We start from the raw sequence: 230686 nt of genomic DNA, 5'->3' as shown, positions 1-230686 counted from the left end.
TAAAAGCGGCGCTTATAGCCCTTGACCTCAACGCCGGGAAAACGGTACTGGTTCACCGCAAAGCGCGCCACCTGAACTTCCGTGAGGTTAGTTTTTACCGGGATTGAGGTGAAGCGGTGCGAGCGTGAGCGCTCTTTTTTGAAGTTGGCGATATCGTCGTCGTTCAGATCGACCACATCGCGCAGGGCATCCAGCGTTTGCTGCACATCATCGACTTTCTCCGGCATCATCTCGACCTGATAGATGGTGCGGTTCAGCGCCAGCGGCGTGCCGTTGCGATCGTAGATAATGCCGCGGCTTGGCGCGATAGGCACCAGCTTGATGCGGTTTTCGTTGGAGCGGGTCTGGTAGTCCGCAAAACGGACGATTTGCAGGTTATAAAGGTTGGCTACCAGCACGCCGGTAAGCAGCAAAATCCCCGTAAAAGCGACCAGCGCCCGGCGCACAAACAGCGCGGACTCAGCCGTATAGTCGCGAAAAGAATTCTGTAATTTCATCCGCTGCTTAATCTACCCAAGACTCGTCGTTACTCACGGTGATAAGGATGGTTGGTGGTAATACTCCATGCGCGATACAGGCTTTCGGCAACCAGCACGCGCACCAGCGGGTGAGGTAACGTTAGCGCAGAGAGTGACCAACTTTGTTCTGCCGCCGCTTTGCAGGCCGGGGATAACCCTTCCGGCCCGCCAATAAGCAAGCTGACATCGCGCCCGTCTTGCTTCCAGCGTTCCAGTTCGTTTGCCAGCTGCGGCGTATCCCAGGGTTTGCCCGGAATATCGAGGGTAACGATACGATTTTTGCCAGCCGCGGCCAGCATCAGTTCACCCTCTTTATCGAGAATGCGTTTGATATCTGCGTTCTTGCCGCGCTTTCCCGCCGGAATTTCGATTAACTCGAACGGCATATCTTTTGGAAAGCGGCGCAGGTATTCACTAAAACCTGTCTGTACCCAGTCCGGCATTTTCGTGCCGACGGCGACCAGTTGCAGTTTCACGCGTTAACCCCAGAGTTTTTCCAGCTCATACAGGCGACGGCTCTCTTCCTGCATGACGTGGACAATCACATCGCCTAAATCGACAACGACCCAGTCCGCGGCGCTTTCACCTTCGACACCCAACGGCATCATGCCGGCGGCGCGCGATTCCTGCACCACATGATCCGCAATAGAGATAACGTGACGCGTAGATGTACCGGTGCAGATAATCATGCAGTCGGTGATACTGGATTTACCCTGAACGTCAATGGCGACGATATCCTGACCTTTCAGGTCATCAATTTTGTCGATAACAAAATCCTGGAGTGCTTTACCCTGCAAGTGTTCCCCCTGGGGTGAGTAAAAAATGTACTGTTAATGAACGGCCTGACATTATACCTGAACTGCATCAATTGTCGGGGTATGAGAGACCCGGCAAGTTTAAAAGTTGGCTATCATCCCATCACGGGCGCGTGATTGCATTGCCATTTTTGTAAAACAATTTCTGCGCGCGGAGGATAACAGCCTGTGAGGGCGTGTCAATGACCGAATCAGCGGCGTGAATAGGATGCATGAAAAACAGGCTATGCATCGTCCGCGTGCCATGCTGCCCGGCTATTTAATACCCGCAGCGTGGCGAAATCATCATGGATATCAATAGCGCTCCAGCACCCTTGATCAACACGAAAATGCCACAGTGACGCAGCAGGCATGTTGAGCAAACGGGCGATTAACAAACTCAACACTCCCTGATGGCTGGCGATCAACACGTTCTTGTGCTGACTTTTTATATCGGCAACGAGCGCAATAACTTGCTCAATTCGTGCAGAAAATGCCTGAAATCCTTCACCATTGGTTGGAACGGCGTGCTGCCAGTCGGTACACCAGGCGGCATAGCTTTGCGGATCTTCTCGCGTTAAATCGCGATGATGGCGCATTTCCCAGTCGCCAAAAAACATCTCATTGAGTAATGGTGTGGTATGAACGGTCAGCGTGCGCGATTCCAGCACGCGCGCGGCCGTCTGCTGCGCGCGCTCCAGTTCGCTACACAGCACATAATCGAAGGGGACATGAGTGAGTAAATCGCGCAGAGTTTTCGCCTGCGCCAGCCCCTTGGGCGTCAGCGGCGTCGGTGAATGGCCGCTATAAAGCCCGGCGACATTCGCTTCGGTTTCTCCGTGGCGTATCAGCCAGAGTCGCATGATGGTCTCCCGTCTGGATTTGTGCGCAAAGTTTACCATCGCGCCCTCAATCACGGCCTCTTTTTCGTTTAAGATAACGGCTTTTAACCGGAGCGGAAGATGGCTTTGTTTCACAGTGCGCACGGTGGCAACACGCGTGAGGCGGCAGCACTGTTGGGGATATCAGCGGAGCAGTTGCTTGATTTCAGCGCCAACATTAACCCAGCTGGCATGCCGGCATCGCTTAAACATGCGTTGCAAAATAATCTGTCGCTCGCCGAGCGCTATCCGGATGTTGAGTATCAGCGTCTGCATCAGGTACTGGCGGCTCATCACCAGGTGCCTGCTTCATGGATACTTGCCGGAAATGGTGAAACGGAAGCGATCTTTGCGCTGGTCAACATGCTTAAGCCACGTCAAGCGATGCTGATAACGCCTGGGTTTGCCGAGTATCGCCGGGCGCTGGCGTTGGTGGACTGCGGGATTCGCGACTATCAATTACGTGAGACTGATGGCTGGCAGCTTACCGATGCGCTGCTGGGCGCGCTTAGTGCCGATCTCGACTGTTTATTTCTCTGTACACCGAATAACCCCACCGGTTTGTTGCCGGACGAGTCTCTGCTGCACGCGATTGCCGCACGTTGCGAAGCGCTGGGAATTACGCTTGTCCTCGACGAAGCCTTTATGGATTTTATTGCCGAACGCGAAGGTTTTATTCCTTATCTGGTAAACAATCCGCACGTTTGGGTGCTGCGTTCACTCACCAAGTTTTACGCCATTCCTGGCTTGCGATTAGGGTATGTGCTGGGCAGCAATGAACAGCAAGTCAGGTCTATGCGCGATGCGCAGATGCCGTGGTCCATCAATGCCTTTGCCGCGCTCGCCGGTGAGGTGATTTTGCAGGACAGTGACTATCAGCAGGCAAGCTGGAACTGGCTCAATCAAGAACGTCCGCGTTTGTTCGCCGCGCTGAGCGCGCTGCCGGGGTTAACGGTCTGGCCAGGTTGTGCAAACTATCTTTTTATGCGCTGTGACGTGCCGGAGATAGAGTTACAACAGGCATTGCTTTCCCGCCACATTCTGATTCGTAGCTGTGCCAATTACCCAGGGCTGGATGCGCGCTATTACCGTGTGGCGGTGCGAAGCGAAGGGGAGAATGATCGGCTTATCGCTGCCATGACGGCGGTGATCAGCGGTACAAACCCTGCTCGTTGATATATGCCATGACGGACTCAGGGAGCAGATCATCACACTTTTCGCCGTGCTCCAGCCGTTCACGGATAAGCGTCGCCGAAATGTTGAACCACGGGGTTTCGGCAAGGTAAATCCGTCCGGCAGGTAAAACATGCAGATCTTCAGGATTGGTGGTGAGATGGGCTTCCAGCCACTGCTGATGCGCGTCCTGCTCCATCGTCAGCGGATAACCCGGGCGGCGGCAGACAATCAGATGGCAGTTATCCAGAATGGTCTCGTAGTGGTGCCAGGTGGGGAAAGTCAGCAGTGAATCCTGACCGATGATAAACGCCAGTGGGCGCTGCGTACCTTGCTCTTCCCGCCACGCCTGCAAGGTTTGCGCCGTATATGAAGGGGTATCGCGGCGCAGTTCGCGCTCATCAAGGGTGAATAAGGGCTTGTCGGCAATGGCCAGCTCGACCATTTTTTTGCGTTGCTGGCTGCTGGCCTCCGGTTGTGCACGGTGCGGCGGCACGTTATTGGGCATGATGATCACCCTGGAAAGGCCAATCTGGTTCGCCAGCGCTTCCACAGGTTTCAGGTGCCCATAATGGACCGGATCAAATGTACCGCCAAACAGTGCCTGCAACTGATTCATATCAACCATCAATAAAAACGTCTGCCAGTGCCTTATGACAGAGTAGCAGAGAAAGCCCTTCAAGCTCGGCCCAGACCGACTGCCCAAAATCCTGCTTCACAATCAGCTCAATGCGGCTCAGCAAATGGACTGCCTGGCGTAACTGATCGAGGCTCAGGCGATTAAGCGCATCGCCCATGACACCCCGGCGGTTTTGCCACACCCGATGCTTGTCAAACAGCGCACGCAATGGCGTGTGTGCTGACTGGCGTTTCAATGTCACCAGCAACAGCAATTCCCGTTGCACAGTACGCAGCAGGATCACCGGCTCACACGCTTCCAGTCGCAACTGGGTGAGAATGTGCAACGCGCGTTTGCTTTTCCCGGCAAGTAGCGCATCAACCCAATGGAAAGGAGTGAAGTGCGCTGCGTCGTTTACCGCATGTTCCACGCGGGGCAGGGTGAGTTTGCCATCCGGCCACAGTAGCGCCAGGCGTTCCAGCGCTTGTGCCAGTGCCAGTAAGTTTCCTTCGTAGCAATAACAAAGTAACTGATTGGCGGCGTCGTCCAGTTCCAGCTTGTTTTGCTTTGCTCTGGCGGCAACCCAGCGCGGCAGGTTCGCCTGTTCCGGTGTCTGGCAGCTTACCTGCACGGCACGATTATTTAACTGCGTTATCCATGCCGCATTTTCCTGCGCTTTGGTGAGCTTGTTCCCGCGAACCGTCAAAATGAGGTCGTCATGCAGCAGGCTGACCAGCTTTGCCAGCTGTTCATTGATAGCAGCGTTTGGGCCATTTTCGGGCAGCTGTAACAGTAACGTCTGACGGCTGGCGAACAGACTCAATGCCTGGCAGATGGAGAAAATCGCATCCCAATCCGTGCTGGCATCCAGTGTGAAGGTATGGTGTTCGATGAAACCCTGTTCAGAGGCGACCTGACGCACAGCGTCCTGACTCTCTTGCAACAGCAGCGGATCATTACCGAGGAGTAAATACGCTGCGCGCAGCCCTTCATTAAGCTGCGCGCGGAGTTGTTCCGGATACAACCTGAGCATTAGCTACCCGGTTGCGTGGAAGAGGAGCCAGTCGTCGAGGTGGCGGCGTCCTGCGTGCTTTTCGCATCTGCCGTATGTACGCTAGGCAGCTTACGAATCAGTTGTTCGGCTGCTTTGTCGTACATCTCCTGAACGATCATCTCCTGCTCTGCGGCTTTCGCCAGTGCCGTCTGCGGGTTATCAAAGAAGGAACGATAAACTTTGGTATTGATCGGGTAAATATCATGACCCGGGATCAGTACGCTGGCGTTTACGGTCAGCACCATTTGATATTCCGCAGTTCGGCCATCCTGGAAAACAGAAGCCGTGTCACGGGAGAACGTTACGGCACCAAGACGCAAAGAAGGCACATCCTGACGTGTGGACGTTTTCTCCAACAGTTCGACGCCATTCAGGCGCAACTGGCTGCGGATCGCGCGGCTCAGCGGGCCATTCGGATCCCCGGAGTCAAAGAACATCGTTTTCATTTCGCTCGGCACCTGCGTGGTATTACGCAGATGCCAGCCACATCCGGCGGTGATGAGCACCGCCAGTGATACGAACAATGTAGCCAGATATCGCACGCTTCCTCCCGCGCTTAGCCAACGACCAGATTAAGCAGTTTACCCGGTACGTAAATCACTTTACGCACGGTCACGCCATCAAGATATTTTGCTACCAGATGTTCCTGGCCTGCACGTTCACGCACCTGTTCTTCTGTCGCGTCAACGGCAACAGTAATTTTACCACGCACTTTACCGTTGACCTGAACGACGACCAGCGTGGTGTTTTCCACCATCGCTTTCTCATCAGCCTCCGGCCACGGTGCATTGTCTATATCACCTTCGCCGCCCAGTTCCTTCCACAGCGTGAAGCTTGCGTGCGGGGTGAACGGGTTAAGCATACGTACCACCGCCAGCAGAGCTTCCTGCATTAAGGCGCGATCTTGTTCGCTCTCCTGCGGCGCTTTCGCCAGTTTGTTCATCAGCTCCATAATCGCCGCGATAGCGGTGTTAAAGGTCTGACGGCGACCGATATCATCGGAAACTTTGGCAATGGTTTTATGTACGTCGCGGCGCAGGGCTTGCTGATCTTCACTCAGCGCAGCCAGATCCAGCGCGGCAACAGCACCCTGAGCGGTGTGTTCGTAAACCAGTTTCCAGACACGTTTCAGGAAGCGGTTCGCCCCTTCCACACCGGATTCCTGCCATTCCAGTGTCATATCGGCTGGCGATGCAAACATCATAAACAGACGCACGGTGTCCGCGCCGTAACGCTCAACCATTTCCTGCGGGTCGATACCGTTATTTTTCGACTTGGACATTTTGCTCATGCCGGTATATACCAGCTCGTGGCCCGCCGGATCGGTCGCTTTGACAATGCGGCCTTTCTCGTCACGTTCAACAATGGCATCTTTCGGCGAAACCCAGTTACGCTCACCGTTTTCACCCACGTAATAGAAGGCGTCGGCCAGTACCATGCCCTGGCACAGCAGCTGTTTCGCAGGCTCATCGGAGTTAACCATACCCGCATCGCGCATCAGTTTGTGGAAGAAGCGGAAATAGAGCAGGTGCATGATGGCGTGTTCGATGCCGCCAATATAAATATCTACCGGTAGCCAGTAATTTGCCGCTTTCGGGTCGAGCATGCCTTCGTTGTGCTGCGGGCAAGTGTAACGCGCATAGTACCAGGACGACTCCATAAAGGTGTCAAAGGTATCGGTTTCGCGCAGTGCCGGTTGGCCGTTAACGGTGGTTTTCGCCCACTCAGGATCGGCTTTAATTGGGCTGGTAATGCCGTCCATGACCACATCTTCCGGCAGGATAACAGGCAGTTGATCTTCCGGCGTTGGAATAACGGTACCGTCTTCCAGCGTCACCATCGGGATTGGTGCGCCCCAGTAACGCTGACGGGACACGCCCCAGTCGCGCAAACGGAAATTCACTTTGCGCTCGCCCACGCCTTTGGCCGCCAGTTTGTCGGCAATGGCGTTAAACGCAGCGCTAAAATCGAGGCCGTCGAATTCGCCGGAGTTAAACAGCACACCTTTTTCGGTCATCGCGTGTTCGCTAAGATCCGGCGCATTGCCGTCTGCGTTGAGAATGACCGCCTTGATCGGCAGATTGTATTTAGTCGCAAATTCGTAGTCGCGCTGATCGTGACCCGGAACGGCCATCACCGCACCGGTGCCGTACTCCATCAGCACAAAGTTTGCCGCCCATACCGGAATCGCTTCCCCGGTCAGCGGGTGAATGGCTTTCAGGCCGGTATCAACGCCTTTTTTCTCCATCGTCGCCATATCGGCTTCCGCAACTTTGGTGTTACGGCATTCATCGATAAAGGACGCCAGCTCCGGTTTACTCGCGGCAGCCTGCTGCGCCAGCGGATGACCCGCCGCAACGGCCAGATAGGTTGCGCCGATAAATGTGTCCGGGCGGGTGGTGTAGACCGTCAGTTTCTGGTCGCTGTTCTGCACGTCGAAGGTGATCTCCACGCCTTCAGAACGGCCAATCCAGTTGCGCTGCATGGTTTTCACGGTATCCGGCCAGTGATCCAGATTATCCAGATCGTTCAGCAGTTCGTCGGCATAAGCAGTGATTTTAATAAACCACTGGGGGATCTCTTTACGCTCAACTTTGGTATCACAGCGCCAGCAGCAGCCGTCGATAACTTGTTCGTTTGCCAGCACGGTCTGGTCGTTCGGGCACCAGTTCACCGCAGAAGTTTTCTTATAGACGAGCCCTTTTTTGTACAGCTCGGTGAAGAACTTCTGTTCCCAACGGTAATATTCCGGGGTGCAGGTCGCCAGCTCGCGGCTCCAGTCATAGCCGAAACCCAGCATTTTGAGCTGGTTTTTCATGTACGCGATGTTGTCGTAAGTCCACGGTGCCGGTGCGGTGTTATTTTTTACCGCCGCGCCTTCAGCTGGCAGACCAAACGCATCCCAACCAATCGGCTGCAGCACGTTTTTACCCAGCATGCGCTGATAACGGGAGATCACATCGCCGATGGTGTAGTTACGGACGTGGCCCATGTGTAGTCGGCCAGAAGGATAGGGGAGCATCGACAAGCAATAGTATTTCTCTTTGCTCTCGTCTTCAGTGACTTCAAATGTGCGCTTCTCTTCCCAGTGGCGCTGTACTTTGGATTCTATCTCTTCCGGGCGGTATTGCTCTTGCATGGCAGCCAGTAGTCCTGTTTTTGCTACAGCTACAAATGTAGCGTTGTTACGTGATTTTTCGAAAGGCATAGCATAGCCCAAACGCCACTCTCAAAACAGCCTTTCCGCGAGGCGGGAATGAAATTGCCGCAGCCGTTGGCAGCGAATTTTTTGTCGACAGTGCGGGCGAGTCGGCACAGCGAGTAAGAAATAACGTCTACCATTAGAGAGAGTTACTGAACCGGGAGGCGAAACGATGAACAAGGTTGCTCATTTTTACCGTGAACTGGTGGCGGCGTTGACCGAGCGTTTACGCAATGGAGAGCGTGATATTGACGCCCTGGTTGAACAAGCGCGCCTGCGCGTGGCGCAAACCGGAGAGTTAACGCGCACGGAGGTTGACGAGCTGATGCGCGCCATTCGCCGCGATCTGGAGGAGTTCGCCCTCAGTTACAGCGAAAGCAAGGAGGAAGTTACCGACAGCGTATTTATGCGGGTGATTAAAGAGAGTATCTGGCAGGAGCTGGCGGATATCACCGATAAAACGCAGCTTGAGTGGCGTGAAGTGTTCCAGGATCTCAATCACCACGGTGTCTATCACAGCGGCGAAGTGGTAGGACTCGGGAATCTGGTCTGCGAGAAGTGCCACTTTCATCTGGCGGTCTATACGCCGGATGTGTTGCCGTTATGCCCGAAATGCGGACATGACCAATTCCAGCGCCGCCCGTTCGAACCGTAACCCCAAAAGCGCCTGCCCGAAGCGGGCAGGCGCAGGCTGTTAATGCAGGATTTTAGCGAGGAAGTCTTTCGCACGTTCGGATTTCGGATTATCGAAGAAGGCGTCTTTCTCTGAATCTTCGACAATTTTCCCCTCATCCATAAAGATCACCCGGTTCGCCACTTTGCGGGCAAAGCCCATTTCGTGGGTCACCACCATCATCGTCATGCCTTCGTTCGCCAGTTCAACCATGACATCCAGCACTTCGTTGATCATCTCGGGATCGAGTGCGGAAGTCGGCTCATCAAACAGCATCGCCACCGGATCCATACAGAGTGCACGGGCAATCGCCACGCGCTGCTGCTGGCCGCCGGAGAGCTGCGCCGGGAACTTATTCGCATGCGCTGACAAACCAACGCGCTCCAGCAGCTTGAGCCCTTTTTCCCTTGCAGCGGTTTTATCACGCTTCAGCACTTTTACCTGCGCCAGCGTCAGGTTTTCGATAATCGACAAGTGCGGGAACAATTCAAAGTGCTGAAACACCATCCCAACGTGAGAACGCAACTTCGCCAGATCGGTTTTCTTGTCATTCACTTTGGTGCCGTTGACGACAATCTCGCCTTTCTGCACCGGTTCCAGACCGTTGACGGTTTTTATCAGCGTGGATTTACCGGAGCCGGACGGCCCGCAAACCACCACCACTTCGCCTTTTTTCACTTCGGTGGAGCAATCGGTCAACACCTGAAAGTGACCATACCATTTAGAAACATTTTTCAGGGAAATCATTAGACGGTCCTTTTCTTCAGCCAGCTGACCAACAGCGAAGCACTAAGACTGATAACAAAATAAACTGCACCGGCAAACAGGATCATTTCGACCTGCGTACCATCACGCTCGCCAATAGTAGATGCGGTGCGGAAGAAATCCGCCAGACTCAGGACATAGACCAGCGAGGTGTCCTGGAACAGCACAATACCCTGAGTAAGCAGCAGCGGCACCATGGCGCGAAACGCCTGCGGCAGGATGATGAGTTTCATCGACTGCCAGTGCGTCATCCCCAGCGCCAGTGCGGCACTGGACTGCCCGCGGGAGATACTCTGGATGCCGGCGCGAATAATTTCTGAATAGTAGGCCGCTTCAAACATTGAGAAGGCCACCATCGCGGAAATCAGGCGGATATCGGTTTTCGGTGACAGGCCAAGCACGTTTTGCAGAAAGCCCGGCACAATCAGATAGAACCACAGCAGCACCATGACCAGGGGAATGGAGCGGAACACGTTCACGTAGCTCTTGGCGAACCAGCGCAGCGGGGCGAATGTCGACAGACGCATCACCGCCAGCAGCGTTCCCCAGATTATGCCGACCACAATAGCAATAGCGGTGATTTTCAGCGTCACCACCAGCCCGGCCCACAGATAGGGCAGGGAAGGGATCACAGAACTCCAGTCAAACTCATACATGATTATTTGCCCCCCATATTGCCCGGCAGGCGAATTTTGCGTTCAACCAGGTTCATCGCCAGCATGATGATGGCGTTAATCACTACATACGCGACGGTGATGGCAGTGAAGGATTCCCATGCGTGTGCCGAGTAATCCAGCAGTTTCCCCGCCTGCGCGGCCATATCGACCAGGCCGATAGTGGAGGCGATGGCTGAGTTTTTTACCAGGTTCATCATCTCCGAGGTCATTGGCGGCACAATCACGCGATAAGCGTTTGGCAGCAACACATAACGGTAGGTTTGCGGCAGCGTCAGCCCCATTGCCAGGCCGGCATTTTTTTGCCCGCGCGGTAGCGACTGAATCGCCGCGCGTACCTGCTCGCAAACGCGAGCGGCGGTAAACAGCCCAAGACAAATCATTGATGAGAGGAAGAACTGGATATTCGGATCCAGTTCTGATTTGAACCACATGCCGATATCTTCTGGCAGTAGTTCCGGTACCACCAGGTACCAGGTAAAAAACTGCACAATCAGCGGCACGTTGCGGAACAGTTCGACATAAAGGGTGCCAATGCCGGACAAGAAACGGTTAGGGACGGTGCGCAGGATGCCAAACAGGGAACCGACCAGGAAAGCGATAATCCAGGCCGTCACGGAAAGCGCGATAGTGACCTGAAAACCACTCCATAGCCAGCCAAGATAGGTGGTGTTGCCGAACGGGGCCTGTTGCAGGAAGATCCCCCAGTTCCAGTCTATGGACATAAATCTACTCCGGAAAAAAAAGGGTAGCAGCGCTACCCTCGAAGATTGTGTGAAGAGCGAGTTTTCGTGTTGAGTGGGGAACGACCACTCAGCATATAGTCTGTCCGTGCTACTTCGACAATCGAGAGGGCAGGTAAACCCGCCCCTAATGGTTTTAATTAGTTCAGAGCTTTGTCATTCGGTTCTTTGAACAGCGCTTTCATATCGTCAGAGAGATCGAAATTGAGGTTCATGTTTTTTGGCGGAATTGGGTTTTTAAACCATTTATCGAAGGATTTTTCCGCTGCACCGGATGTCTGCAACTGAGCGATGGTGTCATCCATCAGCTTTTTGAACTCAGGATCGTTTTTACGCAGCATACAGCCATAGGCTTCTTTTGATTGCGGCGTGCCAACGATGTCCCAGTTGTCCGGTTTTTTCGCTTTCGCACGTTCACCCGCCAGCAGCGCGTCATCCATCATAAAGGCCACCGCACGGCCGCTTTCCAGCGTACGGAACGAGTCGCCATGGTCTTTCGCGCTGATAATGCGCATATCCATTTTCTTCTCGTCGTTCAGCTTGTTCAGCAGGATTTCTGAGGTAGTGCCGGAAGTCACAACAACCGCTTTGCCTTTCAGGTCGGCGAAGTCTTTAATCGGGCCGCCTTTTTTTGTCAGCAGACGTGTGCCAACCACGAAAATGGTATCAGAGAACGCCGCTTGTTTCTGACGTTCAACGTTATTGGTGGTGGAACCACACTCAAAATCGAAGGTGCCGTTTTGCAGCAGCGGGATACGGTTTTGTGAAGTAATTGGAATCAGTTTTACCGCCAGATCCGGCTTATTCAGTTTTTTCTTCACCGCTTCAACGATAGCGTTGGAGTAGTCCTGGGAGTAACCCACGACTTTTTGTTCATTGTCGTAGTAGGAGAACGGTACGGAAGATTCGCGGTGACCGACGACGATAACGCCGTTTTTAGCAATTTTAGCCAGTGTAGCTTGTTGATCGGCCGGCGCTGCGTCGGCAGGTTTTGCATCTTCAGCATGCACCAGACCGGCGGACAGTCCCATCACCAGCATCGCGGCGGCCAGTTTACGTAATTGCATATCCAGACTCCTTTATCGTCAGCGCCAGAGACGCGTATTGATACCCATTGTGTGTATTGTGTTTTTGTTGTTCTGCGACAATATCGTGCAGTGTCGTGTGTGTTTGTTACATTCAGTCTGGCTTAATGTAAAGATTTTGCTGCGGTATTGTTTATTTTTGCGAGGCGCGCCGCACCGTTTAGAGGCAAAAATCTTCCATTGCACCAGATTGGTGCTGCTACTGTTTCCTGCTGGTGCGACATAAGTTGCACATAAGCGGATTACATAGCTGCCTGATAGATATAAGCAAACCGCATGCCAAAACGGCTTAATCGTAAATTTTGCGTAGCGAAGAGAGGATGCCCGGCAAGCAGACCGTCACCGGGCAGAACAACGAGGAGAGGGATTAACGGCGGCGCTGACGCAAGCCCATCACCAGGGCGCCAAAGCCGAGCAGCGCGGTGATAATCCACAGCGGCCAGTTGCCCGTGCGGGCATACGGCGTGAGGCCAGAGGTTGGGGTCACCTTCGCGGTTAATACTTCGCGAGTAAATTGCGGGATCATCGCCTGGATTTCACCCTGCGGGCCAATGACCGCGGTGATGCCATTATTGGTGCTCCGCAACAGCGGGCGCGCTAGTTCCAGCGCACGCATCCGCGCCATCTGGAAGTGCTGCCACGGGCCGATGGATTTGCCAAACCAGGCATCGTTCGAGATGGTCAGCAGGAAATCGGTATCCGGGCGGAAATTATCACGCACCTGCTCGCCAAGGATGATTTCGTAGCAGATTGCCGCCGTCAGCGTTAGCCCATGCGCCGCCAGCGGAGGCTGTACATAAGCGCCACGGCTGAAGGAGGACATCGGCAAATCGAAGAAGGGTGCCAGCGGACGCAGAATCGACTCCAGCGGTACAAACTCGCCAAACGGTACCAGATGGTTTTTATTGTAGCGATCGCTTGAGCTGTAGCTATAAGCGTTGTCTTTGCCCAGTGTAATGATGGTGTTGTAGGTATCGTAGCGGTTTTGCTTATTGAGACGTGCATCGACAATCCCGGTGATAAGCGTACTGTTGTTTGCCCGCAGCAGATTATCCATGGCGCTTAAAAAGCGTTGCTGGTTAATTTCCAGATCCGGAATGGCAGACTCCGGCCAGATAATCAGCTGCGATTTACCCATAACCTGCTCACTGGCTTCGCTGTAGATTTTCAGCGTATTGAGCAGCTGGTTTTCGTCCCACTTCATCGATTGTGGAATATTCCCCTGCACCATCGACACCTGAGTGGTGCGCTCCGGCAGCAGTTGATACCACTGGATATAACGCAGCGGGAAGGGTAGGGCGAACAGCACGACGGCGACAACCAGCGGGCGCAAGCGGCGCTGAACCAACGCCAGCACTACCAGACCGCTCACCACCATCAGTAAGAAATTGATTGCTTCAACGCCAAGCACCGGCGCGAGGCCTTTCAGCGGCCCATCTATCTGGCTGTAACCAAACTGGAGCCACGGGAAACCGGTTAGCACCCAGCCGCGCAGGAACTCGGTAATTTGCCAGATGACCGGCGCGGCAACGGCCAGGCGCAACCAGGTAGTATGCGGCCACAGACGCGACAAAATACCGGCGAACAGTCCGGTGTAGAGCGACAAATAGGCCGCCAGCAGTACCACAAGGAAAATATTGACCGGGCCTGGCATGCCGCCGAACTGGGCGATGCTGACATACACCCAGTGCACGCCACTGCCAAACAGACCAAGCCCCCAGAAATAGCCAATCCAGGCAGCCTGCAACGGGCGGCGATTCAGGGTTAAACCCTGCAGACCAATCAGAGAGATAAGTGCGGCGGGCCAGAAGTCATAAGGAGAAAAAGCCAGCGTTCCGCTGGCTCCGAATAACAACGCCAGCAGCAGGCGTATGCGCTGGCGCTCAAACAATGCGGCAAATACCATTTACATTACTCATCCAGTTTCGGTTGCGGAGAATCATCCGGCATTCTGACATGGACCTGAATAATACGTCGACTATCAGCCATAGCGACCTTGAATTGGTAACCATCAATGTCAATCGATTCGCCGCGCGCAGGCAAGTGACCAAACGCCTGCATCACCAGACCGCCAATGGTGTCTACTTCATCATCACTGAAGTGGGTGCCGAAGGTTTCATTGAAATCTTCAATCGGCGCCAGTGCGCGTACTGTCCATGTATGGCGGCTAAGTTGGCGGAAATCGATATCCTCTTCTTCGTCATATTCGTCTTCGATTTCGCCGACAATAAGCTCGAGAATATCTTCAATCGTTACCAGACCAGAAACGCCGCCGAACTCATCAATAACGATAGCCATATGGTAGCGCTGGGAACGGAACTCTTTCAGCATGCGATCAACACGCTTGCTTTCCGGCACCACTACCGCCTGGCGTAACACTTTTTCCATGCTGAACGCTTCGGCGTCGCTGCGCATAAAAGGCAGCAAATCCTTAGCCATCAGGATCCCTTCGATGTGATCTTTATCTTCGCTAATCACCGGGAAACGCGAGTGGGCAGACTCGATAATGACATCGAGGCATTCGTCCAGCGTCTGGTTGCGTTTCAGGGTAATCATTTGGGAGCGGGGGATCATGATGTCGCGAACGCGCTGGTCCGCAATATCCATTACCCCTTCCAGCATGTCGCGCGTATCGTTGTCGATAAGCTCGTTCTGCCCGGAGTCTCGGATCAGTTCCAGCAGTTCATCACGGTTTTTCGGTTCGCCGTGAAAGAGCTGGCTGAGTAAAAGGGAGAAGAATCCCTTTTTGTTGGTGGTGTTGTCGCTACTGTGTGAGTTATCGTCGCTCATGGCGTCGTGTGGGTTCTCGTGTTGGTTAATCTGTCGCGCGTCGCGCGTAAACTCAGCGCCGGACGGCATTTTTAGCGAGTGGAGCGCAGCAATCTGCGCGCCAACTTACTCTTTCTCGGAAATGTACGGATCCTCATAGCCCAGAGCAAGCATTATCTCTGTCTCGATCCCTTCCATCTCTTCGGCTTCATCATCCTCAATATGATCGTAACCGAGCAGGTGTAAACTACCGTGCACCACCATGTGCGCCCAGTGCGCGTCCAGCGGTTTGCCTTGCTCCTGGGCTTCCTCTTCGACAACCTGGCGGCAAATGATCAAATCGCCAAGCAGCGGCATCTCGATGCCCGGCGGCGCTTCAAACGGGAAAGAGAGCACGTTAGTTGGCTTATCTTTTCCGCGGTAGGTCAGGTTCAGTTCATGGCTTTCCGCATTGTCGACCACGCGAATGGTGACTTCCGCTTCTTCCTGAAACTGCGGGATAACGGCGTCAAGCCACTTCTGGAACTGCGCTTCTTCCGGCAGGCCGCTGTTATCTTCACACGCCAGCTGTAGATCAAGGATCACCTGACTCATTTCTGCTCCTGCTCCTGGGCTTCGCGTTTGCGCTCGGCGGCCAGTTCTGCTTTACGTTTCTGTTCGGCCTCTTCCCAGGCTTCATAGGCGATAACGATACGGGCAACCACCGGATGGCGCACCACATCTTCGCTGTGGAAGAAGTTAAAGCTGATTTCGTCGACGTTCGCCAGCACTTCGATGGCGTGACGCAAACCGGATTTGGTGTTGCGCGGCAGGTCAATCTGCGTGACATCGCCGGTAATCACCGCTTTGGAGTTAAAGCCAATACGTGTCAGGAACATCTTCATCTGTTCGATGGTGGTGTTCTGACTCTCATCAAGAATGATAAACGCGTCGTTTAGCGTACGGCCGCGCATATAGGCTAACGGCGCGACTTCAATGACGTTGCGTTCAATCAGCTTTTCGACGCGTTCAAAGCCAATCATCTCAAACAGCGCGTCATACAGCGGGCGCAGATAAGGATCGACTTTTTGGCTAAGATCGCCGGGCAGGAAGCCGAGTTTTTCACCTGCTTCTACCGCCGGGCGCGTCAGCAGAATGCGGCGTACTTCCTGGCGTTCCAGTGCATCCACTGCTGCGGCGACCGCGAGGTAAGTTTTACCGGTGCCCGCCGGACCCACGCCGAAGGTGATGTCGTGATCGAGAATATTGGCGACGTACTGCGCCTGGTTCGGCGTGCGCGGTTTAATCACACCACGCTTGGTCTTGATATGAATCGCTTTGCCGTACTCCGGCACACTCTCGGCGCTCTGCTCCAGCACGCGCGCTTCTTTGATAGCCAGATGGATCTGTTCCGGTTCGATATCCTGGATCTGGCCGCGCATCGGCGCGGTATCGACATACAGGGTGCGCAGAATATCGGCGGCGGCATTAACGCAAATTTCGCGTCCGGTGAGTTTGAAGTGATTATCGCGGCGGTTGATTTCGATGCCCAGTCGCCGCTCCAGTTGTTTGATGTTGTCGTCAAACGGGCCGCACAGACTTAGCAGACGTGCGTTGTCCGCTGGCTCAAGGGTAATTTCACGCGTATCTATATTCAAACTGTTCCTCTTTTCGATAAGTCGAGGGCTATGCCCATTAGGGAATTATTCACGGCATATAAAGAAGTCGCAAGCATTGCGCAAGATGTTGGGGTCGGCGAGGGGAAAAGCAAGGCCTGCCAGAAATGGCAGGCCGGTGGTATTACGGTTGGTACAGACCGACGCCGAGGTCGTTCTCTTTACGCGTACGGGCAATAACAGATTGTGGCGATTCCACCACGCGCAGACCCATTTCTTCTTCGGTACGCACCAGCACGCCGCGCAGGGAATTCGGGTAGACATCGACGATTTCCACATCGACAAATTTACCGATCATCTCTGGCTTGCCTTCGAAGTTCACCACGCGGTTATTTTCGGTGCGACCGGACAGCTCCATGATGTTCTTACGCGAAGTCCCTTCCACCAGGATGCGCTGCGTCGTGCCGAGCATACGGCGGCTCCAGGCCATCGCCTGCTGGTTAATACGCTCTTGCAGAATGTACAGGCGCTGTTTTTTCTCCTCTTCCGGCACATCATCTACCATATCGGCAGCGGGCGTGCCCGGGCGTGCGGAGAAGATAAAGCTGTAGCTCATGTCGAAGTTAACATCGGCAATCAGCTTCATGGTTTTTTCGAAGTCTTCAGTGGTTTCACCCGGGAAGCCGACGATAAAGTCGGAGCTAATCTGAATGTCCGGGCGTGCTTCGCGCAGCTTACGGATGATCGCTTTGTATTCCAGCGCGGTATGCGTGCGGCTCATCAGATTCAGTATGCGGTCGGAACCACTTTGCACCGGCAGATGCAGGAAACTCACCAGCTCCGGCGTGTCGCGATAGACGTCAATGATGTCATCGGTGAACTCAATAGGGTGACTGGTGGTGAAACGGATGCGATCGATACCATCAATTGCCGCCACCAGACGCAGCAGTTCGGCAAAGGTGCCGATACTGCCGTCAAAGTTCTCACCGCGCCAGGCGTTCACGTTCTGGCCGAGCAGGTTCACTTCACGCACGCCCTGCGCCGCCAGTTGCGCGATCTCAAACAGGATGTCGTCGGCAGGGCGGCTGACTTCTTCACCACGGGTATAAGGCACCACGCAGTAAGTACAGTATTTGTTACAGCCTTCCATGATCGACACAAACGCGGTCGGACCTTCGGCGCGCGGTTCCGGCAAACGGTCAAATTTTTCAATTTCCGGGAAGCTAATATCGACAACCGGGCTGCGGGTGCCGCGTACGGAGTTGATCATTTCCGGCAAGCGGTGCAGGGTTTGCGGCCCAAAAATAATGTCGACATAGTGCGCGCGCTGGCGAATATGATCGCCTTCCTGAGACGCCACGCAGCCGCCAACCCCGATAATCAGATCGGGGTTTTTCTCTTTCAGCAGCTTCCAGCGACCCAACTGATGGAAGACTTTTTCCTGAGCCTTTTCACGGATTGAGCAGGTATTAAGCAGCAGCACATCCGCTTCTTCCGCCACCTCGGTCAGTTGATAGCCGTGAGTGGCATCCAGCAGATCGGCCATCTTCGATGAATCGTATTCGTTCATCTGACAGCCCCAGGTTTTTATGTGGAGTTTTTTTGTCATCGACTTGCTCTTGCTTAAGTTCGTATACGCTGAGTATGACGGGTATCAGCCAGGATTGCAGGCCGCGTATTGTAATGCTTTGGTCGCGTGCTGACCAGTATGACGGTTGTCAGCCTCACGGGGTAAAAAATCCGGTAAACTTAACGGATTCTCGTTGAAGGACAAATAGCCATGACAAATCAATCCACTGAAGTTGCCATCGTCGGCGGCGGAATGGTCGGCGGAGCGCTGGCGCTGGGGCTGGCACAACATGGTTTTGCCGTGACCGTGATTGAAAAACAGGAACCCGCGGCGTTTGATGCAACGTTACCGCCGGACGTACGCATTTCGGCAATCAGTGCCGCATCGGTGGCGTTGCTGCGCGGGCTGGGCGTCTGGGAGAACATTCAGGCCATGCGCTGCCACCCTTATCGGCAACTGGAAACCTGGGAGTGGGAAAATGCGCATGTGGTGTTCGACGCTCGCGAGCTGAAGTTGCCGCTGCTCGGTTACATGGTGGAAAACACGGTGCTCCAGCGTGCTCTGTGGGAGGCGTTACAGGCGCACCCGCAGGTAACGCTACTTACGGCGAAAGAATTAACCGCGCTGCATGCGCACGATGCGCATCAGCAATTAACGTTTGCGGATGGTGACACGTTAACGGCGAAGCTGGTGGTAGGGGCCGATGGCGCGAATTCCTGGGTACGGCAAGCGGCGGGGATTGGCATTCACGCCTGGCAGTATCAGCAATCCTGCATGCTTATCACTGTTCAATGCGAACACGAAGCGGGTGACAGCACCTGGCAGCATTTTACGCCTGATGGCCCGCATGCCTTTTTACCGCTGTTTGATAACTGGGCATCGCTGGTGTGGTATGACAGCCCGGCGCGTATTCGTCAGTTGCAGACATTAACGATGGCGCAACTGGAGCAGGAGATTGCCCGACATTTCCCGGCGCGCTTAGGTGCCGTTAAACCGGTTGCTGCGGCCTCTTTTCCGCTGACTCGCCGCCATGCGCTGCAGTATATCAGGCCGGGGCTGGCGCTGGTGGGCGACGCAGCGCATACCATTCATCCGTTGGCGGGGCAGGGCGTAAATCTGGGGTATCGCGATGTGGATGCGCTGCTGGATGTATTGACCAGCGCGCGTACGCAGGCGGAAGACTGGGCCAGCCACGCGGTGTTGAAGCGTTATCAGACGCGACGTATGGCGGATAATTTTATTATGCAAAGCGGGATGGATCTGTTTTACGCCGGGTTCAGTAACTCCCTCGGCCCGGTGCGCCTGCTGCGCAATATTGGTCTGATGGCGGCGGAACGCGCTGGTGTGTTGAAACGGCAGGCGCTGAAATACGCATTAGGATTGTAAAAGGTCTGCGGGCGCTGCGCCCGCAGTACTCACATAATTGCCAATAACTTATCCAGTGCCGTGTGCGCGCCTTTTTTGTCGATAAAAAAAGCCTGATACCCCTCAATCCCCTCAACCTGTTGCAGTGCCCATTCGCCATTGTGCATTTTGCGCAGCAACCGCACTGTGCGGTAAAGCGGCACCAGCAGAATAATCAGCGCCACGAAGGCTGCCGCCCCATAGCTCGTGGAGAGCGGGTTTGCGCTGGCCTGTTGCGCCAGTAACGCGACAGACGCAACTTGCAGCACGAGCCTGGCGAGCAGTGTCCGCATACAGAATTGCTGAAGGCGCTGTGGCGTAGAGAAGCAGGGATTTTTCAGCGATGAGCGTGTTTCCTGCACCGGAATGCCCTGCACATACACCGTCCAGTGAGTTGTCTCCTTCAGCAGCATGGCCTGGCCGCTTTCGCTCAACGTATGCAGACGCATGGATATGACAACCGGGAAGATCAACCCCATACAGAGGCCATAAAAGATCGGCGCGGAGAGGCCCATAAAAGCAAGACCGAAACCGGTGACCACAAAAAGTAAATACAGCGGGGCATAAATTAGCAGGGCAGTGTTTTGATAGTTCATCATGCTGGCTCAGAGGAGAGTGGCGGGTAAATTACCATACGGTTTATGCAGTGATTAACTACCAACATCCGGGGATATGCAGAAAACAAAAAAGCCCGCCGAAGCGAGCTTTTTTGTTTTGTTGGCTGGGGTACGAGGATTCGAACCTCGGAATGGTGGAATCAGAATCCACTGCCTTACCGCTTGGCGATACCCCAAAAATGCGTTCACAAAAGCAAACGTCTTTGAGATGGCTGGGGTACGAGGATTCGAACCTCGGGATGGTGGAATCAGAATCCACTGCCTTACCGCTTGGCGATACCCCAACAAATCTTTTTCAGGTTTAACGTCTTAACATTAGACCTTAAATATGGTGGCTACGACGGGAATCGAACCTGTGACCCCAGCATTATGAGTGCTGTGCTCTAACCAGCTGAGCTACGTAGCCAAGTTTTACTACTTTCCCAGTCATCGACTGGCTGGGGTACCTGGATTCGAACCAGGGAATGCCGGTATCAAAAACCGGTGCCTTACCGCTTGGCGATACCCCAACGACTAGTGCGTTTCGCAGGAGTCGAAGAAGAGATGGCTGGGGTACCTGGATTCGAACCAGGGAATGCCGGTATCAAAAACCGGTGCCTTACCGCTTGGCGATACCCCATCCGTGCAACGCTTACCCGGGAATGGTGCGGGAGGCGAGACTTGAACTCGCACACCTTGCGGCGCCAGAACCTAAATCTGGTGCGTCTACCAATTTCGCCACTCCCGCAAAAAAGATGGTGGCTACGACGGGAATCGAACCTGTGACCCCAGCATTATGAGTGCTGTGCTCTAACCAGCTGAGCTACGTAGCCATCTTTTTTCGCGTTACCTTATCGGCGTTGCGGGGCGCATTATGCGTATTGGGCCTTACAGCGTCAATACCTTTTTCATCGAAAATTGCCGGAATGTGACTGTTTGGTTAGGTTGCGAACAGCATGACGCTTTATTGGGCGAAAATTGATTTTATTCATTAAATCAGCGCACAAAAAACAACAGGCCCCGCAGGGCCTGTAAGAATAGCCATTACTTATTAATAAGCTGACTGGTGAATACCAACCGCGCGACCTGACGGATCGTTCATGGTTTTGAAAGCTTCGTCCCATTCAAACGCTTTTGCGGAAGAACAGGCAACGGACGGGCCGCCGGGAACACATTCCGCCGCGCTTGCCAGCGGGAACAGCTCTTCAAAAATTTCGCGGTACAGATACGCTTCTTTCGATGCTGGCGTGTTGTACGGGAAACGGTAGCTGGCCGTTGCCAGTTGTTGATCCGTCACCTGCTGCGCCGCAACTTCTTTCAGCGTATCGATCCAGCTATAACCCACGCCGTCGGAAAACTGCTCTTTCTGGCGCCATGCCACGCTTGCCGGCAGGTAGGACTCAAAACATTCGCGCAGAATGTGTTTCTCCATTTTGCCGTTGCTGCCGCACATTTTGTCTTCCGGGTTGATACGCATCGCCACATCGAGGAATTTTTTATCCAGGAACGGTACACGCGCTTCCACGCCCCAGGCGGACATCGCTTTGTTTGCACGGGCGCAGTCAAACATATGCAGCGCCTGCAATTTACGCACGGTTTCTTCGTGCAGCTCTTTGGCATCCGGCGCTTTGTGGAAATAGAGATAACCGCCAAACACTTCATCGGAACCTTCGCCGGAGAGCACCATTTTGATGCCCATCGCTTTGATTTTACGCGACATCAAATACATCGGCGTCGAGGCGCGAATTGTCGTCACGTCATAGGTTTCGATGTGGTAAATCACATCGCGAATCGCATCCAGTCCTTCCTGCACGGTGAAATGAATTTCATGGTGCACGGTGCCAAGATGGTTGGCGACTTCCTGCGCCGCTTTCAGATCCGGCGCGCCTTTCAGACCCACAGCGAAGGAGTGCAGTTGCGGCCACCAGGCTTCTGATTTCTCCTGATCTTCAACGCGACGGGCTGCGAATTTTTTGGTGATCGCGGAAATGACCGAAGAATCCAGACCACCCGAAAGCAGCACGCCGTACGGCACATCGGACATCAGGTGGCTTTTCACCGCGTCTTCCAGCGCCTGGCGCAGTTCCGCTTTATCGGTCACGTTGTCTTTTACTGCATCGTAGTCAAACCAGTCGCGCTGATAATAAGAGCGGATTTCACCATCTTTGCTCCACAGGTAGCTGCCTGCCGGGAACTCTTTAATGGTGCGGCAAACCGGCACCAGCGCTTTCATTTCTGACGCCACGTATAAGTTGCCGTGTTCGTCGTGCCCCATATACAGCGGGATAATGCCGATATGGTCGCGGCCAATCAGGTAAGCATCTTTTTCACTGTCGTACAGGGCGAAAGCGAACATACCTTGCAAGTCGTCGAGGAACTCCGGCCCTTTTTCCTGATACAGCGCGAGGATCACTTCACAGTCAGAACCGGTCTGGAATGCGTAACGGTCGCCATATTCTGCGCGCAGCGCCTGGTGGTTATAAATTTCACCGTTCACTGCCAGCGCATGTGTTTTCTTCTCGTTGTAGAGCGGCTGTGCCCCGGCGTTAACGTCAACAATAGACAGACGTTCATGCGCCAGAATGGCTTTATCACTTGCATAAACACCGGACCAGTCCGGGCCGCGGTGGCGCATCAGTCGGGATAATTCCAGCGCTTTTTTACGTAATTCGACTGCGTCGGTTTTAATATCCAGTACGCCAAAAATTGAACACATAGACTTCTCCGTTAACCTTGAGTGCAAAGCTGTAATGTTGTGTGCTTGCAGTCAAAATGCCGCAAAAACGGGGCAGCGCGCAAGCCTTTTACCGCGCTGAAAGTAAAAAGTTCAATGATGATTATTGAATGCTGAAAAAAGAGTATGTATAAGACTCTGTTATTGATGAATCGGCAAAATAATGCGCTTTTTATTGAATGGTGTTCTTTTTGGCAGGGGCGAAAATAAAAAACCACGCCCGAAGACGTGGTGACGTTTAGATAACGTCGATTTCGGCGACCGAGGGGTAAATCCACGACGGGCGAAACGGCATGCTGTCGATATCATCGATGCGCGACACGCCAGAGAGTACCAGGATGGTTTCAAGCCCGGCCTGAAAGCCCGCCAGGATATCGGTGCGCAGGTTATCACCCACAATCACCGTCTGTTCGGAATGCGCCTGCATGGTATTCAGTGCTGCGCGAATGATCCACGGGCTGGGTTTGCCAACATAGAAAGGTTTACGCCCGGAAATCTTTTCGATGCCGGCGCACAGCGCGCCACAGGCCGGATAATACCCACGCCCGTGGGTGTCAGGGTTGGTGGCGATAAAGCGCGCGCCGTTCGCAACGAAGAACGCTGCTTTATGCATCATTTCCCAGTTATAGGAGCGGGTCTCGCCAACGATGACAAAATCCGGGTTGATATCGGTAATGGTAAAACCAGCTTTGTAAAGCTCGTGGATCAGGGCGCCTTCGCCCACCACATAGGCTTTTTTCCCTTCCTGGCGTTTAAGAAAATCAGCGGTCGCCATCGCCGAGGTATAAAAAACGCTGGCAGGCACATCAATCCCCGCGGAAACAAAGCGGTTCGCCAGATCCTGGCCGGTTTGCGAAGGGTAGTTGGTCAACAATACCAGCGGCATGCCCTTTTCAAGGATGCGGGTGATGAATTCCGCAGCACCCGGTACGGCAACGTTGTCGTGCATCAGCACGCCGTCAATATCGCAGATTACATTCTGAATGGTCATGGACTGTCCGGATAAAAAAATAAGTATTAACGATAGGCGCTGTCAGTTTTCCAGCAAACGTTGCAGCAGCAAACCGTTCAGCATAGCGCGTTTCACCAGCGCAAACGCGCCGATCGCCGAGCGGTGATCCAGCGCGGAAGGCACCACCGGCAAGTTTTTGCGAAACGCTTTTAACGCCTGGGTGTTAATGCACGCTTCAATGGCCGGGAGCAGCACTTTTTCTGCTTCAACAATTTCCCCGGCGATCACCACCTTCTGAGGGTTAAACAGGTTAATGGCAATGGCGATGGTTTTACCCAGATGGCGACCAACATATTCAACCACTTCACAGGCCAGCGCATCGCCTTTATTGGCGGCTTTACAGATGGTTTTGATTGAGCAATCTTCCAGCGTCAGGCGACTCTGGTAGCCCTGTTCTAACAGATGACGAACGCGGTGCTCTATCGCGGCATTGGCGGCGATAGTTTCCAGACAGCCAAAGTTGCCGCAGTGACAGCGTTCGCCCAGCGGCTCGACTTGCACGTGCCCAATTTCGCCGACGTTACCGTTACGGCCGATAAAAATGCGCCCGTTAGAGATAATCCCGGCGCCCGTCCCGCGGTGTACACGCACCAGAATGGAGTCTTCGCAATCCTGGCTTGCCCCAAAATAGTGCTCGGCCAGCGCCAGGCTGCGAATGTCGTGCCCGACAAAACAGGTCAATTTGAAACGTTCTTCCAGGGCTTCCACCAGCGCCCAGTTTTCAACCTGGATATGCGGCATATAGCGAATAACACCGCTTTCCGGGTCTACCAGGCCCGGCAGAATAACCGAAATCGCGATCAGTTCGCGGATCTTACGCTGGCTGGTTTCAATAAAGTGGCTGATGGTATTGAGCAGCGCGTGTTCCAGCGTTTCCTGGGTACGTTCGGGCAGCGGGTAATGCTCTTCCGCCAGCACTTTGCTGCTTAAATCGTACAAGGTCAGGGTGGTGTCGTAACGCCCGAGGCGCACGCCGATAGCCTGGAAACTGCGGGTTTCGGTAACAATGGAGATAGCGCGGCGGCCCCCGGTGGAGGCCTGCTGATCGACTTCTTTGATCAGCCCGCGTTCGATGAGCTGGCGCGTGATTTTTGTCACGCTGGCGGGAGCAAGCTGGCTTTGTTCGGCAATCTGAATGCGCGAAATGGGGCCGTGTTGGTCAATCAGGCGGTAAACCGCCGCGCTGTTAAGCTGCTTTACGAGGTCAACGTTACCGATTTGAGCTTGTCCGCCTGATGTCATACCGTCTCTTTATGCAGTGACGACCTCGTTGCCATTAACGATGGTCTTGATGATTTTATAATCGCGCGTGAACGCCGTCAGGTTCGCCACTTTTCCCGCAGCGAGACTTCCCAGCTTTTCGTCAACGCCAATGGCGCGAGCGGGGTAGAGAGTTGCCATACGCAGCGCTTCATCCAGCGCAATGCCGACATGCTCCACCAGATTTCGCACCCCTTCGATCATCGTCAGGGAGGAACCGCTCAGCGTTCCGTTTTCGTCCACGCACAGTCCATTACGGTAGTATATTGTTTTGCCAGCAAAAATGAACTGCTCAATATTCGCGCCCGCTGGCGCTGTCGCGTCAGTTACCAGGCAAAGTTTGTCGCCTTTCAATCGCTTAGCATTACGGATATTAACGTAATCGACATGCAGGCCATCTGCAATCACGCCGCAGTAAACGTCTGTGTCATCAAGCACTGCGCCTGCCAGACCGGGTTCACGGCCGGTAATGTACGGCATAGCATTATATAAATGTGTGGCGAACGTGATCCCGGCGCGGAAACCGGCTTTTGCTTCTTTTAACGTTGCGTTGGAGTGACCGGCAGAAACCACAATGCCCGCGTCAGCTAACTGGCGAATCACCTCGGTGCCCGCCATTTCCGGGGCCAGCGTAACTTTGGTGATCACATCGGCGTTCTGGCACAGGAAGTCGACTAACGCCGGCTCCGGTTTACGCACGAATTCCGGGTTGTGCGTGCCTTTTTTAACAATATTCAGCCACGGCCCTTCCAGATGAAGGCCCAGCGCCTGATTCGGGTATTTCGCCAGGTAATCGCGCATTACCTGCACGCCCTGTTTCATTAATTCGTCGCTGGTAGTAATCAGCGTCGGCAGGAAGCTGGTGCAGCCGGATTTTTCATTCGCCTGCTGCATGATTTCCAGCGTTTTTACGCTAACGGCTTCTGCGGTGTCGTTAAACTGTACGCCGCCACAGCCGTTGAGCTGCACGTCGATAAAACCGGGGGCAAGGATGGCACCATTCAGCGAGCGTTGTTCAATTCCTGTTGGCAGCTCAGCCAGCGGACAAAGGCGTTCAATCAGACCATTGGCGATGACCAGCGCATGGTCATCCAGAATTTCATGGCCGGTGTAGATTCGGCCCTGGGTTAAAGCATACATAACGACCCCCGGTTAACTAGGTATACCGCTCCGCAGGATCCGCCTCGCGGAGCGGGAACTGACTTACAGACCTTTAATATTTTCCGCTTCTAACTCGTTGAAGTATTTCAACGTTTTCACTTTCAGCTCCATCGTGGACGGTTCGTCGCAGACGATGACGGCTTTCGGGTGTAACTGCAGGCAACTGATGGTCCACATGTGGTTAACGTTGCCCTCAACAGCCGCCTGCAGCGCCTGCGCTTTCACGCCGCCGAGCACCAGGATCATCACTTCTTCGGCATCCAGCAATGTGCCCACGCCCACGGTCAGTGCGTATTTCGGCACCTGATTAACGTCGCCGTCAAAGAAGCGAGAGTTCGCCACGCGGGTGTCATGGGTCAGGGTTTTAATACGGGTGCGCGAGGCCAGCGAAGACGCCGGTTCGTTAAACGCGATGTGCCCATCGTTGCCTACGCCACCCATAAACAGGTGAATTTTGCCGTAAGAACGGATTTTTTCTTCATAACGGCGACATTCTGCGTCAATATCCGGCGCGTTGCCATCGAGCAGGTTAATATTTTCAGCCGGAATATCAACATGATCGAAGAAATTGCGGTGCATAAAGCTGTGGTAGCTTTCCGGGTGATCTTTCGGCAAGCCGACATACTCATCCATGTTAAAGGTGACAACATGCTGGAAACTAACCTGGCCTGCTTTGTGCATCTCAACTAACGCTTTGTACGCGGTGAGCGGGGTTCCACCGGTCGGTAAGCCGAGAATAAACGGACGGTCTGCGGTTGGTTTGAACGCGTTGATACGATTGACGATATGGCGGGCTGCCCATTTGCCGACTTGTTCAGCTGTCGCCAGGGGAATCAGTCTCATTGTTCACCTCTAAAGTTAAATGAAGAAAGTTGGCGGAATGCGTGCTAACTCAGCGTTAAGCGTAACCTGGTTCGCGACAGAGAGAAGGGAGCAATCCGTCCTGATATTTTTAATCATAAAATAAGTTTTACCTGTTTGCCAGTGATTGGGAGGGTGATTGACGATACTTAGTGATTTTAATCACAGAAAATACGCTTTTAATTTGCGAGGCGAATTAATTTTTCACACACTCTGTCAGGTAGTGAGAAAATAGCCGTGATTTCAGGGTTAGTGACACAATAAAAAACGACTGTTTCAGTGAGCTCTCATCGGGTTCATAGGGGGAATAAAAGTGAGTATTCTAGGTTATCTGCAAAAGATCGGCCGTGCGCTAATGGTGCCTGTCGCCACGCTGCCTGCGGCGGCAATTCTGATGGGTGTCGGGTACTGGATTGACCCGGTTGGCTGGGGTGGTCAAAACGCACTGGCAGCGTTTTTCATCCAGTCCGGCTCCGCCATTATCGATAACATGGGCGTGCTGTTCGCGGTGGGTGTCGCTTACGGTATGTCAAAAGACAAAGATGGTGCTGCGGCGCTGGCTGGCTTTGTCGGCTTCCTGGTTCTGACCACGCTCTGTTCACCGGCAGCAGTGGCAATGATCCAAAAAATCCCTGCGGATCAAGTTCCGGCCGCGTTTGGCAAAATCAAAAACCAGTTCGTCGGTATTCTGGTGGGGATTATTGCTGCTGAACTGTATAACCGCTTTAGCAGCGTTGAGCTGCCGAAAGCGCTCTCCTTCTTTAGCGGCCGCCGTCTGGTGCCGATCCTCACCTCGTTTGTGATGATCGTTGTTGCTTTCATCATGATGTATATCTGGCCGGTCGTGTTTAGCGGTCTGGTGGAATTTGGTGAGAGCATTCAGAAACTCGGCTCCGTTGGCGCAGGCGTTTACGCCTTCTTTAACCGCCTGTTAATTCCGGTCGGTTTGCACCACGCGCTCAACTCTGTGTTCTGGTTTGACGTAGCAGGCATTAACGATATTCCTAACTTCCTTGGTGGTGCGCAGTCTATCGAAGCCGGTAAAGCGGTGGTCGGTATCACTGGCCGTTACCAGGCCGGTTTCTTCCCGATCATGATGTTCGGCCTGCCGGGCGCGGCGCTGGCGATTTACCACTGCGCACGTCCGGAAAATAAAGCCAAAGTTCTGGGTATCATGATGGCGGGTGCGTTTGCCTCGTTCTTTACCGGTATCACTGAACCGCTGGAATTCTCCTTTATGTTCGTTGCGCCGGTCCTGTATGTGATCCATGCAGTGCTGACGGGGATCTCCGTATTTATCGCTGCGAGCATGCACTGGATTGCCGGTTTCGGCTTCAGCGCCGGTCTGGTGGATATGGTGCTCTCCTCGCGTAACCCGCTGGCAACCCAGTGGTGGATGCTGATCCCGCAAGGTCTGGTGTTCTTCGTTATCTATTACGTGGTTTTCCGTTTCGCTATCACCAGGTTCAACATGCTGACTCCGGGTCGCGAACTGGCTGTTTCCGGTGACGAAGCGGATGGTCAGGATATGAATGTCAGCGGTAACACCGAGCAGGATGTGAGTGGCCTGGCGCGTCAGTATATCGCCGCGATCGGGGGGTCTTCTAACCTGACTGGTATTGACGCCTGTATCACTCGTCTGCGTTTAACGGTGAAAGACTCTTCGCTGGTGAACGAATCCATGGCTAAACGTCTTGGCGCCTCCGGCGTTATTCGTCTGAACAAAACCGGCGTGCAGATTATTGTTGGTTTCGTGGCGGAAAAAATTGCCGACGCTATGAGAACGGCAGGTGATGTCCCGCCTGCGGGCAATGCTGCTCCGGCAGCGGCTCCGGCGGCATCGGTAAAGCCGCAGGCGGTACCGAACGCGACAACCATCGCTGAGTTGGTATCGCCTGTAACCGGTGAACTGGTGGCGCTGGATCATGTGCCGGATGAAGCCTTTGCCAGCAAAGCTGTGGGTGATGGCGTGGCAGTGAAACCGACGGATAAAACCGTGGTTTCTCCGGCTGCGGGCACCATTGTGAAAATCTTCAACACTAACCATGCCTTCTGCCTGGAAACCGAGAAAGGTGCGGAAATCGTTGTCCATATGGGCATTGATACCGTGGCGCTGGGCGGCCAGGGCTTTACTCGCCTGGTTGAAGAAGGTGCGGAAGTGGTAGCGGGACAGCCGATCCTCGAAATGGATCTGGAATACCTCAACGCGAATGCCCGTTCAATGATTAGCCCGGTGGTGGTCAGCAATATCGACGACTTTAGCGGTCTGGTTATCAAGGCGCAGGGCGCGGTGGTTGCTGGTCAGACTCCGCTGTATGAAATTAAAGGCTAATGGCTCCTGAGTAAGCTTTCATGCCTTAAGCGGCGGGGGAATATCCTCCGCCGCTTTTTTTTGCCTTGCATTTAATCAGTGCCATACTGATGTCGCTTTTATTATGGGGATGATGATGAAAAGGATAATTTGCGCGCTCTGTATTGCGCTGACGTTAAGCGGCTGTATTCCACGTTACGCCACGCTGCGCCCGCACTACGAAGTGGATGTGCGTAATCCGGCCGGGGAACCGATCTCAACGGCAATGATGTGGGTCAGCACCGGGCGCTCACCGCCGGGGTACTATCCGCCGCCGGAAGCGTTTCGAGCCGATCGGCAAGGCCATATCGACGTGGAGAAAAAATCCCAATGGGAAAATATGATTTTCTTTTTGCACGGGACGAATTTCTACTCGTGGGGCTGGTGTATTGAAGCGCCGGGTTATATTCCGCAAAACGGCGAGGGCGATGAGATAGCGAGCCCGATCATCCTTAAACCGACCACGCAAGATTTACGCTGCCGACAAGCGCAGGACGTAGCTGAATACCTTTCTTCCGGGCATCAGTGATTTGTATAAGTAAAGGTTGTTTCCTGCGTCCTCTTATTAGATCATATGCCGTTATACGTTGTTTACGCCTTGAGGAACCTGTGATGAGTGAGGCAGAAGCCCGCCCGACTAACTTTATTCGCCAGATCATTGATGAAGATCTGGCCAGTGGTAAGCACACTACCGTCCATACTCGTTTTCCGCCGGAGCCAAATGGTTATTTGCACATTGGCCACGCGAAATCGATCTGCCTGAACTTTGGTATCGCCCAGGATTACCAGGGGCAGTGCAACCTGCGTTTCGATGACACAAACCCTGCAAAAGAAGACATCGAATACGTTGAATCTATTAAGAATGACGTGCAATGGTTGGGCTTTCACTGGTCTGGCGATATCTGCTACTCCTCGGATTATTTCGACAAGCTGTACCAGTACGCGATTGAGCTTATCAACAAAGGTCTGGCCTACGTTGACGAGCTTTCCGCTGATGAGATCCGCGAATATCGCGGTACATTGACGGCACCGGGTAAGAACAGCCCGTATCGCGATCGCAGCGTGGAAGAGAACCTGGCGCTGTTTGAAAAGATGCGTGCGGGTGGCTTCGAAGAGGGTAAAGCGTGCCTGCGTGCGAAGATCGATATGGCGTCGCCGTTTATCGTGATGCGCGATCCGGTGCTGTATCGCATTAAATTCGCCGAACATCACCAGACCGGTAACAAGTGGTGCATCTACCCGATGTACGACTTTACCCACTGCATCAGCGATGCGCTGGAAGGCATTACTCATTCGCTGTGTACGCTGGAGTTCCAGGATAACCGCCGTCTGTATGACTGGGTGCTGGATAACATCACCATTCCGGTTCACCCGCGCCAGTACGAGTTTTCGCGCCTGAATCTGGAATACACTGTGATGTCCAAGCGCAAGCTGAACCTGCTGGTCACTGACAAGCATGTTGAAGGCTGGGACGATCCGCGTATGCCGACCATCTCCGGTCTGCGCCGCCGTGGTTACACCGCAGGCTCTATCCGCGAATTCTGCAAACGTATTGGTGTCACCAAACAGGACAACACCATTGAGATGGCGTCTCTGGAGTCCTGCATCCGTGAAGATCTGAATGAAAACGCACCGCGTGCAATGGCGGTTATCGATCCGGTGAAACTGGTTATCGAAAATTACCCGCAGGGCAGCAGCGAAATCGTCAGCATGCCGAACCATCCGAATAAACCGGAAATGGGCACGCGTGACGTGCCGTTTAGCGGTGAAATCTGGATCGATCGCGCAGATTTCCGCGAAGAAGCCAACAAACAGTACAAACGTCTGGTGCTGGGTAAAGAGGTTCGTCTGCGTAATGCTTACGTCATCAAAGCAGAACGCGTGGAGAAAGATGCTGACGGCAACATCACCACTATTTTCTGTTCTTACGATGCGGACACGCTGAGCAAAGATCCGGCCGATGGTCGCAAAGTGAAAGGGGTTATTCACTGGGTGAGCGCACAGCATGCGCTGCCGGTCGAAATCCGCCTTTACGATCGTCTGTTCAGCGTCCCGAATCCGGGAGCGGCCGAAGATTTCCTGTCGACCATCAACCCGGAATCGCTGGTTATTAAGCAAGGCTACGCCGAACCGTCATTGAAAGAAGCAGAGGCGGGCAAAGCTTACCAGTTCGAACGTGAAGGTTACTTCTGCCTCGATAGCCGTCATGCAACCGCTTCCAAACCGGTGTTCAACCGCACCGTGGGTCTGCGCGATACCTGGGCGAAAATCGGTGACTAAGTAAGTCAACCAGAAACAATTGGGTTTAAGCGCCGCTTTCAGCGGCGCTTTTTTTTGCTTATCCATTAGGTTGTTACACTTTATATACATTCGCGACGCGAATTAATGTGTCTTCTCATTGATGCGTTTATTGAACGCATGGAAATCATTTTTGTGGTTTTAAAAGTCGATTATAAAGTGTAATCGCTATCAATTAGTATTAATCTCTTTGTTTTTCCGGTTTTTATTTGCTTTTTTCCTGTTTTATGTAACATGTTTCAAAACACTACGGAATATGTGCTCTTCGTCATAATCCTGTCATTTTGCCGCTAAAAAACATTGATAATTCGCGTCGCGAAAAATAGTCTTAAGCCGGTAGTGAATTCGGGGGTTTTCGTAACTACCTAAACTATTTGACCTTTTTTCGTCATCTCCGGCGATTTTTTAATACGTCTAGAAGGAATCACACATGCGTACGTTTAGTGGCAAACGTAGTACGCTGGCGCTGGCAATCGCCGGTGTCACAGCAATGTCGGGCTGGGTTGTCTCTCCACAGGCTCATGCAGCAGGCTTTATCGATGATTCCACGCTCACCGGCGGTATCTATTACTGGCAGCGTGAACGTGACCGCAAAGATGTTCTGGAAGATAAATACAAAACCAACCTTTCCCACTCAACATGGAACGCGAACCTGGATTTCCAGTCCGGTTACGCCGCCGATATGTTTGGTCTGGATATTGCTGCCTTCACCGCCATCGAGATGGCGGAAAACGGTGACAGCGCGCACCCGAACGAAATCGCTTTCTCCTCCAGCAATAAAGCCTACAAAGAAGACTGGTCAGGTGATAAGAGCGGGGTCAGCCTGTATAAAGCCGCGGCGAAATTTAAATATGGCCCGGTATGGGCGCGTGCGGGTTACATCCAGCCAACCGGCCAGACGCTGTTAGCGCCGCACTGGAGCTTTATGCCAGGCACTTATCAGGGCGCTGAAGCCGGGGCGAATTTTGACTACAGCGATGCCGGGGCGTTGAGTTTCTCCTACATGTGGACCAACGAGTACAAATCGCCGTGGCATATCGAGATGGACAAGTTCTATCAAAACGATAAAAAAACCAAAGTTGATTACCTGCATTCGGTTGGCGCGAAATATGACTTTAAAAACGATCTGATCCTTGAAGCCGCATTTGGTCAGGCTCAGGGTTATGTCGATCAATATTTCGCAAAAGCCAGCTACAAATTCGATATTGCGGGCAGCCCGCTGAGCACCAGTTACCAGTTCTACGGCACGCGCGACAAAGTCAGTAATGGCGGCGTAAACGATATTTATGACGGCACGGCGTGGCTGCAGGCACTGACATTTGGCTACAAAGTGGGGCAGGTCGATCTGCGTCTGGAAGGAACGTGGGTAAAAGCGGATGGCCAGCAGGGCTACTTCCTGCAACGTATGACGCCGACTTATGCTTCATCCAACGGTCGGCTGGATATCTGGTGGGATAACCGCTCTGACTTTAACGCCAACGGTGAAAAAGCGGTGTTTTTCGGTGCGATGTACGACCTGAAAAACTGGAACCTGCCGGGCTGGACGGTGGGTGCGTCTTACGCTTACGCCTGGGATGCGAAACCCGCAGATATGGCAACGCCAGATGCCTATTACGATCCGAACTATCGCCTGAAAGAGTCTTCTTACAGCCTCGATGCGATTTACACCCTGCAGGAAGGGCGTGCGAAAGGCACGATGTTCAAATTGCACTTCACCCAGTACGACAACCATTCCGACATCCCGAGCTACAGCGGCGGTTATGGCAACATCTTCCAGGATGAGCGCGATGTGAAGTTTATGGTTATCGCACCGTTTACCATTTTCTGATGAGCGCATGCCGGGTTCGGCCCGGCAAACTACAAGGAATACGTAATGAAAACAGTTCGTTTAAGTATGCTCGCCAGTGCCGTACTGGCGATGCTGGGCAGCACTGCGGCGCTGGCGAATCAGAGTACCGTGGATGCTATCAGCCAGTTTCATCTTAACTATGCGGTGAAAGATAATTTCGCCGCGCAACACGGCGTTGACTGCGCGAAGCTCGGCGCCGATTGGGCCTCCTGCAACAAAGCGGTGATCACGCTGACCAATAATGGCGACGCGGTAACCGACAACGCGTGGGCCATCTATTTTCACAGCATTCGCCCGGTGCTGGAGGTAGCAAACAATCAGTTCAAAGTAACCCACATTATGGGCGACCTGCATAAGCTGGAACCGACCGACAAATTTACCGGTTTCCCGGCCAGGCAAGCGATAGAGATCCCGATTGTCAATGAATACTGGCAGTTGTTTATCACCGATGTGTTGCCGCGCTGGTACGTCACCGCTGACGGCGTGACGGCGAAAGTCATTGCCAATACGGATACGGAAGATTTATCCCGCTTCGTTACACCGCTTGATAATCAGTGGAAACGTACGCCGGACGACAAAAATATCCTGATGACTGCCGAGGCGCGCTTTGAGAAAAATAGCGATGTGAAAACGCTAAATCTCGCGTCGCTGCGTGGCCAAATTGTGCCAACGCCACAGCACGTTAACATCCACGGGCAGGATGTCGACCTGAGTAAGGGTGTGAAGCTGGATCTCTCAGCACTCAGTGCCGATGCTCAAGACGCGGTGAAATCGCGTTTTGCCTTGCTGGGGGTGAAAGAGGGCAGTTATCCGCTGCGGACTGAAATTGCCAGCAACGCCTTTAGCGGCGATGAGGCGGTTTCTGGCGCTTACCAGTTACATATTGGCGCGAAAGAAACCGTGGTGACCGGCTACGATCAGGCGGGCGTGTTCTACGGTCTGCAATCGCTGATGTCGCTCGTTCCTGCTACGGGCGAGATGAAGATTGCCGCGCTTGAAGCGAAAGATGCGCCGCGTTTTGACTATCGTGGCATTCAGCTGGATGTCGGTCGCAACTTCCACAGCAAAGCGGCGGTGCTGCGCCTGTTGGATCAGATGTCAGCGTACAAACTCAACAAATTCCATTTCCATCTCACGGATGATGAAGGCTGGCGCATTGAGATCCCCGGCCTGCCAGAACTGACCGATATAGGCAGTAAGCGTTGTCATGATTTGAGTGAGAAAACGTGCCTGTTGCCACAGCTGGGCTCCGGGCCGGACAGCAATAACAACGGCAGCGGCCACTTTAGCCGTGCGGATTATATTGAAATCCTCAAATATGCCAAAGCGCGGCAGATTGAAGTGATCCCGGAAATCGATATGCCAGCTCATGCACGTGCAGCGGTGATCTCAATGGAAGCGCGTTATGATCGCCTGATGAAAGCGGGCAAAGAGAAAGAGGCGAATCAATATCGTCTGCTGGATCCGACAGACACCTCGAACACCACCGGTGTGCAGTTCTATAACCGTACCGGCTATCTCAATCCGTGCCTTGATTCGTCGCGTAACTTTGTGGACAAAGTGATTGGCGAAATCCAGCAAATGCATAAAGAAGCCGGGCTGCCGCTGAATACCTGGCATTTTGGCGGTGACGAAGCGAAAAATATCTATCTGGGCGCAGGTTATACGGATCAGAAAAAACCGGAAGCGGGCAAAGGCATTATCGATCAGAGCAATCAGGATAAGCCATGGGCGAAATCGCAAGCCTGCCAGGCGATGATCAAAGAGGGCAAAGTTGCCGATGTTGAACATCTCTCCAGCTATTTCGGCGTGGAAGTCAGCAAGCTGGTGAAAGCGCACGGCATTGATACTATGCAGGCGTGGCAGGACGGTCTGAAAGATGCCAAAGACGCGTCGGTGTTCGCCACCGATCACGTCAATGTTAACTTCTGGGATACGCTCTACTGGGGCGGTTTTGACTCGGTGAATGACTGGGCGAACAAAGGCTTCCGTGTAGTCGTCTCCAACCCTGATTACGTGTATCTCGACTTCCCGAATGAGGTCAATCCGGCGGAAAGCGGCTACTACTGGGGCACGCGTTTTAGCGATGAACGTAAGATTTTCAGCTTCGCCCCGGACAACATGCCGCAGAACGCGGAAACCTCGCTCGATCGCGATGGCAACCCCTTTAGCGCGAAGTCCGACAAACCGTGGCCGGGCGCGTATGGTCTTTCCGCGCAGTTGTGGAGCGAGGTGGTGCGCACCGATAACCAGATGGAGTACATGATTTATCCGCGTATGGTTTCGGTGGCTGAACGTGCATGGCACCGCGCCAACTGGGAGCAGGATTACAAAGCCGGACGTGAATACAAAGGCGGCGTGACACATCTGGTGGATGTGAAAGCGCTGGAACGTGACTGGCAACGCTTTGCGAACCTGTTAGGGCATCGCGAACTGGCGAAACTGGATAAGGCTGGTGTTCATTACCGCCTGCCAGTACCGGGCGCGCGCGTGGTGGGTGGGAAACTTGAAGCCAATACCAGCTTCCCAGGCATGGTGGTTGAGTTCTCAACCGACGGCGGCAAAAACTGGCAGCGCTACGACGATAAAGCGCGTCCGCAAGTGAGCGGGGAAGTGCAGGTGCGCACTGCCAGCCCGGACGGCAAACGCTTTAGCCGTGTCGACAGCGTAAAAGCGTAATGTGAGGCAGTGATTAAACCCGGCGGCGCGAGCTTGCCGGGTTTTTTCTTTCAGAGCCGGTATTGCAGGCAAAAAAAAGCCAACCGTCAGGTTGGCTTTTTAGGCTTCAAAAGCTGTTATTTCGCGTCGTGCGCGTGTTCATCTTCGCGGCAGTCACCTTCGGCGCAGTGGCCGTAAAGGTAAAGACTGTGGTTAGTCAGGCGAATGCCGTGTTTCGCGGCGATTTCACGCTGACGCGCTTCAATGGAGTCATCACTGAATTCAATCACCTTGCCGCAATCGAGGCAGATCAGGTGATCGTGGTGATGTTGCTGAGTCAGTTCAAAAACGGACTTGCCGCCTTCGAAGTTATGACGGGTCACAATCCCGGCGTCGTCAAACTGGTTCAGTACACGGTAAACCGTTGCCAGCCCGATCTCTTCGCCCATGTCGATCAGTCGTTTGTATAAATCTTCCGCACTGACATGATGGTTATCCGGTTCCTGAAGCACTTCAAGGATTTTTAATCGAGGAAGCGTGACTTTCAGGCCGGCCTTCTTTAATGCGGTATTGTTGTCAGTCATGCGGAATCTGTCCTGTTGCTATACGATTCACTTCCTTAGCGGAAGTTATAAGGAATGCACCTGGGGTAATGCGTCTCATTATAGAACTGCCATGGCTGGATGAAAACTGCAAGCCCTCAAGTAAAGTAAGCTTATAAAACGTGGTGTCGCCAGCAAAGTCCTTTGCGACGGCACCCAGTTTAGCAGGGCTCATTGTACAGCGATGGAGAAAAAAGTTAAAAATTTGTAGCAATTATTTCCATTGCTTTTATCTATTAATACGGCGTAACCCACAGATTACGCCGTAAAAAATCAGGCGTTAATGATATCGTCCAGGTGCAGCTCTTCACGAACCTGTTTTACCCATTTCTGTACGCGTTCTGAGGTCATCTCGGGTTGACGGTCTTCGTCAATTGCCAGGCCAACGAAATGGTCGTCGTCCGCGAGACCTTTAGAGGCTTCAAAATGGTAGCCCGCCGTCGGCCAGTGACCAACGATGGTCGCGCCGCGCGGTTCGATGATATCGCGGATGGTGCCCAACGCATCGCAGAAATATTCCGCGTAATCTTCCTGGTCGCCACAGCCGAACAGCGCAACTAATTTACCGTTAAAGTCGATCTCTTCCAGCGTCGGGAAAAAGTCATCCCAGTCGCACTGCGCTTCACCATAGTACCAGGTAGGAATGCCGAGCAACAGAATGTCATACCCTTCGATATCTTCTTTGCTGCTCTTGGCAATGTCATGTACGTCGGCAACGTCTTTACCAAGCTGACTCTGAATCATTTTCGCGATGTTTTCGGTGTTACCGGTGTCGCTGCCGAAGAAAATGCCTGTAATTGCCATGAGTAAAATAACCTCTTGAAACTTAATGAGTATGGTGGTGGCGCTACGCCCACAGATAAGGGCAATCATAGCAGAACAGGGAAGCACGCGGAAACTGCTATCGCGTCGGACTGCACTGTATGACACATGAAAGTGTTATTTCGATGATGTTTCGGAGGATTCGCTAGCCGCGCAATGCCTTCAGCTGCGCCAGCAGCATCTCTTCGATAAGCTCGCTGCGACTCATATCACGCGCTTCCGCCAGCTCGTTTAACGCATCGACGGCTTCCACGTTGAGTTTTAATTCGACACGCTTAAGCCCACGAACTTTATCGCGTTTTAGCTGATTGCGTTTGTTGATGCGCAACTGTTCATCGCGCGAGAGCGGGTTTGTCTTCGGCCGTCCCGGGCGACGCTCATTCGCGAACAGATCTAGTGTCGTACGGTCCGTTTGTTCTTTAGCCATGGTCTAAGCATACTACGGGAAAAACAAGCAATCGGGCGGCGCGCCCGGGCTGAATAGCGCGCCATCATACATCAGCACAACGGACACGCCAACGACCGGGCGCGTTGAAACGACCAGTCGCCGCCTTTTTAATCAATTCGTCTTTTCAGCGAGATAACGACGGATAGCGCGCAAAACGGCGTCGGGTTTCTCGGCATGAACCCAATGGCCGGCTCCGGCAATAACATGCGCACGCGCCTGTGGGAACTGCGCCAGCAGCGTGTCACGGTAGGCTTCAGTGACGTAAGGGGAGTTTCCACCGCGAACAAACAGGGCCGGTTTGTCCCATGCCGGAACCGTTTCCCAGCCGACAATATGCGGGTATTGCTCCCATAACACCGGCACGTTGAAACGCCACGTGCCGTCGACAAAGGATTTCAGCAGGAACTGAATGACACCTTCTTCATTTATATGTTCACGCATCAGGGTTGCAGCTTGCTGACGAGTGGATGCTTCTGCATCACTGACCGCGTTGATGGCGGCAAAAATTTCGTCATGGCGGCGCACCTGGTAATCCACAGGCGCAATATCAATCGCCACCAGTTGATCAATTCGCTCCGGCGCGAGCGCTGTTAACGCCATCACGGCTTTACCGCCCATGGAGTGGCCAATAAAGGTCGCTTTGTCGAGCTGATGAGCGTCCAGTGTATCCAGCAGATCCTGCGCCATTGCCGGGTAGTTCATTTCTGAAGCACGTTCTGAAAGACCGTGGTTACGCATATCCACTTGCAACACATCATGATCCTGAACCAGCTCACGGGCGAGCACGCCAAGGTTATCGAGGCTACCAAAAAGACCGTGAACAAGGACGATCGGATAATTGTTGTGCGGATGTTGCGCAGTTTGCGCGCGCGTATTCAATTTCATGGCAAAGTTCTTTTTTTCACTGATTCGGGTTAGGTTATTATGTTGAACATTCTGCCGCCCGGCCGCAAGGTTAAGAATTACTCTTACTTTTGCCGCCATCCTGGTTTGACGCTATCCGCTGTTGAGATTTCACTTTATAATCCCAACACTTGTATTCAGATAAGATATCGCACTGGATTAAGATGAAAACGATCGAAGTTGATGATGAGCTCTACAGTTATATTGCCAGCCACACGAAGCACATTGGCGAGAGCGCATCCGACATTTTACGGCGCATGTTAAAATTTTCCGCCGTTCCTCAATCATCACAGCCTGCCGCTTCCCTCGCGCCGGTAAAAGAGACGCGTACTGTCAGCACCGTTGAAGGGGTTAAACCGACAAACACCGCCAAAGACAAAGTCCGTGCCGTTCGCGAGCTGCTTCTGTCTGATGAATACGCCGAGCAGAAAAAGGCGGTGAATCGTTTCCTGCTGGTGCTGTCTACACTCTACTTACTGGATGAAAAAGGGTTTACGGAATCCACCGAGTCTCTGCATGGGCGCACCCGCGTATACTTTGCCGCGAACGAGCAAACGCTTTTGCAAAACGGCAATCAAACCAAGCCGAAACAGGTGCCGAACACCCCTTACTGGGTCATCACCAACACCAATACGGGTCGTAAATGCAGCATGATCGAGCACATCATGCAATCAATGCAGTTCCCCGCGGAATTGATTGAAAAAGTTTGCGGCACAATTTAATCCTTGCATTGAAAGGACCAGGCAATGGCTAACCATCCGCGTGCGGGGCAACCTGCACAACAGAGCGATTTGATCAACGTCGCTCAGCTTACTGCGCAGTATTACGTGCTGAAACCGGAAGTCGGAAATTCAGAACATGCGGTGAAGTTCGGAACATCCGGCCACCGTGGCAGCGCAGGTCGCCACAGCTTCAACGAGCAACATATCCTCGCCATCGCTCAGGCTATCGCCGAAGAGCGTGCGAAAAACGGTATTACCGGCCCGTGCTATGTGGGTAAAGATACCCACGCGCTGTCTGAACCGGCGTTTATCTCTGTGCTGGAAGTGCTGGCAGCCAACGGTGTAGACATTATCGTGCAGGAAAATAACGGCTTTACGCCAACGCCTGCCATCTCAAACGCTATCCTGGTTCACAACAAAAACGGCGGCGCGCAGGCGGACGGTATCGTTATTACGCCGTCGCATAACCCACCGGAAGATGGTGGTATCAAATACAACCCACCGAACGGCGGCCCGGCGGACACTAACGTCACCAAAGTGGTGGAAGATCGCGCTAACGCACTGCTGGCAGACGGCCTGAAAGGCGTAAAACGCATTACGCTGGATGCCGCGCTGGCGTCCGGTCATGTGACGGAAAAAGATCTGGTACAGCCGTTTATTGAAGGGCTGGCGGATATCGTTGATATGGCGGCTATCCAGAAAGCGGGCCTGAAGCTGGGCGTCGACCCGCTGGGTGGCTCCGGTATCGAATACTGGAAACGCATTGCTGAGCACTACAAGCTGGATTTGACCATCGTTAACGATCAGGTCGATCAGACGTTCCGCTTTATGCATCTCGATAAAGATGGCGTTATCCGTATGGATTGCTCCTCCGAGTGCGCTATGGCGGGCTTGCTGGCGCTACGTGACAAATTCGATCTGGCCTTCGCCAACGATCCGGACTACGACCGTCACGGCATTGTTACACCGGCTGGCCTGATGAACCCGAACCACTACCTGGCAGTGGCGATCAATTACCTGTTCCAGCACCGTCCGCAGTGGGGCAAAGATGTTGCCGTCGGTAAGACGCTGGTTTCTTCGGCAATGATCGACCGCGTAGTGAATGACCTCGGTCGTAAGCTGGTGGAAGTCCCGGTCGGCTTTAAATGGTTTGTTGATGGTCTGCACGATGGCAGCTTCGGCTTCGGCGGCGAAGAGAGCGCGGGTGCTTCTTTCCTGCGTTTCGACGGCACACCGTGGTCAACGGATAAAGACGGTATCATCATGTGCCTGCTGGCTGCGGAAATCACCGCCGTCACCGGGAAAAACCCGCAGCAGCACTACGATGAGCTGGCAGAACGTTTCGGTGCGCCGAGCTACAACCGTTTGCAGGCTTCTGCCACTTCTGCACAGAAAGCGGCACTGTCTAAGCTTTCCCCGGAAATGGTTAGCGCCAGCACGCTCGCTGGTGATCCGATCACCGCGCGTCTTACCGCTGCACCGGGCAACGGCGCATCGATTGGTGGGTTGAAAGTGATGACCGACAACGGCTGGTTCGCCGCGCGTCCGTCAGGCACTGAAGACGCCTACAAAATCTACTGTGAAAGCTTCCTCGGTGCTGAACACCGTAAGCAGATCGAAAAAGAAGCGGTAGAGATTGTCAGCGAAGTGCTGAAAAACGCCTAAGCGCTGAAAAGAAAAGGCTCCCTCGGGAGCCTTTTTACAGCCTGTTAGCGATTACCCCAGCGCCACCATCAGCGCCCCGGCAGTGATCAGCGCGACACCCGCGCCAGAAATCAGAGAAACCTTCTCGCCAAACAGCACTACCGCCAGAATCACCGCAAATACCACGCTGAGCTTATCAATCGGCGCCACGCGCGACACATTCCCGGTTTTGATCGCCATAAAGTAGAACAGCCACGACAGCGCACCGGCCACGCCGCTTAGTACCACAAACAGCAGCGCTTTTTTATCGGCGAATACCGTCGAAATCAGCGACAGCTTGCCCTGAACCACCACCACGCCAAACAGAAAAATCGCCATCACCACCGCACGGATGGCGGTGGCGGTATTGGCATCAAGATGTTGTAAACCGATTTTGCCGAAAATGGCGACCAGCGCGGCGGTCAGCGCCGACAGCAAGGCATAAATTAACCAGGCACTCATAATTCCCCTCCCAAAAATCAGAAGGATACGCCGTCAGAGCATAAACCGGTAGCCGATACCTGTTTCCGTCAGTAAATGGCGAGGGCGCGCCGGATCGACCTCCAGCTTTTGCCGCAGATGCCCCATATAAATACGCAGGTAATGGCTGTGTTCCACAGCATTCGGGCCCCACACCTGGCTAAGCAGCTGGCGCTGCGTCAGGACTTTCCCGTGGTTATTGAGCAGCACCGCCAGCAGGCGAAACTCAATCGGCGTGAGATGAAGCTCTTCCTCACCGCGTTGAATGCGGCGGTTAGCCAGATCGACGCGGATATCCGAAAACGTGACCACCGGTTCATCGGGTGCGGTTGCGGCATGGCGGCGCAGCGCGACGCGCAGGCGCGCCTGCAATTCGCCAATGCCAAACGGCTTGCTGAGATAATCGTCGGCACCCGCATCCAGCGCGGCGATTTTGTCGCTCTCTTCTGTACGTGCGGAGAGCACAATCACTGGCATTTTGCTCCACTGGCGCAGATCACGAATAAAGTCGAGCCCGTCACCGTCCGGCAACCCTAAATCAAGGATCACCAGATCCGGCTTGCGGGTGGCGGCTTCAATTAACCCGCGCTGAAGTGTTTCTGCTTCATGGACGCGCAGCCCTTCGGCTTCCAGCGCGGTACGCAGAAAACGGCGGATAGCTTGTTCATCTTCAACAATCAGAACGTTGATCACAGATCCTCAGGTAATTCATCCAGTTGCGGCGGTGTTTCCCGTGGAAGTGTAACACAAAACAGCGCGCCGCCTTGTGGGCGGTTATGGGCGGCGATGGTGCCGCCATGCACCTCAACAATCGCCTGGCAAATCGCCAGCCCCAGCCCAACGCCGGGAATGGCAGACTCTTTGGTCCCGCGGGCGAATTTATCGAAAATCGCCGCTTCCTGACCTGCGGGGATCCCCGGCCCGTTATCCCAGACATCCAGCGTTAGCTGATCCGGTGTGCTGTGCGCGGTAATGCCGATTTCGGCGCGATGCCCGGCATATTTCACCGCATTTTCCAGCAGATTAATCAGCACGCGTTCAAACAATGGACCGTCAACATGTACCAGCATCAGCGGGTCGGGCAGGTTGAGCGCAATATGCTGGCCGCCAAGCCCTGGCTCCAGCGTTCGCAACGCGCTGCCAATCACTTCTTCGAGGGTCAGCCACTCTTTTTTCAGGTTAAAGCCGCCAGACTGGATGCGCGCCATATCCAGCAAATTGTTCACCAGCCGCGTGGTGTTCAGCACGTGCTGGCGGATTTCGTTGGCTTGCGGCGCATGTGCTGAACCTTCGCTCGCCAGATCCAGTGTGAGGATCTCCGCCTGACCAAACAGCACGGTCAGCGGCGTGCGCAGATCGTGAGACAGCGCCGCCAGCAGCGAGTTGCGAATGCTTTCGCGCTCGCTGGCAAGCCGCGCCTGCTCTTCGCTGGTGGCTAATGCCTGGCGCTCCAGCGCGCTGGCGACCAGCAGGGTGAAGGTTTCCAGCAGGCGCTGCTGTTCCGGGATCATTAACTGGCGCAGATTAGCCGGTTCAACAATCAACAAGCCATGGGTTTTTTGATCGCTTTTTAGCGGCAAAATTTGATACGGCACGCCGGGCAGCGTATCGGTGCCCGCACCGGCTGGCTGGCCTTTATCAAAACTCCAGCGGGCGATGGCGTCATCCCACGGCGTCATGCCGTGCGTCTGCGTCACGGCCGCTAACTGGCCGTGGCTGTCCGGCAGCAGCAGTTTGCTGCGCGCATTAAAAGTGGAGTGGATAAAGGTTTCGCTGGTCGCGGCGATATCCTGATTGCTACGCCCAACCGCCAGCGCTTTTGACATCTCATACAGATGGCGGGTGCGCTGCTCCCGGTAGCGCGCCACGCGCGCCTGGTAACGAACCCCCGCCGTCAGGTTACCAATCACCAGGCCTACCGTCAGCATTACGCCAAAGGTCAGCAGGTACTGCACATCGGACACCGCCAGCGTGCCTCGCGGGGCAATGAAAAAGAGATCGAAGCTGACAACGTTAATGACTGTGGCGAAAGCGGAGGGCCAGCGGCCAAAAAACAGCGCCACCAGCACCACGCCAAGCAGATAGATCATCACCAGGTTGGCGGCATCAAACGCCGTCAGCCACTGCATGGCAATTAACGTAATGGCGGCGCAAAGCGCAAGCGCGACAACGCAGCCTTTAAGCTGCACGCGAAAGCGATCCATAAACGGTCGCACATCCCCGGCGCGGGCGGGCAGGGGAGTTGGCGCATCTTCCAGCGCGATAATCACCAGGTCGAGATCCGGCGCGCGCCTGGCGAGCCTGTCGGCAAAGGATTCCCGGCTCCACCAGTGGCGTTTGTTGCGTCTGCCAATCAGAATTTTGCCGAGATTATGTTCGCGCGCGTAACGCAAAATGGCGCGGTCTTCCGCCGGATCGGAAAGGGTGGCGGTTTCTGCGCCCAGCTCCTGCGCCAGGCGCAGCGAACTTAAAATCGCCCGCCGCTGCGGCTCCGGCAGTTTATGCAACGTTGGGGTTTCGACATATACCGCATGCCAGGCGCTGCCGAGCTTGGCCGCCAGGCGTGCGGCAGTGCGGATCAGCTTCTCATTGCCTGCGCCGTGGCCGACGCAAAGCAAAATCGCATCGCGCGTGTGCCAGACTTTTTCTTCGCCCTGGCGGTCACGCCAGGCGCGCATTTGGTCATCCACGCGATCGGCTGTGCGGCGCAGCGCCAGTTCGCGCAGGGCAATCAGGTTGCCTTTACGGAAGAAGTGTTCAATCGCGCGTTCCGCCTGACCGCCAATATAGACTTTGCCTTCGTGCAGACGCTGGCGCAGATCATCCGGCGGTAAATCCACCAGCACCACTTCATCGGCGCTATCAAAGAAAGGATCCGGCACCGTTTCGCGCACCTGAATGCCAGTCACGCCGCTGACCACATCGTTCAGGCTTTCAAGGTGCTGAACGTTGACGGTGGTAAAAACATCAATTCCCGCTTCCAGCAGCTCTTCGACATCCTGCCAGCGTTTCGGATGGCGCGAGCCGGGCGCGTTACTGTGCGCCAGTTCGTCCATCAAAATAAGCGCCGGACGCCGCGCAAGGGCGGCGTCCAGATCAAACTCCTGAATTAAGCGTCCGCGATGGTGAATACGCCGGGCGGGCTGCGTTGCCAGCCCCTCCAGCAGCGCGGCGGTCTCTTTTCGGCCGTGGGTTTCCACGACGCCAATCAGAATATCCAGCCCTTGCGCCCGCAGTCGCTGTGCTTCCTGCAGCATCGCAAAGGTTTTCCCCACCCCGGCGCAGGCGCCAAAAAAGACTTTCAGCTTGCCCCGGTGCGCGGTAGCGGCATGCTCCAGCAGGCGGTCGGGATTGGGGCGCAAAGGCTCATCAGTCATGCTTTATTTGTCCTTGAGCGCATCCAGCGCCAGATTAAGTTCCACCACATTCACCACCGGTTGGCCGATAAAATTCACCAGCGGCGTTGAAGTGTGCTGTGCCACCAGTTTCGCCACCACCTGCACCGGTAGGTTACGCGCTTGCGCCACCCGCGGGATCTGCCATTCCGCAGCCTGCGGAGATAACTGCCCATCAAGGCCGCTGGCTGAAGTGGTAATGAGTTCTACTGGTACATGCGTATCCGCTTGCGGGTTGTCGGCCCGCAGTTGCGCGACGCGCTGCGCCACTTCTTTATCCAGCTCCGGGTTGCTGCCCGCCAGGTTACTGCCGCCGGACGCCATAGGATTATAAGGCGCGTCCGCCGTGGCGGAAGGGCGACCATGAAAATATCCCGGCTGGGTAAAATCCTGGCCTAACAGGCGAGAGCCACGCACGTTGTTGCCTTCACGGATAAGTGATCCATTGGCCTGATCGTGAAACCACCACTGCCCCAGCGCGGTAGTCAGCAGCGGATAAAGCCCGCCGGTAATCAGGGTAAAGAGTATCAAAAGCAGAAATGCGGGACGTAATAAAGCCATTTTTATCTTCCTCTTACACCAGGCCGAACAGCGTGAGAATAAGGTCGATCGCTTTGATGCCAATAAACGGCACGATCAAACCGCCCAGCCCGTAGATCCACAGGTTGCGACGCAGCATGGCAGAGGCGGTCAGCGGTTTGTAGCTCACCCCTTTCAATGCCAGCGGGATCAGAAACACAATCACCAGCGCGTTAAAAATAACGGCACTCAAAATCGCCGACGCCGGGGAGTGCAGGTGCATCACGTTGAGCATATTCAGTTGCGGATAGGTCGCCGCAAACGCTGCCGGGATAATGGCGAAGTACTTCGCCACATCGTTAGCGATACTGAAGGTGGTCAGCGAACCACGCGTCATCAGCATCTGTTTGCCGATATGCACCACTTCAATCAGCTTGGTGGGGTTGGAATCCAAATCCACCATGTTGCCCGCTTCTTTCGCCGCCTGCGTACCGGAGTTCATCGCGACCGCCACATCCGCCTGCGCCAGCGCGGGGGCGTCGTTAGTGCCATCGCCGGTCATCGCTACCAGCCGGCCTTCTGCCTGATACTGGCGGATCAGCGCCAGTTTGGCTTCCGGTGTCGCTTCGGCCAGAAAATCGTCGACACCCGCTTCAGCGGCAATCGCGGCGGCGGTCAGGCGGTTATCACCGGTGATCATCACCGTTTTAATACCCATTTTGCGTAACTGGGCAAAACGCTCTTTTATGCCGCCTTTGACGATATCTTTCAGCGCAATCACGCCCAGCACTTTTGCCCCTTCGGCAACCACCAGCGGCGTTGCGCCCTGGCGCGCCACGCGTTCGACCAGCGCTTCGACATCAGCCGGGAACTGACCGCCATTCGCTTCGATATGGCGGCGAATGGCATCGACGGAACCTTTGCGGATCATCCGGTCCTGCACGTTAATCCCGCTCATCCGGGTTTGTGCGGTGAACGGCACAAAAGTCGCTTGCAGACTCTGCATGTCGCGCTCGCGCAGGTTAAAGCGCTGTTTCGCCAAAATAACAATACTGCGGCCTTCCGGCGTTTCGTCCGCCAGCGAGGAGAGCTGCGCGGCATCGGCCAGCGTTTTTTCATCCACGCCCCGGGCGGGCAGGAAGTCTGACGCCTGGCGGTTACCCAGCGTGATGGTGCCGGTTTTATCCAGCAATAACACATCGACATCGCCCGCCGCTTCCACCGCGCGACCGCTGGTGGCAATCACGTTTGCCCCCAGCATGCGGCTCATCCCCGCGACGCCAATCGCGGAAAGCAGTCCGCCGATAGTGGTTGGGATCAGACACACCAGCAGGGCAACCAGCACGGTGACACTCACCGGCGTGCCGCCGTACACGGAGAAGGGCCATAGCGTTGCCGTTGCCAGCAGGAACACAATCGTCAGCGCCACCAGCAAAATGGTCAGCGCGATTTCGTTCGGCGTTTTACGCCGCTGCGCGCCTTCCACCATCGCGATCATGCGATCGAGGAAGGTTTCGCCAGGGTTAACGCTGCACTGGATCACCAGCCAGTCAGAGAGAATGCGTGTACCGCCGGTTACCGAGGCGAAATCGCCGCCGGACTCACGAATCACCGGTGCGGACTCCCCGGTAATCGCGCTCTCATCCACCGACGCGCCACCTTCGATCACTTCGCCATCGCAGGGGATAATGTCGCCTGCTTCCACCAGCACGATGTCGCCTTTGCGCAGATCTTCCGCCGGAATGTGGTCGATTTGCGCGTCATGCTGCGGGGCGCGAAGTTTGCGGGCAAACGCGGTCTTTTTCACCCCTTTCAGGCTGTTGGCCTGCGCTTTACTGCGGCCTTCGGCCAGCGCTTCGGCGAAGTTGGCGAACAGAACCGTCACCCACAGCCACACGCTGACTGCACCGGTGAACCACGCGCTGCCGTCGAGATGACCGGTCGCCATTGCCAGCGCCAGCAGGGTAGTTAACACGCTGCCAATCCAGACAATAAACATTACCGGGTTACGCCACTGCACATGCGGGCTTAACTTGGTCACGGAATCCATCAGCGCCTGGCGAACAAGATTCGGTTCGAAAAGCGCCAGTTGTTTACGACTCATATCACGCGTCTCCGCCACTCTTAAAATTGCAGGTATTCCGCCACCGGGCCGAGCGCCAGGGCAGGAATAAAGGTTAAAGCGCCGACCAGTAACACAGTGCCGATCAACAGACCGATAAACAGCGCGCCATGCGTTGGCAGCGTGCCGGAGCTGGTCGGTTGAATTTTCTTCGCCACCAGCGAACCGGCAATCGCCATCACCGGCACAATCACACCGAAGCGACCAAAGAACATGCAAAACGCCAGCAAACAGTTCCAGAACGGCGTATTGGCGCTTAAGCCCGCAAAGGCGCTACCGTTGTTATTGGCGGCAGATGAGACGGCGTACAGCACTTCGCTAAAGCCGTGAATACCGGGGTTGAACATGCCGCTGCGACCGGCGTCGGTCATCATCGCCAGCGCGGTGCCAATCAGCACCAGAGCCGGGGTGACGAGGATCGCCAGCGCGGTCATTTTCATTTCACGCACGTCGATTTTCTTGCCGAGGAATTCAGGTGTGCGGCCAATCATCAGCCCGGCGATAAACACCGCCAGCAGCACAAACAGCAGCATGCCGTACAGACCTGAACCCACGCCGCCGAACACCACTTCGCCAATCTGCATCAGCCACATCGGGATCATGCCGCCAAGCGCGGTAAACGAGTCGTGCATGGCATTGACCGCGCCGCAAGAGGCCGCGGTGGTGACCACGGCGTACAAGCTGCTGGCCAGAATGCCGAAACGGCTCTCTTTCCCTTCCATATTGATGGCGCTGTCGCCGCCGAGCGTCAGGAAGTGCGGGTTACCCTGTAATTCCGCCCACATCACAATCCCGGCGCAGATGACGAAAATAATCGACATTGCCCACAGCAACATGTGTCCCTGACGGCGATCGCCAACCGCATCGCCAAAGGCGAAGCACAGCGCCGCCGGGATCAGGAAGATCGCCAGCATCTGCACAAAATTGGTTAAAGCAGTAGGGTTTTCAAACGGATGCGACGAGTTGGCATTAAAGAATCCACCGCCGTTGGTGCCGAGCATTTTTATCGCTTCTTGCGACGCAACAGGCCCCATCGGCATCAGGTGTTGCACACCTTCCAGCGAGGTATAAGCCTGGTACGCCGAAAAGTTTTGCAGCGCTCCTTGCTGAATAAAAAACAGCGCAATCAGCAGTGAGACAGGCAGCAACAGCCACAGGGTAATACGCGTGATATCGACCCAGGCATTCCCGAGCGTCTCCATACTGCGCCGCGAAAAAGCGCGGATCAGCGCAAAGACCACAGCAATACCCGTCGCGGCGGATAAGAAGTTTTGTACCGTCAGTCCCGCCATCTGGCTGAAATAGCTCAGGGTGCTCTCCCCGGAATACGCCTGCCAGTTGGTGTTAGAGATAAAGCTGACGGCGGTGTTCATCGCCAGATGCCAGGAAAGTCCCGGTAGATTTTGTGGGTTGAGCGGCAGAATGCCTTGCAGCATCAGCATCGCAAACAGCAGCACCAGGCCGAAGATGTTCAGCCACAAAATCGCCAGTAAATAGTGGCGCCAGTTCATTTCACGGGTATCGATACCAAGCCCGCGCCAGAGGAGGTTTTCCACACCGCGCACGCCGGGCAGCGGCTGCCCGGCGATCATTTTCGCCAGCAGCGAACCGAGCGGGCGCGCGAGGATAAACAATACCAGCAGAAAGCTGGCAATCAGAAGAAACGCCTGAGCGGCCATCAAAAAGCCTCCGCGTTGATCAGGGCATAAACCAGATAGCCCAATAACAGGAAAACCAGCACGATGCCGATTACTACGCCTGCACTCACAATCCACCTCCGGGGTGATTTAACGATGTGCAGAAAAAGTAGAATTTTCGACGCAAAGATTTCGCAAAAATCGGCGGGCGAGGTGTAAAAAAAATATAAAAATCGCGCGGAATGAGCCGGGGGAGTGGTGTGAATGCGGGTTGCCCCTTTCCCGGGCAATCCTGTTTATCAAATAATCCACAATTTAACTGATGGTTAGTATTAATTTAACCATTTTGTAACTTATTTACTGGCTCAATGTAAATAAAGCCTAAATTGACAAAAAATAGTGGTCGGATGAGTAGTAAAATTACAAACAAAACGGTACTATTTTAACCAGATTTCAGTGCCGCCCTGGTTTTTACGTTAGTGGCTTTCAGTGGGGGCTAATTATTTTCCGGTGCTGCTTACCGGCCTGACAAAGGGGAGAGAATTATGGACACATACAAAGCGTTTCCGGCTCATATTGTGTTGATGCGACGTGCTTTCGCCGTTCTGGCGGGTGTGCTGGCGTTGCCGGTAATGTTGTTCTGGAAAGACCGCGCACGTTTTTACAGCTATCTGCATCGCGTCTGGGCAAAAACCAGCGATAAACCGGTGTGGATGGAGCAGGCAGAGAAAGTAGCCTGCGACTTTTATTAATCGACGACACACAGCAAACCTCATCGCCACCGCTTTTGCGGTGGCTTTTTTTTACCTGCGGCCTGTGACTACACTTACCGGGGTAGAAAAAGGAGCCGTAATGCGCGAGAACATCCCCGCTGGCATTCATGCCTGTTTGTCCGGGAAACCTGTCTTTTTTTAAGGTTGTTATACAGGGCTTGCGCTCGCGGCTAAGTCGCTCTCTGCCCGCCAGATATTTGCTCCGACCCGCCTGGCGCTAGCCACGCGGCGCAATCATACCAGGGCGTTGATGTCTGGTTTTTATCAAACGCATTATGCCCGCCAGCAGCCAGCCCTCTCCACGCTGATTGAATGTTACCGCCAGCGACCCCAGCCACGGCTTGCACCGAAGACCTTACTCAAACACTATATGGTTGAATTTCCCGACGCGTCCCTGGCCGGGCTACGCCACGTTAACTCCCGACCAGCGGCGCGGTGCTTACATTAAGGATATTAGGAGCGGTATGACCACCCATCTGGTCTGGTTTCGCGCGGATTTGCGCGTGCACGACAATCTTGCGCTTGCTGCTGCCTGTCGCAGCGATAACGCGCAGGTAAAAGCCCTGTTTATCGCCACGCCGGCACAGTGGCGTCAACATAATATGGCGCCACGCCAGGCTGCCTGTCTCAATGCGCATCTCAACGCTTTGCAGCAGGCGCTGGCGGAAAAGGGCATTCCGTTGATCTACCGGGAAGCGGCAGATTTTACCGACAGCGTACAAACGGTGGTGGATGTCTGTGGGCGCGAGCAAGTCAGCCATCTTTTTTATAACTATCAATACGAATTTAACGAACGACAGCGTGACGCGGCCGTCGAAAAGGCGCTGCCAAATGTTGCCTGCCAGGGTTTTGACGACAGCGTGATGCTGGCACCTGGTAGCGTGATGACCGGCAATCATGAGATGTATAAAGTCTTTACGCCCTTTAAAAACGCCTTTCTGCGTCGGCTGAAAGCGGATCTGCCTCAGTGTGTCGCCGCACCGCACCCGCGTGAAGGCGTCGAGGTCGCAGTAAAACCGATTACGCTTGATTATCCGCAGCAGGAATTTGACGAAAACCTGTTCCCGGCCGATGAGAAAAGCGCTCTCGCACGGCTTCGTCAGTTTTGCCAGCAGCAGGCGGCGGCGTATGAGCAGCAGCGCGATTTCCCGGCAATCGAAGGCACCAGCCGCTTGTCGGCGTGTCTGGCGACTGGCGCGTTATCGCCGCGCCAGTGCCTGCATCGTCTGCTGGCTGAACAACCGCGGGCGCTCGACGGCGGACCGGGAGCCGTGTGGCTGAATGAGCTGATTTGGCGCGAATTTTATCGCCATCTGATGACCTATCATCCGGCGCTCTGTAAGCATCGTCCTTTTATAGCCTGGACTGATAAGGTGCAGTGGCAGGAAAACGCCGGGCATCTGCAGGCCTGGCAACGCGGCAATACCGGCTACCCTATTGTTGATGCGGCGATGCGCCAGTTGAACGCCACCGGCTGGATGCACAACCGCTTACGGATGATAACCGCGAGCTTTCTGGTCAAGGACTTACTTATCGACTGGCGTCATGGGGAGCGTTATTTTATGTCGCAGTTGATCGATGGCGATTTCGCGGCAAACAATGGCGGCTGGCAGTGGGCGGCCTCGACAGGCACCGATGCGGCTCCCTATTTTCGTATTTTTAACCCGACCACGCAGGGCGAACGGTTTGATGCTGACGGCGCGTTTATTCGCCACTGGCTACCGGAGCTGAAAAATGTGCCGGAAAAATCGGTGCATCAACCCTGGGACTGGGCGGATAAACACGGGGTAAAACTCGATTATCCCCGCCCGATTGTTGACCATAAACAGGCGCGTACCGCCACGCTGGCGGCCTATGAAGCTGCCCGTAAAGCGTAAAGGAGTGATGATGAAAAATACCGAGCTGGAAAAACTGATTAACGAAAAACTTAACAGTGCGGCGTTCAGTGATTACGGCCCGAACGGGCTACAGGTTGAGGGGCGGGAAACGGTACAGAAAATTATCACCGGCGTGACCGCAAGCCAGGCATTGCTGGACGAAGCGGTACGCCAGCAGGCGGACGCGGTGATTGTGCATCACGGTTATTTCTGGAAAAACGAAGCGCCGATCATTCGCGGGATGAAGCGTAATCGCCTGAAAACGTTACTGGCGAACGACATCAACCTGTACGGCTGGCACCTCCCGCTCGATGCGCACCCGGAGCTTGGCAATAACGCTCAACTGGCGGCGTTGCTCGGCATTAACGTAATGGGCGAAATTGAAGAGCTGCTGCCGTGGGGCGAACTCTCCATGCCGGTTCCGGGGCTGGAGCTGGCGTCGTGGATTGAAGCGCGTCTCGGGCGCAAGCCGCTGTGGTGTGGCGATACCGGGCCGGAAAAAATCACCCGCGTTGCCTGGTGTACCGGCGGCGGGCAGGGTTTTATTGATAAAGCAGCCCGCTTCGGCGTAGATGCGTTTATCACCGGCGAAGTTTCCGAGCAGACCATTCACTCTGCCCGTGAACAGGGGCTGCATTTCTACTCTGCGGGCCACCACGCTACCGAGCGCGGCGGCATTCGCGCGCTCAGCGACTGGTTGAATGAAAATACCGATCTTGACGTCACGTTTATCGATATTCCGAACCCGGCGTAAGGAGAGTACAAGTGCAGCGAGCACGGTGTTATTTGTTAGGTGAAAGCGCGGTGGTGCTGGAGCTTGAGCCTCCGGTACAACTGGCGACGCAAAAGCGTATCTGGCGGCTGACGCAGCGGCTGGCGGACGTGCCGGACGTGGTGGAAGCCATTCCGGGGATGAATAACATTACGGTGGTGCTGCGCGATCCGCATTCGCTGGCGCTCGACGCGATTGAGCGTTTACAGCGCTGGTGGGAAGAGAGCGAGGCGCTGGAGCCCGAGTCACGATCCATTGAGATCCCGGTGCTGTACGGCAAAGCGGCCGGACCGGATCTGGGGCTGGTGGCGGAACACTGCCGGATGACGGAAAAGCAGGTTGTTGAGCTGCATGCTTCTCTCGATTACGTGGTGTGGTTTCTTGGTTTCCAGCCAGGTTTCCCTTATCTGGGCGGGATGCCGGAGGCGCTCGCCACACCGCGCCGCGCTGAACCGCGAGTGAGCGTTCCCGCCGGCTCTGTCGCCATTGGCGGCGCGCAAACCGGCATTTACCCACTGGAAACGCCCGGCGGCTGGAACCTGATTGGCCGTACCGATCTGGCGTTATTCAACCCGCGCTTGCCGGAGCCGGTGCTATTACGTCCGGGCGACACGCTGCGGTTTGTGCCGCGCAAGGAGGGCGTATGCTGAAAATTATCCGCGCGGGAATGTATACCACCTTGCAGGGCGGCAAACGTATTGGCTTGCGCCAGTCCGGCGTCAGTTATTGTGGCGCGCTGGACGAACCCGCGTTGCAGATTGCTAATGCGCTGGTGGGGAACGCGCCGGAGGCGGCGGCGCTGGAAATCACCTTTGGTCAGTGCGAAGTGGAGTTTGGTCGCGATGTCTGGTTTGCGCTCACTGGCGCAGGCTGTGAGGCGAAACTTGACGGTAAAGCGGTGTGGACCGGCTGGCGATTTGCGGCAAAAGCCGGGCAGCGGCTGGTGCTGAAAAGGCCGCTGCACGGCGTGCGCAGCTATCTTGCGGTTGCCGGCAGCTTTGCCGTGCCGGCGGTGATGGGCTCGGTCAGTACCGATCTGAAAACCGCCATCGGCGGGCTGGAAGGGCGATTATTGCGCGATGGCGATGTGTTGCCATTGGGCGAACCTGTCCGTCATTTTCACACGCAGCAAGGGGTAAAACAGTTGCTGTGGGGCAACCGTATTCGCGCATTGCCAGGGCCGGAGTATCACGAATTTGACAGCGCCTCGCAGGAGGCGCTCTGGCGTTTGCCGTGGCAGATAAGCCCGCAGAGTAACCGCATGGGTTATCGTTTGCAGGGCCAGCCGCTGATGCGCACTACGTCACGCGAACTGCTTTCCCACGGCTTGTTGCCGGGCGTGGTGCAGGTTCCCTCTAACGGGCAACCGATAGTGCTGATGAATGATGCCCAGACCACTGGCGGCTACCCGCGAATTGCCTGCATTATCGAGGCGGATATGTACCATCTGGCGCAAATCCCACTCGGGCAGCCGATACACTTTGTCCAGTGCTCGCTGGATGAGGCGCTAAAGGCGCGGCGCGAGCAGCGAATCTATCTCGATCAACTGGCATGGCGTCTGCACAATGAAGATTGATTTAAACGCCGATCTCGGCGAAGGCTGCGGCAACGATGCGGCGCTGCTCCAGCTTGTTTCTTCCGCCAATATCGCCTGCGGTTTCCACGCAGGCGATGCGCAAACCATGCTGACCTGCGTGCGTGAAGCATTGCGTAACGGCGTGGCGGTGGGCGCCCATCCCTCTTTTCCGGATCGGGAGAATTTTGGCCGCACGCCGATGCACCTGCCACCGGATATTGTCTATGCGCAGATGCTGTATCAAATTGGTGCCCTGGCGGCGATGGTGCGTGCCGAAGGCGGCAAACTGCACCATGTGAAACCGCACGGTATGCTCTATAACCAGGCGGCGGATGACGTGGCGCTGGCCGATGCCATTGCCGGAGCGGTTTACGATGCGGATCCCGCATTGATTCTGGTTGGGCTGGCGGGCAGCGAGTTAATTCGTGCCGGAGAGCGTTATGGTTTGCGTACGCGCCAGGAGGTGTTTGCCGATCGCGGCTACCTTCGCGATGGTCGGCTGGTGCCGCGCAGTGAGCCTGCCGCACTGATTGATGATGACAATCTGGCGCTGGCGCAAACGCTGGACATGGTGCTGAAAGGGCGGGTGAGGTGTGTCACCGGTGAGTTTGTTAATGTGCAGGCGCAAACGGTCTGCCTGCACGGTGATGGCGAGCACGCGCTGCTGTTTGCCCGCCGCTTACACGGTGCCTTCACCCAACGTGGTGTGATGATTTCCGCCCACTAACGCAAGGAGTTTTTATGCCGGAAGGACCGGAGATCCGCCGGGCGGCGGATACGCTTGAAACCGCTGTTAAAGGCAAACCATTGACGGATGTCTGGTTTGGCCTGCCGTCGTTGAAAGGTTTCGCCGCTGATCTTGTGGGGCAGTACGTTGAGAACATTGAAACGCGGGGAAAAGCGCTTCTGACGCATTTTTCCGGTGGACTGACGCTTTACAGCCATAACCAGCTGTACGGCGTCTGGCGTGTGGTCGGGGCAGGTGAGATCCCGCAAACCAACCGTGTGCTGCGTGTGCGGCTGCAAACGGAGCAGAAGGCGATTTTGCTGTACAGCGCGTCGGACATTGCGTTACTCACACCGGAACAACTGGCGCAGCATCCGTTTTTACAGCGTGTTGGCCCGGATGTGCTGGATATGACGCTAACCGTAGAGCAGGTAAAAGCGCGGTTGTTATCTCCCCGTTTTCGCCGTCGCCAGTTTTCCGGGTTATTGCTCGATCAGGCCTTTCTTGCCGGGCTGGGAAATTACCTGCGCGTCGAAATTCTCTGGCAAAGCGCCCTGGCACCGCAGCGTAACGCTTCGCAGCTAAGCGAAGAACAACTCGACGTGTTAGCGCATGCGCTGCTGGATATTCCGCGTTTGTCGTACCAGACACGCGGCGTGGTGGAAGAGAATAAACACCACGGCGCGCTGTTTCGCTTTAAGGTGTTTCACCGCGCAGGCGAACCGTGCGAGCGTTGCGGCGGGATAATTGAGAAAACCACCATGTCGTCCCGGCCATTTTACTGGTGCCCGGCTTGTCAGCATTAAAATAAAAAACGCGCCTGAAGGCGCGTTTTTTCTGCGGGTTAGCTATCAATCTTTTTTCAGATCGGAGCTGAACTCGCGTTTTTCGTAACCGGTGTACAGCTGGCGCGGACGGGCAATTTTGATGCCGTCGTCGTGCATTTCGTTCCAGTGTGCAATCCAGCCCACGGTACGCGCCATCGCGAAGATAACGGTAAACATGGACGACGGAATACCCATCGCTTTCAGAATGATACCGGAGTAGAAGTCGACGTTCGGGTAGAGCTTACGTTCGATAAAGTACGGGTCGTTGAGCGCAATGTGCTCAAGCTCCATCGCCACTTCCAGCAGATCATCTTTGGTGCCCAGCTCACGCAGCACTTCGTGGCAGGTTTCACGCATCACGGTCGCGCGCGGGTCATAGTTCTTGTAGACACGGTGACCGAAGCCCATCAGACGGAACGAATCGTTTTTGTCTTTGGCGCGGCGCAGGAATTCCGGAATGTGTTTCACGGTACTGATCTCTTCCAGCATCTTCAGCGCAGCTTCGTTGGCGCCGCCGTGTGCCGGTCCCCACAGGGAGGCGATACCCGCAGCGATACAGGCGAACGGGTTCGCGCCAGAAGAGCCAGCGGTACGCACGGTAGAGGTGGAAGCGTTTTGTTCATGGTCGGCGTGCAGGATCAGGATGCGGTCCATTGCGCGTTCCAGCACCGGGTTCACTTCATACGGTTCACACGGCGTGGAGAACATCATGTGCAGGAAGTTACCGGCGTAGGAGAGGTTATTCTGCGGGTAGACGAACGGCTGACCAATGGAATATTTGTAACACATCGCCGCGACGGTCGGCATTTTTGACAGCAGGCGGAACGCGGCAATCTCGCGGTGACGCGGATTGTTAACATCCAGTGAGTCATGGTAGAACGCGGCCAGCGCGCCGGTCACACCGCACAGCACCGCCATTGGGTGCGAGTCGCGACGGAAACCGTGGAACAGACGGGTGATCTGCTCATGGATCATGGTGTGGCGCGTTACGGTCAGTTTGAATTCGTCAAACTGTTCCTGCGTCGGTTTTTCGCCGTACAGCAGAATGTAGCAGACTTCCAGATAGTTGGATTCGGTCGCCAGTTGGTCGATAGGGAAACCACGGTGCAGCAGAATACCTTCGTCACCGTCGATAAAGGTGATTTTCGATTCGCATGATGCGGTAGAGGTAAAACCTGGGTCAAAAGTGAATACCCCTTTTGAACCGAGACTACGGATATCAATCACATCCTGACCGAGCGTGCCTTTTAGCACATCCAGTTCAATAGCAGCGTCACCATTGTAGGTGATGGTTGCTTTCTTATCAGCCATTTACGGTCTCCTTAGCGCCTTATTGCTTAAGACCGCCAGTCACCGGATTTGCATTCAACTGCCCGTCAACGTTACCAGTTTGTTATTTAGCTCGCAGCTCTGTTGAGAGGAGGTACCAGGGTACAGAGCGATGGGCGCGTGCAAGTACACATTGAAAACACAGTGAAAAAACAGCAAATCAGCGTCTTAGCAGTCCGAATTTATCAAACCTGTATACCACTAATAACTGTCCTGATTACATCGGTCAATACCATCACACTGTTACATAACTTATTCTCAGGTGAAAGTAAGACCCCATAACTTTTGCGAATTATAAGCCCTTTCTGGCGTAGTTTGTAACAAGAATGTTTAACTTTTGTCAAATCAGATGATTAAAATTTAAAAGAATGTTGTTATCGTGATGGGGGTCACTGTTCTGCATAAAACCCGACAAACTATATGTAGGTTAATTGTAATGATTTTGTGAACGACCTATACTGCCGCCAGGTCTCCGGAATACCCCTGCAATCCCGAGCCACCCAGCGTTGTAACCTGTCGTTTAGCATCTGGAAGCTAATTTTTTGCATGACGAGCAGTTATAGAAAAGGACGCTGTCTGACCCGCACGCAGACCGGAGGAAGGAAACTATAAGAATAGCATGTGGGCGTTATTCATGATAAAAAATGTGAAAAAACAAAGACCTGTCAATCTGGATCTGACAACAATTCGGTTTCCTGTTACGGCTATAGCTTCCATTCTCCACCGCGTTTCCGGCGTCATTACTTTCGTGGCGGTTGGCATTCTGCTGTGGTTATTGGGCCTGTCGCTGTCATCCGAAGAGGGCTTCCTGACCGCCTCTGCCATCATGAGCAGCTTTTTCGTTAAATTCATTTTCTGGGGCATCCTGACAGCGCTGGCTTATCACGCTGTGGGCGGTATTCGCCATATGTTAATGGATTTTGGCTGGCTGGAAGAAACCTTCGAAGCAGGAAAGCGTTCCGCTAATCTCTCTTTTGCAATCACTGTCGTGCTTTCAATTCTCGCAGGAGTCCTCGTATGGTAAGCAACGCCTCCGCATTAGGACGCAACGGCGTACATGATTTTATTCTTGTCCGTGCTACTGCCATCGTCCTGACGTTATACATCATCTATATGGTCGGTTTTTTTGCCACACACGGCGATCTGACCTGGGTGGTGTGGACTGAGTTTTTCTCCTCCGCTTTCACGAAAGTCTTCACGCTGCTGGCGCTGTTTTCGATTCTGATCCATGCCTGGATTGGCATGTGGCAGGTGTTGACCGACTACGTTAAATCGCTGGCTGTGCGCCTGGTTCTGCAACTGGCTATCGTCGTTGCACTCGCGGTTTACGTGATTTATGGATTCGTTGTGGTGTGGGGTGTGTAATGAAACTGCCAGTCAGAGAATTTGATGCTGTTGTTATTGGTGCCGGTGGCGCAGGTATGCGCGCAGCGCTGCAAATTTCCCAGAGTGGGCAAACCTGTGCGCTGCTCTCTAAAGTCTTTCCAACCCGTTCTCACACCGTATCTGCGCAAGGCGGCATTACCGTTGCGCTGGGTAATACCCATGAAGATAACTGGGAATGGCACATGTATGACACGGTAAAAGGTTCCGATTACATCGGTGACCAGGATGCCATTGAATATATGTGTAAAACCGGCCCGGAAGCGATTCTTGAGCTGGAACATATGGGTCTGCCGTTCTCCCGCCTTGATGATGGCCGTATCTATCAACGCCCGTTTGGCGGCCAGTCGAAAAACTTCGGCGGCGAACAGGCGGCGCGCACGGCAGCCGCAGCGGACCGTACCGGTCATGCGCTGTTGCACACCCTTTATCAGCAAAACCTGAAAAACCACACGACGATCTTTTCCGAGTGGTACGCGCTGGATCTGGTGAAAAACCAGGATGGCGCGGTGGTGGGTTGTACCGCACTGTGCATTGAAACTGGCGAAGTGGTCTACTTCAAAGCGCGTGCTACCGTGCTGGCGACCGGCGGTGCAGGCCGTATTTACCAGTCCACCACTAACGCACATATCAATACCGGCGACGGCGTTGGTATGGCGCTGCGCGCAGGCGTACCGGTGCAGGATATGGAAATGTGGCAGTTCCACCCAACCGGTATTGCGGGCGCGGGTGTACTGGTAACGGAAGGTTGCCGCGGTGAAGGTGGTTACCTGCTGAACAAACATGGCGAGCGCTTTATGGAGCGTTATGCGCCAAACGCTAAAGACCTGGCGGGTCGTGATGTGGTGGCGCGTTCCATCATGATCGAAATCCGTGAAGGTCGCGGCTGCGAAGGCCCGTGGGGGCCGCACGCGAAACTGAAACTCGATCACCTGGGCAAAGAGGTGCTGGAATCACGCCTGCCGGGGATCCTTGAACTGTCGCGCACCTTTGCGCACGTCGATCCGGTGAAAGAGCCGATCCCGGTTATCCCGACTTGCCACTATATGATGGGCGGTATTCCGACCAAAGTCACTGGCCAGGCGCTGACGGTGAACGAGAAGGGCGAAGATGTGGTCATTCCGGGGCTGTTTGCCGTAGGTGAAATTGCTTGCGTATCCGTACACGGTGCTAACCGTCTGGGCGGTAACTCGCTGCTGGATCTGGTGGTGTTTGGCCGTGCGGCAGGTCTGCATTTACAAGAATCGATCGCCGAGCAGGGCGCGCTGCGCGATGCCAGCGATTCTGATGTTGAAGCGTCACTTGAGCGCCTCAACCGCTGGAACAACAACCGCAACGGCGAAGATCCGGTCACCATTCGTAAAGCGCTGCAAGAGTGTATGCAGCATAACTTCTCGGTCTTCCGCGAGGGCGATGCGATGGCGAAAGGGCTTGAGCAACTGAAAGTGATCCGCGAGCGTTTGAAAAACGCCCGTCTGGACGATACCTCCACCGAGTTTAACACCCAGCGCGTTGAGTGCCTGGAGCTGGATAACCTGATGGAAACCGCGTATGCAACGGCGGTCTCCGCAAACTTCCGTACTGAGAGCCGTGGCGCGCATAGCCGCTTCGACTATCCGGATCGTGACGACGCAAACTGGCTGTGCCATTCCCTGTATCTGCCAGAAACGGAGTCCATGACGCGTCGCAGCGTCAATATGGAACCGAAACTGCGTCCGGCATTCCCGCCGAAGATTCGTACTTATTAATGCGGAGACAGGATTATGAAACTCGAATTTTCGATTTATCGCTATAACCCGGACGTTGATGACGCGCCGCGCATGCAGGATTACACCCTGGAAGGCGAAGAAGGGCGCGACATGATGCTGCTGGATGCGTTAATGCAGCTGAAAGAAAAAGATCCTACGCTGTCGTTCCGCCGCTCCTGCCGTGAAGGGGTGTGTGGTTCCGATGGTTTGAACATGAACGGTAAGAACGGTCTGGCGTGTATCACCCCGATTTCCGCTCTGGGCAACGGCAAACAGAAGATTGTGATCCGTCCTCTGCCTGGTCTGCCGGTGATCCGCGATTTGGTGGTGGACATGGGACAATTCTACGCCCAATATGAGAAGATTAAGCCTTACTTATTGAATAATGGGCAAAATCCGCCAGCAAGAGAGCACTTACAGTCACCTGACCAGCGTGAAAAACTCGATGGTCTCTATGAATGTATTCTCTGCGCCTGCTGCTCGACATCTTGCCCGTCGTTCTGGTGGAACCCGGACAAATTTATCGGTCCGGCCGGCCTGCTGGCGGCATACCGTTTCCTGATCGACAGCCGCGATACGGAAACCGATAACCGTCTGGAAGGGTTAAGCGATGCTTTCAGCGTATTCCGCTGCCACAGCATTATGAACTGCGTCAGTGTATGCCCGAAAGGGCTGAACCCGACGCGCGCCATCGGTCATATTAAGTCGATGTTGTTGCAACGAAGCGCATAAATGTCAGTGCCGGATGGCGCTGACGCGTATCCGGCCTACATTAATAGTGATGTTTTTTTTGCCCGGCAGCGTTAGCGCCGCCGGGTAACAAGGAAGCAGGAAACCTTTAAAAACCGCCACAGTAGACATAATTGAGATGTCTGGTGCGAGACAAGGCGGCAACTGAGCGCATCCCTGGGAGCATAGTCAACTATGTGACCAGGGTAAGCAAAGGTAGCCAACGCAGTCGCAGCCCGGACAGCGAAGATTAGGCAGTTTTTAAAGGTTCCTTCGCGGGCCACCAAGAGCCCGCAAGTGAACCCTGGGACGTGCGCTAACGGGTGTACGTCGTAGTTATCCACGGCGAAGTAAGCATAACAATGCTTAAGGGATCACGATGCAGAACGGCGCAATGAAAGCCTGGCTGGACTCTTCTTACCTCTCTGGGTCTAACCAGAGCTGGATAGAACAGCTCTATGAAGACTTCTTAACCGATCCTGACTCGGTAGATGCAAACTGGCGTTCTATGTTCCAGCAGTTACCGGGCACCGGAGTCAAACCGGATCAGTTCCACTCCAAGACGCGTGATTATTTCCGTCAGCTGGCGAAAGATGCTTCACGTTACTCTTCCTCTATTTCCGACCCCGACACCAATGTGAAGCAGGTTAAAGTCCTGCAACTTATCAACGCATACCGTTTTCGTGGTCACCAACATGCGAACCTCGATCCGCTGGGATTGTGGCAGCAAGAGAGGGTTGCCGATCTCGATCCGGCTTACCACGATCTGACGGAAGCCGATTTCCAGAACAGCTTTAACGTGGGTTCTTTTGCGATTGGCAAAGACACCATGCCGCTGGGCGAATTGATTAACGCACTGAAAGAGACCTATTGCGGTTCGATCGGTGCGGAATATATGCATATCACCAGCACCGAAGAGAAGCGCTGGATCCAGCAACGCATCGAATCCGCAGCCGGTAAATCCAGCTTCAGCAGCGAAGAGAAAAAACGCTTCCTGACTGAACTGACGGCCGCAGAAGGTCTTGAACGTTATCTGGGCGCGAAATTCCCCGGTGCGAAGCGCTTCTCGCTGGAAGGCGGCGATGCGCTGGTGCCAATGCTCAAAGAGATGATCCGTCATGCGGGCAAGAGCGGTACCCGTGAAGTGGTGCTGGGTATGGCGCACCGCGGACGTCTGAACGTACTGGTTAACGTGCTGGGTAAACAGCCGCAGGATCTGTTTGACGAATTCGCCGGTAAACATAAAGAACACCTCGGCACCGGCGACGTGAAATATCACATGGGCTTCTCGTCCGACGTGGAAACGGAAGGCGGCCTGGTTCACCTGGCGCTGGCGTTTAACCCGTCACACCTCGAGATTGTCAGCCCGGTGGTTATCGGTTCCGTTCGTGCGCGTCTTGACCGCCTTGACGAACCGAGCAGCAATAAAGTGCTGCCAATCACCATTCACGGCGACGCCGCCGTTGCGGGCCAGGGCGTGGTGCAGGAAACCCTGAACATGTCGAAAGCACGCGGCTACGAAGTGGGTGGCACGGTGCGTATCGTCATTAACAACCAGGTGGGCTTCACCACCTCGAACCCGCTGGATGCGCGCTCTACGCCATACTGTACCGACATCGGTAAGATGGTGCAGGCGCCGATTTTCCACGTTAATGCGGACGATCCGGAAGCAGTGGCGTTCGTCACTCGCCTGGCGCTCGACTTCCGTAATACTTTCAAACGCGATGTCTTTATCGACCTGGTGTGTTACCGCCGTCACGGCCACAACGAAGCCGACGAGCCGAGCGCAACCCAGCCGCTGATGTATCAGAAAATCAAAAAACACCCGACGCCGCGCAAAATCTACGCCGATCGCCTGGAGCAGGAAAAAACCATTACGCTGGAAGATGCCACCGAAATGGTAAACCTGTACCGCGATGCGCTGGATGCGGGTGAGTGTGTGGTCGCCGAATGGCGTCCGATGAATATGCACTCCTTTACCTGGTCGCCGTACCTCAACCACGAGTGGGATGAAAGCTACCCGAACAAGGTAGAAATGAAGCGCTTGCAGGAGCTGGCAAAACGCATCAGTACGGTGCCGGAAGCCATCGAAATGCAGTCCCGCGTGGCGAAGATTTACGCTGACCGCCAGTTGATGGCGAGCGGTGAGAAGTTGTTCGACTGGGGCGGCGCAGAAACACTGGCGTATGCCACGCTGGTGGATGAAGGGATTCCGGTACGTTTGTCCGGTGAAGACTCCGGCCGCGGCACCTTCTTCCATCGCCATGCGGTGATCCACAACCAGGCGAACGGTTCTACCTATACGCCGCTGAGCCATGTACACAATTCGCAGGGGGCGTTCCGCGTGTGGGACTCCGTGCTCTCCGAAGAAGCGGTACTGGCGTTTGAATATGGGTATGCCACGGCAGAACCGCGCACGCTGACCATCTGGGAAGCACAGTTCGGCGATTTCGCCAACGGCGCGCAAGTGGTTATCGACCAGTTCATCAGCTCCGGCGAGCAGAAATGGGGCCGTATGTGTGGCCTGGTGATGCTGCTGCCGCACGGTTATGAAGGCCAGGGTCCGGAGCACTCCTCCGCGCGTCTGGAGCGTTATCTGCAACTGTGTGCTGAGCAAAATATGCAGGTCTGCGTGCCGTCTACCCCGGCGCAGGTTTACCACATGCTGCGTCGCCAGGCGCTGCGCGGTATGCGTCGCCCGCTGGTGGTGATGTCGCCGAAGTCGCTGCTGCGTCATCCGCAGGCGGTTTCCACGCTGGATGAGCTGGCGAACGGCACCTTTATGCCGGCGATTGGCGAAGTGGATGATCTTGATCCGCAAGGCGTTAAGCGCGTGATCCTGTGCTCCGGTAAGGTCTATTATGATCTGCTGGAACAGCGTCGTAAAAACGACCAGAAAGATGTCGCGATTGTGCGTATCGAACAGCTTTACCCGTTCCCGCACCAGTCGGTGCAGGAAGCGCTGAAACCTTACGCTCACGTACATGATTTTGTCTGGTGCCAGGAAGAGCCGCTTAACCAGGGCGCCTGGTACTGCAGCCAGCATCATTTCCGTGATGTGATTCCGTTTGGGGCCGCTCTGCGTTATGCAGGTCGCCCGGCCTCCGCCTCTCCGGCGGTGGGATACCTGTCCGTTCACCAGAAACAGCAACAAGATCTGGTAAATGACGCGCTGAACGTCGATTAATTAAAGGATAAATAATGAGTAGCGTAGATATTCTTGTTCCCGATCTGCCCGAGTCCGTTGCTGACGCGACCGTTGCGACCTGGCACAAAAAACCAGGCGATAGCGTACGACGCGACGAAGTGTTGGTCGAAATCGAAACTGACAAAGTGGTACTGGAAGTACCGGCGTCGGCAGACGGTATTCTGGACGCGGTGCTGGAAGATGAAGGCACCACTGTGACCTCCCGCCAGATCCTGGGCCGCCTGAAAGAGGGCAACAGCTCTGGTAAAGAGAGCAGCGCCAAATCTGAAGAGAAAGCGTCCACGCCGGCACAGCGCCAGCAGGCCTCGCTGGAAGAGCAAAACAATGACGCACTGAGCCCGGCGATCCGTCGCCTGCTGGCTGAGCACAACCTCGAAGCCAGCGCTATCAAAGGCACGGGCGTCGGTGGTCGTATCACTCGCGAAGATGTTGAGAAACACCTGGCGAAAGCACCGGCGAAAGAAGAGAAACCGGCTGCTGCTCCGGTGAGCGCCCCGGTGGCACCGCTGGCTGGCCGCACCGAAAAACGCGTGCCGATGACCCGTCTGCGCAAACGTGTTGCTGAGCGTCTGCTGGAAGCGAAAAACTCCACCGCCATGCTGACCACGTTCAACGAAGTCAACATGAAGCCGATTATGGATCTGCGTAAGCAGTACGGTGACGCGTTTGAAAAACGTCACGGTATCCGCCTGGGCTTTATGTCTTTCTACGTGAAAGCGGTGGTTGAAGCGCTGAAACGCTACCCGGAAGTGAACGCGTCCATCGATGGCGATGACGTGGTTTACCACAACTATTTCGATGTCAGCATGGCGGTTTCCACGCCGCGTGGTCTGGTAACACCGGTGCTGCGCGATGTCGATACGCTGGGCATGGCGGATATCGAGAAGAAAATCAAAGAGTTGGCAGTGAAAGGCCGTGACGGCAAACTGACCGTTGACGATCTGACCGGCGGTAACTTCACCATCACCAACGGTGGGGTGTTCGGTTCGCTGATGTCTACACCGATCATCAACCCGCCGCAGAGTGCGATTCTGGGTATGCACGCCATTAAAGATCGCCCGATGGCGGTTGATGGCAAGGTTGAGATCCTGCCGATGATGTACCTGGCGCTCTCTTACGACCACCGTCTGATTGACGGTCGCGAATCCGTTGGTTTCCTGGTAGCCATCAAAGAGCTGCTGGAAGATCCGACTCGCTTGCTGCTGGACGTCTAGTGTCCTTAGCCCGGCAACGTCCGTTGCCGGGCCACTATAACGAACACCTGCTTTGTAGGCCGTCATCCGGCGTGACAAATTAAATGAAGGATGGATAGAACACATGAACTTACACGAGTATCAGGCGAAACAACTGTTTGCCCGGTCAGGTCTGCCGACTCCGGTTGGTTACGCCTGTACTACCCCGCGTGAAGCCGAAGAAGCGGCATCCAAAATCGGCGCAGGCCCTTGGGTGGTTAAATGCCAGGTCCATGCAGGCGGCCGTGGTAAAGCGGGCGGCGTAAAAGTCGTCAACAGCAAAGAAGATATTCGCGCCTTCGCGGAAAACTGGCTGGGCAAACGCCTGGTGACCTACCAAACAGACGCGAACGGCCAGCCGGTAAACCAGATCCTGGTTGAAGCGGCGACTGATATCGACAAAGAGCTGTATCTGGGCGCGGTGGTTGACCGTAGTTCTCGCCGTGTCGTGTTCATGGCCTCCACCGAAGGTGGCGTGGAAATCGAGAAAGTGGCGGAAGAGACCCCGCATCTGATCCACAAAACCACCATCGACCCGCTGACCGGCCCGATGCCGTATCAGGGACGCGACCTGGCATTCAAACTGGGTCTGGAAGGCAAGCAGGTTCAGCAATTCACCAAGATTTTCATGGGCCTGGCGACCATTTTCCTTGAGCGCGATCTGGCGCTAATTGAAATCAACCCGCTGGTTATCACCAAACAGGGCGATCTGATCTGCCTCGACGGCAAACTGGGTGCTGACGGCAACGCTCTGTTCCGCCAGCCGGAACTGCGCGAAATGCGCGACCAGTCGCAGGAAGATCCGCGCGAAGCGCAGGCAGCGCACTGGGAACTGAACTATGTTGCACTGGATGGCAACATCGGTTGTATGGTCAACGGCGCAGGTCTGGCGATGGGCACCATGGACATCGTGAAACTGCATGGTGGCGAGCCGGCGAACTTCCTGGACGTGGGCGGCGGTGCGACCAAAGAGCGCGTGACCGAAGCGTTCAAAATTATCCTTTCCGATGAGAACGTGAAAGCCGTACTGGTTAACATCTTCGGCGGTATCGTGCGTTGCGACCTGATCGCTGACGGTATTATCGGCGCGGTAGAAGAAGTAGGTGTTAACGTACCGGTGGTTGTGCGTCTGGAAGGTAACAATGCTGAACTGGGCGCGAAACGCCTGGCGGACAGTGGCCTGAATATTATTGCAGCGAAAAGTCTGACGGATGCAGCACAGCAGGTTGTTGCCGCAGTGGAGGGGAAATAATGTCTGTTTTGATTGATAAGAACACCAAAGTTATCTGCCAGGGCTTCACCGGAAGCCAGGGGACTTTCCACTCCGAGCAGGCAATTGCCTATGGCACCCAGATGGTTGGCGGCGTTACCCCGGGCAAAGGCGGCACTACGCACCTCGGCCTGCCGGTGTTTAACACCGTGCGCGAAGCGGTTGAAGCAACTGGCGCGACGGCTACCGTGATCTATGTTCCGGCACCGTTCTGTAAAGACTCGATCCTCGAAGCCATCGACGCGGGCATTAAACTGATTATCACCATTACTGAAGGTATTCCGACGCTGGATATGCTGACGGTGAAAGTGAAGATGGACGAAGCTGGCGTGCGCATGATTGGCCCGAACTGCCCGGGTGTTATCACCCCAGGCGAGTGCAAAATCGGTATCATGCCTGGTCATATTCATAAGCCTGGTAAAGTCGGTATTGTTTCCCGTTCCGGTACGCTGACCTATGAAGCGGTTAAACAGACCACGGATTACGGTTTCGGCCAGTCCACCTGTGTAGGCATCGGCGGTGACCCGATCCCGGGTTCAAACTTTATCGATATCCTGAAACTGTTCCAGGAAGATCCGCAGACCGAAGCGATTGTAATGATCGGTGAGATCGGCGGCAGCGCGGAAGAAGAAGCGGCAGCGTATATCAAAGATCACGTGACCAAACCGGTGGTGGGTTATATCGCTGGCGTGACCGCGCCAAAAGGCAAACGTATGGGCCACGCAGGCGCCATTATTGCCGGTGGTAAAGGCACTGCGGATGAGAAATTCGCTGCTCTGGAAGCGGCAGGCGTGAAAACCGTGCGCAGCCTGGCCGACATTGGCGAAGCGCTGAAATCTGTTATCAAATAAAACCTTATTGCTCCTCCATGTAGGGGAGCAAGTATCCTTTCGACATGGTTGGCCGCTCCCGTAGCGGCCTTTTTTATGGCTGCAGTTTACGTACCTGCGTGTTTGCCGCACTAAGGATACGCCCGTCTGCTGCCTGCGGTTGCATCGGCAGAATAGCTTCACCGCTTTGGCTATCAATCAACACGGAATGCGGCTCGTTCGGCGCGAAAAGATGCTGTTCGCCCCACTGGCGTAGCGCCACGACGACCGGAAACAACGACTCACCTCTTTTTGTCAGCACATACTCCTGATACGCCGTGCCGTCTGATGCCGGCTGGGTGGTGAAAATACCCGCTTCCACCAGTTTGCGTAGCCTGTCGGTAAGAATATTGCGCGCCACGCCAAGACCACGCTGAAAATCGCCAAAACGGCGCGCGCCATCAAAAGCGTCACGCACGATAAGCAGTGCCCAGCGATCGCCAATCAAATCGACAGAACGCGCGACGGGGCAAGGTTGAGTATTCAGTTGCACGGTGAATCTCCGGTTTAACATTCTGGTTGCATTTTAAAACTGGTTTATCTACCCTTCAACTAGTTTCGTTTTGCAACCAGGATCGAATATGAATAAAAACGCACAGGCAACGCCGCGCGGTGTCATCGCCTTGTTTGCGGTAGCCAGTGGTTTATGTGTGGCGAATGTCTATTACGCGCAGCCGCTGCTGGATGCACTGGCGCAGAGCTTTGCTATCAGCCAGGCAACTGTCGGCGGCGTGGTGACGGCGACACAAGTGGGATCGGCACTGGCCTTACTGCTGTTGGTGCCATTGGGCGATGTTGTTGAGCGACGCAGGTTAATGTTGGTGCAGTTGCTGGCGCTGGTGGGTGCGCTTGCCGTCGTCGCGCTGGCGCAATCGGCAACTGTGTTGCTTGTGGGTATGCTGGCGACGGGGTTACTGGGCACGGCGATGACACAAGGGTTGATTGCCAGCGCAGCCAGCATTGCTAATGAACAGGAACGGGGCAGGGTAGTGGGTGCGGCGCAAGGCGGCGTTTTTATCGGCCTGCTATTAGCGCGAGTTTTTGCCGGTGTTATTAGCGATTTAGCGGGTTGGCGCGCGGTTTATGGCGTCTCGGCATCGCTGATGCTGGTGTTATTGCTGCTGCTCTGGCGGCGGTTACCTGTTATGCGCAGCGCGATGATTTCTGTCAGTTGGTTACGTTTGATGACCTCAATGCTGGGGCTGTTACGCACGCATCGCGTACTGCAAGTCCGCGGCGTATTGGCTTTGTTGATGTTTGCCGCTTTTAACATTTTCTGGAGCGCAATGGTGCTGCCGTTAAGCGCGGCACCGTTTGGTTTCTCCCATACGGCTATTGGCTTGTTTGCCCTGGCGGGCGTTGCGGGCGCGCTGATGGCGGCAAAAGCCGGGCGCGAAGCGGATCGCGGCAACGCGCAGCACACAAGTTTGCTGGCGCTTTTTTTGTTGCTGCTGGCCTGGTGGCCGCTGTCACAGCTACAACACTCTCTGGTGTTGTTTATTTTCGGCATTGTTTTGCTCGATCTTGGTGGTCAGGCACTGCATGTGACAAATCAGAGCCTGATTTTGCGTACCCACGCCTCGCAGCACGGCAGACTGGTGGCGTTGTATATGCTGTTTTACGCTCTTGGCAGCGGACTGGGTGCCATGGCAACGACGGCGATTTATGCTGCTTTCGGCTGGCAGGGGGTTTGCTTGCTTGGCGCAGCAGTAACGTTGCTGGCGCTTATCGTCTGGGTCGAAACCCGGCGCTGGATGCTTTTCAGTAATAACCTATAAAATAAAAGGGTATTAGCGTGTAGGAAATATAACGAATAATCACTGCGCGGTGTTAAGTATGATAATCGTGGAAGTGAAATAATTGTAAAATAAACAAGGTAATCACCCGCTTTAATTTTACGTCCCCCTTTAGATGCAACGAGTGTCTCATTTTTTAGATGAATGATAAACGTTAAATAAAGTCGCCATTATTTATCTTTACTTGCCGATTGATAACCATTAATGGCGTTAAAATGAACATACTGTTAACAATGTTTTTACTGTGACCATACACCAGAAACAAAATTAACAATACAGAATAAAATTGATTTAAATCAATATTTAAAAGCTTGGAAAAGGTGCTGAAAATCGTTAAATTGTCGCCGATCAAATTGGTGCAAAAATGGTAAATTCGCTATAAATTGATCACTGTCGAAAAACGTAAAACTAACTCAATAAAAACCTTTTTATTGTAAGGGTTTTGCGGAGTAATATATGCGTGAGATCAATTCGAGTTTTTTATTAACCTGGTTGTAACTTTTTTCATTCATTGTCACGCTTTATGTGACGTGAATAAAACAGTGCAGCAATTTTGTATTGGGGCATGCGTGTGAACCTTCGCTAACGGGGTTTACTCTCGGAGTCTTCATGCGATGAGCAAGGAGTCATAATGTTAGATATAGTCGAACTGTCGCGCTTACAGTTTGCCTTGACCGCGATGTACCACTTTCTGTTTGTGCCACTGACGCTCGGTATGGCGTTCCTGCTGGCAATTATGGAAACGGTCTACGTCCTCTCCGGCAAACAGATTTATAAAGATATGACCAAGTTCTGGGGCAAGTTGTTTGGTATCAACTTCGCACTGGGCGTGGCTACCGGTCTGACGATGGAGTTCCAGTTCGGGACTAACTGGTCTTACTATTCCCATTATGTTGGGGATATCTTCGGTGCGCCGCTGGCCATTGAAGGTCTGATGGCCTTCTTCCTCGAGTCTACGTTTGTAGGTCTGTTTTTCTTCGGTTGGGATCGTCTGGGCAAAGTGCAGCATATGGCAGTGACCTGGCTGGTGGCTCTTGGCTCCAACTTGTCCGCACTGTGGATTCTGGTCGCAAACGGCTGGATGCAAAACCCGATTGCTTCTGATTTCAACTTTGAAACCATGCGCATGGAGATGGTGAGCTTCGCTGAGCTGGTGCTTAACCCGGTTGCACAGGTGAAATTCGTTCATACTGTGGCGTCTGGTTATACCTGTGGTGCGATCTTTATCCTTGGCATCAGCTCCTACTACCTGCTGCGCGGGCGCGACATCGCCTTTGCTAAACGCTCTTTTGCTATTGCTGCCAGCTTCGGTATGGCCGCAGTGCTGTCTGTTATTGTGCTGGGTGATGAATCCGGCTACGAAATGGGCGACGTGCAAAAAACCAAACTGGCTGCGATTGAAGCCGAATGGGAAACTCAGCCTGCACCGGCGGCGTTTACCCTGTTTGGTGTACCGGACCAGGATAAGCAAGAGAACAAATTTGCTATCCAGATCCCATATGCGCTGGGCATCATCGCCACCCGTTCTGTTGATACGCCGGTTATTGGTCTTAAAGATCTGATGGTGCAGCACGAAGAACGCATCCGTAATGGTATGAAAGCGTATCAGTTGCTGGAGCAACTGCGCGCAGGCTCTACCGATCAGACCATTCGTGACCAGTTCAATAACATCAAAAAAGATCTTGGTTATGGCCTGCTGCTGAAACGCTATACGCCGAATGTGGCTGACGCGACAGAAGCGCAGATCAAGCAAGCGACTAAAGACTCCATCCCACGCGTTGCGCCGCTGTATTTCGCATTCCGTTTGATGGTGGCTGCTGGCGTGCTGATGCTGCTGATTATCGGTGCCTCTTTCTGGACCGTGATTCGTAACCGCATCGGTGAGAAAAAATGGCTGCTGCGTGCTGCGCTGTATGGCATCCCGCTGCCGTGGATTGCTATTGAAGCAGGCTGGTTTGTTGCAGAGTACGGTCGTCAGCCGTGGGCGATTGGTGAAGTGCTGCCGACCGCAGTTGCGAACTCATCGCTGACCGTTGGCGATCTGCTGTTCTCCATGATTCTGATTTGCGGCCTTTATACGCTGTTTATGGTGGCGGAAGTGTTCCTGATGTTCAAATTTGCTCGCCTTGGGCCGAGCAGTCTGAAAACAGGTCGCTATCACTACGAGCAGTCCACCGTGGCTTCTCAGCCGGCACGCTAAGACAGGAGTCGTCAAATGATTGATTATGAAATATTACGTTTTATCTGGTGGCTGCTGGTTGGCATTCTGCTGATTGGTTTTGCGGTCACCGACGGCTTCGACATGGGCGTGGGTATGCTGACCCGCGTGCTGGGTCGTAGCGACACCGAACGCCGCGTGATGATTAACTCCATCGCGCCGCACTGGGACGGTAACCAGGTTTGGCTGATCACCGCTGGTGGCGCGCTGTTTGCCGCTTGGCCGATGGTTTACGCTGCCGCGTTCTCCGGTTTTTATGTGGCGATGATTCTGGTGCTGGCTTCCCTGTTCTTCCGTCCGGTTGGTTTTGACTACCGTTCGAAGATTGAAGATATGCGCTGGCGCGGCATGTGGGACTGGGGCATCTTCATCGGCAGCTTTGTTCCGCCGTTGGTGATTGGTGTGGCATTCGGCAACTTGCTGCAGGGTGTGCCGTTCCATCTCGATAATGATATGCGCCTGTTCTACACCGGTAACTTCTTCCAGTTGCTGAACCCGTTTGGTCTGTTGGCCGGCGTGGTGAGCGTTGCGATGATCCTGACTCAGGGCGCGACGTACCTGCAAATGCGTACCGTTGGCGAACTGCATCTGCGTGCTCGCGCCACGGTGCAGATTGCTGCATTGGTTACGCTGGTTTGCTTCGCACTGGCGGGCGTGTGGGTGGTTTACGGTATCGATGGCTACGTGGTGACTTCCGTTATGGATCATCATGCTGCGTCTAACCCGTTGACTAAAGAAGTAGCGGTTCAGGCGGGTGCCTGGCTGACTAACTTCAACAACATGCCTGTGCTGTGGCTGGTGCCGGCGCTGGGCGTAGTGTTGCCACTGCTGACCGTGCTGACGGCGCGTCTGGATAAAGCCGCGTGGGCGTTCGTGTTCTCTTCACTGACGCTGGCGTGCATCATCCTGACTGCTGGTATCGCGATGTTCCCGTTCATCATGCCGTCAAGCACTATGCTGAAAGCAAGCCTGACCATGTGGGATGCAACATCGACTCAGTTGACGCTGAACCTGATGACCTATGTGGCGTTGGTTTTTGTGCCGATTATTCTGCTGTACACCACCTGGTGTTACTGGAAAATGTTCGGTCGCATTACTAAAGAGCACATTGAAAGCAATACCCACTCTATGTACTAAGTAAGGAGCAGAATATGTGGTATTTCGCATGGATTTTAGGAACGCTTCTTGCCTGTGCTTTCGGAGTGATTACCGCGCTGGCGCTGGAACATGTTGAAGCGACCAAAGCCGGGAAAGAAGAACACTGATGGAAAAAATTATCGCAAAACTCTATGCGGTAATGGACAAGGGCCCGTTAAGGGCCCTTTCCTTAATCATGGCATTACTGCTGGCGGGTTGTATCTTCTGGGATCCCTCCCGTTTCGCGGCCAAAACCAGCGAGCTGGAGATTTGGCACGGGCTGTTATTAATGTGGGCGGTGTGTGCCGGTGTAGTTCACGGTGTCGGCTTTCGCCCGCGCGCGCTTCACTGGAAGGGGTTTTTCTGCCCGCCAGTCGCTTTTCTGGTCATGCTTGCGGGGCTTGTTTTTTTCTTCTTTTGAATAAGAAATATCCGCTATCCTCATGGGCTTGCAAAAGCCCATAAATTTTTACTCTCCGTTTACCTCAACCCATTCCAAAGCATCTTGCCCGCGCGTATAGTAGCGAAGTTTAAAAGCTCTAACTTTTTTTGCATTACCGGGATGTAAAGTGAATACAACGCTGTTTCGATGGCCGGTTCGGGTCTATTACGAAGATACCGATGCCGGTGGCATGGTTTACCACGCCAGCTACGTTGCTTTTTATGAAAGAGCCCGCACTGAGATGCTGCGCCACCATCACTTTAGCCAACAGGTTTTGTTGGCTGAGCGCGTTGCATTCGTGGTACGCAAAATGACGCTGGAGTATTTTGCACCCGCCAGACTCGACGACATGCTCGAAGTCCAAACGGAAGTTACATCAATGCGCGGAACCTCGATGGTTTTCTCGCAGCGGATTGTCAATGCAGAGAATAAAGTGCTGAACGAAGCTGAAGTGCTGATTGTCTGTGTTGATCCACTCTTAATGAAGCCTCGTGCGCTTCCCAAGTCTATTGTCGCGGAGTTTAAGCAGTGACTGACATGAACATCCTTGATTTGTTCCTGAAGGCTAGCCTTCTGGTCAAACTTATCATGTTGATTTTGATTGGTTTTTCTATCGCATCCTGGGCAATCATCATCCAGAGAACGCGCATCCTCAACGCAGCAGGGCGCGAAGCGGAAGCCTTCGAAGACAAGTTTTGGTCCGGCATCGAACTGTCTCGTTTGTATCAGGAAAGCCAGGGACGCCGCGATAATCTAAGCGGTTCGGAACAAATCTTTTATAGCGGTTTCAAAGAGTTTGCCCGCCTGCACCGCGCTAACAGCCACGCGCCAGAAGCGATTGTTGAAGGGGCATCGAGAGCGATGCGTATTTCGATGAACCGCGAACTGGAAACGCTGGAAAACCATATTCCTTTCCTTGGTACCGTCGGTTCTATCAGCCCGTATATCGGCCTGTTCGGTACGGTATGGGGGATCATGCACGCCTTTATCGCGCTGGGCGCGGTGAAGCAGGCGACGTTGCAAATGGTTGCGCCAGGTATCGCCGAAGCGTTGATCGCAACAGCTATCGGTCTGTTTGCTGCCATTCCAGCGGTTATGGCTTATAACCGACTGAACCAGCGCGTGAACAAACTGGAACTGAATTACGACAACTTTATGGAAGAGTTCACGGCTATTCTGCATCGCCAGGCATTTGCCAGCAGCGATAGCAACAAGGAGTAAGCCATGGCCAGATCGCGTGGACGGGGCCGTCGTGACCTTAAGTCTGAAATCAACATCGTACCGTTGCTGGACGTGTTGCTGGTGCTGCTGCTGATCTTTATGGCGACGGCACCGATCATTACGCAAAGCGTAGAGGTTGATCTGCCGGATGCGACACAGTCGCAAACCGTCAGTACCAATGACGATCCTCCGGTCATTATTGAGGTTTCCGGTGTCGGACAGTACAGCGTGGTGGTGGAAAAAGATCGTATGGATCAACTGCCGCCGGAGCAGGTGATTGCGGAGGCGCAGCGTCGCCTGCAATCCAATCCGAAAACCGTGTTCTTAATCGGCGGGGCGAAAGATGTGCCGTACGATGAAATCATTAAAGCGCTGAACCTGTTACATAGCGCGGGTGTGAAATCAGTCGGCTTGATGACGCAGCCTATCTGATCACCGGCTTAACAGGCGGACAGTTTTTGGGAACCGAGAGTGTCAAAGGCAACCGTACAAAACGACAAGCTTAAGCGAGCAATAATCATTTCGGCTGTGCTACACGTAATTCTTGTGGCGCTGCTGATCTGGAGCTCGTTTGATGAGCATATTGATGCTTCTTCAGGCGGTGGCGGTGGCTCTGCGATTGATGCGGTGATGGTCGATCCGGGCGCTGTGGTGGAAAATTACAACCGCCAGCAGCAGCAGCAAGCCAGTGCGCAGCGCGCCAAAGAGCAGCGTGAAAAACAGGCGCAACAGCAAGCGGAAGAGCTGCGTGAAAAGCAGGCTGCCGAGCAGGAGCATTTAAAACAGCTGGAGCAGGAGCGTTTACAAGCGCAGGAAGCGGCGCGCGAACAGGCTGAGCAGCAGAAAAAAGCGGAAGAGGCGGCGAAACAGGCTCAACAGCAGCAGAAACAAGCTGAAGAGGCGGCCGCGAAAGCCGCAGCTGACGCAAAAGCAAAAGCTGACGCGCAGGCAAAAGCAGCAGAAGAAGCTGCGAAGAAAGCGGCTGCCGACGCGAAGAAAAAAGCGGAAGCCGAAGCCGCGAAAGCTGCCGCAGACGCACAGAAAAAAGCCGAAGCGGAAGCGGCGAAAGCAGCTGCTGATGCGAAGAAAAAAGCCGAGGCCGAAGCCGCGAAAAAAGCGCAGGCTGAAGCGGCTAAACAAGCTGCCGCCGAAAAAGCGGCAGCGGAGAAAGCCGCCGCCGCGGAGAAAGCGGCTGCTGAGAAGGCTGCAGCAGAAAAAGCCGCCGCCGAGAAAAAAGCTGCAGCAGCAAAAGCAGCTGCCGATAAAAAAGCGGCTGCAGAGAAGGCCGCGGCAGCCAAGAAAGCCGCTGCGGAGAAAGCTGATGCCGCAGGCGTTGACGATCTGTTTGGCGATTTAAGCTCCGGTAAGAATGCACCGAAAACGGGTGGTGGAGCGAAAGGGAATAATGCAGCTCCCGCCGGTTCTGGTAACACTAAGAACAACGGCGCGTCCGGTGCAGACATTAATAACTATGCAGGGCAGATTAAATCGGCTATAGAAAGCCGCTTCTATGACGCCTCCTCCTATGCGGGGAAAACCTGTACGTTACGTGTCAAACTGGCGCCAGACGGTATGCTGTTAGATATTCAGTCGGAAGGTGGCGATCCGGCCCTTTGCCAGGCTGCGCTTGCTGCAGCGCGACAGGCAAAAATGCCGAAACCGCCAAGCCAGGCTGTATATGAAGTGTTCAAAAATGCGCCACTGGACTTTAAACCTTAAGGTACACTTTCCCTCGCAATCTGCGGGGGAGATCGTGCAGAGGCTGTCCTGACGCGGGTAGTTTTGTCTATTGAGTTTGTTAAAATTCTGCTAAATTATCGCGGGTTTTCCGCCCGGATAAGGGAGATATGATGAAGCAGGCATTACGTGTTGCATTTGGTTTTCTGATGCTGTGGGCAGCTGTGCTGCACGCAGAAGTACGTATCGAGATCACCCAGGGGGTGGACTCGGCACGCCCGATCGGCGTCGTGCCTTTCCAGTGGGGTGGCCCTGGCGCTGCGCCTGAGGATGCTGGCGGTATCGTTGCTGCGGATCTGCGCAACAGCGGCAAATTCAATCCACTCGACCGTTCACGTCTGCCGCAGCAGCCTGGCAGCGCTCAGGAAGTGCAGCCAGCCGCGTGGTCAGCACTGGGTATTGACGCGGTGGTTGTCGGCCAGGTGACCCCGAATCCTGACGGCAGCTACAATGTCGCTTATCAGCTGGTGGATACCGGTGGCGCACCGGGAACCGTACTGGCGCAAAATTCCTTTAAAGTGAACAAACAGTGGCTGCGTTACGCCGCTCACGCTGCCAGTGACGAAGTATTCCAGAAACTGACCGGCATTAAAGGCGCGTTCCGTACCCGTATCGCTTATGTTGTGCAGACGGCTAACAGCCAGTTCCCGTATGAATTGCGCGTTTCCGACTATGACGGTTACAACCAGTTCCTGGTGCATAAATCTCCGCAGCCGTTGATGTCTCCGGCATGGTCACCAGATGGCTCTAAACTGGCGTACGTGACGTTTGAGAGCGGTCGTTCTGCACTGGTTATCCAGACACTGGCTAACGGCAGTGTTCGTCAGGTTGCTTCGTTCCCGCGTCACAACGGCGCGCCGGCGTTCTCACCGGATGGCTCTAAACTGGCGTTCGCACTGTCGAAAACCGGTAGCCTGAACATTTACGTCATGGACATCGGTTCTGGTCAGATCCGCCAGGTCACCGATGGCCGCAGCAACAACACGGAACCGACCTGGTTCCCGGATAGCCAGACTCTGGCTTTCACCTCTGACCAGGCTGGGCGTCCGCAGGTTTATAAAGTGGGCATTAATGGCGGCGCAGCACAGCGTATCTCCTGGCAGGGTTCGCAGAACCAGGACGCAGATATCAGCAGCGACGGCAAATTTATGGTGATGGTTAGCTCTGACGGTGGTCAGCAGCACATCGCTAAACAAGATCTGGAAGCGGGTGGCGTACAGGTTCTGACGTCAACGTTCCTGGATGAAACGCCAAGTCTGGCACCTAACGGCACAATGGTAATCTACAGCTCTTCTCAGGGGATGGGATCCGTGCTGAATCTGGTTTCTACAGATGGGCGTTTCAAAGCGCGTATTCCGGCGACTGATGGACAGGTTAAATTCCCTGCCTGGTCACCGTATCTGTAATAATAAATAATTGATTATAAAGGAATCAAAGAAATGCAACTGAATAAAGTGCTGAAAGGCCTGATGCTGGCTCTGCCTGTAATGGCGATCGCTGCATGTTCTTCTCACAAGAATGCAAGCGACCAGAGCGGCGAAGGCATGATGGGTGCTGGCACTGGCATGAACGGTAGTGGCAACATGTCCTCCGAAGAACAAGCGCGTCTGCAAATGCAACAGCTGCAGCAGAACAACATTGTTTACTTCGATCTGGACAAATATGACATCCGTTCTGACTTCGCAGCGATGCTGGATGCTCACGCTAACTTCCTGCGTAGCAACCCGTCCTACAAAGTCACCGTAGAAGGTCACGCTGACGAACGTGGTACTCCGGAATACAACATCTCCCTGGGCGAACGTCGTGCTAACGCCGTTAAAATGTACCTGCAGGGTAAAGGCGTTTCCGCTGACCAGATCTCCATCGTTTCTTACGGTAAAGAAAAACCTGCAGTACTGGGTCACGACGAAGCGGCTTACGCTAAAAACCGTCGCGCCGTACTGGTTTACTAAGAGAATTGCATGAGCAGTAACTTCAGACATCATCTGTTGAGTCTGTCGTTACTGGTTGGCATAGCGGCCCCCTGGGCCGCTAATGCTCAGGCGCCAATCAGTAGTGTCGGCTCAGGCTCGGTCGAAGACCGTGTCACTCAACTCGAGCGTATTTCCAATGCTCACAGCCAGCTTTTAACTCAACTCCAGCAACAACTCTCCGATAATCAGGCCGATATTGATACGCTTCGTGGGCAAATCCAGGAAAATCAGTATCAACTGAACCAGGTGGTTGAACGCCAACAGCAAATTTTGCAGCAGATAGGCAATCTTAGCAGTGGCGGTGCGGCGGGGCAGACGCAGCAGACGTCCGGCGATCAGAGCGGTGCGGCAACGCAGGCTCCGGCAGCGGATTCTGGTGCCAACACGGGGGCGGCAAACACTGGCGCGCCCGTACAAAGTGGTGATGCCAATACCGATTACAATGCTGCGGTTGCGCTGGTGCAGGATAAATCCCACCAGGATGAAGCTATCGCTGCTTTCCAGAATTTCGTCAAAAAATACCCTGATTCAACCTACATACCGAATGCCAACTATTGGCTCGGTCAGTTGAATTACAACAAGGGCAAAAAAGACGATGCTGCTTATTACTTCGCTTCAGTGGTGAAAAATTTCCCGAAGTCGCCTAAAGCGCCAGACGCTATGTACAAGGTCGGCGTGATTATGCAAGACAAAGGGGATACAGCAAAAGCGAAGGCGGTTTACCAGCAGGTGGTCAGTAAATACCCTGGCACCGAAGGCGCGAAACAAGCGCAAAAACGTCTTGGTTCGATGTAATGCATAGCACATGACCAGAAATCGAGCTTTTTCTGGTCTTGTCGCATGAATCATAAGCAGTTAAGTGATATTCATCGAAATTGTTGTTGCGCTCAATTCTTAAATCAGTAATATATGCCGCCGTTGCCAAGGGATATCACACAACCAGAAGCAGCGCAAAAGTGGGTCGTTAGCTCAGTTGGTAGAGCAGTTGACTTTTAATCAATTGGTCGCAGGTTCGAATCCTGCACGACCCACCACGTAAAGCAGTATCCAGCGCAGTATCGGGTGATTAGCTCAGCTGGGAGAGCACCTCCCTTACAAGGAGGGGGTCGGCGGTTCGATCCCGTCATCACCCACCACTCGGGTCGTTAGCTCAGTTGGTAGAGCAGTTGACTTTTAATCAATTGGTCGCAGGTTCGAATCCTGCACGACCCACCAATTTAACATCCATCCAATGGTGTTAAACGTGAAGGATAACGTTGCATCAGCAGCGTCCGGCTAAAAGCGAGCCATCCTGCGCGATCAGCCACGTAATGTGGTCACAGATAAAATTATCTTCGAAGTCGCTACCCGTATGGGTCGTTAGCTCAGTTGGTAGAGCAGTTGACTTTTAATCAATTGGTCGCAGGTTCGAATCCTGCACGACCCACCAATTTAACATCATATTGGCGCCGGTTAACTTCGAAGAACAATCCCGAAAGGGGTCGTTAGCTCAGTTGGTAGAGCAGTTGACTTTTAATCAATTGGTCGCAGGTTCGAATCCTGCACGACCCACCAATGTAAAAAAGCGCCCTAAAGGCGCTTTTTTGCTTTCTGCGATATTCAAAGATTCGACAAAATTGTCGGGAACAATTTTGAACAACGCGTAGCGTTGGCCCGCAGGGCGAGTCTCAGGATGAGACGAGTAACTCTGCAGCAGGTTCGGGTCGAACGTAGTGAGACAACGGAGCCGCCTGTGGCGACGACCCGAAGGGCGAGTAAAGCGAGTCATCCTGCACGACCCACCAATGTAAAAATGGCGCTGGCGGCGCTTTTTTGCTTTCTGCTATTCCACAAAAATTCTCCACGACATTTTTTTTCTAATCAGCTATCTTGTTTAGTATATAAAACACCGGTGCGCTAATGACGTCACGTATTTGCGTTGTTCTGGTAATTAAGTTAAGCAAGCAAAACGAGTAAGCATGATGAGCGTAATGTTTGATCCTGAAACCGCAATCTATCCGTTCCCGCCTAAACCCGCACCGCTAAACCTGCATGAGAAGCAGTTTTACCGCGAGAAAATCAAGCGCTTGCTCAAAGAGCGAGATGCGGTGATGGTTGCACACTACTATACCGACCCGGAAATTCAGCAACTGACGGAGGAGACCGGCGGTTGTATCTCTGATTCGCTGGAGATGGCGCGTTTCGGTGCCAGACATTCCGCCTCAACGCTGCTAGTGGCTGGCGTACGTTTTATGGGGGAAACCGCCAAAATCCTCAGCCCGGAAAAAACCATCCTGATGCCGACTTTGCATGCGGAATGCTCGCTTGATCTCGGCTGTCCGGTTGAAGAGTTCAGCGCCTTTTGCGATGCGCACCCGGATCGCACCGTGGTGGTTTACGCCAACACCTCTGCTGCCGTGAAAGCGCGTGCCGACTGGGTTGTGACCTCAAGCATCGCGGTAGAGTTAATTGAGCATCTCGACAGCCTTGGCGAGAAAATTATCTGGGCTCCGGATCGCCATCTCGGTAATTATGTACAAAAACAGACCGGCGCGGATGTGCTGTGCTGGCAGGGCGCGTGCATCGTGCATGATGAATTCAAAACGCAAGCTCTGACGCGCATGAAAGCGCTCTATCCTGATGCTGCCATCCTCGTGCATCCTGAATCGCCGCAGTCAGTCGTAAATCTTGCAGATGCAGTCGGTTCAACCAGCCAGCTTATCGCTGCGGCAAAAACACTGCCGAATAAGCAACTTATCGTCGCGACCGATCGCGGTATCTTTTACAAAATGCAGCAGGCCGTGCCGGAAAAAGAGTTACTGGAAGCGCCAACCGCAGGTGAGGGAGCGACATGCCGCAGTTGCGCGCATTGCCCATGGATGGCGATGAACGGTCTGAAAGCTATCGCTGAAAGCCTGGAAAATGGTGGCGCGGAGCATGAAATCCACGTTGATGCCGCGCTGCGTGAAGGCGCGCTGCTGCCGCTTAACCGTATGCTCGATTTTGCGGCTACACTACGTTCTTAGTGAATAATCAATGCGTAGCAATACGCTGTGGGGAAAGAATGGATTTTTTTAGTACGCAGAACATCCTGGTGCATATCCCGATTGGCACCGGTGGGTACGATCTTTCATGGATTGAAGCCACAGGCACACTGGCCGGTTTATTGTGCATCTGGCTCGCCAGCCTTGAGAAGCTCAGTAATTACGCGTTTGGTCTGATCAACGTGACGCTGTTTGCGATTATTTTCTTCCAGATCCAGCTGTATGCCAGCTTACTGCTGCAGCTGTTTTTCTTTGCCGCCAACATTTATGGCTGGTATGCCTGGTCACGGCAAACCTCGCAGAATGAAGCTGAATTACAAATCCGCTGGCTACCGTTACCCAAAGCGATGAGCTGGCTGGCGGTATGCGTGGTGGCGATTGGTTTGATGACTTTCTTTATCGATCCGGTCTTTGCATTCCTGACGAAAATTGCCGTGGCCGTCATGCAAACCTTAGGGCTGAATGTGGTCATGCCGCAATTGCAGCCCGATGCGTTCCCGTTCTGGGACTCCTGCATGATGGTGCTCTCCATCGTGGCGATGATCCTGATGACGCGCAAATACGTTGAGAACTGGCTGCTATGGGTGGTGATTAACGTGATAAGCGTGGTGATTTTCGCGCTGCAGGGTGTCTGGGCGATGTCGCTGGAGTATCTGCTCCTGACCTTTATCGCTCTTAACGGCAGCAGAATGTGGATTAACAGCGCGCGTGAGCGGGGTTCTCACGCGCTTTCGCATTAATGCGAGTGTGAATGGTGGTGCTCAGGCTGCGTCTCGCCCAGATGGCAGTCTGGCCCGCTACAGGGCTGGTACTCCATCTGCACCGTCGCATGATCAATCTCATAATGATGTGCCAGAAAGTGGTGGATCTCGCCCAGTAGCTTGTCATGGTCGCGCGGTGGGATCACCTGCACATGCAACGTCATGAGCGGTTTTTCACCGACCAGCCAGACATGCACGTGGTGAACATCACGCACCTCCGGGATAGCGCGTCGCAGATGGCGCTGCAACGCGCCAATATCCATCGAGCCCGGCGCACCTTCCAACAACTCGTTAACGCTCTCTTTCATTAGCCGCCAGGCGCTGCGTAACACCAGCGCGGAAACCAGCACTGAAAGTATCGGGTCAATCGGCGTCCAGCCGGTGAACAAAATCACCAGTGCCGCAGCGATGGCACCCACAGAACCGAGTAAGTCACCCAGCACATGCAGTGCGGCGGCGCGGACGTTCAGGTTCTTCTCCTCGCTTCCCCGGTGCAGTAACCAGAATGCCAGCACGTTGGCCACAAGCCCGGCAATCGCAATCACCATCATGGTTAAGCCTGCAACGGGCTGCGGATGTGTGAAACGCTGAATCGCTTCCCAGACAATCCACACGGTAATCAGCACCAGTGCCAGCGCATTGATGAATGCTGCAAGCGTGGTCAAACGCAGCCAGCCAAACGTACGGTGAGCGCTGGGTGGCTGGCGCGCAAAGTAAACCGCTAATAACGCAAAAAGCAGCGCGGCGGCGTCCGTCAGCATATGGCCGGCATCGGCCAGCAGCGCCAGCGATCCGGAAACCAGGCCGCCGACCACTTCGATAACCATAAAAACGGCAGTAACGATAAACGCTAGCAGCAGGCGGCGGGCGTTGGCATCAGCGGGAGTGTGCGAGTGTGAATGCGCCATGGGCGGGTCGTTCCTTGTAATTATTTTAACGCCTTACATCATTACAGATTTTTCAGTTTGCGGGGGAGACGGGAGAGAAAAAAGTAAGGAGAGCCGAAGCTCTCCCTGATGATTAATGCACCGGATTTTACTGGGTTGTGCCGTCGGTTTTCTTATCGACGCTATGGTTGTTACCGCTTTCGGTTTCAACCTTTTTGTTCACATCCGGGCAGCGACCATCTTTACACATAGTGTTTTTATGCACCTTATCTTTGCTCATATGCTGCTTAGCGCTGTGTTGAGAGGTCGAGTTGGTATTCATGCTACCACTGTTGATCTGGCTGTTATCCACATTGTTTGGCGCAACATTCTGTTTGGCGTCCGGTGCTGGTTGGCCTGCAGCCGCTGCGGCATTGGCATCACCGTTACTGTCGGTAGAAGAGGCTGCGTCGGCCGCGTAGGCTGCGCCCCCTGCGAAAGTCAGCGTCGTCGTCAGTAAAAGTGTCGCTAATTTATTCATTTTCATCATGATGCTCCTGTTCCGGTCGTTTTTACCGCCGTTGGGGCCGGTAAAAGCAGCGCGAACGAACTATCACGCTCAGTGGTTAAAGATACCATTCATGCGCTGTATGGCAGCATAGAATAGCGATAAAATGAAAAATAGAAGTGTTAACAGTTAAAAAGTGTAGCGCTGATATCACCGCTCGCTACTTTTTAACGCGATTTGACCGTATTCCAGGAATTATCCGGTCGAAGTGTAAAATCGCGTTTACACTTCGGCGCCGACGAGATAGATTGGAAAGATTGCATTCATCAAAAAAAGTATGGCCAGACTGGAACGAACATGAATTATCAGAACGACGATTTACGTATCAGAGAGATCAATGAGTTATTACCTCCTGTAGCACTCCTTGAAAAATTCCCCGCCACTGAAACCGCCGCCAATACGGTCTCGCATGCCCGCAAAGCGATTCATAAGATCCTGCGCGGAAATGACGATCGTCTGCTGGTGGTTATTGGTCCGTGCTCCATTCACGATCCTGCGGCGGCGAAAGAGTATGCTTCGCGCCTGCTGGCTTTGCGTGAAGCGTTAAAAGACGATTTAGAAATCGTTATGCGCGTTTACTTCGAAAAACCGCGTACCACAGTGGGCTGGAAAGGGCTGATTAACGATCCGCACATGGATAACAGTTTCCAGATTAACGACGGTTTGCGTATTGCGCGTAAGCTGCTGCTGGAAATTAATGACAGCGGTTTACCGGCGGCGGGGGAGTTCCTCGATATGATCACCCCACAATACATGGCCGATCTGATGAGCTGGGGAGCGATTGGCGCGCGTACGACGGAATCGCAGGTGCATCGCGAGCTGGCTTCCGGCCTCTCATGCCCGGTGGGATTCAAAAACGGCACCGATGGCACCATTAAAGTCGCCATTGACGCGATTAACGCTGCAGGTGCGCCGCACTGCTTCTTGTCCGTCACCAAATGGGGTCACTCCGCCATTGTAAACACCGCCGGTAACGGTGATTGCCACATCATTCTGCGCGGCGGTAAAGAGCCAAACTACAGCGCGAAACATGTCGCGGAAGTAAAAGTGGGTCTGCAGAAAGCTGGCCTGGAGCCGCAGGTGATGATTGACTTCAGTCATGCTAACTCCAGCAAACAGTTCAAGAAGCAAATGGAAGTGGGCGCGGATGTGTGCCAGCAGATCGCAAGCGGTGAAAAAGCCATTATCGGTGTGATGATTGAAAGCCATCTGGTGGAAGGCAACCAGAGCCTGGAGAGCGGTGAACCGCTGGTGTACGGTAAAAGCGTTACCGACGCCTGCATCGGCTGGGACGATACCGAAACTATTTTGCGCCAGCTCGCGGCGGCAGTGAAAGCGCGACGCAGTTAACGGTTGCACAAATAAAAAAGCGTGGAATTTTCCACGCTTTTTTTATCGGCGAAAACTTACTTCGCTTTACCCTGGTTTGCTACCGCAGCAGCTTTCGCAGCGATCTCGTCTGCGTTACCCAGGTAGTAGTGTTTCAACGGTTTGAAGTTTTCGTCGAACTCGTAAACCAGCGGTACGCCAGTCGGGATGTTCAGTTCGAGGATCTCTTCTTCGCTCATGTTATCGAGGTATTTCACCAGCGCGCGCAGGGAGTTACCGTGAGCGGCGATGATCACGCGCTCACCGCTTTTCAGGCGCGGCAGAATGGTGTCGTTCCAGTAAGGGATCACGCGATCGATGGTCAGCGCCAGGCTTTCGGTCTGTGGCAGCTCGGCATCGGTCAGTTTCGCGTAGCGCGGATCGTGACCCGGAAAACGTTCGTCATCTTTGGTCAGCGCCGGCGGTGTAACAGCAAAGCCACGACGCCACTGTTTAACTTGCTCGTCACCGTATTTTTCAGCGGTTTCAGCTTTGTTCAGACCCTGCAGCGCACCGTAATGACGCTCGTTGAGTTTCCAGCTTTTCTCTACCGGTAACCACGCCTGATCCAGCTCGTCCAGCACGTTCCACAGCGTATGGATGGCACGTTTCAGCACAGAGGTATAAGCAAAATCGAAGGTGTAGCCTTCCTCTTTCAGCAGTTTGCCTGCCGCTTTTGCTTCGCCAACGCCTTTTTCGGACAGATCAACATCGTACCAACCGGTGAAGCGGTTTTCGTTGTTCCACTGGCTTTCGCCATGACGAACCAGAACCAGCTTAGTAACAGCCATACACTTACTCCTGTGAGCCTGATTGAATGATAACAATTCTCATTATATTGCCGTGAAGGTGCTCCCGGCAACGGTTACCCATAACCATAGCGAAAATAGCCGCCGAGTGTAAGGTGCTTGTGAATCAGGGGTTATGGTTTTGTCGATAAGTGGCGCATATTTCAGCAAAACGGGTAAAAAAAGCCCTCCGGCAGGAGGGCGGGGGGATTACTGCGCAATAAAGTGGTATTCCGTCAGGCTGACATAAACGTCGCCAGGCAGTAAGAAGCAGTCCGGCTGCGGGAAATCAGGACGGTTCGGGCTGTCGGGCAAAAACTCGCTCTCCAGCGCCAGGCCCTGCCACGCGTCATAGGTTTTGCCGCCGCGCGCAGGCGTTCCTTCCAGATAATTACCGGAATAGAACTGGAGCGCAGGCGCGCTGGTATACACCGTCATTTGCAGCTGTTTGTCCGCCGACCACAACTGCGCGGCGGGCTGACTGACGTCGCCTTTTGCCTGCAATAAAAACGCATGGTCGTAACCTTTCACCACGAGCTGATCGTCCTCAGCCAGAAAATCCTGCGCCACGGTTTTCGGGGTACGGAAATCAAAACTGGTCCGCTCAACGTCTTTTAACCCGTCTGTCGGAATGCCCATCTCATCCACCGGCAGATAAGCATCCGCGAGCAGTTGCAACGTGTGGTTGCGAACATCCGACTGCTCACCATCAAGGTTAAAATAAGCGTGGTTAGTCAGGTTGATCGGGCACGGTTTGTCAGTTGTTGCCCGGTATTCAATGGCGAGCCGGTTATCGTCGCCGAGGCGGAAATGCGCCCGGGTATGAACGTTACCCGGGAATCCCTGGTCGCCATCCGCTGAATTCAGAACAAAGACCACTTCGTTATCATTTTGCCGCTCTATCAACCAGCGCCGTTTATCGAACCCTTCCGGGCCGCCATGCAGCTGGTTTTCACCCTGGCTTGGCGTCAACGTATAGGTGTGGCCATCCAGCGTGAAGCGGCTTTTGGCAATACGGTTGGCGTAACGGCCGACCGACGCGCCGAGATACGCTGTTTGTTGCAGGTAGTGTTCCGGTGTGGCGCAGCCCAGCAGCGCTTCACGCACGGAACCATCTTTTAACGGCACACGCGCGGATAACAGCGTCGCGCCCCAGTCCATCAATGTCACCACCATCCCGGCGCTATTGCGCAGGGTGATCAGGCGAAAGGGCAGCCCGTCCGGGGCTGCTGCAGAAGCTTCGTTTAGCACTGTCCTGCTCCCTGTGAAGGTTTGCAAACATAGAAGGTTTCTTTGATACCGGTTTTGGCTTCGTACTGGCTTTCTACTGCCTGTTTCACCGCCGGTACCAGTGCTTCCGGTACCAGTGCGACAACACAGCCGCCGAAACCGCCGCCGGTCATACGTACGCCGCCCTGGTCACCGATGGTTGCTTTGACAATCTCAACCAACGTATCAATCTGCGGGACGGTAATTTCAAAATCATCACGCATCGACGCGTGAGATTCTGCCATCAGCACGCCCATGCGTTGCAGATCGCCTTTCTCCAGCGCAGCCGCGGCTTCCACGGTACGGGTGTTTTCGGTCAGCACATGGCGTACGCGTTTGGCAACCAGCGGATCCAGCTCATGCGCCACCGCATTGAACTGATCGATGCTGACATCGCGCAGCGCTTTTTGCTGGAAGAAGCGCGCGCCGGTTTCACACTGCTCGCGGCGCGTGTTGTACTCACTGCCAACCAGGGTGCGTTTAAAGTTACTGTTAATGATGACGATCGCCACACCTTCCGGCATCGACACCGCTTTGGTGCCAAGCGAACGGCAATCGATCAGCAGCGCGCTGCCCTTTTTGCCCAGCGCCGAGATAAGCTGATCCATGATGCCGCAGTTACAGCCGACAAACTGGTTTTCCGCTTCCTGACCATTGAGGGCAATTTGCGCGCCATCCAGCGGCAGATGATAAAGCTGCTGGAACACCGTACCGACCGCCACTTCCAGCGAGGCAGAAGAGCTCAGGCCTGCGCCCTGCGGCACATTGCCGCTGATGACCAGATCCGCGCCGCCAAAACTGGCATCGCGTTTTTGCAGGTGTTTTACCACGCCGCGCACGTAGTTCGACCACTGCTGGCTGTCGTGGGTCACAATTGGCGCATCCAGCGAGAACTCATCGCTCTGGTTGTCATAATCGGCGGCAATCACCCGAACGATGCGGTCAGTACGTGGTGCGCAGCTGATCACCGTCTGGTAATCAATGGCGCACGGCAGAACAAAACCGTCGTTATAGTCGGTATGTTCGCCAATCAGGTTCACGCGACCCGGTGCCTGAATGGTGTGGGTGGCAGGGTAGCCGAATTTTTCAGCAAAAAGGGATTGTGTGTTCTCTTTCAGACTCATTGTTATTCTCCGGATTCGCGAAAATGGATATCACTGACCGCGCGCAGACGTTCGGCGGCTTGTTCTGCCGTCAGGTCACGCTGGGTTTCGGCCAGCATTTCATAGCCGACCATAAATTTACGCACCGTGGCGGAGCGCAGCAGCGGCGGGTAAAAATGCGCGTGCAGTTGCCAGTGGTCATTCTCTTCGCCGTTAAATGGCGCGCCGTGCCAGCCCATCGAGTAGGGGAACGAGCACTGGAACAGGTTGTCATAACGGCTGGTCAGTTTTTTCAATGCCAGCGCTAAATCGCGGCGCTGTTCATCGCTTAAATCAGTGATGCGCTGTACTTGCGCTTTCGGCAGCAGCAAGGTTTCAAACGGCCACGCCGCCCAGTAAGGAACGACTGCCAGCCAGTGCTCCGTTTCCACCACGGTACGGCTGCCATCGTTCAGCTCGCGCTTTGCGTAGTCCAGCAACATCGGGGAGTGATACCGGGCGAAATAGTTACGTTGCAGGCGATCTTCACGATCCACTTCATTCGGCAGGAAGCTGTTGGCCCAGACTTGCCCGTGCGGATGCGGGTTGGAACAACCCATCGCCGCACCTTTATTTTCAAACACCTGTACCCACGGGTACTGCTGACCCAGCTCAGCGGTTTGCTGTTGCCAGGTTTTCACCACCGCTTCCAGCGCATCGACACTCAGTTCCGGCAGCGTTTTGCTGTGATCCGGCGAGAAACAAATCACCCGGCTGGTGCCGCGCGCACTCTGGCTGCGCATCAGTGGATCGTCGCTTACCGGCGCGTCTGGCGTATCGGTCATCAACGCGGCGAAGTCGTTAGTGAACACATAAGTGCTGGTGTAATCCGGATTTTTATCCCCGGTTACGCGGGTATTGCCCGGGCAGAGGAAACAGTCCGGATCGTGCGCCGGCAGGGTTTGTTTCGCAGGCGTCTCTTGCGCCCCTTGCCAGGGGCGTTTTGCCCGGTGCGGAGAAACCAGGATCCACTGGTCGGTCAGCGGGTTATAACGGCGATGCGGGTGATCGACCGGATTAAATTGCGTCATTACCATTCCTTTAATCGGGATAGCCCTGCGGGTGGCGTGACTGCCAGCGCCAGGTATCTTCTGCCATTTCGTCAAGCGTACGGGTTACGCGCCAGTTCAGCTCCTTATCTGCTTTGCTGGCATCGGCCCAGTAAGCCGGGAGATCGCCCTCGCGGCGCGGCGCATAGTGCCAGGCCACCGGTTTGCCGCAGGCTTTACTGAAGGCGTTCACCACATCCAGCACGCTGCTGCCGACGCCCGCGCCGAGGTTATAAATATGCACGCCCGGCTTCCCGGCCAGTTGTTGCATGGCCGCAACATGCCCGTCCGCCAGATCCATCACGTGGATGTAATCACGCACGCCGGTGCCGTCTGGCGTCGGGTAATCACTGCCGAAAATTGCCAGCGAATCGCGGCGGCCAACCGCAACCTGGGCGATATACGGCATCAGATTGTTCGGGATGCCCTGCGGATCTTCGCCCATATCGCCTGACGGATGTGCGCCAACCGGGTTGAAGTAGCGCAGCAGCGCAATGCTCCACTCCGGCTGCGCTTTTTGCAGGTCGGTGAGGATCTGTTCCACCATCAGCTTGCTTTTACCATAGGGACTTTGCGGCGTGCCGGTCGGGAAGCTTTCCACGTAAGGGATTTTCGGCTGGTCCCCGTAAACGGTGGCGGAGGAGCTGAAAATGAAGTTTTTCACATTCGCGGCGCGCATCGCGTTAATCAGGCGCAACGTGCCGTTGACGTTGTTGTCGTAATACTCCAGCGGCTTCGCCACAGATTCGCCAACGGCTTTCAGCCCGGCGAAGTGAATCACCGCTTCAATGGCGTGATCGTGCAGGATCTCCGCAAGCAGCGCTTCATCGCGAATGTCGCCTTCGACGAACAGCGCGCTTTTTCCGCCAAAACGCTCGATCTCATTGAGCACGCTGCGCTTACTGTTACAGAGATTGTCGAGGATGATAACGTCGTGGCCGTTTTGCAGCAGTTGGACGCAGGTATGGCTTCCAATGTAACCGCTACCACCTGTAACCAGAACTCGCATATTTCCCTCCATAAAGCATTTGATATGAACAAACCTTAGCATAACAGAGAGGTGAAAACTGTGACATGGGATAAATTAGTGGAATCGTTTACACTCAATTTTCTGCCAGCCGGTTTGTGGGGTAAACGCCAGAAAAACCCCGCAATAGCGGGGTTCGTCCGACGCAAGTAAAAAGTCTTAAAAATGGTGTCACTGCGGTGCAGCAACGCAGGCGGCGTCAGCGAAAGCCGGATAACGCCTCGTGGAGGTTATAAGTCATCAGGGAGAGCCAGGCAATCAGCCCGAAGTACAAAAGCGTATATTCCAGACGTTTGCCAGGGGTCAGCGTGTCGAGATTCGGTTGATCATGGCGCCGCGCCCATATTTGTGATGCCGCGAGAAAGCACACCAGCAGTAACAGCGGGCTTGGGTGAAGGTAAAAGAAACCCAGCAGTACGGGAATGCCCAGATACCAGATCTTGCGCGAAATGGCGACCGTAATGCGCCCGCCATCCAGCGGCGGCACGGGGATCAGGTTAAACAGATTAAGCACAAAACCTGAATAGGCCACCGCCATCAATAGCGAACTGTGGAAATACTCCGCCAGATAGTAACAACCGAGGGCGGCAAGCGAGCCGAGCAGCGGGCCGGCAATGCCGACCCAGGCTTCGGTTTCCGCATCTGGCAGTTCATCTTTCAACGTGATCCAGGCACCCACGAAGGGGATAAACATCGGTAATCCCGTCGCTAACCCGCGTTGACGCGCCGCCAGATAATGCCCCAGCTCATGGCAAAACAGCAGCACCACAAACCCCGTCGCATACGGCCAGCCGAAGGCGAGCGCGTAGGTGGCGATCGACAGCAGCATGGTGGCCCCGGAAAGGAAAAACTTCCCGAGGCTTGCCCCTTTAAGCAGCAGCAAGAGCATGCTCATGGTTTACTCGACTTTTTTGCGAAACAGTATTTTTTTCACACCCATGCCGAATGCCGCCACGGCGATCAGGCCAAGTTTCCAGAACTTCAGCAGCGTCACACCGATAAGTGCCAGCAGACCCAATTTTTTCGCTGCCAGCCCACCAATCAGCGCCGCCAGCCCATATTCGGCAATCTTGTCGGTAGAGGCATTAAAGTCGCTGTATTTTTTGCCGTCGTTAAAGGTCACGGCGTTGAGTAACGTTTTGGCGAACGGTTTTTCCTGCTCAACGGTGCCGCGATCGGTCACCAGGTTTAACGACAGATAACCTTCCCGACCCAGCAGGTAGGTGTTGTAGTTAACACCTTGCTCTTTTTCCGGCACGTTGCTGCCAATATCTCGGATAGCCGCAGACCAAATCAGGCGATGCGTGGCCGCCTCGTAGGTGGGTTTTTCTACCCAACCCAATACCTCAATTGGCGGGATGCCTTTTTCGCTACGCTCTTTATTGCCCGCTTTGGTGCCTTCCTGCAAATTACTCAGCAGTTCGTCGGCATCCCAGTCTTTGGCATCGTCATCTTTGATATAACCGGCGTCGGCATATTCAATAGAAACAAAGCCAGAAATATCATTACTGAATACCAGACCATAAAATGAGTTGTTATCAACATGGTTACCCAGCGCGCGCATAAATACCGCTGCCTGCTGCGACGGAATATAAGCAAAACCTTCAGGCAGGTTCAGAATCGCCTGATTACCGAGATCAATTTTATGCGGGCCGTGAATACTGGCTCGCTGCATATTTTCAACGGCTTGCTTTAATTGTGCTTCCTGACCGGAGGCGGGTGTTTGCGCATTCTCATCGGCGACAGCGGCACTGCAGAAACCCAGTAACAGCGCCGCAGCCAGAGAAATGGCGCGGGTCATGCGGAGGAATTGATTCATCATAGTCCCGTAATTTTTTACCCGGCGTCCATCGACGGGCTTTTTTCTTGCCATAACAAAAACTGGCCGCCGACAATTTTATGTTGCCAACTGACCAGTCAGAGATCGTTATTATGTTGCTTATTTAAAGCGGGGCTATTACATCATATCCGGCGAAATGGAACCATCCCCCTAATTATTGTGGTGTAAGTTGATAACGATATCCGTCGCCCTCTGGTACAAATTCAAGCCGGTGGGTAATACAAGCGGGCGCGTCTCCGGCGTGGTGCGAAACAAATAACAGTTGGGTTTCGCCTTCGCTAATTAATACATCAACAAAGCGGCGAATAAGCTGGCGGTTTAAAGGATCAAGACCCTGTAACGGTTCATCAAGAATGAGCAGCGTTGGGTGCTTGACCAGCGCACGCACAATCAGCGCCAGCCGCTGCTGACCCCAGGAGAGGCTACTAAACGGCGCGTCGGCGGTGCGTGCATCGAAACCTAAAATATCCAGCCAGCGCTGTGCCAGTTTGTGCTGCTTATCCGAAACGGCCTGGTAAATACCAATCGAGTCGAAATAGCCAGAGAGGATCACATTGCGCACGTTGGTGCTGACGCGGTAATCCAGATGCAAGCTGCTGCTGACATAGCCAATATGCTTTTTGATATCCCAGATGGTTTCACCGCTGCCGCGACGACGGCCAAACAGGGTCAAATCGTTGCTGTAGCCCTGCGGATGATCGCCGGTTATCAGGCTTAATAGTGTCGATTTGCCCGCGCCGTTCGGGCCGACGATCTGCCAGTGCTCGCCGGGCTTTACCGACCATGAAAGGTGATCGATGATTGGCCGGTCGTTATAAGAGACGACGCCATCGTTCAGCACAATAAGCGGCGCGTCTGCGTTTAATGTTTCACGTGCGGGCGGCGCATCCGGTTCCGGCAACGTGATACCGGATAATTTTTCGCTGTGGGCTAACTGGGCGATTAGCGCTTGTTGCAACAGCGCTGCTTTTTCTCCGGTCTCTGTGAGCGAGCAATCCACCAGAACCCCGGCGTGTTGTACGAAGTCCGGGATCTCATCAAAGCGGTTCAGCACCAGCACCAGCGTAAAGCCGTCGGCATTGAGGCGCGCGAGCAGTTCTGCCAGTTGCTGGCGTGAATGGACATCAAGCCCGTCAAAAGGCTCATCAAGGATCAGTAAATCCGGTTCGGTCATCAGGGCCTGGCACAGCAGCGTTTTCCGGGTTTCGCCGGTCGAAAGGTATTTAAAGCGTCTCTCCAGCAGATGCGAGATGCCAAACTGCGCCGCCAGTTGTGCGCAGCGCTGCGCGTCTTGCACTTCATCCTGAATAATCTCGGCGGTAGTACGCCCGGTATCCTCTTCGTCGGGGCTGAGCATATCGGTGTTATTGCGCTGCCACTCGTCGATGACCAGCTTTTGCAACTGCTCGAAAGAGAGGCGGGTGAGGCGGGTAAACTGACACTGGCGTTCACCTTTCAGTAAGGTCAACTCCCCCGCCAGCGCGCGAGCCAGCGCTGACTTGCCGCTGCCATTCGCGCCGACAAAAGCCCAGCTTTCGCCAGCGCGTAGCGCTAAGTGTTCAATGTGCAGCGTGCGGGTGTCGCTAAGACGAAACGTACCTTGCGAAATTTGCAATGATGACATTATGTATCCCATTTTTTGCAGCGTAGAAACTCAGGGATACGTGCAATGGGCTAGCTTGTCAATGCGATTAGCATAACGTGGCGATAATCACGCGATCGGCATTAAAATATGCGGTCACTTCGCTCTGTTCCTGCAAATTATCTATCTCTTGCGTCGGCACGGTGGCGCAGAGCAACTGGCCGTCAGGCAGCGTCATCAGCACCTCACTTTGCTGCTCGCCGCGCTCAATATGGCTGATGCGCCCGGTCAGTTGGTTATCGGCCTGCGCGGCGCGTTTGGCATCCTGCGTGATGCTCACCCACGGCGCTTTCAGCAGCACCAGCACCTCTTTGCCTTCATCAAGGCCCAGGCGTTCGCCGCTTTGCGCGGTAATCGCAACTTTGAGACGGGTTTCACCGTCCGCCAGCAGCACGTCGACATGTTGCTGCACGTGGTTGTGGTCGCGCGCTGTGATGGTGCCAAACCACTGATTGCGCGCGCTGGTCTGCAACGAGAAACGCGAAATCGCCGCCAGCAGGCTGTTTAACGGCAGGGCGTCATCGTCACTCAGCACATCAAAGGCTTTTTGCTGGATTTGCGCCAACAGATCGTAAAGCTGAATCAGGCGCTGCCCGTAGCGCGTCACCACCGCACCACCGCCGCCTTTACCACCGGTCGCGCGTTCAACCAGCGTTTGTTCACTGAGTTGGTTCATCTCATTAATGGCGTCCCAGGCGCTTTTATAACTGATGCCTGCGTTCTTCGCGCCCTGGCTGATAGAGCCGGTTTCCACAATCTGCTTGAGGAGGGAGATGCGGCGCGGATCGGCAAATAGACGCTGCTGGAGTTTGAGTGTGAGAAGAATTTCAGCCTGCATTACGCAATGTCCTGGCAAAAGAACTATTGTGAAGGAAAACCGTCACTACGCCTAGCCTGATGCGGGTGAATGCGTGTAAAGCTGCGAGGCGAATCGCACAAAAGGCGAGTGTTTTTCACCTGAATCAGGCTAGAATGCCCCGTTCACAATTTCCGGAGACGACTATGTTTGAGTTGTTGAAAAGCCTGGTGTTTGCCGTCGTCATGGTGCCTGTCGTGATGGCGATTATCCTGGGGCTGATTTATGGCCTGGGTGAAGTGTTTAACGTGTTTTCCGGCGTCGGTCGCCGCGACCAAAGCCGTCAGCAACGCTGATCCTCTCTTGCAAACGCCCGCTTTCGCGGGCGTTTATCTTTCAGATATTCAAGATCTCCTCACTTCCTGCCGATATATGTAAATAGGTTGCTAATTCTTGATGGGTATTACCTAACCGCCGGGAAACTCTGGTAATATCGTTATGTTTTTACGTATATAACGACACTCACAGGAGTTCCTAATGACACGTACAGGGTTACGCCTTTTTGCCGGGGCGACATTAACGCTCTCCGTTGCCGGGCATGTTCTGGCGGATGAAGGTAAAATTACCGTTTTTGCAGCAGCATCACTGACCAACGCAATGCAGGATGTCGCGGCGGCCTATAAAAAAGAGAAAAACGTCGAGGTGGTCTCCTCGTTTGCTTCTTCTTCTACTCTGGCGCGCCAGATTGAAGCGGGAGCGCCGGCGGATCTGTTCATTTCTGCCGATCAGAAATGGATGGATTACGCGGTAGAGAAAAAATCTATCGATACCGCAACCCGCGCAACACTGCTCGGTAACAGCCTGGTGGTTGTGGCTCCCAAAAGCAGTGCGCAGGGCGATATCGTCATTAATGCTAAAACCGACTGGAACAGTCTGCTGAAAGGCGGACGTCTGGCCGTTGGCGACCCGGAACATGTTCCGGCGGGGATTTATGCCAAAGAAGCATTGACCAAACTGGGCGCATGGGAAACCCTGTCGCCGAAGCTGGCTCCGGCGGAAGATGTGCGCGGTGCGCTGGCGCTGGTGGAGCGCAGCGAAGCGCCGCTTGGCATTGTCTACGGCTCTGACGCGGTTGCCAGTAAAGGAGTGAAAGTGGTCGGGACCTTCCCGGAAGATTCACACCAAAAAGTTGAGTACCCGCTGGCTATTATCGACGGTCATAAAAACGCGACGGTAACGGCGTTTTATGACTACCTGAAAGGCCCGCAGGCTTCTGAAATCTTTAAACGTTACGGATTTACAACGCACGAATGATATTGACGGATCCCGAATGGCAGGCGGTATTGCTGAGCCTGAAAGTCTCATCCCTGGCAGTGGTTTTCAGTTTGCCGTTTGGGATCTTCTTTGCCTGGCTGCTGGTGCGCTGCACGTTTCCTGGCAAAGCGCTGCTCGACAGTTTGTTGCATCTACCGCTGGTGCTGCCGCCGGTGGTGGTGGGGTATTTGCTGCTGGTGGCGATGGGGCGACGCGGTTTCATTGGTCAGTGGCTGTATGACTGGTTTGGCATCACCTTCGCCTTTAGCTGGCGTGGCGCGGTGTTGGCCGCCGCGGTGATGTCGTTCCCGCTGATGGTGCGCGCCATCCGTCTGGCGCTGGAGAGCGTGGATACCAAACTGGAGCAGGCAGCCCGCACGTTAGGTGCCGGGCGCTGGCGCGTTTTTCTCACCATCACGTTACCGCTTACCTTGCCGGGGATTATCGTCGGCACGGTGCTGGCCTTTGCCCGTTCACTGGGTGAATTCGGCGCGACGATCACCTTCGTTTCCAATATTCCTGGCGAAACCCGCACCATTCCCTCTGCGATGTACACCTTGATTCAGACGCCCGGCGGTGAAGGCGCGGCGGCGCGGTTATGTATTATCTCGATCGTACTGGCACTGGTTTCGCTGTTGGTTTCCGAATGGCTGGCCCGCATTAGCCGCGAAAGGACAGGGAGGTAAGTCATGCTGGAGCTCAATTTCACCCAGACGCTGGGTACGCATCGCTTACGCATTGCTGAAAAGCTGCCCGCCAGCGGCATCACCGCGATTTTTGGCGTTTCGGGTGCCGGGAAAACCTCGTTAATCAACGCGATTGGCGGCCTTACTCATCCGCAGCAAGGGCGGATAGCGCTGAATAATCGCGTGCTGTTTGATACCGAAAGCAAGATTTGCCTGCCGCCGGAGAAGCGGCGTGTCGGCTATGTTTTCCAGGATGCGCGGCTGTTTCCGCATTACAAAGTGCGCGGCAATCTGCGTTACGGCATGGCCAAATCTATGGCTGGCCAGTTCGACAAGCTGGTGGCATTACTCGGTATTGAACCGTTGCTGGATCGTTTACCCGGCGGGCTTTCCGGTGGCGAAAAGCAGCGGGTGGCGATTGGCCGTGCGCTGTTAACCGCGCCGGAATTGCTGCTGCTGGATGAACCGCTGGCGTCGCTGGATATTCCGCGTAAGCGCGAGCTGCTGCCGTACCTGCAACGACTGGCGCGCGAGATCAATATTCCGATGCTGTACGTCAGCCACTCCCTGGATGAAATCCTGCATCTGGCAGATAAAGTGATGGTGCTGGAGGCGGGAGAAGTGAAAGCCTTCGGCAGCCTGGAAGATGTCTGGGGCAGCCGCGTGATGAACCCGTGGTTACCGGCGGAGCAGCAAAGTAGCGTGTTGAAAGTGGTGGTGCTGGAGCACCATCCGCACTATGCGATGTCGGCGCTGGCGCTTGGTGATCAGCATATTTGGGTTAATAAGGTCGACCTTCCGCTGCAAAGTGCGCTGCGGATCCGTATTCAGGCGACCGATGTTTCGCTGGTACTGCAACCGCCAATGAATACCAGTATCCGTAATATTCTGCGTGCGAAAGTGGCGCAATGTTTTGATATCGACGGCCAGGTGGAAGTGCAACTGGAAGTTGGCAGCCGCACCCTGTGGGCGCGCATCAGTCCCTGGGCCAGAGACGAGCTGGCCGTGAAGCCTGGCCAGTGGTTATATGCGCAAATCAAAAGTGTGTCGATAACCGCCTGATCGCCGGATGCGCCGCCTGCGATGCATTGTGGGCGGTCATCAGCCCGCGCCTGGTATTAGCCCCTGACACAGGGGCATAAGCTTTTCACCCGGCGAACCGGGCGGGGGTTTACAGCAGTTCTTTGTAGATAAATTGCGCAATGCTGTCGGCGGTGTTGTCGCCAATCACCACGTTAGCATGGGCTTTTACCGCGTCGTCGGCATTGCCCATCGCCACGCCAACACCAGCGGCTTCCAGCATGCTGATATCGTTATAGTTATCACCAAACGCCACCACGTCCTTCATCGATAGCCCCTGTGACGCCACCCATTCGCTCAGACGTTTGCCTTTGCTGTTGCCCGCGCGGGCGATATCGACCTGATCATGCCATGACCATTCGCACTCCAGCCCCAGCGTTTGCTCCACGTGGTGGGCAAAATTTTTCAGTTTCTGCGTGTCGGTATCGGTGAGCGCGAATTTCCAGATCGCCTCAACCTCCTGTGCCGCTGTGCGCAGTGAAGACACTTGCCGGAAGACCGGGCGCTGTTCTGGCGGCAACTGTTGCGCCCAGGTGTTAGTGCGCTCAACATGGCCGGTTGGCTTTTCATACAGCATAGCGTTGTCGACGTACATCAGGCCGTGAACCGCGTGCTCATCAAGCAGTGTGATCAACTGCTGCGCCTGCGAAACAGGTAACGGATCGGCGCTTAACACTTTTTTTGCATGATAATCATACAAATAAGTGCCATTACAGCAAATTGCAGGTGTATCCAGCGCCAGTGCCTGATAAAAAGGGTGGATGGCAACATGATGCCGACCGGTCACAATAATGAGTTGATGTCCGGCGGCTTTTGCGCGAGCCAGCGCTTCAAGGGATGAGGGCAGAAGCGTTTTTTTCGGGGTCAGTAGCGTACCGTCTAAATCCAGTGCAATCACGCGCGAAGTCATATCGTATTCCGTGGTCGATGTTGAAATTCAAATGTCCGGGGATGGTACACCGGGTCACCGGCTGCGCAAAATCTGCGGGTAAAATTCAGCATCAACCAACAAAAGCAGCTATCCTGGTTACTTAATGCAAAAAAGAATTAGAGGAAAGGAGCGTTCATGAAACAAACCGTTTATACCGCCAGCCCGGAAAGTCAGCAGATCCACGTCTGGCGCCTGAACTCTGAAGGTAGCCTGACACTTGTCCAGGTGGTGGATGTGCCAGGCCAGGTGCAGCCGATGGTCGTCAGCCCGGATAAACGTTACCTCTATGTCGGGGTTCGCCCTGAATTTCGCGTTATCGCCTATCGCATCGCGCCGGATGATGGCGCTCTGACTTTCGCGGCGGAATCTCCGCTGCCGGGCAGCCCGACGCATATTTCGACCGATCGCAGCGGGCGCTTCCTGTTCAGCGCGTCCTACAACGCGGGCAGTGTGAGTGTTGTCCGTCTGGAGGATGGCCTGCCGACCGGGACGGTTGACGTGGTGGAAGGGCTGGAAGGGTGCCACTCGGCGAATATCTCCCCGGACAACCGCACTCTGTGGACACCGGCACTGAAACAGGATCGTATCTGCCTGTTTACGCTGGCCGATGACGGCAATCTGACGGCGCAGGAGCCAGCGGAGGTCACCACCGTTGAGGGCGCTGGCCCGCGCCATATGGCGTTTCACCCGAACCAGCGTTTTGCCTACTGCGTCAATGAACTCAACGGTTCAGTCGATGTCTGGCAGCTCAGCGATGCGCACGGCAACATCGAGTGTGTGCAGACGCTGGATATGATGCCTACGGATTTCAGCGATACGCGCTGGGCGGCGGATATTCACATCACGCCGGATGGCCGCCATCTTTATACCTGCGATCGCACCGCCAGCATTATCACCGTGTTCAGCGTTTCGGAAGATGGTAGCGTGCTGGCGATCGAAGGTTTCCAGCCAACGGAAACGCAGCCGCGCGGCTTCAATATTGATAATCGCGGTCAATACCTGATTGCCGCCGGGCAGAAATCGCACCACATTGCGGTGTACGAGATCAGCGGCGAGCAAGGGTTGCTGACCGAGAAATCCCGCTATGCGGTAGGTCAGGGGCCGATGTGGGTGGTGGTTAACGCCTTCTGATGCGGTATTTCGCACATAAAAAACCTCGCCACGGCGAGGTTTTTTCTTATCAGGAGCGGCTTATTTTTTCGGCATCGCCACAACCTGGCTGCCAACGCCGCGGTTGTTGAACTCCCACATGCGGTTGAACTGCGGGTTGTTCAGCTCGCGCTGCACGTTGCCTTTATCGTCAACGGTTCCGGTGTTACCGGCATAGCCACGACCGGAAACAGCGGCATCAGCCCACGGTTTCGCCACGTTAAAGCCTTCGTTGATCACGCTATCGCGGATCACCACCTGACCGTTGGTGTTGCCATCAACGTCCAGTGAACGGCCGAGCTGCGCAACACCGTTACCGGCGGCGTTAAAGCGGCTGTTCACGGCGAGGAAACCGTAATAAAGGTTAGACAGGGTGGCTGGTGCGAACACATAACCTTCCTGCTGGGTGCGCGAGTTCACTACGCGGAAGTCGGTGTTATCAAACACCACCGCGCCGCGACCGGCCACGATATCGACATCGCCTTCAAGATAGCTGTTGGTCACCAGCGTACGGGTCTGGCGATCGGTACGCAGGGTGTTATCCACGCCGCTGTTGGTAACAAAGAAGGTGTTCTGGCGACCCAGAATATTGACGTTGTTGATCTGCACCTTATCGCCATCGCTGCGCAGCGCCACCGCCTGGTGGTTACCCGCGTCAACGCTGTCACCCAGCGTATTTTCAATGGTCAGGTTTTGCAGTTGCAGACCGTTATTTTGTGACCAGAAGACCGCAGAACACATTACGCCAACAGTGGCAGTACGCTTGCTCTGGCAGTTATCAAACATATACCACGCCGGTTTGCCCGGCATGTATTTGCCCGACGGATTGACCAGACGACGCCAGCTGTTCGGGTCCATTTCGGCATCAATAGCCTGTTTGATTTTCACATCCAGCGCTTTCTCGCCGGTACCGTAAATGGTCACGCTGCCGGACGCGGCAGGCACATAAACCGTACCTTCATATTCACCCGGCATCACCGCGATGTACTGACGATCGCTGGCGTGTTTGTTGATTGCCGCGTCTACCGCTGCCTGAATGGTGGTGTGCGTCACACCCGGCGTACCGGCCGGGCCGACCACGAAGTTCGCTTTTTCCGGCAGACGGATGGCGACCGGTTTCCATGCCGCGTTATCCGGCGTCATGGCGGTAAAATAGCGGTCCGCTACAAAGTTTTTCGCTTCACCTGCGCTGAGGATTGGGCGCGCGACGGTGCCAGGCGCTTTCTGTTCAGACGGACGTTCCGCCGGCGGGGTTGAGCTACAGGCGGTCAGTGTCACGCCAAAAGCGAGCGCCAGCGCCAGACGGGAAACCGATGATGTGTTCAAGGGGAGCTCCAGACTATGCAAAAGTTGAAAGAGGACGTCAAAGCCTGCTTTTTTATACTAAGTTGAGCGAAACGGGAAGCCGATTTGTACAATCGGCTGTAAATCCCTTCTTTTTAGCTAAAAAGGGCGGTAATTGAGGCGCTGGATAGCGTATGGAAATGGACGTTAAAACCGACCATCGCGCCGCTGGCGTTTTCATCGACCTCAATGCGCTCTACGTCCAGCGCATAGACGGTAAAGATATAACGGTGGGTTTCGCCTTTCGGCGGTGCGGCACCGCCGTAACCGGCTTTGCCAAAATCGGTGCGTGTCTGCACCGCGCCATCCGGTAATGGCGCCAGACCGGAACCGGCGCCTTGCGGCAGCACGCGTGTATCAGCGGGAAGGTTCGCGACTACCCAGTGCCACCAGCCGGAACCTGTCGGCGCATCCGGATCGTAGCAGGTCACAACAAAACTTTTGGTGCCGGCAGGAACCTCATCCCACGCCAGATGCGGGGAGATATTGTCGCCGTCGTAGCCCATACCGTTGAACACCTGGCGATGCGGCAGCTTTTCGCCGTCGCGTAAATCATGGCTGACCAACTTCATATGCACTCCTTCTGCTTTTCATGCGTGCCGGGAAGTGTAGCCGATCCCCGGCAAAATCTCAGGCAAAAAGCTCATCGCGCAGCACGGCGGCATTGACGGCGCGGGTCAGACGCGAGAGCTGCTCCGGGGTGATGATATAGGGCGGCATCAGGTAGATAAGCCGGCCAAACGGGCGCACCCACACGCCTTGTTCAACAAAGAAGCGTTGTAGCGCCGCCATATTGACTGGCGAGCGGGTTTCCACCACGCCGATGGCTCCCAGCACGCGCACATCGGCGACATTGGCCGCTTCGCGCGCGGGTGCCAGCTCCGCGTTTAACTGCGCTTCAATCGCCGCCACCTGAGCTTGCCATGCACCTTGTTGCAATATGGTCAGGCTGGCGTTGGCGGCCGCGCAGGCCAGTGGGTTGCCCATAAATGTTGGGCCGTGCATAAAGCAGCCTGCTTCGCCGTTGCTGATGGTTTCAGCGACGTTGCGCGTGGTGAGCGTTGCCGAAAGCGTCATTGTGCCGCCGGTCAGCGCTTTGCCAAGACACAGAATGTCCGGGGCGATCCCGGCATGTTCGCAGGCAAACAGCTTGCCGGTGCGACCAAAGCCGGTGGCGATTTCATCGGCAATCAACAGAATGCCTTCCCGGTCGCACATCCTGCGCACCCGCTTTAGCCACTCCGGGTGATAGATACGCATGCCGCCCGCGCCCTGAACAATAGGTTCGAGGATCACTGCTGCTATTTCGTGGCGATGCGCCGCCATCAGGCGTGCGAAGGCTACCATGTCACGCTCGTCCCATTCGCCGTCAAAGCGGCTTTGCGGCGCGGGCGCAAACAGGTTTTCCGGCAAATAGCCTTTCCACAGGCTGTGCATGGAGTTATCCGGATCGCAGACCGACATCGCGCCAAACGTGTCGCCGTGATAACCGTTACGGAAGGTGAGAAAACGCTGTCGCGGCTCGCCTTTCGCCTGCCAGTATTGCAGCGCCATCTTCATCGCCACTTCCACCGCCACGGAGCCGGAGTCGGCCAGAAAGACGCACTCCAGCGCTTCCGGCGTCATCGCCACCAGCTTGCGGCACAGGTCAATCGCTGGCGGGTGAGTGATGCCGCCAAACATCACGTGGGATACCGCATCGATTTGCGCTTTCATCGCCGCGTTAATCGCCGGGTGCCCGTAGCCGTGAATTGCCGCCCACCAGGAGGACATGCCGTCAATCAGATGTTCGCCGCTGCTGAGTATCAGCTCGCAACCTTGTGCGGACTGCACCGGATAAACCGGCAGCGGGGAGGTCATGGAGGTGTAAGGGTGCCAGATATGTCGCGTGTCAAAGGCGAGATCGTCCAGGGTCATAATCGACTTGTAAACCAAATTAAAAAGTTTTAGGTTTACGAGTCTACACCGAATAACGATTTTACAACACCCTTTGGAGATGCCCGATGGCTCACCACGCACGCTGGACAATGTCGCAAGTGACCGCGCTGTTTGAAAAACCCCTCCTTGAACTGCTGTTTGAAGCGCAGCAGGTCCACCGCCAGCATTTCGATCCGCGCCAGGTTCAGGTCAGCACCTTGCTGTCGATTAAAACCGGTGCCTGCCCGGAAGATTGCAAATACTGCCCGCAGAGCGCGCGGTATAAAACCGGGCTGGAGTCCGAACGGTTAATGGAAGTTGAACAGGTGCTGGAATCCGCCCGCCAGGCGAAACGCGCGGGATCGACGCGTTTCTGCATGGGCGCGGCGTGGAAAAACCCGCACGATCGCGATATGCCCTACCTCGAAAAAATGGTCGAAGGGGTAAAAGCGCTGGGGCTGGAAGCCTGCATGACACTCGGCACGCTTAATGAAAACCAGGCGCAGCGGCTGGCTTCTGCGGGTCTGGATTACTACAACCACAATCTTGATACCTCGCCGGAATTTTACGGCAATATCATCACCACGCGCACCTATCAGGAGCGCCTCGACACGCTGGATAAAGTGCGCGACGCGGGCATCAAAGTTTGCTCCGGCGGCATTGTTGGTCTTGGTGAAACGGTCAACGATCGCGCCGGTCTGTTATTGCAACTGGCGAACCTGCCAACACCGCCGGAAAGCGTGCCGATCAATATGCTGGTCAAAGTAAAAGGGACGCCACTGGCAGATAACGAGGACGTCGACGCCTTTGACTTTATCCGCACCATTGCGGTTGCGCGCATCATGATGCCGACCTCGCATGTGCGTCTTTCTGCCGGACGCGAGCAGATGAACGAGCAGACTCAGGCGATGTGCTTTATGGCCGGGGCGAACTCCATTTTCTACGGCTGCAAACTGCTTACCACGCCGAACCCGGAAGAGGATAAAGATCTGCAACTGTTCCGTAAGCTCGGCCTGAACCCGCAGCAGACGGCGGTGCTGAACGGCGACAACGAGCAACAACAGCAGCTTGAGCAACAGTTGTTACACGCCGATACCGACCAGTATTACAACGCGGCAGCCGTATGAGCTGGCAACAGCGTATTGATGCCGCTCTGGATGAGCGTCGCGCGGCAGATGCGCTGCGCACAAGGCGTGCCGTCTCGCAGGGCGTGGGGCGCTGGCTCACACTTGGCGAGCAGCGCTTTTGCAACTTCTCCAGTAATGATTACCTCGGTTTAAGCCAACATCCTGCCGTGATCCGCGCCTGGCAACAGGGCGCGGAACGTTATGGCGTGGGTAGCGGTGGCTCCGGTCATGTCAGCGGCTACACCACCGCGCACCGGGAACTGGAGGAGGCGCTGGCCGACTGGCTTGGTTACTCGCGCGCGTTGCTGTTTATCTCAGGTTTTGCCGCTAATCAGGCAGTCATTGCTGCGCTGACGGGCAAAGAGGACAGGATTGTCGCTGACAAATTAAGCCACGCATCACTGCTGGAAGCCGCCAGCCACAGCCCGGCGCAACTGCGACGTTTCGCCCATAACGATGTCGGGCAACTGACCACGCTGCTGGCAAAACCGCTTGCCGGGCAGCAACTGGTGGTTACCGAGGGCGTCTTCAGCATGGATGGCGACAGCGCACCGCTGTTGGCGGTTGCTGATGCCACGCGAGAAGCGCGGGCCTGGTTGATGGTGGATGATGCCCACGGCATTGGCGTGGTGGGCGAGCAGGGGCGCGGCAGTTGTCACCTGCAGGGCATCAAGCCGCATGTGCTGGTGGTGACCTTCGGCAAAGGTTTTGGCGTCAGCGGTGCGGCGGTGTTGTGCAGCGACACGGTGGCGGATTACCTGCTGCAATTTGCCCGCCACCTGATTTACAGCACCTCGATGCCCCCGGCGCAGGCGGTGGCGCTTGGCGCGGCATTGCAGGTTATTCGTAGCGACGAGGGCAATGCGCGGCGTGAAAAGCTGGCGGCGCTGATTGCCCATTTTCGCCATAGTGTGGCACATGAATCCGTCACAATGACGGATTCTACCAGCGCAATCCAGCCACTGATTGTGGGTGAAAATAACCGCGCACTACGACTGGCGGAACGCTTGCGTCAGCGCGGCAGTTGGGTGACAGCGATTAGACCGCCCACCGTACCGCCGGGTACGGCACGTTTGCGCCTGACGCTGACGGCAGAGCACCAGTTCGATGATATCGACCGTTTGCTGGAGGCTTTGCATGACGGTGAATAAACAGGCGGTCGCCGCTGCTTTTGGCCGCGCGGCGCACAGTTACACTCAGCACGACGAATTGCAGCGCCGGAGCGCCGATCTGCTGTTATCTAAGTTGGGTGCTGTCACGCCTGCTCAGGTGCTGGATGCCGGTTGCGGACCGGGCGCAATGAGCCGCTACTGGCGCGGGCAGGGCGGTGAGGTAACGGCGTTGGATCTCTCGGCGAATATGCTCGATGAGGCGCGCCGTCAGCACAGCGCGCAGCGCTATGTCAGAGGCGATATTGAAGCCATGCCGCTGGCGGATGCGCAATTTTCACTGGTCTGGAGCAACCTGGCGGTGCAGTGGTGTGATGATTTGCGCCAGGCTGTCGGGGAGTTGTATCGCGTGACTCAACCCGGCGGTTATGTTGCTTTTACGACACTCGTCGCGGCCTCACTGCCGGAGCTGAACCAGGCGTGGCGCGAGATTGACGACCATCCGCACGCCAACCGTTTTTTAACCTTGCCTGCCATCGGGCAGGCTTTGCGTGGCTGGCGGCTGCGCAGTGGCGTCGAGACGATAACCTTGCACTTTGACGATGCCACTGCGGCGCTGCGGTCGCTAAAAGGTATTGGCGCAACACATTTACACGCGGGCAGGCAGCAGGGGCTGACACGCGGCAAACTGCAACGCTTGCAGCTGGCCTGGCCGCAACAGCAGGGCAAATGCCCGCTGACTTACCATCTTTTTTGGGGAGTGATCGCCCGTGATTGAACGCTATTTTGTGACCGGTACGGATACGGAAGTCGGGAAAACGGTCGCCAGCTGTGCACTGTTGCAAGCGGCGAACCTGCGTGGTTTACGCAGCGCGGGTTATAAACCGGTGGCTTCCGGGAGTGAGATGACCGCAGAGGGGCTGCGCAACAGCGATGCGCTGGCGCTGCAATACCACAGCAGCCTGCCGATGGCATATAAGACCGTCAATCCGTATACCTTCGCAGAACCCACATCACCGCATATTGTGAGTGCCGATGTGGGTGAACCCATTGATGCGCAGGTGATGTCCGCCGGGCTGCGCGCGCTGGAAACACAGGCGGAGTGGCTATTGGTGGAAGGGGCGGGGGGCTGGTTTACGCCGCTTTCAGAGACGCTCACTTTCGCCGACTGGGTGGTGCAGGAGCAGTTGCCGGTGATTCTGGTCGTTGGCGTAAAACTTGGCTGTATCAACCATGCCATGTTAACCGCACAAGCGGTGCGTCAGGCGGGGTTACGGCTGGCGGGCTGGATTGCTAACGATGTGGTGCAGCCGGGCAGGCGACACCCGGAGTATCTGGCAACGCTTCGGCGCGTGATGCAGGCTCCGCTGATTGGCGAAATTCCCTGGTTTGCCCACGCACCGGAAAAAGAAAAAACGGGTCATTATCTTGATCTCAGTGTCCTGACTCCGGTGTCATCCACTTTGAGAGCAGTGGATCATCAAGCAGTTTAACGTCGCCCTGTGCGACATTGCGCCCGCGGTGCAGCAGGCAGAAACGGTCGGCGACCCGGCGAATAAATGATAAGTGCTGTTCAGCCAGCAAAATGGTCATGCCAAACTCCTGGTTGAGCCGCACGATCAAATTGCCCAGTTTATGAATAAAAGCCTGCCCCAGACCGCGCGTTGGCTCATCAAGGATCAACAGCCGTGGGTGCGTAACCAGCGCCCGCGCCATCGCCAGTTGTTGTTGGTTATCCTCTGACAACTCCGCGCCACGTACCTGGCGCAGTTCATACAGTTCAGGGAACAAATCGTAAATATCCCGCCGCACTGCGTTGCCCGGTTCACTGGCGGCGCGCATCGCGACGTGCAGATTTTCCTCAATGGTGAGTTGCGAAAAAATCCGCCTGTCCTGCGGCACATAGCTGATGCCGATGGCGCTGCGGTGTTCGGCTTGCAAAGAGAGCAAGTCGCGCGGCGGTGCGCCCGCTTCCTGCCAAATCATGCTGCCGCTTTCAATGGGTAAATAGCCGGTGATGCAATTCACCAGTGTCGTCTTGCCCATGCCTGGCAACCCAATAACGGATGTGCAGACCCCGGGGGATAAATCGAGGTCGACATTCCACAATGTATGCTGATTACCGTAATACTGGTTTACTGCCCGTAAGCTCAACATTGTCCGCTCCTTGTTTCGGCTCTGATGACTTTGATGATTCTGCAAAAGGCTTGCCAGAACATAAAAAAGGCTTTTTTTTCGGATGCCGCTGAGAAAAGTGGCTTTTAAAACGTAAGGAGGGAAGAAGCCAGGTAAAAATTCTGCACTTTGCCAGTGCTTGCAGTGTTGAGTTGTGGTGCAGCAATCGCTGGAACTGTGAGAACGATCTCATGCGGATCCTGCGTTTCGTTTGCCGATAATTATCAAAAAGAAAAGATAAAAAATTTTTAGCGGCGCCCGCCTGGGACAAAATGGGATTTGGCGGGAAGGCGAGGTATCCGGCCTGGCGGCAGTTATCCACTATTCCTGTGGATAACCTTGTGTATTAGAGTTAGAAAACATGCGGCAAGCGAGAGAGGACGCGGGTTGCGCCTGAATTGGTGTTAAACACGTCTTTTTGAAATTAACCTTAATAATCAATTGGTTATATAAAAGCAATGCCTGTAAGAAAAGTGTCACCCGCTGCCACAAAACTTTCAAAGGCTCGCTTGACAAATGTTAAAAGAGAAAAAATTTTGGGGATAACCTGAAAGGGTTAGTGTTTTATCTTGTCCGCGCTGAAATTTGCGGGGAGAAGCGGTGCCCTAACGGGGAGTAGTACAGATTGCCTGTTTCGCTACTGTTTTTTCATCCAGTGTTATTTATTGGCAAAAGTGAACAGGGTGAGTAAAATGTGTTACCTGCCCGCTCATTCCTTCATCAGGTAGCCATTCATGAGTAAACCGTTCAAACTGAATTCCGCTTTTCGTCCTTCCGGCGATCAGCCTGAAGCTATCCGCCGCCTCAAGGAAGGTCTGGAAGACGGCCTGGCGCACCAGACGCTGCTCGGGGTGACGGGTTCAGGGAAGACATTCACCGTCGCTAATGTGATTGCCGATCTCCAGCGCCCGACAATGGTGCTGGCACCGAACAAAACGCTGGCGGCGCAGCTTTATGGTGAAATGAAAGAGTTCTTCCCGGAGAATGCGGTCGAGTATTTCGTCTCTTACTACGATTACTACCAGCCGGAAGCGTATGTGCCAAGCTCTGACACTTTCATTGAGAAAGATGCCTCGGTGAACGAACATATCGAGCAGATGCGCTTGTCAGCGACGAAAGCGCTGCTGGAGCGTCGCGATGTGATTGTGGTGGCCTCTGTTTCCGCGATCTACGGTCTGGGCGATCCGGATCTCTACCTGAAAATGATGCTGCACCTGACTAAGGGCATGATCATCGATCAACGCGCGATCCTGCGTCGTCTGGCGGAGCTGCAATATACCCGCAACGATCAGGCGTTCCAGCGCGGCACTTTCCGCGTGCGCGGCGAAGTTATCGATGTCTTCCCGGCGGAATCTGATGATCTGGCGCTGCGTATCGAATTATTCGATGAAGAAGTTGAGCGCCTGTCGCTGTTCGATCCGCTGACCGGCCATATTGAGTCGGACATCCAGCGTTTCACCATCTACCCGAAAACACACTATGTAACGCCGCGCGAGCGGATCGTGCAGGCGATGGAAGAGATCAAAGTGGAGCTGGCGGAACGCCGTAAAACGCTGCTGGAAAACAATAAACTGCTGGAAGAGCAGCGGCTCAGCCAGCGTACGCAGTTCGACCTGGAGATGATGAACGAGCTGGGCTACTGCTCGGGGATTGAAAACTACTCGCGCTATCTTTCCGGGCGCGGGCCGGGCGAGCCGCCGCCGACGCTGTTCGACTACCTGCCAGCCGATGGGCTGCTGGTAATCGATGAATCCCACGTGACCATTCCGCAGATCGGCGGGATGTATCGCGGCGACCGCGCGCGTAAAGAGACGCTGGTGGAGTACGGTTTCCGCCTGCCGTCGGCGCTGGATAACCGACCGTTAAAATTTGAAGAGTTTGAAGCGCTGGCACCGCAGTCAATTTATGTTTCGGCGACGCCGGGCAATTACGAGCTGGAGAAATCGGGCAGCGAAGTGATTGATCAGGTGGTGCGCCCGACGGGGCTGCTCGATCCGGTGATTGAAGTGCGTCCGGTGGCGACCCAGGTGGACGATTTGCTCTCTGAAATTCGCCAGCGCGCCGCAATTAACGAACGTGTTCTGGTGACGACGCTGACCAAACGCATGGCGGAAGACCTCACGGAATACCTCGAAGAGCATGGCGAGCGGGTGCGTTATCTGCACTCGGATATCGACACCGTTGAACGTATGGAGATAATCCGCGATTTGCGCCTTGGCGAGTTTGATGTGCTGGTCGGCATCAACTTGCTGCGTGAGGGGCTGGATATGCCGGAAGTCTCGCTGGTGGCGATTCTGGATGCTGACAAAGAGGGCTTCCTGCGTTCTGAGCGCTCACTTATCCAGACGATTGGCCGTGCCGCACGTAACATCAACGGTAAAGCGATTCTGTATGGCGACAAGATCACACCGTCGATGGCGAAAGCGATTGGCGAAACCGAGCGTCGTCGTGAGAAACAGCAGCGCTATAACGAAGAACACGGTATTACGCCACAGGGTCTGAACAAGAAAGTGGTGGATATTCTGGCGCTTGGCGAAGGGCTGGCGAAGACGCGCGCGAAAGGCCGTGGTAAAACGCGCACGCCTGCGCAGGTGGAAGCTGCTGAACTGGCGCTCTCGCCGAAAGCGCTGCAGCAGAAAATCCACGAACTGGAAGGTCAGATGATGCAGCATGCGCAAAATCTGGAGTTCGAAGAGGCGGCGAAAGTACGCGACCAGTTGCACCAGCTGCGCGAGCTGTTTATTGCCGCATCCTGAAATCAGCGCGGTGATATGACAGCACAAAATAACAAAAAAGAGAGCCTGTCCGGGCTCTCTTAATGTTGGCTTAACCTACGCCTGACACACTGCCCACCGGTATTCTGGAGGGCAATCTGATGCAACAATTTAAGGTTCGTGAGTTTTTCGCTGTCGCTTTCGCGCTGGCGTTAGTGATTGGTTTTGCCCGTCTGTGGGTGCTGACCTACTGATTTATGCCTGGCGGGCGCCGGGGAGGAATTTTACCCACGCCCGTACGCCAGATTGCGTCAGCCGGTTGTGCAAAAAGAACTGCGCGTCATGCAGTTGCGCAATACGCGACACAATGCTTAATCCCAGGCCCGCGCCGCCATAGCGGCTGTCCATACGCACGAAGGCTTTACTGAGCTCTCCGCTGCGACTTTCATCAATGCCCGGCCCTTCATCTTCCACCGCCAGTACCGGTGCGGCAGCGTTTTCGATACGTACGGTAATGGTCGAGCCTGTCGGGCTATAGCGGTGGGCGTTTTCCACCAGGTTTCTCACCAGCAGCCGCAGCAGCGTGGCGTCACCGGCAACCGCAATGTCCCTTTCTGGCTCTGCAATTTCCAGCGTCTGTTCGCGCGCGTTCAGCATCTGTTCCAGTTCACTGCGCATGGGTTGCACCACATCCTGCAACAGCATCACCTGCTGGTAACTACCCGCGGAGAAAGACTGGCCGACGCGCGCCAGCAGTAATAGCTGGGCAATGTTTTCCGTCATTTGCTCAAGGCGCTGCACCAGCGGGTCAACGTTGATACCGCTGGTTTTCGCCATCAATTCCAGATGCAGACGTAACCCCGCCAGCGGCGTGCGCAGCTCATGGGCAACGTCGGCGGTAAACAGCCGCTCCCTGTCGAGGGTTAGCGTCAGGCGGGAGACCAGCTCGTTAATCGATGAGGTAACCGCTTCCACTTCGCTGACGCTGTTGTTCAGCGTGATGGGTTGCAGGTTGTTCGGCGTGCGTTTATTCAGCTCTTCCTGCAGCTCAAGCAGCGGCCGGGTAATGGCTTTCACCGCCTGCATACAGAGCAGCAGCGCCAGCCCGATGATCAACAGGCTTGGCACCAGCAGGCTGGCCACCGCTTCGCGGACTTCATGCTCGATATGTTTGCGGTTGTTGTGATTATGAATGGCTGCCTGCACCAGCAGCTGGATTTGCTCTTCGCTTTCATGCCACAGCCAGAACACGCTGACCAACTGGCAAAACACCAGAATGCCACCGATGGTGAGTAACAAACGGCGGCGCATGCTCCAGCGCCTGAAATTGAAGAGCGCCATCAATCAGCTCCGTTCCTGCGGTTGCACCAGCATATAACCAAACCCACGCACTGTGCGGATACGCGATTTGCCGATTTTGTCGCGCAAATTATGGATATGCACTTCCAGCGTGTTCGTCGACGGTTCGTTATCCCAGTTGTAAATATCGTTATAGAGGATCTCCCGGTGTACCGGGCTTTCGGCTTTCAGCATCAGGCGCGACAGCAGGGCGTACTCTTTTGGCGTCAGCTCCAGCAACTGTTCATCCAGCCACGCCTGGCGGCGTGTTACATTCAGCGTCAGATTACCGTGGCTGATTTCGTTATCGCCCTGGTTATTATGGCGGCGCAACAGCGCGCGAATGCGGGCGTTCAGCTCGTCCAGCGCAAAGGGTTTGACCAGGTAGTCGTCTGCACCGGTATCCAGCCCAGCCACGCGATCTTCAAGCGTATCGCGGGCGGTGAGGATCAATACCGGCAACGTATATTTTTCGCGGCGCAGCCGGGTGAGCAGATGCAAACCGTCTTCATCCGGCAGACCCAAATCGAGCACCAGCAGGCTGTAATGGCCGTTTGCCAGACACAGCGCAGCTTCATGCGCAGTAGAAACGCCATCGCAGGCGTACCCTTCGCTTTGCATCGCCAGAATCAACCCCTGCAACAGCAGAGCATCATCTTCAACCACCAGAATCTTCATTTCAACTGCCCCCGACACGCGGTTAAAAGATCGTCTTCAGCACGGTACTCTTTCGTGCTGACACCCAGTATACCCAACATCGTCGGGAAGAGGTTGTCCTGTGAAACCGCCTTCTCCCGCGCATTTTTTTGCAGACACTGGCTGTTCACGCCATAACGCGTTTGATACTCCTGCGACAGCCAAATCAGCAGCGGAACATGTTTTTGTGTTTCCGGCGCAATGGAGTACGGCAGGCCGTGCAAGTAAACGCCATTTTCGCCAAGCGACTCACCGTGATCGGAGAGATAAACCAGGCTGGTGGTGAATTTATCCTGCTTCGATTGCAGCAATTTTATTGCTTTATCAACAATATAATCGACGTACAAAATGGTGTTGTCGTAGGTATTAATCAGCTGCTGCTGTGAGCAGGTCTGAATTTCATTGGTATCGCAGGTCGGCGTAAATTTACGGAACTGCGCCGGGTAGCGGTTGTAATACGTCGGCCCGTGGCTACCGATGGTGTGTAATACAATCACCCCGTCACCCTGCAATTTATCGATATAACTGGCGAGATCGTGGAATAAGATCTCATCCTGGCATTCGCCTTTAATACAGTAATCCGGCAAGTTTAATTGCGTCATATCCTGATGCGGAACACGATCGCACGCGCCTTTACAGCCGCCGTCGTTCTCATTCCATAGCACGTTAATTCCGGCGCGTTGGATAATATCCAGCAACCCTTCCTGATGCGCCGCCAGTTGATCGTCATAATGCGCACGCGTCATGCCGGAGAACATACACGGTACGGAGACAGCGGTCGCCGTCCCACAGGAAGCCGTGTTCTGAAAGTAAATAACATTATCCTGTTTTAACAACGGGTTGGTTTCACGCTCATAACCACCGAGTGAAAAGTTCGCCGCACGCGAAGTTTCACCCAGCACCAGAATAGTGAGGTTTTTGTGTGGACCGCGCTGCATTTCCGGGCGTTGACGCGCATCTTCGCCAATTCTCACCAGCGGCAGATTGGCGGTGCGGTTATGGGAATACCACGAAAGAGAAGCCGTAATTGAGTTTGACGGGCTGAGTGATTTCACCAGCTCTTTATTATTGCGAAACAGCGAGGCGTAATCTTTATAAAACAGCAGCGCCACCGCCACGATAACCAGCACAGAAATAATAATGCTGGCAACGCGCAACATTACGCTGCGTAACGCGGAGCGGGCGGGTTTTATATTAATCCACCAGGCGATAACCACAGCCAGAATGCCGGTCAGCAGCAGCGTTAGCACCAGTTTGGTCGACAGCAGGGCGAAACTTTCCGCCGGCGTGGTGTCGAGAATATTGGTGATCATTGAACGGTCGATAATAATGCCAAACGTCGAAATGAAATACTGCGCCGCCGAACTCACCAGCACAAAGAGTGAGATCACCAGGCGATCAAGACGCACAAACGACGCCAGAGACAACACAATATTAATGACGCTGAAAGCAACCAGTGGCATGGAGAGGAAAACCAGCCAGCTATGCAATGAGTTCACTGGCAATAAAGTGAATGCCTGGTGATAAAACGCAATATTCAGGCCCAGCGCAATATAAGCGGCAAAGAGCAGAATAAAGTGGAGGCGGCTTAAGGTTGGCCGACGAAGGTGAAGCATACGCATACTCGGATCCAGCAATGAAAGTAGCGCTATGCTGACAGCCGATTTTTAAGACAACCTTAAGAAATTAAGCAAAGCGCTGACGGGAGAAAAAATTCCCGCCATCCGCCTCTTAACCCAAATGTTGCACCGCTTTTTCCAGCGCGACGCGCAGCAGATGCCGGTCGTGGCGATAGGGAATATCGCTGGCTTCCAGCACTTCCTGAATAATTAACCGATCGCTAACGGTTTGCGTGTCGACTTTCGGGCCAACAATGGCGGCATCGATAATTTTTTTACCGACGTACTGCTCCATAATTGCCAGTTTGTCTGCCAGCGTCAGGCTGGCGGCGGCAGGGCTGAGTTCTTTACCAAGGTTGCCAATGTAAACGACCGGCGCGGGTGTACGACGTAAGGCTTGCGCCAGATCGTCGAGCAGCAGCAGCGGTAGCAGGCTGGTGTAAAAGCTGCCTGGGCCGATGATAATCAAATCCGCTTCTGCGATTGCCTGTACTGCTTCGCGAGTGGCATGCACCTTCGGAAACAGCATTAACTCCTGAATTGGCGCGTGAAGCTGGTCAATGTTGACCTCGCCATAAACCTGATGCCCTTCGCTGTCGGTGGCCATCAAATCGACGGGTTGCTCAGACATCGGGATTAAAAACGCGTCCACCTTTAATAAATTGCGAATTAAATTGATCGCTTCCAGAGGCCGCACACTGAGGTGATCGAGCGCCTTTAACATTAAATTTCCGAGGTTATGCCCGGAAAGTTCGCCATTACCGCTAAAACGGTACTCAAACATCGCCGAGGCTACGCTCGGTTCCGTAATGAGCTGGTTTAAACAATTACGCATATCGCCCCAGGCTATTCCGCCTTCAGAGCGGCGAATACGCCCGGTTGAACCGCCGTTATCGGTGGTGGTGACAATGCCGGTAAGTCGCGATCCCAACGAGGCAAGCGAAGACATCACACGCCCGAGGCCATGCCCGCCGCCGAGGGCGACAACACGATCCAGGTCTGCAAGTGTGCGATTACGCATAATGGTTCCTTATCAAAATTTACCGCGCTACGTTAGCCTAAATACCACCAAAAGACGATGCCGTGCAGGAAGGAAAATGACACATATCAAAGCAAAAAGGCGATTTTCGCGTACTCTGTAGCGAAAGTGCACGATCATGTCGCTATGTATCTGTTTATATAGCGATGATCGTGATAGCGAAAGCCCGACGTTCGCGCTACTATCGCTTAAGCAATTTTAGCGTTACTGACAAAACATACACTCAAGCCTAAGCAACCTAACTCTCACGACATGGTGCTTTGGCCGTAGCAAACCGAATGGTTCTGCTGCCAGGGTGCAGGAAGAAATGACTGCATCTCCCGTACTTGGAAAGGTGTACATGGCCTCACAACTTACCGATGCGTTCGCGCGTAAGTTCTATTACTTGCGTTTGTCGATCACCGATGTGTGCAATTTCCGTTGCACTTACTGTCTGCCTGACGGCTACAAGCCGAGCGGCGTCAATAATAATGGCTTCCTGAGCGTCGAAGAAATTCGCCGGGTGACGCGCGCGTTTAGCGCGATGGGCACGGAGAAAGTGCGCCTGACTGGCGGGGAGCCCTCCCTGCGCCGCGATTTTACCGACATCATTGCGGCGGTGCGTGAAAACAGCGCTATCCGGCAGATCGCCGTCACCACCAATGGCTACCGCCTTGCACGTGACGCGGCCCAGTGGCGCGAGGCGGGGCTTACCGCCATCAACGTCAGCGTCGACAGTCTTGATGCGCGGCAATTTCACGCCATTACCGGGCAGGATAAATTCCGCCAGGTAATGGACGGTATCGATGCCGCTTTCAGCGCCGGGTTTGCCAAAGTCAAAGTCAACACCGTGCTGATGCGCGATGTGAACCATCATCAGCTCGACACCTTTCTGGCGTGGATCAAATCGCGTCCTATCCAGCTACGCTTTATTGAACTGATGGAAACCGGCGAGGGCAGCGAGCTTTTCCGCAACCACCATATCTCCGGCATGGTGCTGCGCGATGAGCTACTTAAACGCGGCTGGATCCACCAGTTGCGCCAGCGCAGCGATGGCCCGGCACAGGTTTTCTGCCACCCGGATTACGAGGGGGAGATCGGCCTTATCATGCCGTATGAAAAAGATTTCTGCGCCAGTTGCAACCGTCTGCGCGTCTCCTCGACCGGTAAACTGCATCTGTGCCTGTTTGGCGATGGCGGCGTGAATCTGCGCGATCTGCTGCAAGACGATGCGCAGCAGGCGATGCTTGAACAGCGTATTGCGGTGGCGTTAACGCACAAAAAGCAGACGCACTTCCTGCATCAGGGCAATACAGGCATTACGCAAAACCTTTCATACATCGGCGGTTAAACCGCAAGGAGAATGACATGAGCCAGGTCAGCGCTGAGTTTATCCCGGTCAGGCTAGCTATTTTGACGGTCTCCAGCCGTCGCGGCGAAGAAGACGATACATCCGGTCACTGGCTGCGTGACGCCGCGCATGAAGCCGGTCATCAACTGGTCGATAAAGCCATCGTCAAAGAGAACCGTTACGCCATTCGCGCCCAGGTTTCCGCGTGGATCGCAAGCGATGATGTGCAAGTCGTGTTGATCACCGGCGGCACCGGTTTGACGGAAGGCGACCAGGTGCCGGAAGCGTTATTGCCGCTGTTCGACCGCGAAGTCGAAGGGTTTGGCGAAGTGTTCCGCATGCTCTCGTTTGAAGAGATTGGCACCGCGACGCTGCAATCCCGCGCGGTTGCCGGTATGGCGAATAAGACGTTGATTTTTGCTATGCCCGGTTCGACCAAAGCCTGCCGCACCGCATGGGAAAATATTATTGCGCCGCAGCTGGATGCGCGTACGCGCCCGTGTAATTTCTACCCCCATCTTAAGAAATAAGTTATGTCACAACTGACCCATATTAACGCCGACGGCGAAGCGCATATGGTGGATGTATCCGCCAAAGCGGAAACCGTGCGTGAAGCGCGCGCTGAAGCGTTTGTCACCATGCTGCCGCAAACGCTGGCGATGATCGTCGACGGTAGCCACCACAAAGGTGATGTCTTTGCCACTGCGCGTATCGCCGGGATCCAGGCGGCGAAACGCACCTGGGAATTGATCCCCCTGTGCCACCCGCTGTTGCTGAGCAAAGTCGAAGTGCTGTTGCAGGCGGAGCCGGAACATAACCGTGTGCGTATCGAAGCCGTGTGCCGCCTGAGCGGCAAAACCGGCGTGGAGATGGAAGCGCTCACGGCGGCTTCTGTCGCGGCGTTAACTATTTACGATATGTGCAAAGCGGTACAAAAAGATATGGTGATTGGCCCGGTGCGCCTGCTGGCGAAAAGCGGCGGCAAATCGGGTGATTTCAGGGCGGATAGCAATGATTAAAGTCCTTTTTTTCGCGCAGGTGCGCGAACTGGTCGGCTGCGACAGCACCACCATTGAAACGTCTTTTAGCTCTGTGGAAGCGCTGCGCCAGCATCTGGCTGCGCAGGGCGAGCGCTGGGCGCTGGCGCTGGAAGAGGGCAAATTGCTGGCGGCGGTGAATCAGACGCTGGTCAGTTTTGACCATCCGTTGCAAAGCGGCGATGAGGTTGCTTTCTTCCCGCCGGTCACCGGAGGCTGAAATGAGCGAAACGCGAATTTGCGTCGATCATGCGACGTTCAGCGTCGGTGATGAGTACGCCTGGCTGGCGGCGAGCGATGAAGACGGCGCGGTAGTGACGTTTACCGGCAAAGTGCGCAATCACAATTTAGGCGACAGCGTCAGTGCGTTAACGCTGGAGCACTATCCGGGCATGACGGAAAAATCGCTGGCGGAGATCGTTGATGAAGCGCGTAGCCGCTGGCCGCTCGGGCGCATCACCGTGTATCACCGTGTGGGCGAATTGTGGCCGGGCGACGAAATTGTCTTTGTTGGTGTGGCCAGCGCGCACCGCAGCAGCGCGTTTGACGCCGGGCAATTCATTATGGATTACCTGAAAACCCGCGCGCCGTTCTGGAAACGAGAGGCGACGCCGGAAGGCGATCGCTGGGTGGAAGCCCGCGACAGCGACCAGCAGGCGGCGAAACGTTGGTAATCCGTTGCGCAGGGATGTGTTAACCTTAAAAGGTTAACCCATCAATCTGGAGTGATTATGGACCGTTTCCCTCGTTCTGATTCAATTGTTCAGCACAGCCGTACCGGCTTACAAACGTATATGGCGCAGGTATATGGCTGGATGACCTGCGGCCTGCTGCTGACGGCGTTTGTCGCCTGGTACGCCGCGCGCAGCGAAGCCATCATGTCGTTCGTGTTTTCCAGCCAGATAACCTTCTTCGGCCTGGTGATTGCGCAACTGGCGGTGGTGTTTGTGCTCTCCGGGCTGATTCATAAGTTGAGCGCCGGGCTGGCAACCACGCTGTTTATGCTCTATTCGGCGCTAACCGGGCTAACGATTTCCAGTATTTTGCTGGTCTACACCGCGCAATCTATTGCCGCCACCTTTGTCGTCACCGCCGGGATGTTTGGCGCGATGAGCCTGTATGGTTACACCACCAAACGCGATCTCAGCGGCCTTGGCAGCATGTTGTTTATGGGGCTGATTGGTATCCTGCTGGCCTCACTGGTCAACTTCTGGCTGAAGAGTGAAGCGCTGATGTGGGCAGTAACATATATCGGGGTGGTGATTTTCGTTGGTCTGACCGCCTACGACACGCAGAAGCTGAAAAATATCGGTCAACAAATCGATGTTCGCGACGCGTCGCAACTGCGTAAATCCTCCATTCTCGGCGCGCTGACGCTGTACCTCGACTTCATCAACCTGTTCCTGATGCTGTTGCGTATTTTCGGTAACCGCCGTTAATATCCCGCTTCACGATCCCGGCATTTGCCGGGATTTTTTTGCCTGGCGGACAGCCGCTATTCAGGAAGGAACCCGGTGAAACCCTTTGGCTGGATCCAGCCTGCACAGGTCGCGCCTGCAGAGCTGATGGTCAATATTTGCTTATGGCTGGCGGCAGGAATGGCGCTGAGTATCGCCACGGCCTGGCTGGTGCTGGATGTCATGGCGATCCGCGCGTTTACCGAACACAGCGCCATCATTGTTCTGCTGGTGATCCTCTGGTTTGTCGCCGCCCTGGTGCTCAACGCTCTTTTTGACCGCTTCAATACCTGGTTGGCGTTAGCCGGTCTGGCGCTGATGAGTATCCTCTCGGGCTTGTTGCTCGCCAGCCTGTTTCCGCTCGCCGGGATTATCGTCCATCTGGCGATTACCGGCGGCATGTATCTGCTTGGCGCAGCGATTGCCCATTTTGCCGGTTCATCCCTGCGCGGCAGCGGTTACTACTGGCTGATGGCGCTGGCGGGTCTGTTGCTGGCGATAGGCGTAAACAGCCTGCGGCACAGCGGTCTGTTACTGTGGTTCGGTAGCATAATGGCGGTGCTGTTCTTTAGCGCGGTAAGCGCATACAAAAGCAAGTCCATCGCCGTAAGCGCGCGCGAGCTCTACGCCCGCGAATTTACCACCGTGCAGAGCAGTGCGATCCGTGGCGCACTGGCTATCTGGCTTGGGGTTATCACCGCCTTTTTCAGAACGCTGGAACTGCTGTCGTATCTTTTACCTGGCACCAGCTCGCGCTAAAAACTTACTGCTGCGCCATCGCTTTTTCGTTTTTCGCCCGCAGCTTTTTCGCCCGGCTCTCCAGCAACAGGTAGCAAACCAGCGCCAGCAGCAGCGGCAGGAAGTAGTAAAGTACGCGGTAGGCGAGCAGGGCGGCGATAATCATGCCTTGTGAAACGTGCTCGCTGGCGAGCAGGGCGATGAACACCGCTTCGAGCACGCCGATCCCCGCCGGAATATGCACAATCACACCCGCGATACTACTGACCAGCAACACGCCAAGCACGAAGAAGAAATCGGCCTGCATGCCCATCAGCAGCCAGATAATTGCCCCCATGGCAATCCAGTTGGCGCTGGAAATAGCCAACTGCGCAACGGCAAATTTCCACGATGGCAGCACCAGCTTGTGCCCTTTAATCGTCAGATGGCGGCGTTTGGCGAACGCGCAGCCCCACAGGTAAACCGCGATCACCAGCAGCAACACCACGCCAACAATGCGCAGCGTCGTGTCGTCGATATACCAGTGCGCCGGGATCTGCACCACGCCGAAGGTAAAAATCACCCCGCCGAGCAAAATGTAGCCCAGCCAGTTGGTGGTAATGCTTAGTGAGAAAATGCGGGTAATCGTGCTCCCCGGCAGACCAAGACGTGAGTAAAGCCGGTAGCGCATACCGATGCCGCCCACCCATGTGCTGAGCGTCAGGTTAAAGGCATAACAGATAAACGACACCAGCATCACCTGGCGTTTTGCCAGCTTGTGCCCGCAGTAAGCACGGCCGAGCAAATCATAGCAGCCATATAACAGATAGCTGATTACCACCAGTGCGACGGCGCTCAGCAGCGCGGTGCGGTTATAGTCGCGAATGACTTTCCAGACATCATCCCAGTTCACTTTTTGTGCATACAGCACCAGCAGTACCACAACAGCAATAAAGAACAGGACCGTGAGGACTCTTTTCACCAGCCGCCAGCGCGGATGTGAGCGTGATGTCATGGTTTCACCCCTGAGTGCTGCGCTTCAGTCCGATCCTGGGTTTCGATTTCGGGCTGAACGGGCGGCTCCACCTCGGCCAGCCTTGGCGTATGCGCCGGTAGCCAGCCGACCATCGCCGGGAAGTGGCGTAAAAAGTGGAACACCACCACGCTTTTTCCGAGGTTCCACCACGTTCGTTTCGGCGCCATCGACTCATTTACCCGCACGCAGTCGTTATTAATCAGCCCCTGCAAATTGTCGCGCAGCGTCTGGTTAAACACGCGGTCATGAATAATCAGATTGGCTTCAAGGTTGAGCGACAGGCTCAGCGGATCAAGATTGCTGGAGCCGATAGTGGCCCAGTGATCGTCCATCAGCGCCACTTTGCCATGCAGCGGGCGGCGACGATATTCATACACCTGGACACCACCTTTCAGCAGATAGTTATAAAGCAGCTCCGCACCGACTTTCACAATCGGCATATCTGGTTCACCCTGCACAATCAGTTTTACGCTGACACCACGCCGGGCGGCGCTGCGCATGGCGTGCAACAACCGGTAACCGGGGAAGAAGTAGGCGTTGGCGATGATCACTTCGCGGCGCGCATTCGCCAGCATTTTCAGGTAGTGGCGTTCAATGTCGTCGCGATGATCATCATTATCGCGCCAGACAAACAGCGCCTGCGCTTCGCCGGGTTTGCGGTTCTCCTCCGGGCGATGGCGGCGCTTGCGCCACCAGCGTTTGACCGGTGCGTTATCCGGCAGGTTCTCCAGTTCAAATTGCAAAATATCCAGCACCACCGGGCCTTCAACCCGCACGGCGTAATCCTGCTTCGCTTCCGGGCCGTAGCTGGTGACGTGCTCTGCCGAGTAGTTAATGCCGCCCACAAACGCCACCGTGTTATCGATTACCACGATTTTGCGGTGCATGCGGCGAAAGAGATTGGTGCGCATGCCGAACAGCCGTGGGCCGGGATCGTAGTAACGGAAAATGACCCCCGCCGAAGTCAACGCACTGACAAACGGTTCGCTCAGATCCGGCGAACCGTAGCCGTCCAGCAGCACTTCAATGCTGATCCCGCGCTGGGCAGCACGCAGCAGCACCTGCTGCAACTGACGTCCAACATCGTCTTCAAACCAGATAAAGGTTTCCAGAATAACGCGCTGTTTTGCATGATCGATGGCGTCAAACAGCGCGGGGTAATAGTTATCCCCGTTTTCCAGCAACTGAATGCGATTACCTTCCCGCCAGCTACATTTCATAGATGGATCTCCGCGCTCAGTGGGGCATGATCGGACAAATGACGCCAGTTACGCAGCGGCAACGCGGTCGGTGCGCTGGCGTTCGCGTTTTTCACATAAATACGATCGAGGCGCAGCAGCGGCAGGCTCACCGGAAACGTGCGGGCAGGGCGGCCATGCGCGCGGGTGAAGATCTCCTCCAGCCCGGCCTGCGTTTTTAACGGGTGATTGGCTTTTTGCCGCCAGTCGTTAAAGTCGCCAGCGACCACCACCGGTTCGTTTTCCGGCAGTGAATTGACCCACTCCGCCAGCATGGTCAGTTGTGCCTGGCGGTGCGCTTCCCGCAGCCCGAGGTGGACACAAATCACATGCAAGGCGTGACCGAGATCCGGCGGCACAATCCGGCAGTAGAGCAGGCCGCGTTTTTCGCTGCCGTCAACGGAGACATCGCGGTTTTCATAGTGCTCAATCGGAAAGCGGGAGAGCACCGCATTACCATGATGCCCTTCCGGGTAAACCGCATTGCGTCCGTAGGCGTAATCGCTCCACATGGTATCGGCAAGGAATTCGTAATGGGTGGTATCCGGCCAGTTTTCTACATGCAACGGGTGAACTTCATGCGCGCCCATCACCTCTTGCAGGCAGACGATATCGGCGCTAACGGTGCGCACTGCGTCGCGCAGCTCGGGCAAAATAAAGCGGCGATTAAACGCGGTGAAGCCTTTATGGGTATTAATGGTGAGCACTTTTAATGAAAAATTTCGCGCGTGTTGGGTCATAACTCTCCTGCCAGCGTCACTCTCCTCGTGAAAATAAATTGTAGTCCCTGTCACAAAAAAGGGCGGGGTTACGGAATTTTCCGTAAATACGAGTACGCTTCATACAGATAAAAATCCTCCAGGAGAGAAACCATGAAGTGGCAACAACGTGTTCGTGTCGCGACTGGCCTGAGTTGCTGGCAGATTATGTTGCACGTACTGATTGTAACGCTGCTGGTGATGGGCTGGATGAGCGGCACGCTGGTGCGTGTTGGCTTAGGGCTTTGCGTGCTGTATGGCATCTCCGTGCTGCTGATGTTGTTTCTCCAGCGCCACCATGAAGCGCGCTGGCGCGAGTTCGGCGATGTGCTGGAGGAGCTGACCACCACCTGGTATTTTGGCGCGTCGCTGATTGTTATCTGGCTGCTCTCCCGCGTATTGCAAAATAACTATTTACTGGCGGTTGTCGGGCTGGCGATCCTCGCGGGACCGGCGGTGGTGTCGCTGCTAACCAAAGAGAGAAAACTTCCTGTTAAACCTTTCGGCCTGCATCAACGCGGCAGCGCAGCCAATCCGCACGATCACCGCTAATGCAGTAAAACAGACGGGCAAACACACCTGCCCGTACGCCAGCCGAAAAGCGCGTCACATGATTTTGCGTCTGAACAGCGCATACGCCGCCGATCCGGTGGTCGCCGCAATCACCAGCAGCGGCCACAAACTCTGCCAGACAATGGTAAAGCTGGCGTCCTTCAGGTAAATCTGCTTGGTAATATCGGTAAAGTGGCGGATCGGATTCGCCCAGGTGAGATCCTGCAACCAGACCGGCATATTCTCCACCGGCGACACATAACCGGAGAGCAAAATCGCCGGCATCATAAAGACAAACACGCCAATAAACGCCTGCTGTTGTGTTGAGCAGAGCGACGAAATCAGCAAGCCAAAACCCACCAGCGACAAGCCATACACCAGCATGGTGAAATAGAACAGCAGCAGCGAACCGGCGAAGGGGATTTTATACGCCAGAATACCCACGCCGAGCACAATCGTTGCCTGGAACGTGGCGACAATCAGCGCGGGCACCGCTTTACCGACAAAGATTTGCCACGTCGCCAGCGGTGAAACCAGCAGTTGATCGAGCGTGCCTTGCTCGCGTTCACGCGCCACCGACAGCGAGGTAACAATCATCACGCCAATGGTGGTAATCATCGCGATCAGCGACGGCACCACAAACCATTTGTAGTCGAGATTCGGGTTATACCAGTTGCGCACGACCAGCTCGCTGTTGTTCGGTTTTTCCCGTCCGCTGAGCAGTTCCTGTTGATAGTCCTTAACGATCTGCTGCAAATAATTGGCGGCGATTTGCGCGCTGTTCGAGTTACGCCCATCCAGAATCAACTGCATCGGCGCGGTAACGCCGCTGTCGAGATTGCGCGAGAAATCCGCCGGGAAGCGCACCAGCAACAGCGCTTTTTGCGTATCGATGGTTGGGCGAATTTCTTGCGGGCTGTTCAGCAGCAAAACATGGGTAAAGGCTTTCGCGCGGGCAAAACGCTGGGTCAGTTCGACGGCGTGTTTGCCGTTATCTTCGTTATAAATGGCAATGGTGGCGTTGGTCACTTCCAGCGTGGCGGCGAAAGGAAACAGCAGCACTTGAATCAGCACCGGCAGGATCAAAATGGCGCGGGTTTGCGGCTCGCGCAGCAGCGATTGCAACTCTTTACGGATAAGCGTCAGTAAACGGTAAAACATGGCTTTTCCTTAATCCAGTCTGCGTTTGGTTTTCAGCCACGTCAGGCCAATAAACATCACCGCCGAGGCAATTAAAAACAGCACATTCACCAGCAGCACCACCGGGATATTGCCCGCCAGAAACAGGCTTTGCAGGGTGCTGACAAAGTAGCGAGCCGGAATAATGTACGTCACCACGCGGATAATGGCGGGCATGCTGTCTATCTGGAAAATAAACCCGGACAGCATAATCGACGGTAAAAACGCGGCGTTAAGCGCCACCTGCGCGGCGTTAAATTGATTGCGTGTGACGGTAGAAATCAACAGCCCCATGCCTAAGGTGCTGAGCAAAAACAGGCTGGTAATCAAAAAGAGGATCAGCAGCGAGCCGCGATACGGCACGCCGAGAATAAACACCGACACCAGCATGCACAGCCCCATCGCCAGCATGCCAAGAAAGTAATAGGGAATGAGTTTGCACAGCAGCAGTTCCGCGCGGGTGATTTCGGTGGAGAGCAGCGCTTCCATGGTGCCACGCTCCCACTCGCGTGCCACCACCAGCGAGGTGAGGATAGCGCCAATCACCGTCATGATAATGGTCACCGCACCAGGGATAATAAAATGCTGGCTGATAGCCGCCGGGTTAAACCAGTAGCGCGTTTGCACATCAATCAGCGGCTTAAACGTTTCTCCGTTATCTTCCGCGCGTTGCTGCTGCCAGAGTTGCCAGATGCCTTCGACATACCCCTGCACAAAATTAGCGGTATTCGGTTCGCTGCCATCGGTTATCACCTGCACCGGCGCGCTGTCGCCAGGGCGCGCCATTTGCGCGGCGAAGTTTACCGGGATCACCACCAGCCCGCGAATGCGCCCGGCCTGCATCATCTGAATCAGTTGCTGGCGGTTATCGCTGATGGTGGCATCAATATAGGGCGAACCGGTCAGCGTATGGGTAAAATCGAGCGCCTCTTCGCTGTGCTGTTCAAGCAGTACGCCTACGCGCAGTTTGCTGGAATCGAGATTAATACCGTAACCGAAAATAAACAGCAGCAGCAGCGGGATCACCACCGCAATCAGCCAGCTACTCGGGTCACGCACAATCTGGCGTGTCTCTTTCACGCATAACGCGCGCACGCGCCGCCAGGAGAGGGCTTTAACGCTCATCGTGATGCTCCTTATCCCAGTTATGGATAAGCGTTATAAACGCGTGCTCCATTGTTGGATCCGGGTGATCCGCATCAGCGGTTTGCGCCTTCAGCGCGTCTGGCGTGCCGCTGGCGATTAACTTCCCGCGATAGACCAGCCCAATGCGATCGCAATACTCCGCTTCATCCATAAAGTGGGTGGTCACCATTACGGTGACGCCTTTTTCCACCATGCTGTTGATATGCAGCCAGAACTCGCGGCGCGTCAGCGGATCGACACCGGAGGTGGGCTCATCCAGAAACAAAATGTCCGGCTCATGCATCAGCGAGCAGGCCAGTGCCAGCCGCTGCTTAAAGCCGAGCGGCAGTTCATCGGTGGCATGACTGGCGATACTTTTTAGCCCGAAAGCCTCGCTCATGCGGTCGATTTTCTCGTTCTGCGCCCGCCCGCGCAGGCCGTAGACGCCGGAAAAGAAGCGCAGGTTTTGTTCGACCGTCAGGTTGCCGTACAGGGAGAACTTCTGCGCCATATACCCCAGATGCTGGCGCGCTTTGCCGGAGCTGGTTTTCAGATCCATATTCAGCACCAGCGCCTGGCCATCAGTCGGCACCAGCAAACCGCACATCATTTTGAAGGTAGTGGATTTCCCCGCGCCGTTCGGGCCGAGCAGGCCAAAAATCTCCCCGCGTTTGACGGCGAAATTGACATTATCGGTGGCGGCGAAATCGCCAAACTTTTTGGTCAGCGATTTGGCTTCAATTACCGTCTCTTCCGCGCTGCCTTCCACCGTATGCAGAATCGCCCCCAGTGGCGATTCGGAAGTGCCCGCGCCGCCAAGCAGGTCGATAAAAGCATCTTCAAAGCGCGGCGCGGTCTCCTCGATCTCCAGAGCGGGCATCTTTTCAGCCTGTCGCAGATCCTCGGGCTGCGCCCCTTTTTTCAGGATCATACGCACCGAGCGGCCCTGGATCATGCCGTCGCTGACCTGCGGCTGCCGCAGGATACGCCGCAGCAGACGGCGGTTGTTCTCCTCTGAACTGGTGAAGAGGAAGCTGCGTCCGGCCATGGTTTGCGTCAGCGCTTTCGGTTCACCCTGATACAGCAGTTCGCCTTCGTTCATTAACAACACGTCGCGGCACTGCTCGGCTTCATCAAGATAAGAGGTGCTCCAGAGGATCAGCATTCCGTCGCCGGCCAGTTCATGCACCATCTGCCACAGTTCGCGACGGGAAATCGGATCGACACCGACACCCGGCTCATCCAGCAACAGCACTTTCGGTTCGCCGACCAGCGTACAGGCCAGCCCCAGCTTCTGTTTCATGCCGCCGGAGAGTTTCCCGGCCAGCCGCCCGGTAAACGGGGCGAGGGCGGTGAACTCCAGCAGCCGCGCAAACGTCTGACGGCGCTGCTCGCCGGTAACGCTGCGCAAATCGGCATACAGATTGAGGTTTTCCATGACCGTCAAATCTTCATACAGGCCAAACTTCTGCGGCATATAGCCGAGCATGGCATGCAGTTCGCTGTCATTGGCGACAGGATCGAGGCCCATGACGCGCGCGCTGCCCTCATCCGGGCGCATCAACCCGGCGAGCATGCGCATCAACGTGGTTTTCCCGGCGCCATCCGGCCCGACAAGGCCGGTGACATATCCCGCTTTAATCTCACAATCCAGCCGCGCAACGGCGGGTTTTTCCATGCCGGCAAAGCGCTTTACTAACCCGCGAAGGTGGATAGCCGCATCACTCATGGCGCGCCTCGCCGCTAAAGCGCAGCGTAACAGGCATCCCCTGGCGCAGGCTGTCATCGGCATCGGTCACAATAATGCGCAGGCGATAGACCAGATCGGTACGCAAATCCGGGGTTTCGACGGTTTTTGGCGTGAATTCGGCGGTGGGCGAAACAAAGCCAATTTTGCCGTGATAAGGCTTATCCGGGCGGCCATCGGTATACAGCAAAACCTCTTGCCCCGGCTGTGCCTGGTGCAAATTGCGTTCACCCACATAGGCGCGAACCCATACCGGGCGGGTCAGGGAGAGGGTTAATACAGTACTTCCGGCGTTGAGCATGCTGCCGGGTTCGACAGCGCGCGTCAGCACGGTGCCGTTACTCGGCGCGATAAGCGTGGTGTCATGCAGATCCAGTTGCGCCTGCGCCAGCGCGGCTTCGGCCTGTTCCTGGCTGGCTTTTGCCTGGGCGATTTCCTGCGGGCGATTACCGGCGCGGTACTGGCTCAGTTTATCTTGTGCCGATTTCAGCGTTGCCTGGGCCTGATCCCGTGAGGAGCGGGCATTTTCCAGGTCGTTTGCCGAAATCGCCCGGCTTTTCATCAGTCCCTGCTGGCGCTGAAAGAAGTTCTGCGCGTAATCATATGCGGCTTGTGCCTGTCGCACGGCGGCGACGGCCTGGGCTATCTCTTCATCACGGTAACCGGCAGTCGCCAGCGAGTATTTTGCCTGTGCCGTTGCGACATTGGCTTGTGCCTGCAACAGCGCGTTTTCATAGGGTGCTTTATCTATTTCGCCAAGTGTTTGCCCGGCGCTTATCGCATCCCCTTCATCCACGTTCAGCGCAGAGAGCCGTCCGCCAACGCGGAAACTTAAATTCACCGTGCGGATGTCGACATTCCCGTACAGGGTGAGCGTGCGGTCTTGCTTGCTTTGATACCACATCCAGCCGCCGCCCAGCGCGGCCAGTACCACCACAACTATCACTACCACGACGATGGGTTTTTTCATCACGTTGAACTCCTGTTCGTTAATCCTTGCAAGATAAGATCGATATGACAGGTGATGACCTGATAAATCTGTGTCGCTTTCTCTTCATCAAACTGCGTCCATCCGGCGCGCAGCAAAATGGTTTCCCGCCCGAGGCGAAAGGCGAGGATCTGGCCGATAAGCGCATGGGTATGAATAATGGTTTGCGTATCTTTGGCGTCGCGCCCGGTGTAGGCGGCGAGCAGCGCCGTAAAGTGGCTGTGCAGCGGCGCAATCACCTGGTCATGCACCAACTGGTAAGCGCGCGTCGGCGAGAGCTGCTCGCGAGAGATAAATTTGCTCAGGTTGAGCGTCTCGTCATGAGTGAGCAGCACAATCATATTTTTACAGGCGCGGTGGATCAGCTCGCGAATGGCGGCTTTATCCGGCACGGGCTGGGCGAACAGCTCTTCGGCGGCCTGCACATGCGGGCGAAAATTGTCGCTGATAAAATCGGCGATCCACTGCGCGCAGGCGAGATATAAATCCTCTTTTGAGCCAAAATAGTAAGTGATCGCGGCGATGTTCTGCCCGGCTTGTGCGGCGATATCCCGCGTGGTGGCATGCAAGCCATATTCACCAAACTGTGCCAGCGCGGCGGCAATCAGCTGGTTTCGGGCCTGTTCGCCCCGGCTGGTGGTCGGTGTTGTATGCATGGCGGTGATGAGAGTTAATCAATCGATTGATTAACTTTATGGCTAAATTTTAGGCTTGTCCAGTTAGCGGTGCGTTAATATCACGCATTCCGTACCCGGAGGGATATTTTATGCGTGTGATCACAAAAGCTGATACACTCCGCCCCTTCATGACATTGTGGTTTTTGTCATCAGCCAAATTATTATCTCCTCGAAAACTACACCTGTTCACAGGTCGGGGCGGTGTGGAGTTGTTATGTCTTTTGATGCCCTTGGCCTGAACCCGGAAATCCTGCGCGCTGTTGCCGAGCAGGGTTATCTTCAGCCGACCCCTATTCAACAGCAGGCTATCCCGGCGGTGCTGCAAGGCCGCGATCTGATGGCGAGCGCCCAGACCGGCACCGGTAAAACTGCCGGTTTTACGCTGCCGCTGTTGCAACGCCTGATTCAAAACGAGCCGCACGCCAAAGGCCGTCGCCCGATCCGGGCGCTGATCTTAACGCCAACCCGTGAGCTGGCGGCGCAGGTGGGTGAAAACGTTCAGGAGTACAGCAAATACCTGAATATCCGCTCGCTGGTGGTATTCGGCGGCGTGAGCATTAACCCGCAGATGATGAAGCTGCGCGGCGGCGTTGACATCCTGGTGGCGACACCGGGGCGCCTGCTGGATCTGGAACACCAGAACGCGCTGAAACTCGATAGCGTGGAAATTCTGGTGCTCGACGAAGCCGACCGCATGCTGGATATGGGCTTTATTCATGATATTCGCCGCGTGCTGGCAAAACTGCCGCCGAAGCGTCAGAACCTGCTGTTCTCCGCGACCTTCTCTGATGAGATCAAACAGCTGGCGGAAAAGCTGCTGCGTAATCCGCTGGAAATCGAAGTGGCGCGCCGTAACACCGCATCTGAGCAGGTGACGCAGCATGTGCATTTCGTCGATAAAAAACGCAAACGGGAACTGCTGTCGCAGATGATTGGCGAGGGCAACTGGCAGCAGGTGCTGGTCTTCACCCGTACGAAACACGGCGCTAACCACCTGGCGGAGCAGCTTAATAAAGACGGCATCACCAGCGCGGCGATCCACGGCAATAAGAGCCAGGGGGCGCGTACGCGTGCGCTGGCAGATTTCAAATCTGGCGACATTCGTGTGCTGGTGGCGACCGACATCGCGGCGCGTGGGCTCGACATTGAAGAGTTGCCGCATGTGGTGAACTACGAACTGCCGAACGTGCCGGAAGATTACGTGCACCGTATTGGCCGTACCGGCCGGGCAGCGGCGACCGGCGAAGCGCTGTCGCTGGTCTGCGTTGACGAACATAAATTGCTGCGCGATATCGAACGCCTGCTGAAAAAAGAGATCCCGCGCATTGCGCTGGCAGGCTATGAGCCGGATCCGTCGATCAAAGCCGAGCCGATTCAGAATGGTCGCGGCCAGGGCGGCGGTCGTCAGGGCAGTGGACGCGGGCAGGGCGGCGGTGGCCGTGGTCAGTCTGCGCCGCGCCGCAGTGAAGGCGAAGGACAAAAACCGCGCTCCCCGCGCCGCGCCGAAGGTGGCGCTGCGAAGCAGGAGGGTGGACGCCGTGCTGAAGGCGGTGCGAAGCCGACCGGTGGTCGTCGTCTGGATGGCGGAGCCGCTAAACCGGCAGGTGGACGCCGTCTTGATGGCGGTGCGGCGCCGGCGGGCAACCCGTCTCGCCGTCGTCGCCCGCGTAAGCCTTCTGCCGCCGAGTAATTAGCGGTTAAAACGCGCCAGCCAGTTCTGGCGCGTCTCTCTGGCCCGCTGTGCGATGCTCGCCTGCGGGTCGGAATTAAAACCGTGATACGCCCCCGGCCAGACATTCAGCTCCACCTCGACTCCCGCACGTATTAACCGCTGCGCGTACGCCATATCTTCATCAAGAAACAGATCCAGCGTGCCAACGCCTATCCAGGTCGGCGGTAGCCCTGCCAGGTCATCGGCGCGCGCCGGAGCGGCATATGGCGATACATCAACGCTTCCGGGTTCACAGCCAAGCAGCGCACGCCAGCCAAACGCATTGTTTTCCCGCGTCCAGATAAATTCGCCCGTCACCGGATTTCGCGCCGTCTCGACCACCGTACGATCATCAAGCATCGGGAACATCAGGTTCTGAAACGCCAGTTGCGGCCCTTTGCGATCGCGCGCCAGCAGCGCCAGAGCGGCGGCAACCCCCGCGCCTGCGCTGTCGCCCATCAGGCCGATATTGTTGGCATCGATGCCTAATTGCGCCGCGTTTTCCGCCATCCACACCAGCGCGGCATAGCCGTCATTAAGCGAACCGGGAAAGCGGTGCTCCGGCGACAAGCGGTAATCGACAGAGACGACAACGCAGTCATGGCGCGCGGCTGTCGGGCGGGTGAGCGACAAAGATTGTTCGGGGCTGCCAAACAGATGACCGCCGCCGTGCAGATGCAAAATCCCCATCCGGTTGGTGCGACGTGTCGTTGGGGCGATCACGCGTACACGCACGGCGGGTTCACCGTGGGCACCCGCAATGTGCTGTTCGTACATCGCCAGTGAAAGCCCATCATCAAGATGCATGGCCTGCAGCGCGGCTTGCTGGCGCTGCTCGCGTAGGGCGGGAAGGGCGTCGGCGTTCAGCGTGGAAGGTGTCCAGGATTGCAGGGCGGGGCGAAGCTCGGGGTCAACCAGATGCCATGTACTCATGCGTAAACCTTTATCGTCAACAGGCCAAAATAAGAGAAGCGCCGCAGCGCTTCCCGGTTTTAACCTTACAGCACTTCGCCATTGCTGGCGATAACCTGTTGATACCAGGCAAAACTCTTCTTCTTACTGCGCGTGAGTGTACCGCAGCCGTCGTTGTCCTTGTCGACATAGATAAAGCCGTAGCGTTTTTTCATCTCACCCGTCCCGGCGCTGACAATGTCGATTGGCCCCCACCACGTGTAGCCCATGATGTCGCAGCCATCGTCAATCGCTTGCGCCATGGCTTCGATATGGCGACGACCATAATCGATGCGGGCGTCATCGTTAATCTGCCCGCTGGCGTCCGGTTCATCCACGCCGCCATAACCGTTTTCAACAACGAACAGTGGCTTACGGTAGCGATCCGCCAGCTCGTTACAAACGATGCGAAAACCTTGCGGGTCAATCGGCCAGCCCCATTCGGTTTTCTCCAGATACGGGTTGTCCAGCCCGGCCGTGCCGCCGGTATCAATGCGGAACTGGCCGCCTGCCTGGTGCAGCACGCTGCGGTAGTAGCTAAAGCCGAGGTAGTCTGAAGGGTACTCTGCCAGCAGTTGCAGATCGCCATCGGCTATCTCCAGCTTGACGCCCAGCTCGCGGAACAGACGCGGCGCATACGCCGGGTATTGCCCGAGCATCATCACATCGGAGAAGAACAGCGAACGGCGGCGTAACTGCATGGTCGAGAAAATGTCTTGCGGGTTGCTGGTTGCCGGGTAGACGGTGCTCAGCGACAACATGCAGCCGATTTTCGCCTCAGGGATAATCTCGTGGCACAACTTGTTGGCCAGCGCGTTAGCGACAAACTGGTGATGATTGGCCTGCCAGATCGCCTGCGCACCGGCATCGGCATCCACCGCGCCGGTGGCGAACGGCATGCGGTTCATGTTGTTCAGCTCGTTGAAGGTCATCCAGTATTTGACCTTGCCTTTGTAGCGGCGAAATACCGTTTCGCAGTAGCGGCTAAAAAAGTCAATCAACTGGCGGTTTTTCCAGCCGCCATACTCCTGATACAGCGCGAGCGGCGTTTCGTAGTGCGAGAGGGTGATAACCGGCTCAATGCCATACTTTCGCAGCTCATCGAACAGCGAATCATAAAATGCTAAACCGGCTTCGTTAGGCGTGGTTTCATCGCCGCGCGGGAAAATGCGCGACCAGGCAATCGAGGTGCGAAAACATTTAAAACCCATTTCGGCGAACAGCGCCACGTCCTCTTTGTAGCGGTGATAAAAGTCCACCGCGTCGTGGCTGGCATAGTAAAGGTTGGGGTCAATCACCGCATCGTGTTTGCCGGAGGCGATACCGCCGCGTACCACATCGGCGATGGACGGCCCTTTGCCGTCTTCATTCCACGCCCCTTCCGCCTGGTTGGCGGCAATCGCGCCGCCCCATAAGAAATCTTTTGGAAAAACAGACATATTCACTCCTTAATCGGCTAAGTCTTCGCCGTTCGAGGCGATCAGTTTTTTATACCAGTGGTAACTTTTCTTCAGCGAACGCGCCTGCGTGCCGTTGCCCATATCGTCCTGGTCGACATAGATAAAGCCGTAGCGTTTGGAGATTTGCGCCGTGCCCGCGCTGACCACATCAATGGGTCCCCACCAGGTATAACCGAAGAGATCCACACCATCGGCGATGGCCTCTTTCATCTGCTCAACGTGCTGGCGCAGATAATCGATGCGGTAAACGTCATCAATGGAACCATCCGGGTTAACGGTGTCCACCGCGCCAAGGCCGTTTTCGGCAATAAACAGCGGCTTCTGGTAACGGTCATAGAGCTGATTGAGCGCCAGGCGCAGCCCTTTCGGATCGATTTGCCAGCCCCACTGGCTGGTGGGCAGATACGGGTTGCGAATGCCGCCGGTGACCAGGTTGCCTTCTGTGCCTTCCAGCGTTTCCGGGTGTGCGCTGACGGTGCTCGACATGTAGTAACTAAAGGAGACGAAATCGACCGGGTGCTGGCGCAGGATCTCATCATCGCCGACCACTTTTTGCAGCGTCACGCCTTTTTCGGCCAGCATGCGGTCGGTGTAGGCAGGGTAATAACCGTGCGCCTGCACATCGCTGAAGAACAGCGACACGCGCTGCATCTCTTCGCACGCCTGCAAATCATCCGGATGGCAGGTATGCGGGTAGAGCATCTGGTAGCTGATCATGCAGCCGACCTGCGAGCCGGGAATGATGTTGTGGCAGGCTTTGGTCGCAAGGGCACTGGCGACAAACTGGTGATGTGCGCCCTGGTATTTATCCTGCTCCAGATGCAGGTTGTCCTCTTCGATCACCCCCACGCTGACATACGGGTGATGTTTCACGCAGTTGATCTCGTTAAAGGTCATCCAGTACTTCACTTTCTTGCGATAGCGGGTGAATACCGTGGTGGCAAAACGCACATAGAAATCCACCAGCTGGCGGTTCGGCCAGCCGCCGTAATCGGTCACCAGCGCCAGCGGCATTTCATAGTGCGAGAGTGACACAATCGGCTCTATGCCGTGCGCCAGCAGCGTGTCGAACACTTCATCGTAAAATTTCAGCCCCGCTTCGTTGGGCGTGGTTTCATCGCCGCGCGGGAAGATGCGCGTCCAGGCAATCGACATGCGGAAGCATTTGAAACCCATGCCAGCGAACAGCGCAATATCCTCTTTAAAACGGTGGTAAAAGTCGTTGCCCTTGCGCTTCGGATAATACTTTTTGCTGTGCGGATCCTGCGCTTCCCGTATCTGCGCGTGCGTCATGCCCAGCCACTGATCGAGCCAGCGCTCACGCGGCGTGTTGCTATCAAAAGTGTAAACATCCGAGACGGAAAGCCCTTTGCCGCCTACATTCCACGCGCCTTCCAGTTGGTTAGCAGCGGTTGCGCCACCCCATAAAAACCCTTCCGGAAATGCTTTCGAAAATGCCATGCCTCTGCTCCTTACGCCGCGCTTGCGGTCAGTGTGAGAAATGCGTCCCGGCTGGCGACATCGCCATTGGCTTTTACCGGGCTGATATCGCCGTATTGTTCGCTATTAGTGACCACCACAATCACGCTGGGATCGATGCCTGCGGCCTGCAATGCCGCCAGATCGAAGCTCACCAGCAAATCACCGACTTCCACGTTTTGCCCGGCAGCAATATGGCTGGTGAAGTGTTTGCCGCCGAGTTTCACCGTATCGATACCGATATGGATCAGGATCTCCGCCCCGGTATCGCTTTGCAGCGCCAGCGCGTGATGGGTTTCAAACAGGGATTCCACCGTGCCGTTGACCGGAGAACGCAGCTCGCCGCTGGTGGGATAGATGGCGATCCCTTTACCGAAAATTTCATCAGCAAACACCGGGTCGCTTAAGCTATTAAGCGGTTTCAGTTCGCCGCTGACCGGCGCGAAGAGTTTCTCTTCGCTGCGCGCAACCGGCATCGGGCTAACGCCTGCCACCACGGTTTCTTCAAAACCAAGCACCACGGTGACAACCGCCGCACAGACAAAAGAGATAGCGATGCTGACCAGCGCCCACATAAACGTCGGGCCAACCAGCGCCGGCAGACCGGGCAAACCGCTTAGCGCAAAGGCATAAGTTTTGACGCCCATCGCCATCGCGAATCCGCCGCCGCAGGCACCACCAATAAGCGCGGCGGCAAACGGGCGTTTGTAGCGAATGTTGATGCCGTACATCGCCGGTTCGGTAATACCCATCACGGCGCTGAAACTGGTACTTAACGCCAGTGATTTCAGCTTTTTATCGCGGGCGCGCAGGAACACGCCAAATGCCGCGCCCGCCTGGCCGAGGTTGGCCACATAGAAAAGAATTTTGAACGGGTCGAAGCCCATGGTGCTGATGTTGTTGATCATGATAGGCACCAGCACGTAGTGCATACCGGTGATGATGATCATCGACAGCGTGCCGCCAACCACCACGCCTGCTACGATCCCGGCGTTTTCCACCAGCCAGATAATGCCGCTGGAGAGCGCGTTTCCGGCGAAAATCCCCAGCGGGCCGATGGCAATCAAGGTGATGGGCGTGACAATAACCAGGCTTAACAACGGCACAAACATGGTTTTCAGCACGCCAGGCATCATGCGATCTATTAGCTTTTCCACCCGGCTAAGCAGCCAGACGGCGAGCAGGATCGGGATCACCGTGGAGGCGTAGTTCACGGTTGGCACCGGCAGGCTCATAAAATGGACTGGCGCGCCAGATTTAAATAGTGTCTGAATCGCCGGGTGGAAGAGGGCGGCAGCCAGCGCAACCGCCACGTAAGGGTTCGCGCCAAATTTACTCGCCGCGCTGAAGGCCAGCGCCAGCGGCATGAAGTAGAACACGCCATCGCTGATGGCGAGCAGGATTTGGTATGTCTGATTGCTGGTTTCCAGCCAGTGCATTGCCACCATCAGTGCCAGCACACCTTTCAGAATACCGGCCCCGGCAATCGCCGGAATGATCGGTGAAAAGATACTGGATAACCCCTCCAGCACCACCGACACCGGGTTGCGGCGTTTTCCAGATTGCGCTGCGCTGGTGGCGGAAACCCCCGGTAATTTCGCCAGCAAGGCATCGCACAGCGGTGCGACATCGTTGCCGATGATGAGTTGATATTGATCGCCGGAAATGTTTACGCCAATCACACCATCCAGCGCTTCCAGCGCGGCACGATCGGCTTTGTCGTTATCTTTCAGTAAGAAACGCAAACGGGTGATGCAGTGAAACAGTGACAGAATATTGCCCTTGCCGCCGATCCTGTTGATTATCTGCTGCGCGGTATCCTGATAGTTCATGGTCATTCCTCCAGACTGACACCTGCGTGGCAGGTGCCATAACAATTACCGGTACTCACCGGCGCTTTGTTCTTCTGGGGTTTGCCTGATTTAACAGTAACAAGCCTGGAAAGAATTCATACTTCGGGTCGCAGGCGCGACGTTGTTACCTTACGACTCTATCCGCTGTACCACATTTTCGATATGCACGGTCAGGTAAAGTTTTTCCGAATTGCTCATCGTGTGGTGATAATTTTTGCCAACAAATTCGTTAATCGCGTCAACGCATTTCAGGGTGGTTTGATAACGACGCTGCACCATAGCGAATAACTCTTCGTCGTCATTATTTAACACCACACCATCAATCACCCGTTGGGCGAAAAATTTTAAATGGGTAATGAAACGCTGATAATTCAGACTGTGCTCGTCGAGCGGCAGGGTGAAAAAGTATTTAACGATATTCTGTAACTGATAAATAAGCCGTGTAATTTTTGTGGTTTTACCCATCGTATCGTTCAGCCCAGCATTCACAATATGCAGCGCAATACTACAGGCTTCGCTGTCGGGTAATAATGTGCCAGTACGCGCGACAATCATGCCAAGCGCCTGGCGGCCAATGGCATACTCTTCGGTATAAAAATGGCGCACTTCCCACTCTAACGGATTAGGCAAAACTTCATTTTTTTCCGTGCGTTGTAGCGCAAAGTGCAGGTGATCGGCCAGCGTAACGTACAGGCCTTCACTTAATTTATGCGCAAGCGCAGATCGTGCCAGCGCGACAATATCGGCGGTGAGTTGCACTATTTCCATCGGCACTTCACTGACCAGATCTTTAAAACGTGCGGAGACTTGGGAGTCCTGCAGATGGAATATTTTTTCGATGGCTTGCGCATCGACGCGGGCACCGCTTTGGGTATTAAACCCTAAGCCGCGCCCGGTCAGAATAACCTCAAGGCCATGCTCATCAATGGCGCTGACAACGTTATTATTTAATATTTGTTTGACCAGCATCGCCAACTCCTGCAAACAAAAACGGGCAAAACGTAAATACAGCAGCGAGCGGATGTCGCCCTCATTCTCTGCATTTAGGTTTTGCCCGATATTCGGTAACAAGCGTAATGCAGGTAAAAACTAGCATTGCCTGAATAAATGATCAACGCGGCCTGAACGGCAATGGTGAATGGATCTGTCAATTTGTGATCGGCGTTGTGAAAAATATCCTGTATCAGAATGATGACGCACAGGATATACGGGCGCGCTTCCGGCATGGCAAAAAGGGTTACCCTACGGGCGCTAAAAATGCCACAATAGTGGCTGTTTATACAGTATTTCAGGTTTCCTCATGGCTCTTACCGCCGCGCTAAAAGCGCAGATCGCCGCCTGGTATAAGGCGTTGCAACAACAGATCCCGGACTTTATTCCCCGCGCGCCGCAGCGGCAGATGATTGCTGACGTGGCGAAAACGCTGGCGGGGGATGAAGGGCGTCATCTGGCGATTGAAGCGCCAACCGGCGTGGGGAAAACGCTCTCTTACTTAATTCCGGGCATCGCCATCGCGCGTGAAGAGCAAAAAACGCTGGTGGTCAGCACCGCGAACGTAGCGTTGCAGGATCAGATCTTCAGTAAAGATCTGCCGCTACTGCGCAAAATCATCCCGGATTTACGCTTTACCGCCGCGTTTGGCCGTGGGCGCTATGTTTGCCCGCGCAACCTGGCGGCGCTGGCAAGCAGCGAGCCGAACCAGCAGGATCTGCTGGCGTTTCTGGACGATGAACTGACGCCGGGTAACCAGGAAGAGCAAAAACGTTGCGCGGCGCTGAAAGCGGATCTCGACAGCTACAAGTGGGATGGCCTGCGCGATCACACTGACAAGGCGATTAGCGATGATTTGTGGCGACGGCTCAGCACCGATAAAGCCAGCTGCCTGAACCGTAATTGCCACTACTACCGCGAATGCCCCTTTTTTGTCGCACGCCGCGAAATCCAGGAAGCGGAAGTGGTGGTCGCCAACCACGCGCTGGTGATGGCGGCGATGGAGAGCGAAGCGGTGCTACCGGAGCCCAAAAACCTGCTGCTGGTGCTCGATGAAGGCCACCATTTGCCGGACGTGGCGCGCGACGCGCTGGAGATGACGGCGGAAATCACCGCCCCCTGGTATCAGCTTCAGCTCGATCTGTTCACCAAACTGGTGGCGACCTGCCTTGAGCAATTTCGCCCGAAAACGCTGCCGCCGCTGGCGACACCGGAGCGGCTCAACGCCCATTGTGAGGAGCTTTACGCGCTCATCGCGTCGCTTAACCACATTCTCAACCTTTATCTTCCGGCGGGTCAGGAAGCGGAATATCGCTTTGCGATGGGGGAGCTGCCCGATGAAGTGATGGAGATTTGCCAGCGGCTGGCAAAACTGACGGAGATGCTGCGCGGGCTTGCAGAACTGTTCCTGAATGATTTAAGCGAGAAGACGGGCAGCCACGATATTGTGCGTTTGCACCGGATTATTTTGCAGATGAACCGCGCACTGGGCATGTTCGAAAGCCAGAGCAAACTCTGGCGGCTGGCCTCTATGGCGCAGGCGTCCGGTGCGCCGGTGACTAAATGGGCGACTCGCGAGGCGCGTGACGGGCAGTTGCATCTGCTGTTCCACTGCGTGGGGATCCGCGTGAGCGATCAGCTGGAAAAGCTGCTCTGGCGCAGCGTACCGCACATTGTGGTGACCTCGGCGACGTTACGTTCGCTGAACAGTTTTAATCGTCTGCAGGAGATGAGTGGTTTAAAAGAGAAAGCCGGGGATCGCTTTGTCACGCTTGATTCGCCGTTCAACCATGTTGAGCAGGGAAAAATTGTTATTCCGCAGATGCGCTACGAGCCGCTGATGGAAAACGAAGAGCAGCACATTGCGGAAATGGCGACCTGGTTTCGCGAACAGGTTGAGAGTAAAGCGCATCCCGGGATGCTGGTGCTGTTCGCCAGCCAGCGCGCGATGCAGCTGTTTTTAACCTATGTTGCGGACTTGCGTTTATTGCTGTTGGTGCAGGGCGATCAGCCGCGCTATCGGCTGGTGGAGCTGCACCGCAAACGTATTGATAACGGCGAGCGCAGCGTGCTGGTGGGGTTGCAGTCATTCGCCGAAGGGTTGGATCTCAAAGGTGATTACCTGACGCAGGTTCACATCCATAAAATTGCCTTTCCGCCTATCGACAGCCCGGTGGTGATCACCGAAGGCGAGTGGCTGAAAAGCCTGAATCGCTATCCTTTTGAAGTGCAGAGTCTGCCCAGCGCATCGTTTAACCTTATTCAGCAAGTGGGGCGGCTTATTCGTAGCCACAGTTGTCGTGGCGAAGTGGTGATTTACGATAAACGGTTGCTGACCAAAAACTACGGTAAACGGCTGCTCGACGCGCTACCTGTGTTTCCTATTTCACAACCGGCAATGCCGGACGTTATAGTGAAGAAACCTGTGAAAAAAGCAGAACAGAAGCGTCGCAAACGCCGTTAACGATGTGAGCCCGCAAGGAGTCGCTATGGATTACCGCAAAATTATTAAAGAAATTGGTCGTGGGAAAAACCACGCCCGCGATCTGGATTTCAATACCGCTCGTGGTCTGTACTCACAGATGCTGAAGGGGGAAGTGCCGGATCTGGAGATGGGCGGCATTTTGATTGCCCTGCGTATCAAAGGGGAAGGGGAAGCGGAAATGCTCGGCTTTTACGAGGCGATGCAGCAGCACACTCTGAAACTGACGCCGCCGGTCGCGAAGCCGATGCCGATTGTGATCCCCAGCTATAACGGCGCGCGCAAGCAGGCGAACCTGACGCCACTGCTGGCCATTTTGCTCAACAAACTCGGTTTTCCGGTTGTGGTTCATGGCGTTACTGAAGATCCAACGCGCGTGGTGACGGAGAGCATTTTCAAACTGCTGGGAATTGATGCCACGCTGCACGCAGGCCAGGCGCAGGCGAAGCTGGAGGGGCATCACCCGGTCTATATTCCTGTGAGTGCGCTCTGCCCACCGCTGGAAAAACAGCTGGCGATGCGCTGGCGGATGGGCGTGCGCAACAGTGCGCACACGCTGGCGAAGCTGGCAACGCCGTTTGAAAAAGATGCTGCGCTGCGTTTATCCAGCGTTTCGCACCCGGAGTACATCTCACGGGTGGGGAAATTCTTTGCCGATATTGGCGGACGCGCCCTGCTAATGCATGGCACGGAAGGGGAAGTTTATGCCAACCCGCAACGGTGTCCGCAAATCAACCTGATTGATGCGCAGGGCGAACGCGTGCTTTATGCCCGTGATGATGCGGTAGCGCCGGTAAGTGACGGTGCTGCTAAAGATGCGGAAAGCACTGCGCGCTGGACAGAACGCTGCCTCGCGGGAAGCGAAGCGGTGCCGGAGTCGCTCAAAATTCAGATCGCCTGCAGTCTGGTGGCGACGGGTGAAGTGGCGACGCTGGAAGAGGGGCTGGCGCGGGTTGCGCAAAACTTCTGATAAAAAAAGCCCGTCACATTTCTGGACGGGCAAAACAGGGTAACAACAGGGTTAATGAGGGTGGAGCACCCAGGCAGAGGGTTAATTTGCCGGGGGTAAAACGCGTGTTTCGGTTATTTGTAGATAACCGCGGTGCCGCTCAGTTTGTTATTGCCTGTCGCGGACGTGATGCTGTAGCCCGTTGCGCCAGCGGCTTGTGCTTTCTCGGCCAGTTTGGCTTCCAGCCCGTCCAGCGTGGTCGCGCCTTCAGCGGAAACAACACCGATTTTATTCAGATTCTCTGCCTGGGCAGCGGTGACTGATTGTGCCGCGAAAGCACCGAAAGAGAGGGTAGACAGCGCGATAGCAGCAACAGCATATTTGATGGTTTTCATAATTAATTACTCGCAGGTTATTCTGTATAGGTGACAATGTTCCGTCGATGTGATGAGTATCACGGTTTTTGGCGGGAGATAAAATCGAAGAGAATTGACGGCCTTGTTCTAAAAAATTGAATAAAGGCTAATTTATTGAATTTAAATATATTTAAGGATAAAAATAACGCAATTTGCCGCCGCTCGGGCTGGCACCCATTTTTGCGGCACATTTTGCTACGTTCAGGGTGGGGTTTTGTGGATGTAAAGGCAACCGCTTGCGCTGGTTACAGACGTCAGGAAAGGTCAACGTAGCTGGCTATCTTTCGATCCTCTGCGATTATATCCTGAAAATGTAGAGTTATGTAAATCTTTCTCCTGTTGGCAGGTAATGCATAAGCGTACGCCGGGAATCGCCTTACGCCGTGCTTCCGGGATCGGTTCTCCGCACTCTTCGCAAACCTTTAAACTTTCGCCGGATGGTAAACCGCTGCGCGCACGCGCGACGGCATCGTCAATGGTGCTGTCGATTTGCTGCTGCACTGCGCCATCATTTGCCCAACCTGAAGCCATAATGTGTTCTCCTGAGCCAAAACCATCATTATAGCAAACTGCCCGGCGGCGCTGATGTCGGGCCGGGCGAACGGTAAAATCGTTGCCCGGCGAAGAGGCTAGCGGTTATCCGGGCGCGTCAAATCGAAACGCTGCGCTTCGCTAATGCCGTAGTAGGCTGAAGGGCCACCCGCACGCAGCACCGGCTCTGCTTTTGCCGTCTGGTAGATACCGTTTTCCAGCAACGTCTCATCAATATGCACGGCAACCACTTCACCGAGCACCAGCCAGCTATCAACCGGCGTCCCGTCGGCGGCGGTCAGTTGAATACACTGCGAGAGGCGGCATTCGAAGTTGACCGGGCTTTCCGCCACGCGTGGCGTTTTGATGACCCGGCTGGCTGCGGGCGTCAGACCCGCACGGGCAAACTCATCTTCGCCGTGTGGTAACGAAGCGGACGTTTCATTCATGGGTACGGCCAGCGCGCGTGTTGTCAGATTCCAGACGAATTCTTTGGTTTCGCTAATATTGCGCACGCTGTCTTTCCAGCCGCTGCTGGCGAAGCCGATAATCGGTGGGCGATAATTAAAGCAGTTAAAAAAACTATATGGGGCGAGATTCCGTCGACCCTGCCCATCCAGCGAGGCGATCCAGCCGATGGGGCGCGGGCCAATAATGGCATTCAGGGGATCATGGGGTAGACCATGACCTTTTGCAGGTTCATAAAAATACATAGCGCTTTCCGGTCGTTAAAAACAGATTCTTCAGCCTCACTTATTTACCCGACCATCGTCAACGGGTATCTTACGCCGCTGCTAACAGGAGAATGCCATGAATGCCCAGAAGCCGGGACTGCACCCGCGTAACCGCCATCACAGCCGCTATGATCTCGACGCGCTGTGCGCCGTGAACCCGTCACTGCGCGCGTTTCTTACCACGAATCCGAATGGTGAGACGACCATCAATTTTGCCGAGCCGCAGGCAGTTAAAGCCCTGAACAAAGCGCTGCTGGCGCAATTTTATGGCGTGCGCGAGTGGGATATCCCGGACGGTTTTCTCTGCCCGCCAGTACCGGGGCGTGCGGATTACGTTCACCATCTGGCGGATGTGCTGGCGGAAAGCAACGACGGTAAGGTGCCGACGCAGGCCAGCGTGCTGGATATCGGCACTGGCGCAAACTGTATTTACCCGCTGATTGGTGCGCATGAATACGGCTGGCGTTTTACCGGTAGCGAAGTTAACGATCAGGCCTTTGCCAGCGCACAGGCGATCATCAGCGCCAACCCTGGGTTGAGCCGTGCGGTACGATTGCGTCGCCAGAAAGATCCGGCATCTGTTCTCACCGGCATTATTCATAAAAATGAGCAGTACGATGCGGTGCTCTGCAACCCGCCGTTTCACGACTCCGCGCAAAGCGCGCAGGCCGGCAGCGAGCGCAAGCGTCGCAATCTGGGCCAGTCGGTTAACGATGCGGCCAACTTTGGCGGTCAGCAGCAGGAGTTGTGGTGCGAAGGCGGCGAAGTGGCTTTTATCAGCAAGATGATTGCTGAAAGCCAACAGTTTGCGCGCCAGGTGTTGTGGTTTACCTCGCTGGTGTCTCGCGGCGATAATCTGCCCGAGCTGTATCGCGTGTTGACCCAGGTTGGCGCAGTGAAAGTGATGAAAAAAGAGATGGCACAAGGCCAGAAGCAGAGCCGTTTTATCGCCTGGACGTTTCTCGATGAGGCCCAGCGTAAACGCTGGGCGCAGACGCGTTTTAAAGGGTAGGTTCTGCCGGCGGTGGCGGGCTGGCGGGTGAAGCTGGCGGTGCTGCGCTTTCCGGCGCCGGTAACATCTGGTATGTCTGCACCGGCGGGCGCACGCCTGCACGGTCGAAATGCTTTTTCACCATCGTGTCGAGGGCAAAACGCACCGTCCACTGTTTTAGCGGCAGGGTAGTGCAGGTGACGCGAAGCGTGAAGGCCGTGTTGGTCAGCCCAACCAGCCCGGCAAACGATGGTTCGCCAATAATCAAGCCGCGGATCTCCTCCTGCTCCATCAGTTCCGCCACAGCATCTTTTAACGCCTGATTCGCTTTATCGGTATCCTCCTGGCGATTCACGTCATAATTCGCCACCACGGAGCCAATGCCGCGCACAAAGTTGGCGAAAGTGGTGATCGATGACCACGGAATGATGTGGTACGCGCCGGTATCCTGACGTACGCCAACGGAGCGAATCGACATTCGCTCCACGGTGCCGGTTAGCGGGCCGATAGTGACCAAATCCCCGGTGTTCATGCCGTTTTCAAACTGGATAAAAATGCCGGTGATAATATCTTTCACCAGTGTTTGCGAACCAAATGAGATAGCCAGCCCGAGCGCCCCGGCCCCGGCCAGCAATGGCGCGATATTCACGCCAATTTCCGACAGCACAATCATCACCGTTATGGTACTGATCACCACTGCCAGCGCATTGCGAAACAGCGTCAGCAACGTGCGGGTGCGCGCGCTTGGCAGCGGGCGGCCGTGAATATCCGACGCCAGCCGGTTTTCAATAATACTGGCAAGCAGGGTCCAGCCAACGGCGGAGAAGAAGAGGATCAAGGCAATACGGATCAGGATATCGACGGTTTTCTCGCCCGCACCGTAATTCAGCCAGTGCCAGACATCAAACAGCCCCCAGGCGTTCAGCAGCAGCATGATCGTTGCGCAAACCACCAGGATCCGTGCGGCTTTTAACGACGCGGAGAGCCAGCCATTGAGTCGCTTTTGCAGTTCGGGATAGTTGCGCTGTACCTGTGGCGACAGGGTGATGGTCTTATTCAACCAGCGCGACAATACGCCAGAAAGAAACGCAGCAATGCTCAGGATCGCCAGGCTATTGACCGTGGCACCCATCATGAATTTCAGGCTGTTGCCGGGATCGAACAGCGAAAAGAAGAACAACACAATAAAGTAAGCGCTGGCGAGCCAGTGCCAGATCAACGCAAAAGCGCGGATAAACAAGCTAAAAAAGGCCAGCGAGTGATCCGCCAGCACAATCAAGTTGTGCTGAATTTGCCGCTTATTATGAAAAATAAGGTACAGCGCCCATACGGTAATGCAGAGCATGATCACCACATTCGCCAGTGCGCCAAACTGCACGTTGACCTGGTTGGAAATAATCGGTACGGCAACCAGCAAACCGTAACCAATCAGGCTGCTCAGCGCACTCAGGCGCAGATGCCAGTAGCGGGCTGTTTCGTCGGTAATACGAAATGGACGCAGATCAGCAATATGAGGGCAGAAAACCAGCCGCAAAATTGCTTTAAAAAACTCAATCAGCGCAAAGGCATTCAGAAACAGGCTTTGTTGAAAGGCAATGGTACTGTTGCCTGCGTTAAGGTTCGTGCTAAGCAACTGACCGACAAATATTGTTAACGCCAGCAGCATCAGGTCGATAATAAACGCGCCGATAATCATTGAGGGCAGTTGCAACCAGTTACTGCGGTCGCGGTTTTTACGCCGTCCCCAGGCGCCCATTTTGCGATACAGCGGCGATACCGCTAAGCGAACAAGAAACCAGAAAGCAAAAACCAGCGCGGCCAATAGCAGGAAATGACTGGCGGCATTGCTGAAGGTCTGCGGGTTAAAGGCTTTGTGGGGCGAACCGGTGATATTGCGATACAGCTGAGCAAAACGCGATGCCAGCGCATTGCCATAATGTTCGCTGACCTCGGTCACGTTTTCCAGCACCGTTTTTTGCTCTTTCGCCTCCGGCGGAGTGATCACCGGTACCGGTTCTTGCGGTGGTGTGGCGGCAACTTTCCGCAGCTGATCAATCAGTTCCTTGCGTGACTCATCGTTTTCCAGCACGTCCGCAAGCGCGGCATAAGCGGCCTTTTTCTGCTCGACATTGGGCTCACTCGTTTGCGTCGAAGGCGCAGGCGTGGTTGCCGCAGAGGTAATGCCGGGTATCGTCGCCGCCTGTAACGGCGCGCACCACAACCCAATCAATAGCAGGATCCACGGCATGTGCTCCTCCGGTGAGAAAGTCCAGCAAAATGATAAGTATAGATGCCGTACCGCGGCCGCGATGAATTGAGAAGAATCTGGGGGAGTGCCCCTCCGCAAGGAGGGGCGGGGTAAATCAGGAGACGTGTTGCAGGAATTCCTGCAGGCGCTGGCTTGGCGGATTTTCGATCAGCTGCTGAGGGTTGCCATCTTCGGCAATGCGGCCTTTATCGATGAAAATCAGGCGTGAGGCCACTTTCTCGGCGAAGCCGATTTCGTGGGTCACGATCACCATAGTCATGCCTTCTTCGGCCAGGTCTTGCATTACTTTCAGCACTTCATGGCGCAGCTCCGGGTCGAGTGCAGAAGTTGGCTCATCAAACAGCATCATTTTCGGTTTGACTGCCAGCGCGCGGGCAATCGCCACACGCTGCTGCTGACCACCGGAAAGCTCAGACGGATAATGGTGACCTCGCTCGGCGAGACCGACTTTCGCCAGCAGATCTTTCGCCAGTTTTTCTGCGTCTTCTTTCTTTGCGCCGCGTACACGAAGCGGGCCAAACATGACGTTTTCCAGCGCGGTCAGGTGCGGGAACAGATAAAACTGCTGGAACACCATGCCCGCTTCCTGGCGGATCAGGCGCTCGTCCACTTTTGGATCGTTAACTTTCAGACCGTCGACAATCAGATCGCCGCTGGTGATCTCTTCCAGTTTGTTAATGCAGCGCAGCAGCGTCGATTTCCCGGAGCCCGACGGCCCGATAATCACCACCACTTCACCCTGAGTAATGTTCAGATCGATATTGTGCAGCACCTGGGTTTGACCGAAGTGCTTGGAAACGTTTTTAAATTCAATCACAGGATTTTCATCCTTTTTTCAAGACGGCGGAGCACGATGTTCAGCGCCTGGGTAATGATCAGATAAATCACCCCGACGGCGGTCCAGATTTCCAGCGCACGGAAGTTACCGGCAATGATTTCCTGGCCCTGACGGGTTAATTCGGCTGCGCCGATAACAATAAACAGCGACGTATCTTTGATGCTGATGATCAACTGGTTGCCCAGCGGCGGCAACATACGACGCAGCGCCAGCGGCATGATCACATGGCGGATAGTTTCAACGCGGGAAAGCCCCAGCGCCTGGCCCGCTTCGCTGAACCCTTTATGGATGGACAGCACGGAGCCGCGGGTGATTTCGGCGATATACGCCCCGGAGTTGATCATGATGGTGATCACCGCGGCGCTGAAGGTGTCGATACGAATATCGGGGAAGGCCATTGGCAAGGCGAAGTAAATGTACATCACCTGAACGACGATTGGCGTACCGCGAATAACTTCGATGAAAACCAGTGCGATGTGGTTAGAAATCCAGCCGCCATAGGTACGGGCTAAACCGGCCAGCAGGCCGATAACGATACCGCCAGCCAGACCCAGGATCGAGATCCATAAGGTCATTTTAGCCCCGTCAAGCAAAAGCGGAATGGCGGGCCAGATGGCGCTCCAGTCAAACTGCATGATGTGTTCCTGTATACCGTGGTTTTAACAAAAAGCATCGGAGGCGAAAGCCGCCTCCGAGGTGTAACGCTTTATTTTTTAATAATTATTTAGGTTCGGTGCCGAACCATTTTTTGTAGATTTCGTTGTACGTGCCGTTGTCGTGCAGCGTTTTCAGCGCACCGTTCACTTTCTCGCGCAGTTCATCGCTGCCTTTCGGGAAGGCGATACCGTACTGCTGCGCTTCCAGAGAGTCGCCGACAGCTTTGAACTTGCCGTTGCCAGCAGTTTTGATGAAGTACAGGATGTTCGGCGTGTCGTGCAGTACTGCGTCAGCGCGGCCAGTGCCCAGTTCCATATACGCGTTATCGATGTTCGGGAACTGACGCAGGTCTTTGGTTTTGATGTTCGCTTTTGCGTAGTCAACGGAACCGGTGCCGCTCTTCACTGCCAGCACTTTACCATCGAGGTCTTTCACGCTTTTCACGTCGTTGTTGTTGGCTTTCACCATCACCAGCAGGCCGCTTTTGTAGTAGCCGTCAGAGAAATCGATGGCTTTTTTACGTTCTTCCGTAATGGTGATACCCGCCAGCGCCAGATCGATATTTTTGGTTTGCAGCGCAGGGATGATGCCGCTGAAGTCCATCGGCTTCAGTTCGTAATCCAGTTTCAGTTCTTTGGCGATTGCTGCCCACAGATCCACGTCGAAACCAACATATTGGTTACCTTGTTTGAATTCGAAAGGAACGAACGCAGTGTCGGTAGCGACAACCAGTTTTTTATCAGCAGCCTGAGAAGAAACAGCAAAAGCGAGAGCGAGTGCAGCCAGGGAAAATTTCAATACAGACTTCATAGTTTTTCCTTTTGTATCCGGGGAACGAACCCCTGCGAGAATGAACGCAGTATGAAAAAATCATGCCAGGTTTACAACCTATTGTTTTGTAAAGGCGAACCTTTAACCGGTTGCACAATAAGTGTAGCAACAATAGCCGCATGCACCATTTTGAGTCACTATTTTGGTGCATTCTGGCGGCATGGCCTGTTTTGCTTTTTTTTAGCGCAGTTCGTGGGGTAAAAACAATCACTTATTAACAATTTTGTGATGGGATAATTACGAAGTGGTAACTTTACGTGCGAGAAGGGGAGAAAATTCGCACTGTAATAGTGCAAAACCCTGCGCGGGATGCGCAGGGCATATAGGCAAAACTTATGGATTACTCAATGTTGGACTCAATGAACCACAAGAATTGATCAAGGTCGCGGGAAGCGGCGGTAAAGATATCAGCGGTATCTTCGTCTTTCGCTTCGCCAATCGCTTTACGTACATCGTTGGCGACCACTGCGTAACGATCGGCCAGTTCTTTGAGGTGATCCTGCACGCTATGAATATCCAGCGGATAGCTTTTCAGCGCGGTTTTGCTGTTAATCACCTGCGTGGTGCCCAGTGCGACACCGCCCAGCTGTACGGCGCGTTCTGCCATGGTATCAAGGTGGGTTACCAGCGCAGTACGGAAGCCATCCAGCATTTCATGTACGGCAATGAAGTTAGCACCGCGCATATTCCAGTGAGCCTGTTTAGTGATCAGAGACAGGTCAATGAACTGGATCACCTGGCGATTCAGCAGCTCGATGGTCGCTTTTTTATCGCTATCCGATACATCGTTGCGGGTATAAAGCAGATTAGACGCTTTCGTTTTAACCAGTTTAGCGGTACTCATAATCTCATATCCTCTTGATGTTTGTGTCCCAGGAAATTACCGAAACTAAGTATAGCACCAGATTTTTGCTGCCAGTCTTGGCTGTACCTATCAGTTCGATAGCGAATATAAAATATAGGAAAGGATTTCAGGATGACGCAACTAATCAAATGAAATGTAAGATAATTCTAATAAATTATTATTTCTAAAATGCGAATGATTCTATTTAATGCAGGATGCTGGAAAAAGTAAGAAATAATGTCTGCGGTGGGGGCGTGGATATTTGGCATAAGAAACATCTCATGCCAAATAATAGTTATTTAGCCAATATCGATTTTTTTGACTGTCGCTTCCCGACGCAGCGTGAGTGTCGAGCCCATCGACGCGATAATAATCGCCGCCAACGCCAGCGCTTGCTGGAAGGTGAGCGTTTCACCGAGGAAGATCATGCCGGAAATTGCCGCCATCGCCGGTTCCATACTCATCAATGTGCCGAATGTGCGAGTCGGTAAGCGCGTCAGGGCGATCATTTCCAGCGAGTAAGGCAGGGCGGTGGATAAAATCGCCACGGCGATCCCCAGCGGCAGAACAGACCAGTGCCACAGCACTTCGCCCGCCTGGAACGCGCCAAGCGGCACAAAAACTACCGCCGCAATTAATGAACCCAGCGCTACTGTTGCCGGGCCATGCTCTTCCCCGGCGCGCTGCCCGGAAAGGATATAGACTGCCCAGCAAGCGCCAGCACCAAGGGCAAACGCCGCGCCAGTGAGATCAACATGAGAGACATTTTCGCCTAGCGGCAGCAGATACCAGAGGCCAAGTACCGCGAGGATCACCCAGATGAAATCCACCGGGCGGCGTGAGGCGAAAAGCGCCACCGCCAGCGGGCCGGTAAATTCCAGCGCCACCGCAACGCCGAGCGGTATCGTCTGGATCGATAAATAGAACATATAGTTCATGGCGCCGAGCGACAGGCCGTAAAACAGCAGCGGCAGGCGTTGTTCACGGGTAAAACGTAAACGCCATGGCTTAAACACCACGACCAAAATAATCGTGCCAAGTGCGAGACGCAGCGCGGTGACGCCGGGTGCGCCAACAATCGGAAACAGTGATTTCGCCAGCGACGCGCCTCCCTGAATGGACATCATCGCGACAAGCAATATTAATACCGGCAACCACACCGGCAATTTACGAGACTGCGCAGGCATCCTTTCTCCCGTCAATTTCTGTCAAATAAAGTAAAAGAGGCAGTCTACTTGAATTACCCCCGGCTGGTTGAGCGTTTGTTGAAAAAAAGTAACTGAAAAATCCGTAGAATAGCGCCACTCTGATGGTTAATTAACCTATCTAATTAAGAATTATCTGGATGAATGTGCCATTAAATGCGCAGCATAATGGTGCGTTATGTGGGGAAACTGCTTTTTTTTGAAAGGGTTGGTCAGTGATGGAAACTTTCTGTTACATCAAATGGCACCTTAGACCCCAATTCCCGCAAAGAGTTTCTTAACTAATTTTGATATATTTAAATGCGTAGGACGTAGGATTTACTTGAAGCACATTTGAGGTGGATTATGAAAAAAATTGCATGTCTTTCAGCACTGGCCGCACTTCTGGCGGTTTCTGCAGGTTCCGCAGTAGCAGCTACTTCAACCGTAACTGGCGGTTACGCTCAGAGCGACGCTCAGGGTATTGCTAACAAAACTAACGGTTTCAACCTGAAATATCGCTACGAGCAGGACAACAACCCGCTGGGTGTTATCGGTTCCTTTACTTACACTGAAAAAGATCGCACCGAAAGCAGCGTTTATAACAAAGCGCAGTACTACGGCATCACCGCAGGTCCGGCTTACCGCATCAACGACTGGGCGAGCATCTACGGTGTTGTGGGTGTAGGTTACGGTAAATTCCAGCAGACTGTAGACACCGCTAAAGTGTCTGACACCAGCGACTACGGTTTCTCTTACGGCGCTGGTCTGCAGTTCAACCCGATGGAAAACGTTGCTCTGGACTTCTCCTACGAGCAGAGCCGTATTCGTAACGTAGACGTTGGCACCTGGATTGCCGGCGTTGGTTACCGCTTCTAATCGCTTCGGCGATAATAAAAAATCCGCCCACTGGGCGGATTTTTTTATCTGCAATTTACTTCAGAAATTACCGCTTACTACGCGTATCGAAGAGATCCGTGCCGAGATGGTTGTAGTCAACTTTCTGTAACTTAAAGTTGGTAATGTACGCTGGCCCGGCTTTTTGCTCGGACATAAAACGGTAAGGATTTTTAATCTGCTCTGCGCTAATCCCGGTCCACTGCGAAAAGAAGCTCAAAAAGTCGTTCGCTGAACGGCGCGCTTTAATCACCCGATGTTTAGTATCGTCGCTGGAAAGCACCATAAACGGCACCTGGAAGTCCTGTTGAAAAGTATCGGCATGCGCCAGGTACTGCACGTCTTTTCCGCGTTCTTTAATCGCCAGCCCGTGATCCGAGAAGTAAACCATCGAGAAACTTTCGCCGGTATTAACCAGCTGTGAATACATTTTCCCGAGGAAATCATCGGTCTGCGTGATGGAATAGAGGTAGCAGGAGGTCTCTTTTGACTGCACAAACTCATTATATTTGCCGCCGGTGCGATCGCAGGCCTGCGGGTGCGAGCCCATCAAATGCAGCACAATCAGCTGCGGCTGGGTACGTTTTGTGCTAAGGACCTGATTGGTGAGTTTTAACAGATCCTCGTCGCGGGTGTTTTTATCTGCTTCGAAGTCACCACGTTTCAAAAACTGCACTTCATCGGCACGCTTAGCGATACTGGCGATGGCCGTGTCGTATTCGCCAATCTGTCCCTGATTAGAAAACCACCACGTCTGGAAACCGGCACGGTTAGCCAGCGTGACAAAATTATCCTGATACTGCGGTTGGTCTTCCACCACGCGGTTTAACGTCAGCCCAAGGGATTTTTGTGTTGAACCGCTTGCGGAAATGTAATCCGTAAACAGCGTGCCGTTTACCTGGCTGGCAAACGGAGTGTTATTCCAGTGGCCGCCAAAGGCGCCCAGCGCGTCACGACGTGCACTTTCGCCAATAACCACCACGTAAGTATGGTATTTCGGTTTCACCGCCAGCACAGTCCAGGTGTCTTTCACACTGGCGAGCGCGGCCATATTTTTCTGTTCTTCTTTAACAACATAGTAGTTAAACGCCACATCGCGCACGAAACGCAGCACCGGAACACCGGTATCAATGATTCTGAATTCGTAACCTTTGAAATGGTTTTGCACCGGGCCAATAAAATAAGACGCGATGCACACAATCGTGCCCAGCGTGTCCCATTTCAGCCATGGCGTGGAACGCACGATAATCCGACGGCGCAGCGAAATAACGCCCAGCGCAAAAATGAATACGCCGATAGCGTAGTGATACCACGGGAAGATAGTCAGAATTTCCGTCGACTCTTCCATATTGGTCGACAGCAGCGCCAGCAACGTGTTGAAGTTCGGCGCGCCGTATGCCCGGCCAAAAGGGAAATAACAGGCGGCAACCAGCGAGATAATCCCGAGAACGGTTTTTTGCGCGCGAGGCGCATGACGCCAGAGGATCAGCAGCGCGCAGGTTAAAAGCACCGCATACATCACGCTAAATTCATAACCCAGAGCGAAGTTAATCAACATCGATTGTAAAAAGTAGAAACCCGTCCACGGGTTGAGCGTCTGGCTGCGAAAGGCAACGGATTCTTTAAGGATTAAGCTCATAGATTACTGTCATGAAAACGCCATGTGCTCACCCTGGCGTTAAGGGTCAAAACCTGCCGGACAGTGCGTGTGAAGAGGGGAGGGGGTCCGCATCTGCGAGCCGCAATTTGTGCAGGGCAGCGCAAAGATAGAGCGAGGCGTGTCGAAGGTCAACAGGGGCTAAGCGGTTGTTTTGAGAGAATGATTGCAAATCCAGCAAAAATACGCTGATTTTTAGACGAATCGATCAGTATGACGGGGGATTGTGACAGAAAAATGAAGCGGCGTACCGCGACGCCGCATTAGTGAGAAGGTTTGTCGGAGTCCTGCTGAGGTTTGCCGGTAATGATATCGGACAACATATTCAGCAGCATTAAACGGACTTTAAAGGGAGAGTGGCTAAACACGCGCATACACCTCTTGAACTCATTCATCGTTACCTCCTGCCATTTTCATGCCCTTCGTTCCATGAAGGGTGAACGCATTACATACAGATATAGCACAGGCTATGTTCTATAGCTATGGCTAAGACGTTAATTTTTTGTGCTGATTCACGGATGGTTTACAATGGCGCTTCTCTTATATGATGCTGCACAGGTGTCACACCTTCAGAGGAAGCACAATGAACCGTCGCGCAGGTAAGCAAACAATAAAAAAAGTGACGCTGGTAAATGTAGAAGAGCACGTTGAAGGCTTTCGTCAGGTGCGCGAAGCACATCGTCGCGAACTGATTGATGACTATGTTGAACTGATTTCGGATTTGATCCGCGAAGTAGGCGAAGCCCGCCAGGTGGATATGGCCGCCCGCCTTGGCGTTTCACAACCGACGGTTGCGAAAATGTTAAAAAGACTGGCAACGGTGGGCTTGATTGAACAGATTCCCTGGCGCGGCGTTTTTTTGACTGCGGAAGGTGAGAGGCTGGCGCAGGAGAGCCGCGAGCGTCACCAAATCGTGGAAAGCTTCTTATTGGTACTGGGTGTCAGTCCTGAAATCGCGCGACGCGACGCCGAAGGTATGGAACATCACGTCAGCGAGGAAACGCTGGAGTGTTTCCGTCGCTTCACCCTGCAACATGAGCAACCTCCTGAATGAGTATGCCGTTCTTCCGCGCCCTGGCGCGCGACCGTTTCCTGCATCTGTTACTGCTTATTGGTTTTGCATTGTGCTTTTTTGCCCCGTTTGCGCCGAAAACCTGGCCTGGAGCGATCGACTGGCACACCATTATTACCCTCAGCGGCCTGATGCTGCTGACCAAAGGGGTTGAGCTGAGCGGTTATTTTGATGTGATTGGGCGGCGTATGGTGCGTCGTTTTCACCATCAGCGTCGGCTGGCGATGTTTATGGTGCTGGCTGCAGCGCTCCTCTCCACCTTTCTCACCAATGATGTGGCGCTGTTTATTGTGGTACCGCTGACCATCACGCTGAAGAAACTGTGCGAAATCCCGGTTAACCGGCTGATCATTTTTGAAGCGCTGGCGGTCAATGCCGGATCGTTATTAACGCCTATCGGAAACCCACAAAACATTCTTATCTGGGGACGCTCTGGCCTCTCTTTCCCGGCTTTCATCTGGCAGATGGCGCCGCTGGCGCTGGCAATGATGGTTACGCTCTTGGTGTTGTGCTGGTTCTGTTTTCCGAAAAAGGCGCTTAACTACCATAGCGGCGTACAAACGCCGGACTGGCAACCCCGTCTGGTGTGGAGCTGCCTCGGCTTCTACTTAATCTTTATTACCGCGCTGGAGTTGAAACAGGAGTTGTGGGGGCTGGCAATTGTCGCCATCGGGTTCTTGCTACTGGCGCGGCGGGTAGTGCTGAGTGTGGACTGGACGCTGCTGCTGGTGTTTATCGCCATGTTTATTGATGTCCACCTGCTTATTCAGTTGCCTGCGCTGCACGCGGTGCTGAACAGCGCCAGCCAGTTGTCACCTCCAGGGTTGTGGTTGACAGCCATTGGTCTGTCGCAATTTATCAGTAATGTGCCCGCGACCATTTTGCTGCTCAATTATGTGCCGCCGGATACGCTGCTGGCATGGGCGGTGAACGTTGGCGGCTTTGGTTTGCTGCCCGGTTCGCTGGCCAATCTTATCGCGCTGCGTATGGCAAACGATCGCCGCATCTGGTGGCGCTTTCATCTTTATTCCATGCCGATGCTGCTGTGGGCGGCGCTGGTAGGATACGGATTACTCTTATTCAGATAGTGCTGATTTGTCAGTTTATCCTGGCAAATGTATAGCAACCGCCTAACTTTAGTTAACGGCGCATCCCTGGCGCCGTTACCTGACAGGACTGTTGCGAAACTATGGCAGAAAACACAACGCATCCTGACGACGTTCAGGACGATAACAACCAAAATCCACGTAAACGCCCCGGAAAGAAACCACTGATTATCCTCGCCATTGTTGTCGGCGTGATGGTGATTGTTGCGCTGGTGTGGTGGTTTTTAACCCGTAATGAAGAGACCACCGACGACGCTTTTACCGATGGCGACGCGGTGACGATTGCGCCGAAAGTGGCCGGTTACGTCACCGAGTTGCGGGTGAAAGATAACCAGCGCGTCAAGAAAGGGGATTTGCTGGTCACGATTGACCCGCGCGATGCCACCGCGCAGCGCGATCAGGCGCAAGCGCAACTGGGGCTGGCAATCGCACAGCTTCACCAGGCGCAGGCGCAACTGGACTTATCAAAAGTGCAGTATCCCGCTCAGCGTGACGAAGCGCGCGCACAGGTGCTGAAAGCAAAAGCAGACCTGGCGAATGCCGAAGCCGCTTATCGCCGTCAGCGTGGTGTCGATCCTCGCGCCACCACACAGCAAAATATCGATAGTGCTAATGCCCAGTTGCGTAGCGCGCAGGCACAACTTGCCAGCGCGCAGGCACAGTTGGAAGTCGCCGACCAGGTGCAGTTGCAAATCCGCCAGCAGGAAACCAATGTCGAAGCGCGCCAGCAGCAAGTGGCGCAGGCAAAAGCGCAGCTGGAAACCGCGAATCTGAATTTATCCTGGACGGAAGTGCGTGCGCCTTTCGATGGCTTTATCACCAAACGCAATGTGCAAAACGGTACGTTAGTGCAGGCGGGCACCGCGCTTTTTTCGCTGGTCTCACCGGATGTGTGGGTGGTGGCGAACTTTAAAGAGTCGCAGCTGGAGCGGATGCGCCCGGGGAATAAAGTCAGCGTCATAGTGGATGCGTGGCCGGATCTGGAGCTGGAAGGACATATCGATAGCATCCAGCAGGGCAGCGGGTCGAAGTTCGCCGCGTTTCCTTCAGAAAATGCGACCGGCAACTTTGTCAAAATCGTTCAGCGCGTGCCGGTGAAAATCGTCATCGATAAAGGCCTGGATCCCAACAAACCGTTGCCGTTAGGCCTTTCCGTTGAACCGAAGGTGACGCTGGAATGACGGATCACAGCCACGAGAACTGGAAACCCGCCAGTAACCCGTGGGCGGTGGCGTGGGTCGTCACCCTCGCGGTGTTTATGGAGATCCTCGATACCACGATTGTTAACGTGGCACTGCCGCACGTCGCCGGGTCGCTCTCCGCCAGTTATGACGAATCAACCTGGGTGCTGACCAGCTACCTGGTGGCGAACGGTATTGTTCTGCCGATCTCCGCTTTTCTCAGCCGTACCTTCGGGCGCAAGCAGTTTTTCCTGATCTGCATTGTGATGTTTACCGTCTGTTCGTTTCTGTGCGGCATCGCCACTGAGCTTTGGCAAATCATCCTGTTTCGTATTTTGCAGGGCTTTTTTGGCGGCGGTTTGCAACCCACGCAGCAATCGGTGTTGCTGGATTACTTCAAGCCGGAAGATCGCGGCAAAGCCTTTGGTTTGTCGTCTATCGCCATTATTGTCGCCCCGGTGCTGGGGCCAACGCTGGGCGGCTGGATAACCGATAACTACTCCTGGCGCTGGGTCTTTTTTATCAATATTCCGGTGGGCATTATCACGGTTCTGGCGATTTACCAGCTGCTGGAGGATCCGCCCTGGGAGCGCAAATCGAAGCAGAAATTGTCCATCGACTGGCCGGGCATTGGCCTGATTGCGCTGGGGCTGGGTTGTCTGCAGGTGATGCTCGATCGCGGTGAAGATGAAGACTGGTTCAACTCCGATTTCACCCGTATTTTCGCCGTCCTGACTGCGATTGGTATTGTCGGGGCTATTTACTGGCTGCTGTATGCCAAAAAGCCGGTGGTCGACTTGCGCTGCATGGCGGACAAGAACTTTACGGTTTCCAGCTTGCTGATGGCCGGCATGGCGATGATCCTCTATGGCAGCTCGGTGGTGATCCCGCAACTGGCGCAGCAGGATCTGGGCTACACCGCCACCTGGTCAGGGCTGGTGCTGTCGCCCGGCGCGGTGTTGATTGTGCTGACCATCCCGCTGGTGCTGAAACTGATGCCGGTGGTGCAGACGCGCTGGATAATCGCCTTCGGCTTTTTCTGCCTTGCGGCCTCATTCTGGTGGTCGCGTACGCTGGCTCCGGATATCGACTTTGAAACGCTGATGCTGTTTCGCAGTGCCCAGTCGATTGGGCTGGGTTTCCTGTTTGTCCCGTTGACGACCATCGCCTTTATCTCGATCCCGCGCCAGCTAAATGCCGATGCGGCGGCGCTGTTTACCATGTTCCGTAACGTGGCGGGATCGGTTGGTATTTCGCTGTCAACGGCGGCGATCACCGAGCGCTCGCAGGCGCATATGTCGCACTTATCAGAGCATACGTCTCCCTTTAATGAGCAATTTCAGCAGGCTTTGCGTGAATCCGCGGAGGCGATCCGTAACTTCACCAGCCTGGTCGGCGATCCGCTGACCAGCGCCACCGGGCAGATGTACAAAGCGATGATCGCCCAGTCGCGTTTTTTGGCCTATATCGACGTTTTCACCGTGCTCAGCCTGGTGGCGATGTTGCTGATCCCCTTTTGTTTATTGCTTTCGCCGATCAAAAGCGAAGGCAGCGCAGGAGCACATTAATATGACGTGGTGTCGTTTTCCCGTAACCCTGTTGTCGCTGTGGCTTGCCGGTTGTGCTGTCGGGCCGGATTACCAGGCGCCCAAACCGCAAACGCCTGCGCGCTGGAACGATCCGGGTGACAAAGCGGTAAAATCACAGACCTCTTCGCAGGCGGTGAATCCGCGCTGGTGGACAACCTTCCAGTCGCCGCAGTTGAACAGCCTGATTGAGCGGGCGATTAACGATAATCTCTCGCTTCAGCAAACCGTGCTGCGCATTGCCGGTGCGCGCGAGCAGATTAACCAGGCGGGTGGCGCGTTTCTGCCAGCGGTTAACGGGTCGCTGAAAGCGACTCGCCAGCAACTGGGCATTGAAGGTGAGCTGAAATCCCATAACGTGGAGGGTCAGTTGCAGGACGCTGACCCGGCGATCAGCGGGGCGCTTGGCGCGCTTACCCAACCGGTAAATCTCTATCAGGGCAGTTTTGATGCCCAGTGGGAACTGGATCTGTGGGGTAAAGTGCGACGCCAGGTAGAAGCGGCGTCCGCGCAGCAACAGCAGGCAATCGAACAACGTAACGATGCGCTGGTATCGCTGGAAGCTGAAGTGGCGCGCGCGTGGCTGCAACTGCGTGGCGCGCAGAACATCATCAGCACACTGAAAACACAAATCGACAGCGCGCAGCAGACATTTACGCTGACCGAAAACCGACAAAAAGGCGGCCTTTCACCGCAACTGGATGTGGAAAATGCCCGCGCCCAGGTCGGCAACCTGGAAGCGCAACTTCCGCAATATGAAGCGCAGGAGCGCCAGGCGATGAACGCGTTAGCGATCCTGCTCGGTAAACCGCCTGGTGCGCTGGACAACGAATTGCGTAATGCGCAGCCGTTACCCGCGCTGCCGGATATTGTGCCCACCGGAATTCCGTCGACGCTGGCGCGCCGTCGCCCGGACGTTCGCGAAGCGGAAGCCAGCCTGCATGCAGCGACGGCACAGATTGGCGTTTCGGTTGCGCAGTTGTTTCCCAGCTTGTCGTTAAGCGGCCAGTTTGGTCTGCGCAACAGCGAAACCAACTGGCTTACCGACTGGAGCAGCCATTTTTATAGCTTCGGCCCGCAGATTTCGATTCCCATTTTCCAGGGTGGGCGGCTGGTGTCCAGCGTCAAGCTGGCGCGTGCAGAGCAGGGCGCGGTGGTGCTGAACTATCGTCAGACGGTGCTCAGTGCGCTGGGTGATGTGGAAAATGCGCTGGTCAGTTACCGCGCCGATCAGCAGCGTGAAGCGGGACTGGATAAAACGCTCAGTGCGCTGCAAAACGCCTTCTCGCTTGCCACCGACAGCTACCGTCAGGGGATCGCCAGTTTTATTGATGTGCTGGATGCTCAGCGTCAGCTGGCGCAGGCCAGCCAGCAGCGCGAGCAGGCGCGGGTGCAAAGCAGCCTCGATCTGGTGGCGTTGTATAAAGCGCTCGGCGGCGGCTGGGAACCGTATCAGAATGTGCAACTGCCTGATTACAAAGTGTTTGGTGAAGCGCCGCGCGGATAATCAGAGAATTGGGCAAGAAACAGGCAGGATCCTCACATTCGCCACCGCAGAGGATTGCGTATAACTGTCTGCGCCAACTAAACAGATGAGGAGACGCCATCATGCGCTACAAAAAACTGGGTAATACCGGACTGTTTGTTTCTGAACTGTGCCTCGGCACCATGACGTTTGGCGGTGACGACAGCGAGAGCATGTGGAGCAAAATCGGCCAGTTGCAACAGGCGCAAGCCGAGCAGCTGGTTGGCAGTGCGCTCGATGCCGGCATTAACTTTATCGATACCGCGAACGTCTATTCCGACGGGCGTTCGGAGGAGATCACCGGCCAGGCACTGAAAAACCTGAAAGTGCCGCGTGAAAACGTTATCGTCGCGACCAAAGTGTTTGGCGAAACCGGCACCGCCGGGGTGAACTCGCGCGGCAGTTCGCGCTATCACATCATGAATAGCGTGAAAGAGAGCCTCAAGCGTATGCAACTGGATCATATTGATCTCTACCAGTTACATGGCTTTGATCCGGCCACACCCATCGAGGAGACGCTTTACGCGCTGGATAACCTCGTTCAGCACGGGCATGTGCGCTATATCGGCGTCTCTAACTGGGCGGCGTGGCAAATCGCCAAAGCGCTGGGGATTTCGGAGCGTCTTGGGCTGGCGCGCTTTGCCTCGCTTCAGGCTTACTACACCATCGCTGGTCGCGATCTGGAACGTGAACTGATGCCGATGATGCAGAGCGAAGGCGTGGGGCTGATGGTCTGGAGCCCGCTGGCGGGCGGCTTGCTGAGCGGTAAATATAGCCGCGACGGTCAGGCAGAAGCCGGTGGACGCCGCCTGGCGTTTGATTTCCCGCCGGTGAATAAAGACCGCGCTTTTGATTGCGTGGACGTTATGCGTACCATCGCCGACAGCAAAGGGGTTTCCGTGGCGCAAATCGCGCTGGCCTGGCTGCTGCATCAGCCGGTGGTCAGCAGCGTGATTATTGGCGCAAAACGCCCGGAACAACTGGACGATAACATTGCGGCGACGGCGATCCACCTGAGCGATGACGAACTGCAACAACTGGATGCAGTGAGCGCACTGCCGCGCGAATATCCCGGCTGGATGTTTGAGCGCCAGGGGGAATACCGCCGTAACCAGCTAAAACAACAGTAATTATCCTTCCTCTCAAACGCGACGCTCACCCGTCGCGTTTTTCTTTTCTTTCGAATAGCGTCACAAAATCGCATCGTCCCTTTTGCCCATTTTTTCGCCGTTATCTATATGACTAGTCATATCTTGAAAATGACTAGTCATGGAGAAGCGAGATGAGTAAAACGTTACCGAACGGCTTTTTATGGGGTAACTCCGTATCCAGCATGCAGACCGAAGGCGCGTGGAACGAGGGCGGGAAAGGGATGTCGGTCTACGATATTCGCGAAGCCAGCGAATTTGCCTCCGACTGGAAAGTCGCCACTGATTCCTACCACCGCTATCAGGAGGATTTCGACCTGATGCAGGATCTGGGCATGAACTGCTACCGTTTCCAGATTTCCTGGAGCCGCGTTTGTCCGCAGGGCGATGGCGAGTTCAACGACGAAGGCATCGCCTTTTATGACCGCTTTATCGACGATTTGCTGGCGCGCGGCATTGAGCCGATGATCTGCCTCTACCACTTTGATATGCCGCTGGCGCTGGCTGAGCAGTACAACGGTTTTGCCGACCGGCGCGTGCAGGACGCTTTTGTACGCTACGGCAAAAAGATGATCGACTGCTTTGGCAGCCGAGTGAAGTACTGGCTGACGTTTAACGAGCAGAATATTTACCACATGCCAGGCGCATTTCAGGTCGGTGGTTATCTGCAAGGTGAGAAAACCCTGCGCGAGCTTTATCAGATTCAGCACCATGTGATGATGGCGCATGTGCTGCTGACCCATTATCTGCACGCTACCCAGCCCGGAAAATTAATGGGCGGCATGCTGGCGCACCAGCTGGTTTATCCGGCGACCTGCAAACCGCGCGATGTGTTTTGCGCCACGCAATATGACGAATTCCTCAATCAGAACCTGCTGCGAGTGTATGCCGGTCAGGGTTACAGCCCGGAAGTGCTGGCGGTGGTCGAAAGAGAAGGTTTTCGCGATATCTTCCGCGATGAAGATTTGGCGGAAATCGCGCGGGTCAAAAACGACTTTATGGCGTTTAGTTACTACGCCAGCAAAACCCTCGACAGCGATGCCATTGCGCCGGGAACCCCGGTCAATTATTTCCTGCAACAGGGCGATAAAGCGAACCCGTATCTTGAGGCGACCGAATGGGGCTGGCAAATCGATCCACTCGGTTTTCGCGCCATTATTACCCGCTATTACAACGACTGGCGCTTGCCGGTGTTCCCGATTGAAAACGGCATCGGCGTGATTGAAGAGTGGGACGGCGTTAACCCGATCGAGGACGATTACCGCATTGCTTATCACCGCGACCATATCCAGGCGATGCAGGACGCCATCTTTGAGGACGGCGCACAGGTGTTGGGCTACCTCGGCTGGGGCTTGATCGACATTCTCAGTTCCCAGGGCGATATGCGTAAGCGCTACGGCGTGGTGTACGTCAATCGCGAAAACCACGATCTGAAAGATTTAAAACGCGTACCGAAAAAGAGCTATCGCTGGCTGCAACAGCTGATTCGCAGCAACGGCCGCGACATGTAAGCAACGATTGAGAGGGTAGCCGCAATGTCTGACAGCAACATCACGCCGAAAATGCAGTCATTCGTCGATAAATTTGTCGAGTTCTCCGCCCGGCTGGCAAACCAGGTGCATCTGCGATCGCTGCGTGACGCGTTTGCGGCGGTGATGCCGATTTTTATCCTCGCCGGGCTGGCGGTATTGATTAATAACGTGGTTTTCCCTTGGGTGCTGGAGGGGGAGACGCTGGCACGTTTTAAAGTCTGGGGCGAGGCGGTGATCAACGGCACGCTGAATATCGCCGCGTTATTAATTGCGCCGATGACCGCCTGGTCGCTGGCGCGCAATAAGAACTTTGACAACCCGGTGTCGGCGGTAGTCATTGCGCTCTCCAGCTTTATCATCATGATGCCGATGCAACTGGATGTGGTACCCGTTGGCGGCAAAGCGACGGTGAGTGTGACGCAGATGCTGGCGTTCACCAACATTGGCACGACGGGGATTTTTGCCGGGGTAATTATTGGTTTGCTCTCCACGGAGCTGTTTATCCGCGTCGCCAGCGTGAAGAAATTTGCTATTTCGCTCGGGGAAAATGTGCCCTCGGCGGTGGGCCAATCCTTCTCCTCGCTGATCCCGGCAATCATTACCCTCTCGCTGTTCGCCATTGTTGCGGCGCTGCTGGCGAACCTGTTGCACACGGATTTGATTCACCTTATCACCACGCTTATCCAGCAACCGTTGCGGCAGATTAACACCAGTTTACCGGGCACGCTGTTTATCTACAGTTTTGGTAACTTTCTGTTTACGCTCGGTATTCACCAGACGGTGGTCAACGGCGTGATCCTTGAACCCCTGTTGTTGATTAACACCAACGAGAATATGCTGGCATTTGCCAACGGGCAGCCAATCCCGCATATCATCAACAGTATTTTTGTGCCCACGTTCGGTATGATTGGCGGCACCGGCAGCACCCTTTCACTGCTGATCGCCATCTTTATCTTCGCGAAGCAGCAGTCGGCGAAGCAGGTGGCGCGGCTGGCTATCTCGCCTGGCTTATTCAATATTAATGAACCGGTGATTTTCGGTCTGCCCATCGTCTTTAACCTGCCGCTGATGATCCCGTTTGTGCTGCTTCCGGCGCTGGGTATCTGGTTTGCCTGGCTTTGTACTACGCTCGGTTGGATCTCGCGCTGTGTGGTGATGATCCCGTGGACTACGCCGCCGATTTTAAGCGCCTGGCTGGCCACCGCAGGCGACTGGCGGGCGGTGGTGGTTCAGTTGATAATCATCATCTTTGGTGTATTCTTCTACCTGCCTTTCCTCAAAATAGCCGAGAGAGTGGCCTTAAGAAACAATGGGATAGACTAAAAACGAAGGAAGGCTATGGCGGCAAAATACATCACTATCGCGCGGGAAATTAAGCGGCGCATTCTCAGCCAGCAGTACGCCGCCAGCGCGCCATTGCCGGATCAGTTCGCGCTGGCGGCGGAGTTTGCCACCAGCCGGATGACCATTCAGCAGGCGATGCGCCAGCTGATTGTTGAAGGGCTGGTGTATACCCGCCAGGGCCAGGGCACGTTTATCCGTAAGAATTTCCTGCAACTGTCGCGCTGGGATCTACCCGGTAGCGACTATTTTGGCGCGACCAAAACCTGGGAAAACGTCGGCGAAGTGACCAGTAAAATCATCCGCTTCGAGTTGCGTTTTCCCACGGAAAAGGAGCAGGCCTCTCTGCTGGTGGGGCCGGATGACCCGGTGTATGACTTCATTCGCCTGCGGTTGCTGGAAGGTGAACCGATGTCGCTGGAGTTTACGCTGATGCCGGTGAATCTGGTGCCGGGGTTAAACCGCGGGCATCTGGAAAGTTCGGTATTTCGCTATGTGCAGGACGATCTGGCGCTGAAGATTATGGGTTCATACCGCATTGTGCGCGCCTTAAAACCCTGGGCGGAGGATAAGCAGTATCTGAATTGCGAAGAGACCGATCCGGTGCTGGAAGTGGAGCAGGTGATTTATCTGGAGGATGGCACGCCGCTGGAATATGCCCATTGTCATTACCGCTACGATCATGGTGGCATTATTGTGGTGAATCACGGGTAAAAAAAAGCGGAGCCATTGCTCCGCTTTTTTATGCTATCAACCGTAATCAGTTCAGACGAACCGGCATACCGGAACGGTTCTGAATCGCCTGATCAACCACGTTTGAATCAACATCAGACTGGTTGGTAACGGTCTGCACCGCTTTGGTCAGCGCAATCGGCACAATCTCACCACCGGTGAACTGCGCTTCCGTGGTGGACAGCGGGTTGTGAACTTCGATGTAGCGGCTGCCATCCGGCTCGGTGGTCGCTTTTACCGGCTCATCAATAAACTGTACGCGCGTACCGACCGGCACGTTTTCGAACAGGAATTTGATGTCGTCGTTGCGCAGACGCACACAGCCGTGGCTCACGCGCAGGCCGATACCGAAGTTAGCGTTAGTGCCGTGAATGGCGTACAGGCGGCCGATATAGAGCGCGTACAGACCCATCGGGTTATCCGGGCCAGCCGGTACAACCGGCGGCAGCGGTTGACCCATTGCCGCGTATTCCGCGTGCATTTTCGCCGTCGGCGTCCAGGTCGGACCGGCTTTTTTACGTTCTACTTTGGTGGTCCAGGCAATCGGGGTGTCTTTACCCAACTGGCCGATACCGATTGGCAGCACGATCACCGTGTTGGTGCCTTTCGGATAGTAGTAGAGGCGCATTTCCGCACTGTTGATCACGATCCCTTCGTGAACCGTATCCGGCAGGATCAGCTGCTGTGGAACATTCATCACAGTGCCGCCTTTCGGCAGGTAGGCATCAATGCCCGGGTTTGCTTCCAGCATGTTGGACAGACCCATTTGATATTCAGCCGCAAAATATTCCAGCGGCTGGTTATTGCCTTCCGGAATAGTGACGACCTGGTTCTGACCGATCAGACGACTGCCATCAGTCGGCAGCGGATAGGTAACAGCAGACGCGCTTTTGCAAAATCCCACGACTGCAAACGCCGCCGCTAAAAGGGTTGTTAATTTCATGTTCATCTTATGCAAGACTTATTGCCACACAGGCCGTTGGGTTGAGAATGCAGGAAGCGCATTATATGTGCATTCCACCGTCCAGGGAATTCAGATGTGTACGAAATCACACTTTTTTCCCTTTGCTTGCAGTTTAGTGGCCTGACACCAGGCAGGAATCTAATTCGGAATTGTGGCATAATAGGGTGTTTGTCACATATTTCAGGATACCTCTGTGTTAGTCACCAGCAACGTCACCATGCAATTCGGCAGCAAGCCGCTGTTCGAAAATATCTCCGTCAAATTTGGCGGCGGCAACCGTTACGGCCTGATCGGGGCTAACGGGAGTGGTAAATCCACCTTTATGAAAATCCTCGGCGGCGATTTAGAGCCGACGCTGGGTAACGTCTCTCTCGATCCGAATGAGCGCATCGGTAAGCTGCGCCAGGATCAGTTCGCCTTTGAAGAGTTCAGCGTGCTCGACACGGTGATCATGGGCCATGCGGAACTGTGGGAAGTGAAACAGGAACGCGACCGTATTTATGGCCTCGCGGAAATGAGCGAAGAGGACGGCTACAAAGTGGCCGACCTCGAAGTGCAGTACGGCGAAATGGACGGCTACTCGGCGGAAGCGCGTGCGGGCGAACTGCTGCTCGGCGTCGGTATTCCGGTTGAGCAGCACTACGGTCCGATGAGCGAAATCGCTCCCGGCTGGAAACTGCGTGTGTTACTGGCGCAGGCGCTGTTTGCCAACCCGGACATTCTGCTGCTCGATGAACCGACCAACAACCTGGACATCGACACCATTCGCTGGCTGGAGCAGGTGCTGAATGAACGCGACAGCACCATGATCATCATTTCGCACGACCGCCACTTCCTTAACATGGTCTGTACGCACATGGCGGATCTCGATTACGGCGAGCTGCGTGTTTACCCCGGCAATTACGACGAATACATGACGGCGGCGACGCAGGCGCGCGAACGTCTGCTGGCGGATAACGCCAAGAAAAAAGCGCAGATCGCCGACCTGCAATCGTTCGTCAGCCGCTTTAGCGCAAACGCCTCTAAATCTCGTCAGGCGACCTCCCGCGCACGTCAGATCGACAAAATTAAGCTGGAAGAAGTTAAGGCTTCCAGCCGTCAGAACCCGTTTATCCGCTTCGAACAGGACAAGAAATTGTTCCGTAACGCGCTGGAAGTGGAAGCGCTTAGTAAAGGTTTTGATGAAGGCCCGCTGTTTAAAAACTTCAATCTGCTGCTGGAAGTGGGTGAGAAAATCGCCATTCTGGGTGCGAACGGCGTGGGTAAATCCACCATGCTGAAAACGCTGGTGGGCGAGCTTGAGCCCGATAACGGCACCGTTAAGTGGTCTGAAAACGCGCAAATCGGTTACTACGCGCAAGATCATGCCGAAGACTTTGATAACGATCTGACCGTCTTCGACTGGATGAGCCAGTGGAAACAGGAAGGTGATGACGAACAAGCGGTGCGCAGCATCCTCGGTCGCCTGCTGTTCAGCCAGGACGATATCAAGAAACCGGCGAAAGTGCTCTCCGGTGGTGAAAAAGGCCGCATGTTGTTCGGCAAGCTGATGATGCAAAAACCGAACATCCTCGTCATGGACGAACCGACCAACCACCTGGATATGGAATCCATCGAATCGCTGAACATGGCGCTGGAGATGTATCAGGGCACATTAATCTTCGTTTCCCATGACCGTGAATTTGTCAGCTCTCTGGCAACCCGCGTGATTGAGATTACGCCGCAGCGCGTGGTGGATTTCTCCGGGAATTATGAGGATTATTTGCGCAGTAAAGGTATCGAATAAATTTACAGTCGTCTTTCACGCGACAAGTGCGTTGGCTGCACCTTCGTCCCCCGGTCACTGACTTGTGTAAGCTCCCGGGGGGACTCAGGTTTGCCGCCTTCCTGTCGCGCGAAATACTCAGGTAAATACTTTACCGTCCTCTCCAGCGAAACAATTGTGTTAGCTGCACTTTGTACTCCGGTCACTTATCTGAGTAGGTTTCCCGAAATACTCCGTTTTACAGCTTTCCTGTTGCGTGAAATGTTCAGGTAAATAAGAGAAGCAAGCCCGGTAAGCACATAGCTACCGGGCTTTTCACATTAAGCAAACGCCCACTCGCTGGCCGCAACGCCATTAATTAACAACTGGCGTTTTTCACCCGCAGGCAGCGTCACTTTCAGTGTTTGCCAGGCCGGGCGATAGTCGCCGCGTGTGTGGACCTGCAAATCAATGGTGCTGCCCGTGCAGACCATTTCCCACTCCAGCCACAGCGCATTGCCCTCTTTATAGCCCCAGGACTCGCCATCATCCTCAAACAGCAGGCCGCGTGAACGCCCCGGACCTTTCACCGGGAACAGCTGCAGCTCACGCGTGGTATCCGCGTTGGCATCCACATGCCTGATGCGATCGCTGAGCGGCAGGCCCGCACCGGCACGCACCAGCAGCGGCAGCGTTTCCAGTGGCGCATCCAGCGTCACCCACTGGCCAGGCGCATACCAGCAACCGGTGTAAAAATCGTACCAGCCGCTATTGTTGGCTGGCAGCCAGACGCGGCGCTCGCGCTGGCCGGGTTCGACGACGCTTGCCACCAGAAGATCGCGGCCAAGCAGGAAGTCGTCGCACTCTTCGAATGTCTGCTCGTCATGTTCGTGATCGAGGAACGTCGGACGCAGCATCGGTTCATCGTCGGCATGCGCCTGCCACAGCAGCGTGTAGAGATAAGGCAGCAGGCAGTAGCGCAGCTCAATTGCGCTGCGGATCGACGGCGTGACCGCTGGATACATCCACGGCTCATTCACCGTGTGATCGTCGTTCCACGAATGGATGGTGAAACGCGGATGCATCACCCCGTTTTGCACCCAACGCACAAACAGCTCCGCATCCGGTTTATCGCCGGAAAAACCACCGACATCGTGGCCCACGTTATACAAACCGGACAAACTCATGCCCACGCCCATGCGGATGTTGTAGCGCAACGTGTCCCAGTTGGTGCGGTTATCACCGCTCCAGGTTTGCACATAACGCTGCATCCCGGCGCAGCCGGAACGGGAGATCAGGTACGGGCGCTTTTGCGGAGCAAAACGCTGCTGCGCTTCCATCGACGCGCGCATCATCAGCAGCGGCATCACCGGGCGAATATGTTTGATGGAAATTTGCTGGCCAAAACCGTGGCAGCGCGCTTCGCCGTCCCACACTTCAAATTCGTTGTTATCGTTCCAGGTCGAATCGATGCCCATCTCCAGCAGTTGCGTGGTGACGCCTTCCTGCCACCAGGTGACAGTCTGCGGGTTGGTAAAGTCGAGGTGTGATCCTTCGTCATCCCAGAAACTGGAACGTTCCGGCGCATCGGTTTCGGAATCGCGAATAAACAGACCGCGCTCCGCCACTTCGCTATAACGCGGATGATCCTGCAACAGACAGGGTTTGATATTTGCCGCCAGTTTCAGGCCCGCATCGTGGAACGCCTGGCTCATCACCTTCGGCTGCGGCACTTTGTCGTAGTTCCAGTTAAAGACATAGCGCTTGCCGTTAATCGAGGTATAGCCGGATGAGAGCTGGAACGAATCGCACGGAATCGCATGTTCTTCGCACAGACGAATAAAATTCATCAGCTGGTTTTGCGCATCCGGCGCATCGGTGTAATGCATGGTGGAGCCGCTATAACCGAGGCTCCATTTCGGGCCGAACAGCGTTTTCCCGGTGAGGCGCACAAACGCTTTGGTAACATCCAGCGCACGCGCGCCGGTAAAAATGTAGTAATCAATATCGCCCGCTTCCGCCTGCCAGCGGCGATAGGCGGTGTGATAGTTATCGATCTCGTTACCCAGATCCAGCCAGCAACTGCTGAGGTTGTCATAAAACAGCCCGTAGCTGATATCGTCGCGGCGGGTGAGGGTAAACGGAATATGCTTGTACAGCGGGTCGGTGCTGGCAGCGTTATAGCCCATCGCATCAAGGTTGCGCATCTCATAGCGTTGACCATTGCGTTGCAGGTTACCCGCTTTTTCGCCGAGGCCGTAGAAACGCTCCTCTTTTTTACGGCTGAGATAGTGCGCCACGCCGTCGCCATGGGCGTTAACCAGATACGCGCTGGTCGGGCGATCGCTCGCCAGCCATTGCCACTCGCCCGCGTCGTTGCGGTAGTGCCACTCCAGCCACAGCGGCTGGTGCACGGTGACGCGTAATTTTGCGCTTTCAATAGTTAATGTCTCTTGCTGTTGCGCCAACGACCAGTGCGGCAGGCTAAAACCCGACAGATCGTCACGCGAGCGGCCTTCCCACGGCACATCATCTTTCGGCGCAATGCTCCAGGTTCTGTCCAGCGCCAGCTCGCCTTTACGCTTGAGCAGCACGCGGAACAGATTCTCTTCCAGCACATACAGACACAGGGTGTGTTGCCCGTCTACCAGCAGCTCAACATGGTGAGCGGCCTGGTTTTGTAACGTCCAGTTCTTCAGGGTTTTCATATCAGACATCCACAATCAGGCGCGTTTTGCGCGTCGTTCAGCAATAAATGCCACCAGGAAACAAGCGCCAATCAGGTCAAAGAAACCCATGGCAATAAACAGCGGGTTGAAACCAATTTTGTCGGCGGTGACGCCAATCAGCAGTGAGAAGAGGAAGCTGGCGATCCACGCCGCCGAGCCGCGCATGCCATTTACTGTTGCCATCTGGCCTTTATCGAAGGATTCCACCACCAGCGCGCTCAACATGCAGGAGATGATCTGATGGCCAAAACCGCCAATCGAAATCAGCACAATGGTGAGGTACGGATCGCGGGTAATCGCGACAATGGCGAGCGAAATCATCAAAAACGCGCCAGTTACGGAGCTGGCAACCACCGAATTCACGCGGGTGCAGCCAAACCAGCGGGTATAGAGTTTGGTCAGGTAACCGCTGGCGACGCTGCCGAGATCGGCGGCGAGGAACGGCAGCCAGGCGAACATGGCGATCTGTTTCAGATCCATACCGTGTTCTTTCGCCAGATAGAGCGGCACCCAGAAGCTCAGCACTGCCCAGGCCGGTTCTGCCATAAACGCCGGGATGGCGATACCGTAAAAGCGTTTGTTTTTCGAGACAGTTTTCAGGGCGGTAAAGAAGGGCAGTTTGACCGCTGGCGGTTCATTATCCTGCTGAATAAAGGTCAGCTCGTCTTTACTGAGGTTCGGGTGTTTGTCCGGGTTATGGTAAAACGCCCACCACAAAATCACCCACAGCAGCGCCAGTACACCGGTAAACATAAACGCGCCCTGCCAGCCAAATGAGGCGTGAGCGAAGTAGATAATCGGCGGAGCCAGCATGGCGCCAATCGAGAAGCCCACACCCGCCCAACCGGCAGCCACCGGACGTTCTGATTTCGGAAACCATTCGCCGATCGTTTTGGCGTTCGCCGGTGTGGCCGCCGCTTCCGATGCGCCCATGGTGAAACGCAAAATCGCCAGATGTACCCAACTGCCTGCGCCAGCGTGGAAAATACAGGCCAGCGCCCAGATGATGGCGCACACCATAAAGCCGACTTTCAGGCCAATCACGTCAATCAGCCAGCCACACAGCGGCTGGAAAATGGTGTAAGCCAGCTGAAACGCGCCGACAATCCATGAGTATTGTTCGGTGGTGATGCCGAGGCTGGTTTTTAATTCCGGTGCCAGAATCCCCAGCGAGTTTCGGGTGATGTAGTTCACCGTGACGCCGAATAAGAACAGCACCAACATCCACCAGCGTAATTTTTTGACTATCCGGCGGCTCTTGCTGGCCGCCATTTCATTGTTGATCCCCTGGCTCATTCTTTTCTCCGCATATCTTCTTGTAGGGAAGTCGGGGCAAACTCTTGCGGAGTTGTTATACCGCACAGGTTTGCATGATGATTTATCTGCGTTTTTTTGGTTATTGTTCCTACAACTAGTATGGAAGTTGTATGACACGTTTACGTTAGGCGAGAAAAATCGGCAGCTAAAGTGGATTTTGTGCAAGGATTCTCATCAATCAGCGACGACATGCGGCAAACTTGTATTGATGTCATGAATATCAGGCTTTTCGATTCATGAAAATTTTCCCATTTCGGAAACGGAGCAAGATCACAGAATGGATAAAAAGCTCAAAATCACCGAAATTGCCCTGCGCACCAACTTGTCGACCAGCACGGTTTCCCGCGTGCTGGCAGGCAAAGCCAATACCAGTGAAAAAGCGCGCACAGCAGTGCTGGCCTGCGCGCGTGAGCTGGGGGTGATGGAGGGGATTGCCGCCGGGCGGCTGTTGCTGAATAACCTGATTGTTTTTGCACCGCAGCGGGCCTTTGATGAGCGTTCCGATATCTTCTACTACCGGGTGATCCAGAGCATTAACAAAGCGTTATCACCCCATGAAGTGCGGCTGCGCTACTGCGCGCTAGAAGAGCTGGACAGCGACGCCAATGAATTTCTCGCGCGTATGAACGCAGCGGAAACCCAGGCGGCGATCCTGCTGGGCATTGATGATCCCCATATTCATGACCTGGCGGCGGATATGGGTAAACCCTGCGTGTTAATCAACTGCCGTGACGGGCGTATGCGTTTGCCTTCCATCGCGCCGGATCACCGCACTATCGGCGAGTTTGCTGCAAATTATCTGTTTGATATGGGCCACCGCGAGGTGGTGAATGTGATGTGCCTGCGTCGCTACACGATGGATCTGCGCCTGGCGGGCATCAAAGAGGCCTGGCAGCGGCGCAATCTGCGTTTCCAAAGTAAGCGGGATCTGATCACCGTCCCCAGTTTTAGTGCCAAAGAAGCGGGGATGCGGGTAGGGGAGTGGCTTGATGATCCTGCGCATAAATCACCTCCTACCGCCTTTCTCGTCGGGGGCGATTTTATGGCGCAAGGCACGGTTCATGCGCTCCAGCAGCGTGGGCTGCGCGTGCCGCAGGATGTGTCGGTGATGAGCATCGACGCCTTTAATCTGGCGGCGATTCAGGATGTGCCGCTTACGGCGGTGCACGTACCGCGTGATGAATTGGGTGTGGAGGCGGTACACCTGCTGCAACAGCGCTTGATCCGCCCGCAGGGCACCACTGGTTCGCTGCTACTCAACGGTACGCTTGCGGTGCGCGAATCGGTAAGGCGGATACGTCCCGGGCAACAACGTACCGCCGTGGAGCGTGAAGGGTTGTACGATGTCTAAACGTCCATACCCAGCGCGCGCTTACCATGAATATTCAGGTTGTCCAGCGTAAAGCGGCCTGACCAGTCGCTTTCGTAGTTCTCACGCGGAAAATCGCCCGGCGAAGCACCTTGTTCCAGCGCGACCTTCACTTTGCGCGCATACGCGAGATTTTTCGCGCACAGCGGCGCGGCGGGAATGTACATCACATTGCCCCAGCCTTGCTGGTTTTCCACCGGCGCAACCGAGTGGATCACATCGCAGTGCCACCATACGGAATCCCCGGCTTCCAGCGCCGGAATGCTGCTCAGGGCTTCCATCAGCAGCGGATGCCACTTCTCCGAAACCGGTAAGACCCGCCCTGGCGCCACGCCGCACAGCTCATCTTCCGGAACATCATCCAGCAGCGGGCGCAGCAGAATATATGCCATCGCTTCCGGGATCGGCACCACGTGCAGCAACCCTTGTCCGGGGATCATGTCCGACAACGCTGTCCAGCCCTGGAAGGTGCGGAACACCGAACATTTGGTGGTGTTATCCACCGTGTACTCTTCCACCTCGGTGCGGTGCGCCGCATTCCACGGGTCATATTCCTCAAATTTGCCGCTAAACACGCTGGCAAACACACGCTGGTAAGCGGGGAGCAGCCAGCGCTCCAGCGCACCGGAATCCGTATGCGCGCCGAGGCCTTTCGAGGTGGTTCCCGGCGGACGGCGGCGAATGCGATCCGGGTAGATGACGCTCACATCCGGATCAAACCATTGCTGGCCTTCACTTTCGAAGCGCCACAGGCGGTTAAGGAAGGATTGCACGGCGGCCATTTCCTCGCTCTGGCGCGCCTGCATCTGCGCCTGCGACCAGTAAATAGGGTAGATTTCCGGGCGCGAGGCCTCCAGCGTGCCAAAGAAGCTGTCACCAGGCCCTTTGTACACCTCATCAAAATGGTTCTGGTCGAGGTAATCCAGCATTGAGCGATCCCAGCCCAGCGCCTGCTCACGCGGGAAATGCCCCTTAATGACCGCACAACCGCGTTGCTTGATGAGCGCCCGCTGCGCCTCGCTGACCTTGCCTTGCGCAATGTCGCTGTAGGCAATTTGTGGCCACACGGATTTGCCTTGTGCTTTAAGGGCATTGATATCGGCTACGCGGGCGGCAATTTGTTCGCTCAGGCGGTTAAACACCTGCTGTACATCGCCGATCTGCGCGCGTAGTTGCTGTTTCATCTGACGAATCGATGCTTTGTGATCGGTGGGCAGCGTTTCACTGGTAAAAGCCATGTTGAACCTCGCATTCTTTCATTCGAAAGTCATTTAACTTACACATGATAAAATAAGTTAAAAAGAAGTTAATGCAAGTTTAAAAACTTGATGCGGAGCACAAAGCGGAAAATTAGCCACAGGAAGGGCCGGAGCGGGCGCTCCGGCAGAGGTTCAGCGATTGAATGGCGCGGTGTTATCAAGCACGGCCTGAATCACATTCAATGCGCCGTGGTGGTTATTGTCATCGGTCTGATGACGGGCAATGGCTTTAATGGCGTCGCTGGCGTTGCCCATGGCGAACGAGAAATCGGTCATACGCAGCATTTCCGCGTCGTTACCGCTGTCGCCAATGGTGACGCACTGTTGCGGTGAGATGCCCCAGCGTTTAAGCAGACGCGTAATGCCGTTGGCTTTATGCAGACCAGGGATTATCAAATCGACAAAACCAAAGCCGCTGGTGACCGGCTTCATGATGCCGTCAAGCGAGACATGCAGAGCGTCGATCAATTGCGGGATGTCGCTGTCCGGCAAGTTCAACGAAAACTTGAACAAGGTATCGTCAATGTGCTGAAAATCGCGTACCGGCTTTAAGCGGTAATAGTGTTTCGACATCAGATCGACGAACTCTGCCGGAGCGTTTTCGCTGACGTACGCGCTTTCCAGGCCGCAGGCAACGAAGTTGAGGCTGCTGTCTTTTAATAGTTCGCCAATCACCACCTGCGCTTCGTGGCGGGTCAGCTCACCGTGGAACAACTGTTGACCGTGCTCATACACCAGCGCGCCGTTTTCCGCGACGAACGAAATGGTTTCTTTCAGCTCCGGGAAGAAGGAGATCAGCTGGTAATACTGGTTGCCGCTGGCGACAACAAACTCAATATTCCGCTGACGAAGCTGCTCGAATTGCGCCATAAATCGTGTGCGATCGTACTGCTTGGCGTCATCAAGAAAGGTTCCGTCCATATCGGTAACGATAACTTTGACGGTCATACATAGAACTCCTGAATGTAACTGCGACGAGAAACATTCTAGAGATAATGTGAGGGGAAGCACAAATTTTATTTCATTCGAAAGTTTAACCGTCGTCTTTCGAACTGCAGGTGCGTTGGCTGCGGCGGTGCGGCTGGTCACTTACTGATGTAAGCGCGTTTAACCGTCGTCTTTCGAACTGCAGGTGCGTTGGCTGCGGCGGTGCGGCCGGTCACTTACTGGTGTAAGCGCGTTTAACCGTCGTCTTTCGAACTGCAGGTGTGTTGGCTGCGGCGGCGCGCCCCGGTCACTTACTGATGTAAGCTCCCGGGGACTTACCGCCTTGCCGCCTTCCTGCAATCCGAAATCCATAGGTTAAACATCAGGTAGTAACGGACAAAAGGCGGCGGTTAATTAATAACGAATAACGGTCATCCGGTCGCCACCTTATAAGGTATGTTCAGTCCGGGCGATAATGTCGTCCTGCGCATCTGGCGACAGGGCGGTGAAGAACGCGGAATAACCGGCGACGCGCACCACCAAATCGCGGTACTGATCCGGGTGTTTCTTCGCCTCCAGCAGCGTTTCGCGCGACACAATGTTGTACTGAATATGCCAGCCTTTATGCACCTCGAAGAACGTGCGCAGCAGCACCATCAGCTTTTGCTTATCGCTCTCGTTTTCCAGCGTCGACGGATTCAGTTTCTGGTTCAGCAACACCCCGCCAAGAATCGCCTCCACCGGCAATTTACCCACGGAACTTATCACCGCCGTCGGCCCCAGATGGTCGGTACCGGACGCCGGGCTTGCACCCTCCGCCAGCGGCGTATGCGCTTTGCGGCCATCCGGTGTCGCCATCGTCGCTGCGCCAAACGGCACGTTCGCGGAAATAGACGAGGTTCCGGCGTAATAATTGCCACCGATCGGGCCGCGACCGTAACGCGGGTTGTGATACTGCTTCAGCTCATCGATATAGGTTTGATAAGCACGTACCAGCAGCGTATCCACGCTGTCATCATCGTTGCCGTATTTCGGCGCGCTGTTGACCAGCCGCTGACGCAACTGTTCCTGCGTCAGTCCGTCGAAATCTTCGGCCAGTGCCTGCGCCAGTTGTTGTTGCCCGATAACACCCTGGTCAAAGACCAGCTTTTTCACCGCCGCGAGGCTGTTACCCAGGTTGGCGATCCCCACCTGCAAGCCGGACACCCAGTCATATTTCGCGCCACCTTGTTTAATGCTTTTCGCCCGTTCGATGCAGTCATCGACCAGCGCGGAGCAGAGAATATCCGGCACGTTCTCTTCCAGCATGGTGTCGACCACATACTCAATCTCAATGGATTTACGAGTGTAATAACGGATCTGCCGATCCCACACTTGCATCACCTCCTCGAAGCCGTGGAAATTCCCCGCCGACAGCGCCTGAGTTTGCGGCAGAAAGATTTTGCCGCTGGTGGCGTCGCGTCCACCTTCCAGTGCCGCCAGCATCACGCGGGCGAAGTTGATAAAGCTCATGCCGGTGCAGCGGTAGCCCCATTTGCCGCCAACGGCGGTTTCAATGCAGCCAATGGCCGCGTAGTCGTAGGCGTCGGCGGTCTCAACGCCGAGTTTGATAAATTCTGGGATGACAATTTCATCATTATTGAACGCGGGCATGCCAAAGCCGCAGCGAATAACCTGCACGCAGGCGTCGAGGAAGTCGTTGCTCATGCCGGCGTGGTAACGCACGCTCAGGTTCGGCTGAGTGGAACGCAGGCGTCCGCAGGATTCCAGAATCGCGTAAGAGAGCGGGTTAACCGCGTCGCGCGCTTCACCGTTATGCCACTGTTGACCGCCGATGGTGACGTTCTGATACAGCGGGCTGCCCGCCGAGGCTTTCGAATGCGAGCCGGAGCGAATTTTGTTCACTTCCAGCAGCTTCAGCCAGCAACTATGCAGTAGCTCAATAGCCTGTTCGCGGGGCAGCGACTGCTGCAATTCAACATCGCGGCGATAGTACGGATACAGATACTGATCCATGCGTCCGAAAGAGACCGAATGCCCGTTGGATTCAATCTGCAAAATCATCTGGATAAAGTAGCAGAGCTGCAACGCCTGCCAGAAGGTGCGCGGTGGTTCGTGGGCGATAATCAGGCAGTTTTCCGCTATCGCCAGCAGTTCATCGCGGCGGTTTTGCCGCGTCTCTTCCGCGGCCATCTGGCGCGCCAGCCCGGCAAAACGTTCGATATGCAGGCTGACGGCTTCCAGCACGATATCAATCGCTTTTAAGAATTGATCGCCATGCAGGTCGTCGAGCACCGTCAGGTTGATGCGCGTCCGGCGTTCATCCACTTTGTGGCGCAACCCGTCGAGGCCAAGCTCCAGCAGCAGTGGGAAGTTCACCGCCAGGTGCGCGTCGCCAGACGTCATATTGCCTTCGGCTTTGATAATGCCGGTTTCCAGTAGCGCTTTTTGTTCGTCAGTAAACATACCGTAACAGCGGTCCTGCACCGTCTGGCCGCGCCACCACGGGCAGATCTCATGCAGCACGCGTTTGTTCTCTTCGCTAACCGCAAAGCCAGCACCGGGGCGGTCTGCGAGATCGTCGATCTCTTTTTCGATCCATGAAACGGTGTATTCCGGGAAGATCGGCGCGGCGCGCACTTCGCTGGCCTGATTACCGATGATCAGCTCGTCATGTTTGATCCAGATAGTGCGTTCGGCCAGATGATGCGCCAGCGCCAGCGCGCGGCGTACCGGCAGCGGTTTGTCCATATTTTGCTGGTAAACCTGCGTGTAATGCCGGGCGCGCTCGGTGCAAACCGGTGGCTTCACAATGTGCACCAGTGCGGTTTTATGCGCGTTGATTCGCTCAGTGAGCGTGTTGAGTTGCAGCGTGGTCATGGTTTTATCCTCGTAATGTCGCCGTCAGCCCTTTGCGCTGGGCACAATCCTGCGCAAACGCCAGCAGTTGCGGAGCGTCGAGCGGCTTCTCTGGGGCGGTGTAGGGTTCGCCGAGCAGGTGATACTTGTTCATGCCCAGCGTGTGGTAAGGCAAAAAATGAATATCGCTGACGTTAAGCTCATCGGCAGCGAAGGCAGTGATGGCGCGTATGGTGTCTTGATCGGCATTAAAACCAGGGATCAGCGGCACGCGGATGGTGAGTTTTTTCCCCGCCTGCGCCAGCCGTTTCAGGTTATCCAGCACACGTTTTGCCGAGCCGCCGGTCCACTGGCGAAAAGCGGCGTCATCGACATGTTTTAAATCCGCGAGAAACAGATCTACAAATGGCAGGGACGGTTCGATATAGCGCCACGGCACATGCAGGCAGGTTTCCACTGCCGTATGAATGCCATGTTGATGGCTGGCCTGAAGCAGTTGCTGCGCCAGTTGCGGGTTCATAAACGGCTCGCCGCCGGAAAGGGTGATGCCGCCGCCGCTGCGTTCATAAAAGGGTTTATCACGCAAAACGGTGGCCATGATATCGCGCACATCTGGCGTTTCACCGCAGACGCTCAGCGCCTGCGTCGGGCAACACCCGGTGAGCGCATCCAGCTGTCTATCATCAAGTTTTTCGCGGTGGATAAGCAAACCGTTCACCGCACGTTCAATCATCTCTGGCGCGACGTGCTGGCATAACTCACACCCGGCAAGGCACAGACGGTTGTCAAACAGCAGATCCCGCGTGCGGCTGCGGCTCTCCGGGTTCTGGCACCAGCGGCAGCTTAGCGAGCAACCTTTCAGGAACACAACGGTACGAATACCAGGGCCGTCGTGAGTGGAATAGCGCTGGATATTAAAAATCATAATTTATCCCCGTATATTTCATATGGAGATTAAATTACTTTCGAATGAAAGTTACTGTGACGAAAGTCGACCTTTTATCGCGATGCCGGATGACGTTACGCCATCCGGAAAATAAAGGGAGATTAACGCCCGCAGACGTCGCAGTCAGGATTGCGCAGTAGTTTCATTTCGCGGAACTGACAGGTCATCGCATCGTACATGACGATTTTTCCCGCCGCCGGCGTACCGTAATGCGCCAGCACTTTGATGGCTTCCATCGCCTGCAACGAACCAATCACCCCGACCAGCGGTGCCATGACACCCGCTTCGACACAGGTCAGCGCGTTATCGCCAAACAGACGGCTCAGACAGCGATAGCACGGGTCGTTTTCGCCCCAGGTAAAGACGCTGATCTGGCCTTCCATGCGAATGGCCGCACCGGAAACCAGCGGTACGAGATGTTGGAAACAGCCCGCGTTGAGCTGGTTACGAATGGCGACGTTATCGGTGCAATCCAGCACCAGGTCATGTGCGGCAATCTGTGTGAGCAGCGCCGTATCATCAAGCAGGGCGTTGATGGCGGTGTAGTGCACATTGGGGTTGATGCGCAGTAACGATTCGCGCGCCGAGTCCACTTTTGCCGCGCCGATATCCGCGTCGCTGTGCAGCGTCTGGCGTTGCAGGTTGGAGAGCGCCACGGTATCAAAATCGAGCAGCGTCATCTGCCCGATGCCTGCCGCGGCCAGATATTGTGCGGCGGCGCAGCCGAGGCCGCCGAGCCCGACCACCAGTACGCGAGCGGCTTTTAACCGCTCCTGGCCGTCGAAATCAAAACCGCGCAAAATAATCTGCCGGTTATAGCGCATCATCTCCGCGTCGCTGAGTGCTTCAGCCATCTTTAGCCTCCGAAGAGATGGTTAAACATCTCGACATCCACCCATTCACCAGCTTCGACATTGCCACGTTCGCGCTCCAGCACCACAAAGCAGTTACCCTGGCTAAAGGAGCTGAAAATATGTGAACCCTGGTGCCCGGTGCTGCGCACTTCCAGCGTGCCATCGTCGCCACGGCTTAACACGCCACGCTGAAAATCGAGACGCCCCGGCGACTTTTTCAGGCGCTCTGCCGCACGGGCGCGAAAACGCAGCGGCTGCGTATCGGCGGTGTTACCGGCAAGTTTCGCCAGCAGCGGTTGTACCAGCTGATAAAAAGTGAGCGTCGCGGAAACCGGGTTGCCCGGCAGGCCGCAGAACCAGCTGTTTTTGAGCTTACCGAAGGCGAACGGTTTACCCGGCTTGATCGCCAGTTTCCAGAATGCGATTTCGCCCAGCTCATCGAGAATAGTTTTGGTGTAATCGGCTTCGCCCACCGACACGCCGCCGGAGCTCAGCACCACATCGGCCTGGCTGTCGGCTGCAATAAAGGTATCGCGCAGCTTCTGCGGGTCATCCGGCACGATGCCAAGGTTAATCACCTCATAACCGAGCTGGCTCAGCATCAGGTGAACGGATAGGCGGTTGGTATCGTAGATTTGCCCGTCAGCCAGCGGCTGGCCTGGCAGTTGCAGTTCGTCGCCGGTGGAAAACAGCGCCACGCGCACTTTGCGCAGCACACTAACATCGGCAATGCCCAGCGAGGCAATGACCGGCAGCTCGGCGGCGGTCAGTTTTGTGCCCGCTGCAAAAACGCTGGCACCTTGTCGAATGTCTTCGCCCGCGCGGCGGATATTCTGATTGGCCCGCACCTCGGCGGTAAAACAAATACCGGCGTCGGTCTGTTCGGTCTGTTCCTGCATCACTACCGCATCGCACCCGGCGGGGATTGGCGCACCGGTCATAATGCGTATACAGGTGCCGGCAGGCCACTCGCCGTCGAAGGGCTGCCCGGCAAACGCTTTACCCGCCACCGGCAGGGCGTTACCACTTTGTACCTCTGCCAGACGCACGGCGTAGCCATCCATCGCCGAGTTATCAAAACCCGGTATGTTCAGCGGAGAGATAATATCTTGCGCCACCACGCGGCCAAAGCAGGCCACCAGCGGCAGAGTTTCGCTTTCAGTCAGCGGTGAAATGCGTGACAGCATCTGTGACAGGGCCGTATCGAGCGAGATCAGGCCGTTTGATGATTCCATAGTTAATATCCAGTCAACGCGATGAAGCGGCCATTATGGCAGAAAAGAGAAGGCCTCAACATGCCTTACGCCTACCCCGTTGTAATGACATCGCTTTACATCGTTGTAACGACTTTCTATATTCAGAAATCCCTCCAGGCGCAGAGAAATTCAGGCGGCACAAATGGTTAAAGCGGTAATCGCAATACACGGCGGTGCGGGTGCTATCGGCCGTGCGCAGATGAGCCCGGAAAAAGAGCAACGTTACGTACATGTACTTTCGTCAATTATCGAAACCGGACAGCGCATGCTGGAATCGGGCGTAAGCGCGCTGGATGTGGTAACGGAAGCGGTGCGGCTGCTGGAGGAGTGTCCCTTATTTAACGCCGGTATCGGCGCGGTATTTACCCGTGATGAAACCCATGAGCTGGATGCCTGCGTGATGGACGGTAACACACTACAAGCGGGTGCGGTGGCGGGCGTCAGCCGCTTGCGCAATCCGGTACTGGCGGCGCGTCTGGTGATGGAGCACAGCCCGCACGTTTTCATGATTGGCGAAGGGGCGGAAAAGTTTGCCTTTTCCCACGGTATGGAGGCGGTATCGCCGAGCCTGTTTTCCACCCCGGAACGCTTTGCACAATTGATGGACGCGCGCGACGCCGGAAACACGGTGCTGGATCATGGCGGTGCGCCGCTCGATGAGAGCAAAAAATTTGGTACCGTGGGGGCGGTAGCGCTGGATAAGCAGGGCAACCTGGCAGCTGCGACATCGACCGGCGGCATGACCAATAAATTACCGGGCCGCGTGGGCGACAGCCCATTACCCGGCGCTGGCTGCTATGCCAATAATGCCAACGTGGCGGTTTCCTGTACCGGCACCGGTGAAGTATTTATCCGCGCACTGGCGGCTTACGATATCGCCGCGCTCATGGAGTACGGCGGTTTGAGTTTGCAGGAAGCCTGCGACGCGGTGGTGATGGAAAAACTCCCGGCGCTGGGCGGCAGCGGTGGGCTGATTGCGGTTGATCGCGAAGGCAACGTGGCGTTGCCGTTCAACAGTGAAGGGATGTATCGCGCGTGGGGTTACGCGGGCGATGCGCCAAGCGTGGGCATTTATCGTGAATAATGCGAGTGGAGTGGAGCGGATGGAAACCGACGCGAACGTGGTACTGGATGTCAGTAATCTGAACGTCGCTTTCAGCCATGATAAGCAACTCGTCCCGGCGGTTCGCCATCTCTCCTTTTCCCTTAAACGCGGCGAAACGCTGGCGATTGTCGGCGAATCCGGCTCCGGTAAATCGGTTACCGCGCTCGCGTTGCTGCGCCTGATTGAGCAAGCGGGCGGCGAAGTGAGCTGCGATCATATGCGTCTGACCCGGCGTAACCGGCAGAATGTGGAGCTTACCCGGCTGAGCGCATCGCAGATGCGCAGCGTGCGCGGCGCGGATATCGCGATGATTTTTCAGGAGCCGATGACCTCGCTCAACCCGGTGTTTCCGGTGGGCGAGCAGATCGCTGAGTCGATACGCCTGCACCAGAAGCTGGGGCGCGAAGACGCCATGATTGAAGCGCGGCGCATGCTCGATCTGGTGCGTATCCCGGAATCGCAGTCGATTTTATCCAGCTTTCCACACCAGCTTTCCGGCGGCATGCGCCAGCGCGTAATGATTGCCATGGCGCTCTCCTGTCGCCCGGCGGTACTGATTGCCGACGAACCGACCACCGCGCTGGATGTCACGATCCAGGCGCAGATCCTGCAACTCATCGCCGTGCTGCAAAAAGAGATGTCGATGGGGGTGATTTTCATCACGCACGATATGGGCGTGGTCGCCGATGTTGCCGACCGCGTACTGGTGATGAACCAGGGCGAAGCGGTGGAAACCGGCAGCGTAGAGCAGATTTTTAACCATCCACAGCATCCGTATACCAAAGCGTTGCTGGCGGCGGTACCCAAACTAGGGGCGATGCACGGCAGCACGCTGCCGCGCCGCTTTCCGCTGATTTCGCCGAAAAACCCGGCGCATCAGGAAGCGGAAATCGAGCAGGATACGGTGGTGCCGGGCGAGCCGATTTTGCAGGTGCGCGATCTGGTGGCGCGCTTCCCGCTGCGCAGTGGCATTCTTAATCGCGTCACCAAAGAGGTGCACGCTGTGGAAGGGGTGAGCTTTGATCTCTGGCCGGGCGAAACGCTGTCGCTGGTGGGCGAATCCGGCAGCGGTAAATCCACTACCGGGCGCGCGCTGCTGCGCCTGGTGGAGCACCAGAGCGGTTCCATCACCTTTAACGGCGAGCGCATTGATACGCTGCCGGATAGCAAGATGAAACGCATCCGTCGCGATATTCAGTTTATTTTTCAGGATCCTTATGCCTCGCTGGACCCGCGCCAGACGGTTGGCGATTCGATTATTGAACCGCTGCGGGTACACAATTTATTAGGGGCAGAAGAGGGCCGGCAGCGCGTGGAGTGGCTGCTGGAGCGTGTCGGTCTGAAGCCGGAACACGCCTGGCGCTACCCGCATGAGTTTTCCGGCGGGCAGCGTCAGCGCATCTGCATCGCCCGGGCGCTGGCGCTTAACCCGCGCGTGGTGGTGGCGGACGAATCTGTTTCGGCGCTGGATGTCTCGATCCGCGCGCAAATCATTAATTTACTGCTCGATTTGCAGCGTGAGATGGGCATTGCGTTTCTGTTTATCTCGCATGATATGGCGGTGGTAGAACGCATCAGCCACCGCGTCGCGGTGATGTACCTTGGGCAAATTGTCGAGATCGGCCCACGGCAGGCGGTGTTTGAAAACCCGCAGCATCCGTATACACGTAAGTTAATGTCGGCGGTGCCGGTTGCCGACCCTGCGCACCATCACGCGCAGCGTGTGTTGTTGTCTGATGACATGCCCAGCAATATCCGCAAGCGCGGCGAGTCAATGCAACGCGTGCAGTTGCAGAACGTGGGGCCGGGGCATTTTGTTGCCCGCTCGACGCCCGGCAGCACGCAATCCCGTTTTTAACTGAGCACTGGCAGGGTTCTTCAGGAGAGCAACATGACACAATTCATTTCACGGCACTGGCGGGGACTTGCCGGCGTGATGTTTGCGCTGACCGCCATCCCGGCCTTTGCGGCGAAAGATGTGGTTGTCGCGGTGGGATCCAATTTCACTACCCTCGACCCGTATGATGCCAACGACACGCTGTCGCAGGCGGTGGCGAAATCGTTCTATCAGGGGCTATTTGGCCTTGATAAAGATATGCAGCTGGAATACGTGCTGGCAGAGAGTTACAGCGTTTCCGCTGACGGCATGGTTTATACCGTCAACTTGCGCCACGGGGTAAAGTTCCAGGATGGTACGGATTTTGATGCCGCTGCGGTAAAAGCCAACCTCGACCGCGCCAGTAATCCGCGCAACAGCCTGAAGCGTTATAACCTGTATAAAAATATCGCGAAAACCGATGTGGTGGATGCCTACACGGTAAAAATTACCCTTAAGCAGCCCTTTTCCGCGTTTATCAATATTCTCGCGCATCCGGCCACTGTCATGATTTCTCCGGCGGCGCTGCAAAAATATGGCAACGACATTGGTTTTCACCCGGTTGGCACCGGCCCGTATGAACTGGAAGCGTGGAACCAGACGGACTATGTGAAAGTGAAGAGATTCGCCGGCTACTGGCAGCAAGGTTTACCCAAGCTGGACTCCATCACCTGGCGGCCAGTGGTGGACAACAACACCCGCGCGGCGATGCTGCAAACCGGCGAAGCGCAGTTTGCGTTCCCCATCCCCTACGAGCAGGCGGAAGTGCTGAAAAGAAACAGCAAGCTGGAGCTGGTCGCCAGCCCATCGATTATGCAGCGTTACATCAGCATGAATGTCACGCAAAAACCGTTCGATAACCCGAAAGTGCGTGAGGCGATCAACTACGCCATTAACCGACCGGCACTGGTGAAAGTGGCGTTCGCCGGTTTCGCGACGCCCGCGACGGGCGTTGTACCGCCAACCATTGCCTATTCACAGGACTATCAACCCTGGCCGTATGATCCAGCAAAAGCCCGCGAGCTGCTAAAAGAAGCCGGTTACCCGCAGGGGTTCAGCACCACCTTGTGGTCGTCGCATAACCACAGCACCGCGCAGAAAGTATTACAGTTTACCCAGCAGCAACTGGCGCAGGTGGGTATTAAAGTGCAGGTGACGGCGATGGACGCCGGGCAGCGCGCAGCGGAAGTGGAAGCCAAAGGGCAGGCGCAGAGCGGTGTGCGTATGTTCTACACCGGCTGGTCGGCCTCGACCGGCGAAGCAGACTGGGCGCTGTCGCCGCTGTTCGCCTCGTGGAACTGGCCGCCAACGCAGTTCAACACCGCGTTTTACAGCAATCCGCAAGTGGATAAAGACCTCGCCGAGGCGCTAAAAACCACGGATGTTGCGGAGAAAGAGCAGTTGTACAAACAGGCGCAGGATCTCATCTGGCAGGAGTCGCCGTGGGTGCCGCTGGTGGTGGAAAAGTTGGTTTCAGCGCATAACAAGAAGCTCACCGGTTTCTACATTATGCCCGATACCGGCTTCAGTTTTGATAACGCGGATTTGGTGAAATAACTCACTCCACCTCGCAGAGCAAAAGGAGGCGTGAGGGAACGCACAATGCAAAATTATATTATTAAACGTTTGCTGGGCCTGATCCCGACGCTACTGATTGTGGCGGTGCTGGTGTTTCTGTTCGTCCACTTGCTGCCGGGCGATCCGGCGCGGTTGATTGCCGGGCCGGAAGCCGACGCGCAGGTCATTGAGCTGGTGCGCCGCCAGCTTGGGCTGGATCAGCCGCTGTGGCGGCAGTTCTGGCACTATATCGGCAATGTGCTGCAAGGCGATTTTGGTATCTCGATGGCCTCGCGCCGCCCGGTGGTGGAGGAAATCGCCAGCCGCTTTATGCCGACGCTGCTGCTGACCATTACCAGTATGTGCTGGGCAATGCTGTTTGGGCTGGGCGCGGGAATTGCCGCCGCCGTATGGCGCAACCGCTGGCCGGATCATCTGGGGATGGCGCTGGCGGTAACGGGCATGTCATTCCCGGCGTTTGCGCTCGGCATGTTGCTGATGCAGATCTTCTCGGTTGAACTCGGCTGGCTGCCGACGGTCGGTGCTGACAGCTGGCTACACTATATTTTGCCGTCGTTAACGCTCGGTGCGGCAGTGGCGGCGGTGATGGCGCGTTTTACCCGCGCCTCGTTCGTGGAAGTGCTCAACGAGGACTACATGCGCACCGCACGTGCCAAAGGCGTAAGCGAGCGGTGGGTTATTCTCAAACATGGTCTGCGCAACGCGCTGATCCCGGTGGTCACCATGATGGGGCTGCAATTTGGCTTTTTGCTCGGCGGCTCCATTGTGGTGGAGAAAGTCTTCAACTGGCCTGGGCTGGGCCGTTTGCTGGTGGACTCGGTGGAGATGCGCGATTACCCGGTGATTCAGGCCGAGGTGCTGCTCTTCTCGCTGGAGTTTATTCTTATCAACTTAGTGGTGGATGTGCTCTACGCCGCCCTTAATCCCACGATCAGGTACAAGTAAGGATGCGATTATTAAACTGGCGTCGACAGGCGGTGCTAAACGCCATGCCCGTAGTCAAACCGGGGCATGTGCGCACGCCGTGGCATGAGTTCTGGCGGCGTTTTTGCCGCCAGCCGCTGGCGATGGCCGCCGGAATTTTTGTGCTGCTGCTGATCCTGCTGGCGATTGTCGCCCCGTGGATAGCCCCGTTCGATGCGGAAAACTATTTTGACTATGACCGGCTTAATGAAGGGCCGTCGCTGGTGCACTGGTTCGGCGTTGATTCGCTGGGGCGCGACATCTTAAGCCGGGTGCTGGTCGGCGCGCAGATTTCACTTGCCGCTGGTCTTTTTGCGGTGCTGATTGGCGCGCTCATCGGCACGGTGCTGGGGTTGCTGGCGGGTTATTATGAAGGTTGGTGGGATCGCCTGATTATGCGCATCTGTGATGTGCTGTTCGCGTTTCCCGGCATTCTGCTGGCGATTGCGGTGGTGGCGGTGATGGGCAGCGGCATGGCGAACGTGATCATCGCCGTGGCGGTGTTCTCCGTGCCGGCGTTTGCCCGTCTGGTGCGCGGCAACACGCTGGTGCTCAAGCAACAAACCTTTATCGAATCCGCGCGCAGCATCGGAGCCAGCGATGCGGTGATCCTGTTTCACCATATTCTGCCGGGTACGGTGTCGTCGATTGTGGTCTATTTCACCATGCGTATCGGCACGTCGATTATCTCTGCCGCCAGCCTGTCATTTTTAGGCCTGGGCGCGCAGCCGCCCACGCCGGAGTGGGGCGCGATGCTCAATGAAGCGCGTGCGGATATGGTGATTGCGCCGCATGTGGCGCTGTTCCCTTCGCTGGCAATTTTTCTGACGGTGCTGGCGTTTAACCTGCTGGGTGATGGCTTGCGCGACGCGCTGGATCCGAAGATTAAGGGGTAGGAGATTCCCTCTCCGTGGGAGGAGAGGGAAGGAAGGCTTAAACGCGGGAGCCCCACAGATCGTATTCGTCGGCGTTTTCCACTTTCACGCGGATAATGTCGCCCGGTTTAACACCGGTTTCGCCGTTCAGGTACATCGCGCCGTCGATTTCCGGGGCGTCTGCCATGCTGCGGCCAATCGCGCCTTCTTCGTCCACTTCATCGATGATCACCAGAATTTCGCGACCGATTTTTTCCTGCAAGCGCTCGGCGGAGATCTGTTGTTGCAACTGCATAAAGCGGTTCCAGCGTTCCTCTTTCACCTCTTCCGGCACCTGATCGGCCAGTTCGTTGGCGGTTGCGCCTTCTACCGGGCTGTATTTAAAGCAGCCGACGCGATCCAGACGCGCTTCTTTGAGGAAATCGAGCAGCATCTGGAAATCTTCTTCGGTTTCGCCAGGGAAACCGACGATAAAGGTGGAACGCAGGGTCAGTTCCGGGCAGATTTCACGCCACTGCTTAATGCGCGCCAGTTGCCTGTCGACCGCGCCAGGGCGCTTCATCAGTTTGAGAATGCGCGGGCTGGCGTGTTGCAGCGGGATATCCAGATACGGCAGGATTTTGCCTTCCGCCATCAGCGGAATGACGTCATCCACGTGCGGATACGGGTAAACGTAGTGCAGACGCGTCCAGACACCGAGTTTCGCCAGTTGCTCGCACAGGCCAACCATGCTGGTTTTCACCGGCTCGCCGTTGTGAAAGCCCATGCGGTGTTTTACATCCACGCCGTAGGCGGAAGTGTCCTGGGAGATCACCAGCAGCTCTTTCACGCCCGCATCGACCAGACGTTTGGCTTCGGCTAACACGTCGCCAATCGGGCGGCTTACCAGATCGCCGCGCATTGACGGGATAATGCAGAACGTGCAGCGGTGGTTACAGCCTTCGGAAATTTTCAGGTAAGCGTAGTGGCGCGGCGTCAGTTTGACGCCCTGTTCCGGCACCAGGCTCAGGAACGGATTGTGCTTTGGTTTCGGCACATAGTGATGAACATGTTCCAGCACCTGCTCATAGCTGTGCGGCCCGGTGATCTCCAGCACTTTCGGGTGCACTTCACGGATCTGATCCTCTTTTGCGCCCAGGCAGCCGGTCACAATCACCTTGCCGTTTTCATTCAGCGCTTCGCCGATGGCTTCCAGCGACTCTTGCACCGCGCTGTCGATAAAACCGCAGGTATTGACGATAACCATGTCAGCGTTGTCATAGCTTGGCACCACGTCATAACCTTCGGTGCGCAGTTCGGTGAGAATCCGTTCGGAATCCACCAGGTTTTTTGGGCAGCCAAGAGAGACAAAGCCGATTTTCGGCTGCAGGTTCACATTGCTCATAGTTCAAAAATTAATCAGTTATAGGATCTTAGGGCAGGGATTGTACAGGGCTCTCGCCTGGATTTATAGGGTAATTAAGCGGGAGCGCAGGGAATTCTGAACAGCAACATGCAGCTTTTGGGCGGGAAAGGTGTAGCTGACGCGGCAATACGGGCTGGGACACCATCAACGGCTCCTGTGTTACCGCATCGGGATTTGCGAGCACGCTTCCAGTAATATCAATCTATTCATTAAGTTAGCTGTAAACCCTTGTCGCTTGTGGTGTTTCTCCTTATGTTTGCCCTGCGCCTGCAAAATCAGGCGTCGGGATTAGCCTTCTTGAAACCGTGTAGTAACACGTAGTGTCGCGTGTCCAGTCATAGCGCTTTTGACCCTATAAAAAGCTATGTTGACAGCCTGGTTTGTTGATGGTTGTATTGCACAACTATCTACTCCCCTATGAGGTAACAACGTGACCGCTGACCAACTGATCAACGATATCCGTTCCGCATCACGGCGGATGGTGCGTGAGCTGGGCTTTATGAACAGCACGCTTGCGGCGACGGATTATTCCCCTTCCGCCGTACATACTTTGCTGGAAGTGGAAAAGCAGGGGGCGATGACGGCAGCGCAACTGGTGCAGATCCTGGGGCTGGAGAAATCAAGCGTCAGCCGTATGCTGAGCCGGCTTATCGCCGCTGGTGAATTGCAGGACGTTCCCTCGGCTGAGGATGCGCGCTATAAAACGCTACAGTTGACCGCGCAGGGCAAAGCGAGCGTCGCGCGCATTAACAGCTACGGTGCGATGCGGGTGCGTGAGGCGCTGCAGCATCTGACTTCTGCCGAACAGGAGGCAGTAGCTCGCGGCTTGTCGGCCTATGCTACAGCGCTTGAAGCCTGCCGCCAGGGCGCTCCGCTTCCGGCCCGTGAAAAGCCAGAAATCGTCACCGGTTATCTGCCGGGAATGATTGGCCGTATCAGCGAAATGCACGCCAGCTACTATTCGCAACATTATGGTTTCGGCTATTTTTTTGAAAGCAAAGTGGCTGCGGGCCTGGCCGAATTCGCCGGGCGTCTGGAGAATTCGCGCAATAATATCTGGCTCGCGGTACATCAGGGCAAAATCGTTGGCTCGGTTGCCATTGATGGGGAAGATTTAGGCAATAACGAGGCGCATCTGCGCTGGTTTATTCTTGATGATGAATGCCGTGGCACCGGCATGGGACGTCAACTGCTCGCCAAAGCGATGCAGTTTTGCGATGAACAACAGTTTTCTGCGGTGCAGCTCTGGACATTCAGCGGGCTGAACGCCGCGCGCGCCCTTTACGAATCTTTCGGTTTCACCCTGAGCAAAGAGTGGCAGGGCGAACAGTGGGGAAGCTCGATGCTGGAACAGCAATTTACCCGCAGCGGGGAAATAGCGCAGCGTTAAGTCCGTTGCGCTATTCGCGGTTAGCCGTTAATAGCGCCTTGTATGTCCCGAACAGGCAGGCTTTTAACCGCTATGACTGGTTTTTATTTTCCCGTTTTTTCGGCGATTTTTTTATCGATATAGGTTTTGAGGAGCTGCTGCTGCGCCGCGACGACATCACTTGATGACACCGCTTGCAGCAGCCCGGCGAGCGTTTCATTGTCTGGCCCCTCCGTTACCGTAATTTTCAGGGTATACGGCGTCACTTTTGCCAGCTCAATGGTTTTGCCGTGCGTAATCACCGCTTTTTGATTGTAATAGCGACCAACCTCTACTTTATCGAATTCCATCGTGACATCATTACCACCAAAATCTATTGCCACGGTTAACCCGTGATGATTATTCATGCCGTATGGTCGCAGTTGTTTGGGGTAAAAAAGAGAATACGGAACAAACGATAATCGCTCTTCGCTACGCTGTATTTTAATTTGCATGGCAAAGCCGAGATTGCTGGTTAATTGTCCGGCCAGAAGTGGCGTATTGTAATATTGATAGGGTAATCCGGGTGTTGTCAGGTTATTTTTCCCCGAACCGCCAAACTGACCATAAACCAGCGTCAAGCATTGCGCGCTGGAAATAAGCGTGGTTTCATTCGGATAAATATAAGCATTTACTGGATAGGGTTTTGCCATATTGCTGCCAACTTTTGATATTAGCGAAAATCCATATTTAAGGGTTTCACTAAGGATCGGCGTAGCCACCGCTAATAATAGCGCGGCGGCTTCATTAGAACCTCTGTCCTCATCTAATGCAGCTGGGCAGGGATCTCCCGATATAAACGCGCGCATCTCTTCAATACCGCCCTCTTTTATTGCCTGCGGGTTATAACTCACAGTGTTTACATGCTCATTTGCACACCCTGTGAGGAGTGCGCTGATAAAGAGAAGTGTTCTTTTTACAGGCATAGGGGATTACCTCTTAAAAGGGGAGTTTTGATTTCGGTACAGCGTAATTAGCCAGTAATTTTTCGGTGTCTAATTTGCACATCTCTTTACTGAGAGTCTGTTTTGATGAAATATGTATGCCACTTATTACAACGCTATTTTCTTTTTTGCTTTTCGTCACATTAACGATTGGCGCCCCGGAAAAACCCTCAAGCACAGTACACAGATGAATAAGACAGTTATCGTTGATATAAACCACTTTGCAGCTTTTATTTTGTTGATTATCGGTTGCCGCCATATTAGAAGTCGGATAACGGTCCGGGATGGTTTCAAGGGATGAAATAGCCACGCCCGCTATCCATAATTCATCATTAACGTCGGCTTGTTGCCACTGAAGAGGGGGCGAGGCAACGTCGATTTTATCAATCGTTAACGCAGCATAATCGCAATAACTTCCCTCGGTTTTAAAACACACTTTGCCATTTTGTTTACTGACTTTCCTCGACTCGCCATTACTAAAATAAGCCGTATCTACATTACAATGCGCAGCGGTAACAACGGTGGTGGTGTTGATTAAAAAGCCGGTACACGCTTCTAATGAAGATCGCAGATAAACAACCGAAGGAATAAATTTAGCGGCATATGGAAATGTCTCAACGTTATTCTTTTCCAGCTTTTTTTGACAGCGGGTAATGACTAATTGCGCCGATTCTTTATTGCCGCGGGTACGATAAAAGTCAGCCGTAGCTGAATCACAGGCTGGTGTATTTTCCGCAATGCTGCTTGCCGGTAACTTCAGTTTCTCGATGACATATTTATTATCTTCGTTACGCGTCGGGTACTGATTAATACCCTCCTGCTGCATGTCGCGAATGGAAAGATTGAACAGAATTGATTCATGCTCAGCGGATTTTATTCCCTTCGCGAACGGATGTTTTTTGAGTAAATCATCGTTCTGGTATTGCTCAATATCTAGCCTGTTATTGCCGAGGGTGCTGGTTTCGCGAGCATCCACCTGCTTGATTAAGCTACATAAAATAAGCAGCAGAAGAGAGGGTATCGCTCGCATGGTAACGATCCAGAATGTGGAGGTATTGCTGAATTATCAGACGCAGCGGCGCAAAGTTTTCTCATACGAAAGTATGATTTTTGTTTCCAGATAAGAAGCCTGTAGCGGTTATCAGACGAGGCCGCAGGATAGGCCATTTTGGTTGCAATCAATAATGATTCGCATTAACTTTGCTGCTGTTAGTTTCTTGTACCAGGGAAGGATAATGTTCACGCGTTCATTTAAAAATGGCTCTACATTCCTGCGGTTAAGCGCGTTTAACGCAGGCGGTTTTTCTACCTTGAGCGCAGTGATTCGCCAGCTGGCGGCGATTTTGCTGTTGCTCTGCGCGGCTAACGGTTATGCCCGCCCGGACATGACGCCGTTGGGGCCGAATATCGCCGATAAAGGCTCTGCGTTTTACCATTTCACCGTCAACACCTTTGATTCCGCCGATGGCAAGCGCCATTACAAAGTGTGGACTGCCATCCCGAATAAAAAACCGCCCGCCAGCGGTTACCCGGTGCTCTATCTGCTGGACGGTAACGCGGTAATGGACCGCTTATCTGATGAGCTGTTGCAAAAACTGTCGCTGTGCGATGCGCCCGTGCTGGTGGCGATTGGCTATCAGACCGATCTGCCGTTTGACCTAACCGCCAGAGCGTATGATTACACGCCCGCAACGCAGGGTAGTCCGCAGAATATGCGCGGCAGAACCGGTGGCGGTAGCGCGGTTTTCCGCACCTTACTGGAGCGCACCATTGCACCGCAGGCTGAGAAAGATCTCGCTATCGACCCGCAAAAGCGGGCGCTGTGGGGTCACTCTTATGGGGGATTGTTCGTGCTGGAGAGCTTTTTGTCGTCCGACTTTTTTTACACATTTTACTCGGCCGTTCCTTCGCTGGATCGTCATAACGCTGCGCTGCTCAACGCACTTGAGCAGGTCAATGAAGCGCAGGGTAGCCAGAAATCACTGTGGTTTATGGAAGGCGACGGCGACAGAAAAACGCGGGACGAAAACGCCACGTCAGACGTGTTAAATGCGCTAAGCCAGACGGTTTCACGCCTGCGTAGCAGAGGAATACCGGCGACTTACCGGCTTTACCCAGGCCTCACGCACGGCGCGATGTTTGACGCCTCGATGCACTCGGCGCTGCTAGATGTTTCTGGCGAGACACTTGCCGAAGCACAGTAAAAGAGGCCGCGAATGCGGCCTTCTGCGGCTTAGCTCAACGCATAAATCGCGGCGAAAATAGTGGCGGGAATGCACCAGTCTTTGGTGAACTCTTCAAGCGCTTCCAGATTCTCTTTGAAATGCGCCAGCATGATATCAATTGCCTGCGCTTCGTCTTCTGCCTGGGTTTCAAACGGCATTTTGCGAAAGCCTTCAGCTTTAAGCTGGCGCGCTTCTTCGGTGGACAAGGCTTTTTTCTCATAGACATTCACGGCAATGTCACTGGAGTAGAACACATAGGTTTTCATGACATCTTCCTTGTAAATGAAACGGTTGGGGCAATTGAGTTATCGGCATCAGGCTACGTTCGTTTACCCTGCGCGATGTAAATTATTACTATGCGCTTCGCTTGCGCGGCGAAAAAGCCCCTGGTTTTCGTCTTTTCTCGCGCTCACCAGCGCACAAAATTCATGCTAATTTGAACGTTTTCCGCACGTGTTAAGGGCAGAGTCATGGCAAGTTTCGACGTTCAGGAATGGCGTAAAGAGGATTACCTGGTAACAACCGACGCCGAAAAGCAGGATATTGCTGCTATCCACCGTTATCTGACGCGATCCACATGGGCGGTGGGGATTGATCGTGAAACGGTGGCGATCTCTGTGCAAAATAGCCTTAATTTCGGCCTTTTTCATGGTAATGAGCAGATAGGTTTTGCCCGGTTAGTCACCGATTACGCCACCTTCGCGTATCTGTGTGATGTGTATATTCTGGAAGCGTATCAGGGGAAAAAACTGGGGAAATGGTTAATCGCCTGCTGTCATGCGCACCCGGTTTTTGAAAAACTGCGGCGGATTGTTCTCTTTACTTCCACTGCGCCCTGGCTGTACGCGCAGGCGGGTTATGTGCCAATCAACCGGCCCGATTACACGTGGACGATTGCCCGCCCGGATATCTACAAGAGCAGGAACAACCCGATTGAAAAGTAACGCGCCTGCACCATCGCGGTAAAAGTGGGCGATGCAGTTAGCGCGTTGCCATTGCTATGCCGTTCCCGCGCTGGTAAAACCGTCCGGTTTACCAATAAAAGAAGGGAAAAACGATGCGCAGGGCAATCATTAAGATTCTGGCGGGGCTGCTGTATGTGGTGCTCGCCTTTTTTATTAGCGCTGTCATCAAGCCGGTTAACCAGTTCTGGGAATGGTCATCGGGCTGGTTATTTGATCTGCTCTGGCGGCATCAGCTGATTACCGATACCTACGAATGGGGGATGGATCCGCCGAGTACCATTATGCTGGTGATCATTGTGCTGGTAATCGCCTGGCTTTTAGCCCGCAGTGTCAACGTACTGCGGGCTAAAATCTGGCGCTAAAGCCGCGTTTACCAACCGTATTCGGAATAGGGTTGCCCGCCAGTGATCTGTGCAATTGCCTGTTTGACATAGCCAATCGTGTTTTCAGGTAAATCGTCAATGGCGTGCCAGCATAAATCGCCATGTTTCTCCGGCTCGGCGATAAACGGTTCGCCCTGCCAGCGTGTGCAACTGAAAAAGTGGCCCATCCACGAGCGATTCTCAGTCCAGACGTGTAGCGTATGCGCCAGCTGAAGATCATCCGGCGCGATAATAACGCCTGTCTCCTCGTTGGCTTCCCGTGCCGCTGCTTCGGCCAGTTTTTCGTTCTGTTCCAGCCCGCCGGCGGGTAAGCTATAGCAACCGTCCATCCAGCCTGTTCCGGTGCGCTTAAGCATGCAAATCTGGTTCTCTTTTTTCAGCAAAACAAATACCGCAATCGATAAGTTATAGCGCTCTCGCTTCATTTGATTTCCACTATTTTTCCCATTCCATGACGCACGCCTGCGGCAGCCAACCCTTTTCCCCGTCCGCTTTCTGCGCGTAATACCAGCCGTTAAGGGCGTGAATCAGCGTAAGCGATTCTCCCGCATGCACGGTCAGTTCATGCGCGCAGTAGTCGTCAAGCGCACTTCCTTCGCACGCGCTGAGTGGTGCGAAAAGTTGCTGCGGCGCCCAACCACTTTTCCCCGACGCTAACGTCACCCATACCCAGCCACGCCACTGCAAATCACAGTGGCTTATCAGTACTCGTTCGCCTTTGCCGACCGCAATCGGATCGGGATACGCCGACGTGTAATCACGGGCAACTTGCGCCTGGGATGGCATCGCCTTACACCATGCCATTATTGCCGTGGCGCAAAAATGCCGGGCGCTGGTTTAATCGTTCAAACCACGCATCGATAGCGGGAACGGACGGGTGGTCAAACGGCGTCATTTTCCAGCGGTTGACCGACAGCCCCAGTACCACATCCGCCAGCGTAAAGGTGTCGCCTGCGGCGAATGCTCCGGTGCGCTGCAACTGCTGTTCCAGAATACCGATGCAGTGATTCCACTCTTTGATGCCTGCTGCGATGGCTTTCGGGTCGTTAAACGCCGGGTTTTTGCGCGCCAGCGCCGGGAAAACATAACGCCAGGCGTTGTTGAACTCGGTGGCCTGCCAGTCCATCCAGTGTTCAACGTTGGCGCAGGCTTGCGGCTCACCGGGAAGCAAATCCTCACGCCCGGCTTTACGCACCAGATAACGGCAAATTGAGTTGGATTCCCACAATACAAAACCGTCGTCTATCAGTACCGGCACCATCGCGTTGGGGTTCATGGCGCGAAACTCTTCCGTTTCAGTGGAGGCAAAACCGCTGCCGTAATCTTCCTGCACATAATCCAGCCCGGCTTCTTCACAGGTCCAGAGCACTTTGCGCACATTGATCGACGTCGTTTTACCAAGAATTTTAAGCATGTTGCAGGTGTCCATTCGTGTAATTAATCGTTTAAAAACAATACACCAGACAAATGCATTCTGACCACCTGCAGATGCGTGCCAGCGCATCGCGGTCGCTCATGGCATTAGCGGACGGCAAACACCCGGGATAAAGCGTAATGCATGGCGACAGACGCGCAAGGGTGAGAACAGTCGTGCGGGGGCGTGATGGGGGCAGTCTGGCTCAGTGAGCGGCGGGTAAGATTGAGCGAGTTAACTGATTCATTTGTGAAAATTATGGATTGCTGGGCGCGCGGGGCATTACCGATCACGCTGGTTGGCTGGCCTGGCTCACTTTAAGTGAAATGTAAAGGTCCGGCAGATAAAATTAAATATTGACCGGACGCATGCTTTTGTTCAAAAAGCGACCATACTATGATCCTACACTGGCTGACAAGGGGGGAAGATGTATGACCGTTGATGAACTTGCGCGTCGTCTGCTGACGAAGTTGATTGCTGCCCGAAGTGACCTTGCGGCCTATATCCAGATGCGAAAAGCGAAAGGGTATATGTCGGTCAGCGAAAATGATCGTCTGCGTGAACGCTTCTTTGCCCTGGCGCTGGAGATCCGCGATAAAGGCGAACGGTTAAACGAAATGCCGGATCGCGACTCACGTAGTGCGATATACCGCGCCGAGGAAGCGCTCTCCTCAGCAGCTGTTTGTCTGATGAGCGGGCGACAGGATTGTCCCACCTACATTTCGGTGAATGTCGATAAGCTGGAACGTTCGCTGAATGTGCTTAATTACTGCATTCAGTATCTGAACGAGCATTCACCGCTCGAAGAAGCCTGATACCAGGGGGAGGAAACTCCCCCTTCCTGCGTCTGCCTCCTCCGCCATGTTGCCCCCCGTTTTTACTGCAACAATCGTGATGCGGTTGTGTATAGGCAGTGTAAAAGTCGCTTCTGCCCGCACTGCGCGGTCTACCCTTTATCAGAATAAAAAACTGCATAAAGGAGCGCCGTATGCGCCAGATCCCGCTGCTTTTTCTGTTTCTCTCCCTCTCGGTGTGCGCCGCACCTGCTGCGGTGAAAGTCGATGTATTGCAAACCAAACTCGATCACCCCTGGGCGCTGGCGTTTCTGCCCGATAATCAGGGCATGTTAATTACCCTGCGTGGTGGGCAACTGCGTTTATGGCAACAAGATAAGGGCATTTCCGACCCGATTACTGGCGTTCCCGACGTCTGGGCGCATGGTCAGGGGGGCTTGCTGGATGTGGCGCTGGCACCGGATTTTGCCCAGTCTCGCCGGGTGTGGCTGAGCTATGCCGAAGCGGGGCAGGATGATAAAGCCGGAACGGCGGTCGGGTATGGCCGTCTTAGCGAGGATTTTAAACGCCTCGACGATTTTCAGACGGTGTTCCGCCAGCAGCCGAAACTCTCCACCGGTAACCATTTTGGCGGTCGGCTGGTGTTTGATGGCAAAGGCTATTTATGGATTGCGCTGGGCGAGAACAACCAGCGTTCGACGGCGCAGGATCTGGATAAATTACAGGGCAAACTGGTGCGGTTGACGGACCAGGGCAAGGTGCCGCAGGATAACCCGTTTGCCGGTAAAGCAGGGGCGCGAGCGGAGATCTGGTCTTACGGTATTCGCAATCCGCAGGGAATGGCGATGAACCCGTGGAGTAACGCGTTGTGGCTCAACGAGCATGGCCCGCGCGGTGGCGATGAGATCAACATTCCGCAAAAGGGGAAAAATTACGGCTGGCCAATTGCCACCTGGGGCATCAACTATAGCGGGCTGAAGATCCCGGAAGCGAAAGGGGAGATTGTCGCCGGAACCGAGCAACCGATCTTTTACTGGAAAAAATCCCCGGCAATCAGCGGTATGGCTTTCTACAACGCTGACGTTTTCCCGCAGTGGAAAAACAAACTGTTTATCGGCGCGCTGAAAGATAAAAATGTCATCGTCATGAGCGTACGGGGTGACAAGGTGACGGAAGATGGCCGAATTCTTGGCGATCGTGGGCAGCGCATTCGCGATGTACGCGTTGGACCGGACGGTTATCTCTATGTGCTGACCGATGAATCTGATGGCGCATTGTGGAAAGTCAGTCCAGCCTCCTGAAGCAGAAAGGGGATATTCCCCTTTCTTCATTTTGCATATTAGTTGTAGATATTTTCCGTTCTGGCGTTAACAGGCAAAAGCTATATTTTGTTTTTATATAAGTGTTCTCTGTTGATTGTTTTTAAATAAAATAATGCCCACTTTTTTATTTTTATAGCGGCTGGCTATGTGGCGTCTTTTATTTAAGTGCCAGCAGAGATTGCCGATAACTGAATATCTTAGAGTATGCGTTAAAGGAGAGGTAATAATGCATCATCAAGGTATTTCGGGTACGTCGACGGATATTTATGAATTGATTTCCCGCATTGGTAACGTCACCCGCATGTTAAGAAGCAGCCTGCGTGAGTTAGGCCACGATATCACCATTGCTGAACTGGCTAATTCCATTCCCGATGCGCGCAGCCGGCTGCAATATGTGGTCGATCTTACGGCGCAGGCCTCCGGCAAGACGCTCAACTATATCGAACTGACACAACCCCTGCAGGAGCAACTGAGCCAGCAAGCCAGCCAGTTGCTTGCGCAATGGCAGCAACATAATGAAGCCGCAAGTATCGACGAGACAATGGCGCTTGCCCGCGCCACGCGCGGTTGGCTGGACTCGGTTCCCCATTGCACCGAAGCCACCAAATCCTGGCTACGGGAAATTATGATGGCGCAGGATTTCCCGGATACCACGGCGCGGATTATTTTGCGCATGATGGCGTTGCTGGAAAATATTGAGAAAGAGTTCCTGAATGTGCTGTTAGAAAACGTACCACGAGAAGGACGCGCGGCCATCAATAAAGTCAGCGTTGATTCAGCTTCGCAACCGACCGGGCAAGAAGATATTGACGAGTTGCTCAATAGCCTTGGCCTGTAATTTATGTTGTTAGTGCTTCACCCTCGTTGTTGTGCTTATTGATATCCTCTAATTGTTCTTTTTGTGAATGCAATATTATTGCATTCACTTTTTTTAGCTGTTTATCTCGCATAAAAACACATTCCTTTCAATAAAAAAATCCCGCAATGCCATCAACATATGCGGGATAAAAAAGAAAAATAAATTCGTTATGCTCAATGAAGCCCGCCCTCATGACAAAGCGGGTGTTAGTCAAGGAATTACATCTTTGAAATCCGCTCTGAAGGAGGTAAGCGGATTTCACACAACTTAACGCAGCAGGGACAGCATGGTCTGCGGAACCTGGTTAGCCTGCGCCAGTACAGAGCTGCCAGCTTGTTGCAGGATCTGCGAACGGGACATGTTAGACACTTCTGTTGCGTAGTCAGAATCCTGAATACGGCTGCGCGCTGCCGACAGGTTGTTCGTCGTATTGTTCAGGTTGGAAATCGTTGATTCAAAACGGTTCTGCGAAGCACCGAGCAGGCTGCGTTCGGTATCCACGGCTTTGATGGCTTTATCCAGATCGGCCAGCGGATTACCATCTGTGGTACCGCCGGAGCTGACAACGCCCTGCAGCACGTCGAAACCATGCGCGTCAGTAGAACGTGCGCTGCCGTTGACGATCTGGCCTGTTGTTGCGGCCGTTGCACCGGTGGTGTTGTAGAGGTTGAACGCGTCACTGCTGCTCACGGTAATGCTGATGGTTTCGCCATCTTTCGCGCCAACCTGGAAATTATACTGGCTGTCGCCCGAGCCGGTATTCAGCACTTTCAGGCCGTTAAAGTCGGTCTGGGTGGTAATACGGTTGATCTCTTCCATACGCTGGTTAACTTCCGCCTGGATGGAGTCGACATCGGATGCGGAGTTAGAGCCATTCTGCGCCTGAACAGTCAGGTCGCGAATACGCTGCAGGTTATTATTCACTTCGCTCAGTGCGCCTTCGGTGGTTTGCGCCAGTGAAATGCCGTCATTCGCGTTACGCACCGCAACGGAAAGGCCATTAATATTTGACGTGAAACGGTTAGCAATTGCCTGGCCAGCCGCATCATCTTTTGCGCTATTAATACGCAGGCCGGATGACAGACGCTCAATAGACGTGCCTAAAGAAGACTGAGATTTGCTCAGATTATTTTGGGTCATTAAAGACAAGGTGTTGGTATTAATAACGGCCATTTCATTTCTCCAGAAATATAGAATTAATCTATCAGTATTGCCCAATATCGCTGGGCGAAATGGATATCGTCCGCAGGGAATAAAACTTTAAATTTAAATGCCTAATAGTTTATTTTTATAAATGAAACGATTTAATGCGATGATTTTATAGCTAATAGTGGTTGTAAATATATTTTCATTGCCGCTGGCGTATTCTATCCTAATAATACTTATAGGCACACCCGATCATAATTCCGGATAGGTTGTCGTTAAATAAGAATAACCGTATTAAGTTATTTTAGTATTGCTAAACTATAATTAAGTATTATTGAATCATTCTTGGCGGGAAGATTATTTTTTGTAACTTTAAAACAGGTAAATTCGCTTTTCCTGACGCAAGGATACTGTTAGGCTGATATTTAAATAGGTTATTGCCTTCAACGTTATTTGTCTGGAAAGGTTAAATGTTGCCCATAATGTGGGTACTAAAAGCAAATTCTTACATTATTGCATCGTTGCATCCTATTAAACGGTTGACGATATGAATTAACAATTAAAGTTTTGCGCCAGATTTTCGATTACTGATAAGAAAGAATACAGCGTTGTTTATATAACAAATAACTGAATAGTTGTGCCGAAAATGGCACTTAAATTAAATTTAGCACGAAAAATCACGCATCAGTCGCGGTCGTGTTTGCTACCCTGGCTGAAATATAAAAGGCTTATGTTGTGTGATGTTTTTGTGTTTTTTGTCTGCACACGGGAGAGTTGGCTTTATGAGAACGCAAGATTTGGAATACTTCGTCGCGTTGATAAAACATATGAATTTTCAGAAGGCGGCTGAGGAGTGCGATGTTTCTCAACCCACCCTGAGCATTCAAATCAAAAAACTGGAAGAGGAATTAGGTATTCCACTACTGCATCGTAAAGGTAAAGGGTTTAGCCTGTCGCCGATCGGTTTGCATTTGTTGCCGCTGATTGAAAATATTCTTCGTGAGGTACATAACCTGCATGAATTAGCGCAGCGGCTGCGTTTCCAACCGGTTGGCGTTATCAATATTGGTGTCACACCAACGCTTGGATCGTATATATATGAAGATCTGTTCAGCGCCTTCAAAGAAAAATTCCCGGATAATGAGATCAAGCTCCATGAAGTCAGTGAAGATAATTTGCTGAGTATGTTAGGAAAAGGGCAATTACAGTTGGGGCTGCTGATAGGGCCTATTGATAATGATAACTTCCTTGAAGCTCAGCTCTATGAAGAGCAATTTGTGTTGGGCGTAAACAACAGCCATCCGCTGTCGAAACAAGAAGTGATTGATCTCAATGAGCTGAAAAAGCATAAGCTCATTATGACCAAATCGATGCCAGAACATCTCAATCTTGAACCTGGCAGCGAGGAGATACTCAACCATGCACGGAGTATTTCAAACGATCTGGAAACCATTAGATATATGGTAAAAAATTCGGATAATGTCTCCTTTTTTCCGAAGCTTTCAACGCTTGGTAACGATCACAATAGTATTAAATATATTAATATCAAAGATAATAATTTATCGCGTCGGGTTTTTATGATGGTGCGTGAAGGCGATATTATGAAGGAAAAATATTATAGTTTTGGCAGCGATGTTGGCGGTCGAATTAACGCGAGGCTGAATACGTTGTAATGATTTTATTGTCTTAATTAAATGGTAATTACGGCGACATGATCGCTGGCTATAAAAATATGTTGAGATACAAACATTACGTTTTTGACAAGTGTTTGTCTCTCAGCAGTAGTGCTGCGCCTTTTTAGAATGTGTCTTTTTTATCGCTCTTAATCGTCAATGAAAACGCCGGGTGTAGACGCTGGCAAATTTATGATGTCAGAGGTGACTCATGTTTCTTAACTCAAAATATACCAACGTTCATCGATCGCTACTTGCCATTATCAAACCTGCATTGAATGAGCATGCATTTGAAAACAAAAGGACAGATGCCTGCGTTGCGCTGAAAAAATTGATGGCCCTGTATAATGAGCTTCGCGATGAACTGACGCTGCAGCCATATCCGCCAGAGTTGACCGATTTTTTATTTACCTATGAGTGTGCGTTGATAACATTGGATGATTATTTAAATTCCAGCTCCCCCAGGGAAATGAGCAGCACCATTAGTACCTGCTTTCAGTATATAGAAACCGTCCCGGTATTGCTTCGGCGTGTTTCGGTTCAGTACCGCATGCAAGCCATGTGAAAAATAATTATTTAGCAGTAACCAAAATCTTATATCACTTTACGAGATGGGTATGATGGATAATATCGCCACTGAGCAGTTGGGTCTTTCATTAGAACGGGCTAATTTTTTAAAGAAAAGATCACAATCATTTCTGTCGGTTGCCAGACAATCTGGCTTAGCCGGTCACGCTTTTACTCAGCGGGATGACGCGCTGAACGATGATCATGCTGCGGTGATTTCGGGTATGGAGTGTGGCGAAGAGGTGACGCTTTTGCAGGAGAGTTTGCAGAATATCGATTTTGCTATCCATAAACTCGACGCGATAAATAATGACGAAGTGGCCGAACCTGACGTGATGGCGTTTTATCAGGATGCAATCGAACTCCTTGATGAGGCAGAAGCGCTGCTGGAGGAGTGCTGCGAAGTCGATATTATTGACTACGCAATGGATGAGATCGAGTGGGATGAAAGTAGCCTGGTTCCCTTAGAAGACGATCCACTGTTTGCGGATGGCGAGGGCGAAGAGGAGTAACGTCTTTGCTGCTGGCTGCCAGACTTTATAGATTGCCGCGTGGGTGTACCGGATGGCGCCGGCGCGTTTGCTGTCAACAGCAGGTGATAATGCCAGCGCCACCGGTTAAAAACAGGTTCAGGTCACCGGGATCATTACCGCATTTTTGAAGCCGGGACGTTCGCACAATTGCGCATACCAGCGTTGCAGGCTGGCGTGCGGTGCCCAGCGTAATCCGGGGATATTATAAAGGTTATAGATAAACGGGCCGACGGCGATATCTCCGCAGCCAAATGCTTCCCCGGACAGCCACCGCTGCTTTGCCAGCACATCGTCGAGCATCGCGAACAGCCCATCCAGCGCGTTTTTGTTGGCTTCAATCGCGGCGTTGTCACGCTGTTCCGGCGCGGTGCGCACCAGTCCCTGCAACAGTGGGCCATGTTTTGGCGAAAGGGTGCTCAGCGCCCAGTCCATCCACTTTTCCCCTTGCGCACGCTCAGCAGGGGATTCCACCCATAAACGGCCCTGACCGTACTGCGCCGCCAGGTAACGCACGATGGTGTTGGATTCCCACAGCACCACATTGGTTTCATCGTCCCGTAGCAGCGGCACCAGACCATTCGGGTTCATCGCCAGATACTCAGGCTCATGGTTCACGCCGAACTCTCTGCCCGCCAGAATATGCTGGTACGGTAATTCCAGCTCTTCCAGCAGCCAGCGAACTTTTTTGACGTTAGTCGAGTTATTTCTGCCCCATAGCGTTATCATTTTTACCTCAGTGGTGTGAATGAGTGTCGGTGTGACATTCATCGTGTGCCAATCTCCGACATTCTTCAAGTTGCAGATGTGCGGGTTTTGTTACCGGTTTCTTCGTAAGCGTCGTTCCTTCGGCGCCAGCGCAAGCACGGCTCAACGCGCAAGGTGCAACTCGAATTATTCAGGGGATAAATATTCAGCACAAACGGCACGCAACACGCGGTTATTGCGTAAACTTTAAAAACTTTACCCAGTGACGGTTTTTTTCGTTTCGTTTGTGCGCTATTACTCACCGTTTGTTGCGGCACGGTGTTGTGACGTTTTTGAATGGATACTCGGGTGGCCCCTATGACGCATTTCTCTTTATCCCTTCGCAGCCTGGTTGCGGGCTCTGCGCTGTTGATGCTTTTCTCCCCTTCGTTGTACGCGGTGGAACAGACGCCGGGTGCGCCCCCGGTCGATGCGAGAGCGTGGATCCTGATGGATTACGCCAGCGGCAAGGTGCTGGCAGAAGGCAACGCTGACGAGAAGCTTGATCCTGCCAGCCTCACGAAACTGATGACCAGCTATGTGGTTGGCCAGGCGCTGAAAGCCGGAAAAATTCATCTCACTGATACAGTGACCGTCGGCAAAGACGCCTGGGCGACTGGCAACCCGGCGCTGCGCGGATCTTCGCTGATGTTCCTGAAACCTGGCGATCAGGTTTCCGTGGCCGATCTCAACAAAGGCGTGATTATCCAGTCCGGCAACGATGCCAGTATCGCCATCGCAGATTTTGTGGCGGGCAGTCAGGACTCATTCGTCAGCCTGATGAACAGCTACGCGCAAAAACTCGGCCTGACCAATACCACCTTTAAAACGGTACATGGCCTGGATGCGCCGGGGCAGTTCAGCACCGCGCGTGATATGGCGCTGCTCGGCAAGGCACTGATTCATGATGTGCCGGATGAGTACGCCATTCATAAAGAAAAAGAGTTCACCTTCAATAAGATCCGCCAGCCGAACCGTAACCGGTTGCTGTGGAGCACCAGCATGAACGTGGATGGCATGAAAACTGGCACCACCGATGGCGCGGGTTACAACCTGGTGGCCTCGGCGACGCAAGGTGATATGCGCCTGATTTCCGTAGTGCTGGGCGCGAAAACCGACCGCATCCGTTTTAATGAGTCGGAAAAATTGCTCACCTGGGGTTTCCGTTTCTTCGACACGGTTACGCCTATCAAACCTGACGCGACATTTGTCAGCCAGCGCGTGTGGTTTGGCGATGAGAGTGAAGCGAAACTTGGCGCGGGTGAAGCAGGATCTATCACCATTCCTAAGGGGCAACTGAATAACCTGAAAGCCAGCTACACCTTAACGCAGCCGGAACTGCAGGCTCCGCTGACCAAAGGTCAGGTGGTGGGCACCATCGATTTTCAGTTGAACGGTAAAACCATTGAGCAACGCCCGCTGGTGGTGATGGAAGCGGTGGAAGAGGCCGGTTTCATTGGCCGGATGTGGGATTTTGTGTTGCTGAAATTTCATCAGTGGTTTGGTGGCTGGTTCTCCTGATACAACCTCGACCGTGCCCAGCCGGGCACGGTCAATAGAGCAACGTTAACTGGTGTTTTTTTGCTTCGTTCTCCAGCGCCTCGTCGGGGCGACAATCACTGACCAGCACATCAAAGCGGCTCAATGGCCCCATGCAGGCCGAACGCACTTTGCCGAACTTGCTGTGATCCACCACCAGAACGTGGTATTGCGCGCAGGCCATCGCCCAGTGTTTTACCGGCAACTCTTCCAGATTAAAACAGGTCGCGCCTTGCTCGGCATGCACGCCCGCCGCCGAATAGAAGGCGATATCCGGGCGCAGATTATTCAGCGTTTCGTTGAAATTCAATGGTTTGAAAATGGCGTTACTGGCGTGAAACTCACCACCACTGAGAATGGCGCGACACTGCGGTTTTTCCTGTAATGCCAGAAAGGTATTCAGCGAGTAACAGACGCCGGTGAAGGGCAGATCGTCCGCAATGGCTTCAATGATCCATGGCGTGGTGGTGCCACAATCGAAAAAGGCCATCTGATGTGCTTTAAGTAGCCCGGCGGCAAGTTTTGCCGCGTGGCGCTTCTCTTCTACCAGACGATTTTTTTGATCGCTTAACAGATAATGGCTGGCGGAGCGCGGCTCCAGGACGATGTAACCGCCCAGCAGCACGACCGGTGCGCTGTTGGCGCTGAGATCGCGGCGAATGGTCATTTCAGATACGCCAAGCAGCGTCGCCGCCTCTTTCAGGCGCAGTTTATCGCTGCGCTTGAGCGCCGCCAGCAGCTGGCCAATCCGTTCGTCGCGTCTTGTTTCCATAATTCCCCTGAATAAAAGAAAGCCCTGCATTGAGCAGGGCGTTCATATTACCTTTGCCTCAGGGCTTAGTCACGTACCCAGCCGCGGCGAATCAGCATGGCGAAACAGGCTCGATAGAGTTGTTGCACACTGTGGTAGAGCGCCGGGCCAAAGCCTTGCCAGAGGATTTGCGCCGACAAACAGCCGCCGATACCAACCAGCAGCGCGCCGAGCATATCCAGCGGCCAGTGCACGCCCAGATAAACGCGTGACCAGGCGATGGTCAGACCGATGACCATCAACAGCGCGCCCGACCACAAACGGTGCCAGGCAAGGAAAGCGACCGCAAAGGTGAAGATCACCGTGCCGTGATCGCTCGGGAAAGAACTGTCCGGCGCGTGGTGCAGGAAGTTGTAGCCCACGCGATCGGCAAAGGGGCGATCGTGGGGGAAAAAATGCCCCAGTAACGCCGAGCAACAGAGACTGACCAGCATCGCCAGCGTGACTTTAATTACCAGCTGGCGTTGCGCATTCACTTGCTCGCGTGGACCCCATAACCAGAGGCCAACGGCTAACAGCGGCACGATGCTAATCAAATCGCTGGCGGCAAAATCGGCAAACGCAATCAGCCAGCGCGGAGAGTCTGGCGTGGCGTTAATCCAATAAAACAGGGTGTAATTCAGGCTCTCTAACATACGCTTGTTACTCTTTGATGAAATAAGCAAAATTGACGCGAAAGCGCCCACCATAAAAGCGGCATGGTCAACGGTAAAGGGGTTTTGTCTTACTCATCTGAGAGTTAGACCATTCCTGGAGCGAACCACTGAGGGCGTATCTTACGGCTGTGCACTTAAGTGAACCTTAAACGAACTGAAATGTGCTTTATTTAAACTGTGACAGAGAATTTCCTATCGCTGCATAGCGGCTTTGATTACACTCTGCGCGATTTTTCATAGATGAAGAGATTGCATGCAAAACCATACCTTAACGAGCCAACGTCTGGGACGACGGGCGCTACTGTTTCCCCTCTGCCTGGTGCTTTACGAATTCTCCACCTATATCGCCAACGATATGATTCAGCCCGGCATGCTGGCCGTGGTGGAGCAGTACAACGCCGGTATTGAGTGGGTGCCAACGTCAATGACCGCTTACCTTGCGGGCGGCATGTTTTTGCAGTGGCTGCTGGGGCCGCTGTCGGATCGCATTGGCCGTCGTCCGGTGATGCTAACCGGCGTGGTGTGGTTTATCGTTACTTGCCTGGCAACACTGCTGGCGCAGGACATTGAGCAATTCACGTTACTGCGCTTTTTGCAGGGCATTAGCCTGTGCTTTATTGGCGCGGTAGGTTACGCGGCGATCCAGGAATCTTTCGAAGAAGCGGTGTGCATAAAAATCACCGCACTGATGGCAAACGTGGCGCTGATAGCGCCGCTGCTTGGCCCGCTGGTGGGGGCTGCGTGGGTGCATGCTGCGCCGTGGCAGGGGATGTTTGTGCTGTTCGCGTTGCTGGCGGCATTCGCTTTTTTTGGCCTGCAACGGGCGATGCCGGAGACCGCCACGCGGCTGGGTGAAAAGCTCTCCTTTAAAGCCTTGTGGCGCGACTATGTCGAAGTGATGAAGAACCTGCGTTTTGTCGCCGGGGCGCTGGCGACAGGTTTTGTCAGCCTGCCTTTGCTGGCGTGGATTGCCCAGTCGCCGATTATCATCATCAGCGGCGAGCAACTGAGTAGCTATGAATACGGCCTGTTGCAGGTGCCGATTTTTGGCGCGCTGATTATCGGTAACCTGGTACTGGCGCGGCTTACTTCCAGGCGCACCGTGCGGGCGCTGATCATTATGGGTGGCTGGCCAATTGCGGCCGGGTTGCTGCTGGCAGCTGTCGCGACTGTTGCCTCTTCGCATGCTTATTTATGGATGACCGCCGGGTTGAGTCTGTACGCCTTTGGTATCGGGCTGGCGAACGCCGGGCTGGTGCGTCTGACCTTGTTTGCCAGCGACATGAGTAAAGGCACCGTTTCGGCGGCAATGGGCATGTTGCAGATGTTTATTTTTACCGTTGGTATCGAAATCAGTAAACACGCCTGGCTAAGCGGCGGCAATGGCTTGTTCAGCCTCTTCAACCTGGCTAACGGCCTACTGTGGCTGGGCTTGATGGTGGTATTTCTGCGTGATAAACGAGTAGGGAATTCGCTGGAAGGATAGGGCGGCGCTCATCAACAGCGCCGCCGCGTAATCAGCAGGTTTCAGCCTGCGTTTCCGGAGCCGGTTTGGCGACCGCGCGGGCAACCACGGCGGCAATCAGCACCAGCCCCATCACCACCAGCATGGCGCTACGCAGGCCGTAGTGCTCGCCGAGAAAACCGAGCAGCGGCGGGCCGACGAGAAACGCCAGGTAGCCGGTGGTGGCGACCACGCTGACGCGGGTTGCCGCGTCCGGGCCGGTATCGCTGGCGGCGGAAATGGTCAGCGGGAAACCGAGCGAGGCGCCAAGTCCCCACAAAATCACCGAGAAGCCCGCCACCCAGGCACTATCAACGAAGATAATCAGCCCGATGCCCAGCGCACCCATCAACGCGCTGGCGCGCACCACAGTGACGCGGCTGTAACGGTCAATAAACCAGCCACCGATAAATCGCCCGACGGTCATTCCAAGAGTAAAACCGGTGTAGATAAGCGAGCCGGACGTCGGGCTAAAGCCGTGCCCGTCCACCATCAATAGCGGCAGCCAGTCGTTGGCGGAACCTTCGGCAAATGCCATTGCGAGCACGACCACGCCAATCAGCAACAGTTGGGTATCACGCCAGAACGGTTGCCCTTTTTTCGCGCGCGCTTTCTCCTCGGCGGAGTCTTTGCCGGTGCCATGAGGAATGGCGGAAATCGCCAGCATTATGGGAACAATCGCCACCAGTGCCGCCGCCAGAATGTGCCAGTTGGCCGCCAGGCCAACAGCGGTAACGCTCATACCAATGCCTGCGCCGACCAGCGTGCCGAAGCTGTAAAAACCGTGCATCATTGGCAGCACGGTTTTGCCCATCTCACGCTCGACTTCCGCGCCTTCGATGTTCATTGCCACTTCGCCCGCACCCAGGCTGCCGCCGAAAAGAGCCAGGCCAACGGCAAATAACAGCGGAGACGCCAGCCACAATGCGATACTCAGCACCACCATGCCGATGACGCTGAACGACATGCTGGCGCGGATCACTTTCCGCGCGCCAAAGCGCTTCACCAGCCATCCGGAGGAGAGAATGCCGCTCATCGAACCGACCGACAGGCCAAACAGCACCACGCCCATTTCCGCGGTGGAAACCGATAAAATATCGCGGATTGCAGGCGTTCGTGTAGCCCACGAGGCCATTAATAGCCCCGGTATAAAAAAGAAGGTAAACAGCGCCCACAAGCGATGTTGCAGGGCTTTTCGCGAAGCATTTCCAGTCATAACGTCACGGCAAAGAGGGAAAAGATAAGACAACACTAGCAAGCAAGTGTACATTTGTACATAAATGAGTGAGAGGATCTATGGCCCGAAGACCCAACGACCCGCAGCGGCGTGACCGCATTCTGCAAGCGACGCTGGATACCATTGCCGCACACGGGATTCAGGCGGTGACGCACCGTAAAATCGCCAGCTGTGCGGATGTGCCGCTGGGCTCAATGACCTATTATTTTTCCGGTATCGATGCGTTGTTAGAAGAGGCTTTCAGCTTGTTTACCCGCCAGATGTCGGCGCAATATGCCGCTTTTTTCGACGGCGTTGACAGTCAGGAAAAAGCCTGTGAGGCGCTAACCGAGCTGATTTACAGCGCCCAGGTGACCACCGCGCGCAATATGGAACTGATGTACCAGCTGTATGCGTTTATGAGCCGCCAGCCCACGCTGAAAAGTGTGATGCAAGACTGGATGCGCACCAGCCAGACCATGCTGGAGCACTGGTTCGAACCGGTGACGGCGCGTGCGCTGGATGCGTTTATCGAAGGGATGACGCTGCATTTTGTGGTCGATCGCGAGCCGCTGAGCCGCGAAGCCATTCGCTTAATGATCGGGCGTCTCGCCGGACAGTGAGCGATACGCGTTGTCGATTAATGCGCAGGTGCGATGGCTTGCGTCAAGAGCAAGACACAATTCTACGTCCGCTGAAAAACCCCGTGCATGGAGTTCATTAGCGGATGCGCAGTGACGGAGATCGCTGAATTCACCGCCCTGAAATGCGGCTTTTGCCGCTTGCGCTTCAGGTGAGAGTTTACGCTTGCCAAGTGCGGCGATAATGGCACCCGCCGCCAGATAATCCTCCAGCGCCGGGCGCAGGCTACCATCCGGCCAGCGTTCCCCGGCCGGGATCAGCAAAATGCGCTCAAAGCCTGCACAAGCTTTCGCGGTCGCCAGTCGGTTGCGAAAACAGCCGCTAAACACCGCTGCGCCGCAATCGCGTGCTTTAAACGAAAGGGTGGAACCGTTAGGTGAAGGGAGCACCAGCCGGTGTCCGGGGGGAATAGGCAGTAACGAGGCGGGCGAGAGTGTGTAATTCCCACCGGCAAAGGTGCGGTCAAAACTGGCGACGTCGGCATGGTTTTCCTGTGCGTAGCGCTGGGCGCTCGCATCTTTCCATGGCCACGGGTAAATCAGCGCCTGGTTATCAGTGGCGATGCTAACGCACGTGGAGAACGACATCACGTCGACAATCACCACACAATCGGCTTCCCGCGCCAGCTGCTCTGCTGCGGCTAAACCCCACTCCAGCCGTACATCGAACGGCCTTTGGCTGTACCAGTGTGCACACATTTTCTGCTCCTTTATTCCACGCGAAAAACATCGGGATGTTTTTCCGTTGCGGCCTCATGGAAAATATCCCCCAACCAGCCGGGGATCTCCGCTTCGCTTAATTCACCAGGAATGATGATGTTATAAAGCCGCGAATGCTTGCCTTCGCTTCTGTCCACGCGGAACACCTGCCAGTCATCCGCCACGCGCTTCACACCAATATAACGACCAAAAACGTTGTAAATCAGCATCGAAGGACTCCTTGCGGTGTCGGGGGAGGGTGAAAAAAGAGCACCATGAAAAACACAGCGCTGGCGTTCGCTTAAGTATTAATGCAAAAATAGGAAATTCAAACAACCCATTGAAAAGGAATAGAATGTTGTTAAACACCGTAATGTGGCTGATATCCGCGGCAGCGTTTTTCGCCTGGATCTTTGGTATCACTTTAAAAAATACCTTTGCCACAAATGCGAAACATTTTGCCCTTTTTCTGCTGGTGCATCTGATGTTAAGCGGTGCCGCCATTATGCTTAAAAAACACGGCGTTGCGGGTGTTAGCAGAGACTCCGGTCCGTGGGTGCTTACCGGTCTCAGGCTGTTTTTAAAGTGTTATATGGCGTTTGCGATGATCATAACGGTGAGTTTTTTCTTTGCGCTTATCAGCAAAGGTGCGCAACAGATGACGCACTTCCATAAAACTTATAACGCCGCCAATCTGCACCGCAACCCGCTTAAATTCTACCTGCGCCGTGAGTCGGGGATTGTATGGGCCTACGGGCTCTGCTTTTTAGCGGGTGGCGTTTATGTGCTGTGGGCGATATGGTTTCGCGTGGCGTTTTAAGAGTTTTTGGGCTGCGATTGTTCCGTTGTTGCTTTTTTGTCGATATCGACAGATATTTTATGCGCGGCGTATAAACAGAATAGAATAATAACAAGATGTCCTAACTTTATCCCACGCTGACTATTCATAATAGAAAAGAGTACAGCGTTGCTGCGTTTTAATATGAAATAACACCATACATTGGCAAATAAGAAAATGAATAATACCGTTAATACAAAAGCGATTTGCATAAGGCTTTTATAAGTCACTTGAGGTTCTCTGTAAAAGAGAATCGAGAGCGCCATTAATGATGTTGACAGTAACGCTGTAGAAATCCCGCTGGACCACAGCAGCAGGTCGCTGGTCACTTTGCGCAGTGCTGCGCCAAATTTGCCTCGCAGGGTGTCCATTCCCTAGGTATCAATATTCATCAAATCCAATCACGGCAGTCTGTTCAAAATACTGACTGGTAGCCGGGTGTAGCAACCGTCCCAAATTATATTTATGGTTCATTGAAATATCATAAATAAGTTCGGTTGGCTTTGCTAAGATAAAGCTAATTCTTGCTTCTGTCATCTTTTTTTAAAATAGCATCAACAGTGTATTTGAATGCAGTAGGAAGCGCTATTCCGAGAGAGACATAAATAGCCCATGAATAACTACTCACGAACAGAGAATACTTTTCAGTTGATAATCCTTTCAGCTCGTAAAAACCTAGCTTGTAAAAAACTATATCTATCAATAAAAAAACCAAAAGATGATAGCTCATTATAGTTTTGCTTATCTGACCAATGTAAGATATTAACGTGTATTTTCCATATGAAGCAAGCACCTTGGCGAAAAAAAAGACTGAGTAAATACATGAGAGAGACGTAAATAAGTGCATTAATAGACCATCAGGATAGCTACTCCATGACATAATCATTTGATGGCTTATATTATTCTGAAACAAGGTATAGTTGATTATGAAAAACAATATTACGGCATAGGGATGCAAAGTCGACCAGATAAATTGGCGTGTGTAAAAACCAATAGAAAAATACATGAATCCAACCAAGGTTTCACTGATGTTGTTAAGGTAAAATAACTTCGTGTTTTCATATTTAGGCGCGATGATATCAATGCCAATAAATCCACAGATAATACCGATAATGAGTAAGGTGAATGACTGGTTGAGTTTTTTGGTATGGGTGAGGTTAAATGCTATTTTAAATAGAATAGCTATCGTGCCGTATATAAATAAAAACCAAGCCACTAAAAAGAAACGGTTATTATGGATATTGCTTTTTATAGCATCCTTGAACATTCGTACAGGATTAATGTTGAATATATCGTTTGTTTCTAAATGTAATAAGTAACCTAATAAATTGGTAATCGCCCCAATAATTAAAAATGTTGCTGCAATGTATAGAAAGTGATGAGCGAATACTTTCTTTATAGTGGCTGTTAGTTTTTTGTTATTATTAAATAAAACGCCACCAAGAAAGAAAAATAACGGCATATGAAAAATATAAGGAATAAAAACATTAAAGATTGATACAGGGTAATGTCCAATTACAACAAATACAATACCAATTGCTTTTATATAATCAATGGCTACGGTGTGGTTTAAAATTATGGGTTTGTTCATGAGTGTGCTTAATTATATATGTTTTGTAGCCTGATTTTAACAAGTGGTGCTTCAGAATGATACTGCATTTTTCACACCAAGAACGAATTCGTTCATGTATTTCTTATCATTTACCAATCTTCCGATGGTCCGTCCTCTGCGTGGCCTTTAATGTAGTGTTACAAGTGTTATAACGATTTTCAATCTATTAATTAGGTCCAAAAACCGTCAAAAGACGTTTGAAAAAATTGCCGCTTGCCGTGTTAATTTCATCTATCCCAGCGAGGCATATCTAGCCTGGTTTTAAAAACTTTGACATTGTGACCCTGACCCGAAATCCTGCACCATTCAGAAACAGAATGCCGGCATGATCTATACTTCCTGAACGGAGGTGGTGCCGATGAAAAAATCACGATTCACCGAAGAGCAGATTGCTTTTGCCCTGAAGCAGGTTGAATTGGGGACGTCCGTGCCGGAGGTCTGCCGTAAGTTTGGTATTTCCAATGCTACGTTCTATACATGGCGCAAGAAATACGTCTGGATTTCGCCCTCTGAACTGAAGCACATGCGGCAGGTCGAAGAGTAAAACCTGCGACTGAAAATTGGTGGCCGATCTGAGCCTCGACAAGACGATGCTGCAGGACGTGCTGGCAAAAAAGACCTGACGCTGGCACGGCTGCGCGAAGGGATCCGGGAGCTGTAGGCTCGTTACGGATCCAGCGAAAGGCTGGTCTGTTTTGCGCTGCGGGTCATTCCGTTATCGCTCCGTGGTGGCCGATGACAGTGCACTGCGCCTGCGTAGTAGTGAGATCACGGAAACCTGCGTGCATTACGGGTACCGGCGGGTTCACATCCTGCTCAGACGGGAGGGCTGGCGGGATAATCATAAACGCATTTACTGGCTCTACAGCGAACTTGATCTGTCCCTGCGTTTCAGACGCCCACACCGGAATAAATCGGCTCGATGTCGATAACCCCAACCTCAAGGGCTGTATCCGAACCATGTCTAAGATATGGATTTTGTTTCTGATGCGCGGTTTGACGGTCGCTGGCTGCATTTGCTGACGGTGATTGACCTGTACACCCGCGAATGTCTGGGGATCTATGTTGGGCAGAACCTGCACTCAGACGAAGTCGCGGAAATGCTGAATAGGATCGCGCATAGACGCCCTTTATTTCAGTTACTGCAAACCGATAACGACTCTGAATTTGCAGGAAAAATGCTGGATAAGAGGGTATATGCGCGGGGGATCCATATTGACTTTTCCCCGCCAGGTACGACCACGGATCATGCAACGGTGGAACCCTTCAACGGCAGGCTGCGGCAGGAGTGCCTGAACGAAAACTGGTCATGTCACTGGAGAATGCGCGGTGCAAAATCGAGGTGTGGCGCATACACTATAATCAGAGGCGTCCCCATTCTGCACTGGGCTGGATGACGCCATCTGAATTTGCTGAGAAGTCTGCCGGTTGCCAGAATATGCAGCCAACATGAAGCTGGTTATTCCTGATTACAGCTGGATCATCTTCGGGGTCAGGGTTAACCCGCAATCATGATTTCTATTATCTGCGTTGCCCGATGGGGCAGAGGCAAATCGCAGTTTACTTTTTGAGCGTCATCCACACAGAGCATATACAGGCGATGGAAGATGTACGTGGTTAACCGATCTCTGGCGAGCAATGCTATTGAAGGTGACTGTACTAAACTACGTTGCCTGAAAGAGGGAAGCTCATTACTGGCTCTGGTTACACACCAATGCCGTAATGTGAATATTTATAATTTTTGATTTAAAAAAATAATAATAACTGCAAGCAACAAAAAACCCATTTATGTAAATGGGTTTTCAAAAACAAAGACTTGCATAAAAATCAATGGATTAGGTTTGTGACGAGGAGGGGCAACTAAGGGGTAATGCCAACCTCTGCCGCCACTTTGTCGCCACTGATCTTGCGCTTTTCGTACTCTTTTAAAGCGTGCTCAACCTCACGGAGATATGACTTGAAGGAGTTCAGGATCAGGGACAATGCACCGTTCATAAAAAGAACTTGTCTACCGTCTTTTTTGAAAAGATCAGGATGTGCCTTCATAAGCTCAATGATGGATTTAATATCCTGCCCGTCATTCTCTATATATCTGGCATCATTATGCGCACAACTATTTCTTAGCCTTGTTATCTTTTTGATGCTTGAATAGTGAGCCGCGGTTTTCATCCCAATCATTTTCTTTATGAATAAATGACTTCTTTCTAACCCACTTCCCTTGAGATCTGCAATTTTTATGGGGATTTCGTGTGTGCTAGCAAAACTGTTGCAAAACTTCTCAATTTCGTGCTCAAAAATCCCGAAAATCGTTAAGAAGACTGATCTGCGAAACACGCTTGGATAATATTCCAGGAACATATCATCAAGGTCGACGGATGAGCTATCAAGGCCCATGTAGTGCTCAATGGATTGATAAAGTCCTTCCTCAGGAGATATATCAATGACGTATTCTTCGGGGCCTTTTTCTTTATACTCAGCTATCCCTTTTTCTATTGAAGATTCACTCTGTCTGATTAACGTTTCGATAATGTCAAACGTCACGGTGAAATCAAAAAGTGGAGCGCGAAAAGGTATTCTAACCATTTTTGAACCTTTTAATGACTTGCATTATTAACACTCAGTGTTGCTAGCGGATTGAACCTGAGTGCCGTTTCTAAGTGATCTGGAGCGAGATGAGCATAGCGCATCGTCATTTTTATGTCGTGGTGCCCCAGTATTTTTTGCAGAGCAAGGATGTTACCGCCGGACATCATAAAGTGTGCTGCGAACGTATGGCGTAGCACGTGGGTTAGTTGTCCACGGGGAAGCACAATCGAGGTTTTCTCCATCACCGCCAAAAACTGAAAGTAGCAATCGGTGAAGAACTTGAAGCCGTCCAGCGCAATAATTTCTTCGTACAGCTCTTTGCTGATCGGAATGCTGCGGTTCTTTTTACCCTTGGTTCTGACAAAGGTGATGCGGTATTTAGTAACCTGCGAACGGGTGAGGTTCACCGCTTCGCGCCAGCGTGCGCCGGTACTGAGGCAAATTTTGACAACCAAAGCGAGAAGGGCGCTCTGACGGCTACAGTCGTATAAGAGTTCTGTGATTTGCTCATGCGTTAGCCAGGCCATCTCCTTTTCTGCGATGGTGAACTTACGCATATTCTCCAGCGGGTTCGGCGCGGTCCATTCCCCGAGGCGTGCAAGCTCACTGAAAACACCGCTTAAATAGCTCTGCTCGAGGTTGATGGTTACGGGGCTGGCTCCTTTCCTCCATTTCTCGCTAAAGTAGATTTCACCGGTGAGACGTTTATCGCGGTAGTGTGCGAACATTTTGGAACTGAGATCGGTTGCGAGAGGATTTCCGAGGGCATTAACCATCAGGCACAGCTTGTCATAAACGTGCTCGCCTGCCGTCAGTGATTTACCGTGCAGTTTGAACCACAGTTCAACGACGTCTTTAAGTGTCCGGCGATCTAACGATTCACCCAGCCAGGGTTTCGCTTCTGCCTCTTCCATCTTATGACGCTCAAAGGCTAATGCCTCACCTTTGGTGGCGAACTGCTTACGCACACGACGCCCGCTGCGCCCGGTGGGGTAACATTCGCAAATCCATTTTCCTGTATCGAGTTTCCGTACTGCCATAAAAAAGCCCTCATATCTGAGGGCTAAATTTAACTGTATGTTTTAACAGTGGTCAACGTTTGTTCTTATTTTTTTATACATCGCTATCCAGTGTTGTGCTCAACTCAATTAGCTCAAAATATTGTGATTGTGTTATACCTAGTTTATTTTCTTTAGTGTCCGCCCAGCCCACCTTTAATAATACATCCATGTCACTGAAATTAGATTTCAAACCTCCGCTTTTCCATGATAATGGATAGCGTGCATTATAGGGATTCGACGTTGTGTTTTGCTCCGAAAGTATTCTAAAGTTGTTTATGATGTAATTTTTTATGTTTGATTTTACCGTTTCGTTCTTCAACGTGTTTGTTATTAAACCATCTTGGTTTGAGAAGTAATTGACGCCTGTCACTGGACTTGAAAGATCATATTTTAATGATATTTCTTTCTCGTAAAATGTGTTATTTTTTACATCCCTATTGTTTTTAATGCCAAAGTATAATTCGGAATCGAGTATATATATACAGGATAATATTAAGTATAAAGATGCGTCGATTTTTTTATTCCCAATGAGAATGTAATCCATCAATGCATTATAAACTTTTAATGCATCTCGTAAATTAATCTCGAATGCTTCAAGAATTGATGTGCAATTATCTATAAAATCATCAAAGGAAGGTGGAACCAGAACAAGGTTGTTTCTTTTTGTATCAAACTCCTCTGAGATTTCTTCCAGTGTATGAGTTCTTATTAAATTTGCCATTTTAGGTGATGGCAATAAAAATCTTCTGTCAAAAAAACGACTTAAATATTGACTTGCTGAAAAATTATTTCCATAAATAACTTTTATCGAATGTTGTAGCTGTTCAGTATCAGTTGCAATGATGAATACTACCCCAGGAATATTAAAAATATGTTTGGTGACTTCTAATAAACTTATCGCAAAGCTTGGTCTGCATCTATCTAACTCATCGATGATGACAAATAGAGGTAACGCCTTGTTTAACCCATCCTTCTGCTTGATGTAACGAACCCAATCACTAATTCCTTTTTTTATTGTAGTTATTCGCTTGGATTTTTCAGAATGTAATGCTAATAGTTTTTGTGAAACACTCTTGGTAATGTCTGATATATCTTCTACACCTGTGTATTTTTTCGCTAACCCTCCTAAAATTGCTGGGGCTGCTGATTTTAGAAGTGGCCCGATAGCATCTATAGTTTTATTCATCATCTGTGTGAACTGATCTGATTGCCCTGTTAATTGTTCTTTTATAGAACTAAAAACTGTTAATAATGGGTCGTCGGAAAAATCTTCTTTCCAAGAATCAATATAAATAGTTGGATGCTTTTCGGATATTGTTTTAGCTAGGCGTTTAGTAAAATATGTCTTTCCTGCTCCCCATTCAGCATTGAGGTTGATAACAAGGTTAGCATTTTCGCCACGTGCTGCACATATTTCGTATAAATATTTTGCATACTTCTGTCTATCTAATGTATCTGCAGGTAACTGTTCTCCAAAGAATTCATCATGAACGTTCCATTCCCACTTGATATCCATTTAAGCCTCACTAATAATGCTAAAAACTTTTGCTATGGGTTTTATGTCACTAATGTCACATTCAAATGCAAATCCATCTCCAGTTACCATTACTTTCTTTATAGGGATCAGATTTATTTTTTTTATACTTAATTTACCCTCGATCTCTACAAGCCATTGACCATCTGAAATTATGTCATCTTCTTGATCACAGATATAAATATGTTGGTTAGTTTTTATAGCCAAAGGGGATTTTATATTTTTTAAAAGCAAGAATGGATCGATCTGATATGTTCCAAGCGAAATTACCTCACCATTCTTAAGCTCCTGAGTTCGTACGTCAGTTAAAGTCGTTTCACTCCGCGTTGTTAACTCCCCTTTTCCTGACACTAACCAATCAATAGAAGCGCCGGTCTCCATTACACATTGTAAAACCCAATCAGCAGGAAAAATGTCACGCATGTAGCGCGTCGCCATGGTGCTTTTCGAGACACCTAAGTGATCGCAGAGAGCCTGGCGGGTAGTAAACCCATATGCCTCGACTAAGCGCTCAATGACTTTCTTTCCACCGCTATTGAAATCCATAAGTCCTCTAAATCAAACCAAAATGCATTGACAGATTCCAAAAGCGATCTTAAAGTTGAACCCGAAGTGTTCTTTTGGAGCCTTCACTACTAATCACGAACGACAACGGCTCGCCACAAGCCGAACTGAATAAGGAATGTTGCACTATGGTCCCTAACATTTCAATCACTCTGAATACTCCGCACGTCACTATTGAACGCTATAGCGAACTGACTGGCCTCTCTGTCGATACGATTAACGATATGCTGGCGGATGCTCGCCTGCCTCGCCATCGCTTACGCAAAGATAAAAAACGTGAAAAGGTAATGATTAACATTGCCGCTTTGACTGTTGATGCATTGTCCGCTTGAAAATCGGATGCGAATTTTCATGGTTTCATCAGTTCGATTTTGCGATGGGTTTGCATATGAAGACTATGTTTGATTTTAAAGTTTCCCAACAAGAACTTTTCAATGATGCCTGCCGTGCTTTCGCGCTAAGCCACAATATGGCGAAGCTGGCAAAGCGTGCCGGTATGAACGTCCAGATGCTGCGTAACAAGCTGAACCCCTCGCAGCCGCACCAGCTCACGGCAGCAGATATCTGGTTGCTGACCGATCTCACGGAGGACTCAACGCTGGTCGATGGTTTTCTGGCGCAGATCCACTGCCTTCCGTGTGTTCCAGTGAATGAGGTGGCAAAAGAGAAATTGCCGCATTACGTCATGAGCGCGACCGCTGAAATCGGGCGTGTTGCCGCCGGCGCGGTATCCGGTGAGGTGAAAACCACGGCAGGGCGCCGCGATGTGATCAGTAGCGTTAACGCCGTTACGCGCCTGATGGCACTCACTGCGGTGTCATTACAGGCGCGTTTGCATGTTAACCCTGCGATGGCAAGCGCGGTGGATACCGTAACCGGCCTTGGTGCGTCGTTCGGTTTGCTCTGAGGTGGCTATGTTGAGAAAAGAGCCATCATTCGCATCACTGCTTATCAGGCAAAGCCCGGCAATGCATTACGGACACGGCTGGATACTTTTACCCGGCGGGAAAAAATGGCATCCATCTATTGAAGTGGTTCCCCGTCAGCAGGCTGTCCGGGGAACAGGAAAGGATAGGGTGCTAAAACACCTGACGGTTAACGTGGCAGGCACCCAGCGAACCAGGCGAAAAGTTTTTCCTGAAAGCTGAGGCTAACGTCATCGGTCAGACCGCAGGCAATCGCCGCTCTTTTATAGGCCGGATTTAACAAAGAACCGAAAGTTGCAGAATCAGAGTGGTGCAGGGTTTTCAGTTTTTGTGCGATCAGCTGTGGGGTCAATTCATCCCCCTCATAAAGCAATTCACCATACTGACGGCTTTGTACGTTTGCCCGTTCAGAAATAATTGCGGGTTGCCACACAAGTTGAATTGTCGCGATAACGACGACAGGTAAAGCGAATAACCAGCTCAGGCTCATATTCGTAAATACAGCCGTACCGCTAATAAGCTGGATAGCCGTCATTAATTTATCTGCTCTGCCATGAAACGTTGCCGTCATTGCTTCAAGGTAATAGCAGTAAGTTAAATGAAAATACTCGGAGCTTTGCTTAATCATGCCGGTTCCTATTTTTTATCTTGCCCCGGCTGTGGTTGCGGTGCGGGCGCGGGGCGAGGCAGTACGTGAAATTTGTCAGTGTCTGACATCAGGTTTCTCCTTGAAGGGGTAGATGGTTGTTCGCGCAAGTAGTCTACCACCAGGGCACGCGCCGGGCGTGTTGAAAAATCCCGGCATATTTTCAAATGGATGAACAAGGGGGGAACGATGGCTATTGAAGGAGATATGGCGACTGTTCCAATAAACATTGGTCAACGTCTCGATGGGCTAAACCATATCGCGGAATTAAGAGCCAAAGTGTTCGGCCTGAATATTGAAGCCGAGCTTGAACGGTTCATAAAAGATATGCGTGACCCGCGAGACGTAAATAAGTTACAGAACGAGCGGGCACTGGCAGCCCTGTTCTTTATGGCAAAAATTCCGGCAGAACGTCACGGCGTCAATATTAGTGATCTGACTACTGACGAAAAGCGGGAACTGATTAAAGCAATGAATCATTTTCGTGCAGTGGTGAGCTTATTTCCAAAACGGCTAACCCTGCCGGATTAACCCAAACCAGAAATAAATGGCGTAAACCCGCCGGGCATTCCTTTGCCTGAAATCAGGAGAAGTTAAATGAAAAATACCCAGACACGTAAAACACAAACCGGCCCTGATGATGCGGGAGTGAATATCCTGCTCACCGAGGCCCGGCTGGATGAGCGCAAAAACCGGGCATTTGCGGTTTCCATCCGCATGGAAGCCCTGGCGATTCATATTTTGCAGCAGGGAATGAATGGCATCGAAGCGGCGGAGTTGCTGCGCCGTGAAGCGGCCCGCTGCGAGGCGGAATCAAGAGGGGATTGGCACTAATGGCAGACTCAATGGATCTCGTTCAGCAGCGGGAGGAAGAAGAGCGCCAGCGCCACATTCACACTGCCCGGCGCACCACACCGGGTATTTCCCGTTTGTTCTGTATTGAATGCGACGCGCCAATCCCGCCAGCGCGCCGCCGCGCCGTTCCGGGCGTGCAGTGCTGCATCACCTGTCAGGAAATCGCAGAGCTTAAAGGGAAGCATTACAGCAGAGGCGCGTTGTGATCATGTGCGGTAACGGACGTTCCCTGTGAAGCCTTTAGCTCCAATGATGAATAACCCTGGCGGCGCAGGCAAAGCCGCCACAGCCTATTCATGGAATGCCCCTAAAAAAGCAGTTAATCCCTATCTGGACCCGGCGGAAGTAGCGCCGGCTTCTGCGCTTTCAAACCTGATCGCTCTTTACGCTGCGGATAACGAGCAGGAACGGCTGCGCCGCGAGGCGCTGAGTGATGAGGTCTGGCAACGCTATTTCTTCAATGAATGCCGTGATCCGGTTCAGCGTGAAATAGAGCAGGATCAGCTACTCAGCCGCGCCACAATGGCGCATGAGCAGCAGCGTTACAGCCCTGATTTGGCGATTCTTGCTGACGTTCGCGCCATGCCGCCGCATATCAGCAAGCCACTGCTGGAGCGGATTAATTACTTCCGCAGCCTGGGCAGAGTGAAAGCCTGGTCCCGCTACCTGCGCGAAACAATTCGTCCGTGTCTCGAGCGGCTGGAGCGCGTGCGGTGCAGTCAGGTATCTGCCTCGTTCCGATTTATGGCGAGCCAGCAAGGGCTGGACGGGCTGCTGGCACTGCCTGAAATGAATCAGGAACAGGTCAAACGCCTGTCCACGCTGGTTGCGGCGCATATGAGCATGTGTCTCGATGCGGCCTGCGGCGAGCTGTTTGTTACCGACGACGTTAAGCCAGAACAGATCCGCAAGTCGTGGGAAAGGGTTGCCGCAGAGGCCATGAGACTGGAGGTGATACCACCTGCATTTGAGCAGCTACGCCGCAAGAAACGACGCCGTAAGCCAGTGCCTTATGATCTGATCCCCGGCTCGCTGGCGCGGATGCTGTGCGCGGACTGGTGGTATCGCAAGATGTGGCAGATGCGCTGCGAGTGGCGGGAGGAACAGCTACGCGCCGTTTGCCTGGTCAACAGGAAAGCCTCTCCGTATGTCAGCCTTGAGGCCGTGATCCACAAACGCGAGCAACGCCGCAGAGCGCTGGAGTTTTTCCGCTCGCATGAGCTGGTCAATGCAGACGGCGACGCGCTGGAGATGGAAGACGTGGTAAACGCGAGCAGCAGCAATCCAACGCACCGCCGCAATGAAATGATGGCCTGCGTTAAAGGGATAGAGCTGATCGCGGAAACGCGCGGAGACTGCGCAGTATTCTATACCATCACTTGTCCGTCACGCTTTCACGCAACTCTCAACAACGGCAGGCCAAACCCGAAATGGAGCACTGCCACGGTTCGCCAGAGCAGCGATTATCTGGTGGCGACATTCGCCGCTTTTCGCAAGGCAATGCATAAAACCGCGCTGCGCTGGTATGGCGTCCGTGTTGCAGAGCCGCACCATGACGGCACCGTGCACTGGCATTTGCTGTGCTTTATGCGCAAAAAAGATCGCCGCTCCATCACCGCGCTGCTGCGCAAATTTGCCATCCGTGAAGACCGCGAGGAACTGGGGAACAACACCGGGCCGCGCTTTAAGTCAGAGCTTATCAACCCGCGCAAAGGCACGCCGACCAGCTATATCGCCAAATACATCAGTAAGAACATCGACGGGCGCGGGCTGGCTAAAGAAATCAGTAAGGAAACCGGCAAATCACTGCGCGATAGCGCAGAGCATGTCAGTGCCTGGGCGTCACTGCATCGTGTTCAGCAATTCCGTTTCTTTGGCATTCCCGGGCGCCAGGCATACCGCGAGCTGCGTTTGCTGGCGGGACAGGTGGCGAGAGCGCAGAACGACAGCAAAGCGGGCGCACCGGTGCTGGATAACCCGCGTCTGGATGCGGTGCTGGCTGCCGCCGATGCCGGCTGTTTTGCCACTTACATCATGAAGCAGGGCGGCGTGCTGGTTCCCCGCAAGCATCACCTTATCCGAACAGCCTACGAACTGAATGACGAGCCAGGCGCTTACGGCGATCACGGCATCCGTGTTTATGGCATCTGGTCCCCGATTGTGGAGGGCAGGATCTGCACGCACGCCATGAAATGGAAAATGGTGCGTAAGGCCGTTGACGTTCAGGAGGCGACAGCCGACCAGGGCGCTTGCGCCCCTTGGACTCGTGGCAATAACTGTCCCCCTGTTGAAAAAATGAACTATTTCGAGAGTGATCCAGAGGAAACTGGGGAGGCAGATCCACCGCCTGATTTCCACAACATGAGCAAAAAGAAGCTGCGTGAGCTAAACGCGCGGCTGCGGTTGGTTAAACCGAGACGCCGGAAGGGTTACAAGCAGGACATTACCGAGCACCAACGGCTGCAGCTTGAGGCGGAACTGAAGTCCAGGGGATTTGCTGGCAGTGAACCGGAGATTGATTTGCTTCTGCGCGGCGGCAGCATTCCCTCCGGGGCCGGGATGCGTGTTTTTTATCGGAACGGCAGGCTGCAGGAAGATGACAAATGGCGACAGTGGTATTGATGTTTCGGCTTCAATAATTCATGCGGTTAATGATGTTAACTCGTTGAGTTATTTGAAGTTAGAAAATGATTTACTTTCGGAAATTGCTGTTATACTGTTTTTATAAACAGTGTATTTATATACAGTTATCTGTACCAAAATTTAAGTTATAGGAGAGTAACATGCAGGATTATTTTTTGGAGTCGGTGAAGCTCCAGCGTATTGATTTTTTTATCAAGCTTGTCGCGATGAGTGAATGCAGCAACGAAGAAAAGGGGCTGGCTATCCAGTGGGTTTCAGAGCTGACCGACGAGTTGATGGCGAAGATCCGCAGCCATGAATACAGCCGGTCAATGGAAGTATCTAATTCAGGAATACATGGGACGGTAGTTGGTTGTTCAGCCCAGAAACACAACATGTAGCTTTTAGCTCGATGCCGGTTGAATTACGATCAGTTTTTCTTGTCGTAGTCATGAAAATGGGATAGATAAACAATTCCACAAGATGTTTGCGACCCGGCATTGTTCTACAATAAGGTCATAACAAGAAGAATTAGCAATGCCGCATTCATGTAGGCACAGCGAGGAGGTCGTATGACTAAGATATTTGGGAAAATTCTTTCTGCTCCAGGTCGGTTGATGCAGGGCGTTATCCAGCAGGAGATCGAGCACTCCAACACCAGTAAGATCATCACCGACGCCAATGGTAACGCAGTTCTGAACATGAACAATGAGCAGGTTCGTGAGTCAATGCAGGCCCGAATGAAAGAATTGGCTGCCAATAAACGTTAAGGATAACCGATGGGACCATTAGTCATAATGGTTGTACTCGTATGCGGGTTTTGGTACACAGAGAATCACTATCAATCCCGCATACGCCACGCGAGAACTAATGGCTGGACGTCGTACTTTTACGTTGCCATGCATGGTTGTAAATTCGTCATCCAAGGGTTCGGTTTTAATCTGTTTATTTACCTCGCGTTGTTTATCTTAAGTCTTATTTTCTCCATCCCTCATTTATTTTCAGATTCATATGGAATGAAGGATTACTATTCGTGGCTGACGGATAAAACAATCCTTTCCTACCCTCTGCTTTTCGTGCTTTCGATGGCTACGGCCTGCTTCTTGGCTTATGTTGCGGGAGATGTAGCAAGGAAGGAGATTAAAAACGAAACAGTCAGACAGGCGGCTTATCGGGAAATGGCTGCTATGGATGGTATTGAGTCGCTTTTAGTACAGGCGATTGATGAAGATATGCTGATTTTCGTTACGTTGAAATCGCGCAAAGTTTACATTGGATATGTTGCTGCCCCTCGTATTGAACATAGTCATACTCAACACCTTGCCATTATCCCTTATATAAGTGGATATCGGGATAAAGACACTCTCCGCTACCATGAGCAGCATCGATACTATGAGCTCTACTTGAAAAAAGGGATCGCAGCTAATTCAGATACTGAAACAGAGGCGGAGAATGACCCCACAGAAAAGAAACTGAATCTTCAGCACTTCCGCCATGTGATTCCAATGGACCAGGTCGAAGCTGTTTCATTGTTTGACACGAGCACCTATAAAACATTTGATGAGTGTTCTGAGCCAGAAAAGCCGGCAACGGAAGAGACTGCATGACTATGCTGCATGAATCCGCATGATCGCTTGAGGATCGTTTTTGTTGAAGCCCACCAGTTCTGGCGGGCTTTTGCTTATGTCATGCGGGTGCATGAAAACCGCTCTATAAAGCGGGCAGGCGTGGCGGGGATACGAGCGCGCGCAACAATACATTGTAAAGATGAGATTGACTGAGTTATTGTTATAACACATAGATAAATTTTTAAATGAGATATAAAACAGTATGAAATATTCAATTGATAAATTGGTACATAAAGATGAATTTAATAAAAATTTTGAGATTGATCTTGGCGGGAAAAATTTAATCATTACTGGTAATAATGGTTCGGGGAAGACAAATTTACTACGAAGATTGTATGCAAGTTTAACACATAGGTTGGTCAGCGTAGGGAATAATACCTTAGAGCAGGCCATGCAAAAACTGAACGAAGCTGAGCATCAATTGAATATCCGTCTTCCGGGTGATACATTATATGAGCATTATCGTAAACAGAAGAACGATTCTTTAATGTGGATTGAGAATGAGAAACAATTTTCATTAATATTTAATGATGAGAAAAACTTAAAGGTTTCAGTTCATGAAAGAAAATCAGTTATCAGATTTTTCGAAGCCACGCGACAGGCAAGTATACGAGGTGATGGGTCTATCTCTGGGATGGATAAATTACTTCAAGAACACAAACAGCTAAATCTTACTAGTGATTCAGGTATGTTATTTGAACGCTACTTAGTCTCTTATTGGAACTACGGATTGCTACAGAAGGGGAGCGGGAATAAAGTAGAGGCTGAGCGTGTTTTCAATTGGATAAACAAGATAAATCAAGATTTGAAAGTGTTGTTTGAAGATGAGTCTTTAGAGCTTGATTTTAACTTGGAAGAATTGCGCATTTATTTAAAACAAAATGGTAAAGCACCATTTAGACTTGACCAGCTTTCATCAGGTTTTTCATCGGTACTATCTATATACGCAGATCTGCTTGTAAAAGTTGAGCTTGAAAAACTTTCGCGACATGAAATATCTGGGATCGTATTGATCGATGAAATAGATGCGCATCTTCATGTAACTTTACAGAAAAAGGTTTTCTCATTTTTTAATTCATCTTTCCCAAATATACAATTTATAATTACGACTCATTCTCCATTTGTTGTTCAATCTGTATCAGATTGTATTATTTTTAATTTATCCACGCTTGAAAGTATGCAGGATCTATCGATGTACTCTTACACATCAATTATAAAAGGGTTGTTAGGGGAAACTTCAGAATCAGAGACTCTAAAAGAAAAGATTAAGTCATTGGAGTCTATTATTAATAAGCCACCAATTGATGTTGCTGAATTGAAAAACTTAGTTAGTGAACTTGAACCAAATATGGATAAGATGGATGCAAACTCGAAAGTAAAAATAGCGCTAGCCCAGAATAAAATTATTGAGCTTCTGGGGGAATAGTAATCATGTTTAATATTTCTAGAGTTGCATCTGCTCCTTCCTGTTTGGCTCGTAATATTTATAATGATCCTACGGTTGTTGCTATTTTAAAACCCATGTTCTATGGTAAGTGTTATTTATGTGAGCAAATTGACCTTGCAGATCCAGAAATTGAGCATTTTGTTCCTCATCAAGGTAATGACATGCTAAAATATGACTGGAATAATTTGTTTTATGCATGTGGACGTTGTAATAGTATTAAAGGGACAGGTCACATCAACCTTTTAAACTGTACCGATTCAAGTATAAATGTCACTCAGGAAATAGAACATATTTTACCTGGGCTAAGCTCAGAGAAAGTGATAGTGCGTCCTCACTCGTTAACCCCCAGCCAAGAAACGATAAATACAGTGGCATTGCTCGATGAATGTTACAATCTAGATAATACTGGGTTGCGTGGCATTACGCGAGAAAATTTGATGGAGAAGATTTTTGATTGCTATTATGAGTATATAAATGCTAGGCGAGTATTGATTACCAGAGCTAGTTTGCCAAGTAAAGTGGAAGAAGCTATACAAACAATAAATATAATGTGTAGACCTGCATTCCCTTTTTCAGTGTTCTGGATATGGCATTTTAAACTTGATTCTCGCCTTCATGAGTTACGACCTGAAGTTTTAGAGCTAATTAATGCCTAGGTTAGGTATCGCGCCTGTAATCATAGGCGCGATTTTTATTTTGTCGCTCTTATATTGAGCTCTTTGTCAATTCATAAGAGATGAAGTGGATTACTTTATCCCCTAACCAATAGTTTAACGCTTTCATTCTTTCCTGCAGCGGAATCAATTCATTACGTACAAAAACACGAGCGGCTTTCTCAACATCCCCAAATCCCCCAACATTATTCGGCATTATCCCCATCATCTGCGGCGGTACGCGGTGCGCCGCCATCATGTCATCGCGGCTCACATTCTTGATATTCAGAAATTCATCTTTTGCCGCCACCTCTGACAGCGGGATGATCTGAATGCCGTCTTTTTTGCCATTGGGCGAATACATAAACAGGTTGCGGAAGTTGCCCGGCCCCTTGGCGCTTTTCATTGCCTGACGGATATTGTTCACATCTTCCTGATTCTGCGCGGCGTCGGTCATATACATGATGAAACCCGCATGGCTGCCGTTGATGTAATACTTGCGGCGGAACAGCGTGGCGGACTCGTTAAGCAGTGCTGACGGGATGGCGGAGAGGTATTCCGGCAGGCCGTAAATCTCCTGGTTTAAATCCGGCTCCATCAGGTGAAAGATGCTGCCTTTGGTGAACTCATACGGCTGCGTGGTCATGCCGTACTGCACAAACCAGTAGGTATCGAGATCCAGACCACGGCGGGTATATTTCGCCAGCGATGGCTCCAGCGAAAGGATACCGCCAAGCCGGTTGGTGCGCTTCTCCAGATAGGCGTTACCAAACACCAGATAATCCTGCACAAAACGGCTGAACGCCTGCTGGCTAAGCAGCGGATGCGGGATAAACGTGCTGGTCAGAATGTTGCGCTTAACGGCAATCGATGAGCTGTGATGCACGGCGGCGCGGTAGGTTCGCGCTAACCCGTCGAAGCTCACCGGCGGCTCATACCACCTGTCCATCTGCACGCATTCCACATAGTCCAGCAGTTCACGGCGGTCCAGCACCGGGATGGGATCGCCAAAGCTGAACGCCTCTGCAGAAATGGTATTGCCTGCCTGCTCAACCGTATCCGCTGGCGCAGTGCTGGTGAGGGCGTCGTGTTCACTCATCAAAAAATCTCCACAATATTGCTGGTATTGGCGGATTCGCCCTGCAGCGGTTCGTTAAACAGCGCGTGCATCGTTGCCCAGGCCAAATCGGCGTGGCTGGCTTCTTCGCTGCGGCTGGCTTCGTAAGTAGGGCGGTTGCCGCTGGCAGTGGTGGCGCGGCGGATAGCCATAAACGATTGCGCAATGTCGGTGTGCCCGGCGTCAAACTCCAGGCGGCGATGGCTGATAATGTCGTAGGCCTTGAGCACCAGGGCGTTTTTGACATTGGGGTTGTAAACAAACTCGCGTACGGCGGGAAAGAACGCTTTCACGTTCTCGTAAACACCGTGACCGACGCCGGTGGAGTCGATGCCGATATAGGTCACGTTGTACTGCTGCGTCAGTTTTTTGATGGCGTCTGCCTGGGCGCGGAAGTCCATGCCGCGCCACTGGTGGCGCTCCAGAATGCGGAATTTACCGCCCGCAACCGCTGGCGGTGCCACCACCACGCACCCGGCACTGTCGCCGTTCTGTGTACCTTTCGCCGGGTCATAACCGATCCAGACTTCGCGCCAGCCAAACGGGCGCAGCGCCAGTGCCTGAAAATCGGACCAGACTTCCCAGCTATCCACCATGCACGCCTGCAGCTCGCTGAGCGGAAATACTGACGCCAGATCGTCAATAAATTCACACATCAGCAGGTTCTGGTATTCGTCCGGGCTGTACTCCATGCGCAACTGCTCGAGGTCGAACAGGTTACAGCCGCCGCGCACCGCGTCCTCTACGGTGACGATCTGGCGATACTGCCCGTCCGGGCAGAGCAGGCCAGGCGCCAGATTGCCGTGGGTCAGGTCAATATCCACCTTGTCTGCTTTGGCGCGGCCCCGGTTAAACAGCGCGCCAGACCAGAACGGATATGCGCTGTGAGTCAGGCTGGACGGCGTGGAAAAGTAGGTTTGTCGCCATTTCTTGTGAATGGCCATGCCGGAGGCAACTTTGCGCAGCTCCAGGAATTTCGGTATCCAGAAATATTCATCAAGATACAGATTGCCGTGGTAACTCTGCGCCGTGCGGACGTTGGTGCCGAGGAAGTACAGGCACGCGCCATTGCTGAGTGTCATCGGGTCGCCTTTCAGCTCCACCTCAACCTCTTTCGCAAAGTCGATGATGTACTGCTTAAAGACGTGCGCCTGCGCTTTACTGGCTGAGAGGAAAATCTGGTTGCGCCCGGTGGTGATGGCATCAATCAGCGCCTCGCGGGCAAAAAAGAAAGTCGCCCCGATCTGGCGTGATTTCAGCAGGTTGCGGATACGGTGGCGATTGCCCGCATCGAACCAGTGACGCTGGTAGTCGAACATGGTGCTGTGAAAAACGTCCTGCAGCTTCTCGATCTGCTCGTCGGTAAAGACATTCTTTTCCGGCTGCCGGCGCGGGCCTTTGTTACGGTTGGCAACGTTCGGGTTTAAATCCGCTTCGTTTCCGCCATCATTGAATTTGCCGATCCGGGCGTGACGTTCGGACTGGCGCGCCAGCAGGTCAATCTCTTTAAAGTCTTTCCCTTCTTTCTGCTCCTTCATGATGAGCTGGCAGTAACGTGCGGCAGTGGTGAGCTGCATCTGATCCAGCGGCCCATAGCTGCCCCATTTGTCGCGTTTCTTCCAGCTATGAACGGTTGCAACTTTCTCACCCAGCATTTCAGCAATGCGGGCAACACGGTATCCCTGAAAATAGAGCAGCATGGCCTGCCGGCGGGGATCGAGGTCTGCGGGTGTCAGTGTGGTGTTCATGGCGCAAGGTTACGGCCTTGAATGACGGCTTTCCCCGGCTTCGTTTTGTATAGCGGAGGGTACAAGCGCCGCGCGTTGTTTCACTCCACCATCACCGCAACCATAAGGCTCCAGTAAGTTTTTTAACGGAGCACGGCTCATGACAGTGAAAGCAAAGCGTTTCCGTATCGGGGTGGAAGGTGCCACCACTGACGGGCGCGAAATCCAGCGCGAATGGCTGGAACAGATGGCTGCCAGCTACAACCCGACGTTCTACACCGCACTGATTAACCTCGAGCATATCAAGTCTTACTCCCCGGACAGCGCCTTTAACCGCTACGGCAAAGTGACGGCGCTGGTTGCCGAAGAAATCAAGGACGGCCCGCTGGCGGGCAAGATGGCGCTTTATGCCGATGTCGAGCCGACGGATTCCCTGGTGGCGCTGGTGAAGAAAGGCCAGAAGCTTTTCACTTCCATGGAGGTCAGCCCGAAATTTGCCGACACCGGCAAAGCCTACCTTGTTGGACTCGCTGCCACTGACGATCCGGCGAGCCTCGGCACGGAAATGCTGGCATTCAGCGCCAGCGCCACGCATAACCCGCTGGCGAACCGCAAACAGAACCCGGAAAACCTGTTTACCGCCGCTGAGGAAACGGTGATCGAACTGGAATTTCAGGACGACAAACCCTCGCTCTTTGCCCGCGTCACCGCGCTGTTCACCAAAAAAGAGCAGACCGATGACGCGCGTTTCTCTGATGTGCATAAAGCCGTTGAGCTGGTCGCCACCGAGCAGCAGAACCTGAGCGAACGCACGGACAAATCCCTGTCCGACCAGGATAAGCGCCTTTCCACGCTGGAGTCCTCCCTGCAGGAACAACAGACCGCCTTTGCCGGGCTTGAACAGAAGCTAAGCCAGGAAGACAGCCGCAAAGATTACCGCCAGCGCGCGCCGGGCGGTGACGCACCTGCAGGCACACTGACCAATTGCTGATGGAGCACAAAACCCGATGAAAAAGAAAACCCGCTTTGCCTTTAATGCCTATCTGCAGCAACTGGCGCGCCTGAACGGTGTGGAGGTAAAAGAACTCTCCAGCAAATTTACCGTGGAGCCATCCGTGCAGCAGACGCTGGAAGACCAGATCCAGCAATCCGCCGCATTCC

At 54.0% G+C, this 230686-nt stretch carries 221 protein-coding genes, 12 tRNA genes, 1 other RNA gene, 2 pseudogenes and 1 riboswitch (2 of these 237 only partly in view); of the genes and pseudogenes, 115 read left to right on the top strand and 121 right to left on the bottom strand.

What is annotated here, in order from left to right; genetic code table 11:
• The 4 genes from mrdA to M8Q36_RS23410 all read right to left on the bottom strand — a co-directional run.
• Positions 1-497: the beginning of a peptidoglycan DD-transpeptidase MrdA gene (gene mrdA / locus M8Q36_RS23425; protein ID WP_020457006.1), read on the bottom strand. It extends 1405 nt beyond the left edge of the window; the window shows 497 of its 1902 coding nt (coding positions 1-497); it begins with the start codon at positions 495-497; its stop codon lies beyond the left edge, outside the window.
• A 29-nt stretch (positions 498-526) separates the two neighbouring features.
• Positions 527-994 (bottom strand): 23S rRNA (pseudouridine(1915)-N(3))-methyltransferase RlmH, encoded by a 468-nt coding sequence (rlmH, locus tag M8Q36_RS23420; RefSeq protein ID WP_017455886.1) that lies wholly within the window; start codon positions 992-994, stop codon positions 527-529.
• A 3-nt stretch (positions 995-997) separates the two neighbouring features.
• On the bottom strand, positions 998-1315 hold the full coding sequence (gene rsfS, locus M8Q36_RS23415) for a ribosome silencing factor (RefSeq protein ID WP_017455887.1): 318 nt from the start codon (positions 1313-1315) through the stop codon (positions 998-1000).
• A 242-nt stretch (positions 1316-1557) separates the two neighbouring features.
• Positions 1558-2175: an adenosylcobalamin/alpha-ribazole phosphatase gene (locus M8Q36_RS23410; protein ID WP_249882549.1), complete on the bottom strand. Its 618-nt coding sequence runs from the start codon at positions 2173-2175 to the stop codon at positions 1558-1560.
• Positions 2176-2274: 99 nt separating this feature from the next.
• Between M8Q36_RS23410 and cobD the strand changes: the two genes are divergently transcribed.
• Positions 2275-3369, top strand: a complete 1095-nt coding sequence (gene cobD, locus M8Q36_RS23405) for a threonine-phosphate decarboxylase CobD (protein WP_249882548.1) — start codon at positions 2275-2277, stop codon at positions 3367-3369.
• On the opposite strand, the gene nadD is transcribed toward cobD, so the two are convergent.
• From nadD to leuS, 4 genes are read right to left on the bottom strand one after another with little or no spacing between them, the layout of a single operon-like run.
• Positions 3344-3985: a nicotinate-nucleotide adenylyltransferase gene (gene nadD / locus M8Q36_RS23400; RefSeq protein ID WP_249882842.1), complete on the bottom strand. Its 642-nt coding sequence runs from the start codon at positions 3983-3985 to the stop codon at positions 3344-3346. The genes cobD and nadD overlap by 26 nt on opposite strands.
• A 1-nt stretch (position 3986) precedes the next feature.
• Positions 3987-5018 carry a DNA polymerase III subunit delta gene (holA, locus tag M8Q36_RS23395; protein WP_249882547.1) on the bottom strand — a complete coding sequence of 344 codons (1032 nt, stop codon included), beginning with the start codon at positions 5016-5018 and terminating at the stop codon, positions 3987-3989.
• Positions 5018-5581 carry an LPS assembly lipoprotein LptE gene (gene lptE, locus M8Q36_RS23390; RefSeq protein ID WP_045508977.1) on the bottom strand — a complete coding sequence of 188 codons (564 nt, stop codon included), beginning with the start codon at positions 5579-5581 and terminating at the stop codon, positions 5018-5020. The genes holA and lptE overlap by 1 nt, the downstream gene beginning before the upstream one ends.
• Positions 5582-5595: 14 nt before the next feature.
• Entirely contained in the window at positions 5596-8178 is a 2583-nt protein-coding gene (leuS, locus tag M8Q36_RS23385; protein WP_249882546.1) for a leucine--tRNA ligase, read from the bottom strand.
• Positions 8179-8413: 235 nt separating this feature from the next.
• Between leuS and M8Q36_RS23380 the strand changes: the two genes are divergently transcribed.
• Complete coding sequence (locus M8Q36_RS23380) at positions 8414-8896, top strand: zinc ribbon-containing protein (protein ID WP_249882545.1); 483 nt, start codon at positions 8414-8416, stop codon at positions 8894-8896.
• 39 nt (positions 8897-8935) lie between these two features.
• On the opposite strand, the gene gltL is transcribed toward M8Q36_RS23380, so the two are convergent.
• The 9 genes from gltL to miaB form a co-directional block, all read right to left on the bottom strand.
• A complete protein-coding gene (gene gltL, locus M8Q36_RS23375) occupies positions 8936-9661 on the bottom strand; it encodes a glutamate/aspartate ABC transporter ATP-binding protein GltL (protein ID WP_249882544.1) in 726 nt (241 codons plus the stop codon).
• Positions 9661-10335, bottom strand: coding sequence for a glutamate/aspartate ABC transporter permease GltK (gene gltK, locus M8Q36_RS23370; protein ID WP_020457016.1), 675 nt, complete (start codon positions 10333-10335; stop codon positions 9661-9663). The genes gltL and gltK overlap by 1 nt, the downstream gene beginning before the upstream one ends.
• A 2-nt stretch (positions 10336-10337) precedes the next feature.
• Positions 10338-11078 carry an amino acid ABC transporter permease gene (locus M8Q36_RS23365; protein WP_020457017.1) on the bottom strand — a complete coding sequence of 247 codons (741 nt, stop codon included), beginning with the start codon at positions 11076-11078 and terminating at the stop codon, positions 10338-10340.
• Positions 11079-11236: 158 nt separating this feature from the next.
• Complete coding sequence (locus M8Q36_RS23360; protein ID WP_017455899.1) at positions 11237-12163, bottom strand: amino acid ABC transporter substrate-binding protein; 927 nt, start codon at positions 12161-12163, stop codon at positions 11237-11239.
• A gap of 385 nt (positions 12164-12548) precedes the next feature.
• On the bottom strand, positions 12549-14087 hold the full coding sequence (gene lnt, locus M8Q36_RS23355) for an apolipoprotein N-acyltransferase (RefSeq protein ID WP_249882543.1): 1539 nt from the start codon (positions 14085-14087) through the stop codon (positions 12549-12551).
• A 5-nt stretch (positions 14088-14092) separates the two neighbouring features.
• Entirely contained in the window at positions 14093-14971 is an 879-nt protein-coding gene (gene corC / locus M8Q36_RS23350) for a CNNM family magnesium/cobalt transport protein CorC (RefSeq protein ID WP_044489811.1), read from the bottom strand.
• Positions 14972-15076: 105 nt separating this feature from the next.
• Positions 15077-15544, bottom strand: coding sequence for an rRNA maturation RNase YbeY (ybeY, locus tag M8Q36_RS23345; RefSeq protein WP_249882542.1), 468 nt, complete (start codon positions 15542-15544; stop codon positions 15077-15079).
• On the bottom strand, positions 15541-16587 hold the full coding sequence (locus M8Q36_RS23340; protein ID WP_065369003.1) for a PhoH family protein: 1047 nt from the start codon (positions 16585-16587) through the stop codon (positions 15541-15543). The genes ybeY and M8Q36_RS23340 overlap by 4 nt, the downstream gene beginning before the upstream one ends.
• Before the next feature lie 142 nt (positions 16588-16729).
• Entirely contained in the window at positions 16730-18154 is a 1425-nt protein-coding gene (miaB, locus tag M8Q36_RS23335; protein WP_020457022.1) for a tRNA (N6-isopentenyl adenosine(37)-C2)-methylthiotransferase MiaB, read from the bottom strand.
• Between the two features lie 171 nt (positions 18155-18325).
• Here miaB and ubiF point away from each other — a divergent pair, with 171 nt between their 5' ends.
• Entirely contained in the window at positions 18326-19501 is a 1176-nt protein-coding gene (gene ubiF / locus M8Q36_RS23330) for a 3-demethoxyubiquinol 3-hydroxylase (protein WP_249882541.1), read from the top strand.
• Positions 19502-19530: 29 nt separating this feature from the next.
• Here ubiF and M8Q36_RS23325 read toward each other — a convergent pair whose 3' ends face one another.
• The 13 genes from M8Q36_RS23325 to nagB form a co-directional block, all read right to left on the bottom strand.
• The gene (locus M8Q36_RS23325; RefSeq protein WP_249882540.1) at positions 19531-20118 is read right to left on the bottom strand and encodes a hypothetical protein; all 588 of its coding nucleotides are present in this window, start codon (positions 20116-20118) and stop codon (positions 19531-19533) included.
• 119 nt (positions 20119-20237) lie between these two features.
• Positions 20238-20312 (bottom strand) — tRNA-Gln (locus M8Q36_RS23320).
• A gap of 33 nt (positions 20313-20345) precedes the next feature.
• Positions 20346-20420, bottom strand: a tRNA-Gln gene (locus M8Q36_RS23315).
• 45 nt (positions 20421-20465) lie between these two features.
• Positions 20466-20542 (bottom strand) — tRNA-Met (locus M8Q36_RS23310).
• 28 nt (positions 20543-20570) lie between these two features.
• Positions 20571-20645, bottom strand: a tRNA-Gln gene (locus M8Q36_RS23305).
• A gap of 35 nt (positions 20646-20680) precedes the next feature.
• Positions 20681-20755, bottom strand: a tRNA-Gln gene (locus M8Q36_RS23300).
• A 23-nt stretch (positions 20756-20778) separates the two neighbouring features.
• Positions 20779-20863: transfer RNA gene (locus M8Q36_RS23295), tRNA-Leu, on the bottom strand.
• 8 nt (positions 20864-20871) lie between these two features.
• Positions 20872-20948: transfer RNA gene (locus M8Q36_RS23290), tRNA-Met, on the bottom strand.
• A gap of 218 nt (positions 20949-21166) precedes the next feature.
• Positions 21167-22831 (bottom strand): asparagine synthase B, encoded by a 1665-nt coding sequence (gene asnB / locus M8Q36_RS23285; protein WP_017455907.1) that lies wholly within the window; start codon positions 22829-22831, stop codon positions 21167-21169.
• 256 nt (positions 22832-23087) lie between these two features.
• Complete coding sequence (locus M8Q36_RS23280; RefSeq protein WP_017455908.1) at positions 23088-23840, bottom strand: HAD-IIA family hydrolase; 753 nt, start codon at positions 23838-23840, stop codon at positions 23088-23090.
• Positions 23841-23882: 42 nt separating this feature from the next.
• A complete protein-coding gene (gene nagC, locus M8Q36_RS23275; protein ID WP_249882539.1) occupies positions 23883-25103 on the bottom strand; it encodes a DNA-binding transcriptional regulator NagC in 1221 nt (406 codons plus the stop codon).
• A gap of 9 nt (positions 25104-25112) precedes the next feature.
• Complete coding sequence (gene nagA / locus M8Q36_RS23270; protein ID WP_249882538.1) at positions 25113-26261, bottom strand: N-acetylglucosamine-6-phosphate deacetylase; 1149 nt, start codon at positions 26259-26261, stop codon at positions 25113-25115.
• Positions 26262-26324: 63 nt separating this feature from the next.
• A complete protein-coding gene (gene nagB / locus M8Q36_RS23265) occupies positions 26325-27125 on the bottom strand; it encodes a glucosamine-6-phosphate deaminase (RefSeq protein ID WP_017455911.1) in 801 nt (266 codons plus the stop codon).
• Between the two features lie 331 nt (positions 27126-27456).
• Between nagB and nagE the strand changes: the two genes are divergently transcribed.
• The 5 genes from nagE to M8Q36_RS23240 all read left to right on the top strand — a co-directional run bounded on the left by nagE (position 27457) and on the right by M8Q36_RS23240 (position 36319).
• Positions 27457-29475: an N-acetylglucosamine-specific PTS transporter subunit IIBC gene (gene nagE / locus M8Q36_RS23260; RefSeq protein WP_249882537.1), complete on the top strand. Its 2019-nt coding sequence runs from the start codon at positions 27457-27459 to the stop codon at positions 29473-29475.
• 115 nt (positions 29476-29590) lie between these two features.
• Positions 29591-30022: a membrane lipoprotein lipid attachment site-containing protein gene (locus tag M8Q36_RS23255; RefSeq protein WP_249882536.1), complete on the top strand. Its 432-nt coding sequence runs from the start codon at positions 29591-29593 to the stop codon at positions 30020-30022.
• 83 nt (positions 30023-30105) lie between these two features.
• Entirely contained in the window at positions 30106-31773 is a 1668-nt protein-coding gene (gene glnS / locus M8Q36_RS23250; protein WP_249882535.1) for a glutamine--tRNA ligase, read from the top strand.
• Between the two features lie 448 nt (positions 31774-32221).
• On the top strand, positions 32222-33619 hold the full coding sequence (chiP, locus tag M8Q36_RS23245; protein WP_249882534.1) for a chitoporin ChiP: 1398 nt from the start codon (positions 32222-32224) through the stop codon (positions 33617-33619).
• Positions 33620-33664: 45 nt separating this feature from the next.
• Positions 33665-36319 carry a beta-N-acetylhexosaminidase gene (locus M8Q36_RS23240; protein ID WP_249882533.1) on the top strand — a complete coding sequence of 885 codons (2655 nt, stop codon included), beginning with the start codon at positions 33665-33667 and terminating at the stop codon, positions 36317-36319.
• A 116-nt stretch (positions 36320-36435) separates the two neighbouring features.
• Here the strand turns inward: M8Q36_RS23240 and fur are convergent, their stop codons facing one another.
• The 4 genes from fur to ybfF form a co-directional block, all read right to left on the bottom strand.
• Positions 36436-36882: a ferric iron uptake transcriptional regulator gene (gene fur, locus M8Q36_RS23235; RefSeq protein WP_007373881.1), complete on the bottom strand. Its 447-nt coding sequence runs from the start codon at positions 36880-36882 to the stop codon at positions 36436-36438.
• Between the two features lie 291 nt (positions 36883-37173).
• The gene (gene fldA / locus M8Q36_RS23230; RefSeq protein ID WP_170956365.1) at positions 37174-37704 is read right to left on the bottom strand and encodes a flavodoxin FldA; all 531 of its coding nucleotides are present in this window, start codon (positions 37702-37704) and stop codon (positions 37174-37176) included.
• 163 nt (positions 37705-37867) lie between these two features.
• Positions 37868-38149: a LexA regulated protein gene (gene ybfE, locus M8Q36_RS23225; protein WP_017455918.1), complete on the bottom strand. Its 282-nt coding sequence runs from the start codon at positions 38147-38149 to the stop codon at positions 37868-37870.
• Positions 38150-38281: 132 nt separating this feature from the next.
• A complete protein-coding gene (gene ybfF, locus M8Q36_RS23220; RefSeq protein WP_249882532.1) occupies positions 38282-39055 on the bottom strand; it encodes an esterase in 774 nt (257 codons plus the stop codon).
• Between the two features lie 182 nt (positions 39056-39237).
• On the opposite strand from ybfF, the gene seqA reads away from it, so the two are divergent.
• Positions 39238-39795, top strand: a complete 558-nt coding sequence (gene seqA / locus M8Q36_RS23215; protein ID WP_065368992.1) for a replication initiation negative regulator SeqA — start codon at positions 39238-39240, stop codon at positions 39793-39795.
• Between the two features lie 24 nt (positions 39796-39819).
• The gene (gene pgm / locus M8Q36_RS23210; protein WP_249882531.1) at positions 39820-41460 is read left to right on the top strand and encodes a phosphoglucomutase (alpha-D-glucose-1,6-bisphosphate-dependent); all 1641 of its coding nucleotides are present in this window, start codon (positions 39820-39822) and stop codon (positions 41458-41460) included.
• Between the two features lie 51 nt (positions 41461-41511).
• Here pgm and M8Q36_RS23205 read toward each other — a convergent pair whose 3' ends face one another.
• From M8Q36_RS23205 to kdpF, 7 genes are read right to left on the bottom strand one after another with little or no spacing between them, the layout of a single operon-like run.
• Positions 41512-41940, bottom strand: a complete 429-nt coding sequence (locus tag M8Q36_RS23205; protein WP_249882530.1) for an EamA family transporter — start codon at positions 41938-41940, stop codon at positions 41512-41514.
• A 33-nt stretch (positions 41941-41973) separates the two neighbouring features.
• A complete protein-coding gene (kdpE, locus tag M8Q36_RS23200; protein WP_249882529.1) occupies positions 41974-42651 on the bottom strand; it encodes a two-component system response regulator KdpE in 678 nt (225 codons plus the stop codon).
• On the bottom strand, positions 42648-45335 hold the full coding sequence (gene kdpD, locus M8Q36_RS23195) for a two-component system sensor histidine kinase KdpD (protein WP_249882528.1): 2688 nt from the start codon (positions 45333-45335) through the stop codon (positions 42648-42650). Before kdpD ends, kdpE begins: the two co-directional genes overlap by 4 nt.
• Positions 45336-45338: 3 nt before the next feature.
• The gene (gene kdpC / locus M8Q36_RS23190) at positions 45339-45914 is read right to left on the bottom strand and encodes a potassium-transporting ATPase subunit KdpC (RefSeq protein ID WP_249882527.1); all 576 of its coding nucleotides are present in this window, start codon (positions 45912-45914) and stop codon (positions 45339-45341) included.
• Between the two features lie 13 nt (positions 45915-45927).
• Entirely contained in the window at positions 45928-47976 is a 2049-nt protein-coding gene (gene kdpB / locus M8Q36_RS23185; RefSeq protein WP_249882526.1) for a potassium-transporting ATPase subunit KdpB, read from the bottom strand.
• 20 nt (positions 47977-47996) lie between these two features.
• Positions 47997-49673, bottom strand: a complete 1677-nt coding sequence (gene kdpA / locus M8Q36_RS23180) for a potassium-transporting ATPase subunit KdpA (protein WP_249882525.1) — start codon at positions 49671-49673, stop codon at positions 47997-47999.
• The gene (gene kdpF, locus M8Q36_RS23175) at positions 49673-49762 is read right to left on the bottom strand and encodes a K(+)-transporting ATPase subunit F (protein ID WP_020457044.1); all 90 of its coding nucleotides are present in this window, start codon (positions 49760-49762) and stop codon (positions 49673-49675) included. The genes kdpA and kdpF overlap by 1 nt, the downstream gene beginning before the upstream one ends.
• A gap of 414 nt (positions 49763-50176) precedes the next feature.
• Here kdpF and M8Q36_RS23170 point away from each other — a divergent pair, with 414 nt between their 5' ends.
• From M8Q36_RS23170 to nei, 8 genes are all read left to right on the top strand, one after another.
• On the top strand, positions 50177-50383 hold the full coding sequence (locus tag M8Q36_RS23170) for a YbfA family protein (protein ID WP_017455929.1): 207 nt from the start codon (positions 50177-50179) through the stop codon (positions 50381-50383).
• A gap of 214 nt (positions 50384-50597) precedes the next feature.
• Positions 50598-50852 carry a DUF1722 domain-containing protein gene (locus tag M8Q36_RS23165; protein ID WP_349654612.1) on the top strand — a complete coding sequence of 85 codons (255 nt, stop codon included), beginning with the start codon at positions 50598-50600 and terminating at the stop codon, positions 50850-50852.
• A 16-nt stretch (positions 50853-50868) separates the two neighbouring features.
• Entirely contained in the window at positions 50869-52281 is a 1413-nt protein-coding gene (gene phrB, locus M8Q36_RS23160; RefSeq protein WP_249882523.1) for a deoxyribodipyrimidine photo-lyase, read from the top strand.
• A 10-nt stretch (positions 52282-52291) separates the two neighbouring features.
• Positions 52292-53035 (top strand): type 2 GTP cyclohydrolase I, encoded by a 744-nt coding sequence (locus M8Q36_RS23155; protein WP_045509031.1) that lies wholly within the window; start codon positions 52292-52294, stop codon positions 53033-53035.
• Positions 53036-53046: 11 nt separating this feature from the next.
• Positions 53047-53703, top strand: coding sequence for a 5-oxoprolinase subunit PxpB (gene pxpB / locus M8Q36_RS23150; protein ID WP_249882522.1), 657 nt, complete (start codon positions 53047-53049; stop codon positions 53701-53703).
• Positions 53697-54629: a 5-oxoprolinase subunit PxpC gene (pxpC, locus tag M8Q36_RS23145; RefSeq protein ID WP_249882521.1), complete on the top strand. Its 933-nt coding sequence runs from the start codon at positions 53697-53699 to the stop codon at positions 54627-54629. The genes pxpB and pxpC overlap by 7 nt, the downstream gene beginning before the upstream one ends.
• Positions 54619-55356: a 5-oxoprolinase subunit PxpA gene (gene pxpA / locus M8Q36_RS23140; protein ID WP_249882520.1), complete on the top strand. Its 738-nt coding sequence runs from the start codon at positions 54619-54621 to the stop codon at positions 55354-55356. The genes pxpC and pxpA overlap by 11 nt, the downstream gene beginning before the upstream one ends.
• Positions 55357-55370: 14 nt before the next feature.
• Complete coding sequence (gene nei / locus M8Q36_RS23135; RefSeq protein WP_249882519.1) at positions 55371-56162, top strand: endonuclease VIII; 792 nt, start codon at positions 55371-55373, stop codon at positions 56160-56162.
• A 45-nt stretch (positions 56163-56207) separates the two neighbouring features.
• Here the strand turns inward: nei and M8Q36_RS23130 are convergent, their stop codons facing one another.
• On the bottom strand, positions 56208-57494 hold the full coding sequence (locus tag M8Q36_RS23130) for a citrate synthase (RefSeq protein ID WP_017455936.1): 1287 nt from the start codon (positions 57492-57494) through the stop codon (positions 56208-56210).
• Between the two features lie 203 nt (positions 57495-57697).
• Entirely contained in the window at positions 57698-57856 is a 159-nt protein-coding gene (locus M8Q36_RS25640; protein ID WP_436873314.1) for a hypothetical protein, read from the bottom strand.
• 275 nt (positions 57857-58131) lie between these two features.
• Here M8Q36_RS25640 and sdhC point away from each other — a divergent pair, with 275 nt between their 5' ends.
• From sdhC to sucD, 8 genes are all read left to right on the top strand, one after another.
• Complete coding sequence (sdhC, locus tag M8Q36_RS23125) at positions 58132-58536, top strand: succinate dehydrogenase cytochrome b556 subunit (protein WP_017455937.1); 405 nt, start codon at positions 58132-58134, stop codon at positions 58534-58536.
• A complete protein-coding gene (sdhD, locus tag M8Q36_RS23120) occupies positions 58530-58877 on the top strand; it encodes a succinate dehydrogenase membrane anchor subunit (RefSeq protein ID WP_249882518.1) in 348 nt (115 codons plus the stop codon). The genes sdhC and sdhD overlap by 7 nt, the downstream gene beginning before the upstream one ends.
• Entirely contained in the window at positions 58877-60643 is a 1767-nt protein-coding gene (gene sdhA / locus M8Q36_RS23115) for a succinate dehydrogenase flavoprotein subunit (RefSeq protein WP_249882517.1), read from the top strand. The genes sdhD and sdhA overlap by 1 nt, the downstream gene beginning before the upstream one ends.
• Before the next feature lie 15 nt (positions 60644-60658).
• Complete coding sequence (locus tag M8Q36_RS23110; RefSeq protein ID WP_017455940.1) at positions 60659-61375, top strand: succinate dehydrogenase iron-sulfur subunit; 717 nt, start codon at positions 60659-60661, stop codon at positions 61373-61375.
• Positions 61376-61751: 376 nt separating this feature from the next.
• Complete coding sequence (gene sucA / locus M8Q36_RS23105; protein ID WP_086871595.1) at positions 61752-64559, top strand: 2-oxoglutarate dehydrogenase E1 component; 2808 nt, start codon at positions 61752-61754, stop codon at positions 64557-64559.
• Between the two features lie 14 nt (positions 64560-64573).
• A complete protein-coding gene (odhB, locus tag M8Q36_RS23100; protein WP_249882516.1) occupies positions 64574-65794 on the top strand; it encodes a 2-oxoglutarate dehydrogenase complex dihydrolipoyllysine-residue succinyltransferase in 1221 nt (406 codons plus the stop codon).
• 103 nt (positions 65795-65897) lie between these two features.
• Complete coding sequence (gene sucC / locus M8Q36_RS23095; protein WP_017455943.1) at positions 65898-67064, top strand: ADP-forming succinate--CoA ligase subunit beta; 1167 nt, start codon at positions 65898-65900, stop codon at positions 67062-67064.
• The gene (gene sucD / locus M8Q36_RS23090; protein WP_249882515.1) at positions 67064-67933 is read left to right on the top strand and encodes a succinate--CoA ligase subunit alpha; all 870 of its coding nucleotides are present in this window, start codon (positions 67064-67066) and stop codon (positions 67931-67933) included. The genes sucC and sucD overlap by 1 nt, the downstream gene beginning before the upstream one ends.
• Positions 67934-68006: 73 nt before the next feature.
• On the opposite strand, the gene M8Q36_RS23085 is transcribed toward sucD, so the two are convergent.
• Positions 68007-68465 (bottom strand): winged helix-turn-helix transcriptional regulator, encoded by a 459-nt coding sequence (locus tag M8Q36_RS23085; RefSeq protein ID WP_249882514.1) that lies wholly within the window; start codon positions 68463-68465, stop codon positions 68007-68009.
• Positions 68466-68532: 67 nt separating this feature from the next.
• Here M8Q36_RS23085 and M8Q36_RS23080 point away from each other — a divergent pair, with 67 nt between their 5' ends.
• From M8Q36_RS23080 to pnuC, 20 genes are all read left to right on the top strand, one after another.
• Complete coding sequence (locus M8Q36_RS23080) at positions 68533-69729, top strand: MFS transporter (RefSeq protein WP_249882513.1); 1197 nt, start codon at positions 68533-68535, stop codon at positions 69727-69729.
• 649 nt (positions 69730-70378) lie between these two features.
• Positions 70379-71947 (top strand): cytochrome ubiquinol oxidase subunit I, encoded by a 1569-nt coding sequence (gene cydA, locus M8Q36_RS23075; RefSeq protein ID WP_249882512.1) that lies wholly within the window; start codon positions 70379-70381, stop codon positions 71945-71947.
• 15 nt (positions 71948-71962) lie between these two features.
• Entirely contained in the window at positions 71963-73102 is a 1140-nt protein-coding gene (gene cydB, locus M8Q36_RS23070; RefSeq protein ID WP_017455948.1) for a cytochrome d ubiquinol oxidase subunit II, read from the top strand.
• Between the two features lie 14 nt (positions 73103-73116).
• A complete protein-coding gene (cydX, locus tag M8Q36_RS23065; protein WP_004100325.1) occupies positions 73117-73230 on the top strand; it encodes a cytochrome bd-I oxidase subunit CydX in 114 nt (37 codons plus the stop codon).
• Positions 73230-73523 carry a cyd operon protein YbgE gene (gene ybgE / locus M8Q36_RS23060; protein WP_249882511.1) on the top strand — a complete coding sequence of 98 codons (294 nt, stop codon included), beginning with the start codon at positions 73230-73232 and terminating at the stop codon, positions 73521-73523. The genes cydX and ybgE overlap by 1 nt, the downstream gene beginning before the upstream one ends.
• A 148-nt stretch (positions 73524-73671) precedes the next feature.
• A complete protein-coding gene (gene ybgC / locus M8Q36_RS23055) occupies positions 73672-74076 on the top strand; it encodes a tol-pal system-associated acyl-CoA thioesterase (RefSeq protein ID WP_017455950.1) in 405 nt (134 codons plus the stop codon).
• A complete protein-coding gene (tolQ, locus tag M8Q36_RS23050; RefSeq protein WP_017455951.1) occupies positions 74073-74765 on the top strand; it encodes a Tol-Pal system protein TolQ in 693 nt (230 codons plus the stop codon). Before ybgC ends, tolQ begins: the two co-directional genes overlap by 4 nt.
• 3 nt (positions 74766-74768) lie before the next feature.
• On the top strand, positions 74769-75197 hold the full coding sequence (gene tolR, locus M8Q36_RS23045; RefSeq protein WP_017455952.1) for a colicin uptake protein TolR: 429 nt from the start codon (positions 74769-74771) through the stop codon (positions 75195-75197).
• 39 nt (positions 75198-75236) lie between these two features.
• Positions 75237-76484 carry a cell envelope integrity protein TolA gene (gene tolA, locus M8Q36_RS23040; RefSeq protein WP_249882510.1) on the top strand — a complete coding sequence of 416 codons (1248 nt, stop codon included), beginning with the start codon at positions 75237-75239 and terminating at the stop codon, positions 76482-76484.
• 131 nt (positions 76485-76615) lie between these two features.
• On the top strand, positions 76616-77908 hold the full coding sequence (tolB, locus tag M8Q36_RS23035) for a Tol-Pal system beta propeller repeat protein TolB (RefSeq protein WP_017455954.1): 1293 nt from the start codon (positions 76616-76618) through the stop codon (positions 77906-77908).
• 33 nt (positions 77909-77941) lie between these two features.
• Complete coding sequence (gene pal / locus M8Q36_RS23030) at positions 77942-78454, top strand: peptidoglycan-associated lipoprotein Pal (RefSeq protein ID WP_017455955.1); 513 nt, start codon at positions 77942-77944, stop codon at positions 78452-78454.
• 9 nt (positions 78455-78463) lie between these two features.
• Complete coding sequence (gene cpoB / locus M8Q36_RS23025; RefSeq protein ID WP_020457066.1) at positions 78464-79270, top strand: cell division protein CpoB; 807 nt, start codon at positions 78464-78466, stop codon at positions 79268-79270.
• Positions 79271-79433: 163 nt separating this feature from the next.
• Positions 79434-79509, top strand: a tRNA-Lys gene (locus M8Q36_RS23020).
• A 26-nt stretch (positions 79510-79535) separates the two neighbouring features.
• Positions 79536-79611, top strand: a tRNA-Val gene (locus tag M8Q36_RS23015).
• Positions 79612-79614: 3 nt separating this feature from the next.
• Positions 79615-79690 (top strand) — tRNA-Lys (locus M8Q36_RS23010).
• A gap of 138 nt (positions 79691-79828) precedes the next feature.
• Positions 79829-79904, top strand: a tRNA-Lys gene (locus M8Q36_RS23005).
• Between the two features lie 49 nt (positions 79905-79953).
• Positions 79954-80029 (top strand) — tRNA-Lys (locus tag M8Q36_RS23000).
• Between the two features lie 94 nt (positions 80030-80123).
• Positions 80124-80259: non-coding RNA, RtT sRNA (locus tag M8Q36_RS22995), on the top strand.
• A gap of 177 nt (positions 80260-80436) precedes the next feature.
• Complete coding sequence (gene nadA / locus M8Q36_RS22990) at positions 80437-81480, top strand: quinolinate synthase NadA (protein ID WP_249882841.1); 1044 nt, start codon at positions 80437-80439, stop codon at positions 81478-81480.
• 38 nt (positions 81481-81518) lie between these two features.
• A complete protein-coding gene (gene pnuC / locus M8Q36_RS22985; RefSeq protein WP_249882509.1) occupies positions 81519-82238 on the top strand; it encodes a nicotinamide riboside transporter PnuC in 720 nt (239 codons plus the stop codon).
• On the opposite strand, the gene zitB is transcribed toward pnuC, so the two are convergent.
• On the bottom strand, positions 82235-83167 hold the full coding sequence (gene zitB / locus M8Q36_RS22980) for a CDF family zinc transporter ZitB (protein ID WP_249882508.1): 933 nt from the start codon (positions 83165-83167) through the stop codon (positions 82235-82237). The genes pnuC and zitB overlap by 4 nt on opposite strands.
• Before the next feature lie 127 nt (positions 83168-83294).
• Entirely contained in the window at positions 83295-83672 is a 378-nt protein-coding gene (locus tag M8Q36_RS22975; protein ID WP_249882840.1) for a protein YbgS, read from the bottom strand.
• Positions 83673-83990: 318 nt separating this feature from the next.
• On the opposite strand from M8Q36_RS22975, the gene aroG reads away from it, so the two are divergent.
• Positions 83991-85043 (top strand): 3-deoxy-7-phosphoheptulonate synthase AroG, encoded by a 1053-nt coding sequence (aroG, locus tag M8Q36_RS22970; protein ID WP_249882507.1) that lies wholly within the window; start codon positions 83991-83993, stop codon positions 85041-85043.
• A 56-nt stretch (positions 85044-85099) separates the two neighbouring features.
• On the opposite strand, the gene gpmA is transcribed toward aroG, so the two are convergent.
• From gpmA to modE, 9 genes are all read right to left on the bottom strand, one after another.
• Entirely contained in the window at positions 85100-85852 is a 753-nt protein-coding gene (gene gpmA / locus M8Q36_RS22965; protein WP_017455962.1) for a 2,3-diphosphoglycerate-dependent phosphoglycerate mutase, read from the bottom strand.
• 207 nt (positions 85853-86059) lie between these two features.
• A complete protein-coding gene (gene galM / locus M8Q36_RS22960) occupies positions 86060-87100 on the bottom strand; it encodes a galactose-1-epimerase (RefSeq protein ID WP_249882506.1) in 1041 nt (346 codons plus the stop codon).
• Positions 87094-88242: a galactokinase gene (gene galK, locus M8Q36_RS22955; protein WP_249882505.1), complete on the bottom strand. Its 1149-nt coding sequence runs from the start codon at positions 88240-88242 to the stop codon at positions 87094-87096. The genes galM and galK overlap by 7 nt, the downstream gene beginning before the upstream one ends.
• A 2-nt stretch (positions 88243-88244) precedes the next feature.
• Complete coding sequence (gene galT / locus M8Q36_RS22950) at positions 88245-89291, bottom strand: galactose-1-phosphate uridylyltransferase (RefSeq protein WP_249882504.1); 1047 nt, start codon at positions 89289-89291, stop codon at positions 88245-88247.
• Positions 89292-89301: 10 nt separating this feature from the next.
• Positions 89302-90318, bottom strand: a complete 1017-nt coding sequence (gene galE, locus M8Q36_RS22945; RefSeq protein ID WP_200551620.1) for a UDP-glucose 4-epimerase GalE — start codon at positions 90316-90318, stop codon at positions 89302-89304.
• Between the two features lie 217 nt (positions 90319-90535).
• A complete protein-coding gene (locus M8Q36_RS22940) occupies positions 90536-91231 on the bottom strand; it encodes a site-2 protease family protein (RefSeq protein ID WP_233500364.1) in 696 nt (231 codons plus the stop codon).
• 3 nt (positions 91232-91234) lie between these two features.
• On the bottom strand, positions 91235-92155 hold the full coding sequence (locus M8Q36_RS22935; RefSeq protein ID WP_249882839.1) for a DUF2167 domain-containing protein: 921 nt from the start codon (positions 92153-92155) through the stop codon (positions 91235-91237).
• Between the two features lie 175 nt (positions 92156-92330).
• The gene (gene modF, locus M8Q36_RS22930; RefSeq protein ID WP_249882503.1) at positions 92331-93800 is read right to left on the bottom strand and encodes a molybdate ABC transporter ATP-binding protein ModF; all 1470 of its coding nucleotides are present in this window, start codon (positions 93798-93800) and stop codon (positions 92331-92333) included.
• 67 nt (positions 93801-93867) lie between these two features.
• Entirely contained in the window at positions 93868-94656 is a 789-nt protein-coding gene (gene modE / locus M8Q36_RS22925; RefSeq protein WP_249882502.1) for a molybdenum-dependent transcriptional regulator, read from the bottom strand.
• Between the two features lie 164 nt (positions 94657-94820).
• On the opposite strand from modE, the gene M8Q36_RS22920 reads away from it, so the two are divergent.
• From M8Q36_RS22920 to modC, 4 genes are all read left to right on the top strand, one after another.
• A complete protein-coding gene (locus M8Q36_RS22920) occupies positions 94821-94970 on the top strand; it encodes an AcrZ family multidrug efflux pump-associated protein (RefSeq protein ID WP_017455971.1) in 150 nt (49 codons plus the stop codon).
• A gap of 181 nt (positions 94971-95151) precedes the next feature.
• Complete coding sequence (modA, locus tag M8Q36_RS22915) at positions 95152-95928, top strand: molybdate ABC transporter substrate-binding protein (RefSeq protein ID WP_249882501.1); 777 nt, start codon at positions 95152-95154, stop codon at positions 95926-95928.
• Positions 95925-96614 carry a molybdate ABC transporter permease subunit gene (modB, locus tag M8Q36_RS22910; RefSeq protein ID WP_017455973.1) on the top strand — a complete coding sequence of 230 codons (690 nt, stop codon included), beginning with the start codon at positions 95925-95927 and terminating at the stop codon, positions 96612-96614. The genes modA and modB overlap by 4 nt, the downstream gene beginning before the upstream one ends.
• Before the next feature lie 3 nt (positions 96615-96617).
• Positions 96618-97676: a molybdenum ABC transporter ATP-binding protein ModC gene (gene modC / locus M8Q36_RS22905; protein WP_249882500.1), complete on the top strand. Its 1059-nt coding sequence runs from the start codon at positions 96618-96620 to the stop codon at positions 97674-97676.
• 109 nt (positions 97677-97785) lie between these two features.
• Here the strand turns inward: modC and M8Q36_RS22900 are convergent, their stop codons facing one another.
• Positions 97786-98604 (bottom strand): pyridoxal phosphatase, encoded by an 819-nt coding sequence (locus M8Q36_RS22900; protein ID WP_249882499.1) that lies wholly within the window; start codon positions 98602-98604, stop codon positions 97786-97788.
• Positions 98605-98760: 156 nt separating this feature from the next.
• Between M8Q36_RS22900 and pgl the strand changes: the two genes are divergently transcribed.
• Entirely contained in the window at positions 98761-99756 is a 996-nt protein-coding gene (gene pgl, locus M8Q36_RS22895) for a 6-phosphogluconolactonase (RefSeq protein WP_249882498.1), read from the top strand.
• Between the two features lie 60 nt (positions 99757-99816).
• Here pgl and M8Q36_RS22890 read toward each other — a convergent pair whose 3' ends face one another.
• The 3 genes from M8Q36_RS22890 to bioA all read right to left on the bottom strand — a co-directional run bounded on the left by M8Q36_RS22890 (position 99817) and on the right by bioA (position 103035).
• On the bottom strand, positions 99817-101100 hold the full coding sequence (locus tag M8Q36_RS22890) for a putative acyl-CoA thioester hydrolase (protein WP_249882497.1): 1284 nt from the start codon (positions 101098-101100) through the stop codon (positions 99817-99819).
• Between the two features lie 113 nt (positions 101101-101213).
• Entirely contained in the window at positions 101214-101690 is a 477-nt protein-coding gene (locus M8Q36_RS22885; protein WP_097406847.1) for a kinase inhibitor, read from the bottom strand.
• A gap of 58 nt (positions 101691-101748) precedes the next feature.
• Positions 101749-103035: an adenosylmethionine--8-amino-7-oxononanoate transaminase gene (bioA, locus tag M8Q36_RS22880; RefSeq protein ID WP_249882496.1), complete on the bottom strand. Its 1287-nt coding sequence runs from the start codon at positions 103033-103035 to the stop codon at positions 101749-101751.
• 86 nt (positions 103036-103121) lie between these two features.
• Here bioA and bioB point away from each other — a divergent pair, with 86 nt between their 5' ends.
• From bioB to bioD, 4 genes are read left to right on the top strand one after another with little or no spacing between them, the layout of a single operon-like run.
• Positions 103122-104162 carry a biotin synthase BioB gene (bioB, locus tag M8Q36_RS22875; RefSeq protein WP_045514012.1) on the top strand — a complete coding sequence of 347 codons (1041 nt, stop codon included), beginning with the start codon at positions 103122-103124 and terminating at the stop codon, positions 104160-104162.
• Positions 104159-105313 carry an 8-amino-7-oxononanoate synthase gene (gene bioF / locus M8Q36_RS22870; protein ID WP_249882495.1) on the top strand — a complete coding sequence of 385 codons (1155 nt, stop codon included), beginning with the start codon at positions 104159-104161 and terminating at the stop codon, positions 105311-105313. The genes bioB and bioF overlap by 4 nt, the downstream gene beginning before the upstream one ends.
• Complete coding sequence (bioC, locus tag M8Q36_RS22865; RefSeq protein ID WP_249882494.1) at positions 105300-106049, top strand: malonyl-ACP O-methyltransferase BioC; 750 nt, start codon at positions 105300-105302, stop codon at positions 106047-106049. The genes bioF and bioC overlap by 14 nt, the downstream gene beginning before the upstream one ends.
• A complete protein-coding gene (bioD, locus tag M8Q36_RS22860; protein ID WP_249882493.1) occupies positions 106042-106764 on the top strand; it encodes a dethiobiotin synthase in 723 nt (240 codons plus the stop codon). Before bioC ends, bioD begins: the two co-directional genes overlap by 8 nt.
• Here bioD and M8Q36_RS22855 read toward each other — a convergent pair.
• Both M8Q36_RS22855 and M8Q36_RS22850 read right to left on the bottom strand, forming a co-directional pair.
• The gene (locus M8Q36_RS22855; protein WP_249882492.1) at positions 106706-107428 is read right to left on the bottom strand and encodes an ABC transporter ATP-binding protein; all 723 of its coding nucleotides are present in this window, start codon (positions 107426-107428) and stop codon (positions 106706-106708) included. The two genes, bioD and M8Q36_RS22855, sit on opposite strands and share 59 nt — an antisense overlap.
• Complete coding sequence (locus M8Q36_RS22850; RefSeq protein ID WP_249882491.1) at positions 107391-107768, bottom strand: hypothetical protein; 378 nt, start codon at positions 107766-107768, stop codon at positions 107391-107393. Before M8Q36_RS22850 ends, M8Q36_RS22855 begins: the two co-directional genes overlap by 38 nt.
• 412 nt (positions 107769-108180) lie before the next feature.
• On the opposite strand from M8Q36_RS22850, the gene uvrB reads away from it, so the two are divergent.
• Positions 108181-110202 carry an excinuclease ABC subunit UvrB gene (gene uvrB, locus M8Q36_RS22845; protein WP_249882490.1) on the top strand — a complete coding sequence of 674 codons (2022 nt, stop codon included), beginning with the start codon at positions 108181-108183 and terminating at the stop codon, positions 110200-110202.
• A 213-nt stretch (positions 110203-110415) separates the two neighbouring features.
• Here the strand turns inward: uvrB and pmrB are convergent, their stop codons facing one another.
• The 4 genes from pmrB to yvcK all read right to left on the bottom strand — a co-directional run bounded on the left by pmrB (position 110416) and on the right by yvcK (position 114834).
• The gene (gene pmrB, locus M8Q36_RS22840) at positions 110416-111501 is read right to left on the bottom strand and encodes a two-component system sensor histidine kinase PmrB (RefSeq protein ID WP_249882489.1); all 1086 of its coding nucleotides are present in this window, start codon (positions 111499-111501) and stop codon (positions 110416-110418) included.
• Between the two features lie 3 nt (positions 111502-111504).
• Positions 111505-112176 (bottom strand): two-component system response regulator PmrA, encoded by a 672-nt coding sequence (gene pmrA, locus M8Q36_RS22835; RefSeq protein WP_017455988.1) that lies wholly within the window; start codon positions 112174-112176, stop codon positions 111505-111507.
• Positions 112173-113816 carry a phosphoethanolamine transferase EptA gene (gene eptA, locus M8Q36_RS22830; RefSeq protein ID WP_249882488.1) on the bottom strand — a complete coding sequence of 548 codons (1644 nt, stop codon included), beginning with the start codon at positions 113814-113816 and terminating at the stop codon, positions 112173-112175. Before eptA ends, pmrA begins: the two co-directional genes overlap by 4 nt.
• A 109-nt stretch (positions 113817-113925) precedes the next feature.
• Entirely contained in the window at positions 113926-114834 is a 909-nt protein-coding gene (yvcK, locus tag M8Q36_RS22825; RefSeq protein WP_249882487.1) for a uridine diphosphate-N-acetylglucosamine-binding protein YvcK, read from the bottom strand.
• 226 nt (positions 114835-115060) lie between these two features.
• Positions 115061-115205, top strand: a riboswitch (molybdenum cofactor riboswitch).
• Between yvcK and moaA the strand changes: the two genes are divergently transcribed.
• From moaA to M8Q36_RS22790, 7 genes are all read left to right on the top strand, one after another.
• Positions 115193-116182: a GTP 3',8-cyclase MoaA gene (gene moaA, locus M8Q36_RS22820; RefSeq protein ID WP_020457100.1), complete on the top strand. Its 990-nt coding sequence runs from the start codon at positions 115193-115195 to the stop codon at positions 116180-116182. (Overlaps the previous riboswitch by 13 nt.)
• A gap of 17 nt (positions 116183-116199) precedes the next feature.
• Positions 116200-116712 carry a molybdenum cofactor biosynthesis protein B gene (gene moaB / locus M8Q36_RS22815; RefSeq protein WP_249882486.1) on the top strand — a complete coding sequence of 171 codons (513 nt, stop codon included), beginning with the start codon at positions 116200-116202 and terminating at the stop codon, positions 116710-116712.
• A gap of 3 nt (positions 116713-116715) precedes the next feature.
• Positions 116716-117201, top strand: coding sequence for a cyclic pyranopterin monophosphate synthase MoaC (moaC, locus tag M8Q36_RS22810; RefSeq protein ID WP_017455993.1), 486 nt, complete (start codon positions 116716-116718; stop codon positions 117199-117201).
• Entirely contained in the window at positions 117194-117439 is a 246-nt protein-coding gene (moaD, locus tag M8Q36_RS22805; protein WP_045514041.1) for a molybdopterin synthase sulfur carrier subunit, read from the top strand. The genes moaC and moaD overlap by 8 nt, the downstream gene beginning before the upstream one ends.
• A 1-nt stretch (position 117440) precedes the next feature.
• Complete coding sequence (gene moaE / locus M8Q36_RS22800; RefSeq protein ID WP_249882485.1) at positions 117441-117893, top strand: molybdopterin synthase catalytic subunit MoaE; 453 nt, start codon at positions 117441-117443, stop codon at positions 117891-117893.
• 57 nt (positions 117894-117950) lie between these two features.
• A complete protein-coding gene (locus tag M8Q36_RS22795; protein ID WP_017455996.1) occupies positions 117951-118658 on the top strand; it encodes a Bax inhibitor-1/YccA family protein in 708 nt (235 codons plus the stop codon).
• A 75-nt stretch (positions 118659-118733) separates the two neighbouring features.
• Positions 118734-119435, top strand: coding sequence for a Bax inhibitor-1 family protein (locus tag M8Q36_RS22790; protein ID WP_249882484.1), 702 nt, complete (start codon positions 118734-118736; stop codon positions 119433-119435).
• A 4-nt stretch (positions 119436-119439) separates the two neighbouring features.
• Here the strand turns inward: M8Q36_RS22790 and M8Q36_RS22785 are convergent, their stop codons facing one another.
• The 3 genes from M8Q36_RS22785 to M8Q36_RS22775 are packed head-to-tail and all read right to left on the bottom strand — an operon-like array spanning position 119440 to position 122407.
• Positions 119440-120408, bottom strand: a complete 969-nt coding sequence (locus M8Q36_RS22785) for a lysylphosphatidylglycerol synthase domain-containing protein (RefSeq protein WP_249882483.1) — start codon at positions 120406-120408, stop codon at positions 119440-119442.
• A complete protein-coding gene (gene clsB / locus M8Q36_RS22780; protein ID WP_020457106.1) occupies positions 120405-121649 on the bottom strand; it encodes a cardiolipin synthase ClsB in 1245 nt (414 codons plus the stop codon). Before clsB ends, M8Q36_RS22785 begins: the two co-directional genes overlap by 4 nt.
• Entirely contained in the window at positions 121646-122407 is a 762-nt protein-coding gene (locus M8Q36_RS22775) for an endonuclease/exonuclease/phosphatase family protein (RefSeq protein ID WP_017456000.1), read from the bottom strand. The genes clsB and M8Q36_RS22775 overlap by 4 nt, the downstream gene beginning before the upstream one ends.
• Before the next feature lie 132 nt (positions 122408-122539).
• On the opposite strand from M8Q36_RS22775, the gene M8Q36_RS22770 reads away from it, so the two are divergent.
• The gene (locus M8Q36_RS22770) at positions 122540-122977 is read left to right on the top strand and encodes a YbhQ family protein (RefSeq protein WP_249882482.1); all 438 of its coding nucleotides are present in this window, start codon (positions 122540-122542) and stop codon (positions 122975-122977) included.
• A gap of 54 nt (positions 122978-123031) precedes the next feature.
• Here M8Q36_RS22770 and M8Q36_RS22765 read toward each other — a convergent pair whose 3' ends face one another.
• From M8Q36_RS22765 to cecR, 5 genes are read right to left on the bottom strand one after another with little or no spacing between them, the layout of a single operon-like run.
• Positions 123032-124138, bottom strand: coding sequence for an ABC transporter permease (locus M8Q36_RS22765; RefSeq protein ID WP_175272647.1), 1107 nt, complete (start codon positions 124136-124138; stop codon positions 123032-123034).
• A gap of 9 nt (positions 124139-124147) precedes the next feature.
• Positions 124148-125281 (bottom strand): ABC transporter permease, encoded by a 1134-nt coding sequence (locus tag M8Q36_RS22760; protein WP_249882481.1) that lies wholly within the window; start codon positions 125279-125281, stop codon positions 124148-124150.
• Positions 125271-127010 carry an ATP-binding cassette domain-containing protein gene (locus M8Q36_RS22755; protein WP_249882480.1) on the bottom strand — a complete coding sequence of 580 codons (1740 nt, stop codon included), beginning with the start codon at positions 127008-127010 and terminating at the stop codon, positions 125271-125273. The genes M8Q36_RS22760 and M8Q36_RS22755 overlap by 11 nt, the downstream gene beginning before the upstream one ends.
• Positions 127003-127998, bottom strand: coding sequence for a secretion protein HlyD (gene hlyD / locus M8Q36_RS22750; RefSeq protein ID WP_249882838.1), 996 nt, complete (start codon positions 127996-127998; stop codon positions 127003-127005). The genes M8Q36_RS22755 and hlyD overlap by 8 nt, the downstream gene beginning before the upstream one ends.
• The gene (gene cecR / locus M8Q36_RS22745; RefSeq protein WP_045514057.1) at positions 127998-128672 is read right to left on the bottom strand and encodes a transcriptional regulator CecR; all 675 of its coding nucleotides are present in this window, start codon (positions 128670-128672) and stop codon (positions 127998-128000) included. The genes hlyD and cecR overlap by 1 nt, the downstream gene beginning before the upstream one ends.
• Before the next feature lie 235 nt (positions 128673-128907).
• Here cecR and rhlE point away from each other — a divergent pair, with 235 nt between their 5' ends.
• Positions 128908-130383, top strand: a complete 1476-nt coding sequence (gene rhlE / locus M8Q36_RS22740; protein ID WP_249882479.1) for an ATP-dependent RNA helicase RhlE — start codon at positions 128908-128910, stop codon at positions 130381-130383.
• Here the strand turns inward: rhlE and M8Q36_RS22735 are convergent, their stop codons facing one another.
• The 5 genes from M8Q36_RS22735 to licT form a co-directional block, all read right to left on the bottom strand.
• A complete protein-coding gene (locus M8Q36_RS22735) occupies positions 130384-131337 on the bottom strand; it encodes an alpha/beta hydrolase (RefSeq protein ID WP_249882478.1) in 954 nt (317 codons plus the stop codon).
• A gap of 65 nt (positions 131338-131402) precedes the next feature.
• A complete protein-coding gene (locus M8Q36_RS22730) occupies positions 131403-132794 on the bottom strand; it encodes a glycoside hydrolase family 1 protein (protein WP_249882477.1) in 1392 nt (463 codons plus the stop codon).
• Positions 132795-132803: 9 nt separating this feature from the next.
• The gene (locus tag M8Q36_RS22725) at positions 132804-134276 is read right to left on the bottom strand and encodes a glycoside hydrolase family 1 protein (protein WP_249882476.1); all 1473 of its coding nucleotides are present in this window, start codon (positions 134274-134276) and stop codon (positions 132804-132806) included.
• 11 nt (positions 134277-134287) lie between these two features.
• On the bottom strand, positions 134288-136126 hold the full coding sequence (locus M8Q36_RS22720) for a beta-glucoside-specific PTS transporter subunit IIABC (protein WP_249882475.1): 1839 nt from the start codon (positions 136124-136126) through the stop codon (positions 134288-134290).
• 150 nt (positions 136127-136276) lie between these two features.
• Positions 136277-137116, bottom strand: coding sequence for a BglG family transcription antiterminator LicT (gene licT, locus M8Q36_RS22715; protein WP_249882474.1), 840 nt, complete (start codon positions 137114-137116; stop codon positions 136277-136279).
• A 331-nt stretch (positions 137117-137447) separates the two neighbouring features.
• On the opposite strand from licT, the gene dinG reads away from it, so the two are divergent.
• Together dinG and ybiB are read left to right on the top strand one after the other, a co-directional pair.
• Positions 137448-139601, top strand: coding sequence for an ATP-dependent DNA helicase DinG (gene dinG, locus M8Q36_RS22710; RefSeq protein WP_249882473.1), 2154 nt, complete (start codon positions 137448-137450; stop codon positions 139599-139601).
• Positions 139602-139626: 25 nt separating this feature from the next.
• A complete protein-coding gene (gene ybiB, locus M8Q36_RS22705; RefSeq protein WP_249882472.1) occupies positions 139627-140589 on the top strand; it encodes a DNA-binding protein YbiB in 963 nt (320 codons plus the stop codon).
• Between the two features lie 113 nt (positions 140590-140702).
• On the opposite strand, the gene ybiJ is transcribed toward ybiB, so the two are convergent.
• From ybiJ to M8Q36_RS22690, 3 genes are all read right to left on the bottom strand, one after another.
• Positions 140703-140963 (bottom strand): DUF1471 family protein YbiJ, encoded by a 261-nt coding sequence (ybiJ, locus tag M8Q36_RS22700; RefSeq protein WP_097400679.1) that lies wholly within the window; start codon positions 140961-140963, stop codon positions 140703-140705.
• A 285-nt stretch (positions 140964-141248) separates the two neighbouring features.
• Positions 141249-141515, bottom strand: coding sequence for a DksA/TraR family C4-type zinc finger protein (locus M8Q36_RS22695; RefSeq protein WP_020457124.1), 267 nt, complete (start codon positions 141513-141515; stop codon positions 141249-141251).
• Positions 141516-141613: 98 nt separating this feature from the next.
• Entirely contained in the window at positions 141614-142228 is a 615-nt protein-coding gene (locus M8Q36_RS22690) for a flavin reductase family protein (RefSeq protein WP_249882471.1), read from the bottom strand.
• Between the two features lie 97 nt (positions 142229-142325).
• Between M8Q36_RS22690 and rlmF the strand changes: the two genes are divergently transcribed.
• Positions 142326-143261, top strand: coding sequence for a 23S rRNA (adenine(1618)-N(6))-methyltransferase RlmF (rlmF, locus tag M8Q36_RS22685; RefSeq protein WP_249882470.1), 936 nt, complete (start codon positions 142326-142328; stop codon positions 143259-143261).
• Here the strand turns inward: rlmF and ybiO are convergent.
• From ybiO to rhtA, 6 genes are all read right to left on the bottom strand, one after another.
• Complete coding sequence (gene ybiO / locus M8Q36_RS22680) at positions 143251-145488, bottom strand: mechanosensitive channel protein (protein ID WP_249882469.1); 2238 nt, start codon at positions 145486-145488, stop codon at positions 143251-143253. The two genes, rlmF and ybiO, sit on opposite strands and share 11 nt — an antisense overlap.
• A gap of 115 nt (positions 145489-145603) precedes the next feature.
• Positions 145604-146326 carry a glutamine ABC transporter ATP-binding protein GlnQ gene (gene glnQ, locus M8Q36_RS22675; RefSeq protein WP_200551663.1) on the bottom strand — a complete coding sequence of 241 codons (723 nt, stop codon included), beginning with the start codon at positions 146324-146326 and terminating at the stop codon, positions 145604-145606.
• Positions 146323-146982: a glutamine ABC transporter permease GlnP gene (gene glnP / locus M8Q36_RS22670; protein WP_017456022.1), complete on the bottom strand. Its 660-nt coding sequence runs from the start codon at positions 146980-146982 to the stop codon at positions 146323-146325. Before glnP ends, glnQ begins: the two co-directional genes overlap by 4 nt.
• 85 nt (positions 146983-147067) lie before the next feature.
• Entirely contained in the window at positions 147068-147814 is a 747-nt protein-coding gene (glnH, locus tag M8Q36_RS22665) for a glutamine ABC transporter substrate-binding protein GlnH (RefSeq protein ID WP_017456023.1), read from the bottom strand.
• A gap of 361 nt (positions 147815-148175) precedes the next feature.
• Positions 148176-148679 (bottom strand): DNA starvation/stationary phase protection protein Dps, encoded by a 504-nt coding sequence (dps, locus tag M8Q36_RS22660; RefSeq protein WP_230352042.1) that lies wholly within the window; start codon positions 148677-148679, stop codon positions 148176-148178.
• A 299-nt stretch (positions 148680-148978) separates the two neighbouring features.
• Positions 148979-149866 (bottom strand): threonine/homoserine exporter RhtA, encoded by an 888-nt coding sequence (rhtA, locus tag M8Q36_RS22655; protein WP_249882468.1) that lies wholly within the window; start codon positions 149864-149866, stop codon positions 148979-148981.
• Between the two features lie 363 nt (positions 149867-150229).
• Between rhtA and ompX the strand changes: the two genes are divergently transcribed.
• On the top strand, positions 150230-150742 hold the full coding sequence (ompX, locus tag M8Q36_RS22650) for an outer membrane protein OmpX (protein ID WP_020457131.1): 513 nt from the start codon (positions 150230-150232) through the stop codon (positions 150740-150742).
• Between the two features lie 67 nt (positions 150743-150809).
• On the opposite strand, the gene M8Q36_RS22645 is transcribed toward ompX, so the two are convergent.
• Positions 150810-152399 (bottom strand): phosphoethanolamine transferase, encoded by a 1590-nt coding sequence (locus M8Q36_RS22645; RefSeq protein WP_249882467.1) that lies wholly within the window; start codon positions 152397-152399, stop codon positions 150810-150812.
• Positions 152400-152680: 281 nt separating this feature from the next.
• A complete protein-coding gene (mntS, locus tag M8Q36_RS22640) occupies positions 152681-152812 on the bottom strand; it encodes a manganase accumulation protein MntS (protein WP_045506449.1) in 132 nt (43 codons plus the stop codon).
• A 188-nt stretch (positions 152813-153000) separates the two neighbouring features.
• On the opposite strand from mntS, the gene mntR reads away from it, so the two are divergent.
• The 9 genes from mntR to M8Q36_RS22595 all read left to right on the top strand — a co-directional run bounded on the left by mntR (position 153001) and on the right by M8Q36_RS22595 (position 163622).
• A complete protein-coding gene (mntR, locus tag M8Q36_RS22635; protein ID WP_020457134.1) occupies positions 153001-153471 on the top strand; it encodes a manganese-binding transcriptional regulator MntR in 471 nt (156 codons plus the stop codon).
• Positions 153468-154577, top strand: coding sequence for an anion transporter (locus M8Q36_RS22630; RefSeq protein ID WP_249882466.1), 1110 nt, complete (start codon positions 153468-153470; stop codon positions 154575-154577). Before mntR ends, M8Q36_RS22630 begins: the two co-directional genes overlap by 4 nt.
• Before the next feature lie 101 nt (positions 154578-154678).
• On the top strand, positions 154679-155776 hold the full coding sequence (locus M8Q36_RS22625; protein WP_249882465.1) for an HlyD family secretion protein: 1098 nt from the start codon (positions 154679-154681) through the stop codon (positions 155774-155776).
• On the top strand, positions 155773-157344 hold the full coding sequence (locus M8Q36_RS22620) for a DHA2 family efflux MFS transporter permease subunit (RefSeq protein WP_249882464.1): 1572 nt from the start codon (positions 155773-155775) through the stop codon (positions 157342-157344). Before M8Q36_RS22625 ends, M8Q36_RS22620 begins: the two co-directional genes overlap by 4 nt.
• Before the next feature lies 1 nt (position 157345).
• Positions 157346-158869: an efflux transporter outer membrane subunit gene (locus M8Q36_RS22615; protein ID WP_249882463.1), complete on the top strand. Its 1524-nt coding sequence runs from the start codon at positions 157346-157348 to the stop codon at positions 158867-158869.
• A gap of 101 nt (positions 158870-158970) precedes the next feature.
• Positions 158971-160017, top strand: a complete 1047-nt coding sequence (locus M8Q36_RS22610) for an aldo/keto reductase (RefSeq protein WP_249882462.1) — start codon at positions 158971-158973, stop codon at positions 160015-160017.
• Positions 160018-160169: 152 nt separating this feature from the next.
• On the top strand, positions 160170-161546 hold the full coding sequence (locus M8Q36_RS22605) for a glycoside hydrolase family 1 protein (RefSeq protein WP_249882461.1): 1377 nt from the start codon (positions 160170-160172) through the stop codon (positions 161544-161546).
• Between the two features lie 24 nt (positions 161547-161570).
• Entirely contained in the window at positions 161571-162890 is a 1320-nt protein-coding gene (locus M8Q36_RS22600; protein WP_249882460.1) for a PTS sugar transporter subunit IIC, read from the top strand.
• A gap of 15 nt (positions 162891-162905) precedes the next feature.
• On the top strand, positions 162906-163622 hold the full coding sequence (locus M8Q36_RS22595; RefSeq protein ID WP_017456037.1) for a GntR family transcriptional regulator: 717 nt from the start codon (positions 162906-162908) through the stop codon (positions 163620-163622).
• A 46-nt stretch (positions 163623-163668) separates the two neighbouring features.
• On the opposite strand, the gene ldtB is transcribed toward M8Q36_RS22595, so the two are convergent.
• Positions 163669-164589 carry a L,D-transpeptidase gene (ldtB, locus tag M8Q36_RS22590; protein ID WP_249882459.1) on the bottom strand — a complete coding sequence of 307 codons (921 nt, stop codon included), beginning with the start codon at positions 164587-164589 and terminating at the stop codon, positions 163669-163671.
• A gap of 208 nt (positions 164590-164797) precedes the next feature.
• Here ldtB and M8Q36_RS22585 point away from each other — a divergent pair, with 208 nt between their 5' ends.
• On the top strand, positions 164798-166390 hold the full coding sequence (locus M8Q36_RS22585; RefSeq protein ID WP_020457143.1) for an ABC-F family ATPase: 1593 nt from the start codon (positions 164798-164800) through the stop codon (positions 166388-166390).
• A gap of 299 nt (positions 166391-166689) precedes the next feature.
• Here the strand turns inward: M8Q36_RS22585 and M8Q36_RS22580 are convergent, their stop codons facing one another.
• Both M8Q36_RS22580 and M8Q36_RS22575 read right to left on the bottom strand, forming a co-directional pair.
• Positions 166690-169056, bottom strand: coding sequence for a glycoside hydrolase family 31 protein (locus M8Q36_RS22580; protein WP_249882458.1), 2367 nt, complete (start codon positions 169054-169056; stop codon positions 166690-166692).
• A 15-nt stretch (positions 169057-169071) separates the two neighbouring features.
• A complete protein-coding gene (locus tag M8Q36_RS22575) occupies positions 169072-170373 on the bottom strand; it encodes an MFS transporter (RefSeq protein WP_249882457.1) in 1302 nt (433 codons plus the stop codon).
• Between the two features lie 298 nt (positions 170374-170671).
• On the opposite strand from M8Q36_RS22575, the gene M8Q36_RS22570 reads away from it, so the two are divergent.
• Complete coding sequence (locus tag M8Q36_RS22570; protein WP_249882456.1) at positions 170672-171745, top strand: LacI family DNA-binding transcriptional regulator; 1074 nt, start codon at positions 170672-170674, stop codon at positions 171743-171745.
• Here M8Q36_RS22570 and M8Q36_RS22565 read toward each other — a convergent pair.
• From M8Q36_RS22565 to moeA, 6 genes are all read right to left on the bottom strand, one after another.
• Positions 171742-173001: a DUF1479 domain-containing protein gene (locus M8Q36_RS22565; protein ID WP_249882455.1), complete on the bottom strand. Its 1260-nt coding sequence runs from the start codon at positions 172999-173001 to the stop codon at positions 171742-171744. The two genes, M8Q36_RS22570 and M8Q36_RS22565, sit on opposite strands and share 4 nt — an antisense overlap.
• Before the next feature lie 153 nt (positions 173002-173154).
• A complete protein-coding gene (locus tag M8Q36_RS22560) occupies positions 173155-173970 on the bottom strand; it encodes a Cof-type HAD-IIB family hydrolase (RefSeq protein WP_097406880.1) in 816 nt (271 codons plus the stop codon).
• Positions 173971-174396: 426 nt separating this feature from the next.
• The gene (locus tag M8Q36_RS22555; RefSeq protein WP_249882454.1) at positions 174397-176829 is read right to left on the bottom strand and encodes a formate C-acetyltransferase/glycerol dehydratase family glycyl radical enzyme; all 2433 of its coding nucleotides are present in this window, start codon (positions 176827-176829) and stop codon (positions 174397-174399) included.
• 4 nt (positions 176830-176833) lie between these two features.
• The gene (locus M8Q36_RS22550) at positions 176834-177733 is read right to left on the bottom strand and encodes a glycyl-radical enzyme activating protein (protein ID WP_249882453.1); all 900 of its coding nucleotides are present in this window, start codon (positions 177731-177733) and stop codon (positions 176834-176836) included.
• 122 nt (positions 177734-177855) lie between these two features.
• The gene (gene moeB / locus M8Q36_RS22545) at positions 177856-178608 is read right to left on the bottom strand and encodes a molybdopterin-synthase adenylyltransferase MoeB (protein WP_249882452.1); all 753 of its coding nucleotides are present in this window, start codon (positions 178606-178608) and stop codon (positions 177856-177858) included.
• A 2-nt stretch (positions 178609-178610) separates the two neighbouring features.
• Positions 178611-179843 (bottom strand): molybdopterin molybdotransferase MoeA, encoded by a 1233-nt coding sequence (moeA, locus tag M8Q36_RS22540; protein ID WP_249882451.1) that lies wholly within the window; start codon positions 179841-179843, stop codon positions 178611-178613.
• Positions 179844-180006: 163 nt separating this feature from the next.
• Here moeA and iaaA point away from each other — a divergent pair, with 163 nt between their 5' ends.
• From iaaA to gsiD, 5 genes are read left to right on the top strand one after another with little or no spacing between them, the layout of a single operon-like run.
• A complete protein-coding gene (iaaA, locus tag M8Q36_RS22535) occupies positions 180007-180948 on the top strand; it encodes a beta-aspartyl-peptidase (protein ID WP_249882450.1) in 942 nt (313 codons plus the stop codon).
• Positions 180949-180967: 19 nt separating this feature from the next.
• Positions 180968-182827, top strand: a complete 1860-nt coding sequence (gene gsiA / locus M8Q36_RS22530; protein WP_249882449.1) for a glutathione ABC transporter ATP-binding protein GsiA — start codon at positions 180968-180970, stop codon at positions 182825-182827.
• A gap of 33 nt (positions 182828-182860) precedes the next feature.
• Positions 182861-184402: a glutathione ABC transporter substrate-binding protein GsiB gene (gene gsiB, locus M8Q36_RS22525; protein WP_249882448.1), complete on the top strand. Its 1542-nt coding sequence runs from the start codon at positions 182861-182863 to the stop codon at positions 184400-184402.
• Positions 184403-184447: 45 nt separating this feature from the next.
• Positions 184448-185368, top strand: coding sequence for a glutathione ABC transporter permease GsiC (gene gsiC, locus M8Q36_RS22520; protein ID WP_249882447.1), 921 nt, complete (start codon positions 184448-184450; stop codon positions 185366-185368).
• 2 nt (positions 185369-185370) lie between these two features.
• Positions 185371-186282 carry a glutathione ABC transporter permease GsiD gene (gsiD, locus tag M8Q36_RS22515; RefSeq protein WP_020457157.1) on the top strand — a complete coding sequence of 304 codons (912 nt, stop codon included), beginning with the start codon at positions 185371-185373 and terminating at the stop codon, positions 186280-186282.
• A gap of 37 nt (positions 186283-186319) precedes the next feature.
• Here the strand turns inward: gsiD and rimO are convergent, their stop codons facing one another.
• The gene (gene rimO, locus M8Q36_RS22510) at positions 186320-187645 is read right to left on the bottom strand and encodes a 30S ribosomal protein S12 methylthiotransferase RimO (protein WP_249882446.1); all 1326 of its coding nucleotides are present in this window, start codon (positions 187643-187645) and stop codon (positions 186320-186322) included.
• 499 nt (positions 187646-188144) lie between these two features.
• Between rimO and M8Q36_RS22505 the strand changes: the two genes are divergently transcribed.
• A complete protein-coding gene (locus M8Q36_RS22505; RefSeq protein ID WP_249882837.1) occupies positions 188145-189056 on the top strand; it encodes a bifunctional helix-turn-helix transcriptional regulator/GNAT family N-acetyltransferase in 912 nt (303 codons plus the stop codon).
• 83 nt (positions 189057-189139) lie between these two features.
• On the opposite strand, the gene M8Q36_RS22500 is transcribed toward M8Q36_RS22505, so the two are convergent.
• Positions 189140-190000 (bottom strand): hypothetical protein, encoded by an 861-nt coding sequence (locus tag M8Q36_RS22500; RefSeq protein ID WP_249882445.1) that lies wholly within the window; start codon positions 189998-190000, stop codon positions 189140-189142.
• Positions 190001-190013: 13 nt separating this feature from the next.
• The gene (locus M8Q36_RS22495; RefSeq protein WP_249882444.1) at positions 190014-191048 is read right to left on the bottom strand and encodes a trypsin-like serine peptidase; all 1035 of its coding nucleotides are present in this window, start codon (positions 191046-191048) and stop codon (positions 190014-190016) included.
• 205 nt (positions 191049-191253) lie between these two features.
• On the opposite strand from M8Q36_RS22495, the gene M8Q36_RS22490 reads away from it, so the two are divergent.
• Positions 191254-192222 carry an alpha/beta hydrolase gene (locus tag M8Q36_RS22490; protein ID WP_283945986.1) on the top strand — a complete coding sequence of 323 codons (969 nt, stop codon included), beginning with the start codon at positions 191254-191256 and terminating at the stop codon, positions 192220-192222.
• 29 nt (positions 192223-192251) lie between these two features.
• Here the strand turns inward: M8Q36_RS22490 and M8Q36_RS22485 are convergent, their stop codons facing one another.
• Complete coding sequence (locus tag M8Q36_RS22485; protein WP_249882443.1) at positions 192252-192509, bottom strand: hypothetical protein; 258 nt, start codon at positions 192507-192509, stop codon at positions 192252-192254.
• A 204-nt stretch (positions 192510-192713) separates the two neighbouring features.
• On the opposite strand from M8Q36_RS22485, the gene M8Q36_RS22480 reads away from it, so the two are divergent.
• Together M8Q36_RS22480 and M8Q36_RS22475 are read left to right on the top strand one after the other, a co-directional pair.
• Positions 192714-193187 carry a GNAT family N-acetyltransferase gene (locus M8Q36_RS22480; RefSeq protein WP_249882442.1) on the top strand — a complete coding sequence of 158 codons (474 nt, stop codon included), beginning with the start codon at positions 192714-192716 and terminating at the stop codon, positions 193185-193187.
• A 113-nt stretch (positions 193188-193300) separates the two neighbouring features.
• On the top strand, positions 193301-193570 hold the full coding sequence (locus tag M8Q36_RS22475; RefSeq protein ID WP_249882441.1) for a hypothetical protein: 270 nt from the start codon (positions 193301-193303) through the stop codon (positions 193568-193570).
• Positions 193571-193578: 8 nt separating this feature from the next.
• Here M8Q36_RS22475 and M8Q36_RS22470 read toward each other — a convergent pair whose 3' ends face one another.
• The 3 genes from M8Q36_RS22470 to M8Q36_RS22460 are packed head-to-tail and all read right to left on the bottom strand — an operon-like array spanning position 193579 to position 195005.
• Positions 193579-194016, bottom strand: coding sequence for an NUDIX hydrolase (locus M8Q36_RS22470; protein WP_249882440.1), 438 nt, complete (start codon positions 194014-194016; stop codon positions 193579-193581).
• A gap of 10 nt (positions 194017-194026) precedes the next feature.
• Complete coding sequence (locus M8Q36_RS22465; RefSeq protein ID WP_249882439.1) at positions 194027-194377, bottom strand: SH3 domain-containing protein; 351 nt, start codon at positions 194375-194377, stop codon at positions 194027-194029.
• Between the two features lie 4 nt (positions 194378-194381).
• On the bottom strand, positions 194382-195005 hold the full coding sequence (locus M8Q36_RS22460) for a glutathione S-transferase family protein (protein WP_249882438.1): 624 nt from the start codon (positions 195003-195005) through the stop codon (positions 194382-194384).
• Positions 195006-195436: 431 nt separating this feature from the next.
• Between M8Q36_RS22460 and M8Q36_RS22455 the strand changes: the two genes are divergently transcribed.
• From M8Q36_RS22455 to M8Q36_RS22445, 3 genes are all read left to right on the top strand, one after another.
• Positions 195437-195820, top strand: coding sequence for a biofilm formation regulator BssR (locus M8Q36_RS22455; RefSeq protein WP_017456065.1), 384 nt, complete (start codon positions 195437-195439; stop codon positions 195818-195820).
• Between the two features lie 173 nt (positions 195821-195993).
• Entirely contained in the window at positions 195994-197100 is a 1107-nt protein-coding gene (locus M8Q36_RS22450; protein ID WP_249882437.1) for a PQQ-dependent sugar dehydrogenase, read from the top strand.
• A 247-nt stretch (positions 197101-197347) separates the two neighbouring features.
• Positions 197348-197959, top strand: a complete 612-nt coding sequence (locus tag M8Q36_RS22445; RefSeq protein WP_249882436.1) for a protein phosphatase CheZ — start codon at positions 197348-197350, stop codon at positions 197957-197959.
• Between the two features lie 288 nt (positions 197960-198247).
• Here the strand turns inward: M8Q36_RS22445 and M8Q36_RS22440 are convergent, their stop codons facing one another.
• Positions 198248-199153 (bottom strand): flagellin N-terminal helical domain-containing protein, encoded by a 906-nt coding sequence (locus M8Q36_RS22440; protein WP_017456069.1) that lies wholly within the window; start codon positions 199151-199153, stop codon positions 198248-198250.
• A 755-nt stretch (positions 199154-199908) separates the two neighbouring features.
• Here M8Q36_RS22440 and M8Q36_RS22435 point away from each other — a divergent pair.
• The 3 genes from M8Q36_RS22435 to M8Q36_RS22425 all read left to right on the top strand — a co-directional run bounded on the left by M8Q36_RS22435 (position 199909) and on the right by M8Q36_RS22425 (position 201878).
• Positions 199909-200799 carry a LysR substrate-binding domain-containing protein gene (locus M8Q36_RS22435; protein ID WP_249882435.1) on the top strand — a complete coding sequence of 297 codons (891 nt, stop codon included), beginning with the start codon at positions 199909-199911 and terminating at the stop codon, positions 200797-200799.
• A gap of 211 nt (positions 200800-201010) precedes the next feature.
• Positions 201011-201364 carry a hypothetical protein gene (locus M8Q36_RS22430; protein WP_249882434.1) on the top strand — a complete coding sequence of 118 codons (354 nt, stop codon included), beginning with the start codon at positions 201011-201013 and terminating at the stop codon, positions 201362-201364.
• A 52-nt stretch (positions 201365-201416) separates the two neighbouring features.
• Entirely contained in the window at positions 201417-201878 is a 462-nt protein-coding gene (locus tag M8Q36_RS22425) for a hypothetical protein (RefSeq protein WP_249882433.1), read from the top strand.
• A gap of 117 nt (positions 201879-201995) precedes the next feature.
• On the opposite strand, the gene M8Q36_RS22420 is transcribed toward M8Q36_RS22425, so the two are convergent.
• Positions 201996-202625, bottom strand: a complete 630-nt coding sequence (locus M8Q36_RS22420) for a glutathione S-transferase family protein (protein ID WP_249882432.1) — start codon at positions 202623-202625, stop codon at positions 201996-201998.
• Between the two features lie 336 nt (positions 202626-202961).
• On the opposite strand from M8Q36_RS22420, the gene dacC reads away from it, so the two are divergent.
• The gene (dacC, locus tag M8Q36_RS22415) at positions 202962-204164 is read left to right on the top strand and encodes a serine-type D-Ala-D-Ala carboxypeptidase (RefSeq protein ID WP_249882431.1); all 1203 of its coding nucleotides are present in this window, start codon (positions 202962-202964) and stop codon (positions 204162-204164) included.
• 31 nt (positions 204165-204195) lie between these two features.
• On the opposite strand, the gene deoR is transcribed toward dacC, so the two are convergent.
• The gene (gene deoR, locus M8Q36_RS22410) at positions 204196-204954 is read right to left on the bottom strand and encodes a DNA-binding transcriptional repressor DeoR (protein WP_249882430.1); all 759 of its coding nucleotides are present in this window, start codon (positions 204952-204954) and stop codon (positions 204196-204198) included.
• A 65-nt stretch (positions 204955-205019) separates the two neighbouring features.
• On the bottom strand, positions 205020-205628 hold the full coding sequence (gene ybjG, locus M8Q36_RS22405; RefSeq protein WP_017456076.1) for an undecaprenyl-diphosphate phosphatase: 609 nt from the start codon (positions 205626-205628) through the stop codon (positions 205020-205022).
• Positions 205629-205902: 274 nt separating this feature from the next.
• Here ybjG and M8Q36_RS22400 point away from each other — a divergent pair, with 274 nt between their 5' ends.
• On the top strand, positions 205903-207135 hold the full coding sequence (locus tag M8Q36_RS22400; protein ID WP_249882429.1) for an MFS transporter: 1233 nt from the start codon (positions 205903-205905) through the stop codon (positions 207133-207135).
• Between the two features lie 31 nt (positions 207136-207166).
• On the opposite strand, the gene M8Q36_RS22395 is transcribed toward M8Q36_RS22400, so the two are convergent.
• Positions 207167-208369 carry an MFS transporter gene (locus tag M8Q36_RS22395; protein WP_249882428.1) on the bottom strand — a complete coding sequence of 401 codons (1203 nt, stop codon included), beginning with the start codon at positions 208367-208369 and terminating at the stop codon, positions 207167-207169.
• An 80-nt stretch (positions 208370-208449) separates the two neighbouring features.
• Here M8Q36_RS22395 and M8Q36_RS22390 point away from each other — a divergent pair, with 80 nt between their 5' ends.
• A complete protein-coding gene (locus tag M8Q36_RS22390) occupies positions 208450-208992 on the top strand; it encodes a TetR/AcrR family transcriptional regulator (protein WP_249882427.1) in 543 nt (180 codons plus the stop codon).
• On the opposite strand, the gene M8Q36_RS22385 is transcribed toward M8Q36_RS22390, so the two are convergent.
• The gene (locus tag M8Q36_RS22385) at positions 208963-209709 is read right to left on the bottom strand and encodes a 2-phosphosulfolactate phosphatase (RefSeq protein WP_249882426.1); all 747 of its coding nucleotides are present in this window, start codon (positions 209707-209709) and stop codon (positions 208963-208965) included. The genes M8Q36_RS22390 and M8Q36_RS22385 overlap by 30 nt on opposite strands.
• An 11-nt stretch (positions 209710-209720) precedes the next feature.
• Positions 209721-209939, bottom strand: a complete 219-nt coding sequence (locus M8Q36_RS22380; protein WP_200551711.1) for a DUF7661 family protein — start codon at positions 209937-209939, stop codon at positions 209721-209723.
• Between the two features lie 29 nt (positions 209940-209968).
• On the opposite strand from M8Q36_RS22380, the gene M8Q36_RS22375 reads away from it, so the two are divergent.
• Positions 209969-210529 carry a hypothetical protein gene (locus M8Q36_RS22375; RefSeq protein WP_249882425.1) on the top strand — a complete coding sequence of 187 codons (561 nt, stop codon included), beginning with the start codon at positions 209969-209971 and terminating at the stop codon, positions 210527-210529.
• On the opposite strand, the gene M8Q36_RS22370 is transcribed toward M8Q36_RS22375, so the two are convergent.
• Together M8Q36_RS22370 and M8Q36_RS22365 are read right to left on the bottom strand one after the other, a co-directional pair.
• Positions 210526-210918: a hypothetical protein gene (locus M8Q36_RS22370; protein WP_249882424.1), complete on the bottom strand. Its 393-nt coding sequence runs from the start codon at positions 210916-210918 to the stop codon at positions 210526-210528. The two genes, M8Q36_RS22375 and M8Q36_RS22370, sit on opposite strands and share 4 nt — an antisense overlap.
• Before the next feature lie 146 nt (positions 210919-211064).
• Entirely contained in the window at positions 211065-212138 is a 1074-nt protein-coding gene (locus tag M8Q36_RS22365; RefSeq protein WP_249882423.1) for an acyltransferase family protein, read from the bottom strand.
• A 379-nt stretch (positions 212139-212517) separates the two neighbouring features.
• On the opposite strand from M8Q36_RS22365, the pseudogene M8Q36_RS22360 reads away from it, so the two are divergent.
• Positions 212518-213612 (top strand): annotated as a pseudogene (locus tag M8Q36_RS22360) (IS3 family transposase).
• A gap of 407 nt (positions 213613-214019) precedes the next feature.
• On the opposite strand, the gene M8Q36_RS22355 reads toward M8Q36_RS22360, so the two are convergent.
• The 4 genes from M8Q36_RS22355 to M8Q36_RS22340 all read right to left on the bottom strand — a co-directional run bounded on the left by M8Q36_RS22355 (position 214020) and on the right by M8Q36_RS22340 (position 217886).
• Entirely contained in the window at positions 214020-214742 is a 723-nt protein-coding gene (locus M8Q36_RS22355; RefSeq protein WP_249882422.1) for a hypothetical protein, read from the bottom strand.
• Between the two features lie 11 nt (positions 214743-214753).
• Positions 214754-215785 (bottom strand): phage integrase, encoded by a 1032-nt coding sequence (locus tag M8Q36_RS22350; RefSeq protein WP_249882421.1) that lies wholly within the window; start codon positions 215783-215785, stop codon positions 214754-214756.
• 73 nt (positions 215786-215858) lie between these two features.
• Entirely contained in the window at positions 215859-217322 is a 1464-nt protein-coding gene (locus tag M8Q36_RS22345) for a KAP family P-loop NTPase fold protein (protein WP_249882420.1), read from the bottom strand.
• Positions 217323-217886, bottom strand: a complete 564-nt coding sequence (locus M8Q36_RS22340; RefSeq protein WP_249882419.1) for a phage repressor protein CI — start codon at positions 217884-217886, stop codon at positions 217323-217325.
• Positions 217887-218032: 146 nt separating this feature from the next.
• Between M8Q36_RS22340 and M8Q36_RS22335 the strand changes: the two genes are divergently transcribed.
• From M8Q36_RS22335 to M8Q36_RS22325, 3 genes are all read left to right on the top strand, one after another.
• Positions 218033-218236, top strand: a complete 204-nt coding sequence (locus tag M8Q36_RS22335) for a regulator (RefSeq protein WP_249882418.1) — start codon at positions 218033-218035, stop codon at positions 218234-218236.
• 65 nt (positions 218237-218301) lie between these two features.
• Complete coding sequence (locus M8Q36_RS22330; protein ID WP_249882835.1) at positions 218302-218811, top strand: phage regulatory CII family protein; 510 nt, start codon at positions 218302-218304, stop codon at positions 218809-218811.
• A 7-nt stretch (positions 218812-218818) separates the two neighbouring features.
• Positions 218819-219052 (top strand): phage filamentation protein Fil family protein, encoded by a 234-nt coding sequence (locus tag M8Q36_RS22325; protein WP_249882417.1) that lies wholly within the window; start codon positions 218819-218821, stop codon positions 219050-219052.
• Here M8Q36_RS22325 and M8Q36_RS22320 read toward each other — a convergent pair.
• Complete coding sequence (locus M8Q36_RS22320; protein WP_249882416.1) at positions 219000-219458, bottom strand: hypothetical protein; 459 nt, start codon at positions 219456-219458, stop codon at positions 219000-219002. The genes M8Q36_RS22325 and M8Q36_RS22320 overlap by 53 nt on opposite strands.
• 207 nt (positions 219459-219665) lie before the next feature.
• Between M8Q36_RS22320 and M8Q36_RS22315 the strand changes: the two genes are divergently transcribed.
• The 9 genes and pseudogenes from M8Q36_RS22315 to M8Q36_RS22275 all read left to right on the top strand — a co-directional run bounded on the left by M8Q36_RS22315 (position 219666) and on the right by M8Q36_RS22275 (position 226684).
• Positions 219666-220007: a DUF5347 domain-containing protein gene (locus tag M8Q36_RS22315; RefSeq protein ID WP_249882415.1), complete on the top strand. Its 342-nt coding sequence runs from the start codon at positions 219666-219668 to the stop codon at positions 220005-220007.
• Positions 220008-220073: 66 nt separating this feature from the next.
• Positions 220074-220310, top strand: coding sequence for a DUF2732 family protein (locus M8Q36_RS22310; RefSeq protein ID WP_017456092.1), 237 nt, complete (start codon positions 220074-220076; stop codon positions 220308-220310).
• On the top strand, positions 220310-220537 hold the full coding sequence (locus tag M8Q36_RS22305) for a TraR/DksA family transcriptional regulator (protein ID WP_017456093.1): 228 nt from the start codon (positions 220310-220312) through the stop codon (positions 220535-220537). The genes M8Q36_RS22310 and M8Q36_RS22305 overlap by 1 nt, the downstream gene beginning before the upstream one ends.
• Positions 220538-220583: 46 nt before the next feature.
• The gene (locus tag M8Q36_RS22300) at positions 220584-222953 is read left to right on the top strand and encodes a replication endonuclease (RefSeq protein WP_249882834.1); all 2370 of its coding nucleotides are present in this window, start codon (positions 220584-220586) and stop codon (positions 222951-222953) included.
• A 161-nt stretch (positions 222954-223114) separates the two neighbouring features.
• Positions 223115-223294, top strand: a pseudogene (locus M8Q36_RS22295) (hypothetical protein); the annotation flags it as partial.
• A 231-nt stretch (positions 223295-223525) separates the two neighbouring features.
• Positions 223526-223723, top strand: a complete 198-nt coding sequence (locus tag M8Q36_RS22290; protein WP_249882413.1) for a hypothetical protein — start codon at positions 223526-223528, stop codon at positions 223721-223723.
• Between the two features lie 9 nt (positions 223724-223732).
• Complete coding sequence (locus M8Q36_RS22285; protein ID WP_249882412.1) at positions 223733-224560, top strand: hypothetical protein; 828 nt, start codon at positions 223733-223735, stop codon at positions 224558-224560.
• 223 nt (positions 224561-224783) lie between these two features.
• On the top strand, positions 224784-226007 hold the full coding sequence (locus M8Q36_RS22280; RefSeq protein ID WP_249882411.1) for an AAA family ATPase: 1224 nt from the start codon (positions 224784-224786) through the stop codon (positions 226005-226007).
• A 5-nt stretch (positions 226008-226012) separates the two neighbouring features.
• A complete protein-coding gene (locus tag M8Q36_RS22275) occupies positions 226013-226684 on the top strand; it encodes an HNH endonuclease family protein (RefSeq protein WP_249882410.1) in 672 nt (223 codons plus the stop codon).
• A gap of 49 nt (positions 226685-226733) precedes the next feature.
• On the opposite strand, the gene M8Q36_RS22270 is transcribed toward M8Q36_RS22275, so the two are convergent.
• Positions 226734-227780, bottom strand: coding sequence for a phage portal protein (locus M8Q36_RS22270; RefSeq protein WP_249882409.1), 1047 nt, complete (start codon positions 227778-227780; stop codon positions 226734-226736).
• Positions 227780-229546, bottom strand: coding sequence for a terminase ATPase subunit family protein (locus M8Q36_RS22265; protein WP_249882408.1), 1767 nt, complete (start codon positions 229544-229546; stop codon positions 227780-227782). The genes M8Q36_RS22270 and M8Q36_RS22265 overlap by 1 nt, the downstream gene beginning before the upstream one ends.
• Before the next feature lie 139 nt (positions 229547-229685).
• Between M8Q36_RS22265 and M8Q36_RS22260 the strand changes: the two genes are divergently transcribed.
• Both M8Q36_RS22260 and M8Q36_RS22255 read left to right on the top strand, forming a co-directional pair.
• Positions 229686-230516, top strand: coding sequence for a GPO family capsid scaffolding protein (locus M8Q36_RS22260; protein ID WP_249882407.1), 831 nt, complete (start codon positions 229686-229688; stop codon positions 230514-230516).
• A 16-nt stretch (positions 230517-230532) separates the two neighbouring features.
• A protein-coding gene (locus M8Q36_RS22255; protein WP_249882406.1) for a phage major capsid protein, P2 family crosses the window boundary here: on the top strand, positions 230533-230686 show its beginning. It continues 926 nt past the right edge of the window; only the first 154 of its 1080 coding nucleotides appear in the window; the start codon lies at positions 230533-230535; its stop codon lies beyond the right edge, outside the window.

Origin of the sequence: Kosakonia sp. R1.Fl (assembly GCF_023516815.1) — a bacterium.
GTDB lineage: Bacteria > Pseudomonadota > Gammaproteobacteria > Enterobacterales > Enterobacteriaceae > Kosakonia.
The sequence above is the reverse complement of the archived record's forward strand: the minus strand, read 5'-3'. Positions and strand labels throughout refer to the sequence as shown.

Bases quoted from the DNA above. Each gene is read 5' to 3' on its own strand.
- M8Q36_RS23410 (WP_249882549.1), bottom strand. From the start codon at position 2,175: ATGCGACTCTGGCTGATACGCCACGGAGAAACCGAAGCGAATGTCGCC.
- cobD (WP_249882548.1), top strand. From the start codon at position 2,275: ATGGCTTTGTTTCACAGTGCGCACGGTGGCAACACGCGTGAGGCGGCA.
- nadD (WP_249882842.1), bottom strand. From the start codon at position 3,985: ATGAATCAGTTGCAGGCACTGTTTGGCGGTACATTTGATCCGGTCCAT.
- holA (WP_249882547.1), bottom strand. From the start codon at position 5,018: ATGCTCAGGTTGTATCCGGAACAACTCCGCGCGCAGCTTAATGAAGGG.
- leuS (WP_249882546.1), bottom strand. From the start codon at position 8,178: ATGCAAGAGCAATACCGCCCGGAAGAGATAGAATCCAAAGTACAGCGC.
- M8Q36_RS23380 (WP_249882545.1), top strand. From the start codon at position 8,414: ATGAACAAGGTTGCTCATTTTTACCGTGAACTGGTGGCGGCGTTGACC.
- gltL (WP_249882544.1), bottom strand. From the start codon at position 9,661: ATGATTTCCCTGAAAAATGTTTCTAAATGGTATGGTCACTTTCAGGTG.
- gltK (WP_020457016.1), bottom strand. From the start codon at position 10,335: ATGTATGAGTTTGACTGGAGTTCTGTGATCCCTTCCCTGCCCTATCTG.
- M8Q36_RS23365 (WP_020457017.1), bottom strand. From the start codon at position 11,078: ATGTCCATAGACTGGAACTGGGGGATCTTCCTGCAACAGGCCCCGTTC.
- M8Q36_RS23360 (WP_017455899.1), bottom strand. From the start codon at position 12,163: ATGCAATTACGTAAACTGGCCGCCGCGATGCTGGTGATGGGACTGTCC.
- lnt (WP_249882543.1), bottom strand. From the start codon at position 14,087: ATGGTATTTGCCGCATTGTTTGAGCGCCAGCGCATACGCCTGCTGCTG.
- corC (WP_044489811.1), bottom strand. From the start codon at position 14,971: ATGAGCGACGATAACTCACACAGTAGCGACAACACCACCAACAAAAAG.
- ybeY (WP_249882542.1), bottom strand. From the start codon at position 15,544: ATGAGTCAGGTGATCCTTGATCTACAGCTGGCGTGTGAAGATAACAGC.
- miaB (WP_020457022.1), bottom strand. From the start codon at position 18,154: ATGACAAAAAAACTCCACATAAAAACCTGGGGCTGTCAGATGAACGAA.
- ubiF (WP_249882541.1), top strand. From the start codon at position 18,326: ATGACAAATCAATCCACTGAAGTTGCCATCGTCGGCGGCGGAATGGTC.
- M8Q36_RS23325 (WP_249882540.1), bottom strand. From the start codon at position 20,118: ATGATGAACTATCAAAACACTGCCCTGCTAATTTATGCCCCGCTGTAT.
- asnB (WP_017455907.1), bottom strand. From the start codon at position 22,831: ATGTGTTCAATTTTTGGCGTACTGGATATTAAAACCGACGCAGTCGAA.
- M8Q36_RS23280 (WP_017455908.1), bottom strand. From the start codon at position 23,840: ATGACCATTCAGAATGTAATCTGCGATATTGACGGCGTGCTGATGCAC.
- nagC (WP_249882539.1), bottom strand. From the start codon at position 25,103: ATGACATCAGGCGGACAAGCTCAAATCGGTAACGTTGACCTCGTAAAG.
- nagA (WP_249882538.1), bottom strand. From the start codon at position 26,261: ATGTATGCTTTAACCCAGGGCCGAATCTACACCGGCCATGAAATTCTG.
- nagB (WP_017455911.1), bottom strand. From the start codon at position 27,125: ATGAGACTGATTCCCCTGGCGACAGCTGAACAAGTCGGCAAATGGGCA.
- M8Q36_RS23255 (WP_249882536.1), top strand. From the start codon at position 29,591: ATGAAAAGGATAATTTGCGCGCTCTGTATTGCGCTGACGTTAAGCGGC.
- glnS (WP_249882535.1), top strand. From the start codon at position 30,106: ATGAGTGAGGCAGAAGCCCGCCCGACTAACTTTATTCGCCAGATCATT.
- chiP (WP_249882534.1), top strand. From the start codon at position 32,222: ATGCGTACGTTTAGTGGCAAACGTAGTACGCTGGCGCTGGCAATCGCC.
- M8Q36_RS23240 (WP_249882533.1), top strand. From the start codon at position 33,665: ATGAAAACAGTTCGTTTAAGTATGCTCGCCAGTGCCGTACTGGCGATG.
- fur (WP_007373881.1), bottom strand. From the start codon at position 36,882: ATGACTGACAACAATACCGCATTAAAGAAGGCCGGCCTGAAAGTCACG.
- fldA (WP_170956365.1), bottom strand. From the start codon at position 37,704: ATGGCAATTACAGGCATTTTCTTCGGCAGCGACACCGGTAACACCGAA.
- ybfE (WP_017455918.1), bottom strand. From the start codon at position 38,149: ATGGCTAAAGAACAAACGGACCGTACGACACTAGATCTGTTCGCGAAT.
- ybfF (WP_249882532.1), bottom strand. From the start codon at position 39,055: ATGAAATTGAATACGCGCGCGCAAACTGCGCAACATCCGCACAACAAT.
- seqA (WP_065368992.1), top strand. From the start codon at position 39,238: ATGAAAACGATCGAAGTTGATGATGAGCTCTACAGTTATATTGCCAGC.
- pgm (WP_249882531.1), top strand. From the start codon at position 39,820: ATGGCTAACCATCCGCGTGCGGGGCAACCTGCACAACAGAGCGATTTG.
- M8Q36_RS23205 (WP_249882530.1), bottom strand. From the start codon at position 41,940: ATGAGTGCCTGGTTAATTTATGCCTTGCTGTCGGCGCTGACCGCCGCG.
- kdpD (WP_249882528.1), bottom strand. From the start codon at position 45,335: ATGACTGATGAGCCTTTGCGCCCCAATCCCGACCGCCTGCTGGAGCAT.
- kdpC (WP_249882527.1), bottom strand. From the start codon at position 45,914: ATGGCTTTATTACGTCCCGCATTTCTGCTTTTGATACTCTTTACCCTG.
- kdpB (WP_249882526.1), bottom strand. From the start codon at position 47,976: ATGAGTCGTAAACAACTGGCGCTTTTCGAACCGAATCTTGTTCGCCAG.
- kdpA (WP_249882525.1), bottom strand. From the start codon at position 49,673: ATGGCCGCTCAGGCGTTTCTTCTGATTGCCAGCTTTCTGCTGGTATTG.
- M8Q36_RS23170 (WP_017455929.1), top strand. From the start codon at position 50,177: ATGGACACATACAAAGCGTTTCCGGCTCATATTGTGTTGATGCGACGT.
- phrB (WP_249882523.1), top strand. From the start codon at position 50,869: ATGACCACCCATCTGGTCTGGTTTCGCGCGGATTTGCGCGTGCACGAC.
- M8Q36_RS23155 (WP_045509031.1), top strand. From the start codon at position 52,292: ATGAAAAATACCGAGCTGGAAAAACTGATTAACGAAAAACTTAACAGT.
- pxpC (WP_249882521.1), top strand. From the start codon at position 53,697: ATGCTGAAAATTATCCGCGCGGGAATGTATACCACCTTGCAGGGCGGC.
- pxpA (WP_249882520.1), top strand. From the start codon at position 54,619: ATGAAGATTGATTTAAACGCCGATCTCGGCGAAGGCTGCGGCAACGAT.
- nei (WP_249882519.1), top strand. From the start codon at position 55,371: ATGCCGGAAGGACCGGAGATCCGCCGGGCGGCGGATACGCTTGAAACC.
- M8Q36_RS23130 (WP_017455936.1), bottom strand. From the start codon at position 57,494: ATGGCTGATAAGAAAGCAACCATCACCTACAATGGTGACGCTGCTATT.
- sdhC (WP_017455937.1), top strand. From the start codon at position 58,132: ATGTGGGCGTTATTCATGATAAAAAATGTGAAAAAACAAAGACCTGTC.
- sdhD (WP_249882518.1), top strand. From the start codon at position 58,530: ATGGTAAGCAACGCCTCCGCATTAGGACGCAACGGCGTACATGATTTT.
- sdhA (WP_249882517.1), top strand. From the start codon at position 58,877: ATGAAACTGCCAGTCAGAGAATTTGATGCTGTTGTTATTGGTGCCGGT.
- M8Q36_RS23110 (WP_017455940.1), top strand. From the start codon at position 60,659: ATGAAACTCGAATTTTCGATTTATCGCTATAACCCGGACGTTGATGAC.
- sucA (WP_086871595.1), top strand. From the start codon at position 61,752: ATGCAGAACGGCGCAATGAAAGCCTGGCTGGACTCTTCTTACCTCTCT.
- odhB (WP_249882516.1), top strand. From the start codon at position 64,574: ATGAGTAGCGTAGATATTCTTGTTCCCGATCTGCCCGAGTCCGTTGCT.
- sucC (WP_017455943.1), top strand. From the start codon at position 65,898: ATGAACTTACACGAGTATCAGGCGAAACAACTGTTTGCCCGGTCAGGT.
- sucD (WP_249882515.1), top strand. From the start codon at position 67,064: ATGTCTGTTTTGATTGATAAGAACACCAAAGTTATCTGCCAGGGCTTC.
- M8Q36_RS23085 (WP_249882514.1), bottom strand. From the start codon at position 68,465: ATGTTAAACCGGAGATTCACCGTGCAACTGAATACTCAACCTTGCCCC.
- M8Q36_RS23080 (WP_249882513.1), top strand. From the start codon at position 68,533: ATGAATAAAAACGCACAGGCAACGCCGCGCGGTGTCATCGCCTTGTTT.
- cydA (WP_249882512.1), top strand. From the start codon at position 70,379: ATGTTAGATATAGTCGAACTGTCGCGCTTACAGTTTGCCTTGACCGCG.
- cydB (WP_017455948.1), top strand. From the start codon at position 71,963: ATGATTGATTATGAAATATTACGTTTTATCTGGTGGCTGCTGGTTGGC.
- cydX (WP_004100325.1), top strand. From the start codon at position 73,117: ATGTGGTATTTCGCATGGATTTTAGGAACGCTTCTTGCCTGTGCTTTC.
- ybgE (WP_249882511.1), top strand. From the start codon at position 73,230: ATGGAAAAAATTATCGCAAAACTCTATGCGGTAATGGACAAGGGCCCG.
- tolR (WP_017455952.1), top strand. From the start codon at position 74,769: ATGGCCAGATCGCGTGGACGGGGCCGTCGTGACCTTAAGTCTGAAATC.
- tolB (WP_017455954.1), top strand. From the start codon at position 76,616: ATGAAGCAGGCATTACGTGTTGCATTTGGTTTTCTGATGCTGTGGGCA.
- pal (WP_017455955.1), top strand. From the start codon at position 77,942: ATGCAACTGAATAAAGTGCTGAAAGGCCTGATGCTGGCTCTGCCTGTA.
- cpoB (WP_020457066.1), top strand. From the start codon at position 78,464: ATGAGCAGTAACTTCAGACATCATCTGTTGAGTCTGTCGTTACTGGTT.
- nadA (WP_249882841.1), top strand. From the start codon at position 80,437: ATGAGCGTAATGTTTGATCCTGAAACCGCAATCTATCCGTTCCCGCCT.
- pnuC (WP_249882509.1), top strand. From the start codon at position 81,519: ATGGATTTTTTTAGTACGCAGAACATCCTGGTGCATATCCCGATTGGC.
- zitB (WP_249882508.1), bottom strand. From the start codon at position 83,167: ATGGCGCATTCACACTCGCACACTCCCGCTGATGCCAACGCCCGCCGC.
- M8Q36_RS22975 (WP_249882840.1), bottom strand. From the start codon at position 83,672: ATGAAAATGAATAAATTAGCGACACTTTTACTGACGACGACGCTGACT.
- aroG (WP_249882507.1), top strand. From the start codon at position 83,991: ATGAATTATCAGAACGACGATTTACGTATCAGAGAGATCAATGAGTTA.
- gpmA (WP_017455962.1), bottom strand. From the start codon at position 85,852: ATGGCTGTTACTAAGCTGGTTCTGGTTCGTCATGGCGAAAGCCAGTGG.
- galK (WP_249882505.1), bottom strand. From the start codon at position 88,242: ATGAGTCTGAAAGAGAACACACAATCCCTTTTTGCTGAAAAATTCGGC.
- galT (WP_249882504.1), bottom strand. From the start codon at position 89,291: ATGACGCAATTTAATCCGGTCGATCACCCGCATCGCCGTTATAACCCG.
- galE (WP_200551620.1), bottom strand. From the start codon at position 90,318: ATGCGAGTTCTGGTTACAGGTGGTAGCGGTTACATTGGAAGCCATACC.
- M8Q36_RS22940 (WP_233500364.1), bottom strand. From the start codon at position 91,231: ATGAGCATGCTCTTGCTGCTGCTTAAAGGGGCAAGCCTCGGGAAGTTT.
- M8Q36_RS22935 (WP_249882839.1), bottom strand. From the start codon at position 92,155: ATGAATCAATTCCTCCGCATGACCCGCGCCATTTCTCTGGCTGCGGCG.
- modF (WP_249882503.1), bottom strand. From the start codon at position 93,800: ATGTCATCATTGCAAATTTCGCAAGGTACGTTTCGTCTTAGCGACACC.
- modE (WP_249882502.1), bottom strand. From the start codon at position 94,656: ATGCAGGCTGAAATTCTTCTCACACTCAAACTCCAGCAGCGTCTATTT.
- M8Q36_RS22920 (WP_017455971.1), top strand. From the start codon at position 94,821: ATGTTTGAGTTGTTGAAAAGCCTGGTGTTTGCCGTCGTCATGGTGCCT.
- modA (WP_249882501.1), top strand. From the start codon at position 95,152: ATGACACGTACAGGGTTACGCCTTTTTGCCGGGGCGACATTAACGCTC.
- modB (WP_017455973.1), top strand. From the start codon at position 95,925: ATGATATTGACGGATCCCGAATGGCAGGCGGTATTGCTGAGCCTGAAA.
- modC (WP_249882500.1), top strand. From the start codon at position 96,618: ATGCTGGAGCTCAATTTCACCCAGACGCTGGGTACGCATCGCTTACGC.
- M8Q36_RS22900 (WP_249882499.1), bottom strand. From the start codon at position 98,604: ATGACTTCGCGCGTGATTGCACTGGATTTAGACGGTACGCTACTGACC.
- pgl (WP_249882498.1), top strand. From the start codon at position 98,761: ATGAAACAAACCGTTTATACCGCCAGCCCGGAAAGTCAGCAGATCCAC.
- M8Q36_RS22885 (WP_097406847.1), bottom strand. From the start codon at position 101,690: ATGAAGTTGGTCAGCCATGATTTACGCGACGGCGAAAAGCTGCCGCAT.
- bioA (WP_249882496.1), bottom strand. From the start codon at position 103,035: ATGACCCTGGACGATCTCGCCTTTGACACGCGACATATCTGGCACCCT.
- bioB (WP_045514012.1), top strand. From the start codon at position 103,122: ATGGCTCACCACGCACGCTGGACAATGTCGCAAGTGACCGCGCTGTTT.
- bioF (WP_249882495.1), top strand. From the start codon at position 104,159: ATGAGCTGGCAACAGCGTATTGATGCCGCTCTGGATGAGCGTCGCGCG.
- bioC (WP_249882494.1), top strand. From the start codon at position 105,300: ATGACGGTGAATAAACAGGCGGTCGCCGCTGCTTTTGGCCGCGCGGCG.
- M8Q36_RS22855 (WP_249882492.1), bottom strand. From the start codon at position 107,428: ATGTTGAGCTTACGGGCAGTAAACCAGTATTACGGTAATCAGCATACA.
- uvrB (WP_249882490.1), top strand. From the start codon at position 108,181: ATGAGTAAACCGTTCAAACTGAATTCCGCTTTTCGTCCTTCCGGCGAT.
- pmrB (WP_249882489.1), bottom strand. From the start codon at position 111,501: ATGGCGCTCTTCAATTTCAGGCGCTGGAGCATGCGCCGCCGTTTGTTA.
- pmrA (WP_017455988.1), bottom strand. From the start codon at position 112,176: ATGAAGATTCTGGTGGTTGAAGATGATGCTCTGCTGTTGCAGGGGTTG.
- eptA (WP_249882488.1), bottom strand. From the start codon at position 113,816: ATGCGTATGCTTCACCTTCGTCGGCCAACCTTAAGCCGCCTCCACTTT.
- yvcK (WP_249882487.1), bottom strand. From the start codon at position 114,834: ATGCGTAATCGCACACTTGCAGACCTGGATCGTGTTGTCGCCCTCGGC.
- moaA (WP_020457100.1), top strand. From the start codon at position 115,193: ATGGCCTCACAACTTACCGATGCGTTCGCGCGTAAGTTCTATTACTTG.
- moaB (WP_249882486.1), top strand. From the start codon at position 116,200: ATGAGCCAGGTCAGCGCTGAGTTTATCCCGGTCAGGCTAGCTATTTTG.
- moaC (WP_017455993.1), top strand. From the start codon at position 116,716: ATGTCACAACTGACCCATATTAACGCCGACGGCGAAGCGCATATGGTG.
- moaD (WP_045514041.1), top strand. From the start codon at position 117,194: ATGATTAAAGTCCTTTTTTTCGCGCAGGTGCGCGAACTGGTCGGCTGC.
- moaE (WP_249882485.1), top strand. From the start codon at position 117,441: ATGAGCGAAACGCGAATTTGCGTCGATCATGCGACGTTCAGCGTCGGT.
- M8Q36_RS22795 (WP_017455996.1), top strand. From the start codon at position 117,951: ATGGACCGTTTCCCTCGTTCTGATTCAATTGTTCAGCACAGCCGTACC.
- M8Q36_RS22785 (WP_249882483.1), bottom strand. From the start codon at position 120,408: ATGACATCACGCTCACATCCGCGCTGGCGGCTGGTGAAAAGAGTCCTC.
- clsB (WP_020457106.1), bottom strand. From the start codon at position 121,649: ATGAAATGTAGCTGGCGGGAAGGTAATCGCATTCAGTTGCTGGAAAAC.
- M8Q36_RS22775 (WP_017456000.1), bottom strand. From the start codon at position 122,407: ATGACCCAACACGCGCGAAATTTTTCATTAAAAGTGCTCACCATTAAT.
- M8Q36_RS22770 (WP_249882482.1), top strand. From the start codon at position 122,540: ATGAAGTGGCAACAACGTGTTCGTGTCGCGACTGGCCTGAGTTGCTGG.
- M8Q36_RS22765 (WP_175272647.1), bottom strand. From the start codon at position 124,138: ATGTTTTACCGTTTACTGACGCTTATCCGTAAAGAGTTGCAATCGCTG.
- M8Q36_RS22760 (WP_249882481.1), bottom strand. From the start codon at position 125,281: ATGAGCGTTAAAGCCCTCTCCTGGCGGCGCGTGCGCGCGTTATGCGTG.
- M8Q36_RS22755 (WP_249882480.1), bottom strand. From the start codon at position 127,010: ATGAGTGATGCGGCTATCCACCTTCGCGGGTTAGTAAAGCGCTTTGCC.
- hlyD (WP_249882838.1), bottom strand. From the start codon at position 127,998: ATGAAAAAACCCATCGTCGTGGTAGTGATAGTTGTGGTGGTACTGGCC.
- cecR (WP_045514057.1), bottom strand. From the start codon at position 128,672: ATGCATACAACACCGACCACCAGCCGGGGCGAACAGGCCCGAAACCAG.
- rhlE (WP_249882479.1), top strand. From the start codon at position 128,908: ATGTCTTTTGATGCCCTTGGCCTGAACCCGGAAATCCTGCGCGCTGTT.
- M8Q36_RS22735 (WP_249882478.1), bottom strand. From the start codon at position 131,337: ATGAGTACATGGCATCTGGTTGACCCCGAGCTTCGCCCCGCCCTGCAA.
- M8Q36_RS22730 (WP_249882477.1), bottom strand. From the start codon at position 132,794: ATGTCTGTTTTTCCAAAAGATTTCTTATGGGGCGGCGCGATTGCCGCC.
- M8Q36_RS22725 (WP_249882476.1), bottom strand. From the start codon at position 134,276: ATGGCATTTTCGAAAGCATTTCCGGAAGGGTTTTTATGGGGTGGCGCA.
- M8Q36_RS22720 (WP_249882475.1), bottom strand. From the start codon at position 136,126: ATGAACTATCAGGATACCGCGCAGCAGATAATCAACAGGATCGGCGGC.
- licT (WP_249882474.1), bottom strand. From the start codon at position 137,116: ATGCTGGTCAAACAAATATTAAATAATAACGTTGTCAGCGCCATTGAT.
- dinG (WP_249882473.1), top strand. From the start codon at position 137,448: ATGGCTCTTACCGCCGCGCTAAAAGCGCAGATCGCCGCCTGGTATAAG.
- ybiB (WP_249882472.1), top strand. From the start codon at position 139,627: ATGGATTACCGCAAAATTATTAAAGAAATTGGTCGTGGGAAAAACCAC.
- ybiJ (WP_097400679.1), bottom strand. From the start codon at position 140,963: ATGAAAACCATCAAATATGCTGTTGCTGCTATCGCGCTGTCTACCCTC.
- M8Q36_RS22695 (WP_020457124.1), bottom strand. From the start codon at position 141,515: ATGGCTTCAGGTTGGGCAAATGATGGCGCAGTGCAGCAGCAAATCGAC.
- M8Q36_RS22690 (WP_249882471.1), bottom strand. From the start codon at position 142,228: ATGTATTTTTATGAACCTGCAAAAGGTCATGGTCTACCCCATGATCCC.
- rlmF (WP_249882470.1), top strand. From the start codon at position 142,326: ATGAATGCCCAGAAGCCGGGACTGCACCCGCGTAACCGCCATCACAGC.
- ybiO (WP_249882469.1), bottom strand. From the start codon at position 145,488: ATGCCGTGGATCCTGCTATTGATTGGGTTGTGGTGCGCGCCGTTACAG.
- glnP (WP_017456022.1), bottom strand. From the start codon at position 146,982: ATGCAGTTTGACTGGAGCGCCATCTGGCCCGCCATTCCGCTTTTGCTT.
- glnH (WP_017456023.1), bottom strand. From the start codon at position 147,814: ATGAAGTCTGTATTGAAATTTTCCCTGGCTGCACTCGCTCTCGCTTTT.
- dps (WP_230352042.1), bottom strand. From the start codon at position 148,679: ATGAGTACCGCTAAACTGGTTAAAACGAAAGCGTCTAATCTGCTTTAT.
- rhtA (WP_249882468.1), bottom strand. From the start codon at position 149,866: ATGCCTGCGCAGTCTCGTAAATTGCCGGTGTGGTTGCCGGTATTAATA.
- ompX (WP_020457131.1), top strand. From the start codon at position 150,230: ATGAAAAAAATTGCATGTCTTTCAGCACTGGCCGCACTTCTGGCGGTT.
- M8Q36_RS22645 (WP_249882467.1), bottom strand. From the start codon at position 152,399: ATGAGCTTAATCCTTAAAGAATCCGTTGCCTTTCGCAGCCAGACGCTC.
- mntS (WP_045506449.1), bottom strand. From the start codon at position 152,812: ATGAATGAGTTCAAGAGGTGTATGCGCGTGTTTAGCCACTCTCCCTTT.
- mntR (WP_020457134.1), top strand. From the start codon at position 153,001: ATGAACCGTCGCGCAGGTAAGCAAACAATAAAAAAAGTGACGCTGGTA.
- M8Q36_RS22630 (WP_249882466.1), top strand. From the start codon at position 153,468: ATGAGTATGCCGTTCTTCCGCGCCCTGGCGCGCGACCGTTTCCTGCAT.
- M8Q36_RS22625 (WP_249882465.1), top strand. From the start codon at position 154,679: ATGGCAGAAAACACAACGCATCCTGACGACGTTCAGGACGATAACAAC.
- M8Q36_RS22620 (WP_249882464.1), top strand. From the start codon at position 155,773: ATGACGGATCACAGCCACGAGAACTGGAAACCCGCCAGTAACCCGTGG.
- M8Q36_RS22615 (WP_249882463.1), top strand. From the start codon at position 157,346: ATGACGTGGTGTCGTTTTCCCGTAACCCTGTTGTCGCTGTGGCTTGCC.
- M8Q36_RS22610 (WP_249882462.1), top strand. From the start codon at position 158,971: ATGCGCTACAAAAAACTGGGTAATACCGGACTGTTTGTTTCTGAACTG.
- M8Q36_RS22605 (WP_249882461.1), top strand. From the start codon at position 160,170: ATGAGTAAAACGTTACCGAACGGCTTTTTATGGGGTAACTCCGTATCC.
- M8Q36_RS22600 (WP_249882460.1), top strand. From the start codon at position 161,571: ATGTCTGACAGCAACATCACGCCGAAAATGCAGTCATTCGTCGATAAA.
- M8Q36_RS22595 (WP_017456037.1), top strand. From the start codon at position 162,906: ATGGCGGCAAAATACATCACTATCGCGCGGGAAATTAAGCGGCGCATT.
- ldtB (WP_249882459.1), bottom strand. From the start codon at position 164,589: ATGAACATGAAATTAACAACCCTTTTAGCGGCGGCGTTTGCAGTCGTG.
- M8Q36_RS22580 (WP_249882458.1), bottom strand. From the start codon at position 169,056: ATGAAAACCCTGAAGAACTGGACGTTACAAAACCAGGCCGCTCACCAT.
- M8Q36_RS22575 (WP_249882457.1), bottom strand. From the start codon at position 170,373: ATGAGCCAGGGGATCAACAATGAAATGGCGGCCAGCAAGAGCCGCCGG.
- M8Q36_RS22570 (WP_249882456.1), top strand. From the start codon at position 170,672: ATGGATAAAAAGCTCAAAATCACCGAAATTGCCCTGCGCACCAACTTG.
- M8Q36_RS22565 (WP_249882455.1), bottom strand. From the start codon at position 173,001: ATGGCTTTTACCAGTGAAACGCTGCCCACCGATCACAAAGCATCGATT.
- M8Q36_RS22560 (WP_097406880.1), bottom strand. From the start codon at position 173,970: ATGACCGTCAAAGTTATCGTTACCGATATGGACGGAACCTTTCTTGAT.
- M8Q36_RS22555 (WP_249882454.1), bottom strand. From the start codon at position 176,829: ATGACCACGCTGCAACTCAACACGCTCACTGAGCGAATCAACGCGCAT.
- M8Q36_RS22550 (WP_249882453.1), bottom strand. From the start codon at position 177,733: ATGATTTTTAATATCCAGCGCTATTCCACTCACGACGGCCCTGGTATT.
- moeB (WP_249882452.1), bottom strand. From the start codon at position 178,608: ATGGCTGAAGCACTCAGCGACGCGGAGATGATGCGCTATAACCGGCAG.
- moeA (WP_249882451.1), bottom strand. From the start codon at position 179,843: ATGGAATCATCAAACGGCCTGATCTCGCTCGATACGGCCCTGTCACAG.
- iaaA (WP_249882450.1), top strand. From the start codon at position 180,007: ATGGTTAAAGCGGTAATCGCAATACACGGCGGTGCGGGTGCTATCGGC.
- gsiA (WP_249882449.1), top strand. From the start codon at position 180,968: ATGGAAACCGACGCGAACGTGGTACTGGATGTCAGTAATCTGAACGTC.
- gsiB (WP_249882448.1), top strand. From the start codon at position 182,861: ATGACACAATTCATTTCACGGCACTGGCGGGGACTTGCCGGCGTGATG.
- gsiC (WP_249882447.1), top strand. From the start codon at position 184,448: ATGCAAAATTATATTATTAAACGTTTGCTGGGCCTGATCCCGACGCTA.
- gsiD (WP_020457157.1), top strand. From the start codon at position 185,371: ATGCGATTATTAAACTGGCGTCGACAGGCGGTGCTAAACGCCATGCCC.
- rimO (WP_249882446.1), bottom strand. From the start codon at position 187,645: ATGAGCAATGTGAACCTGCAGCCGAAAATCGGCTTTGTCTCTCTTGGC.
- M8Q36_RS22505 (WP_249882837.1), top strand. From the start codon at position 188,145: ATGGTGCGTGAGCTGGGCTTTATGAACAGCACGCTTGCGGCGACGGAT.
- M8Q36_RS22500 (WP_249882445.1), bottom strand. From the start codon at position 190,000: ATGCCTGTAAAAAGAACACTTCTCTTTATCAGCGCACTCCTCACAGGG.
- M8Q36_RS22495 (WP_249882444.1), bottom strand. From the start codon at position 191,048: ATGCGAGCGATACCCTCTCTTCTGCTGCTTATTTTATGTAGCTTAATC.
- M8Q36_RS22490 (WP_283945986.1), top strand. From the start codon at position 191,254: ATGTTCACGCGTTCATTTAAAAATGGCTCTACATTCCTGCGGTTAAGC.
- M8Q36_RS22485 (WP_249882443.1), bottom strand. From the start codon at position 192,509: ATGAAAACCTATGTGTTCTACTCCAGTGACATTGCCGTGAATGTCTAT.
- M8Q36_RS22480 (WP_249882442.1), top strand. From the start codon at position 192,714: ATGGCAAGTTTCGACGTTCAGGAATGGCGTAAAGAGGATTACCTGGTA.
- M8Q36_RS22475 (WP_249882441.1), top strand. From the start codon at position 193,301: ATGCGCAGGGCAATCATTAAGATTCTGGCGGGGCTGCTGTATGTGGTG.
- M8Q36_RS22470 (WP_249882440.1), bottom strand. From the start codon at position 194,016: ATGAAGCGAGAGCGCTATAACTTATCGATTGCGGTATTTGTTTTGCTG.
- M8Q36_RS22465 (WP_249882439.1), bottom strand. From the start codon at position 194,377: ATGCCATCCCAGGCGCAAGTTGCCCGTGATTACACGTCGGCGTATCCC.
- M8Q36_RS22460 (WP_249882438.1), bottom strand. From the start codon at position 195,005: ATGCTTAAAATTCTTGGTAAAACGACGTCGATCAATGTGCGCAAAGTG.
- M8Q36_RS22455 (WP_017456065.1), top strand. From the start codon at position 195,437: ATGACCGTTGATGAACTTGCGCGTCGTCTGCTGACGAAGTTGATTGCT.
- M8Q36_RS22450 (WP_249882437.1), top strand. From the start codon at position 195,994: ATGCGCCAGATCCCGCTGCTTTTTCTGTTTCTCTCCCTCTCGGTGTGC.
- M8Q36_RS22445 (WP_249882436.1), top strand. From the start codon at position 197,348: ATGCATCATCAAGGTATTTCGGGTACGTCGACGGATATTTATGAATTG.
- M8Q36_RS22440 (WP_017456069.1), bottom strand. From the start codon at position 199,153: ATGGCCGTTATTAATACCAACACCTTGTCTTTAATGACCCAAAATAAT.
- M8Q36_RS22435 (WP_249882435.1), top strand. From the start codon at position 199,909: ATGAGAACGCAAGATTTGGAATACTTCGTCGCGTTGATAAAACATATG.
- M8Q36_RS22430 (WP_249882434.1), top strand. From the start codon at position 201,011: ATGTTTCTTAACTCAAAATATACCAACGTTCATCGATCGCTACTTGCC.
- M8Q36_RS22425 (WP_249882433.1), top strand. From the start codon at position 201,417: ATGATGGATAATATCGCCACTGAGCAGTTGGGTCTTTCATTAGAACGG.
- M8Q36_RS22420 (WP_249882432.1), bottom strand. From the start codon at position 202,625: ATGATAACGCTATGGGGCAGAAATAACTCGACTAACGTCAAAAAAGTT.
- dacC (WP_249882431.1), top strand. From the start codon at position 202,962: ATGACGCATTTCTCTTTATCCCTTCGCAGCCTGGTTGCGGGCTCTGCG.
- deoR (WP_249882430.1), bottom strand. From the start codon at position 204,954: ATGGAAACAAGACGCGACGAACGGATTGGCCAGCTGCTGGCGGCGCTC.
- ybjG (WP_017456076.1), bottom strand. From the start codon at position 205,628: ATGTTAGAGAGCCTGAATTACACCCTGTTTTATTGGATTAACGCCACG.
- M8Q36_RS22400 (WP_249882429.1), top strand. From the start codon at position 205,903: ATGCAAAACCATACCTTAACGAGCCAACGTCTGGGACGACGGGCGCTA.
- M8Q36_RS22395 (WP_249882428.1), bottom strand. From the start codon at position 208,369: ATGACTGGAAATGCTTCGCGAAAAGCCCTGCAACATCGCTTGTGGGCG.
- M8Q36_RS22390 (WP_249882427.1), top strand. From the start codon at position 208,450: ATGGCCCGAAGACCCAACGACCCGCAGCGGCGTGACCGCATTCTGCAA.
- M8Q36_RS22385 (WP_249882426.1), bottom strand. From the start codon at position 209,709: ATGTGTGCACACTGGTACAGCCAAAGGCCGTTCGATGTACGGCTGGAG.
- M8Q36_RS22380 (WP_200551711.1), bottom strand. From the start codon at position 209,939: ATGCTGATTTACAACGTTTTTGGTCGTTATATTGGTGTGAAGCGCGTG.
- M8Q36_RS22370 (WP_249882424.1), bottom strand. From the start codon at position 210,918: ATGGACACCCTGCGAGGCAAATTTGGCGCAGCACTGCGCAAAGTGACC.
- M8Q36_RS22365 (WP_249882423.1), bottom strand. From the start codon at position 212,138: ATGAACAAACCCATAATTTTAAACCACACCGTAGCCATTGATTATATA.
- M8Q36_RS22355 (WP_249882422.1), bottom strand. From the start codon at position 214,742: ATGGTTAGAATACCTTTTCGCGCTCCACTTTTTGATTTCACCGTGACG.
- M8Q36_RS22350 (WP_249882421.1), bottom strand. From the start codon at position 215,785: ATGGCAGTACGGAAACTCGATACAGGAAAATGGATTTGCGAATGTTAC.
- M8Q36_RS22345 (WP_249882420.1), bottom strand. From the start codon at position 217,322: ATGGATATCAAGTGGGAATGGAACGTTCATGATGAATTCTTTGGAGAA.
- M8Q36_RS22340 (WP_249882419.1), bottom strand. From the start codon at position 217,886: ATGGATTTCAATAGCGGTGGAAAGAAAGTCATTGAGCGCTTAGTCGAG.
- M8Q36_RS22335 (WP_249882418.1), top strand. From the start codon at position 218,033: ATGGTCCCTAACATTTCAATCACTCTGAATACTCCGCACGTCACTATT.
- M8Q36_RS22330 (WP_249882835.1), top strand. From the start codon at position 218,302: ATGTTTGATTTTAAAGTTTCCCAACAAGAACTTTTCAATGATGCCTGC.
- M8Q36_RS22325 (WP_249882417.1), top strand. From the start codon at position 218,819: ATGTTGAGAAAAGAGCCATCATTCGCATCACTGCTTATCAGGCAAAGC.
- M8Q36_RS22320 (WP_249882416.1), bottom strand. From the start codon at position 219,458: ATGATTAAGCAAAGCTCCGAGTATTTTCATTTAACTTACTGCTATTAC.
- M8Q36_RS22315 (WP_249882415.1), top strand. From the start codon at position 219,666: ATGGCTATTGAAGGAGATATGGCGACTGTTCCAATAAACATTGGTCAA.
- M8Q36_RS22310 (WP_017456092.1), top strand. From the start codon at position 220,074: ATGAAAAATACCCAGACACGTAAAACACAAACCGGCCCTGATGATGCG.
- M8Q36_RS22305 (WP_017456093.1), top strand. From the start codon at position 220,310: ATGGCAGACTCAATGGATCTCGTTCAGCAGCGGGAGGAAGAAGAGCGC.
- M8Q36_RS22300 (WP_249882834.1), top strand. From the start codon at position 220,584: ATGAATAACCCTGGCGGCGCAGGCAAAGCCGCCACAGCCTATTCATGG.
- M8Q36_RS22290 (WP_249882413.1), top strand. From the start codon at position 223,526: ATGACTAAGATATTTGGGAAAATTCTTTCTGCTCCAGGTCGGTTGATG.
- M8Q36_RS22285 (WP_249882412.1), top strand. From the start codon at position 223,733: ATGGGACCATTAGTCATAATGGTTGTACTCGTATGCGGGTTTTGGTAC.
- M8Q36_RS22280 (WP_249882411.1), top strand. From the start codon at position 224,784: ATGAAATATTCAATTGATAAATTGGTACATAAAGATGAATTTAATAAA.
- M8Q36_RS22275 (WP_249882410.1), top strand. From the start codon at position 226,013: ATGTTTAATATTTCTAGAGTTGCATCTGCTCCTTCCTGTTTGGCTCGT.
- M8Q36_RS22270 (WP_249882409.1), bottom strand. From the start codon at position 227,780: ATGAGTGAACACGACGCCCTCACCAGCACTGCGCCAGCGGATACGGTT.
- M8Q36_RS22265 (WP_249882408.1), bottom strand. From the start codon at position 229,546: ATGAACACCACACTGACACCCGCAGACCTCGATCCCCGCCGGCAGGCC.
- M8Q36_RS22260 (WP_249882407.1), top strand. From the start codon at position 229,686: ATGACAGTGAAAGCAAAGCGTTTCCGTATCGGGGTGGAAGGTGCCACC.